225 protein-coding genes, 1 tRNA gene and 1 riboswitch (1 of these 227 cut by a window edge) are annotated in these 230,686 nt (G+C 35.4%); of the genes, 158 read left to right on the top strand and 68 right to left on the bottom strand.

The annotated features are described in order from the left end of the window. The 3 genes in view from BMX24_RS12800 to BMX24_RS12790 are tightly spaced (at most 19 nt apart) and all read right to left on the bottom strand, a layout consistent with a single transcriptional unit that may run on beyond the window. On the bottom strand, positions 1-513 hold the 5' portion of the coding sequence (locus tag BMX24_RS12800; protein ID WP_089793309.1) for an MIP/aquaporin family protein. The gene continues 219 nt to the left of window position 1, outside the view; the window shows 513 of its 732 coding nt (coding positions 1-513); it begins with the start codon at positions 511-513; its stop codon lies off the left edge, out of view. Between the two features lie 18 nt (positions 514-531). Next, positions 532-2,028 carry a glycerol kinase GlpK gene (gene glpK, locus BMX24_RS12795; protein ID WP_089793307.1) on the bottom strand — a complete coding sequence of 499 codons (1,497 nt, stop codon included), beginning with the start codon at positions 2,026-2,028 and terminating at the stop codon, positions 532-534. A gap of 19 nt (positions 2,029-2,047) precedes the next feature. Further along, positions 2,048-3,637, bottom strand: coding sequence for a glycerol-3-phosphate dehydrogenase/oxidase (locus tag BMX24_RS12790; RefSeq protein ID WP_089793305.1), 1,590 nt, complete (start codon positions 3,635-3,637; stop codon positions 2,048-2,050). A 114-nt stretch (positions 3,638-3,751) separates the two neighbouring features. Here BMX24_RS12790 and BMX24_RS12785 point away from each other — a divergent pair, with 114 nt between their 5' ends. The 30 genes from BMX24_RS12785 to BMX24_RS12640 all read left to right on the top strand — a co-directional run bounded on the left by BMX24_RS12785 (position 3,752) and on the right by BMX24_RS12640 (position 20,610). Beyond that, the gene (locus BMX24_RS12785) at positions 3,752-4,516 is read left to right on the top strand and encodes a DeoR/GlpR family DNA-binding transcription regulator (RefSeq protein ID WP_089793303.1); all 765 of its coding nucleotides are present in this window, start codon (positions 3,752-3,754) and stop codon (positions 4,514-4,516) included. Positions 4,517-4,766: 250 nt separating this feature from the next. Further along, positions 4,767-5,393, top strand: a complete 627-nt coding sequence (gene rplC, locus BMX24_RS12780; RefSeq protein ID WP_089793301.1) for a 50S ribosomal protein L3 — start codon at positions 4,767-4,769, stop codon at positions 5,391-5,393. Continuing rightward, positions 5,384-6,013, top strand: a complete 630-nt coding sequence (gene rplD, locus BMX24_RS12775) for a 50S ribosomal protein L4 (protein WP_089793299.1) — start codon at positions 5,384-5,386, stop codon at positions 6,011-6,013. The genes rplC and rplD overlap by 10 nt, the downstream gene beginning before the upstream one ends. Positions 6,014-6,016: 3 nt before the next feature. After that, on the top strand, positions 6,017-6,307 hold the full coding sequence (rplW, locus tag BMX24_RS12770) for a 50S ribosomal protein L23 (protein WP_089754637.1): 291 nt from the start codon (positions 6,017-6,019) through the stop codon (positions 6,305-6,307). Positions 6,308-6,329: 22 nt separating this feature from the next. Continuing rightward, the gene (rplB, locus tag BMX24_RS12765) at positions 6,330-7,151 is read left to right on the top strand and encodes a 50S ribosomal protein L2 (RefSeq protein WP_089793297.1); all 822 of its coding nucleotides are present in this window, start codon (positions 6,330-6,332) and stop codon (positions 7,149-7,151) included. A 2-nt stretch (positions 7,152-7,153) separates the two neighbouring features. After that, positions 7,154-7,432, top strand: a complete 279-nt coding sequence (gene rpsS, locus BMX24_RS12760; protein WP_002983209.1) for a 30S ribosomal protein S19 — start codon at positions 7,154-7,156, stop codon at positions 7,430-7,432. A gap of 2 nt (positions 7,433-7,434) precedes the next feature. Then, positions 7,435-7,833, top strand: coding sequence for a 50S ribosomal protein L22 (gene rplV / locus BMX24_RS12755; RefSeq protein WP_089793295.1), 399 nt, complete (start codon positions 7,435-7,437; stop codon positions 7,831-7,833). A 7-nt stretch (positions 7,834-7,840) separates the two neighbouring features. After that, the gene (gene rpsC / locus BMX24_RS12750) at positions 7,841-8,593 is read left to right on the top strand and encodes a 30S ribosomal protein S3 (protein WP_089793293.1); all 753 of its coding nucleotides are present in this window, start codon (positions 7,841-7,843) and stop codon (positions 8,591-8,593) included. A 97-nt stretch (positions 8,594-8,690) separates the two neighbouring features. Beyond that, positions 8,691-9,116: a 50S ribosomal protein L16 gene (gene rplP / locus BMX24_RS12745; protein WP_002983219.1), complete on the top strand. Its 426-nt coding sequence runs from the start codon at positions 8,691-8,693 to the stop codon at positions 9,114-9,116. A 12-nt stretch (positions 9,117-9,128) separates the two neighbouring features. Continuing rightward, complete coding sequence (gene rpmC / locus BMX24_RS12740) at positions 9,129-9,314, top strand: 50S ribosomal protein L29 (RefSeq protein WP_089793291.1); 186 nt, start codon at positions 9,129-9,131, stop codon at positions 9,312-9,314. A 12-nt stretch (positions 9,315-9,326) separates the two neighbouring features. After that, entirely contained in the window at positions 9,327-9,581 is a 255-nt protein-coding gene (rpsQ, locus tag BMX24_RS12735) for a 30S ribosomal protein S17 (RefSeq protein WP_042720938.1), read from the top strand. A 2-nt stretch (positions 9,582-9,583) separates the two neighbouring features. Then, the gene (rplN, locus tag BMX24_RS12730) at positions 9,584-9,952 is read left to right on the top strand and encodes a 50S ribosomal protein L14 (protein WP_007839504.1); all 369 of its coding nucleotides are present in this window, start codon (positions 9,584-9,586) and stop codon (positions 9,950-9,952) included. Positions 9,953-9,972: 20 nt separating this feature from the next. After that, entirely contained in the window at positions 9,973-10,299 is a 327-nt protein-coding gene (gene rplX / locus BMX24_RS12725) for a 50S ribosomal protein L24 (RefSeq protein ID WP_089793289.1), read from the top strand. A gap of 13 nt (positions 10,300-10,312) precedes the next feature. Beyond that, positions 10,313-10,864, top strand: coding sequence for a 50S ribosomal protein L5 (gene rplE / locus BMX24_RS12720; protein WP_062162721.1), 552 nt, complete (start codon positions 10,313-10,315; stop codon positions 10,862-10,864). A 3-nt stretch (positions 10,865-10,867) separates the two neighbouring features. Next, positions 10,868-11,137: a 30S ribosomal protein S14 gene (gene rpsN / locus BMX24_RS12715; protein WP_027387207.1), complete on the top strand. Its 270-nt coding sequence runs from the start codon at positions 10,868-10,870 to the stop codon at positions 11,135-11,137. Between the two features lie 144 nt (positions 11,138-11,281). Further along, positions 11,282-11,680 (top strand): 30S ribosomal protein S8, encoded by a 399-nt coding sequence (rpsH, locus tag BMX24_RS12710; protein WP_089793287.1) that lies wholly within the window; start codon positions 11,282-11,284, stop codon positions 11,678-11,680. A gap of 17 nt (positions 11,681-11,697) precedes the next feature. Continuing rightward, the gene (gene rplF / locus BMX24_RS12705; RefSeq protein ID WP_089793285.1) at positions 11,698-12,243 is read left to right on the top strand and encodes a 50S ribosomal protein L6; all 546 of its coding nucleotides are present in this window, start codon (positions 11,698-11,700) and stop codon (positions 12,241-12,243) included. Between the two features lie 14 nt (positions 12,244-12,257). Next, positions 12,258-12,611 carry a 50S ribosomal protein L18 gene (rplR, locus tag BMX24_RS12700; protein ID WP_089793283.1) on the top strand — a complete coding sequence of 118 codons (354 nt, stop codon included), beginning with the start codon at positions 12,258-12,260 and terminating at the stop codon, positions 12,609-12,611. A gap of 20 nt (positions 12,612-12,631) precedes the next feature. Continuing rightward, the gene (gene rpsE, locus BMX24_RS12695; RefSeq protein ID WP_062162717.1) at positions 12,632-13,153 is read left to right on the top strand and encodes a 30S ribosomal protein S5; all 522 of its coding nucleotides are present in this window, start codon (positions 12,632-12,634) and stop codon (positions 13,151-13,153) included. An 11-nt stretch (positions 13,154-13,164) separates the two neighbouring features. Beyond that, positions 13,165-13,341: a 50S ribosomal protein L30 gene (gene rpmD / locus BMX24_RS12690; protein WP_007839493.1), complete on the top strand. Its 177-nt coding sequence runs from the start codon at positions 13,165-13,167 to the stop codon at positions 13,339-13,341. 21 nt (positions 13,342-13,362) lie between these two features. After that, entirely contained in the window at positions 13,363-13,812 is a 450-nt protein-coding gene (rplO, locus tag BMX24_RS12685; RefSeq protein ID WP_089793281.1) for a 50S ribosomal protein L15, read from the top strand. A 9-nt stretch (positions 13,813-13,821) separates the two neighbouring features. Next, positions 13,822-15,201, top strand: a complete 1,380-nt coding sequence (gene secY / locus BMX24_RS12680) for a preprotein translocase subunit SecY (RefSeq protein ID WP_089793279.1) — start codon at positions 13,822-13,824, stop codon at positions 15,199-15,201. Between the two features lie 3 nt (positions 15,202-15,204). Then, positions 15,205-15,420, top strand: coding sequence for a translation initiation factor IF-1 (infA, locus tag BMX24_RS12675; protein WP_089793277.1), 216 nt, complete (start codon positions 15,205-15,207; stop codon positions 15,418-15,420). A gap of 64 nt (positions 15,421-15,484) precedes the next feature. After that, entirely contained in the window at positions 15,485-15,601 is a 117-nt protein-coding gene (rpmJ, locus tag BMX24_RS12670; RefSeq protein ID WP_089793275.1) for a 50S ribosomal protein L36, read from the top strand. 9 nt (positions 15,602-15,610) lie between these two features. After that, positions 15,611-15,988, top strand: a complete 378-nt coding sequence (gene rpsM, locus BMX24_RS12665; RefSeq protein WP_089793273.1) for a 30S ribosomal protein S13 — start codon at positions 15,611-15,613, stop codon at positions 15,986-15,988. A 12-nt stretch (positions 15,989-16,000) separates the two neighbouring features. Next, on the top strand, positions 16,001-16,390 hold the full coding sequence (gene rpsK / locus BMX24_RS12660; protein ID WP_002983263.1) for a 30S ribosomal protein S11: 390 nt from the start codon (positions 16,001-16,003) through the stop codon (positions 16,388-16,390). A 19-nt stretch (positions 16,391-16,409) separates the two neighbouring features. Beyond that, complete coding sequence (rpsD, locus tag BMX24_RS12655; protein ID WP_089793271.1) at positions 16,410-17,018, top strand: 30S ribosomal protein S4; 609 nt, start codon at positions 16,410-16,412, stop codon at positions 17,016-17,018. Between the two features lie 33 nt (positions 17,019-17,051). Next, complete coding sequence (locus tag BMX24_RS12650) at positions 17,052-18,047, top strand: DNA-directed RNA polymerase subunit alpha (RefSeq protein ID WP_076444020.1); 996 nt, start codon at positions 17,052-17,054, stop codon at positions 18,045-18,047. 6 nt (positions 18,048-18,053) lie between these two features. Continuing rightward, on the top strand, positions 18,054-18,581 hold the full coding sequence (rplQ, locus tag BMX24_RS12645; protein WP_089793269.1) for a 50S ribosomal protein L17: 528 nt from the start codon (positions 18,054-18,056) through the stop codon (positions 18,579-18,581). A gap of 145 nt (positions 18,582-18,726) precedes the next feature. Further along, entirely contained in the window at positions 18,727-20,610 is a 1,884-nt protein-coding gene (locus BMX24_RS12640; protein ID WP_089793267.1) for a glycoside hydrolase family 35 protein, read from the top strand. Positions 20,611-20,662: 52 nt separating this feature from the next. Here BMX24_RS12640 and BMX24_RS12635 read toward each other — a convergent pair whose 3' ends face one another. Then, positions 20,663-21,082 carry a hypothetical protein gene (locus BMX24_RS12635; protein WP_089793265.1) on the bottom strand — a complete coding sequence of 140 codons (420 nt, stop codon included), beginning with the start codon at positions 21,080-21,082 and terminating at the stop codon, positions 20,663-20,665. A 180-nt stretch (positions 21,083-21,262) separates the two neighbouring features. Between BMX24_RS12635 and BMX24_RS12630 the strand changes: the two genes are divergently transcribed. From BMX24_RS12630 to BMX24_RS12590, 9 genes are all read left to right on the top strand, one after another. Further along, complete coding sequence (locus BMX24_RS12630) at positions 21,263-21,895, top strand: response regulator (RefSeq protein ID WP_089793263.1); 633 nt, start codon at positions 21,263-21,265, stop codon at positions 21,893-21,895. A 5-nt stretch (positions 21,896-21,900) separates the two neighbouring features. Next, positions 21,901-22,680 carry a hypothetical protein gene (locus BMX24_RS12625; protein ID WP_089793261.1) on the top strand — a complete coding sequence of 260 codons (780 nt, stop codon included), beginning with the start codon at positions 21,901-21,903 and terminating at the stop codon, positions 22,678-22,680. Then, on the top strand, positions 22,680-23,327 hold the full coding sequence (locus BMX24_RS12620) for a hypothetical protein (protein ID WP_089793259.1): 648 nt from the start codon (positions 22,680-22,682) through the stop codon (positions 23,325-23,327). Before BMX24_RS12625 ends, BMX24_RS12620 begins: the two co-directional genes overlap by 1 nt. Then, positions 23,317-24,108: a sensor histidine kinase gene (locus BMX24_RS12615; protein ID WP_228404840.1), complete on the top strand. Its 792-nt coding sequence runs from the start codon at positions 23,317-23,319 to the stop codon at positions 24,106-24,108. The genes BMX24_RS12620 and BMX24_RS12615 overlap by 11 nt, the downstream gene beginning before the upstream one ends. 137 nt (positions 24,109-24,245) lie before the next feature. Beyond that, positions 24,246-24,575, top strand: coding sequence for a hypothetical protein (locus BMX24_RS12610; protein ID WP_089793257.1), 330 nt, complete (start codon positions 24,246-24,248; stop codon positions 24,573-24,575). 29 nt (positions 24,576-24,604) lie between these two features. Then, positions 24,605-25,096, top strand: coding sequence for a hypothetical protein (locus BMX24_RS12605; RefSeq protein WP_089793254.1), 492 nt, complete (start codon positions 24,605-24,607; stop codon positions 25,094-25,096). An 11-nt stretch (positions 25,097-25,107) separates the two neighbouring features. Continuing rightward, positions 25,108-26,307: a hypothetical protein gene (locus BMX24_RS12600; protein ID WP_089793252.1), complete on the top strand. Its 1,200-nt coding sequence runs from the start codon at positions 25,108-25,110 to the stop codon at positions 26,305-26,307. Between the two features lie 219 nt (positions 26,308-26,526). Further along, complete coding sequence (gene eno / locus BMX24_RS12595; protein WP_089793250.1) at positions 26,527-27,819, top strand: phosphopyruvate hydratase; 1,293 nt, start codon at positions 26,527-26,529, stop codon at positions 27,817-27,819. A gap of 86 nt (positions 27,820-27,905) precedes the next feature. Beyond that, on the top strand, positions 27,906-29,192 hold the full coding sequence (locus BMX24_RS12590; protein ID WP_089793248.1) for a citrate synthase: 1,287 nt from the start codon (positions 27,906-27,908) through the stop codon (positions 29,190-29,192). An 85-nt stretch (positions 29,193-29,277) separates the two neighbouring features. Here BMX24_RS12590 and BMX24_RS12585 read toward each other — a convergent pair whose 3' ends face one another. Continuing rightward, positions 29,278-29,601, bottom strand: coding sequence for a nuclear transport factor 2 family protein (locus BMX24_RS12585; RefSeq protein ID WP_089793246.1), 324 nt, complete (start codon positions 29,599-29,601; stop codon positions 29,278-29,280). A 22-nt stretch (positions 29,602-29,623) separates the two neighbouring features. After that, complete coding sequence (locus BMX24_RS12580; RefSeq protein WP_089793244.1) at positions 29,624-30,418, bottom strand: SDR family oxidoreductase; 795 nt, start codon at positions 30,416-30,418, stop codon at positions 29,624-29,626. Between the two features lie 121 nt (positions 30,419-30,539). Between BMX24_RS12580 and BMX24_RS12575 the strand changes: the two genes are divergently transcribed. The 3 genes from BMX24_RS12575 (at position 30,540) to BMX24_RS12565 (ending at position 34,300) form a co-directional block, all read left to right on the top strand. Continuing rightward, complete coding sequence (locus BMX24_RS12575) at positions 30,540-30,899, top strand: winged helix-turn-helix transcriptional regulator (RefSeq protein WP_089793242.1); 360 nt, start codon at positions 30,540-30,542, stop codon at positions 30,897-30,899. Between the two features lie 73 nt (positions 30,900-30,972). Next, on the top strand, positions 30,973-32,034 hold the full coding sequence (locus BMX24_RS12570) for a helix-turn-helix domain-containing protein (protein ID WP_089793240.1): 1,062 nt from the start codon (positions 30,973-30,975) through the stop codon (positions 32,032-32,034). 79 nt (positions 32,035-32,113) lie between these two features. Beyond that, entirely contained in the window at positions 32,114-34,300 is a 2,187-nt protein-coding gene (locus tag BMX24_RS12565) for a TonB-dependent receptor domain-containing protein (protein ID WP_089793238.1), read from the top strand. A gap of 42 nt (positions 34,301-34,342) precedes the next feature. On the opposite strand, the gene BMX24_RS21210 is transcribed toward BMX24_RS12565, so the two are convergent. After that, on the bottom strand, positions 34,343-34,507 hold the full coding sequence (locus tag BMX24_RS21210; RefSeq protein WP_170835708.1) for a hypothetical protein: 165 nt from the start codon (positions 34,505-34,507) through the stop codon (positions 34,343-34,345). A gap of 308 nt (positions 34,508-34,815) precedes the next feature. Here BMX24_RS21210 and BMX24_RS12560 point away from each other — a divergent pair, with 308 nt between their 5' ends. The 11 genes from BMX24_RS12560 to BMX24_RS12510 all read left to right on the top strand — a co-directional run bounded on the left by BMX24_RS12560 (position 34,816) and on the right by BMX24_RS12510 (position 46,489). After that, positions 34,816-35,730, top strand: a complete 915-nt coding sequence (locus tag BMX24_RS12560) for a dimethylarginine dimethylaminohydrolase family protein (RefSeq protein ID WP_089793236.1) — start codon at positions 34,816-34,818, stop codon at positions 35,728-35,730. 57 nt (positions 35,731-35,787) lie between these two features. Beyond that, positions 35,788-36,711, top strand: coding sequence for a citrulline utilization hydrolase CtlX (gene ctlX, locus BMX24_RS12555; protein ID WP_089793234.1), 924 nt, complete (start codon positions 35,788-35,790; stop codon positions 36,709-36,711). A 22-nt stretch (positions 36,712-36,733) separates the two neighbouring features. After that, positions 36,734-37,093: an S-adenosylmethionine decarboxylase family protein gene (locus BMX24_RS12550; RefSeq protein ID WP_089793232.1), complete on the top strand. Its 360-nt coding sequence runs from the start codon at positions 36,734-36,736 to the stop codon at positions 37,091-37,093. Between the two features lie 2 nt (positions 37,094-37,095). After that, positions 37,096-38,571: a DUF4178 domain-containing protein gene (locus tag BMX24_RS12545; protein ID WP_089793230.1), complete on the top strand. Its 1,476-nt coding sequence runs from the start codon at positions 37,096-37,098 to the stop codon at positions 38,569-38,571. 3 nt (positions 38,572-38,574) lie between these two features. Next, the gene (locus tag BMX24_RS12540; RefSeq protein ID WP_228404838.1) at positions 38,575-38,772 is read left to right on the top strand and encodes a hypothetical protein; all 198 of its coding nucleotides are present in this window, start codon (positions 38,575-38,577) and stop codon (positions 38,770-38,772) included. Positions 38,773-38,783: 11 nt separating this feature from the next. Then, a complete protein-coding gene (locus tag BMX24_RS12535; protein WP_089793228.1) occupies positions 38,784-38,999 on the top strand; it encodes a DUF350 domain-containing protein in 216 nt (71 codons plus the stop codon). Then, complete coding sequence (locus BMX24_RS12530; RefSeq protein WP_089793227.1) at positions 38,992-40,506, top strand: polyamine aminopropyltransferase; 1,515 nt, start codon at positions 38,992-38,994, stop codon at positions 40,504-40,506. The genes BMX24_RS12535 and BMX24_RS12530 overlap by 8 nt, the downstream gene beginning before the upstream one ends. Beyond that, complete coding sequence (locus BMX24_RS12525; protein ID WP_089793224.1) at positions 40,481-42,070, top strand: NAD(P)/FAD-dependent oxidoreductase; 1,590 nt, start codon at positions 40,481-40,483, stop codon at positions 42,068-42,070. The genes BMX24_RS12530 and BMX24_RS12525 overlap by 26 nt, the downstream gene beginning before the upstream one ends. Then, a complete protein-coding gene (locus tag BMX24_RS12520) occupies positions 42,067-43,092 on the top strand; it encodes a hypothetical protein (RefSeq protein ID WP_089793222.1) in 1,026 nt (341 codons plus the stop codon). The genes BMX24_RS12525 and BMX24_RS12520 overlap by 4 nt, the downstream gene beginning before the upstream one ends. Before the next feature lie 28 nt (positions 43,093-43,120). After that, entirely contained in the window at positions 43,121-44,875 is a 1,755-nt protein-coding gene (locus tag BMX24_RS12515) for a discoidin domain-containing protein (RefSeq protein ID WP_089793219.1), read from the top strand. 396 nt (positions 44,876-45,271) lie between these two features. Then, positions 45,272-46,489, top strand: coding sequence for a serine hydrolase domain-containing protein (locus BMX24_RS12510; RefSeq protein ID WP_089793217.1), 1,218 nt, complete (start codon positions 45,272-45,274; stop codon positions 46,487-46,489). 87 nt (positions 46,490-46,576) lie between these two features. On the opposite strand, the gene BMX24_RS12505 is transcribed toward BMX24_RS12510, so the two are convergent. The 6 genes from BMX24_RS12505 to recJ all read right to left on the bottom strand — a co-directional run bounded on the left by BMX24_RS12505 (position 46,577) and on the right by recJ (position 53,677). Continuing rightward, complete coding sequence (locus BMX24_RS12505; RefSeq protein WP_089793215.1) at positions 46,577-47,422, bottom strand: alpha/beta hydrolase; 846 nt, start codon at positions 47,420-47,422, stop codon at positions 46,577-46,579. A gap of 181 nt (positions 47,423-47,603) precedes the next feature. Then, a complete protein-coding gene (locus BMX24_RS12500) occupies positions 47,604-49,865 on the bottom strand; it encodes an outer membrane beta-barrel family protein (protein WP_089793213.1) in 2,262 nt (753 codons plus the stop codon). 365 nt (positions 49,866-50,230) lie between these two features. Beyond that, positions 50,231-50,572 carry a DUF3817 domain-containing protein gene (locus tag BMX24_RS12495; RefSeq protein WP_089793211.1) on the bottom strand — a complete coding sequence of 114 codons (342 nt, stop codon included), beginning with the start codon at positions 50,570-50,572 and terminating at the stop codon, positions 50,231-50,233. Positions 50,573-50,577: 5 nt separating this feature from the next. After that, positions 50,578-51,363: a hypothetical protein gene (locus BMX24_RS12490; protein WP_089793209.1), complete on the bottom strand. Its 786-nt coding sequence runs from the start codon at positions 51,361-51,363 to the stop codon at positions 50,578-50,580. A gap of 5 nt (positions 51,364-51,368) precedes the next feature. Further along, complete coding sequence (nadD, locus tag BMX24_RS12485) at positions 51,369-51,953, bottom strand: nicotinate (nicotinamide) nucleotide adenylyltransferase (RefSeq protein WP_089793207.1); 585 nt, start codon at positions 51,951-51,953, stop codon at positions 51,369-51,371. An 11-nt stretch (positions 51,954-51,964) separates the two neighbouring features. Then, positions 51,965-53,677 carry a single-stranded-DNA-specific exonuclease RecJ gene (gene recJ, locus BMX24_RS12480; RefSeq protein WP_089793205.1) on the bottom strand — a complete coding sequence of 571 codons (1,713 nt, stop codon included), beginning with the start codon at positions 53,675-53,677 and terminating at the stop codon, positions 51,965-51,967. Between the two features lie 151 nt (positions 53,678-53,828). Here recJ and BMX24_RS12475 point away from each other — a divergent pair, with 151 nt between their 5' ends. From BMX24_RS12475 to BMX24_RS12465, 3 genes are all read left to right on the top strand, one after another. After that, positions 53,829-54,140: a hypothetical protein gene (locus tag BMX24_RS12475; RefSeq protein WP_089793203.1), complete on the top strand. Its 312-nt coding sequence runs from the start codon at positions 53,829-53,831 to the stop codon at positions 54,138-54,140. Positions 54,141-54,230: 90 nt separating this feature from the next. Continuing rightward, positions 54,231-55,034, top strand: a complete 804-nt coding sequence (locus tag BMX24_RS12470; protein ID WP_170835707.1) for a GLPGLI family protein — start codon at positions 54,231-54,233, stop codon at positions 55,032-55,034. A gap of 306 nt (positions 55,035-55,340) precedes the next feature. Then, positions 55,341-57,083, top strand: a complete 1,743-nt coding sequence (locus BMX24_RS12465; protein ID WP_089793198.1) for a T9SS type A sorting domain-containing protein — start codon at positions 55,341-55,343, stop codon at positions 57,081-57,083. A 78-nt stretch (positions 57,084-57,161) separates the two neighbouring features. Here BMX24_RS12465 and BMX24_RS12460 read toward each other — a convergent pair whose 3' ends face one another. Next, positions 57,162-58,784: an ABC-F family ATP-binding cassette domain-containing protein gene (locus tag BMX24_RS12460; protein WP_089793196.1), complete on the bottom strand. Its 1,623-nt coding sequence runs from the start codon at positions 58,782-58,784 to the stop codon at positions 57,162-57,164. Between the two features lie 204 nt (positions 58,785-58,988). On the opposite strand from BMX24_RS12460, the gene smpB reads away from it, so the two are divergent. The 5 genes from smpB to BMX24_RS12435 all read left to right on the top strand — a co-directional run bounded on the left by smpB (position 58,989) and on the right by BMX24_RS12435 (position 63,699). Beyond that, the gene (gene smpB / locus BMX24_RS12455) at positions 58,989-59,447 is read left to right on the top strand and encodes an SsrA-binding protein SmpB (RefSeq protein ID WP_089793194.1); all 459 of its coding nucleotides are present in this window, start codon (positions 58,989-58,991) and stop codon (positions 59,445-59,447) included. Between the two features lie 77 nt (positions 59,448-59,524). Then, on the top strand, positions 59,525-61,012 hold the full coding sequence (locus BMX24_RS12450) for an OmpA family protein (RefSeq protein WP_089793192.1): 1,488 nt from the start codon (positions 59,525-59,527) through the stop codon (positions 61,010-61,012). Positions 61,013-61,106: 94 nt separating this feature from the next. Next, on the top strand, positions 61,107-61,847 hold the full coding sequence (locus tag BMX24_RS12445) for a YebC/PmpR family DNA-binding transcriptional regulator (protein WP_089793190.1): 741 nt from the start codon (positions 61,107-61,109) through the stop codon (positions 61,845-61,847). 56 nt (positions 61,848-61,903) lie between these two features. Next, complete coding sequence (locus tag BMX24_RS12440; protein ID WP_089793188.1) at positions 61,904-62,731, top strand: UDP-2,3-diacylglucosamine diphosphatase; 828 nt, start codon at positions 61,904-61,906, stop codon at positions 62,729-62,731. Further along, on the top strand, positions 62,728-63,699 hold the full coding sequence (locus tag BMX24_RS12435; RefSeq protein ID WP_089793186.1) for a glycosyltransferase family protein: 972 nt from the start codon (positions 62,728-62,730) through the stop codon (positions 63,697-63,699). Before BMX24_RS12440 ends, BMX24_RS12435 begins: the two co-directional genes overlap by 4 nt. Here the strand turns inward: BMX24_RS12435 and BMX24_RS12430 are convergent. Then, on the bottom strand, positions 63,688-63,978 hold the full coding sequence (locus BMX24_RS12430; protein ID WP_089793184.1) for a GNAT family N-acetyltransferase: 291 nt from the start codon (positions 63,976-63,978) through the stop codon (positions 63,688-63,690). The genes BMX24_RS12435 and BMX24_RS12430 overlap by 12 nt on opposite strands. 151 nt (positions 63,979-64,129) lie before the next feature. Further along, positions 64,130-64,879 (bottom strand): RDD family protein, encoded by a 750-nt coding sequence (locus BMX24_RS12425; RefSeq protein WP_089793182.1) that lies wholly within the window; start codon positions 64,877-64,879, stop codon positions 64,130-64,132. A gap of 26 nt (positions 64,880-64,905) precedes the next feature. Here BMX24_RS12425 and BMX24_RS12420 point away from each other — a divergent pair, with 26 nt between their 5' ends. The 7 genes from BMX24_RS12420 (at position 64,906) to BMX24_RS12390 (ending at position 71,776) form a co-directional block, all read left to right on the top strand. Beyond that, the gene (locus BMX24_RS12420; protein ID WP_089793180.1) at positions 64,906-65,889 is read left to right on the top strand and encodes a stage II sporulation protein M; all 984 of its coding nucleotides are present in this window, start codon (positions 64,906-64,908) and stop codon (positions 65,887-65,889) included. Then, positions 65,873-66,835, top strand: a complete 963-nt coding sequence (locus BMX24_RS12415) for a DUF4013 domain-containing protein (protein ID WP_089794668.1) — start codon at positions 65,873-65,875, stop codon at positions 66,833-66,835. Before BMX24_RS12420 ends, BMX24_RS12415 begins: the two co-directional genes overlap by 17 nt. Then, positions 66,828-67,628, top strand: coding sequence for a DUF4129 domain-containing protein (locus tag BMX24_RS12410; protein ID WP_089793178.1), 801 nt, complete (start codon positions 66,828-66,830; stop codon positions 67,626-67,628). The genes BMX24_RS12415 and BMX24_RS12410 overlap by 8 nt, the downstream gene beginning before the upstream one ends. 13 nt (positions 67,629-67,641) lie before the next feature. Then, positions 67,642-68,802, top strand: a complete 1,161-nt coding sequence (locus tag BMX24_RS12405; protein ID WP_089793177.1) for a hypothetical protein — start codon at positions 67,642-67,644, stop codon at positions 68,800-68,802. A gap of 80 nt (positions 68,803-68,882) precedes the next feature. After that, the gene (locus BMX24_RS12400) at positions 68,883-69,914 is read left to right on the top strand and encodes an AAA family ATPase (RefSeq protein ID WP_089793175.1); all 1,032 of its coding nucleotides are present in this window, start codon (positions 68,883-68,885) and stop codon (positions 69,912-69,914) included. Between the two features lie 73 nt (positions 69,915-69,987). After that, positions 69,988-71,310 (top strand): DUF58 domain-containing protein, encoded by a 1,323-nt coding sequence (locus tag BMX24_RS12395; protein WP_089793173.1) that lies wholly within the window; start codon positions 69,988-69,990, stop codon positions 71,308-71,310. A 40-nt stretch (positions 71,311-71,350) separates the two neighbouring features. Beyond that, positions 71,351-71,776 carry an OsmC family protein gene (locus tag BMX24_RS12390; RefSeq protein ID WP_089793171.1) on the top strand — a complete coding sequence of 142 codons (426 nt, stop codon included), beginning with the start codon at positions 71,351-71,353 and terminating at the stop codon, positions 71,774-71,776. Between the two features lie 77 nt (positions 71,777-71,853). Here the strand turns inward: BMX24_RS12390 and BMX24_RS12385 are convergent, their stop codons facing one another. Together BMX24_RS12385 and BMX24_RS12380 are read right to left on the bottom strand one after the other, a co-directional pair. Further along, on the bottom strand, positions 71,854-73,536 hold the full coding sequence (locus BMX24_RS12385) for a T9SS type A sorting domain-containing protein (RefSeq protein WP_089793169.1): 1,683 nt from the start codon (positions 73,534-73,536) through the stop codon (positions 71,854-71,856). Positions 73,537-73,777: 241 nt separating this feature from the next. Next, positions 73,778-76,393 carry an MGH1-like glycoside hydrolase domain-containing protein gene (locus BMX24_RS12380; protein WP_089793167.1) on the bottom strand — a complete coding sequence of 872 codons (2,616 nt, stop codon included), beginning with the start codon at positions 76,391-76,393 and terminating at the stop codon, positions 73,778-73,780. Positions 76,394-76,581: 188 nt separating this feature from the next. Then, positions 76,582-76,687: riboswitch (SAM riboswitch) on the top strand. A gap of 58 nt (positions 76,688-76,745) precedes the next feature. Here BMX24_RS12380 and BMX24_RS12375 point away from each other — a divergent pair. The 7 genes from BMX24_RS12375 to metF all read left to right on the top strand — a co-directional run bounded on the left by BMX24_RS12375 (position 76,746) and on the right by metF (position 86,472). Then, positions 76,746-77,684, top strand: coding sequence for an alpha/beta fold hydrolase (locus BMX24_RS12375; RefSeq protein WP_089793165.1), 939 nt, complete (start codon positions 76,746-76,748; stop codon positions 77,682-77,684). A 1-nt stretch (position 77,685) separates the two neighbouring features. After that, positions 77,686-79,224, top strand: coding sequence for an ACT domain-containing protein (locus tag BMX24_RS12370; protein ID WP_089793163.1), 1,539 nt, complete (start codon positions 77,686-77,688; stop codon positions 79,222-79,224). A 127-nt stretch (positions 79,225-79,351) separates the two neighbouring features. After that, the gene (locus BMX24_RS12365; protein ID WP_089793161.1) at positions 79,352-80,512 is read left to right on the top strand and encodes an O-succinylhomoserine sulfhydrylase; all 1,161 of its coding nucleotides are present in this window, start codon (positions 79,352-79,354) and stop codon (positions 80,510-80,512) included. A gap of 55 nt (positions 80,513-80,567) precedes the next feature. Continuing rightward, the gene (locus BMX24_RS12360) at positions 80,568-81,578 is read left to right on the top strand and encodes a homocysteine S-methyltransferase family protein (RefSeq protein ID WP_089793159.1); all 1,011 of its coding nucleotides are present in this window, start codon (positions 80,568-80,570) and stop codon (positions 81,576-81,578) included. Between the two features lie 84 nt (positions 81,579-81,662). After that, a complete protein-coding gene (locus BMX24_RS12355) occupies positions 81,663-82,754 on the top strand; it encodes a fatty acid desaturase family protein (RefSeq protein ID WP_089793156.1) in 1,092 nt (363 codons plus the stop codon). A gap of 7 nt (positions 82,755-82,761) precedes the next feature. Continuing rightward, a complete protein-coding gene (metH, locus tag BMX24_RS12350; protein ID WP_089793155.1) occupies positions 82,762-85,422 on the top strand; it encodes a methionine synthase in 2,661 nt (886 codons plus the stop codon). Between the two features lie 90 nt (positions 85,423-85,512). Further along, positions 85,513-86,472, top strand: coding sequence for a methylenetetrahydrofolate reductase [NAD(P)H] (metF, locus tag BMX24_RS12345; RefSeq protein WP_089793153.1), 960 nt, complete (start codon positions 85,513-85,515; stop codon positions 86,470-86,472). Positions 86,473-86,577: 105 nt separating this feature from the next. Here metF and BMX24_RS12340 read toward each other — a convergent pair whose 3' ends face one another. Then, positions 86,578-87,732, bottom strand: coding sequence for a hypothetical protein (locus tag BMX24_RS12340; protein ID WP_089793151.1), 1,155 nt, complete (start codon positions 87,730-87,732; stop codon positions 86,578-86,580). 100 nt (positions 87,733-87,832) lie between these two features. On the opposite strand from BMX24_RS12340, the gene folE reads away from it, so the two are divergent. The 8 genes from folE (at position 87,833) to BMX24_RS12300 (ending at position 97,292) form a co-directional block, all read left to right on the top strand. Continuing rightward, complete coding sequence (gene folE / locus BMX24_RS12335) at positions 87,833-88,501, top strand: GTP cyclohydrolase I FolE (RefSeq protein ID WP_089793148.1); 669 nt, start codon at positions 87,833-87,835, stop codon at positions 88,499-88,501. A gap of 10 nt (positions 88,502-88,511) precedes the next feature. Beyond that, complete coding sequence (locus tag BMX24_RS12330) at positions 88,512-88,943, top strand: DinB family protein (protein ID WP_089793146.1); 432 nt, start codon at positions 88,512-88,514, stop codon at positions 88,941-88,943. Positions 88,944-89,087: 144 nt separating this feature from the next. Further along, positions 89,088-90,554 (top strand): cysteine--tRNA ligase, encoded by a 1,467-nt coding sequence (gene cysS, locus BMX24_RS12325; protein ID WP_089793144.1) that lies wholly within the window; start codon positions 89,088-89,090, stop codon positions 90,552-90,554. Between the two features lie 327 nt (positions 90,555-90,881). Further along, the gene (locus tag BMX24_RS12320) at positions 90,882-92,048 is read left to right on the top strand and encodes a T9SS type A sorting domain-containing protein (RefSeq protein ID WP_089793142.1); all 1,167 of its coding nucleotides are present in this window, start codon (positions 90,882-90,884) and stop codon (positions 92,046-92,048) included. A 123-nt stretch (positions 92,049-92,171) separates the two neighbouring features. Next, a complete protein-coding gene (locus BMX24_RS12315; protein ID WP_089793141.1) occupies positions 92,172-94,823 on the top strand; it encodes a 4-alpha-glucanotransferase in 2,652 nt (883 codons plus the stop codon). A gap of 138 nt (positions 94,824-94,961) precedes the next feature. Continuing rightward, the gene (locus BMX24_RS12310; RefSeq protein ID WP_089793139.1) at positions 94,962-96,014 is read left to right on the top strand and encodes a hypothetical protein; all 1,053 of its coding nucleotides are present in this window, start codon (positions 94,962-94,964) and stop codon (positions 96,012-96,014) included. A 179-nt stretch (positions 96,015-96,193) separates the two neighbouring features. Beyond that, on the top strand, positions 96,194-96,655 hold the full coding sequence (locus tag BMX24_RS12305) for a hypothetical protein (RefSeq protein WP_089793137.1): 462 nt from the start codon (positions 96,194-96,196) through the stop codon (positions 96,653-96,655). Between the two features lie 127 nt (positions 96,656-96,782). Then, positions 96,783-97,292 (top strand): ferritin, encoded by a 510-nt coding sequence (locus BMX24_RS12300; protein WP_089793135.1) that lies wholly within the window; start codon positions 96,783-96,785, stop codon positions 97,290-97,292. Between the two features lie 64 nt (positions 97,293-97,356). Here the strand turns inward: BMX24_RS12300 and BMX24_RS12295 are convergent, their stop codons facing one another. After that, the gene (locus tag BMX24_RS12295) at positions 97,357-100,497 is read right to left on the bottom strand and encodes a UvrD-helicase domain-containing protein (RefSeq protein WP_089793133.1); all 3,141 of its coding nucleotides are present in this window, start codon (positions 100,495-100,497) and stop codon (positions 97,357-97,359) included. A gap of 181 nt (positions 100,498-100,678) precedes the next feature. Here BMX24_RS12295 and BMX24_RS12290 point away from each other — a divergent pair, with 181 nt between their 5' ends. The 3 genes from BMX24_RS12290 to BMX24_RS12280 all read left to right on the top strand — a co-directional run bounded on the left by BMX24_RS12290 (position 100,679) and on the right by BMX24_RS12280 (position 103,057). After that, on the top strand, positions 100,679-101,416 hold the full coding sequence (locus BMX24_RS12290; protein ID WP_089794666.1) for a carboxypeptidase-like regulatory domain-containing protein: 738 nt from the start codon (positions 100,679-100,681) through the stop codon (positions 101,414-101,416). Between the two features lie 17 nt (positions 101,417-101,433). Further along, positions 101,434-102,225, top strand: a complete 792-nt coding sequence (locus BMX24_RS12285) for a carboxypeptidase regulatory-like domain-containing protein (RefSeq protein ID WP_228404836.1) — start codon at positions 101,434-101,436, stop codon at positions 102,223-102,225. Positions 102,226-102,322: 97 nt separating this feature from the next. Continuing rightward, positions 102,323-103,057 (top strand): SIMPL domain-containing protein, encoded by a 735-nt coding sequence (locus BMX24_RS12280; protein ID WP_089793131.1) that lies wholly within the window; start codon positions 102,323-102,325, stop codon positions 103,055-103,057. 137 nt (positions 103,058-103,194) lie between these two features. Here BMX24_RS12280 and BMX24_RS12275 read toward each other — a convergent pair whose 3' ends face one another. The 5 genes from BMX24_RS12275 to BMX24_RS12255 are packed head-to-tail and all read right to left on the bottom strand — an operon-like array spanning position 103,195 to position 108,115. Next, complete coding sequence (locus tag BMX24_RS12275; RefSeq protein WP_089793129.1) at positions 103,195-103,707, bottom strand: GNAT family N-acetyltransferase; 513 nt, start codon at positions 103,705-103,707, stop codon at positions 103,195-103,197. 2 nt (positions 103,708-103,709) lie between these two features. Further along, the gene (locus BMX24_RS12270) at positions 103,710-103,931 is read right to left on the bottom strand and encodes a PspC family transcriptional regulator (protein WP_089793127.1); all 222 of its coding nucleotides are present in this window, start codon (positions 103,929-103,931) and stop codon (positions 103,710-103,712) included. After that, positions 103,924-105,198, bottom strand: a complete 1,275-nt coding sequence (locus BMX24_RS12265; RefSeq protein ID WP_089793125.1) for a DUF2851 family protein — start codon at positions 105,196-105,198, stop codon at positions 103,924-103,926. Before BMX24_RS12265 ends, BMX24_RS12270 begins: the two co-directional genes overlap by 8 nt. A gap of 27 nt (positions 105,199-105,225) precedes the next feature. Beyond that, positions 105,226-106,374 (bottom strand): N-acetyl-alpha-D-glucosaminyl L-malate synthase BshA, encoded by a 1,149-nt coding sequence (gene bshA, locus BMX24_RS12260; protein WP_089793124.1) that lies wholly within the window; start codon positions 106,372-106,374, stop codon positions 105,226-105,228. Between the two features lie 4 nt (positions 106,375-106,378). Then, positions 106,379-108,115, bottom strand: coding sequence for a glycoside hydrolase family 3 protein (locus BMX24_RS12255; protein WP_089793121.1), 1,737 nt, complete (start codon positions 108,113-108,115; stop codon positions 106,379-106,381). A 113-nt stretch (positions 108,116-108,228) separates the two neighbouring features. Here BMX24_RS12255 and BMX24_RS12250 point away from each other — a divergent pair, with 113 nt between their 5' ends. Further along, positions 108,229-108,735, top strand: a complete 507-nt coding sequence (locus BMX24_RS12250; RefSeq protein ID WP_089793119.1) for a hypothetical protein — start codon at positions 108,229-108,231, stop codon at positions 108,733-108,735. A 67-nt stretch (positions 108,736-108,802) separates the two neighbouring features. On the opposite strand, the gene BMX24_RS12245 is transcribed toward BMX24_RS12250, so the two are convergent. The 9 genes from BMX24_RS12245 to BMX24_RS12205 all read right to left on the bottom strand — a co-directional run bounded on the left by BMX24_RS12245 (position 108,803) and on the right by BMX24_RS12205 (position 116,978). Then, complete coding sequence (locus BMX24_RS12245; RefSeq protein ID WP_089793116.1) at positions 108,803-109,780, bottom strand: hypothetical protein; 978 nt, start codon at positions 109,778-109,780, stop codon at positions 108,803-108,805. A 149-nt stretch (positions 109,781-109,929) separates the two neighbouring features. Next, a complete protein-coding gene (gene ribA, locus BMX24_RS12240; protein ID WP_089793115.1) occupies positions 109,930-110,526 on the bottom strand; it encodes a GTP cyclohydrolase II in 597 nt (198 codons plus the stop codon). 18 nt (positions 110,527-110,544) lie between these two features. Beyond that, complete coding sequence (locus tag BMX24_RS12235; protein ID WP_089793113.1) at positions 110,545-111,003, bottom strand: hypothetical protein; 459 nt, start codon at positions 111,001-111,003, stop codon at positions 110,545-110,547. Then, positions 111,000-111,614 (bottom strand): DUF4254 domain-containing protein, encoded by a 615-nt coding sequence (locus tag BMX24_RS12230; RefSeq protein ID WP_089793110.1) that lies wholly within the window; start codon positions 111,612-111,614, stop codon positions 111,000-111,002. Before BMX24_RS12230 ends, BMX24_RS12235 begins: the two co-directional genes overlap by 4 nt. A 17-nt stretch (positions 111,615-111,631) precedes the next feature. Then, complete coding sequence (locus tag BMX24_RS12225; protein ID WP_089793108.1) at positions 111,632-111,841, bottom strand: twin-arginine translocase TatA/TatE family subunit; 210 nt, start codon at positions 111,839-111,841, stop codon at positions 111,632-111,634. Positions 111,842-111,870: 29 nt separating this feature from the next. Continuing rightward, on the bottom strand, positions 111,871-113,433 hold the full coding sequence (locus BMX24_RS12220) for a peptidoglycan DD-metalloendopeptidase family protein (RefSeq protein ID WP_089793106.1): 1,563 nt from the start codon (positions 113,431-113,433) through the stop codon (positions 111,871-111,873). Continuing rightward, positions 113,430-114,278: a lipoprotein insertase outer membrane protein LolB1 gene (locus BMX24_RS12215; protein WP_089793104.1), complete on the bottom strand. Its 849-nt coding sequence runs from the start codon at positions 114,276-114,278 to the stop codon at positions 113,430-113,432. The genes BMX24_RS12220 and BMX24_RS12215 overlap by 4 nt, the downstream gene beginning before the upstream one ends. A gap of 115 nt (positions 114,279-114,393) precedes the next feature. After that, complete coding sequence (locus tag BMX24_RS12210) at positions 114,394-115,410, bottom strand: sugar phosphate nucleotidyltransferase (protein WP_089793102.1); 1,017 nt, start codon at positions 115,408-115,410, stop codon at positions 114,394-114,396. 146 nt (positions 115,411-115,556) lie between these two features. Further along, positions 115,557-116,978 (bottom strand): lipopolysaccharide biosynthesis protein, encoded by a 1,422-nt coding sequence (locus BMX24_RS12205; RefSeq protein WP_089793100.1) that lies wholly within the window; start codon positions 116,976-116,978, stop codon positions 115,557-115,559. A 148-nt stretch (positions 116,979-117,126) separates the two neighbouring features. Here BMX24_RS12205 and BMX24_RS12200 point away from each other — a divergent pair, with 148 nt between their 5' ends. Next, positions 117,127-118,464, top strand: coding sequence for a dihydroorotase (locus BMX24_RS12200; protein WP_089793098.1), 1,338 nt, complete (start codon positions 117,127-117,129; stop codon positions 118,462-118,464). A 160-nt stretch (positions 118,465-118,624) separates the two neighbouring features. On the opposite strand, the gene BMX24_RS12195 is transcribed toward BMX24_RS12200, so the two are convergent. Both BMX24_RS12195 and BMX24_RS12190 read right to left on the bottom strand, forming a co-directional pair. Then, complete coding sequence (locus BMX24_RS12195) at positions 118,625-119,521, bottom strand: helix-turn-helix domain-containing protein (protein ID WP_089793096.1); 897 nt, start codon at positions 119,519-119,521, stop codon at positions 118,625-118,627. Between the two features lie 196 nt (positions 119,522-119,717). Beyond that, positions 119,718-120,725, bottom strand: coding sequence for an aldo/keto reductase (locus tag BMX24_RS12190; RefSeq protein ID WP_089793094.1), 1,008 nt, complete (start codon positions 120,723-120,725; stop codon positions 119,718-119,720). A 14-nt stretch (positions 120,726-120,739) separates the two neighbouring features. On the opposite strand from BMX24_RS12190, the gene BMX24_RS21205 reads away from it, so the two are divergent. Continuing rightward, positions 120,740-120,958, top strand: coding sequence for a hypothetical protein (locus BMX24_RS21205; protein ID WP_170835706.1), 219 nt, complete (start codon positions 120,740-120,742; stop codon positions 120,956-120,958). Between the two features lie 34 nt (positions 120,959-120,992). Here BMX24_RS21205 and BMX24_RS12180 read toward each other — a convergent pair whose 3' ends face one another. From BMX24_RS12180 to BMX24_RS12170, 3 genes are all read right to left on the bottom strand, one after another. Beyond that, complete coding sequence (locus BMX24_RS12180; protein WP_089793089.1) at positions 120,993-123,290, bottom strand: GH92 family glycosyl hydrolase; 2,298 nt, start codon at positions 123,288-123,290, stop codon at positions 120,993-120,995. A gap of 295 nt (positions 123,291-123,585) precedes the next feature. Then, a complete protein-coding gene (locus BMX24_RS12175; RefSeq protein ID WP_089793087.1) occupies positions 123,586-124,266 on the bottom strand; it encodes a response regulator transcription factor in 681 nt (226 codons plus the stop codon). Between the two features lie 14 nt (positions 124,267-124,280). Continuing rightward, positions 124,281-125,525: a sensor histidine kinase gene (locus BMX24_RS12170; RefSeq protein ID WP_089793085.1), complete on the bottom strand. Its 1,245-nt coding sequence runs from the start codon at positions 125,523-125,525 to the stop codon at positions 124,281-124,283. A gap of 166 nt (positions 125,526-125,691) precedes the next feature. Between BMX24_RS12170 and BMX24_RS12165 the strand changes: the two genes are divergently transcribed. From BMX24_RS12165 to BMX24_RS12115, 11 genes are all read left to right on the top strand, one after another. Beyond that, complete coding sequence (locus BMX24_RS12165; protein ID WP_089793083.1) at positions 125,692-126,102, top strand: DUF1573 domain-containing protein; 411 nt, start codon at positions 125,692-125,694, stop codon at positions 126,100-126,102. Between the two features lie 448 nt (positions 126,103-126,550). Beyond that, positions 126,551-127,432 (top strand): SDR family oxidoreductase, encoded by an 882-nt coding sequence (locus tag BMX24_RS12160; RefSeq protein WP_089793080.1) that lies wholly within the window; start codon positions 126,551-126,553, stop codon positions 127,430-127,432. 334 nt (positions 127,433-127,766) lie between these two features. Next, positions 127,767-128,636 (top strand): DUF2589 domain-containing protein, encoded by an 870-nt coding sequence (locus tag BMX24_RS12155; RefSeq protein WP_228404834.1) that lies wholly within the window; start codon positions 127,767-127,769, stop codon positions 128,634-128,636. A gap of 15 nt (positions 128,637-128,651) precedes the next feature. Next, on the top strand, positions 128,652-129,371 hold the full coding sequence (locus BMX24_RS12150) for a hypothetical protein (protein ID WP_089793078.1): 720 nt from the start codon (positions 128,652-128,654) through the stop codon (positions 129,369-129,371). After that, positions 129,371-129,946 (top strand): hypothetical protein, encoded by a 576-nt coding sequence (locus BMX24_RS12145; protein ID WP_089793076.1) that lies wholly within the window; start codon positions 129,371-129,373, stop codon positions 129,944-129,946. The genes BMX24_RS12150 and BMX24_RS12145 overlap by 1 nt, the downstream gene beginning before the upstream one ends. A gap of 146 nt (positions 129,947-130,092) precedes the next feature. After that, a complete protein-coding gene (locus BMX24_RS12140; RefSeq protein WP_089793074.1) occupies positions 130,093-131,349 on the top strand; it encodes a S8 family peptidase in 1,257 nt (418 codons plus the stop codon). 3 nt (positions 131,350-131,352) lie between these two features. Further along, positions 131,353-131,556 carry a hypothetical protein gene (locus tag BMX24_RS12135; RefSeq protein WP_089793072.1) on the top strand — a complete coding sequence of 68 codons (204 nt, stop codon included), beginning with the start codon at positions 131,353-131,355 and terminating at the stop codon, positions 131,554-131,556. A 71-nt stretch (positions 131,557-131,627) separates the two neighbouring features. Further along, complete coding sequence (locus tag BMX24_RS12130; RefSeq protein ID WP_089793070.1) at positions 131,628-133,826, top strand: M1 family metallopeptidase; 2,199 nt, start codon at positions 131,628-131,630, stop codon at positions 133,824-133,826. A 272-nt stretch (positions 133,827-134,098) separates the two neighbouring features. Then, positions 134,099-134,926 carry an endonuclease/exonuclease/phosphatase family protein gene (locus BMX24_RS12125; RefSeq protein WP_089794659.1) on the top strand — a complete coding sequence of 276 codons (828 nt, stop codon included), beginning with the start codon at positions 134,099-134,101 and terminating at the stop codon, positions 134,924-134,926. A gap of 209 nt (positions 134,927-135,135) precedes the next feature. Next, a complete protein-coding gene (locus BMX24_RS12120) occupies positions 135,136-136,998 on the top strand; it encodes a M1 family metallopeptidase (protein WP_089794657.1) in 1,863 nt (620 codons plus the stop codon). A 959-nt stretch (positions 136,999-137,957) separates the two neighbouring features. After that, positions 137,958-139,037: a hypothetical protein gene (locus BMX24_RS12115; RefSeq protein WP_089793067.1), complete on the top strand. Its 1,080-nt coding sequence runs from the start codon at positions 137,958-137,960 to the stop codon at positions 139,035-139,037. 198 nt (positions 139,038-139,235) lie between these two features. On the opposite strand, the gene BMX24_RS12110 is transcribed toward BMX24_RS12115, so the two are convergent. Further along, entirely contained in the window at positions 139,236-140,234 is a 999-nt protein-coding gene (locus BMX24_RS12110; RefSeq protein WP_089794655.1) for a zinc metalloprotease, read from the bottom strand. Positions 140,235-140,673: 439 nt separating this feature from the next. Between BMX24_RS12110 and BMX24_RS12105 the strand changes: the two genes are divergently transcribed. The 5 genes from BMX24_RS12105 to gwsS all read left to right on the top strand — a co-directional run bounded on the left by BMX24_RS12105 (position 140,674) and on the right by gwsS (position 144,291). Continuing rightward, positions 140,674-140,889 carry a grasp-with-spasm system A modified peptide gene (locus BMX24_RS12105; RefSeq protein ID WP_089793065.1) on the top strand — a complete coding sequence of 72 codons (216 nt, stop codon included), beginning with the start codon at positions 140,674-140,676 and terminating at the stop codon, positions 140,887-140,889. A 46-nt stretch (positions 140,890-140,935) separates the two neighbouring features. After that, positions 140,936-141,175: a grasp-with-spasm system A modified peptide gene (locus BMX24_RS12100; protein ID WP_089793063.1), complete on the top strand. Its 240-nt coding sequence runs from the start codon at positions 140,936-140,938 to the stop codon at positions 141,173-141,175. Positions 141,176-141,321: 146 nt separating this feature from the next. Then, positions 141,322-142,119 (top strand): GLPGLI family protein, encoded by a 798-nt coding sequence (locus tag BMX24_RS12095; protein WP_089793061.1) that lies wholly within the window; start codon positions 141,322-141,324, stop codon positions 142,117-142,119. 20 nt (positions 142,120-142,139) lie between these two features. Next, positions 142,140-143,045, top strand: a complete 906-nt coding sequence (gene gwsG / locus BMX24_RS12090; protein ID WP_089793059.1) for a grasp-with-spasm system ATP-grasp peptide maturase — start codon at positions 142,140-142,142, stop codon at positions 143,043-143,045. A 175-nt stretch (positions 143,046-143,220) separates the two neighbouring features. Next, positions 143,221-144,291: a grasp-with-spasm system SPASM domain peptide maturase gene (gene gwsS / locus BMX24_RS12080; RefSeq protein WP_089793055.1), complete on the top strand. Its 1,071-nt coding sequence runs from the start codon at positions 143,221-143,223 to the stop codon at positions 144,289-144,291. A 74-nt stretch (positions 144,292-144,365) separates the two neighbouring features. Here the strand turns inward: gwsS and BMX24_RS12075 are convergent, their stop codons facing one another. From BMX24_RS12075 to clpB, 5 genes are all read right to left on the bottom strand, one after another. Continuing rightward, positions 144,366-145,007: a response regulator transcription factor gene (locus BMX24_RS12075; protein ID WP_089793052.1), complete on the bottom strand. Its 642-nt coding sequence runs from the start codon at positions 145,005-145,007 to the stop codon at positions 144,366-144,368. Then, positions 145,004-145,789 carry a sensor histidine kinase gene (locus tag BMX24_RS12070; RefSeq protein WP_089793050.1) on the bottom strand — a complete coding sequence of 262 codons (786 nt, stop codon included), beginning with the start codon at positions 145,787-145,789 and terminating at the stop codon, positions 145,004-145,006. The genes BMX24_RS12075 and BMX24_RS12070 overlap by 4 nt, the downstream gene beginning before the upstream one ends. Further along, positions 145,768-146,415, bottom strand: coding sequence for a hypothetical protein (locus BMX24_RS12065; RefSeq protein WP_089793048.1), 648 nt, complete (start codon positions 146,413-146,415; stop codon positions 145,768-145,770). Before BMX24_RS12065 ends, BMX24_RS12070 begins: the two co-directional genes overlap by 22 nt. Before the next feature lie 39 nt (positions 146,416-146,454). Continuing rightward, positions 146,455-146,997: a hypothetical protein gene (locus tag BMX24_RS12060; RefSeq protein ID WP_089793046.1), complete on the bottom strand. Its 543-nt coding sequence runs from the start codon at positions 146,995-146,997 to the stop codon at positions 146,455-146,457. 445 nt (positions 146,998-147,442) lie between these two features. Beyond that, on the bottom strand, positions 147,443-150,037 hold the full coding sequence (clpB, locus tag BMX24_RS12055; protein ID WP_089793044.1) for an ATP-dependent chaperone ClpB: 2,595 nt from the start codon (positions 150,035-150,037) through the stop codon (positions 147,443-147,445). Positions 150,038-150,614: 577 nt separating this feature from the next. On the opposite strand from clpB, the gene BMX24_RS12045 reads away from it, so the two are divergent. From BMX24_RS12045 to BMX24_RS11945, 21 genes are all read left to right on the top strand, one after another. Next, positions 150,615-151,193: a TetR/AcrR family transcriptional regulator gene (locus BMX24_RS12045; RefSeq protein ID WP_089793040.1), complete on the top strand. Its 579-nt coding sequence runs from the start codon at positions 150,615-150,617 to the stop codon at positions 151,191-151,193. Positions 151,194-151,347: 154 nt separating this feature from the next. After that, the gene (locus BMX24_RS12040) at positions 151,348-152,667 is read left to right on the top strand and encodes a phenylacetate--CoA ligase family protein (protein WP_089794653.1); all 1,320 of its coding nucleotides are present in this window, start codon (positions 151,348-151,350) and stop codon (positions 152,665-152,667) included. Then, positions 152,664-153,749 (top strand): 2Fe-2S iron-sulfur cluster-binding protein, encoded by a 1,086-nt coding sequence (locus BMX24_RS12035; RefSeq protein WP_089793038.1) that lies wholly within the window; start codon positions 152,664-152,666, stop codon positions 153,747-153,749. Before BMX24_RS12040 ends, BMX24_RS12035 begins: the two co-directional genes overlap by 4 nt. 114 nt (positions 153,750-153,863) lie before the next feature. Then, a complete protein-coding gene (gene paaA / locus BMX24_RS12030) occupies positions 153,864-154,802 on the top strand; it encodes a 1,2-phenylacetyl-CoA epoxidase subunit PaaA (protein WP_089793036.1) in 939 nt (312 codons plus the stop codon). 109 nt (positions 154,803-154,911) lie between these two features. Then, positions 154,912-155,193 (top strand): 1,2-phenylacetyl-CoA epoxidase subunit PaaB, encoded by a 282-nt coding sequence (gene paaB, locus BMX24_RS12025; protein WP_089793034.1) that lies wholly within the window; start codon positions 154,912-154,914, stop codon positions 155,191-155,193. A gap of 99 nt (positions 155,194-155,292) precedes the next feature. After that, on the top strand, positions 155,293-156,042 hold the full coding sequence (gene paaC / locus BMX24_RS12020; RefSeq protein ID WP_089793032.1) for a 1,2-phenylacetyl-CoA epoxidase subunit PaaC: 750 nt from the start codon (positions 155,293-155,295) through the stop codon (positions 156,040-156,042). A gap of 181 nt (positions 156,043-156,223) precedes the next feature. Further along, positions 156,224-156,688, top strand: a complete 465-nt coding sequence (gene paaD, locus BMX24_RS12015) for a 1,2-phenylacetyl-CoA epoxidase subunit PaaD (RefSeq protein WP_089793031.1) — start codon at positions 156,224-156,226, stop codon at positions 156,686-156,688. Positions 156,689-156,812: 124 nt separating this feature from the next. After that, positions 156,813-157,613, top strand: a complete 801-nt coding sequence (locus BMX24_RS12010; protein WP_089793028.1) for an enoyl-CoA hydratase/isomerase family protein — start codon at positions 156,813-156,815, stop codon at positions 157,611-157,613. 111 nt (positions 157,614-157,724) lie between these two features. Next, complete coding sequence (locus BMX24_RS12005; RefSeq protein ID WP_089793026.1) at positions 157,725-158,855, top strand: 3-hydroxyacyl-CoA dehydrogenase NAD-binding domain-containing protein; 1,131 nt, start codon at positions 157,725-157,727, stop codon at positions 158,853-158,855. 112 nt (positions 158,856-158,967) lie between these two features. Continuing rightward, positions 158,968-159,282, top strand: coding sequence for a hypothetical protein (locus BMX24_RS12000; protein ID WP_089793024.1), 315 nt, complete (start codon positions 158,968-158,970; stop codon positions 159,280-159,282). Between the two features lie 2 nt (positions 159,283-159,284). Next, entirely contained in the window at positions 159,285-159,698 is a 414-nt protein-coding gene (locus tag BMX24_RS11995) for a PaaI family thioesterase (RefSeq protein ID WP_089793022.1), read from the top strand. Positions 159,699-159,731: 33 nt separating this feature from the next. Continuing rightward, a complete protein-coding gene (locus tag BMX24_RS11990) occupies positions 159,732-160,022 on the top strand; it encodes a hypothetical protein (RefSeq protein ID WP_089793020.1) in 291 nt (96 codons plus the stop codon). A gap of 88 nt (positions 160,023-160,110) precedes the next feature. Then, positions 160,111-161,316, top strand: a complete 1,206-nt coding sequence (gene pcaF, locus BMX24_RS11985; protein ID WP_089793018.1) for a 3-oxoadipyl-CoA thiolase — start codon at positions 160,111-160,113, stop codon at positions 161,314-161,316. Positions 161,317-161,449: 133 nt separating this feature from the next. Then, complete coding sequence (locus BMX24_RS11980) at positions 161,450-162,043, top strand: acyltransferase (RefSeq protein WP_089793016.1); 594 nt, start codon at positions 161,450-161,452, stop codon at positions 162,041-162,043. 80 nt (positions 162,044-162,123) lie between these two features. Next, entirely contained in the window at positions 162,124-162,702 is a 579-nt protein-coding gene (locus tag BMX24_RS11975; RefSeq protein ID WP_089793014.1) for a transposase, read from the top strand. A gap of 106 nt (positions 162,703-162,808) precedes the next feature. Next, positions 162,809-163,636 carry an alpha/beta hydrolase gene (locus tag BMX24_RS11970; RefSeq protein WP_089793012.1) on the top strand — a complete coding sequence of 276 codons (828 nt, stop codon included), beginning with the start codon at positions 162,809-162,811 and terminating at the stop codon, positions 163,634-163,636. Positions 163,637-163,671: 35 nt separating this feature from the next. Next, on the top strand, positions 163,672-164,367 hold the full coding sequence (locus tag BMX24_RS11965) for a DUF6624 domain-containing protein (RefSeq protein WP_089793011.1): 696 nt from the start codon (positions 163,672-163,674) through the stop codon (positions 164,365-164,367). A gap of 11 nt (positions 164,368-164,378) precedes the next feature. Continuing rightward, positions 164,379-164,927, top strand: a complete 549-nt coding sequence (locus BMX24_RS11960) for a hypothetical protein (protein WP_089793008.1) — start codon at positions 164,379-164,381, stop codon at positions 164,925-164,927. A 25-nt stretch (positions 164,928-164,952) separates the two neighbouring features. Beyond that, the gene (paaZ, locus tag BMX24_RS11955) at positions 164,953-167,448 is read left to right on the top strand and encodes a phenylacetic acid degradation bifunctional protein PaaZ (RefSeq protein ID WP_089793006.1); all 2,496 of its coding nucleotides are present in this window, start codon (positions 164,953-164,955) and stop codon (positions 167,446-167,448) included. 119 nt (positions 167,449-167,567) lie between these two features. After that, the gene (locus BMX24_RS11950) at positions 167,568-168,182 is read left to right on the top strand and encodes a transposase (RefSeq protein WP_089794652.1); all 615 of its coding nucleotides are present in this window, start codon (positions 167,568-167,570) and stop codon (positions 168,180-168,182) included. A 97-nt stretch (positions 168,183-168,279) separates the two neighbouring features. Beyond that, complete coding sequence (locus BMX24_RS11945) at positions 168,280-168,963, top strand: SMUG2 DNA glycosylase family protein (RefSeq protein WP_089793004.1); 684 nt, start codon at positions 168,280-168,282, stop codon at positions 168,961-168,963. Positions 168,964-169,020: 57 nt separating this feature from the next. On the opposite strand, the gene BMX24_RS11940 is transcribed toward BMX24_RS11945, so the two are convergent. From BMX24_RS11940 to BMX24_RS11925, 4 genes are all read right to left on the bottom strand, one after another. Further along, positions 169,021-169,947, bottom strand: coding sequence for a phosphatidylinositol-specific phospholipase C (locus BMX24_RS11940; RefSeq protein ID WP_089793002.1), 927 nt, complete (start codon positions 169,945-169,947; stop codon positions 169,021-169,023). Between the two features lie 170 nt (positions 169,948-170,117). Then, positions 170,118-170,945 carry a T9SS type A sorting domain-containing protein gene (locus BMX24_RS11935; RefSeq protein WP_089793000.1) on the bottom strand — a complete coding sequence of 276 codons (828 nt, stop codon included), beginning with the start codon at positions 170,943-170,945 and terminating at the stop codon, positions 170,118-170,120. A 37-nt stretch (positions 170,946-170,982) separates the two neighbouring features. After that, complete coding sequence (locus BMX24_RS11930; RefSeq protein WP_089792998.1) at positions 170,983-171,525, bottom strand: phage tail protein; 543 nt, start codon at positions 171,523-171,525, stop codon at positions 170,983-170,985. Positions 171,526-171,569: 44 nt separating this feature from the next. Beyond that, positions 171,570-172,118, bottom strand: a complete 549-nt coding sequence (locus tag BMX24_RS11925) for a phage tail protein (RefSeq protein ID WP_089792996.1) — start codon at positions 172,116-172,118, stop codon at positions 171,570-171,572. Between the two features lie 270 nt (positions 172,119-172,388). Here BMX24_RS11925 and BMX24_RS11920 point away from each other — a divergent pair, with 270 nt between their 5' ends. The 12 genes from BMX24_RS11920 to BMX24_RS11865 all read left to right on the top strand — a co-directional run bounded on the left by BMX24_RS11920 (position 172,389) and on the right by BMX24_RS11865 (position 183,546). Beyond that, positions 172,389-173,153, top strand: a complete 765-nt coding sequence (locus BMX24_RS11920) for an enoyl-CoA hydratase/isomerase family protein (protein ID WP_089792994.1) — start codon at positions 172,389-172,391, stop codon at positions 173,151-173,153. 257 nt (positions 173,154-173,410) lie between these two features. Next, entirely contained in the window at positions 173,411-176,374 is a 2,964-nt protein-coding gene (locus BMX24_RS11915) for a SusC/RagA family TonB-linked outer membrane protein (protein WP_228404831.1), read from the top strand. Between the two features lie 11 nt (positions 176,375-176,385). After that, the gene (locus tag BMX24_RS11910; protein ID WP_089792992.1) at positions 176,386-177,897 is read left to right on the top strand and encodes a RagB/SusD family nutrient uptake outer membrane protein; all 1,512 of its coding nucleotides are present in this window, start codon (positions 176,386-176,388) and stop codon (positions 177,895-177,897) included. A gap of 129 nt (positions 177,898-178,026) precedes the next feature. Continuing rightward, positions 178,027-178,644, top strand: a complete 618-nt coding sequence (locus tag BMX24_RS11905; RefSeq protein WP_089792989.1) for a hypothetical protein — start codon at positions 178,027-178,029, stop codon at positions 178,642-178,644. A 55-nt stretch (positions 178,645-178,699) separates the two neighbouring features. Then, positions 178,700-178,990, top strand: a complete 291-nt coding sequence (locus BMX24_RS11900) for a winged helix-turn-helix domain-containing protein (RefSeq protein WP_089792987.1) — start codon at positions 178,700-178,702, stop codon at positions 178,988-178,990. 66 nt (positions 178,991-179,056) lie between these two features. Then, on the top strand, positions 179,057-179,347 hold the full coding sequence (locus tag BMX24_RS11895) for a hypothetical protein (protein ID WP_089792985.1): 291 nt from the start codon (positions 179,057-179,059) through the stop codon (positions 179,345-179,347). 54 nt (positions 179,348-179,401) lie between these two features. Continuing rightward, complete coding sequence (locus BMX24_RS11890; RefSeq protein ID WP_089792983.1) at positions 179,402-179,887, top strand: Coq4 family protein; 486 nt, start codon at positions 179,402-179,404, stop codon at positions 179,885-179,887. Between the two features lie 8 nt (positions 179,888-179,895). Next, a complete protein-coding gene (locus BMX24_RS11885) occupies positions 179,896-180,201 on the top strand; it encodes a hypothetical protein (protein ID WP_089792981.1) in 306 nt (101 codons plus the stop codon). Between the two features lie 15 nt (positions 180,202-180,216). Then, entirely contained in the window at positions 180,217-181,587 is a 1,371-nt protein-coding gene (locus BMX24_RS11880) for a DUF4153 domain-containing protein (protein WP_089792979.1), read from the top strand. 49 nt (positions 181,588-181,636) lie between these two features. Next, the gene (locus BMX24_RS11875; RefSeq protein WP_228404829.1) at positions 181,637-182,317 is read left to right on the top strand and encodes a DUF1361 domain-containing protein; all 681 of its coding nucleotides are present in this window, start codon (positions 181,637-181,639) and stop codon (positions 182,315-182,317) included. 124 nt (positions 182,318-182,441) lie between these two features. Next, on the top strand, positions 182,442-182,981 hold the full coding sequence (locus BMX24_RS11870) for a hypothetical protein (RefSeq protein ID WP_089792977.1): 540 nt from the start codon (positions 182,442-182,444) through the stop codon (positions 182,979-182,981). 52 nt (positions 182,982-183,033) lie between these two features. Further along, the gene (locus BMX24_RS11865) at positions 183,034-183,546 is read left to right on the top strand and encodes a hypothetical protein (protein ID WP_089792975.1); all 513 of its coding nucleotides are present in this window, start codon (positions 183,034-183,036) and stop codon (positions 183,544-183,546) included. Between the two features lie 109 nt (positions 183,547-183,655). On the opposite strand, the gene BMX24_RS11860 is transcribed toward BMX24_RS11865, so the two are convergent. From BMX24_RS11860 to BMX24_RS11850, 3 genes are read right to left on the bottom strand one after another with little or no spacing between them, the layout of a single operon-like run. Beyond that, on the bottom strand, positions 183,656-184,339 hold the full coding sequence (locus tag BMX24_RS11860) for an FKBP-type peptidyl-prolyl cis-trans isomerase (protein WP_089792973.1): 684 nt from the start codon (positions 184,337-184,339) through the stop codon (positions 183,656-183,658). Positions 184,340-184,370: 31 nt separating this feature from the next. Then, positions 184,371-184,820 carry a D-aminoacyl-tRNA deacylase gene (gene dtd, locus BMX24_RS11855; RefSeq protein ID WP_089792971.1) on the bottom strand — a complete coding sequence of 150 codons (450 nt, stop codon included), beginning with the start codon at positions 184,818-184,820 and terminating at the stop codon, positions 184,371-184,373. 4 nt (positions 184,821-184,824) lie between these two features. Continuing rightward, complete coding sequence (locus BMX24_RS11850) at positions 184,825-185,277, bottom strand: hypothetical protein (RefSeq protein WP_089792969.1); 453 nt, start codon at positions 185,275-185,277, stop codon at positions 184,825-184,827. A gap of 109 nt (positions 185,278-185,386) precedes the next feature. Between BMX24_RS11850 and greA the strand changes: the two genes are divergently transcribed. The 7 genes from greA to BMX24_RS11815 all read left to right on the top strand — a co-directional run bounded on the left by greA (position 185,387) and on the right by BMX24_RS11815 (position 191,293). Next, positions 185,387-185,857 carry a transcription elongation factor GreA gene (greA, locus tag BMX24_RS11845; RefSeq protein ID WP_089792967.1) on the top strand — a complete coding sequence of 157 codons (471 nt, stop codon included), beginning with the start codon at positions 185,387-185,389 and terminating at the stop codon, positions 185,855-185,857. A 66-nt stretch (positions 185,858-185,923) separates the two neighbouring features. Continuing rightward, positions 185,924-186,313, top strand: coding sequence for an HIT family protein (locus BMX24_RS11840; RefSeq protein ID WP_089792965.1), 390 nt, complete (start codon positions 185,924-185,926; stop codon positions 186,311-186,313). 74 nt (positions 186,314-186,387) lie between these two features. Next, positions 186,388-187,575: an ATP-dependent Clp protease ATP-binding subunit ClpX gene (clpX, locus tag BMX24_RS11835; RefSeq protein WP_089792963.1), complete on the top strand. Its 1,188-nt coding sequence runs from the start codon at positions 186,388-186,390 to the stop codon at positions 187,573-187,575. A 78-nt stretch (positions 187,576-187,653) separates the two neighbouring features. Then, a complete protein-coding gene (locus tag BMX24_RS11830) occupies positions 187,654-189,612 on the top strand; it encodes a T9SS type A sorting domain-containing protein (protein ID WP_228404827.1) in 1,959 nt (652 codons plus the stop codon). A 5-nt stretch (positions 189,613-189,617) separates the two neighbouring features. Then, a complete protein-coding gene (locus BMX24_RS11825) occupies positions 189,618-189,827 on the top strand; it encodes a signal peptidase (protein ID WP_089792961.1) in 210 nt (69 codons plus the stop codon). 61 nt (positions 189,828-189,888) lie between these two features. Continuing rightward, entirely contained in the window at positions 189,889-191,175 is a 1,287-nt protein-coding gene (locus BMX24_RS11820) for a TlpA family protein disulfide reductase (protein ID WP_089792958.1), read from the top strand. A 44-nt stretch (positions 191,176-191,219) separates the two neighbouring features. Beyond that, positions 191,220-191,293: transfer RNA gene (locus BMX24_RS11815), tRNA-Met, on the top strand. 59 nt (positions 191,294-191,352) lie between these two features. Here the strand turns inward: BMX24_RS11815 and BMX24_RS11810 are convergent. The 12 genes from BMX24_RS11810 to BMX24_RS11770 all read right to left on the bottom strand — a co-directional run bounded on the left by BMX24_RS11810 (position 191,353) and on the right by BMX24_RS11770 (position 203,562). Next, complete coding sequence (locus BMX24_RS11810) at positions 191,353-192,654, bottom strand: HlyD family secretion protein (protein ID WP_089792956.1); 1,302 nt, start codon at positions 192,652-192,654, stop codon at positions 191,353-191,355. A 90-nt stretch (positions 192,655-192,744) separates the two neighbouring features. Further along, positions 192,745-192,948 (bottom strand): bacteriocin-like protein, encoded by a 204-nt coding sequence (locus BMX24_RS11805; protein WP_089792955.1) that lies wholly within the window; start codon positions 192,946-192,948, stop codon positions 192,745-192,747. A gap of 47 nt (positions 192,949-192,995) precedes the next feature. Continuing rightward, positions 192,996-195,188 carry a peptidase domain-containing ABC transporter gene (locus tag BMX24_RS11800; protein ID WP_089792953.1) on the bottom strand — a complete coding sequence of 731 codons (2,193 nt, stop codon included), beginning with the start codon at positions 195,186-195,188 and terminating at the stop codon, positions 192,996-192,998. Between the two features lie 105 nt (positions 195,189-195,293). Continuing rightward, positions 195,294-196,799, bottom strand: coding sequence for a thioredoxin domain-containing protein (locus tag BMX24_RS11795; protein ID WP_089792951.1), 1,506 nt, complete (start codon positions 196,797-196,799; stop codon positions 195,294-195,296). Between the two features lie 127 nt (positions 196,800-196,926). Next, entirely contained in the window at positions 196,927-199,086 is a 2,160-nt protein-coding gene (locus BMX24_RS11790; protein ID WP_089792949.1) for a peptidase domain-containing ABC transporter, read from the bottom strand. Between the two features lie 58 nt (positions 199,087-199,144). Continuing rightward, positions 199,145-200,227 (bottom strand): HlyD family secretion protein, encoded by a 1,083-nt coding sequence (locus BMX24_RS11785; RefSeq protein ID WP_089792947.1) that lies wholly within the window; start codon positions 200,225-200,227, stop codon positions 199,145-199,147. A 15-nt stretch (positions 200,228-200,242) separates the two neighbouring features. Then, positions 200,243-200,686 (bottom strand): CPBP family intramembrane glutamic endopeptidase, encoded by a 444-nt coding sequence (locus BMX24_RS11780; RefSeq protein WP_089792945.1) that lies wholly within the window; start codon positions 200,684-200,686, stop codon positions 200,243-200,245. Between the two features lie 55 nt (positions 200,687-200,741). Then, positions 200,742-200,924 carry a hypothetical protein gene (locus BMX24_RS11775; RefSeq protein ID WP_089792944.1) on the bottom strand — a complete coding sequence of 61 codons (183 nt, stop codon included), beginning with the start codon at positions 200,922-200,924 and terminating at the stop codon, positions 200,742-200,744. 35 nt (positions 200,925-200,959) lie between these two features. Continuing rightward, a complete protein-coding gene (locus BMX24_RS21200; RefSeq protein WP_170835705.1) occupies positions 200,960-201,115 on the bottom strand; it encodes a hypothetical protein in 156 nt (51 codons plus the stop codon). A gap of 19 nt (positions 201,116-201,134) precedes the next feature. Then, positions 201,135-201,311: a hypothetical protein gene (locus tag BMX24_RS21195; RefSeq protein ID WP_170835704.1), complete on the bottom strand. Its 177-nt coding sequence runs from the start codon at positions 201,309-201,311 to the stop codon at positions 201,135-201,137. 16 nt (positions 201,312-201,327) lie between these two features. Further along, positions 201,328-201,456, bottom strand: coding sequence for a hypothetical protein (locus BMX24_RS21445; protein WP_262485641.1), 129 nt, complete (start codon positions 201,454-201,456; stop codon positions 201,328-201,330). A gap of 315 nt (positions 201,457-201,771) precedes the next feature. Next, on the bottom strand, positions 201,772-203,562 hold the full coding sequence (locus BMX24_RS11770; protein WP_089792941.1) for a response regulator transcription factor: 1,791 nt from the start codon (positions 203,560-203,562) through the stop codon (positions 201,772-201,774). Between the two features lie 202 nt (positions 203,563-203,764). Between BMX24_RS11770 and BMX24_RS21190 the strand changes: the two genes are divergently transcribed. The 6 genes from BMX24_RS21190 to BMX24_RS11745 are packed head-to-tail and all read left to right on the top strand — an operon-like array spanning position 203,765 to position 213,145. After that, on the top strand, positions 203,765-203,935 hold the full coding sequence (locus BMX24_RS21190) for a hypothetical protein (protein ID WP_170835703.1): 171 nt from the start codon (positions 203,765-203,767) through the stop codon (positions 203,933-203,935). A 12-nt stretch (positions 203,936-203,947) separates the two neighbouring features. Beyond that, complete coding sequence (locus BMX24_RS11765; protein ID WP_089792938.1) at positions 203,948-206,125, top strand: prolyl oligopeptidase family serine peptidase; 2,178 nt, start codon at positions 203,948-203,950, stop codon at positions 206,123-206,125. A gap of 1 nt (position 206,126) precedes the next feature. Then, positions 206,127-208,340 carry a lantibiotic dehydratase family protein gene (locus BMX24_RS11760; protein WP_089792936.1) on the top strand — a complete coding sequence of 738 codons (2,214 nt, stop codon included), beginning with the start codon at positions 206,127-206,129 and terminating at the stop codon, positions 208,338-208,340. Between the two features lie 10 nt (positions 208,341-208,350). Next, a complete protein-coding gene (locus BMX24_RS11755) occupies positions 208,351-209,196 on the top strand; it encodes a thiopeptide-type bacteriocin biosynthesis protein (protein ID WP_089794643.1) in 846 nt (281 codons plus the stop codon). An 18-nt stretch (positions 209,197-209,214) separates the two neighbouring features. Further along, positions 209,215-210,930, top strand: a complete 1,716-nt coding sequence (locus tag BMX24_RS11750; protein ID WP_089792934.1) for a CocE/NonD family hydrolase — start codon at positions 209,215-209,217, stop codon at positions 210,928-210,930. 16 nt (positions 210,931-210,946) lie between these two features. Continuing rightward, a complete protein-coding gene (locus tag BMX24_RS11745) occupies positions 210,947-213,145 on the top strand; it encodes a prolyl oligopeptidase family serine peptidase (RefSeq protein ID WP_089792932.1) in 2,199 nt (732 codons plus the stop codon). 380 nt (positions 213,146-213,525) lie between these two features. Here BMX24_RS11745 and BMX24_RS11740 read toward each other — a convergent pair whose 3' ends face one another. The 4 genes from BMX24_RS11740 to BMX24_RS11720 form a co-directional block, all read right to left on the bottom strand. Further along, positions 213,526-214,485 (bottom strand): DUF3810 domain-containing protein, encoded by a 960-nt coding sequence (locus tag BMX24_RS11740; protein ID WP_317040886.1) that lies wholly within the window; start codon positions 214,483-214,485, stop codon positions 213,526-213,528. Between the two features lie 91 nt (positions 214,486-214,576). Beyond that, a complete protein-coding gene (locus BMX24_RS21355) occupies positions 214,577-216,337 on the bottom strand; it encodes an MFS transporter (RefSeq protein WP_228404825.1) in 1,761 nt (586 codons plus the stop codon). Between the two features lie 45 nt (positions 216,338-216,382). Beyond that, positions 216,383-217,108 carry a lysophospholipid acyltransferase family protein gene (locus BMX24_RS11725; RefSeq protein WP_089792928.1) on the bottom strand — a complete coding sequence of 242 codons (726 nt, stop codon included), beginning with the start codon at positions 217,106-217,108 and terminating at the stop codon, positions 216,383-216,385. A 5-nt stretch (positions 217,109-217,113) separates the two neighbouring features. Then, positions 217,114-217,572, bottom strand: coding sequence for a GtrA family protein (locus BMX24_RS11720; RefSeq protein WP_089792926.1), 459 nt, complete (start codon positions 217,570-217,572; stop codon positions 217,114-217,116). 231 nt (positions 217,573-217,803) lie between these two features. Between BMX24_RS11720 and BMX24_RS11715 the strand changes: the two genes are divergently transcribed. From BMX24_RS11715 to BMX24_RS11685, 7 genes are all read left to right on the top strand, one after another. Continuing rightward, entirely contained in the window at positions 217,804-218,067 is a 264-nt protein-coding gene (locus tag BMX24_RS11715) for a hypothetical protein (RefSeq protein WP_089792924.1), read from the top strand. 85 nt (positions 218,068-218,152) lie between these two features. Continuing rightward, positions 218,153-219,001: an ATPase gene (locus BMX24_RS11710; RefSeq protein WP_089792922.1), complete on the top strand. Its 849-nt coding sequence runs from the start codon at positions 218,153-218,155 to the stop codon at positions 218,999-219,001. Between the two features lie 19 nt (positions 219,002-219,020). Beyond that, the gene (locus BMX24_RS11705) at positions 219,021-221,315 is read left to right on the top strand and encodes an NADP-dependent malic enzyme (RefSeq protein ID WP_089792920.1); all 2,295 of its coding nucleotides are present in this window, start codon (positions 219,021-219,023) and stop codon (positions 221,313-221,315) included. A 209-nt stretch (positions 221,316-221,524) separates the two neighbouring features. After that, positions 221,525-222,109 (top strand): Holliday junction branch migration protein RuvA, encoded by a 585-nt coding sequence (ruvA, locus tag BMX24_RS11700; RefSeq protein ID WP_089792918.1) that lies wholly within the window; start codon positions 221,525-221,527, stop codon positions 222,107-222,109. Between the two features lie 57 nt (positions 222,110-222,166). Beyond that, positions 222,167-229,249 carry a T9SS outer membrane translocon Sov/SprA gene (gene sov / locus BMX24_RS11695; RefSeq protein WP_089792916.1) on the top strand — a complete coding sequence of 2,361 codons (7,083 nt, stop codon included), beginning with the start codon at positions 222,167-222,169 and terminating at the stop codon, positions 229,247-229,249. A gap of 111 nt (positions 229,250-229,360) precedes the next feature. Beyond that, positions 229,361-229,738, top strand: coding sequence for a glycine cleavage system protein GcvH (gene gcvH / locus BMX24_RS11690; protein ID WP_089792914.1), 378 nt, complete (start codon positions 229,361-229,363; stop codon positions 229,736-229,738). Positions 229,739-229,793: 55 nt separating this feature from the next. Beyond that, a complete protein-coding gene (locus BMX24_RS11685; protein ID WP_317040885.1) occupies positions 229,794-230,090 on the top strand; it encodes a VanZ family protein in 297 nt (98 codons plus the stop codon). Positions 230,091-230,686 lie beyond the last annotated feature (596 nt).

Genomic DNA, 230,686 nt, shown 5'->3' with positions numbered 1-230,686 from the left:
AACTGTTCCTAATCCTATTTTTGCCGTCGGTTCATGCTGTAAAGTAAGGCTTGGATCTGCAAAATAGAAAATCACAAAGACCAGCACGAAAGTTCCGATAGTTTCACTGATCAGATTAGAAATTGGTTTTCTGATCGCCGGACCGGTGCTGAAACACGCCAGTTTTGCGCTTTCATCTTCGGTGATGGCAAAATGATCTTTATTAAAAAGCCAAACCAGAAAAGCACCCAACATTGCCCCAATCATCTGAGCTGCGATGTAAGTGGGAACCAGATCCCAAGAAAATTTTCCTGCAATCGCCAGTCCTAATGTTACCGCCGGATTCAAATGAGCACCACTGACAGGTCCTGCAACCGTCACACCCACGAAAACCGCTAATGCCCAGGCTGTTGTAATCACAATCCATCCAGAATTATTGCCTTTCGTGTCTTTTAAAACAACATTGGCCACAACACCGTTTCCTAATAAAATCAGAAGCATTGTTCCGATTATTTCTGCTATAAATGGAGTCATATCTGTATTTTATGAGGATTAATCTTCTATCCAGTTTTGTGAACGCTGAACGGCTTTATTCCAGGTTTTAACCATTTTTTCAACCTTTTCTTTTTCCAGTTTCGGGTGGAAATCTTTATCTACGATCCATTGAGATTGAATTTCATCAATGTTTTTCCAATACCCAACGGCAAGTCCGGCAAGATAAGCTGCTCCCAAAGCGGTTGTTTCCAATGTTTTGGGTCTTGTAATTTTAAATCCGAACAAATCCGACTGAATCTGCATTAAAATATCACTTGCAGAAGCTCCGCCATCGACTCTCAATTCCGGACTTTTCTTTCCAGAATCTGCCTCCATAGATTTTACAATGTCATACACCTGAAAAGCGATGCCTTCCAAAGTGGCTCTTGCGATATGACCGTTGGTGGTTCCGCGGGTTACGCCTACAATAGTTCCACGGGCATACTGATCCCAATAAGGCGCTCCAAGACCTGTAAGTGCAGGAACGAAATAAACTCCGCCGTTATCTTCAACGGATTGTGCTAATGTATTGATTTCTTCTGCAGAATGAATTAATTTTAATCCATCTCTCAACCACTGAATAGCTGCACCACCCACGAATACACTTCCTTCCAAAGCGTAATTAACCTCTCCATTGATTTTCCATGCGACAGTTGTCAGTAAATTATTTTTAGATAAAACAGCTTCTTTTCCTGTGTTCATTAATAGAAAACAACCTGTGCCGTAAGTGTTTTTTACCATCCCCGGAGTGGTACACATCTGTCCGAATAAGGCAGCCTGCTGATCTCCTGCAATTCCTGCAATCGGAATTTTTGTTGAGAATAAAGTAGTGGCCGTTTCCCCGTAGATTTCACTGCTTTGCTTTACTTCCGGTAAAATCCCTCTTGGAATATTGAATAATTCTAATAAATCATTATCCCACTCTAAAGTATGAATGTTCAACAGCATCGTTCTGCTCGCATTCGAAACATCTGTAATAAACATTTTTCCGCGGGTCAGTTTCCAGACAAGGTAAGTATCAACTGTTCCGAAACACAGTTTTCCTGCTTCTGCTTTTTCTCTTGCGCCATCTACGTTATCCAGGATCCACTTTAGTTTTGTTGCCGAAAAATAAGCATCCAATACGAGTCCTGTTTTTTCTTTAATCATATCCGTATGACCCTGCTCTTTTAATTCGTCGCAGTATTTGGATGTTCTTCTGTCTTGCCAGACGATGGCGTTGTAAACCGGTTCGCCAGTTTCTTTGTCCCAGACAACAGTAGTTTCACGTTGATTGGTAATACCGATGGCGGCAACTTCCCTTCCGGAAATTCCTGCTTTGGCAATGACTTCCGCTGCTACGGAAACCTGGGATGACCATATTTCATTGGGGTCATGTTCTACCCAGCCCGGAGTAGGATATATCTGTTCGAAACTTTTCTGAGAAACAAATTCTATTTCTCCGCTGTGATTGAATAAAATAGCTCTTGACGAGGTTGTACCTTGATCCAGAGCGAGAATTAGCTTTTCACTCATCTTATGACATTAATTAAGGTTAAATAGATCTTGGAGAATAAGGAGTCAATAAATATCCTTTCGCCAATTCGATAAATTCTCTTTCCTGTTCGTTTGCCCATTCTTCAGAATGCCCGTTTTCTTTTGCGATGATTGCAGCGATCTTATGTGCACTGTCGATTGCGGCTCTTGCATCTAAAAATAAAAGTCGGACTCTTCGGGCCAGAATATCTTCAATGGTTTGAGCCATTTCGTTTCGGACCGCCCAGATGGCTTCTGCGATGGTGAATGGATGATCAGGATGTATCTTCTCTGAAAATTCAGGATTGTTTTGCTGTAATTTTTTGATTTCCGGAATGTCTGAGCCATAAACGTACAGATGATTGCTTCTGTCTACGGTTTCAGGTTTCACATTTCCATGGATCGAAAGATGCTCGGTTTTGGAAGTTGTCATTCCTAATTGGTGAACTTTCATGGCTTCATTGATGGTATCTTCTGCCATTTTCCGGTAAGTTGTCCATTTTCCTCCGATGATGGAAACCAGCCCTGTATCGGATGTGATCACCTTATGACTTCTTGAAACTTCTTTCGTGCTTTTGCTTCCGTCTTTCGGGGCGGCGAGCGGCCGAAGCCCTGCGAAAACTGATTTTACATCTTCACGCGTCGGTTTTTTGGATAAATATTGTCTTGCGGTATTTAAAACAAAATTAATTTCTTCTTCCAATGCTCTCGGTTCGAAACTTTCACTTTCCAGCAAAGTATCGGTAGTTCCTACCAAAGCTCTGTCGTGCCACGGAACGACAAACAAAACCCTGCCGTCTGAAGTTTTAGGAATCATGATGGCGTCGTCGCTTTTTAAGAATGATTTGTCCAGCACCAAATGAATTCCCTGGCTTGGAACTACGAATTTTCCGTGTTTCGGATTATTCATATTTAATATATCATTCGTGAAAACTCCGGTTGCGTTGATGACCACTTTTCCATGAATTTCATATCGTTGATTAGTAAATTGGTCTTCTGCAACTACCCCTGTGATTTTATTGGAATCATTTTTAATTAAATTAATGACTTTAACATAATTAACGGCTGTTCCGCCTTTTTCAATAATTGTTTGGGTCAAATTGATCGCCAATCTCGCATCGTCAAACTGACCGTCCTGATAAACAACCCCGCTTGCCAATCCTTTTTGTTCGATCGTCGGAAGCTTTTCTACGGTTTTTGATTTGCTGATGTATTTCGTTTTACCTAAACTTAATTTTCCTGCCAGAAAATCATAAATCGAAAGTCCTATTTTATAATAAATTCCGCCCCACCATGTATAATTTGGAATGATAAAAGATTGATTCTTCACTACATGAGCGGCATTTTTTGCCAATAATCCTCTTTCTTTTAAGGCTTCTTTTACCAAGCCGATATCTCCCTGTGCCAAATACCGCACTCCGCCGTGTACCAGTTTGGTACTTCTGCTGGAAGTCGCTTTTGCGAAATCGTGAGACTCCAACAGTAACGTTTTAAATCCTCTGCTCACTGCATCCAATGCTGAACCTAAGCCGCTTGCCCCTCCACCGATGATGATAAAATCCCATTCTTTTACGGTGGTTAATTTGCTGAGTTCTTCATTTCGTTTCATGATATTTCGTTATGTTTCGTTTTCAAATATATAAATTAAAAACGAAACCAAAAAGAAAATAAATGAAATTTTTCGAATCGAAATAAAAGTGTTATTTTTGATAAAATTACTGGAATGGAAAAATTACTGTCACGACATAATGATATTTTGAAGGAGTTGGAAGAGAAAGATTATGTGCTCGTGCAGGATTTATGTGAAAAATTTAACGTATCATCGGTTACGATCCGAAAGGATCTGAACTATCTCGAAAGTTTGGGACTGCTTTTTCGAAATCATGGTGGTGCGAGCAAACACGTGCGCTACGCTTATGAAAAGAATGTGGATGAAAAGGAAAACATTAATGTAGAAGCGAAACAGAATATTGCAAAAGCGGCCTTATCTTTAATTCAGGAAAATGACTGTATCATACTGGCTTCCGGAACCACGATGCATTACCTGGCCAGAATGCTGGTTAATTTTGGACCGCTGACTGTTTTAACTTCTTCTCTGCGTGTGGCAATAGAACTGTGTAATAATCCTAACATTAATATTATACAACTGGGAGGTGAGGTAAGAAAAAGCTCTACTTCAATTGTCGGTTCTATTTCTGAAACAATTCTGAAACAGTTTTCATGCAATAAATTATTTCTGGGTGTCGACGGCATCGATATGGATTTTGGGATCAGTACTTCGAACGCTGCGGAAGCCCATCTCAATCAATTAATGATGGAATGTTCTGATAAGGTTGTCATCCTTGCAGATTCTTCCAAATTAAATAAAAAAGGCTTCGGTAAAATTGCAGATCTGGACAAAATCGATTATCTCATCACAGATAAAGACATTTTGCAGGAGGATAAAAATAGACTCGAAGAAATTGGGGTGAGTGTCATTGTTAAGTAAAAATGAATTCATTTTAAATTTTTTACAATTCAAAAAAAAATTCAGGGAAATTTCACCTGAATTTTCCCAAAATTATCTAAATGATTAAAAATCAAAATATTTTGCTGTAAATATTTGTCAGTTATAAAATTATTCATAAATTTGCACACTCATTTTAGGGGTGTAGTATGCCTATATCAGAAGTAGAAATTGCTTTCAACCTCTTTAAAATGGTGATAAATAAAGGATAAATTTTATTATAATATAAACAATGTCAGGTATTATTGGTAAAAAAATCGGTATGACATCTTTGTTTAACGAAGAAGGAAAAAACATTCCTTGTACAGTTATCCAAGCTGGTCCATGCCCGGTTTTACAGGTCAGAACCCAAGAGGTTGACGGTTATGTAGCCGTACAGCTGGGTTTCGATGACAAGAGTGAGAAGAACGTTGGTAAAGCGTTAGCTGGTCATTTTAAAAAGGCTGGTTCAACTCCGAAAGCGAAAGTGATGGAATTCAGAAATGAATTTGAGCACACAGTAAAAGTAGGAGATTTAGTAGAAGTAAACATGTTTGCTGAAGGTGAATATGTAGACGTAACAGGTACTTCTAAAGGTAAAGGCTTCCAGGGTGTTGTTAAAAGACACGGATTTGGAGGTGTAATGCAGGCAACTCATGGTCAGCACAACAGACTTAGAGCTCCAGGTTCTATCGGTGCTGGTTCAGACCCTTCAAGAGTATTCAAAGGGATGAGAATGGCTGGAAGAATGGGAGGTAAGCAGGTAACTGTTCAAAACCTTCAAGTGTTAAAAGTTGATCAAGAACAAAATCTTTTAGTAGTAAAAGGTGCTGTTCCGGGAGCTAAAAATTCTTATGTAATTATCAAGAAATGGAACTAGTAGTATTAAATACATCAGGAAAAGAGACCGGAAGAAAAGTAACTCTAGACGAAACAGTATTCGGAATTGAGCCAAATCAGCACGCGGTTTACTTAGAAGTTAAACAGTATCTTGCTGCTCAGAGACAAGGTACTCATAAAGCAAAAGAAAGAAGCGAAATCACTGCTTCTACTAAAAAACTTAAGAAGCAAAAAGGATCTGGATCTGCTAGATACGGGGATATCAAATCTCCAACTTTCAGAGGTGGAGGTAGAGTATTTGGACCAAAACCAAGAGACTACAGATTCAAATTGAACAAAGCTCTTAAGAGATTAGCAAAAAAATCTGTTTTATCTCAGAAAATGAGAGACAACAGCATCAGAGTTTTAGAAGATTTGAGCTTAAACGCTCCTAAGACTAAAGATTTCATCAATGTATTAAATGCATTGGAACTTAACGGTAAAAAATCTTTATTCGTTCTTCCTGAAGCTAACAAGAATGTGTATTTATCTTCAAGAAACCTGGCTAAGGCTCAGGTTAAAAAATTCGACGAAATCAGTTCTTACGACTTAGTAAACGCTGGTGAGATCGTATTCTTTGAAGGTGCAGTTGAAAAATTCCAGGAAAATTTAAAGAAATAAGTCATGTCAGTTATTATTAAACCAGTTATCTCAGAAAAGGCTAACTACCTTACAGATTTAAGAGGTTCTTATTCTTTCTTAGTAGATACTAAGGCGAATAAAATCCAAATTAAAAAAGCTGTAGAAGCGGCTTATGGTGTAAAAGTAGCAGACGTTAATACAATGATTTATGCTCCGAAGGTTTCTTCGAAATACACTAAAAAAGGTCTTCAAGTAGGAAAGACAAACAAATTGAAAAAAGCGGTAATCAAACTTGCTGAAGGTGAGGTTATCGATATTTTTGCTGTAAATTAATTATTAATTATAAATAATAGTAATGTCTGTTAGAAAATTAAAACCTATCACCCCGGGACAGAGATTCAGAATTGTAAACAATTTTGAGGAAATTACTACTAACAAACCAGAGAAATCTCTAACAGTTGGTATTAAAAAGTCAGGTGGACGTAACCAAACAGGTAAAATGACCATGCGTTACACCGGAGGTGGACACAAAAAGAAATACAGAATTATTGACTTCAAAAGAAACAAAGCAAACGTTGAAGCAACTGTAAAATCTGTAGAATACGATCCAAACAGAACTGCATTTATCGCTTTATTAGAATATGCTGATGGAGAGAAAAGATATATCATCGCTCCAAACGGTATTAAAGTAGATCAGAAAGTAGTTTCAGGTGAAAGCGTAGAACCAAATATCGGTAACGCAATGAAATTGAAAAATATTCCATTGGGTACTGTGATTTCATGTGTTGAAATGAAGCCTGGTCAAGGTGCAATTTTAGCAAGAAGTGCTGGTTCTTCAGCTCAACTTACATCAAGAGACGGAAAATATGCAATCATCAAATTGCCTTCAGGAGAATCTAGAATGATCCTTACTGAATGTATGGCAATGATCGGTTCAGTTTCCAACTCTGATCACCAATTAACTGTATCAGGTAAAGCTGGTAGAAGCAGATGGTTAGGTAGAAGACCAAGAACAAGAGCGGTAGTAATGAACCCTGTAGATCACCCGATGGGTGGTGGTGAAGGACGTTCTTCTGGAGGTCACCCAAGATCTAGAAACGGTAAACCGGCTAAAGGTTACAAAACTAGAAAGAAAAACAAAGTGTCTAACCGTTACATCGTATCTAAAAGAAAATAATTATGGCAAGATCACTTAAAAAAGGACCGTTCATTCATCATACTTTAGATAAGAAGGTTCAGGCAAATATAGAGTCTGGTAAGAAGACAGTTATCAAAACTTGGTCTAGAGCATCTATGATCTCTCCGGACTTCGTAGGACAAACTATTGCTGTACACAACGGGAAATCTTTTATCCCTGTATATGTTACAGAAAACATGGTTGGTCACAAGTTAGGCGAATTTTCTCCAACAAGATCTTTCAGAGGTCATGGTGGTAACAAAAACAAAGGAAGCAGATAATCATGGGATCAAGAAAACAAGATAGCGCAATCGCAAGAAAAGAAGCTAACAAAGACGTTGTGAAAGCTTCATTAAACAACTGCCCTTCTTCTCCAAGAAAAATGAGATTAGTTGCTGATATCATTAGAGGAGAGCAGGTAGATAAAGCACTTTATATCCTAAAATATTCTAAGAAAGAGGCTTCTAACAAATTAGAAAAATTACTTCTTTCTGCTATTGCCAACTGGCAAACTAAAAACGAAGGAGCTGACATCGAGGAAGCAAACCTTATCGTTAAAGAAATTTTTGTGGATAGTGCAAGACAATTGAAGAGACTAAGACCAGCACCGCAAGGGAGAGGGTATAGAATCAGAAAAAGATCTAACCACGTTACATTAATCTTAGGTAATAAAGAAAATTAATCAAGGTATGGGACAGAAGACAAATCCAATTGGTAACAGATTAGGTATCATCAGAGGATGGGATTCTAACTGGTTTGGTGGTAACGATTATGGAGACAGAATCGCTGAAGACTACAAAATCAGAAGATACCTTGAAGCTAGATTATCTAAAGGTGGTATTTCAAGAATTTTTATTGAAAGAACTTTAAAATTAGTAACAGTTACAATCACTACTGCTAGACCGGGACTTATCATCGGTAAAGGAGGTCAGGAAGTTGACAAGTTAAAAGAAGAATTGAAGAAGCTTACTAAAAAAGATATTCAAATCAATATTTTCGAAATCAAAAGACCTGAGCTTGATGCAGTATTAGTTGCAGATAGTATCGCTAAACAAATCGAAAACAGAATTTCTTACAGAAGAGCTGTAAAGATGGCAATGGCTGGTACAATGAGAATGGGTGCAGAAGGTATCAAAGTTCAAATCTCTGGTAGACTGAACGGAGCTGAGATGGCAAGATCAGAATCTTTCAAAGAAGGAAGAATTCCATTGTCTACTTTCAGAGCAGATATCGATTACCACATCGGTGAAGCACTTACTCAATATGGTAAGCTAGGTGTAAAAGTTTGGATCATGAAAGGTGAAGTTTACGGTAAAAGAGAACTTTCTCCACTAGTGGGACAACAGAAAAAAGGAGGTCAGTCAGACAGAGGAAACAGAGGAGGAGACAGAGACAACAGAAGACCTAGAAAGAACAATAACAATAATAACAATAATAATTAAAAATTTTAGATTAGAAATTTTGAATTTTAAATTACCGTTACTTTTTTAAAATAAAAAAATCTAAAATCTAAAATCTAAAATCTAAAATTTAGAAATTATGTTACAACCAAAAAGAACCAAGTTCCGTCGTGTACATAAGATGAAGATGAAGGGGAATGCCCAGAGAGGTAGTCAACTTGCTTATGGAACTTTCGGAATCAAGGCGACAGAAGGTGCTTGGATCACTGCAAGACAGATTGAAGCTGCGCGTATCGCTGCGACAAGATATATGAAGAGAGAAGGTCAACTATGGATCAAAATCTTCCCGGATAAGCCAATTACTAAAAAACCAGCCGAAGTAAGGATGGGTAAAGGTAAAGGTGCCGTAGAGTATTGGGTAGCTGTAGTAAAACCAGGTAAAATTATGTTCGAAGTAGGTGGAGTTCCTTACGAAGTAGCGAAAGAAGCTCTTAGACTTGCCGCACAAAAATTACCAGTAGTTACTAAATTCATAGTTGCTAACGATTTTGTTAAACCTCTATAATCTTTGAATACAATGAAAAAAGCTGATATTAAAAATTTAAGCGCGGGTGATATTCAAGCTCAACTAACTGAAGCAAAAGCTCAATATTCTAAATTGAAATTGGCTCATGCAATCAGCCCAGTTGAAAACCCGATTCAAATCAGAGATTTGAGAAAAACAATCGCAAGACTAAATACAGAGTTAACTAACAAACAATAATTTCATTTTACAATGGATAGAAATTTAAGAAAAGAAAGAATCGGAGTGGTTTCCAGCAATAAAATGGAAAAAACTATTGTTGTTAGTGAAACTACAAGAGTAAAGCACCCGATGTACGGTAAATTCGTTTTGAAAACGAAAAAATATACTGCACACGACGAAAACAACGAATGCACAGAAGGAGATACAGTTCTTATTCAAGAAACTAGACCTTTGAGCAAAAACAAAAGATGGAGATTAGTAAGAATCATTGAAAAAGCTAAGTAATAATGTTACAAACAGAATCAAGATTAAAAGTTGCTGATAATACAGGTGCTAAAGAAGTATTGGTTATCAGAGTTCTGGGAGGAACCAGAAGAAGATATGCTTCAGTTGGTGATAAAATCGTTGTTACTATCAAAGATTCTACACCATCAGGAAACGCTAAAAAAGGTCAGGTATCTAAAGCTGTAGTAGTAAGAACTAAAAAAGCAGTTAGAAGAAAAGATGGTTCGTACATCAAATTCGAAGACAATGCTTGTGTATTACTAAACGCAGCGGGAGAAATGAGAGGAACTCGTGTTTTCGGACCAGTTGCTCGTGAGTTGAGAGACAAAGAATATATGAAAATCATTTCATTAGCTCCTGAAGTACTTTAATATTTAAAATTTTAAAAAAAATGTCAAAGTTAAAAATAAAAAGAGGAGATAACGTAATCATTACTACTGGTAAGAAAGATATCAAAGGTAAGACTGGTGAAGTTATTGAAGTGATCAAAAAAGAAGGAAAAGACCCTAGAGTAGTTGTTGCAGGACTTAATATCATCAAAAAACACGTTAAGCCTTCAGCTTCAAATCCTCAAGGAGGAATCGTTGAAAGAGAAGCTTCTATTCATATCTCAAACGTAGCTTTAGTTGGTAAAGACGGAAAAGCTATCAAAATCGGTTACAAAATCGAAGGAGATAAGAAAGTAAGAATCAACAAAAAAACGGGTGAAACTTTATAATTTTAAATAACACATGGAATATATAGCAAGACCCAAAAAAGCATATAAAGAAACGATTGTTCCTGCAATGATGGAAGAATTCGGATACAAGTCGGTAATGCAAGTACCTAGATTAGAGAAAATCATCTTATCTCAAGGTTTAGGAGATGCTACTGCAGACAAAAAAATCATCGATTATGCTGTTGAAGAATTAACGAACATCACTGGTCAGAAAGCTGTAGGTACGATCTCTAAGAAAGACGAAGCTGCTTTCAAACTAAGAAAAGGAATGCCGGTAGGTGCTAAAGTTACACTAAGAGCAAACAAAATGTATGAATTCTTAGACAGACTTACTGCTTCTGCATTGCCACGTATCAGAGATTTCTCTGGTATCAAGGCTGATGGTTTCGATGGTAGAGGTAATTATAACTTAGGTATTACTGAGCAAATTATCTTCCCTGAGATCGTAATCGACAAGGTGAAAAAAATCCAAGGGATGGACATCACTTTCGTTACAACTGCGAAAACAGATAAAGAAGCTAAAGCATTATTAACTCACTTCGGTTTACCATTTAAAAAGAACTAAGAAATGGCTAAAGAATCAATGAAAGCGCGTGAGCGCAAAAGAGAAGCACTAGTTGCTAAATACGCTGACAAAAGAAAAGCTCTTAAAGAAGCAGGTGATTACGAAGGACTACAAAAACTTCCAAAAAACGCTTCTCCTGTAAGATTACACAACAGATGTAAACTGACAGGTAGACCAAGAGGATACATGAGAACGTTCGGTATTTCCAGAGTAACTTTCAGAGAAATGGCAAACAACGGTCTTATCCCGGGAGTGAAAAAAGCTAGTTGGTAACAATTAATAATTAATCCGGACAATTAAGTTGTTCAGATACTAAAGATAAAAATATCAGACCCAAGAAATTCTGAAGTCTGATATTTTACTCTTCAAGTCTTTGCAATACTGATTGTCTTTAACCAATAATTTTAAAAAAGAAAAATGGTAACAGATCCAATTTCAGATTTCCTAACAAGAGTAAGGAACGCACAAAGCGCAGGCCACAAAGTGGTGGAAATTCCTGCATCGAAAATCAAAAAGGAGATTACTAAGATTTTATTTGATCAAGGGTATATCTTAAACTACAAGTTTGAAGATAGCGCTGTTCAAGGTACAATCAAAATCGCTTTAAAGTACGATAAGCAAACCAACAAACCTGCTATTAAGTCTATTCAAAGAGCTTCAAGACCAGGTCTAAGACAGTACAAAGGTTCAGGAGAACTTCCAAGAGTACTAAACGGTTTGGGTATTTCTATCATCTCTACTTCTAGAGGAGTAATGACTGACAAGAAAGCTAGAGAAGAGAAAGTAGGCGGTGAAGTAATCTGCTATGTTTATTAATTTTTAATCAAAGGAAAATGTCAAGAATTGGTAAAGCAATTATAACAATTCCAGCAGGAGTTACAATCACTGAAAACAACGGTGTAGTAACTGCAAAAGGACCTAAAGGAGAACTTTCTCAGGAACTTACAGCAGGAATTACTTTAGAACAAAAAGATGGTGAACTGAATGTAAACAGACCATCTGATTCTAAACAACACAAAGCGCTTCACGGTTTATACAGAGCGTTGATCGCCAACATGATCGTAGGTGTATCAGAAGGTTTCGAAAAGAAACTAGAATTAGTAGGGGTAGGATACAGAGCTTCTCACTCAGGTCAAAAACTTGAGTTAGCTTTAGGATTCTCTCACGGTATCGTATTAGAACTTCCAAGCGAAGTAAAAGTTGATACATTGACTGAAAAAGGTAAAAACCCAATTATTACTTTAACGTCTCATGACAAGCAACTTCTAGGAATGGTTACTGCAAAGATCCGTTCTTTCAGAAAGCCTGAGCCATATAAAGGAAAAGGTGTAAGATTCGTAGGAGAAAATGTTAGACGTAAAGCTGGTAAATCTGCTTAATAAATTATAAGAAAATGGCATTAAGTAAATTAGAAAAAAGAATAAGAATCAAAAGAAGAGTAAGAGGAAAAATCTCTGGATCTTCTGAATTGCCAAGATTATCTGTATATAAAAGTAATAAGGAAATTTACGCTCAGTTAATCGACGATAAAAGTGGAAAAACTTTAGCTTCAGCTTCTTCAAGAGAGAAGGGTGTTGATGCTAACGGCACTAAGACAGAAGTTTCTGCTGCTGTAGGTAAAGCTATTGCTGCTAAAGCGAAAGCTGCAGGAATCGAAAATATTGTATTTGATAGAAACGGATTCGTATATCACGGAAGAGTGAAAGCTTTGGCTGATGGTGCGAGAGAAGGAGGACTTAAATTCTAATCATTAAAATTTCGGAAAATATGTTAGGACTAGATAATATAGAAAGAGTAAAACCGGGAGGATTAGAACTTAAAGATCGTCTCGTAGCTGTTAACAGAGTAACAAAAGTAACTAAAGGAGGTAGAGCTTTCGGATTCTCTGCTATCGTAGTTGTAGGTAACGAGGATGGAGTTATCGGTTACGGATTAGGAAAATCTAAAGAGGTTGCTTCTGCAATTGCTAAGGCAGTTGAAGACGCTAAGAAAAACCTTGTGAAAGTTCCTGTAATGAACCACACAATTCCTCACCAGACTACTGCTAGATACGGTGGTGCAGATATCTTCTTAAGACCTGCTTCTCACGGTACAGGACTTATCGCCGGAGGTGCGGTAAGAGCGGTACTTGAGTCTGCTGGTATTCACGATATCCTATCAAAATCTAAAGGATCTTCAAACCCGCACAACGTGGTGAAAGCTACTTTCAAAGCGTTATTGGATATCAGAAGACCTGAAGAAATTGCTAGAATGAGAGGAGTTTCTTTAACTAAAGTGTTTAACGGTTAATATTTAAAACAATGGCAACAATCAAAGTAAAGCAAGTAAGAAGCGCTATTGGTAGAACAAAAACCCAAAAGAGAACGCTTGAAGCATTAGGATTTAAGAAACTTCACCAAGTTGTAGAACACGAAGCTACTCCTTCTATCTTAGGAATGATAGCTGCAGTTAGTCATTTACTTGAAGTTCAAAAATAATTTTTAACAAAAGAAATTAAAATGAATTTAAATAACATAAAACCTGCTGCAGGATCTACTTTCAATTCAAAAAGAATTGGTAGAGGACAAGGTAGTGGAAAAGGAGGTACTGCTACAAAAGGACATAAAGGACAGAAAGCAAGAGCCGGTTATTCTCAGAAGATCGGTTTTGAAGGAGGTCAGATGCCTTTACAAAGAAGATTACCTAAATTCGGATTCAAAAACGTAAACAGAAAAGAGTTTAGAGCGATCAACCTAGATTCTATCCAGACTTTAATCGAGAACAAATCTATTACAGGTGAGATCACGAAAGAAGTTTTGATAGCAAACGGTTTAGCTTCTAAAAACGAATTAGTGAAAATTATGGGTAGAGGAGAATTGAAATCTGCGGTTTCTATCTCAGCTGACAAATTCACTAAATCTGCCGAAGAACTTATCACTAAGGCAGGTGGAAAAGCAATTACCTTATAATAGTAACTAATGAAAGAATTTATACAAACCTTAAAAAATATTTGGAGCTTAAAGGAACTTAGAGATAAAATTATCTTCACTTTAGGTATTATCCTTGTGTATAGATTCGCATCTTATATCTCTCTGCCTGCAATCAACCTTGCGGAAGTAGGAGATCTCTTAGAGCATTATAAAAATCAAGGCGGAAACAAGCAAGGAGCAGGTCTTCTTGGCTTGCTTTCGTCATTTACGGGAGGAGCTTTCAGCCACGCTTCCGTGATGGCGTTAGGAATCATGCCTTATATTTCTGCTTCTATTATTGTTCAGTTGATGGGGATGGCTATTCCTTATCTTCAGAAACTTCAGAAAGATGGAGAGTCAGGTAGAAATACATTGAACCAAATTACAAGATGGTTAACTATCGGAGTTTGTCTAGTGCAGGCACCTTCTTATTTAACTTCTATTACTCAATTATTCTTACCATATGCTCAGTTCCAGTCTGCATATTATGTAGAACCAAATTCTATCATGTTCTGGTTACCAAGTATCGTTATTTTGGTTGCCGGTTCAGTATTCGCAATGTGGTTGGGTGAGAAAATCACCGACAAAGGTATCGGAAACGGTATCTCCATCCTTATTATGGTGGGGATTCTTTCAAGACTACCGGAAGCATTCGTACAGGAAATGGCTGTGCAGAACGGAAAAGGAGGAATGGGATCTATCATGATCCTTATTGAAGTATTGTTCTGGATGTTGGTTGTTCTTTTAGCAGTGATTTTATCAGTTGCTGTTAGAAAAATTCCAATTCAATATGTAAGCAGAGCTCAAGCAAGAGGAGGTGTAAATAGAAATCTTATGCAAGGAGCAAGACAATGGATTCCATTGAAAGTTAATGCTGCCGGTGTAATGCCGATCATTTTTGCTCAGGCATTGATGTTCGTACCAGGTTTATTAACGAAAGTAGATGAGTCTAATACTTTTCTTGCAGGTTTCAAGAATGTTTTTAGCTGGCAATACAATGTATTGTTTGCGCTATTAATTATTATTTTCTCATTCTTCTATACTGCGATCACAATTCCGGTAAACCAAATGGCTGATGATTTGAAGAGAAATGGAGGTTTAGTACCGAAGGTAAGACCCGGAAAAGAGACCGCTGATTATTTAGATGATATTTTATCAAAAATTACCTTGCCTGGTGCAATTTTTTTATCTATCTTTGCAGTCCTTCCGGCAATAGTACACGGAAGCTTTGTTCAGACAGATGCGTTCGCCCTATTTTTCGGGGGAACATCACTATTGATTATGGTTGGAGTAATTTTAGATACTGTTCAACAGATTAATACATATCTGCTGAACCATCACTATGATGGCTTAATGCAGTCTAAATTATCAAGAACGACTGGATATTAATTTATGGCGAAACAAAAACATATTGAACAAGATGGCGTGATCGTGGAAGCACTTTCGAACGCCATGTTCCGTGTAGAACTGGAAAATGGGCATGTCCTTATTGCACATATTTCAGGGAAAATGAGAATGCATTATATTAAACTTTTACCTGGAGACAAGGTAAAATTAGAAATGTCTCCCTATGATTTGACAAAAGGGAGAATTACATTTAGATATTAAAACAATCTGCCAAATGGAGCGATGCGTTCCATTTGGCTATTGTTGAAAAATAAATACTATCAAAATGAAAGTTAGAGCATCAATTAAAAAAAGAAGTGCTGAGTGCAAAATCGTACGCAGAAAAGGTGTACTGTTTGTAATCAACAAGAAGAACCCAAAATTTAAACAAAGACAAGGCTAACATTAAATTATGGCGAGAATTGCAGGTATTGATTTACCAAAAAACAAAAGAGGCGTTATCGGTTTAACTTACATCTACGGAATCGGAAGAAGTACTTCTTCAGAAATCCTTAAGGCTGCCGGTATCAGCGAAGATAAGAAAGTCAACGAATGGAATGACGATGAATTGGCTGCAATCAGAACATATATCTCTGAAAACGTAAAAGTAGAAGGAGAATTAAGATCTGAAGTGCAATTGAACATCAAGAGATTGATGGACATAGGATGCCAACGAGGAATACGTCACAGACTAGGATTACCTTTAAGAGGCCAGAGAACGAAAAACAACTCGAGAACCCGTAAAGGAAAGAGAAAAACTGTTGCTAACAAGAAAAAAGCTAGTAAATAATCGTTAGGAATTATGGCAAAACAAACTAAAGTAGTTAAGAAAAGAAAAGTAAAAGTTGAAGCTATTGGTGAAGCGCATATTCAAGCTTCTTTCAATAACATCATCATTTCTTTAACAAATAAAAACGGAGAGGTTATCTCTTGGGCTTCTGCTGGTAAAATGGGCTTCAGAGGTTCTAAAAAGAATACTCCATTTGCTGCTCAAATGGCAGCTGAAAATTGCTCTGCTGTAGCTCACGAAGCTGGACTAAGAAGAGTAAAGGTGTTTGTAAAAGGACCTGGTGCAGGTAGAGAATCTGCTATCAGATCTATTCACAATTCAGGAATTGAAGTTAGCGAAATCATTGATGTGACTCCTATGCCACACAATGGATGTAGACCACCAAAAAGAAGAAGAGTTTAATTTTTAGAATTTACCCATTATGGCAAGATATATTGGACCTAAGACTAAGATTGCTAGAAAGTTTGGTGCTGCAATCTACGGAGATGACAAAAACTTCGAGAAAAGAAAAAACCAACCGCCAGGACAACACGGTCCTAACAAGAGAAGAGGTGCTAAAAAATCTGAATACGCAGTTCAGTTGGCTGAGAAGCAAAAAGCTAAATATACTTATGGTATTTTAGAAAGACAGTTTGCTAACTTATTCGATAAAGCACACAGAAGTAAAGGTGTAACAGGGGAAGTTCTATTACAACTTTGCGAATCTAGATTGGATAACGTAGTGTACAGATTCGGTTTTGCTAAAACAAGATCTGCTGCTAGACAATTGGTTTCTCACAGACACATCACTGTGAACGGAGAACTAGTAAATATTCCATCTTATTTGCTAAAAGCTGGTGATGTAATCGCTGTAAGAGAAAAATCTAAGTCTCTTGAAGTTGTTACAAACGCATTAGCTTCTAAAGCAAATTATGAGTGGTTACAATTCAACGATGAGAAGAAAGAAGGTACTTTCGTTTCTGCTCCTGAAAGAATCCAAATTCCGGAAGACATCAAGGAACAGCTTATCGTCGAACTTTACTCTAAATAATTTTTTAATCAAATTTTTGCTCAACCCAATAATATGGCAATTTTACAATTCATAAAACCCGATAAAGTAATTTTACTTAACTCTGATGAATTTAGAGGTCAATTTGAATTCAGACCACTAGAACCAGGTTTCGGGCTTACAATCGGTAATGCTTTGAGAAGAGTGTTGCTTTCTTCTCTGGAAGGTTATGCTATTTCATCTATCAAAATAGAAGGTGTAGAGCACGAATTTTCAACTATTCCAGGAGTAATCGAAGATGTTACCGAAATTATTCTTAACCTTAAGCAGGTTAGATTAAAGGCTACGGCAGAAAACCAGGCTAATGAGCAGGTTGTTGCCAAGGTTTCGGGTCAAACGGTTATTACTGCTGGAGATTTAGGGAAGTCTATCAACGGATTCGAGGTGCTGAACCCGGATCTTGTGATCTGCAACCTAAACAGTGATGTAACTTTCGAAATTACTTTCAACATAGAAAAAGGAAGAGGGTATGTACCTTCTGAACAAAATAAGTCAAACAATGCACCTGTAGGTACTATTGCGATCGACTCTATTTTCACGCCAATTAAGAAAGTACAATACAGCATTGAAAATTATCGTGTAGAGCAAAAAACAGACTACGAAAAACTTGTATTAGATATAGAAACTGACGGATCTATCAGTCCTCAGAATGCTTTAACAGAAGCTTCTAAGATATTAATTTATCACTTCATGTTGTTCTCTGATGAGAGAATCACTCTTGAAACGGAAGCCGTGAAAGCATCTATCCAATACGATGAAGAAACTCTTCATACAAGACAATTACTTAAATCTAAATTAGCAGATATGGATCTTTCCGTAAGAGCCCTAAACTGTCTGAAAGCGGCTGAAGTAGAAACTCTTGGAGAATTGGTTTCTTACAGTAAGTCTGATTTGATGAAATTCAGAAATTTTGGTAAAAAATCTTTGACAGAACTAGAAGAATTAGTGCATTCAAAAGGTCTTAACTTCGGTTTCGACGTTGCAAAATATAAGTTAGACGCTGATAAATAATTAATAATGAGACACGGTAAAAAATTCAATCACTTAGGAAGAACGGCTTCTCATAGAAGTGCTTTACTTTCTAATATGGCTTGTTCTCTAATTGAGCATAAAAGAATCAACACTACTGTTGCTAAAGCTAAGGCTTTAAGAGTATATGTTGAACCTCTATTAACAAAAGCAAAAGAAGATACTACACACAATAGAAGAATTGTTTTTTCATATCTTCAAAGTAAAGAGGCAGTTACTGAGCTTTTCAGAACAGTAGCTCCTAAAATCGCTGAAAGAAACGGTGGTTATACAAGAATCATCAAAACAGGTTTCAGACCAGGTGATGCTGCTGATATGGCTCTTATCGAGCTAGTTGATTTCAACGAACTTTACAATCCTAATGCTGAAGAGAAAAAAGCTACAAGAAGAAGCAGAAGATCTACAACTGCTAAAAAAGCAGAAACTGTAGTTGCTGAAGCTCCTGTAGTAGAAGAAAAAGCAGAAGCTCCAAAGGCTGAAGCTGCAGACTCTACTGAGGAAAAAACTGAAGAATAATATTCATCAGATATAAATAAAAACCGTTCAGATTTTCTGAACGGTTTTTTGTTTTATGGATAATATTCGTATTTATGATCTTTGGTTCCTTTGTTACATTATTGTATAGTTTTATTTTATAAATTAGTGAAAACAAAAAATCACGATGGAAAAATTAAAAACAAAAACTATTCTGTTTTTTATTTTATTATGGGGAGTATTCTTTTTTTCCCAAAGCACCCAAAAATCTTTTGAAATTAAAAACGGTCAGTTTCTATTAAATGGGAAATCGATCGAGATCCATTCCGGAGAAATGCACTATCCCAGAGTTCCTAAAGAATATTGGAAACATCGTTTATTAATGATGAAAGCGATGGGACTGAATGCTGTTGCAACCTATGTCTTTTGGAACTATCATGAAGAAGCGCCGGGAAAATGGGATTGGTCCGGACAAAAGGATCTAAGACAATTCATTAAAACGGCTGAAGAGGTTGGTTTGTATGTCATCCTTCGTCCTGGTCCTTATGTTTGTGCAGAATGGGAGTTTGGGGGATATCCATGGTGGCTTCAAAATATTAAAGGATTAAAAATAAGAGAAGACAACGAACAGTTTTTAGAAAGAAACCGACAATATCTTTCTCAATTGTATGATCAGGTAAAAGATCTGCAAATCACAAAAGGGGGCCCAATTATCATGGTACAGGCAGAAAACGAATTTGGACTTTTTGCATTTCAACGAAAAGATATTTCTGAACAACTGCATAGATCTTATGTTAATAAAATTGTCAAGCAAATTAAAGATGTAGGTTTTAATGTTCCGATGTACACTTCTGATGTTTCAGATTTCTTTGAGAGCGGTCATATTGATGGAGCTTTGCCAGCAGCTAATGGTGAAAAAAATATTGATAAATTAAAAACAGTTGTCAACAAATTCCATGAAAATAAAGGTCCTTATATGATTGCAGAATTTTATCCGGGCTGGCTAATGCATTGGGGAGAAGGTTTTCCAAGAACAAGAATAAGAGAAACAGTGCAACTGACCGAGAATTTTCTGAAAAATGGAATTTCATTTAATTATTACATGATTCACGGCGGAACAAATTTTGGCTACACTTCTGGTGCAAATTATAATAAAGAACACGATATTCAGCCGGATCTTACATCTTATGATTACGATGCACCCATTTCAGAAGCAGGTTGGCGAACACCAAAATATGATTCGATTCGTAATGTAATGGCAAAGTATTCTAAGGAAAAACTTCCTGAAGTACCAGCGCCGATTAAAACAATTTCAATACAAAATATCAAGTTTGATAAACTATATAATTTATTTGATTATTCTAAAACACAGGAAACGGTAAAAGCAGAAAAGCCTTTAACTTTTGAAGAATTAAACCAGGGATATGGCTATGTTTTGTACCGTCATCATTTTGATGAAGCCATCAATGGTAAGCTTAATGTAAGCGGATTGAGAGATTATGCAACGGTTTATCTCAATGGTAAAAAAATGGGTGAACTGAATCGGTTTTTCAACAGCTACGAAATGTCAATTGAAATTCCTAAAAATTCCAACTTAGAAATTTTGGTGGAAAATTGGGGACGGATAAATTATGATGCTCAAATTAATCAAAATACAAAAGGAATTATTTCACCAGTGAAAATTGACGGTAAGGAAATCAATGGGACGTGGGAAATGACCAAACTTCCTTTTCCTGATCATTTTGCTTCTTCTATCAAAACAAAACCAATAAATCCTGATGCCTATCAACAATTGAAAAACTTACCGACAATTTATCGTGGAGAATTTGATGTAAATGAAACTGGAGACACTTTCATTGATATGCAGAATTGGGGGAAAGGATTGATTTTCATTAATGGTAAAAATCTTGGAAGATTTTGGAGAGTTGGTCCTCAACAGACTTTATACATTCCCGGAGTTTGGTTAAGAAAGGGCAAAAACGAGATTGTTATTTTTGATCAGATTAATGAAAGTATTCAGAAGTCTGTTTCTACAATAGAAGAGCCGATTTTAAATGTATTAACAAGATAAAATCTAGACACAAAAAATCCGACTTTATTTCTAAGTCGGATTTATATTTAAATTAGATTTTCGTTTTTACCAGTTGAATAATGTTATTTCCTTGATCCAAAATCAGGCTGTCACCTTTTACAGTCGCTTTCATATCCATTTTTTCGTATGTAGTTTCGTCTCCTTTAGATTCTATTTTATTTAGGATAAAAGTTTTATTGTTACTTCTGACACTCATTGTTTTTTCTTCATAGTTGAAAACTACTTTTACAAGGCTCCCATCGGTAGCTTTATAAACGTAATCTGTTTTCAAATATTTTTTTCCATTCACATCAGTTTCATAATGAATGGTGGAATCTACCTTTCCGTTATCTGCTAATATAGCTCCTGAGCTGTCTGATTTTAGCACATTTTTATTTCCACTTTCAGTTTTTTTACAGCTTATCACTGATAAAGCAATTGCTGAAAACCCGATTAAAAACCCTTTTTTCATGATATTTATTTTTTTGTTATATTGATTATTTAATATGATAAATAGTAAAAAATTTTGATTAAATTTAGTAAAAACAAAAACTAAACCAATAAACGGAAACTCGAACTTTAAAATTACACAAACGTGTAATTGATTCTCCTCTATTTTCTGTTGAAATTTGTCTTAAACAAAAATAAAAGCATGAGCATTTCCATAGCCATAGTAGAAGACGAAAAAAACTACAACAATGCGTTGAAGAAAATCATCAATTATCAGGATGATATGAAAGTTGTTGCCCAGTTTTTTGATGGGAATGAGGCGCTGAAAAACCTCTCTGACATTTCCCCGGACGTTGTTATGATGGACATTCAGCTGCAAGATATGCTCGGAATCGAAATCATCGAAAAACTCAAAAAGGAAATGCCGAAGACCCAGTTTATCATGTGTACAAGCTTTGAAGAGGACGAGAAAATTTTCAATTCTTTGAAAGCGGGAGCTACCGGCTATCTCATCAAAGGGGAAAGCATGGATAAGATTCTTTCTTCGATCCGCGATGTTTACAATGGCGGTGCACCGATGAGTTTTTCCATTGCCCGGAAAGTTCTACAGCATTTTGAAAGAAAACTTCCAGAAGTACAAGGCTTCGATGAACTCACCGACCGCGAAAAGGAAATTCTGGAGCTTCTGTCTCAGGGCCTTCTTTACAAGGAAATCGCCGATAAAAAATTCATCAGCATCGATACCGTAAAAAAACACGTCGGAAATATCTACAGAAAACTTCACGTTAACAATAAAGTGGAGGCTATTAATAAATTTAACCATTTTAAAAACTAAAAACCATGAAGAATCCAGAAGAATTTGATTGTCATCAAGTTAAACTTGATTTAATACAAAGTATTATTGAAATGCCTTGTATTGAAATAGAAAAATATTCATTGGTCGACTTCTTTTTTAATTATAGACTTTCTGAGCAGCAAGTTGTTTGTATGAGAAATAAAGCCTCAAAAGTAATTTTTGGAAAAGATAGTGACGTAGAATTGAAAGATTTTGTGATAGATACGACTTCTTTTAAAAATATTAATTTGGAATTTGACTTCGTTCATTTTTGTTTTATAGATACAGTGTCTTTACAGACTGAATTAGAGATACCAATAAATAATCTTCAACATACACTATATTACATAATTATCAACTGTAATAAAAACGACCTTATTGATTTTGACTTTAATAGTGTAGCATATAACGCCTATATAGTTAATGATTCTAATGTATTACAAAAAATCACTTTAACTAATGATGATTATGCTAACATCAGAAATAGGTTTTTAACTAGAGTAGGGAGTACAATTAGACAGAATACAACATTTAATGCTATAACTGAGTACATAACTTTCTCGGCAAAGAAAGTCAAGGACTTCAGAAATGAATTACCTTCTAATTCAACTTTTAATGTAAGACTAATTTGTATTGATAAAAATTGTAATATAAACTCCCCATCTCAAGAGGTCACAGACTATTTAAGCCAATCTAGAAATCAAAATAGGCTATCACTTGCTTTCCAAAAGATCAATACTGTGGGGCCTGGTGATTATTATGATATAGGTAATATGCAGCCATAATGTATTCAATTTTTCAATTAATATATTTACTTGTTTTATTTCTTGTTGCTTCCTTCTCATTATATCTTTGTATAAAAAAAGGAGGGAAGCAGCAGGAATTTTTGTGGCTGTATCTGGGGATAAGCTTTGTACTGGAGTTTGTAATGTTTATCTTCCAGATCGTTTTTGGAAGCAGTTCCGGATTTGGTTTTTTGTACAATATTTATTTCCTGTTTTGTCCGTTGTTTTTTATGATGTACTTTAATCGTGAACAGAATAAATTTATAGTAAAACTTAATACCATTGTTTTTGCGGTTTTTATGCTTATTTTTTTATTTTTCATATTTAAAGAATATCAGGAAGTTAATCAGATCATCGGAATTTCGTTTTCACTGGTGTTTATTCTTTACAGTCTGATTTGGTTTTACGGAAAACTCAGCCACCCGAATGAAAAAAGCATTATGGATGATCCGAAATTCTGGGTTTCCTGCGGATTTTTATTTTGGGGTGTTTTTTTTATTTTAAGAATTATTCCGAGATATTTATTTAATGAAGTAGATCATGGAACTTTAATTATTTCGCAATCTTTCTTTTTTGTGATTAATATATTTTTTTACATTTCGTTTTTTGTTTCATTATTAAAATACAGCAAAAACCATGATGAATAATGAAAATCTTAATGAAATAAAACTGACTTACATTATCATCACGATTGTAATGTTATTTTTCGTTGTCTTCATCATTTTTGTTGTTTTGATGTACAACAGAAGGCAGCTACTCTACATAAAAGAAAAACAGCTCAAAGAATCCGAACACCAAAACCAGCTTCTCCAAAAAGAACTCGAAAAACAAAAATTGATAGAACAGGAACGCGAAAGAATTTCCCACGATATGCACGACGATCTTGGAGCGGGAATTTCCGCCTTAAAACTTCAGGCAGAATTTTTAAAACAAAAAGCCAACGATGGAGAATTAAAAAACGACATTGAAGAACTCCTCAAAACTTCAGAAGAAATGAATCTTTCGATGCGGGAAATGCTTTGGAACCTGAATTCCGGGAATGATACCTTGGGAAGTTTTATTGACTACTCAAAAATTTATGCTCACAATTTTCTTAAAAAAACAAAAATCTGGCTCATTATTGAAAATGAAAATGCCATTCCTGAAACTACAATTTCAGCAGAGCAAAGACGAAATTTATTTCTATGTCTAAAAGAGGCTCTGAATAATGCCTACAAACATAGTAAAGCCGATCAACTAAAACTTTCGTTTATACAAAACGATAAAGAATTCAAAATGGAAATCTCCGACAACGGAATCGGAATCGATCACGAAAACCCCGAAGGAAACGGACTCAGAAATATGAAACGCAGAATGCTGGAACAAAACGGGCAGTGCGAAGTGACCACAGAAAACGGAACACATTTGTTTTTCAGGATAGATTTATAATTAATTTTTTAAACTTAAATATAAAACAGCACCATTTTTATGGTGCTGTTTTTTGTTGTCAGAATCACCCGTTTGTGTAATTGACAAGAAGCTTTTTTAAATGGAACTTTGAGGTATAAAACTAAAAACTAATAACCATGAAAACTACAATTGATAACACATTTGAAGATTTTAAGACAGCTTTAAACAATAATCCCAATTTGCAGCAGGAATTTCGTGAAAATCCTGTGAAAGCTGCAGAAAATATCACCACAAATCCAAAAGATACAGATTCCTGGATCTATAGAATAATTGTCTTATCATTTGGCTTGATCATCCTTACAATTGTCATAACACTTACAGTGATGTCTATGAATGAAGGTGGAAATCAAATAAATGCACAGGTACTTACGATCTTTACGGCAATATCCTCAGGGTCAATCGGAGCATTGGCGGGACTTTTGGCGCCTTCACCAAGCAAACAATAATCAATTGAATAACCTTAAAGAATAAAGTCATGAGCACAAAAAAGAATCAATCAGCAAGGATTTTAAATGCACAAACACAATTACTGAATTTTAAAATTCAACAATTGAGCATGATGAATTATCTTACTGATGCAGTGAATAATAATAACCATTATGTTGCAATAAAAGATATTTTTTTATCTGATTTTAATGAGAATGATAATATCCTGGTTTCGATTTTCTTTGGCGGAGAAGACCAGAAAGGATCATCAACACTTAAAATTTTAAAAACTGCTGAGCAGCCGAAGTTTATTTCTCAGTCAACAGAAAATATCAGCATTGGTCAATGCAAGAATTTGGCGGGTCAGATATTAGATATTGAGTCAAATATTACTGATACAAACGGAAATCCGGATCAAAATGATACAATCCTGACTGTGAAAATTAAAATTGGATCGAAGCAGGTGTACAAAGATCAACATACGATCAATGTCGGTGAAGCTGGAACTTCCAGTTTTACGCATTACATCACATTTTATTAAAAACTATAATCATGAAAACGATTCGATATATTGTTTGGGTATTTTTTATTTCATTTCCGCAATTTTATTTTTGTCAGGATGATGAGATCAATTTAGATTTATTGAGAGCGCAGTCTTCTCCGGCGGCCAACTTACTGGGAATAGCCAATTCAGAAATTGAGAAACCCACCGACGTGAATGCTTTAATGGTATCATTAAGGGAAAGTTCAGATAATTTCTCCACGCTTCCCTCTTCTTTTGCGATAGATGTTGCGCCCTTTAAACTAGGGGGAAACTATCAGGATTTAAGAAAGAAAACACCAAGTTTTTCAGAAGGATTTAAACAAAGTTTTGTTACGTCATTTGCTTTCAAGAAGATTGAGGAAGATTTGGAGGAAAGTATTGAAGCAAGATCAAGATTAGGATTAGGAGTCAAATTTTCTTTAAAAAGGGGAAATTTAAATAATAAAACAATAGCTGCTTTAGATAAGATTGAATTTTATCAAAAGAAAATGCAAGAAATTGCAATCACAGATCATGAAGGGAAAATCTCTGCTTTGTTTGAAGAAAGGAAAAAGTTTGTATTGGAAAGAAATGAAATAAAGGATGAAAACTCTAAAAAGTATAAGGAATTAAGCGAAAAAATAAAAACGATTGATAAACAAATATCCGATGAAACAATTGCAGCCTCTAAAAATGAAAGACAAATTTATCAGGAAAAGATAAAAGAAGAAGCCGGAAAGATAAAACTGGATCGTTATGGTTTTTACTTAGATCTTTCTATGGGAACGGTTGTAGATTTCAGAAATAATAAGTTTGATAATTCTCAGATCTCAAAAACCGGAGCTTGGCTTACAGGCGGCTGGAACTGGGAAAAATCATCTTCTTCGCTTATTTTTATCACGCGCTATCTCTACAATCCGGATTCTCCTTTGGCAAATCCGGAACTGAAAAAAGAAAATCTTCATACATTGGATATGGGTTCAAGATATGCTCTTAATTTTTTTAATAAAAAATTTCTGATGAGCGGTGAATGTATTTACAGAAGTATCCTCAACAAGTCCGATTACGAATCCTCATGGAAGTTCCTGCTGAATTTTGAATATGAAGTAGCCAAAAATCAAAGGCTTACATTTTCTTTCGGAAGAGATTTTGAAGGAGAGTATAAAAAAGACGGAAATGTAATTGTCGCTTTAAATCTTCTGATCGGGTTAGGCAAAGTGAAATTATAATTCTCATTACAAGTAAAAAAACACAAGGCATTATAAATAAGTTTTTAAAACCTTTTTCGATTCAATTTCGAAGAAGGTTTTTTATGGTTTGAAACCTTGAATTATCATAATATTAAAATTAACTAAAATTTAACTCAGAATAAACGTATAAATTGGTTCCGCGGTGCTTTCAAAAGTTAAAAATTGATTAAATTTGTGGGAACTATAAAAAAATAAAAAATGAGTTACATTTCTTACATTGAGGCGAGACAAATTTTAGATTCTAGAGGAAATCCTACAGTTGAAGTAGATGTATTCACGGAGAGTGGTGCGATGGGACGTGCTGCGGTACCTTCTGGAGCTTCTACTGGAGAACATGAGGCGGTGGAACTGCGTGATGGCGGTTCAGAATATATGGGGAAAGGTGTTCTTAAGGCTGTTGAGAATGTAAGAGAGGTGATTGCGCCTGAATTGGTGGGTCTTCCTGTTTATGATCAGAATTTGATCGATCAGATCATGATTGACCTAGACGGAACTAAAAATAAAGGAAATATCGGAGCAAATGCAATTCTTGGGGTTTCTTTGGCTGCTGCCAAGGCTGCTGCTGCAGAATTGAAAATGCCTTTATACAAATATGTTGGCGGGGTTAATGCAAACACACTTCCTGTTCCGATGATGAACGTGATCAACGGAGGTTCTCACTCTGACGCACCTATCGCGTTTCAGGAATTCATGATCATGCCGGTAAAAGCAGATTCTTTCTCTCACGCTTTGAGAAAAGGAACTGAAATTTTCCATAACTTAAAATCTATTCTTCATTCAAGAGGTCTTTCTACAGCTGTAGGTGACGAAGGTGGTTTTGCACCGACTTTCAAAGGAACTGAAGATGCTTTGGATACTTTGCTTCAGGCGATTGAAAAAGCAGGTTACAAGCCGGGTGACGACATTATGTTGGCGCTAGACTGTGCCGCTTCAGAATTCTACAAAGACGGAGTTTATGATTACAGAAAATTCCAGACTCCGGATGCAGCGCAGTTTTCAAGTAGCGAGCAGGTTTCTTACCTTGCGGAATTGGCGGCGAAATATCCGATCATCTCTATCGAAGACGGTATGCAGGAAAACGACTGGGAAGGATGGAAAATGTTAACGGATAAAATCGGTGACAGAGTACAGTTGGTAGGTGATGATTTATTCGTAACGAATGTTGAAAGATTATCAAGAGGGGTGAAAGAAGGCATTGCCAACTCAATCCTTGTAAAAGTAAACCAGATCGGTTCTCTTTCTGAAACAATGGCTGCCGTACAAATGGCTCAGCACAACAAATTCACTTCTGTAATGTCTCACAGATCAGGAGAAACTGAAGATTCTACAATTGCTGATTTGGCAGTGGCAATGAACTGCGGACAGATCAAAACAGGATCTGCTTCAAGATCAGACAGAATGGCAAAATACAACCAGCTTTTAAGAATCGAAGAAGCGCTTGGCGAAACTGCAATTTTCCCAGGATTAGAAGCATTTAAGGTAAAAAGATAATTGAATTTATAAATAACGGCAAGCGAAATTTTTAGTTTGCCGTATTTTGTAATAAGTAGTATATTTAAAAAAAAATAAATTAAATAATGTCAGACAACAAAGTAATATTGAATTACGACGGTAATTCATATGAATATCCAATCGTGGATAGTACTATCGGAGACAGAGGGATCGATATTTCAAAATTAAGAGACCAGACAGGTTTAATCACTTTAGATTTAGGTTACAAAAATACCGGAGCTACACTTAGCGACATCACTTACTTAGACGGGGATAAAGGAGAACTATTCTACAGAGGATATCCTATCGAGCAGATTGCTGAAAAGTCTAACTTTACTGAAGTAATGTACCTTTTATTACAAGGTGAATTACCGACTAAGGATCAGTACACTTCTTTTGAGAATAACATTAAAAAATATAATTTCGTAGCAGAGGAAATGAAAAAGCTAATCGACGCTTTCCCTCGTTCTGCTCACCCTATGGGAGTTTTATCTTCTTTAACTTCTGCTTTAACGGCCTTTAATCCTAAAGCTGTTAATGTAAATTCTAAAGAAGAAATGGATCTTGCGGCTGAATTGATGATCGCAAAATTCTCTCACCTTTGCGCGTGGACTTACAGAAAAACGCAAGGCTTGCCACTGAACCACGGAGACAACAATCTGAACTACGTAGAAAACTTCTACAAAATGACTTTCAGAATGCCTAATCAGGATTTTGAAGTGAATCCTGTGGTTGTTGAAGCTTTAGATAAATTATTAATCCTTCACGCTGACCACGAGCAAAACTGTTCTACTTCTACAGTAAGAATGGTAGGGTCTGCTCACACTGGTCTTTTCGCTTCTATCTCTGCAGGGGTTTCTGCACTTTGGGGGCCACTTCACGGTGGTGCAAACCAGGCAGTAATCGAAATGCTTGAGCTGATCGAAAAAGATGGTGGAGATGTTAACAAGTGGGTAGCAAAAGCTAAAGACAAAAATGACAGCTTCCGTCTAATGGGATTCGGACACAGAGTATACAAAAACTTCGACCCAAGAGCTAAAATCATTAAAAAAGCTGCTGACGATATTCTTAACGCACTAGGAATTCAGGATAAAGCTCTTGACATCGCAATGCAGTTGGAAAAAGTAGCGCTTGAAGACGAGTACTTCGTAGAAAGAAAACTATATCCAAACGTAGATTTCTATTCAGGTATTATCTACAGAGCATTAGGAATTCCTACAGAAATGTTCACGGTAATGTTTGCATTAGGAAGACTTCCGGGATGGATTTCTCAGTGGAAAGAAATGAGATTGAAAGGAGACCCTATCGGAAGACCAAGACAGGTATATCAAGGTGCTAAGCAAAGAGATTATATCGATATGGTAAACAGATAAGATCTGCTTATATATAAGTAAAATCCCAAAGTCAACTTTGGGATTTTTTTATTGCTGTTAGATAATTATTAAAACAAATCTTAATTTATCCGGAGATTTTCAAAGAAGAAATCTTATCATTTTCAATCTGAAATGTATAAGTAAGTACAATCGGGCTTCCGGCGAAATTGCCTGAAACATTAGCTTTTAAAATGCTGTTTTTATCTTCCTGAGAAAATTCCAAAGGTTCCATCTGGAATTGATATTCCTCGGTTGATTTTTCATTCCATTGTCTTATTTTATCCTTTCCTTTATGGGTTTTTCCTTCATCGAAAACGACGGCGTCATCCGTGAAACATTCAGAATACAAAAGGCTGTCAGATTTTTTCTGGGCTTCTAGTAAATTTTTTAATACGATTGGTAAATTCATTTTATGATGTATTTAAGGTTAGTTATATGGTAGGAATGGTTCCCCCGTCTACGACATATTCAGTTCCGGTAAGATAGCTGGCTCTCGGAGATACAAGGAATCCTACAAATTCTGCAATATCTTCAGGTTTGGCAGGTCTTCCGATCGGGATTCCACCCAAAGCATCCATCACGCTTTGAGTCGCTTCTTCTATGGTTGAATTTGAACTCTCAGCAATTCTTTCCATCATTCTTGTCGAAGAATCGGTCATGATCCAGCCTGGTGAAACCGTAAGGATGCGAACGCCTTTTGACGAAACTTCCTGAGATAGACCTTTGCTGTAATTTATTAAACCTGCTTTTGCAGCGGCATAAGGTAAAGTGGAATCATAAAGCGGCAACCTTCCCTGGATGGAAGCAATATGGATAATCACTCCCGACTGTTGATCGATCATTTGTGGTAAAAACCCTCTGTCTAAGCGAACCGGAGCCAGCAAATTGGTTTGAATGGTTGTTTCCCAATCTTCATCGCTTAACACAGAAAATCCGCCGCCTTTTGTTTCAGAACCTCCAAGGGTGTTAATTAAAATATCAAGCTTCCCGAATTTTGATAACACTTCATCCACAACTTTTTGCGTACCTTCAGGCTTACTGAGATCAGAAGAGATAAAATGGAATTTTTCATCGCTCGTTTCCGGTGTATTTCTGGCGGTGATAATCACTGTTGCTCCTGCATTTGACAGTCTTTCAGCGATGGCTTTTCCCGTACCTTTTGTTCCTCCGGTTACCAGAGCCGTTTTTCCTGCTAATTCATTGTTAAAATTAAATGGTACATTCATCTTATTTTTTTGTACAAATTTCAGCCGTATTATTATTTTGTGCAATTACGGAAATACGATTCATATAGGGATAAATTTTTCCCCTATTGCTGTTTTTGGAACATTGGCTTAATTTTGTCTTATGTATGAAAGAAAAATTCCTCCGAATCTGAACTGCGGGCTCGATCTCATCGGTGAAGTTCTCTATGGCAAATGGAAAATCCGTTTGTTATGGTTTATCAATGAAGGTTTTTTGCGCCCAAGCGAGCTGCAGAGAAAAATTCCTGATGCCTCGCGAAGAGTTTTGAATATACAGCTGAAAGAGCTGGAAGACCATGAGCTGGTCACAAAGAAAATTTACCCTGTCGTTCCTCCGAAAGTGGAATACAGCCTCACGGAATTCGGTAAAACTTTAATTCCTGTCATTTCGGCTTTGGGACAGTGGGGAGATGAGCATGAGGAAAGACTTAAAAATGTAATTCTCAGCCGTCTGGAAAAATAAATTTGTATAATTATCTGAAATTGAATGTAAGAATTTTAGTAAATTTACTCCGATCACAAAAAATTAATATCCAATGACTTTTGGACAGCAAATGTTATTCTTTTTCAGCGCAATTGGAGCTTTCAATGGGTTTCTGCTGGGGATTTATTTGCTTTTTGTGAAAAAACTGAAATACATTCCGCATTTCTTTTTAGGATTAATTTTATTGACATTAAGCATCAGGGTCGGGATCTCGGTTTGTATTTATTTCTACCCGGAATGGCCGAGAATTGTTCCATATTTTGGACTGGCGGCTTTGTTTTTCACAGGTCCGGCTTTGTTTTATTATGTAAAATCATCGTTTCTTCAAGATCAGTTTATTTTTAAAAATTGCAGGAAATCTTTTGGAATTTTGACGGTTATTTTAGGTGTTGTCGGGCTTTTGTATTTATTCTTCCCGATTACTTGGGATAAATATTTTGCTACGTTTGTCTATACGGTCTGGTCTGTTTTCGTTTTTCTTTCAGTATATCAGTATTATGTTTATTTTAAACAAAAATCAAAGAATCCGAATAAATTTATTCTTCCAGTTTTATTGAGCAATGTGGTAATTTTTCTTGTTTACCAGTTGATTTCTACCGGCTGGATTCAGGTGTATTGTGCGGGAGGAAGTCTGGTGTTTTCATTTGTTTTGTATGCTAATTTTTTGATTTTGTTTAATAAAAAATATCAGCCGGCGATATCAAAAGAAGCGAATAAATACTCCAACAAAAAGATCTCCGGCGAACTGGCTGATAATTTTGTTTCCAAGCTGGAAAGACTTATGCATCACGAAGAATTGTACAAAAACCCGAATTTGAAGCTGAATGATCTTGCCGCAAAAATGAATATGTCGTCGCATCAGCTTTCGCAGTTATTGAATGATAATTTAGGGAAAAGTTTTGCTACCTATATTAATGAATACCGAATAAATGAAGCCTGTGAAATGATCGAAAATGATTCTTATCTGAAAATTGAGGAAATAGGATATGAGGTGGGTTTCAATTCCAAGTCTACCTTTTTTTCGACTTTTAAGAAGATTAAAAATACAACGCCACTTTTATATAAACAATCACAAATGCCTTCTGAGCAAAGGTTTCAGAGTTCAAATTTATAATTCTGTACTTCGGAATTTATACTTCAAAACCTGATCTTTACTTCCGTACGATACTTTTGGTTCATAAAATTTAAAATGTATGAACACCAGAGTATGGATTTTTCTTTTGTTATTATTTTTATCAATTTTTGCCAAATCACAAGAAATTGTAAATCGTAAAAAATCCGATTCTTTAGACAAAAAAGAACGTGTCAAAAATGATTCAACCCGACATATTTCGGAAGTCATCATCCAATCGTCCCGAAGAAACCTGAAGCTGAATGACGGAAATATTGTGATGAGTGTTTCCGGAAATAGGGATTTCAAAACATCAACAAACATACTGGACGTTCTCAGAAAAACCCCGAATGTGACAGTTGATTCCGAAGACGGAATTTTTATCGGTGGAAGAATTTCTCCCGCCATTTTCATCGATGGAAAACCTGTTGTCATGAGCAGTCAGGAACTGCAGTTTTATCTTCGTTCACTCTCGCCTGAAATGGTTGAATCCATTGAAGTGAATACCAATCCTTCTTCGAAATATGATGCAGAATTTAAAGGAATTATTGGTATCAGGTTAAAAAAGAACACCAATCTCGGCTGGAAAGGGAATTATAATGGAAATGTTTCTGTAAACAGATTCAACTATCGGGAAAACTCATTGAACTTGTCGTACAACACGCAAAAAATTGCTTACAACTTGCAGTTGGGCTACAACAGCGGGATTTCAACGTATCGATATAATGCTTTGCAAAGGCTGGCAAATACAAATGTTATGCGAACTTCCACTTTTCAGAATGATGATAACAAAGTGAAAAATTTTCAGTTCGGAGTTGATGTTAGACTTAATGATAAAAACAGATTAGGTTTAAATTTGAGAGGAAATTTTAGGGAAATCGATAGAAATCGGGGCGGATCTTTGTACACCACAAATAAGGACGAAACAGAATTGGTTTTTAACACAGAGAGTGAAAATCCTACGTTATACAATCAAAATAATTACGGAATTACAACCGATTATTCTTTTCAGAATAAAAATTTTAAGCTTAATTTTTTAGGAAATTATCTTTCCGTAGAGAATAAGCAAAACGATGATTTTATCAATAGAGATAAGCCAACTTCACAGCTTTTATCCTATTGGAAATCCGATTTGTTGAATAAAATTACGATCTACACCTCTCAGATTGATGTTTCACAAAAAATCAAAAATGCAACCTTTGAAGCCGGAATAAAATACAGCAATTCTCATACGAACAACAATATCCGATATGATACTTTGGCTGTAAATAATCAGTTTGTTTTTGATCCGACCCGAAGCAATCAATTTTCATATAAAGAAAAAATATTGGCGGGATATTTAGCTTATAATCAGAAATTTAATAAGCTTCAAATCAATGCAGGATTACGATTTGAAAACACAAAAAGTACTTCCAACGCCATCACGATTGATTCTGTGGTTTCGAGAAATTACCTGGAATGGCTGCCTTCTTTCAGCGCAAATTATGGTTTTAATAAAGATAATGAACTCTCCGTTTCTTACAGCCGAAAAATCACACGACCTGTCTTTTCACAGCTCAATCCGTTCAGGTTTTATTTCAGCCCGTTGAATTACTGGATCGGGAATCCTTATCTGCAGCCGTCTTTCACAAGCCAGATCAAAGCGACTTACCGATACAAAAATTGGGTGACAAGTTTTACGGTCGGAAAAGAAAAGGATGTCATGACACGTTATCCGCTTTACAACCCGCAAACGAATGTTTTGGAATATCTGGGAACAAATTTACCCTACCGGAATTTTGCCGTTCTGGAAACCAATTTCCCTGTGAAAATAGCAAAGTGGTGGAACATAAACACCCAACTTTCAGGATTTTACAATCATGAGTTCAGGCCTTATTTGGATGAGGTTTTTGCGTTAAGAATTTATAATTATGAAATAAGGCTCAATCAGGTTTTTACACTCCCCAAAGGCTACACGGTCAATCTTTTTACCAATTATGAGTCGAAAACAGGGAACAGTTTGTACATCATAAAACCTCGGTATACAGTTGATTTTTCGCTTCAAAAAGCTTGGTTTAAGAATAAATTGAATACAAAGTTAAGTTTCAATAATATTTTCGACTCCTACGACCAGCAGCTGGAATTCAGGCATAAACAGATTATGGATAATCGGCTTAGACATTGGTGGGACAGTCGGCGTCTGATTTTTAGTGTAAGTTATCAGTTCGGAAGTTCAGAATATCAGAAAAATGATTTGCAGAGAACGGAAGAGGAAAACAGAACGAGATAAAGAAAACCTGCTTCGAAAAGCAGGTTTTGGGTCTGATTTTGGTTATGGGCATTGGCATCTGTCACAAGTCCAAAGGGTGCAGGCTCCGGTTTCGAAGTCCCATTCGCAGCAGCGTTTTGCTGCAGAAATACCTCCTCCCATAATTGATTTTTGCTGTTCTCTACCTAATTTTTGTGCGTTTTTCAGCACGGCTTTTTTTGTGTTCATGTTTTTGGTGTTTGATTGTTAATAGTTTAGGTTCTAATTCTATGAATTATTTCACTAATATATGAATTTTATATTAATGTTAATTAAATTTTAATGATAAATAATTAACAAACAATATGTTGTGAATAAAATTATCTGTGAATAAGCTTTATCTAAGAGAATAACCTTTTCAGTCTAACCATGAACTTGAGTAAAAACCTGCAATAAGATGATTTTACAGAATAAAATTTAATTCTAATCCTAAAAATGGTTCAAAAGTTTCCCAAATAGAGACCTTTACTTATATTTGTATCATTGCATAAATCTTTATGAAACTAAACATTAAAAACGAAACGGGAAGGCTGAGATCAGTAGTTTTAGGTCAACCCAATTCAATGGGGCCGGTTCCTACCTTAGAGGAAAGTTATGACGCGAAGTCGTATTACTCAATCGAACACAATATGTATCCTAAAGAAGCGGATATCATTAATGAGATGAACGCTTTTGAAGCAGTTTTAAAAAAATATGACGTAGAAGTTCTTCGTCCGAGCATTATTAAAGATTACAATCAGGTTTTCGCAAGAGATGTAGCCTTTGTTATTGATGATAAAATGATCATTTCCAACGTGATTGCAGACAGAGCCGATGAACAGGAGGCTTACAAAAAAGTTTTTGAAAAGGTAGCGTGGAGAAAGATCATCAATCTTCCGGAAACGGCTCATATTGAAGGAGGAGACGTAATTGTCTGGGACGATTTTTTGTTTATCGGTACTTGTTTCAGTGAAGATTACAGAAGTTATAAAACTGCCAGGACAAATGAATATGCCATCGAAATTCTTAAGGAATATTTTCCTAAAAAGAGAATCATCGATCTGGAATTAAAGAAAAATGACAAGGTTCCATACGAAGGAATTTTGCATTTGGATTGTACTTTTAACCCGATTGGTAAAGATAAATGCATTATTTACAAGGATGGTTTTGTTGATGAAAGCGATTACCGTCTGATCATTGATATTTTCGGGGAAGAAAACTGCTTCCATGTGACAGCCGAAGAAATGTTTGAAATGTTCCCGAATATTTTCTCAATATCCCCGGAAGTTGTGGTTTCCGACAAGACATTTACAAGAATGAATAATCATCTAAGAAACGAATGGGGAATGACGGTTGAAGAAATTCCGTACAGGGAGATCTCTAAAATGGGTGGTTTGTTGAGGTGTTCTACGATGCCGCTTGTGAGGGAGTGATTTGAGTCGGAGTGTTCTAGTGTGGGAGAGTTTTTTAATCTTTAAATCAAACAAAAAATGCAAACAGCAGATACAGTTTTAATGATAGAGCCGATCGCATTCGGTTACAACGCTGAAACGGCGAAAAATAATTATTTCCAGGTTGAACAGACGGGCTCAGACATTCAGTCGAAGGCACTTGCGGAATTCAATACCTTTGTTGGGAAACTAAAAAGCAAAGGAATTAATGTGATCACGATTAAAGATACATTAGATCCTCACACGCCGGATTCGATTTTTCCGAACAACTGGGTAAGTTTTCATAATGACGGGAAAGTGGTGTTATACCCGATGTTCGCATCAAACAGAAGAGTCGAAAGAAGAGAAGATATTATTGAAACGATCAAAGATCAGGGATTTGAAGTCGATGAAATTGACGACTGGTCTTTTCCTGAAACACAGGGACATTTCCTGGAAGGTACGGGAAGCATGATTTTCGATCACGATAATAAAATTGCTTACGGTTCGGTTTCTTTAAGGCTGGATGAAAAATTATTCAGGGAATTTTGTAAGAAATATGGTTTTACACCGGTGGTTTTTCATTCATTTCAAACGGTGGGTACAGAAAGACTTCCGATTTATCATACCAACGTAATGATGTGTGTTGCCGATAAATTTGTTGTAATTTGTCTGGATTGCATCGATGATGAACTGGAAAGAGAAAAAGTAATTGAAACGATTAAAAATTCAGGAAAAGAAATTATCGAGATCTCCGAAGAGCAAATGCAGCAGTTTGCAGGAAATATGCTGCAGGTTCAGAATAAGGAGGGCAAAAAATTCCTTGTTATGAGTGAAACGGCTTACAGATCTTTAACGCCCGAACAAGTTTCAAATATTGAAAAATATTGCGAAATTATCTATTCAGATTTAAATACCATTGAAGTAAACGGTGGAGGAAGTGCGCGTTGTATGCTAGCTGAGGTTTTCTTGCCGAAAAAATAATATATTTGTGAAAAATATTTAATTGAAACCATTATCAAGCAAAGGTTTACATATTCTTCTGACTTTGGAAACGGAGTCAGAAGATTTGTTATTAAACAGTAAAGGTTTTTTAAGTTTTACTGAGAAAATTTTAGCTACAAAAGACGTGGAAATTGTGGGAGTGACCGATCATATTTTTGAAAATCATAGTTTTACTTCTGCGGTTTGCCTGAAAGAATCTCATTTGTGCATTCATACCTGGCCGGAATTTAAACAACTGACCTTTGATGTTTTCCTTTGTAATTATATGCAGGATAATACGGAAAAAGTGGAGCAGATTGCAGATGAGGTAATCGGGTATTTCAATGCCAAAATTATTCAAAAACACAAAATTTACAGATAAAAATGCATTACACTTGTCCCTTATGTAAGACTGAGAATAAGATTGATGCCAGTTTTCACCCTGTAGAATATGTCTGCAAATCATGTTCTAATCTTATTGATGTCAGCAAAAATACATCTACGAAAGTTGTAAAAAAACCGATCGAAAATGTTGTTCTGGAAATTGGTCAACAGGGAGTTATCGACGGAACAGCATACCGGGTTACGGGAATTATCATCAGGAAATATGGGTCCAGCATTTTTTGGAGAGAATATTATTTAAAAGATGATAAAGGAAACAGTGCTTTTTTGAGCGAAAGTGATGGCCATTGGGTTTTTCTGCATCTCATCAACGAAATGGATGTAAAAAGAAAACAGAATGGAAAAGTAGCCGAATTGCATGGAGTAAATTACCGTTGGTATGAAACTACACAATGCACGATTCATGCAGCTGCAGGTTTTTTTGAAGATAGACTGAATTTCGGTATTGCCACATATAAAGAGTGGGTAAATGCAACTCAGATGATCTCTCAGGAGCAATCCGGAGATTCATTGGAATATTTTTTCGGACGGCATATTTCAAAATATACAATTAAAAAAGCTTTCAACATTCCCAATCTTCCAAATTATACGGGAATAGGCATTGTTCAGCCTTATTATTTTAATATTAAACAATTAATAAATATTTTTTGTGTTGTTGCCCTCTTGATTTGTCTCCTGCAGGTCTATGTTTATACGACGCGAAGCAATTATCCTGTTTTTGAGCAATCCATCAGATTTGAGGAGGTAAAAAACAAAGAAATGGTAAGCAAAAGTTTTACCCTTTCGGGAGGTTCTGCGCCTATGAAGGTGAAAGTTTTTTCTGGAGTTGATAATTCGTGGGCCAATGTTCAGCTAAGTCTTGTAAACGAAAAGACAAATGAAATTGTTTACACATCCAAAGACATCGAAGAATATCACGGCGTTGAAGGCGGCGAAAGCTGGTCGGAAGGAAGCACAACGGAAGAATTTAATCTTTGCGGAGTTTCTTCCGGAACGTACCATTTCCTGATTTCTGCAGAAAGGCAGGAAACTATCGATACTACTGTTCCCGCATCTACTTACACTTCACCCGACGGTACAGTGACCATAAAAAGAGAAAATACAGGACTCATCAATGTAATCAACAACAATACTTTTGAATCGGTGTTGTTTGGTGATCTTAAAACTCTGGAAGGTGATCAGACGGGAACGGGAAATATGGTAAAGAAGGCATTTGAAGGGAAAAATTTAGACTCACTTTTAAATATAAATGCAGAGCCTCTTCCGGCTGTTGCAGAGCCTGTCACTTCTTCCAACTATGTCGATATTAAGGCAACATGGCTTCCGGTATCTTTCTGGAATTTCGGAATTATTTTGGTTCTGATGATTGTTTTTTTCATAGGCTGCTATTGGGGAAGACATCTTTTCAATGTTGCGAAGTGGAAAAACAGTTCAAACTCACCTTATCCTCAATCGTAAATTATGGCAAATATTATTAATTACATTAAAGAAAATTGGTTTTTGTGCCTTATTGGTGGGATGTTTCTGAGTTGGTTTGTGTATCTTACCTATTCGGGAAATCAGGTGTGCGACTGTGCAAAGACCGAAACCTACAGAGATGGGACAACAAGGCGTCATTCTTCAGGTGGAGTGGGCTATTACAGATACTATCACAAATAAAAATATAAATTATGGATCAGATTAATTTTTTACCGGTTATCAACTCGTTACTATATTCATTCTTAGGCATCGCTATTCTGCTGATTTGCTATTTTATTCTTGAAAAATTAACGCCGGAAAGAACGTGGCATGAGATTTCAAAAAACCAGAATGTAGCATTGGCGATTATTTTCGGAGCATTTATCATCGGGATTTCAATTATCATAAGCGCAGCGATTCATGGATAAGAAGAGGATTCCTCTTGAACTTTTACTGCTGTTTTCGGTATTTGTCATTGCGACTTGCGGACTTATTTACGAATTGGTTGCAGGAGCTCTGGCGAGTTATCTTTTGGGTGACTCTGTGAAACAGTTTTCTTTTATTATCGGGGTTTACCTTTTTTCGATGGGGGTAGGTTCTTATTTTGCGAAATTCATCAAAGGAAATCTGATCGACAAATTCGTGGAAATAGAAATCCTTGTCGGAATTGTCGGAGGAATAAGTTCGGTAGTTTTATTTATTTTATTCAATACTTTAGCGCATTTTGAGGCTGTTTTATATCTTTTTGTCTTTTTCACGGGATGTTTGGTTGGCGTGGAAATTCCGTTGCTGATGAATATTTTGAAGGACAGGATTCAGTTTAAAGATCTGGTCTCAAATGTTTTTGCTTTCGATTATATCGGGGCTTTACTGGCTTCAATTTTATTTCCTTTGGTTTTAATTCCGAATTTAGGTATTGTAAAAACACCTTTATTTTTTGGTTTAATTAATATTTCGATCGCCATTTTTTTATGTTTTTATCTTAAAAAAGAGCTTTCAAAGCCGGTTTTGTTGAAGATAAAAGCAATCGGAGCTTTTGTTTTTCTGTTGATACTTTTTATTTTTTCAGACAAAATTTTATCATTTTCGGAGGAAAAATTATACGGTGAAAATGTCGTTTACACCAAAAGTTCGCCTTACCAGAGAATTGTTTTGACAAGGAATAACCGGGAGTTTCGATTATATTTAAACAATAATTTGCAGTTTTCTTCCACCGACGAATACCGCTATCATGAAGCATTGGTTCATCCTGCGATGTCAATGGCGAAAAATATCGATCATGTTCTAATTTTAGGCGGTGGCGACGGTTTTGCAGTTCGTGAAGTTTTGAAATATAAAGAAGTAAAAGATATCACGTTGGTAGACCTGGACGGAGAAATGACCAATTTCTTCAAGACCAATGAAACCATGCGGGAACTTAATCAGAGTTCTCTATCAAATCCGAAGGTGAAGATCATTAATAAAGACGCTTATATTTGGGTTAAAGAAAACAAGCAGAAATTCGGGGTCATCATCATCGATTTCCCGGATCCGTCCAATTACAGTTTGGGAAAATTATATTCTCTGCAGTTTTATAAAGAATTGGAACGATTGACCACTCCAGACACAAAAATTGTGGTTCAGACCACTTCTCCCTATTTTGCACCAAAATCTTTTTGGTGTATCGAGAAAACGATCAATCAGATTTTTCCTTTTACTTCGGCGTATCACACCTATGTTCCGTCTTTCGGAGAGTGGGGGTTTTCGATGGCGTCTTTTGAGCCTGTTAACAATAAGATTTACAGGAGAATTCCCAATTTAAAATTTTACGATTACAACTTCCCTCAAATGTCATATTTTTCCAAAGACATGATAACGGAAGATGTGGAAGTCAATCGATTGGATAATCAAATTTTAGTACGATATTTTGATGAGGAGTGGGGGAAAGTACAGTAGAAAAGATTTCCTTAAAACACTATTTTTAGGCAGTCTGATGCTTCCTTTTCTGCAATATTGCAGTAAAAAAGGGAAGTCACTTTTATTAAAAATCACCGGCACTGATTATGTTCTAGGCCACAAGCTTTGGGCTAAAGATTTTCCAAAACCTACAGAAGAAATCCATACAAAATATCTCATCGTCGGAGGTGGAATCTCCGGGCTTTCTGCATGTAGATTTTTCAGCCAGAATAGTGAAAATGATTATCTGTTACTCGAAATGGAAGATCATTTAGGAGGAAATTCATCAAGCGGACAAAATAAGTTTTCAAAATTTCCTTTGGGAGCACATTATCTGCCATTGCCGAATAAAGAAAATACGGAAATCATCGATTTTTTAAAAGAATGCAATATTTATCAGGGTGATGATGAAAATGGAGAACCGATTTTAGATGAATATCAAATGACTTTTCCGCAACAGGAAAGATTATTTTTTAAAAATTCATGGCAAAATGATATTGTTCCACAAAAAGGAGTTTCCGCAGAAACTCAGAAAGAGTTTGACCGCTTTTTCAAATTAATGGATGATTTCCGTGACGGGAAAGGAGCGGACGGAAAATATTTCTTTGCAATTCCGGTTGAAGATTCAAGTGAAGACCCTGAATTGATTCAATTAGAAAAAATGTTGTTTAAAAGTTTTCTTGCGACAGAAAATTTTAAATCTGAAGAATTGCTTTGGCTGTTAGATTATTCATGCCGGGACGATTACGGATTGGGAATTGACCATGTCTCAGCCTGGGCCGGAATTCATTATTTTGCAGGAAGAAAAAACAACTGGAGCAAAAAATATAAAGATCAGGTTTTCACCTGGCCGGAAGGAAATGCAAGACTGGTAAAGCATTTTTCAAAATATACGGCAGGAAAGAGCTTAACGAAAAATTTAGTTTTTGATGTTAAAATCAATGACGGCGTTGAGGTTTTAAGTTTTGATAATGCCCGGAAAAAAACAAGAAAAATCTTTGCGGAAAAAGTTCTTTTTGCAATACCTCAATTTGTCAACGAAAGAATTTTTAATGATAAACAGGCAAAATATTTTAATTATGTTCCCTGGCTTTTAACGACGATTACCCTGAAAAACCAGTTCGGTGGAGATGAAGAATTGGCTTGGGATAATGTAATTTATGGTTCGGATGGTTTGGGATATATTTACGACCAGCATCAAAATGTAGATCAGATCATGGGCGAAAAAGTGATGACTTATTACAAAAGTTTTTCCACGGACGATTGCAGAAAGGCAAGGCGAAAGCTGTATTCCATGAATGAAAGCGAACTTCAAAATCTCGTTTTGGAGGATCTGAAAAAAGCACATCCTCTGATCGAGGATTTCATTGTTGAAATGCAGTTTCACAAGATTGGTCACGCGATGATTGCACCGGTTCCGAATCAGATTTTTGGCGTAAAAACTCAGGAAGCAAAACAGCCGATCGACGGAAAAATTTTCTTTGCTCACACCGATTTATCGGGTATTTCAATTTTTGAAGAAGCCTTTTATCAAGGCTGGAGAACCGCAGAAAAAATGATATGAAACAACCTTGGATCCATAATGCGAAAACAGATGGTTGGTTTATTTTATCACCACCTTTTTTGATTTTGTTTATTATTTTTCTTTTTCAGAAACAGATTCAGGGACTGGAAAATCATTATTCTTTTTATACCTGGCTTTTCTTGATTGTTTTTGTGGATGTGGCGCATGTATATTCGACTTTATTTAAAACCTATTTTGTAAAAGAAGAAATTCAGAAAAGGAAACTTCTGTATTACGGAATTCCTGCATTAAGCTGGATTTTAGGTTTAATTTTATACCAATTCGGAAGTCTTACATTCTGGTCGGTTCTGGCTTTGGTTGCTGTTTTTCATTTTATCCGGCAGCAATACGGTTTTATGCAGATTTATGCGCGATTCGAACCGAATAACTGGAGCAAAAAAATTGATGAGATTGCCGTTTATTCTGCCACCATTTTCTCGATGTTGTATTGGTTTAAAACGCCGCGGGCTTTTACCTGGTTTGTTGAAAATGAATTTAATTGGCTTAAAAACTTACCTGATTATACAAATTTCATCACCGTTTTATATGTTTTGATTCTGTCTGTTTGGATCATTAAAACTGTAGTTGAATTCTTTAAAACTAAACAAATTAATATTCCTAAAATCACATTAATTACAGGAACTTATCTTTCATGGTATTTCGGTATTGTCTATTTTAATAATGATCTGGTTTTTACCTTTTTGAATGTCATTTCCCACGGAATTCCTTACGTTGCATTGGTTTATATTCGGGAAATAAAACAGAAAGAAACGACTAAACTTAATAAATTTTCTGTTTTTCGTTCAACTTTAGGAATTTTTTTATTTATCGCGATTATTTTAGGATTTGCTTTTTTTGAGGAATTTTTATGGGAAATTTTAATTTGGAATGAACATTTTTCGTTAAATGTAAATCTTTCGACGAATTGGTTTCAGTTTCTCGTTCCGTTATTAGTCGTTCCTCAGCTTACACACTACTTATTAGACGGTTTTATTTGGAGGAAACCCAAAAAAGTTAACTAAATTTGCGTTTAAAGTAAAAAATATGAAGATGCAGAAGTACTTTTTCTGGGTAGCTATTTTTCTGGGCTTTAGTTTGAATGCACAGCAAAAAACATTTTGTAACCCGATCAACATCGACTATGGCTATACGCCATTCGAAAACTTTTCAAAACAAGGCAGACACCGTGCTACGGCGGATCCTGTGATTGTTAATTTTAAAAACAAATTATTCCTTTTCTCTACCAATCAGGAAGGATACTGGTACAGCGACGATATGCTCGACTGGAAATTTGTGAAAAGAAAATTCCTTCGTGACAATAAATATCAGCACGACCTGAATGCCCCTGCCGTTTGGGCGATGAAAGATACATTATACGTTTTCGGATCAACGTGGGAACAGGATTTCCCGATCTGGAAAAGCACAAATCCTACCAAAGACGACTGGAAAATTGCTGTTGACACCCTGAAAGTCGGAGCCTGGGATCCTGCTTTTCATTATGATGAAGACAAAAATAAGCTGTACTTATATTGGGGATCAAGCAATGAATGGCCATTGTTAGGAACTGAAGTGAAAGTCAATACATTGCAGTCAGAAGGTTTCGTAAAGCCGATTATCAGATTAAAACCGGAAGATCACGGTTGGGAAAGATTCGGAGAATACAATGACAATGTTTTCTTACAGCCTTTCGTAGAAGGAGCCTGGATGACGAAGCACAACGGAAAATATTATATGCAGTACGGCGCTCCGGCAACGGAATTCAGTGGATATTCGGATGGAGTGTATGTCAGTAAAAATCCTTTGGAAGGGTTTGAATATCAGCAGCATAATCCGTTTTCCTACAAGCCGGGAGGTTTTGCCAGAGGAGCAGGACACGGCGCAACTTTTGAAGATAATTACAAAAACTGGTGGCATATTTCAACCATTTTTATTTCGACTAAAAATAATTTTGAAAGAAGACTGGGAATCTGGCCTGCCGGATTTGATAAAGATGATGTGATGTACACCAATACAGCTTATGGCGATTATCCGACATTCCTTCCGCAGTACGCTCAGGGAAAAGATTTTTCAAAAGGTCTTTTTGCAGGATGGATGTTGCTGAATTACAATAAGCCAGTTCAGGTTTCCTCGACTTTAGGCGGATATCATTCTAACTTTGCAGTGGATGAAGATATTAAGACCTATTGGAGTGCAAAAACCGGAAATTCCGGGGAATGGTTTCAGACGGATTTAGGAGAAGTTTCTACAATCAATGCGATTCAGATCAATTATGCGGATCAGGATGCTGAGTTTTTGGGTAAAACTTTAGGCAAAATGCATCAGTATAAAATATATGGTTCAAACGATGGTAAAAAATGGAATGTGATTGTTGATAAAAGCAAAAATACCAAAGACGTTCCTCATGATTATGTAGAACTTGAAAAACCTGCCAAAGCAAGATTCCTGAAAATGGAAAACTTAAAGATGCCAACAGGAAAATTTGCATTAAGCGGATTCAGAGTATTCGGAAAAGGGGACGGACCTGCACCAAAAAAAGTGGAAGATTTTGTTCCGCTACGAGCTGACCCAAAAAAATATGGTGAAAGAAGAAGTATCTGGATGAAATGGAAACAGAATCAGGATGCCGATGGATACGTAATCTATTGGGGAAAATCTCCGGACAAATTATACGGAAGCATCATGGTATACGGAAAGAACGAATATTTCTTCACCGGAGCCGACAGAACGGATGCCTACTATTTCCAGATCGAAGCTTTCAATGCAAATGGAATTTCAGAAAGAACAGAAATTTTTAAATCAGAATAAAAATTTTAATTAAAATAAAAAGGCCTCAGGAATGTAATATTTCTGAGGCTTTTTTTGAATTTACTTTTAAAATATTTTGTTGGATATCGCAAAGACGCAAAGTTTTTTTAAACTATTATTATGTTTTTAAGACGCAAGAAAATCATAGATTTTCGGCAAAGATTTTAAGTAAATAACTATACAGTCTTAAATTTTATCGCAGATAAAATCCTTGCGCCTTAAAAACCAAGAATTATAATAAAAATTGCGCCTTTGCGATAACCAATAAAAAAATAGGAATTTTTACACGGTAAATCATTGTTTTAAAACAAATTTCAAATACATAATCCCAATTCGTTGAAATATTTCCAAAAAATACCGAAATTAGCAGCATAAAATAAATCGAAAGAATAAACTATGAAAAAACTCAAACTTCTTTCGCTTTCGTTATTTCTACCCTTTATTTTTGCGGGCTGTGGAGATGATGAAACGGAAAAAAATTATCAGCTGGAATTAGATGCTGCCGTAAAAAATATTCACACAAATCTTCAGAAAGATTTAAATACGGATGTTCCTTCGCTGAGTGTATATGTGGTTTCACCCAAAGGAACTTTTTTCAGTACAGTTAAGGGAACCAACGGAACCGCCGTTACACCAAATACTTATTTCCGTTTTGCAAGCAACACAAAAAACTTTACGTCAACAGCGATTTTAAAAATGATGCAGGACGGCTGGCTGAATCTTGATGATAAAATCACTGCTAATATTCCCGGGACAACTGTTCCGTATGTACCGGACGTTGCAGACTGGAATTTTCCGCATAAAAATGAAATCACCATCCGCCAGATTTTACAGCATAACGCAGGAATTTATGATGTAACGAACGATGCTTCACAATACAATATCGGAGGAGAAACTTATGCAGATTATATGCTGGCAACGAATCCTGATTTCCAGTTTTCAGCTTCGGATTATGTGAAAGTGTTGACGGATCATAATCTTACGTATGGTTCGCCCAATCAGGTTTATCATTATTCCAATACAGGGTTTTCGATTTTGGGAGAGATTATCGCGAGAGTATATTCTCAGAAAGTGAATTCTGTGAAAACATACGGAGATTTTATGTATGATAAAATTGTCGGTCCGAATTCTAAAAAACCATTAGGAATTAAATTTCCTGAGCTGGCTTCCGACAAGCAATTGCCTTCGCCTTATGTGAAAGGATTTATCAAGTATTCTGATCATGATGAGGTTACCGACCTGAAAAACGCAAGTGCACACATCGCTGAAGGAAACGGAATAGGAACGATGACCATGCTTACGGAATATATCAGAAGCGTAATGAAAGGTGATAATGTTTTATATGCTTCCAGTGCAGAGTTGATGAGAACAAACAAAGGTGCTGCTACTACCAACGGTTATGGCTTGGGTTGTTCGAACTTCCAGGGAATTGGCTATGGTCACAACGGTGCTACAGAAGGATATTTGTCGATGATGGCTTATGATCCGAAATCTGATGTTTCTGTGATTGTTTTACTGCCTTTCTGGGATCTGAGCAGTACAAGTAAGTTTGAAAGATGTTTGAATACGCTTAATACTACGGCGATTGAGGCTAAGAGAACTTTGGGATATTGATTTTAACACGAATATCGCGAATTTTTTCACGAATAAACACAATTTTATTTCAATAAAAAAAAATAACGCTTTGAAATTTCAGAGCGTTTATTTTTTATTGATATTCTTCATGAACTGAACGATTTTGCTGATTAAAAATGTTGAGTTGGTTTCTTTTTCCCACGATAGATGGTTCCCGTTGAATTCATAAGATTCATAATAGACAGAGTTTTTTGCCAATGCCGAATCTAAGATTTTCTTTTGTGATAAAGGAACAACCGTATCATGCAGTCCGTAAAAAGATAAAGCAGGCGGTGAGTTTTTATTAATCCAATGCACCGGGCTTCCGAAATCCATCAGGGAAATATTTTTGTCGACAATCTTTGGGTCGATTAGATGTTTTTCAACAAAGCTGTATTCATCATAATTTTTAAAACCGGGATCGTTCAAATCTACGGGACCTACGATATTGATAACGGCTTTTACACTTTTATTTTTGTCGGATTTATTGGCATAAAACATCGATAAATGTCCACCGGCGCTGTTTCCCAGGAGAATGAATCTGGGTTTGTATTTTAATTTCTTTTCTAAAGAATCCATTACATTTTCAATGTCTTCGGTTTGAACGGGAAGAGCGAAACGGGTTTTGGAAGCCAGTCTGTAATTCATATTAACAAAAACATTTTCCGGGAATTTTTCCATTAATGAATAGGTGAAAAATGTTAATTGAGATTTATTTCCACTGCGCCATCCACCTCCATGAATGATGATAAAAATGTCATTTTTCTTATTTGGTTTTTCCGGTAGATAAATATCCATTTTCTGATTAGGATTTTTGCCGTACGAAACATTATTTTCAACTTTAAATGAAATGTTATTCCCGACGTTTACTGTTTTTTGCTGACATCCTAAGAGTGTCATTAACGCTATTAAAATTAGTAAGTGTTTTTTCATTTTTTTAAGCAAATGTTACTATAAGTTTTGGCTAAAGCCGATTGAATTTTTATCTTATTTAAACGGGCTAAAGCCCGCTTCTACTGATGCAAATATTGTGCTTATTTCGTGTTAATATAAATAAAACCCGTCGATTTCCCGACGAGTTTTATACAAAATGATTTATATGAAGAAATGATTGTTATCTTGTTCTGTTTTTGATGGCATCAGAAGCACTTTCGATGTCTCTTACTTTTTTCACCTTCTGGTTTCCAAAGTTGTAGGTGATGCTTACCGTTAGGTTTCTTCTGTACTGGTCGTTTCTGATGTAGTTGTAGTTTCCGTTGTCCTGTAAATCTTCGATTTCCACGATGTTGGTTCTTAAAACATCATTTACATTCACTGCAAAAGTCCAGTCGTTCCAGTTTTTCTTTAAGCTTAAATCTAAACTCATTAAGTTTTTAAGCACTCCAAGCTCGATTTGTTGTTTGTCTACGTAGAAGAAGTTTGCCCCTAAGAACCATGTTTTTTTCTTGTCAAGACGAAGCGTGTTGTTGGTCTGAATAACAAGACTTGTTGACTTTCTTTTATTGATATAATCGTCAAAAACCTGGCCTGTCGTAGGATCTGTATTCAAAAATCCATCATTGGTATTATGCTGAACTCCAACATTGAAATTGGTTGTCAGATATTGTTTGAAGAATGTTTTCTGAATTCCCACCATCGCAGACATTTCCTGCTTGTCCCCGAAATTGGTTCTGATATAAGCTAACTGTATTCTTTCCTGATTCGTTTTAGGGTCGATATAGCTTCTCTGTAAAGGAACCTGAGTGATCTGATCTTTTACATACGTGTGATTCAAAATAAGGAAGTATGAGTTTTTATACATATACGTCAATTCCTGGTTATACGTAGAAGATGCTTTTACAAAAGGGTTGTTTTGGGTATAATTATCTTCTGTAATAATATTTTTCACAGGATTCAGCTCCCAGAAGCTTGGTCTTCTCATTCTGCTTGAAAATGAATAAGATAAATTATTTTTATCATTAATGGCATAGTTGAAGCTTACATACGGTAAAATATTATTGTAGTTTCTTTCTATTTTTTGGTTAGATTCTACATTGTTTTTCCAGCTGTCTGCAGTTCCTAAACTGTTGGTGATCTCATATCTTGTTCCCACTTTTCCGGAGAATTTGTCGGAGAATTTCTTTTCAAAAGTTACATATAAACCGTAGATGTTTTCATCATATATAAAATGGTTGAAGTCGTTATCTGAAGGAAGCTGATTTCCTGAAATATCGTAAGGATAGGTGTAATTTTTTGTGTCGTTATCAGTTTTTGTTTTGTTAAAATTTCCTCCGGCAGAAAAAGTAAAGTCATTTTTAAATTTCTGAATATAATCTACCGTTCCAGAGAAGTTATTGATGATCTGAGGAATATCCTGGATTATTTTTTTGCTGTTTTTGGTAAAATCTCCTGCAGCATCTTTAATCATCGTATTATTATCAGAATACTGGAATCTTTTATAATTAAGATAAGCGGCATTCAGATTCAATTTGCTTCCCAGAGAATCAAGCTTTAATTCATAATTTAAATTAACAGAGTTGTTGTAATTCCTTGCATCTTCTTTATTCTTCGTTTTGGTGTAATCAGTAGAAACTAAATTCCCATTATCATCATATCTCGTTATGGTGTTCAATAAATTGATGGTTGAGTTATAACTTTTATTGGCCCAAGAGTTCCAGGATAGAGCCAGATTACTTTTTTCAGTTAGTTGATAATCAATATTTAAGTATCCGCCAATATTTTTGTTTGGATCGTCGATATCACCGATGGATTCATTTTGAACATTACCGGTTTTGTTTCTTAAAATATAAGACTGTGGATTAATATTTTCACCGCCACTTAAATTGGCATTAATTCCCAGTTTGTCTTTTCTGTAATTCACGGAAAAACTTGCCTGGCTTGAGTTGTATTTATTTTGTGTGTTAGACATTCTCATGTTTCCGCTGGTACCGTCACTCATTTTTTTCTTCAAAATAATGTTGATGATTCCATCGGAAGATTCAACCTGGAATTCACTTCCGGGAACGGTGATCACTTCAATTTTCTGGATATTTTCTGCAGGAGTGTTTTTTAAGAATTGAGTTAAAGATTCTGCATCCATATTGGTTTTTCTGCCATTGATGTAGATAACCGCGTTATTTTTTCCTACAATTTTTAAAGTTTTATCGTCAGTCGTTGATAGGAGAGGAGTCTGCTTCAAAAGATCAAAAGTTGTATTTCCTTTGGTAACCGGCGATGCTGCGACATCATATACAAAACGGTCACTTTGTTTTTTGAAAACCTGTTTTGTCATAGTTACCCCTTCTATGGTTTTAGTTTTTACGGTGTCTTGTTTTTTTTCTTGTGCGAAAGTCAATCCGCTGAAAAATATGGCTGCAATGAGAATAGGCGTTTTCATGTTGGTATAATTTAGTGGTTTAATAGCTTGTATTTGTTATTATTTAACATTGCAAAGATATATAATTAATTTAGTATCTTGCAATACAAAGTACTTAAAATGTTTTTAAAATAAATTTAACGATCTGATTTTCAGTAGTTAAATTTTCAATTAAATTTTTCCGTTCTCTGAACTTTGTTATTAATTAGACAATTTTGGGAGGAATTTTGTTACATCGAAGCTTTAAATTTTTTTTAAAAACCTTAAAAACGAGATGAAATAATTAATGAAAATATGTCGGTTTTATAAAAAATTACAGCTGAATAGTTGAGTGAAAAATAAAAAAAAGCATAAAAAAAAGGATCAAAAAAGATCCTTTATTATTTTTATTCTCTGTCGAAGCGGGCCAGTTTTTTTTCGACCCAGATGGTGGCAAAAGGGAAAAATGCTGATAATAATGCAAACACAAAATCTTCATCATCCCACTTAAAAATCTTCCTTGCCGGAAGGCAAAATAAAAGATAAAGGGTAAAAAACAACCCATGAATATTCCCGATTATAATGATGAAAATAGTAGACAAAATACCTTCTTCGTCATATCTTTTCCAGATCATGGCAACTCCGTACAGCAGAAAGCAGGTAATCGCTTCGGCCACGCAGATTTGCTTAAACCATTTAATGATCTTTTCCTGGGAATATTTTGAGAAAAATTTTTCAATGAAGTCCATTTTAGTTATTTATAATAAATTTTGAAGTATGTTTTTACTTCATATATTGTATGATCTATGTTTACAAAGTTACGGGATTTAACAAAATTTCTGATTTTTTTTTCAAAATAAGGAATGAATTGTTTGTTATGATTATTATCAATATGATGCTTGAAATTTATTACTGATAATTTGTGTGTATCTTTATTAAAGTGCAACTTTACCTCGGTAAAATACTGGTTTTTTTCTTTGGAAACCTCGTAGCCTTTAGGATAGGTAAAATCTTTTAAAAAATACTCATTAATTATTTTATCGTCTGAGAGATCATCATTATCATAAAGTAAATCAAAGTGATCATTATATTTAAAAATCACAGACGGATTTTTATCAATATATTTTAAAAGAGATTCTTTTACAAGACCATCCATAAATTCTTTACCAAATTTTTCCTCAGTCAATCTTGTCATATATACATAATAACAAGAATAAGGCGCATAACCTCCGAAATCACTTCCCATCCATTCTCCACCCCAAATAATATGATGTTTATTAAGTATCTGTTTTAGTTCTTCTGCGGGAAGAAAGTTATCACCATTAGGAGCAACAAGATTGATATAATATTTATTTTGAATTTTAGAATCAGTAACGGCTTTTAGTGAATCTCTGGTACAATTTTCATGATGTTTTTTTCTGCGATTTTCATACATTTCACGATGCTCTCTTTCTCTTTTAAGAGAGTCTTCTTGTGGATTATTTTGCCCGAAAACAAATAATTGAATAAAGAAAAGAAATGTAAATAAATAAAATTTCATAATAACTACTTATAAAAACTACTACCATCCAAATAATCAAAAACCTCGGGCGGAAGCATAGGCCTTACATTTTTTCCGGCTTTGATCATATTTCGGATTTCTGTGGCAGAAAGTTCAATGACTGGAGCTTTTATCAATGAAATATTCTCATGATTCAGATATTCGGAATCTTTTTTCTCTCCATCAAAAACCCTTGGATATACGATAATATGATGGTTTTTAATCAAAAGCTCAGAATTTTTCCACTTGTGTAAACTTCCCAAATTATCTTCTCCCATGATTAAACTAAAAGAATAGTCGGGATATTTTTCATGAAGGTAAGTGAGTGTATCGATCGTATAACTCGGCTGTGGAAGTGAAAATTCTACATTGGAAGCTCTCATTTTCGGATAATTTTTTACGGCAAGCTGCACCATATCCAATCTGTTGTGATCTTTCAGTAAAGATTTTTTGTCTTTGAACGGATTTTGCGGGCTCACTACAAACCACAATTCATCCATATCAGAATTTTCCAGGATGTAATTTGCCAAAATCAAATGTCCGATATGAATAGGATTAAAAGAACCGAAAAATAAACCTACTTTTTTCATGATAATATTTCCTAATCCCTGAATTTCACGTCTTTAATATTCAAATAATGGGTAACATTACCTTTCCAGTGATTTTCTTCCAGTGTGAAGACTAAATCGAAATTTTTAGTTCTAAAATCATCTGCAAATTGACCCAACTTAAAACCAACACATTCAATATTTCTTCCCGTAGATTCCTGCTTGATATAAAACTTAAGGTGATTGTTATCTTTCCCCATCGTTTTGATATAGCCGGAAACTTTTTGATTCGTTAAAGCCAGAATCGGTTTCATATTGTGAGGTCCGAAAGGCGCCAGTTTTCTATGGAAATTGATAAATTCTCTGTTGATCTCATCAATCTGGATCTCAGAATCAATCGTAATAGACGGTTCTTTCTGATGTTCCTTGATTTTTTCGGAAACGACCCTTTCAAATTTTTCTTTAAAAGCATCAAATTTATCCTTCTCCATCGAAAGCCCTGCTGCAGCGTGGTGTCCTCCGAATTTTAAGAAATATTCTGAGCACATATCCAATGCCTCATGTACATCGAAGTCCGATACAGATCTTGCCGAAGCTACCATTTCACCATTATTCCCGTCTGTAAAAACGAGTGTCGGTTTGTAATAGGTTTCAATCAGTCTTGAAGCCACAATTCCAATCACTCCTTTGTTCCATTCGGGATGATAAACGATGGTTGTGTATTTTGTTTCCTGTTGAGATTCAATAACTTGGTTTAAAGCGGAAAGGGTAGAGTTCATATCCAGCTCACGCCTTTCGTCGTTAAGGTTCATGATGTCACTTACAATCTGATTGGCATGTTTCAGGTTGTCGGAAACCATTAATTCAACCGCGGCTTTTCCGTGTGAAATTCTTCCTGCAGCATTAATTTTCGGGGCAATTTCAAAAACAATATTTGAAATTTCAAAGTGGGAAAGCTTATCTTCAGGAATTAATAATCTTAATCCTAAATTTCTTGTTTTTCTTAAAACTTTTAAGCCCATTTTAGCCAAAACCCTGTTCTCGCCGGTCATGGAAACGATGTCTGCGGCAATAGAAATCGCCAGCAAATCTGTTAATTCAAAAAGTTCTGCTTCGGGAAGTTTGTAAATTGTATTCAATCCCTGGCAAAGTTTGAAACCCACTCCGCATCCTGAAAGCTCCTTGAAAGGGTAGCGGCAGTCGCTTCTTTTCGGATCCAGAACGGCAACGGCGCTGGGAATTTCATCTCCGGGCAAATGGTGGTCACAAATAATAAAATCAATGCCTAAATTCTCGGCATAGCTTATCATATCAAGCGCCTTGATTCCACAATCGAGAGCGATGATTAATGAAAATCCGTTTTCTTTTGCAAAATCAATACCTTCCGTGGAAATCCCGTATCCTTCGGAATTCCTGTCCGGAATATAATAGTCTAAATATTTTTTCTCAACAATTTTGCTGAGGTATAAGTACATCAGGGCTACAGCGGTAGTTCCGTCTACATCATAATCGCCGTAAACCAGTATTTTTTCTCCGTTTTCGATGGCATTGGCAATTCGCTCTACGGCATTCTGCATGTCTGCCATTAAAAAAGGACTGTGGATGTCGGTAAGGTTGGGTTTAAAAAACTCTCTTGCCTTTTGATAATTGTCAATTCCTCTAAGAACGAGTAACTTAGATTCAAAAGTTCCAAAACCAAGAGACGAACTTAATCCATCCACAATTTCTTCATCGGGTTCGGGCTTGTAAATCCATTTTTGACTCATTTCACAAAAATAGGGATTTTTTTTTGCTTTACTTTAATGAATATTATGTGTTTATTTAGAACCGATATAAATAGTAAAATGTTTTATTCATACGACTGGGAAAAATGATTTAAGTTATATATTTGAGACTTAAACAATTAAAATTCAATAAATGAAAAAAATGTTATTAATTTTGAGCTTAGGATTTACAGGATTAGTAAGCGCAAAAAGTGGTGAAGTGAGTTTTAAAGCTAAAGCTGTACTTCAATATGGCTATTTATATCAGTCAACGTGTGGCTGGACATTTAACATGTATACTGATACACCGATTGGACAAATGTCAGCTAGTCAGTATGATGATTATATGGATGAATTAATTGAAACAAATGATCGTATATGTAAACTTCATGGTGTGAAACCTGTTGAAAACTTTACGTTTAATTTGAAAAATTCTTTTAATGTTATTACAAAAGAAAGAATTTAAAACAGTAAATATTTTTTAATAAAAACTAATTCCATTATTGTATTCTGAGAAATACTAATGGAATTTTTTAATAATGGCATTATAAATAAAATGAAAAATATATTAGTCTTTGTTTGTATTACGTTTTGCACTATGATTCTTGCTCAAAATGAAAGTGATAAATCTGATTTAAAAGTGCGTTATTACATGGTTATGGCACCAGATTCTACTTTGTTAAGAAATGAGAATGAAGCATCTGTTTTTAGCTATTCATTATTATGTAATGCAAAAAAATCTATATATGCGGATGAAGGTGCAAAAAAATATTATGATTATTTACATGATAATGCGGGTAATTATGGTGTCCTGTCTGTAAATAGTGTTCCCAGATCTAAAAGTAGTGTTTATAAGGATGGGGATCAAATAATAGCAACATTACCTATTGGGAGAAAAGATTTATATAGGTTCGAGGAACCTGCTTTAAAATGGGAATTAATTAAAGGAAAGAAGAAGACAATTTTATCTTATTCTTGTAATTTGGCAAAAACAACATCGGATACAGGCAAAGTTTATTATGCTTGGTATTCTCCTTCAATACCTATTTCTGAAGGTCCATTTAGGTTTAAAGGGTTAAATGGTCTGATTCTAGAAGTTTATAATGAAGAAAAATCAATCTTAATAACTGCTGTTGAAATTGCAAAAGTGAGTGAATTAATTGAGCCGCTTAAATATGTTAATATTTTTGATGTAAAGGATAAATCTAAATTTTTGAAAAAAAGAAAAGAAGTTATGGAAGATCCTAATTCAAATAATCTTCAGTCTAAATATAGAGCAACAGGTCCCGATGGTCAGGAGATTAAGATAGACAGACGACAATCAACAGTGAAAGTAAAAGAAAATAATCTTTTGGATTAGACTTTTATTTTTCTTTTTAATAATAAAAACCACTTCTAAAAAAGTGGTTTTTTATTTTCTAAAAGAACAAAATTTAAAACAAGACTCAAACTGAATTTATTTCACTAAAAATTGAATATTAAAGTAAATGTATCTGATAGTAAAATTTTATTCACTAAATATTGATTGCGTGTAAATAATATTTATCTTATTTTGAATTTAATTTAAAATTACATAACTATTTATAATTTTAATTAGTTAAAATATGTTAAACGTTTAATTTAATTCAAAAAAAATATATATTTGTTGCTGTATAAAAAAACAGGTATGAATAGAAAAATTACTCGAAGCTTGCTCGGCTTAATGAGCATTGTATCATTTTGCAAATTAAGTGCGCAAAATTATCAAACACTGAATGTTACATCCGGTTACAATTCGGATCTTATTGCCAATGGATCGGGTGCTGCATCTTCCACTACTACAGCTAGTGTTGATGATCCGGCTAATGGATATGTTTTCATGTCTACAGATTTTATAAATGGCAACGGAATTGCTCCAACGTCCGGGCTTCCGGCTTCCGGTCTTATAAATTCCCAATCTACAACGGGATTGAGCTTTCAAATGGCAAACTATAGCTCGAATAACTCTTTGAGGCTTACAAATGTTGGGGATAATGGAACATTAAGTTTTGCTTCAACTCCAAAAGCATCGAAGTTATATATGCTGGCAACATCCGGAAGCGGAACCTCTGCAGCAGATATCCTTGTTACCTTTACAGACGGAACTACACAGACTTTTACCAACACATCAATAAGTGACTGGTATGGAGGTAATTCTTTTGCTATTAAAGGGATAGGGCGTGTAAGCCGAGTGAGTGATGCTATTGAAAACAGCACTACTAACCCGAGAATTTATGAAATTCCGTTGGTGGTAAGTGGGGCTAATCAAACTAAGAATATTTCAAATATCAAAGTTACTAAAGTCGTGGGTGGCTCGGGTATACTATGTGTGTTTGGCTTTTCTTATATAGTGGCAAACAGCTGTATTGCTCCGGATAATTTGGCTGCTTCAAACATTACTGCAAATTCTGCTACACTTTCATGGAACGCTGTTGCAGGAAGTTCGTCGTATGAAATTTATTTGAGTACGACTAATACGGCTCCAACAATGAGTACTACACCTACTATGTCTGGAATAACAGGGGCAACAACAAATCTTACAAATTTGTCACCATCTACTACATATAATGCATGGGTAAGAAATAATTGTGGTGGAGGAAGTACAAGTGACTGGAGCTCTTTAAGTGTAAGCTTTTCAACTTTGTGTGGAGCTGTAAATGTTCCTTATATGGAAAATTTTAATTCTGTAACAAATTATAGTATTCCACCATGTACATCACAACAGGTAATAACTAGTGATGGAGATTGGGCAGTGTATGATTGGGGCGGAACAGTACCAGGTTTCTCATCGAATACAGTATATACTATACCTCCTAATTCGAGTAATGCAGATACTTGGTTTTATACAAAAGGAATAAATTTGCAGGCAGGGGTAAGCTATACTTTATCTTTTGACTATGGCAATTATTTCAGCCCTCAAAGCTTAAAAGTTGCTTACGGAACCTCTCCTGTGAATACTTCAATGGTGAATTTGGTTAATGATTTTGGTAGTGTGAATATACCGGCTGCCAGTACAGCTACGTATACAATAACTCCTACATCTACAGGTATTTATTATTTTGGGTTTAATGATTATACTCCGGCATCAACAGATCTTGGAGCACTGATTCTCGATAATATTTCAGTTACTACAGCGACATTATCTACTGTAGAAAATGCATTGTCACAAAATACAGTGAGTATTTATCCAAATCCTGTTTCTGATTATCTATACATAAAAAGCAAGCAGAAAATATCTGAAATGAAGATTTTTGATGTATCTGGTAAGACTGTGTTATCTTCAGGTCAGGCAGAGAAAATTGATGTTTCTCCATTAGTAAAAGGAGCGTATATTCTTTCTGTAAAAAATGCAGACGGAACTATTTCTACTCATAAGTTTATTAAAAAATAATAGACTTTTTATCTCAAGTGTTAATAAAAATAGCTACTCCTAGGAGTAGCTATTTGTTTTTATATGTATCAAATGATATTAAGAATACATTTTCTCTTTTAATTCTTTTACCCTTTTATCAGCAAGATATTCGTCGTAAGTCATTTCTCTGTCGATGATTCCCTGTGGAGTCAGTTCGATGATTCTGTTACAGACTGTTGAAAGCATTTCGTGGTCATGAGATGCCAACAAAATATTTCCTTTAAAGTTAGACAATGAGTTGTTTAAAGTCGTAATACTTTCAAGGTCTAAGTGGTTGGTAGGTTCGTCCAATAATAGAATGTTTGCTTTCTGAAGCATCATTCTGCTGAACATACATCTCATTTTTTCACCTCCCGAAAGTACTTTACAAGATTTCAAAGCTTCATCACCCGAGAAAAGCATTCTTCCTAAGAAACCTCTTACGAATTCCTCATGACGCTCTTCATCATTTTTTGTGAATTGTCTCAACCAGTCAACCAAGCTTAAATCTTCCTGGAAGAAGCTGGTATTGTCTAAAGGCATGTGAGACTGGTTTGTTGTAACTCCCCAAGCAACAGTTCCTTTATCCGGCTGTACATTTCCGGCTAAAATTTCGAAAAATTCTGTAATTGCCAATGAATTTTTAGACAAAACGGCAACTTTATCACCTTTTTTAAGATTTAAATCAATGTTTGAGAACAACAATTCTCCGTCTTTCGTTTTTTCAAGACCTTTTACATCCAAAATCTGATCTCCTGCCTCTCTTTCCATTTCGAAAATGATTGCCGGATATCTTCTTGAAGAAGGCTTAATATCATCGATGTTTAATTTGTCGATCATTTTCTTTCTTGCAGTTGCCTGTTTAGCTTTTGCAACGTTTGAGCTAAATCTCGCGATGAAATCCTGAAGCTCTTTCTTCTTTTCTTCCGCTTTTTTATTAGCCTGAGCTCTTTGTCTCGTTGCCAGCTGAGAAGCCTGATACCAGAAAGAGTAGTTACCTGTGTAAAGGTTTAATTTAGCATAATCCAAGTCACCAATGTGCGTACAAACCGTATCTAAGAAGTGACGGTCGTGAGATACAACAATTACTGTGTTTTCATAATCTGCAAGGAAATCTTCTAACCAGGAAATAGTGTCAATATCAAGGTCATTCGTAGGCTCATCCAGAATCAGTACATCAGGATTTCCGAAAAGCGCCTGAGCCAAAAGAACCTTTACTTTGTCCTTGTTCTCAAGCTCACTCATCATTTGCCAGTGCATATCATCTTTAATTCCAACGTTTGAAAGCATGGTCTGAGCATCAGATTCTGCAGTCCATCCTCCCATTTCATCATAGATTACACCTAGTTCACCCGCTTTTATTCCGTCTTCGTCAGAGAAATCTTCTTTTGCATATAATGCATCCATTTCCTCTTTTATCTCGAATAATTTTTTGTTACCTCTCAAAACAGCCTCAAGAACAGTATATTGATCATAAGCAAAGTGATCCTGCTCAAGAACTGACATTCTTTTTCCAGGTTCTAAAGATATATTTCCTGTTGTCGGGTCCTGTTTTCCTGTTAATATTTTAAGGAATGTAGACTTTCCTGCACCATTTGCTCCGATAATCCCGTAGCAGTTTCCTTTTGTAAACATAATGTTTACCTCGTCAAAAAGAACTCTTTTCCCGAATTGTAAAGATAAGTTAGATACTGTTAACATATAGTTTTGTAAATTTGGCGCAAAAATACGAAAAGAATTTGGGTATTTCGTAATAATGTAATATTCAAGTTTTTAAATGTGGCGTATTTTTCCTATATTTCATTAATTAAATTTAATAAAATGCCAAGTCCTGAATGGATAAGCTTCACGAAGCTTTAAGTGCAACTTTATTAAATTATTACATCATATATATACGAATTTAAAATGAAGATTGAAAAAACAGTCAATATATTAAACAGAAAAGCCAGGTTTGAATATGAAATTCTCGAAGAATTGGAGGCGGGAATGGTTTTAACAGGTACGGAAATAAAATCTTTACGCTCTTCAAAAGCATCTATCGCAGAATCGTTCTGTCAGTTTATTGATGGGGAATTGTATATCATTAATATGATGATTGATGAGTATAAATTAGGTACTTTTTACAATCACAAAACAAAAAGGGAACGAAAATTGCTGTTGCACAAAAAAGAAATGCAAAAACTCGAAAAAAAGTTAAAGGATGCAGGAAATACTATAGTGCCATTAAAACTATATATCAATGACCGGGGAAAAGCAAAGGTTCTGATTGCCTTAGCCAGAGGGAAAAAACTTTTTGATAAGAGGGAAAGCATAAAAGATAGAGAAAATAAACGTAACCTAGACAGAATATTAAAGAAAAGTTAAAAATCATTTGAAAAACTTTGTATATAAAGAAAAATTATATTTATTTTGCATTATCAATTATTTAATCATTTAATTCTATGAAAAATCTAAAATTAGGAATTTCAGCATTGGCACTTACTGTTGCTTCTACTGTGTTCGCTCAGACTACCAACAATCCGTGGTTAATCGGGGTTGGTGCTCACGCGGAAAATCACTTAGCAGTAAGAAATGGCTTCAGTAATACGTTCAGTGCTAAAAATTTGACGAAGACAATGTTCAATATGAACAACTTCTCTATTACACCTCCATTATCTAAACTTACAGTGGCTAGAAACATTGGTAAAGGTTTAGTTATTGACTGGCAAACTACTGTAGGAAATGTTGAAAACAAAAGATTCAACATGGGTAAAGAGTTTATGTTAATGACAGGTCTTGGTTTCCAAGCTAAAGCTGCAGGTCTTTTATGGAATGAAGAATCTTGGTTCGATCCATATTTAAGAGTTGGTGCTAACTACCTAAGACATGACTATACTGCTCTTACTTTCCCAAGAACTGATGCAAACGGTGAGTGGGTACAGAATGGAGATAACGGTAATGAAAACGGTAAAGCTAACTTCTTTACTCTTGCTACAGGTGCTGGTGCTAACTTCTGGGTAACTAAAAACTTCGGTTTAGGTGTTCAAGGAGATTACGTATCAACTCCAGGTGATAAATCTACAGTTGCTAACTTCTGGCAAGCTTCTGCATCTCTATTATTCAGATTTGGTAACAGAGACAGAGATAAGGATGGTATCTTAGACAAAGACGATTTGTGTCCAGATACACCAGGTTTACCAGAATTCCAAGGATGTCCTGATACTGATGGTGATGGAGTTCCAGATAAAGACGATCAATGTCCAGATGTAGCTGGTCCAGTTGAAAACAACGGTTGTCCTTGGCCAGATACTGATGGTGACGGTGTAATCGACAAAGATGATGCTTGTCCTACAGTTGCAGGTCCTGCTGAAAACAATGGTTGTCCTTGGCCAGATACAGACGGTGACGGTATCCTTGATAAAGATGATGCTTGTCCTACTGTTCCAGGTCTTCCAGAATACAACGGATGTCCTAAGCCAAAAGACGTAACAGCTGGAGAAGTTGAAACTAAATTGAAGAGTGTTTATTTCGACTTCAATAAAGCTACAATCAGAGCTGAGTCTACTCCTGCATTAGATGCTGCTGCTCAAATTATCAAAACTGACGGTGGTAACTATCTATTAGAAGGTAGAACAGATGCTAAAGGTTCTGAAGCTTACAACTTGAAATTATCTAGAGAAAGAGCTGCTGCTGTAGTTGCTGCTTTAGATGCAAGAGGTGTAGATCCTAACGCTCTTAAATCTGTAGGTGTTGGTAAGGCTAAAGCTACAATCCCTGCTACAGCTTCTGACGCTGACAGACAAGTTGACAGAAAAGTAGTTGTAAAAGCTATCACTGACATGAATGAGTGGAATGCAATCGCTAAAAAAGATTACGAAGACGCTCCAGTGAAAAAAGCTACTAAAAAAGCTCCGGCTAAGAAAAAAGTAGTTAAAAAGAAGAAAAAATAATTAATTTTTCTAAATAATAAATACCTCCAGTTTTCTGGGGGTATTTTTTTTTCGTTGACTTTTAATTATTTTTGTTGAAAATTTAAAAATAAAAATGGGAAGAGCATTTGAATATAGAAAAGCTTCTAAGATGGCCAGATGGGATAAAATGGCTAAAACTTTTTCTAAAATAGGTAAAGATATTGCATTAGCGGTTAAAGCCGGAGGAACAGATCCTGAATCAAATCCTGCTTTGAGAAGATGTATCCAAAATGCGAAAGGAGCCAACATGCCGAAAGATAATGTGGAAAGAGCGATCAAGAAGGCAAGTGGTGCAGATGCAGAAAATTATGAAGAAATCACTTATGAAGGATACGGACAAGGTGGTGTCGCATTTTTTGTGGAATGTACGACCAACAACTCAACAAGAACTGTTGCCAATGTAAGAGCCATTTTCAATAAATTCGATGGAAACCTTGGAAAGAATGGTGAACTGGCATTCATCTTCGACAGAAAAGGAATTTTCACGATAGAATTAGCTCAAATCAAAATGGATTGGGATGATTTCGAAATGGAAATGATCGATGGCGGTGCGGAAGATGTGGAAAAAGATGAAGAAGAAGTAATGATCACTACAGCATTTGAAGATTTCGGATCTTTATCTCACAAATTGGATGAGCTTGGAATCGAAGCGAAAAGTGCGGAATTACAAAGAATTCCGAACCTTACAAAAGAAGTAAACGAAGAACAGTTCAAAGCGAATATGAAAATGCTTGAGCGTTTTGAAGATGATGATGATGTACAAAACGTTTACCACAACATGGAAATCACAGAAGAGTTGATGGAGACTCTATAAAATTAATATAACATTCATATTCAATTAATTTTCAATTAGTTTCTTTGCAAAAGATTATGAAAAGAAACGTTGAGTTAGTTGTCATATCGGATGTTCATTTGGGAACTTATGGATGTAAGGCTAAAGAATTACTGAGATATCTTAATTCTATTCAGCCTAAAACTTTAGTTTTAAACGGTGATATCATCGATATCTGGCAATTCAAAAAGTCTTACTTTCCTAAACCCCATCTGAAAGTGATTAAAAAGATCCTTTCATTTGCTACTAAAAGCACAGATGTTTACTACATTACAGGAAATCACGACGAGATGTTCCGCAAGTTTACCGACTTCGAATTGGGTAAATTAAAAGTATGTAACAAAATCTGTTTAGACATCAACGACAAAAAAACCTGGATCTTTCACGGAGATGTTTTTGATGCATCCGTTCAGCATTCAAAATGGATTGCAAAATTGGGTGGAAAAGGCTACGACATGTTGATCGTAATCAATAATATTGTAAATTGGTTCTTGGAGAAAATGGGTAGAGAAAAATATTCATTTTCAAAAAAGATTAAAAATAATGTAAAAAAAGCCGTAAAGTATATTGGTGATTTTGAATTGACTGCCTCCGAACTGGCCATTGACAATCATTACGACTATGTTGTTTGCGGGCATATTCATCAGCCGCAGATTCGTGAGGTTGTGAATAAAAAAGGTTCTTGCACTTATCTTAATTCCGGCGACTGGATCGAAAATCTTTCTGCTTTGGAATATCATGATAAAGAATGGAAAATTTTTTATTACGATGAGCACAAACATTTGCTTAAAGATGATGGGGCAGAAGAAATTCAGGATATCGACAGTACCGAGCTTTTGAAAATCGTTACCAATTTTACAAAATGAAAATCTTATACGCATTTCAGGGAACCGGAAACGGACACATTGCGCGTGCGCAGGAAATTGTTCCTATTTTAAAGAAGCATGTTTCGGTTGATACTTTGATCAGTGGACACCAATCGCAATTAAAGGCCGATTTCGACGTTAATTTTCATTATAAAGGAATTTCCCTTCTTTATAACAAAACAGGCGGTTTATCCTATCGAAAAACGTTTACGGATAATAATTTTCTAGAAGCAGCGAAAACCATAAAAGAAATTGATCTTTCAGGCTACGATTTGATTATCAATGATTATGAGCCAATAACAGGCTGGGCTTCAAAATTAAAGAAATACCCGATGATCGAATTGAGCCATCAGGCTTCCATGTTATTTAAAGAAACTCCAAAACCTGCAAAAAAAGACTTTCTTGGAGAACTGGTGTTAAAATATTACGTTCCGAGTGAAAGAAGAATTGGTTTTCATTTCGAAAATTATCATCCACAAATTAAAAAACCTGTTATCCGAAGAAAAATCAGAAATTTGAATCCGGATAAAAAAGGGTTTTATCTGGTATATCTTCCAAGCTTTTCAGACGAAAATATTATTAATGTTTTGAAGCAGATTCCTGTTGAATGGAAAATTTTTTCTAAATACAGCAAACTTCAGTTTAAAGATGGCAATGTTGAGGTTTTTCCTATTGATGAAATTCAATATTTAAAATATTTTGAAAACTGTGACGGTATTTTATGCAATGCAGGTTTCGAAACCCCCGCTGAAGCACTTTTTATGGACAAAAAATTATTCGTCATTCCCATTCATAACCAGTACGAACAGGAATGCAATGCCTGTGCTCTAGACAAAATGGGAATTCCGAATTCTAAAGTTTTAAAACTGGAAGAAATACGAAACTGGGTCGCTTCCGATCAGCACCTGAAAGTCAATTATCCCGATGATATTGAAGAAATTCTGCTGAATGAAGTATTAACGCTGTAAGAAAATATCATCTACATCACTCATTCTCATCATCACAGATCTTGCATAAGAACAGTGTGGATAGACTTTCCAGTTGTTTTCTCTTGCAAATTTAATGGCTTCTTCGACCAAGTATTTCCCCATTCCACGTCCTTCAAATTCCGGATGAACCAAAACGAAGGAAATGATAAACTTGCTTTCTTCAGGGAAAATCGTATACGTAAGTCTTCCGATTTCTTTGATTTCGTTATTTAAAGTAATGACTCCGCCGTTTCCGGATCTATTATTTTCGAATCTCATAATTTAAGTTTTAATTAAGAATAAAAATACAAAAACCAAACCGATATAAAGGTGAAAGGGGAATAGTGAATTCACTTTGTTTGTCAATTTTTAAATTCAAGTTGAAAAAATTCACAATTGACTTGCAAAGCAAATTGACCCTTGGCTTAATTTAATTATCCTTGCCAGTATAATAATTATAATCTTTAATAATAATTCCTATAAACTGTCTTTCCGTCATTTTTCTGGGATCAACTTCCAATTTTAAAATACTTTTAATCTTTTCGGAAAGCTTGGAAATAATTTGTCTGTCGTCGATTTTCAAGGCTTTCGTGTAATTGTCTTTGATAATTCTCATATCATTATCTGTCAGCGCAATTACCTGTGGAAACGTTGGAATATAGTCTTGGTGGATGTTTTCCAGGATTGTATGAGAAATATTAATGTCGTTTTTTAAAGAAATAACCGCGGTTCCGGAAGCAATATCACCCAATCGCTGGTTGTTTTTGGAAACGATCATAGAAATCAGTCCCACCACTCCGGCAAAAGACGTATCGATAATCCTGAAAACCCAGCGGATCAGATAATCGCCAAAACCCGCCTGATAACCGTCTATTTTTACCACCCGGATTTTCATTACTTTTTTCCCGGGAGTCTGTCCTTCCATTATACTTTCCAACACTACCGGATAAATAAAAGTAGGAAAAAGCAGGATGATATAAATTGCCATTATCGACCATTGATCAAGACCATTTAAGATATATCCCAAATCAAAAACATTAAAAAAAAGGTACATCACAACGACGCCATAAGCCACTTTAATAAGAAGATCCAGGATAAAAGCAATCATCCTGTCTCCAACACTGGCAATGTTGAAATTAATATTTACATTTTGTGAGGTATTGATCGCAATTTGAGACATAATTTTTATTATTTTAGCCTTACAATATGAGAGAGGTTTATTTCATTAAACAAAATAAAGAAAAATGGTTGGGAATCGAACAGGTTATTCAAGGGAAAATTAAAAAAAATCCTGATGACCTGTCTTCGCTGTATATTAACCTCGTTAATGATCTTTCCTTTGCACAGACCTATTACCCGAAAAGTAATACTACCGTGTATCTGAATCATTTGTCTTCACAGATTTTCCAGAAAATTTATAAAACAAAAAGAGTTGAGGAAAACAGGTTCCTGTATTTCTTCAAAACGGAAGTTCCTTTGCTGGTCTATCAGTACAGAAGATATTTGCTGTATGCTTTTCTGTTTTTCACTTTGTTTACGTTAATTGGGGTGCTTTCTGCGATTTATGATAAAGATTTTGCCAATATTATTCTGGGTGAAGATTATGTGAATCAAACCATAGAAAACATCAAAAAAGGAAACGCTGTAGGAATTTATCAGAGTGGTTCTACTTGGGGAAGTACCATCGGAATCATTTTTAATAACATCGGAGTTGGGGCAAAACTGTATATTTATGGTATTGCAGGAGGAGTTGGAACCTTGTACGCTTTGTTGTCCAATAGTGTGATGCTGGGTTCGTTTCAGTATTTTTTCTATGATTACGGAGCTTTAAAGGACAGCGCACGAGGAATCTGGCTTCACGGTGTTTTTGAAATTTTCTCCATGGTCGTGGAAGCGATGTGCGGATTAATTTTGGGAGCCTCGATTTTATTCCCGAAAACTTTTTCCAGATTTAATTCTTTTAAAAACGGATTTAGAGATTCTTTTAAAATATTTTTAAGCACGGTTCCATTTACGATCTGTGCAGGAATTATTGAAGGATATGTCACAAGACACGCTTTGAAAATGCCTTTGTTTCTGAACCTGATTATCATTTTCGGATCATTGGCCGTTATCGGGTTTTATTATTTTGTGTATCCTTCTATTGTTAATAAAAAAATTAATAACCAAATCAATGATGCAATTTTATAAAAAGAGAGATTTTGGAACTTTTATAAGTGATAGTTTCGCTTTTTTCAAGTTATACGGGAAAAATTACTTCAAGAATTTTATCCTGCTGAACGGATTATTGCTGATCTTAATGGTCGTGGTAATCGTTTTGGGTTTCAGAGAGTTTTTTGGAGCGCTTTTCGGGTCGAATATCAGCGGACAGAGCTATTATTTTGAACAATTATTTACAGATAATCTGGGAATGTTCATTATTTGCGGAATTTTACTGTTTATTCTTTCAACGGCTTTAATGACCATTAATTTCCTTTTTCCTGTTTTTTACATGAGAAGACTTGCGGAAGGAAATAAAGACATCAAAACAGATGATATTTTAAATGATTTTAAAACAAACGGGAGAAAAGTTTTAACAACTTATTTCGGACTGACTTTCCTTGTACTGCCTGCTGCGACAATTCTTTTTGGATTTTCGTATTTTCTGATTATTATTTTAATCGGAATTGTTTTGGTGCTATTTGTAGCGCCGACTTTATTCAATATCATCACTTTTCTTTGCTACGATTATTTCAACGGAAACAGGGGCTTTTTCGAAAGTTTGAGTTACGCAATCAGATCACAGTTTTCCTATCCCAACGGAAGAGAAAACTCACCTTATTGGAAATATTGGGGATCCACCATTATCATGGGAATCCTTTTCTATATCGTCAGCGGAATTTTTTCTTCTGTTCCGATGATTTTATATTTTACGACATTGACGACCACAACGCCGGATGCACAATTTGAACAAAATCCTTTGGGCGGAAGTTTCGGAATATTAATTTTTTTCCTGTACGGAGTTTCCTCATTGGTTTCCACTTTATTGATGAATGTTCTTTACATCAATTCCGGGCTGATGTACTACGATAGCAGGACAGATCTCCACCAGAAAATGGAATTGGCAGAAATAGAAACCATCGGTATTAATGAATAAATTTTTTCTTTTTTTACTGGTTTTTTTCTCTGCTGGATTTGCCTACGCACAGACAGAAGACGATCCGCCGCCGCCGATCGAAGAGGTGTATGTAGATTCTATAGACACGGGACATTACAAAAATATGTACCGTGCAGATTCGGTTTTGGCAAAAAATCCTGTGACGGAAAATACCGTTTATCCGAAAAAATTTAAAGAAAATATTCCTTCCCGATACAAAGGGAAAGATTTCGATTACACCACTGTGAAGCCGAGAATGTCTTTCTGGGAAAAGCTGATGGGAAAGATCATGAGAATTATAGAAAGCATTTTCGGAGAAACTGTTTTTACAAAATCCGGCAATATTGCAGGAGTTTTGGTTCGCTTGTTTGCGATCGTTCTTGTTGGTTTTCTGCTTTATTTTATCATTAAATATCTCATAGGGAAAGATGGAAATTTCTTATTTGGTAAGAAAAATAGAAAATTGGATATTAAAGATGAAGAATTGCATGAAAATATTCACGAGATCAATTTTCCTGAGAGTATTTTAAAATTTGAAAAATCCGGAGATTTCCGTTCGGCGGTTCGTTACCAGTTTTTATTTGTTTTAAAAAAATTAAGCGATAAAAAATTAATCACCTGGAATCCCGAGAAAACCAATAAAGACTACGTATCAGAATTAAAAGCTCCACATCTGAAAAATGATTTTTATGATTTATCATACATTTTCGACTATGTCTGGTATGGGGAATTTTCTATTGATGAAGAAAGTTATCTGAAATTTAAGAACCAATATCAATCTTTTAAACCGTAATTAAACTGTTATCATGAACAAAACTTTCAAAATATATGCTGTGATTTTCATCGTTGTGATGATTATTATCGCGTTGTTTGAAGTCAATAAAACGGAAAGTACGGATTGGCGGAAGAATTTTGATATCCAAGAAAAATCACCTTTCGGATTATTTGTTTTTAATGCCGAAATAAAGGATCTTTTTAAAAATAAAGTTAAAAAAATCGAGCAGACTCCTTACGATTTTTACAATCAGAATAAAGAAAAGACGCACAATATTTTAGTCATTGAACATAACATCGACAAACCTTCCTGGAACAAAATTCTGAATGAAGTTTCCAATGGTTCAGATGCCTTATTGATCGTAAGTGAAATACCGAAAGATATTTCCGACAGTATCGGTTATTATGATTCGAAGATTTCTTTTGAAGATAATAATGTTCTAAAACTGACAGACACAAAATTCCAGAACGATTTTATTAAACTTGATAAATTCCCGTCCGGAAGAGGCTTTACCTTCATTAAACCGAATGTTGAAGTTTTAGGAAAAACAGTTGAAGAAAATAATTCTGATCAGGCGAATTTTATTAAGGTAAAATTAGGAAAAGGAAATATTTATGTTCATTGTGAACCGCTTTTTATTACCAATTATTATTTATTAAAGCCTGGAAGTGTAAAATATGCACAAGACGTTTTTTCGTATCTTGACGACAGGGAAACGATCTGGTTTGTAGAAGGAAATTCTCAGGCATCGAGATATTTTATGAGATTCATCCTTTCAAATCCTGCATTGAAATATGCGTGGTGGGTGCTTCTCGGAGGGCTGCTGCTGTTTATTTTCTTTAATGCTAAAAGAAAACAGAGAATAGTTCCGATCATTGAGCCATTGAAAAATACTTCGGTGGATTTCGTAAAAAGTATCGGAAATTTGTACCTTCAGGAAGGAGATTTTCATGATATGATGGCCAAAAAAGCCCAGTATTTCCTGAATAAGGTAAGAATGGATCTTTTAATTGATACTCAAAATCTGGATGAAGAATTTGCGAAAAAACTTCACCTGAAAACAGGAAAACCAATGGAAATGATCAACGAAGCCATTGTTTTGATTAAAAAAGCACAAGATCCGTACGCAAGTGTAATGAAAGAAGATCTGGCAGGAATGAATAAAGTGCTGGACGAAATAGTAAAAATGTAACAATCTAAAAATATAACAATGTAACAATTCTTTCTAATTGGTAAACCGTTACATTGCTAAATTGTTAAATTAAAAAGAATATGGAAAACCTTGAAAACCAGAATATAGAAAATCAGAGTTCTATATATTTTGATAAAAAAGAAGATCAGTTTCAGTCGAGAATTGATATGATCGAGCTTCGGGCAAGTCTGGAAAAAGTAAAATCTGAAATCGCACAAGTGATTGTGGGACAGGAAAGTATGATTGAGCATCTTTTGGCAGCACTTTTATCAAACGGTCACGTTTTGATCGAAGGGGTTCCGGGAGTTGCGAAAACAATTACGGCAAAATTATTGGCCAAAACAATTGACGTGGGTTTCAGCAGAATCCAGTTTACGCCGGATCTGATGCCTTCGGATATTTTGGGAACTTCAGTTTTCAGTGTAAAAAATTCTGAATTTGAGTTTAAAAAAGGACCGATTTTCTCTAATTTTATTTTAATTGATGAAATCAACAGGTCTCCGGCAAAAACTCAGGCTGCATTATTCGAAGTGATGGAGGAAAGACAGATCACAATGGACGGAACCCGTTATACGATGGAAGAACCATTCCTCGTAGTGGCAACACAGAACCCGATCGAGCATGAAGGAACTTACCGCCTTCCGGAAGCTCAGCTAGACCGATTTTTGTTTAAAATAAATGTCGGTTATCCGAATCTTGAACAGGAAATTGCCATCATCAAAAATCAGCACGAAAGTAAAGCTGAAGATAAAACAGAAGTAGTAAAAAGCGTCATTTCGGCGCAACAGCTGAAAAGCTATCAACATCTGGTAAAAGAAATCATTGTTGAAGCACAGTTGATGGAATATATCGCGAAAATCATCATCAATACAAGGGAAAACCAATTCTTGTATTTGGGGGCTTCTCCGAGAGCAAGTTTGGCTTTATTAACAGCTTCTAAAGCTTTCGCAGCATTGAGAGGAAGGGATTTTGTAACCCCGGAAGACATCAAAGAAGCAAGCTATGCCGTTTTGAGACACAGGGTAATTGTCTCGCCTGAAAGAGAAATGGAAGGTTTGACAGCCGATGAAATCATCAGACAAATTTTAGAAGGAATAGAGATTCCTAGATAGAAATTGGTTGTTGGTTGGGAGCTGTCAGTTGACAGTTTTTAGCTTACTGCCTATTGCTTACAGCATATAGCCAATGAAAAACTTATACATCAATACACGCTTTTTCTTCGCACTCATCGGAGTGGGGGTTCTGTATGTCTTTGCATTTTTCTTTTCGTTTTTGATGTGGGTGGCACATGGTGTTTTGCTGTTGTGCTTTTTGGCGGCGATGGTCGATTATCTTTTTGTATTTAATCAAAAGAACGGAATTTTAGCACAAAGAATTTTACCGGAAAAATTGTCGAATGGTGATGAAAATCCTGTGAAAATTGATGTTAAAAATAATTACGGTTTTAGAATTAATACTAAAATAATCGATGAAATTCCGTTTCAGTTTCAAAAAAGGGATTTTTTGATTGAAAAACAAATCGAACCGGGGAAGAATACGTTTTTCCAATATATTTTAGAACCGAAAGAGCGGGGAGAATACCATTTTGGAAATTTAAATATTTATGTTTCGTCGCCATTGGGATTTGTTTCCAAAAGGTTTACCTTCCAGAAAGATGCAAATTTACCGTCTTATCCGTCATTCATCCACCTTCGGAAGTATGAATTAATGGCGCTTCAAAGCGAATTTTTGCTGGGCGGAATTAAAAAAATAAGAAAACTGGGACACACGATGGAGTTTGAGCAGATCAAGGATTATGTTCCCGGAGATGATATTCGAACCATCAACTGGAAAGCGACTTCCAAGGCCAACCGATTGATGGTGAACCAGTTTCAGGATGAAAAATCGCAACGGATTTTTATGCTTATTGATACCGGAAGAACCATGAAAATGCCCTTCAAAGGACTGAGCTTGCTGGATTATTCGATCAATGCAACGATGGCTTTATCACACATTATTCTTAAAAAAGGAGATCGTGCCGGAATGATGACGTTTTCGAAAAAAACTGAAAATAAAATTGCAGCGGAAAACAAATCGGGGCAGTTGAGGAAAATTTCTGAGGCGCTTTATAATATAAAAACAGATTTCTTTGAAAGTGATTTCAACCGGTTGTATCAGGATGTGAAATATTCATTAAACCAGAGAAGTTTAATATTATTATTTACTAATTTTGAAACACTGGACGGACTAAACCGCCAATTGAAATACCTTCGCGGAATTGCTAAAAACCATTTACTGGTGGTGGTTTTCTTTAAAAATGCAGAATTACAGACTTTAATTCACAAAAAACCTGAAAATATGCAGGAAATTTATGATGAAATTATTGCTGAAAAATTTGAGTTTGAAAAGAAATTAATTATCCAGGAACTCCGTAAATATGGCATTTATACGGTGTATACCTTACCGGAGAATTTAAATATCGATGTTATCAATAAATATCTTGAGATAAAGGCGAGGGGAATTTTATAATTTTGCAACGAGCAACAAGCAACAAGCAACAAGCAACAAAATGAAAATAACACTTAATAGAATCAACGATGATTTTTTGTTTGAATGTACCAATTCTCACGGAAATTCAATCCTTTTAGACAATACGTCTCAACCCGGAGCAACAGGCGTTTCGCCGATGGAAAGCGTTCTGATGGCGGTTGCAGGCTGCAGCGGAATAGATGTGGTTTCTATTTTAAAAAAGCAAAGACAGGAAATTACGGATTTCAAAGCAGAAGTGGAAGGGGAGAGAATTCCTGTGGATGATGCGAAACCTTTTAAATCAATCAAAGTAAAATTTCTTTTGGAAGGAAGTGTTGATCCTAAAAAAGCCCAGAAAGCAGCACAATTATCTTTTGAAAAGTACTGTTCTGTTTCTAAGACTCTGGAACCGACTGTAGAAATTGGTTACGAAGTATATGTAAACGGCGAAATCGTACAGGATTAAATCAATTTAAATAAAAAAATAAAAACCCGGATAAAAACTTATCCGGGTTTTTCAGTATGAATGTGTTGTGTAAATTATTATCTCTTAATAGTTTTCATGCTTTTTACAGAACCGTCTTTCATCGTTAATGTCAAAATATACATTCCGGATTTAAGTTCTCCTAAAAATAATGAAGATGAAGGATTTTCAACTGTTTTTACAGTAATACCCGTCAGGTCTGTTACTACAGCCTTTTTCACATTTTCAGCCTTTTCGATATGTAAAGTATCTATAAATGGATTCGGATAAGCAATTCTTTCTTTTTCTTTAGCAGTCACTTCATTTGTTGCCAAAGCAAGCGGCTGAAGAGTAACTGTTACAGTGAAAGTATCGTTGTCTACTTTATTGTAGTCTACGCTGCAGTCTGATCCTCCGTATGTTCTCCAGGCTCTTAGTTCGAAGTTCACCGCACCTGTAAGATCATTTGCCAAGGTAAGACCTGTTCTGTTGTAAGAATAAGTACCTGTAGTTGAGCCAGATCCCGATGTTACTGAAGCTTCTGTATTACCATTAGAAGAACAAACTAGTAAACTTCTTTGTTCGCTCATCCATCCATTGCTTTGGGTAGACATTTTGTAAGAAACAGAAGTGGATGCAATTTTATATCCGGCTGGAACATTGATTGTTACACTTCCTGCACAGTTTGTGGTAGAAGTTGTGGTAACGCCTGAGTTATCAAATTGGGTGTTGATATCTCCCAGATTGTATGTGGTAGAAATCTGTCCCGGAGTGAATTCTTTCATTTTCCAGAAGCTTTGTGAAGAACCTCCACAGTTGGATCTTACCCAGAAATAATAGGTTTGTCCAGTCGTTAAATTATTTAAAGTAACAGAAGTCCCCGAAGTTACATTTCCTGTAGGCGGCGTAGTTGCAGTAGGCGCGGTAGGCGATGTGCTGTAATAATACTGATATCCTGAAGATGGTGCACTTGCAGGTGCTGTCCAGCTCAAAGTAGCGGTATCCATCGTTGTCGTGGATGTAATATTGGTAGGAGTCGGACATGGATTATAGGCATCCGCTGAAAAAGCAAAAATATTTGGAATTCCTCCTGTTCCTGTTTTGGTGATGGTCACACTTTTTACACTTTTTGACTGATTCGCAGCATCAATAGCCAATGGAATCTGATATAATCTTGGATCTGTTCCGTACCCTGATTCTAAATTGTCATTGGTAAGGTTAATCCTTCCGATTCCCTGAATAGCAAAATTGCTTCCGTAGTACCAGTCGGAAATACTAAGTCCTGTAAAGGTTTGTGATGTATTATCGGTAAAATTCACATCGACATCTACCGTACAAGCTCCACTTCCTCCTGTTGCCATCATGTATAAATTGATCGCCTGAAGAGGAGTTGTAAATATTAAAGTACCGTTGTCATTTGTGTTTTCCAGCCTCAAGGTGTTATTTGAACTGTAAGACGCCATCTGATAAGACAATCCGGCAGTTGATGCCACTGCAGAATTGATAATTCCATTTACCGGAAGACCATATGTAAGCGGCGTGCTTGCTGCTGTTAGTTGGAAATCTCTGGAAATAAATGCATAATCTACACCATCAACATCATTGTTTGTTGAACTGGCGGAAGGCCCCACTCCATTAGCAATAACATCAGCATTGAATCCGCTCTGAACCGGCATTGGCTGATATTCTTGTGCTTTTAGAAGGGAAGTAAATGTGGCAGAGAGTAATACCACAGCTGTGAGAGGTAGTAGTTTTCCTTTCATAAAAAAAATATTATTAGGTTTATGCCGCTAATATAGATAATATATTAATAAAAAATCAACACAATGTTAAATTTAATATTGATTTTTTAGATAAATCAATTGAAAGGTATTATTATCTTAATGGGAAAATAGATAAAGACTATTGAGGTTTATGTAATTATTGAAATAATAAATATTATGTAGTGAATAACAATTAAAAAAGCCCCTAAAAAAAGAGGCTTTACATATTGTGATAAGTTTCTTACAATGTCAATCTCGGTTTCATCAGCTTCGCAACAGTCGCCGTCCATCCTGTCTGATGGGAAGCACCTACACCGCGGCCGTTGTCTCCATGAAAATATTCATAGAAGGTGATGTAATCTTTAAAATTTTCATCATAATTAAATTTCGCATTTCCACCATTGAAAGGGCGTTGTCCGTATTCATCTTTCAGGAAAATAGAACATAGCCTGCTGCTGATATTTTGAGCGACTTCATCAAGATTTCGCTTGTCTCCACTACCGGTCGGAAGCTCCACCTTCAAACTGTTTCCATAGTAAAAATGGAATCGTTGCAAACTTTCAACAATCAGGAAATTGATCGGAAACCAGATCGGTCCTCTCCAGTTGCTGTTTCCGCCAAACATTCGGCTGTCGCTTTCCGCAGGAGTGTAGTAGACCACATTCTCGGTGCCATGAACAGAAAACACAAACGGATTTTCCTCATACACTTTAGACATAGCCCGGATTCCATAATCACTTAAGAATTCTTTTTCATCAAGCATTCTTGTCAATACCTTTGATAAACGGTTTTTACGTAAAATACTCATGAGATGTTTTCTCCTCTGTCCTTCTTCTTCCCAATGGGAAACAAGTTTTGTCAGTTCCGGTTTGTTTTTCAAAACCCAATCCATTCTTTCGCGGAAATTAGGCATTTTGTCAAGCAAATGATGATCGATAATTTCTACCGCAAACATTGGAATTAACCCGACAATACTTCTCAGTTTCAATGAAACACTGTCACCATTCCCAAGTTGAAGCACATCATAAAAAAATCCGTCCTCTTCGTTCCATAAGCCTTTTGTTCCTTCACCCAGATTTTCCATCGCTTCGGCAATGTAAAGATAATGTTCAAAAAACTTGATGGCCATATCTTCATAAACCTGGTAATATTGAGCCAATTCCATGGAAATCCGCATCATATTTAAGGCATACATGGCCATCCAGCTCGTACCGTCGGCCTGCTCAAGATGTTGGCCGTCTTTCAGGATCATATTCCTGTCGAAAGCCCCGATATTATCGAGTCCCAGGAAACCACCGCCAAAAATATTTTTACCGTTTTTATCCTTTCGGTTGACCCACCATGTGAAATTCAGAAGCAGTTTTTGAAAAACTTTTTCTAAAAATAAAAGATCGGGTTTGCCGTTTTGTTTTTCATCAATTTTAAAAACCCGGAAACAAGACCATGCGTGTACGGGCGGATTTACATCACTCAGATTCCATTCATAGGCCGGAAGCTGACCGTTCGGATGCATATACCATTCTTTGGTAAGTAACAGAAGTTGTCCTTTCGCAAACTCGGCATCAATAATAGAAAACGGAACACAATGGAAAGCCAGATCCCACGTTGCATACCAAGGATATTCCCATTTATCGGGCATTGAGATGATATCTTTATTGTGGAGATGGTTCCATTCGATATTTCTTACATAATTATTAAAATCTCTCGGCGCTTCATAATTTGGGTCGCCTTTCAGCCATTTTCCGACATTGTAATGATAGAATTGTTTATTCCAAAGCAAGCCTGCAAACGACTGTCTCTGAACATTTTTTTCATCATCACTTGCTACATCATGCTGAATTTCGTCATAAAATTCGTTGGCTTCTTCGATTCTTGTCGCAAAGATTTCATCAAATTGATAAAAAGGCTCATCCAACTCATCCGGAGATAATCTGAAATCAAAAGTTTTTGATTGTCGTGCGCCAATTATTTCATCCAATAAAAATGAAGCTTTCGTTCCTCTTTTTTCAGGATTTACGGTATTGCTTCCGTAGATGATATAGTCGTTAATTCCGTCTTTAAAATAGGTATTTCCCGGATAAGGTGCCCCGTAAAGTTTAGGAGTATTCGTTTCATTTTCACAAAAAACACTTCCTGCACCGATGTTTCTTGAATAAAACTTTTTAATCGAAACACTGTCATGCTGAATATCGATACAGCCTTCATAAGAGGCCTGTGTCTGTCCTTTGTAAGTATTGTAGCCCCATTTCCAGTTATTTCTAAACCAGACAGTCGGCGCAATAACAATCGGTGCATCGGTTTCGCTTCTGTTGCACACCGTTACGCGTATTAAAATATCGTTGTGATCGGCTTTGGCGTATTCAATAAAAATATCGAAATATTCATCTTTATCGAAAATTCCGGTATCAAAAATTTCGTATTCCGGTTCTTTTTTACTGCGTCTCCCGTTTTCAGTACGGATATCATCGTAAGGAAAAGCATTGATAGGATATTTGTACACCATTTTCATATAGCTGTGCGTCGGTGTATTATCCAGATAATAAAAGATTTCTTTAATGTCTTCTCCATGATTTCCCTGAGGATTGCTCAGTCCGAAGAAGCGTTCCTTGATCATTTTATCTTTCTTGTTCCAGAACGATAGGGCGAAACAGAAAAGCTGCTTCGCATCAGAGATTCCCGCGATTCCTTCTTCACCCCAACGGTAGGCGTAGCTTTCTGCATTGTTATGATTGGCGAAATTCCATGCATCGCCGTTTGAGCTGTAATCTTCACGTACATTTCCCCATTGCCGGTTGCTTACGTAAGGTCCCCAGTTTTTCCAGTTCGTATCTTGTAATCTTTGTTTTTCAGCAATCATATCTCATCATTTTTCTATACGAAGGTAGTTTTTTTGAAAAATAATTCCAACTTTAAGAATTTGAATAATATTTAATATTACTCCTAAAATCCTTTATTGAAGGGTGTTTTAAATATTAAATTAATTTTTTTTAAATATTTAAAAGAAAAGTTCTATCTTTGCAGCATTCGTTCATTCAAATATTGAAAATGTTATCAAGAAAGGTTGAGGGACAGACCCTGTGAAACCTTAGCAACCCTTTGCGAAAGCGAAGAAGGTGCTACGTTCTACCAAAATTATTTGGACAGATAACTTACTGAAGTTCTTTTCAGCCATTTCCTGTGGCATTTTCAATTGTATTAAAATAATAGAATTGAAAACAGAACTAAACTATATTAATCTTTCGTATCGTACAAATTCCAATAAGGAGTACAATATCCCGTTGAGCTATCAGCTTTTCGGGAAAGACCTGTTTTCGGCACCGATAATTTTAGTTAATCATGCTTTAACCGGAAATTCTGATGTTTCAGGAGAAAAGGGATGGTGGAAAAAACTGATTGGTGAAAATCAGGTGATCGATACGAATAAATACACAGTTCTGTGTTTCAACATTCCCGGAAACGGCTATGACGAATTTTTTATTGATGAATACGAAGATTTCACGCCTTCAGATATTGCCAATATCTTTTTAAAAGGTCTTGAAATTTTACAAATTAAAAGTTTACACACCATTATTGGAGGTTCTCTGGGAGGTGGAATCGGCTGGGAAATGCTGGTAAAAAAACCAAATCTTGCCGAAGTTTTCATTCCTATTGCCTGCGATTTCAAAACCCACGATTGGCTTCATGCACAATGTCTGGTTCAGAAATTTTTATTAAATCAAAATAATGAACCGCTGCAAAAAGCAAGAATTCATGCCATGTTGTGCTACCGAACACCGGAATCGTTAAATGATAGATTTCAAAATAAATACAACCAGGAAAAACAGAGATTGGACTCGGAAGATTGGTTAATTTATCACGGAAATGCTTTAAACAAAAGATTTAGTTTAAAGTCTTACAAACTGATGAATCATTTGCTGATGAATATAAATACAGAAGAAAATCAACTGGAAAAAATTCAGGCACGAATGCACATGATCTCCGTTGATACAGATTTATTTTTTCCCGCTTCTGAAATTCGAATGTGCTTTGAAAAGCTTACAAAGAAAAAGGAAAATGTTTTCTATCACGAGATCAAATCAATTCACGGGCACGATGCCTTCTTAATGGAATACGAACAATTAAATAACATCATTAAAAATATTTTGTAGAATGAAAAATGCTAACGAAATAAAATTTTTAAAAAACAGATCAATCATCAAATTTGAAGGGGAAGATTTCCTGGGCGAAATCGGGATTGACGGACGAATTTTTAAAGCGCTTACATTGGCGCGAATCAGTGTTGGGGTAATTTCTCAGCAGGCTATCGAAAACGGATTATCCATTTTGGTTCATGAAAATGATTCTGAAAAAGCGGTAAATTGTCTGATTGACGAATTCGAAGCAGAAAGAAAATCAGGGAAAGTTTCTCAGATTTATAGCATCAATAATGTTTCTGTGATAGGTTTTGTTGCAGAAGATTTTAATAAAATATTGGCAGAATTAGCCAGAAACAACGTTTTCCCGTTACTTTTAAATCAAGTAGCGAGTGAAGGACGTGTAAATATCGTTGTAACTTCTTCGCAAGACGAAAAAGCAAAAAATATCATCGAATCTGAAATTTCTAAAAAGCCAAAAACCGTTCATCTGGCAATCATCGGTCATGGGAACGTTGGAAAGACGCTAATAGAGCAGGTTTTAGAATCTTCAGATGAAATCAAAAGACGTAAAAAAATTGATCTTAAAGTGGTAGCCGTTGCCAATTCCAGGAAAATAGCTTTCAACAAAAAAGGTTTTGATAACAATTGGAATGATGAGGTTTTAACGGCAGAAAGTCCATCGGACGTTCAGGAATTAATTAAATTCTCAAAAGAAAACCAACTGGAAAACCTTATTGTTGTGGATAATACGGCGAGTAAAGATTTTGTCCACAACTATCATACATTGGCAGAAAACGGTTTCGATCTGGTTTCTTCCAATAAAATTTTCAACACGCTTCCGATCGAAGAATATCGTAAACTAAGATATACGTTGAACAAAAATAATAGACGTTACCTATACGAAACCAATGTTGGTGCAGGGTTGCCGTTAATCGACACGATTAAACTTCTACACCTTTCAGGCGAAAATATCACAAGAATTAAAGGGGTATTCTCAGGAACATTGAGCTATGTTTTCAACAATTTTTCTTTAAGGGACGATAAATTTTCGACCATTATTAATGAAGCGTTAGAAAAAGGATACACAGAGCCGGATCCTAGAGAAGATCTATCCGGAAATGATGTAGCGAGAAAATTATTGATTTTGGCGAGAGAATTAGATCTAATCAATGAATTTGAAGATATCAAAATTCAGAATTTAGTTCCCGAAAGTCTGCTTTCTGTTTCAAAACCGGAATTCCTTTCAAGACTGGAAGAACTGGATGAAGAATATCAAAAAATCAAAGAAAATCAGGAACCTGGTCATGTTCTGAGATATGTTGGTGATTTGCACGGAGATTTGCAAAAAGATAAAGGTGAACTGGATGTGAAACTGATCTCCGTTCCTGCAACTTCAGCCTTAGGACAATTGAAAGGATCAGATTCCATATTCGAAATTTATACGGAAAGCTATGGAGAACATCCGATTGTGATTATGGGAGCCGGAGCCGGAGCAAAGGTAACTGCAAGAGGTGTTTTCGGAGATATTTTAAGAGTAAGTGAAACAAAATAATAATATTAATATAACAATTTAATAATGTAGCAGTTTACCAATATTCATTACCATTGTCATTCTGAACAAAGTGAAGAATCTCATTGTTACATTGCTAAACTGATATATTGTTACATTTTAAAACTATATGGAAAACTTTGAAACCCTCGCAATAAGAACGCAGACAGAAAGAACTCAGTTTGATGAGCATTCTACGCCGTTGTATCTTACATCCAGCTTTATTTTCCAGGATGCGGAAGATATGAGAGCGAGTTTTGCGGAAGAGAAACCAAAGAATTTGTACAGTCGGTTTTCAAATCCGAATGTGACTGAATTCACAGACAAAATCGCCAAAATGGAAGGCGCAGAAGCCGGATATGCTTTTGCGACGGGAATGGCAGCGATCTACTCAACATTTGCAACTTTACTGAATGCAGGTGATCATATCGTAAGCTGTCAGTCAGTTTTCGGTTCTACACACACGCTGTTTACAAAATATTTCCCGAAATGGAATATCGAAACAACCTACTTCAAAGCAGAAGATGCAGAAAATGTTGAAAAATATATTCAGCCTAATACAAAAATTTTATATCTGGAAACACCGACAAATCCAGCGATTGAGGTGTTGGATTTAGAATTTTTCGGGCAGATTGCAAAGAAGCATAATTTAATTTTCATTGTTGATAACTGTTTCGCAACGCCTTATTTGCAACAGCCGATTAAATATGGGGCAGACATCGTGGTGCATTCCGCGACAAAATTAATTGACGGACAAGGTCGTGTTTTAGGTGGAGTAGCAGTTGGCAGAGAAGATTTGATTCGTGAAATTTACCTTTTTGCGAGAAATACAGGTCCTGCAATGTCCCCTTTCAACGCTTGGGTATTGTCAAAAAGTTTGGAAACATTAGCGATCCGTGTTGAAAAGCATTGTGAAAACGCTTTAAAAGTTGCCGAATTTTTAGAGAGTCATCCGAATGTAGAACTGACGAAATATCCGTTCCTACCGTCTCATCCAAGCTATGAAATTGCAAAGAAGCAGATGAAATTAGGTGGAAATATTGTTGCTTTTGAAATCAAAGGAGGAATTGAAGGCGGAAGAAACTTTTTAGATAAAATTAAAATGTGTTCACTTTCTGCAAATCTTGGAGACACGAGAACTATTGTTACGCATCCGGCTTCTACAACGCACTCCAAATTATCAGACGAAGAAAGAAATGAAGTGGGAATCACGGCAGGTTTGGTTCGTTGCTCTGTCGGGTTGGAAAATGTGGAAGATATCATTGCAGATTTAAAACAGGCATTAGATTAATAATGAGCCTTGTCAAGGTTTTAAACCTTGACAAGGCTTTCAAATCAAAATAAAAATGAAAAATTCAGAACAATTATACAAAGCATTATCCGAAAGAATTTTAATTCTTGACGGAGCGATGGGAACGATGCTTCAGCGATACAAATTCGAGGAAGAAGACTATCGTGGCGAGCGTTTCAAAGATTGGGAACATCCGGTGAAAGGAAATAATGATTTACTTTCATTAACACAGCCTCAGGCCATTGAAGAAGTTCACAAAAAATATCTGGAAGCAGGTGCAGACATCATTGAGACGAATACGTTTTCGGGAACAACGATTGCCATGGCAGATTACCACATGGAAGATTTGGTTTATGAATTAAACTACGAGTCTGCAAAAATCGCAAGAAAAGTATGTGATGAATTCACTGCTCAAAATCCCGGCAAACCTAGATTTGTAGCCGGTTCTATCGGTCCGACTAACAGAACGGCAAGTTTAAGCCCTGATGTAAACGATCCTGGTTACAGAGCGATCACTTTCGATGAATTGAGAATTGCTTACAAACAACAATCGGAAGCTTTATTAGACGGAGGTTCAGACATTCTTTTGGTTGAAACAATTTTTGATACGTTAAATGCAAAAGCCGCATTATTTGCCATCGACGAAATTCAGGAAGAAAGAGGAATTAAAATCCCGATCATGGTTTCAGGAACGATTACCGATGCTTCAGGAAGAACGTTGAGCGGACAGACTGCGGAAGCATTTTTAATTTCCATTTCGCATTTGAATTTATTAAGTGTAGGTTTCAACTGTGCTTTGGGAGCCAATCAATTAACACCATATTTGGAAACGTTGGCTCACAATTCAGAATTCCATGTTTCGGCGTATCCGAATGCAGGTCTTCCGAACGCTTTCGGAAAATATGACGAAACGCCTGAAGATATGGCAGATCAGATTAAGGAATATGTAGAAAAAGGGTTGATTAACATCATTGGAGGTTGCTGCGGAACCACACCGGATCATATCAAAGCGATTGCAGATTTGGTAGCACAGTATCCGCCAAGAAAATTGAAGGAATTTGTCTGATTTAATAGATTTTTTTTATTGAATCGATAAGAAAAGGAACGGTTTTTAATATTATCTTTAAATATCACACAAAATTTATTTATAATGGAAAAGCCGATTTACTTAAAAGATTCTGAGGATGCAAAACTGTTTAATGAACTAAGAAAAAAAGTGAACCAGCGTATAGAAGCCATTCCCGAAAACAGGGATATTTATATACAGATCAAAGCCATTATTTTGCCTTTGGTCTATTTTGGTTTATATGTGTTTGCGCTTTTTAATGCCGAAAAACCTTGGGTGTATATTTTAAGTTTTGTTTTGATGGGGATTTCTTTGGTATTGATTTATTTAAACTTAATTCACGAAGCTGCCCACAATAATATTTATAAAAGCAAAAAATTAAACGGACTCGTGTTGCAGATTTTCGATTTTGTAGGTGCCAATTCTTATATCTGGAAAAAAAGACACATCGCAAGTCATCACGCCTATCCGAATGTTGACGGTTGGGACACAGACATCGAACAGAGCGGACTTCTTTTAATCGTTCCGTGGATCAAAGCGAAAGGCGTTCAAAAATATCAGCATTTCTTTTTCTTTTTGGTGTATCCTTTATATTTGTTTAATTGGATGTTTATCAGAGATTTCAGAGATTTTTTCGACAAAGAAAGAGTGATTCTGAAAACGCAGGGCGCAATTCCAATGGTTGAAAAAGTGAAAATGATAAATTATAAACTTTTTTATTTTTTCTATCAGATTGCAGTTCCGGTTTTGTTTTTTAAAGTATCCATCGGGCTGGCTCTGGGAGCTTGGTTTTTGCAGGTGATTTCGGCGAGTATTTTTGCGCTGTTTGTGCTGTTGCCTTTGCATCCGCTTCCCGACAATGCTTTTCCGAAACTGGATGAGAAAAACGGACTGCCTTACAGCTGGCTTCACCACCAGTTTGAGGTGACCAATGATTTACAGGAAAATAGCTGGTTTGTGAGAAATGTTTTGGGAAATTTCAACTTTCACGTTGCCCATCATCTCTTCCCGAACTACAGTTATCTCTATTATAATGAAATTACGGAGGAAATCGAAAAGTTTGCTAAAGAACATAATTTGGCGTACAAAAGGTTTCCGATTTTTACCGCTTTGGGCAAACATGTTGATTTGCTGAAGCAAAATGCGAATAATGCATATTTTATTTTAGAAGAATAATAAATTGATGAAATATTTAAGATTATCGGGGCTTGAGCCTCTGATTATTACGCCGGAAAGTAACTTCATCAACGTTGGTGAAAGAACCAATGTTGCCGGTTCCAAGAAATTTTTAAGATTAATTAAAGAAGAAAAATTCGGGGAAGCGCTGGATATTGCCCGTCATCAGGTTGAGGGTGGTGCACAGATTCTTGATGTCAATTTCGACGACGGATTGATCGACGGAAAAGCTTCGATGATTAAATTTTTAAATCTAATCGCTTCCGAACCTGATATTTCCAGAATCCCGATCATGATCGACTCCTCAAAATGGGAGATTTTAGAGGCAGGATTGCAGGTGGCACAGGGAAAATGTGTGGTAAATTCTATCAGCTTAAAAGGCGGTGAAGAAGAATTTATCAAACAGGCAAAAGCGGTTAAAAGGTATGGTGCTGCAGTGATCGTTATGGCTTTTGATGAGGTGGGTCAGGCAGATAGTTTTGATCGGAGAGTTGAGATTTCAAAGCGTTCTTACGATATTTTAGTAAATCAGCTGAACTTCCCTGCAGAAGATATTATTTTCGATTTAAATATTTTCCCTGTAGCAACGGGAATGGATGAACACCGAAGAAATGCAATCGACTTCATTGAAGCGACGAGATGGGTTCGCCAGAATCTTCCGTACGCGTCTGTAAGTGGAGGAGTTTCAAACGTTTCATTCTCGTTCCGTGGAAATGATACGGTGAGGGAAGCAATGCACTCGGTTTTCCTGTACCACGCGATTCAGGCGGGAATGAATATGGGGATTGTAAATCCTGCTATGCTGGAGGTGTATGATGAAATTAATAAAGAACTTCTTGAGCTCGTAGAAGATGTAATTCTTGATAAAAGAGAAGATGCTACGGAAAGACTATTGGATTATTCTGAAAAGAATAAATCTGTCAAAAAAGAGAAAGTTGAGGAACTTGAATGGCGTACAAAACCTTTACAGGAAAGGATTACACATTCTTTGGTGAAAGGAATCGACCGTTTTATCGAAGAAGATGTGGAGGAAGCAAGATTACAGGCTGCAAAACCACTTCATGTTATTGAAATTAATTTGATGACCGGAATGGGTGTTGTCGGCGATTTATTCGGAAGCGGAAAAATGTTCTTGCCTCAGGTTGTAAAATCGGCGAGGGTGATGAAAAAAGCGGTGGCGTATCTGCAACCCTTCATCGAAGCGGAAAAAGACGGGACAAAACCAGCCAACGGGAAAATTTTGATGGCAACGGTAAAAGGTGATGTTCACGACATCGGTAAAAATATTGTGAGCGTTGTTTTGGGCTGTAATAATTATGAAATTGTTGACCTAGGAGTGATGGTTCCGGCCGAAAAAATCATTCAGACAGCAATTGAAGAAAAAGTAGATGTTATTGGATTAAGCGGACTTATTACGCCAAGTTTGGACGAAATGGTGTACATCGCACAGGAATTGGAAAGACAAAATTTAGATTTTCCTTTATTAATCGGCGGTGCAACGACTTCAAAGGCACATACCGCCGTGAAAATCGATTTAAAATATAAAAACGCCGTCGTTCATGTGAATGACGCCTCCAGAGCGGTAAATGTAGTAAGTTCATTGCTGGGTGACAGAAATAAGGAATATGTTGATGATTTGAAAAGCGAATATTCCGAGTTCCGTGAAAAGTTCCTGAACAGACAGATTGATAAAAACTATGTTTCGATTGAGGACGCACGAAAGGATAAATTTAAAATTGATTGGGAAAATGAAGAAATTTTCACACCGAACAATTTAGGTATTCAGGTTTTTGAAAATCAGGATTTGAATGAACTGGTTCCGTTCATCGACTGGTCGCCGTTTTTCAGAAGCTGGGACTTACACGGAAAATATCCTAATATTTTTGATGATGAGGTGGTTGGAGCTCAGGCTAAAGAATTGTTTAAAGACGCCCAGGTTATTTTAAAGAAAATTTTAGACGAAAAATTATTAACGGCAAAAGCTGTTTTCGGAATTTTTAAGGCTAATGCTAATGAGTCTGATGATATTTTAATCTTTGATAAAAATGATAAGGAACAGATTAAATTCTTAACATTAAGACAGCAGGTTCAGAAATCAAAAGGAAAAGAATATTTGGCATTAAGTGATTTTATTGCTCCTCAAAGTTCCGGAAAAACCGATTATATAGGTGCTTTCTGCGTGACAACAGGTTTTGGAACCGATGAATTGGCAGAAGAATATGAAAAAGCAAACGACGATTACAATGCAATCATGGTGAAAGCTTTGGCAGACCGTTTTGCAGAAGCCTACGCCGAATTTTTACATAAAAAAGTAAGAACCGAATATTGGGGATATGCCAATCAGGAAAACTTGAGTAATGAAGATTTGATCGCTGAAAAATACAAAGGAATCCGTCCGGCTCCTGGCTATCCGGCTTGCCCTGACCATTTGGAAAAACATGCGATTTGGGATTTATTAAAAGTGAAAGAAAGCATCGGCGTTTATTTGACGGAAAGCTTAGCGATGTTTCCTACAGCTTCGGTTTCGGGGTATTATTTCGGAAGTCCGCACGCAAAATATTTCGGCTTAGGAAAGATCACGGAAGATCAATTGAAAGATTATTCCAAAAGAAAGGGAATTTCTTTACAGGAAGCGAGAAAATGGTTGTCGCCGAATTTAGCAGATTAATATAAAAGTTAATGGTTGGCAGTTGTTGGTTGCAGGTTTTACCATCATGTCCATCAACTAGCAACTTTCAACAAGCAACAAAATTTAAAAATGAAGATAACAGATCATATAAAAAACGCAAATGGAAAAACTCTATTCTCTTTAGAAGTAGTTCCGCCACAGAAAGGAATCGGTATTGAAGACCTGTATACGAATATAGATCCGTTGATGGAATTCAAACCTCCATTCATTGATGTGACGACTTCCAGGGAAGAATATATTTACATCGATAAAGGAAACGGACTGATGGAGCGCCGCATCACCAGAATGCGTCCCGGAACATTGGGGATTTGTGCCGCAATTCAGCATAAATATAATGTAGATACTGTGCCACACTTACTTTGTGGAGGTTTTACCAAAGAAGAAACGGAATACCTTTTAGTCGATTGTATGTATCTCGGAATAGATAATGTAATGGCACTGAGAGGTGACGCGATGAAAGGGCATCAATATTTTGAACCAACGCCCGGAGGTCACGCCAGCGCAATGGATCTTGTCCATCAGATCAACGATTTGGGAAGAGGAAAATATCTGCATAATCAGGATGAAGAATGTGACGAACTCAATAAATTCTGCATAGGTGTTGCCGGATATCCCGAAAAGCACATGGAAGCACCTTCTATGAATTATGATTTAAAATGGCTGAAAGAAAAAGTGGATGCGGGAGCAGATTACATCGTTACGCAAATGTTTTTTGATAATAAAAAATATATTGAATTTGTAACCAAAGCTCGCGAAATGGGAATTACAGTTCCAATTATTCCGGGAATTAAGCCGATTGCGACGAAAAGACATTTGAAATTACTGCCGCAGGTTTTCAAAATTGATTTACCGGAAGAATTAATCAATGAAGTGGAAGCTGCCAAAAACAATGAAGCCGTAAAACAGATCGGAATTGAATGGTCTATTGCCCAATGCAAAGAACTGCTGGATTTTGGAGTTCCGGTTCTGCATTTCTACTCGATGGGAAAAAGTGACAACATTAAAAAAGTAGCCGGAGAGCTATTCTAATAAAGTAAAATGATATTTGATTTTAAAGTCCTGTTTTCAGCAGGACTTTTTTATTTTTAAGAATTTCGGCGGGCTCGTCAAAGACGAGCCCGCCGAAATTCTTACCTACAACATAGGATGCCTTTCAAACTCTTTATTTCTGTCAAACAAATACCGATAGGTTGCCAGTTTTCGCGTAACTGTTGTGTCCAGATTTTCGGCAATTTTTATCATTTTGGGGTTAAAATCACCAATCCACTGCATCTCCGTCACTTTAAAATCCGTGTGTTTTCTTAGATGCTGAGTTCCCTCCCAGATCATATAACCTTCGATGCCTTTTCTTTGCCATTCCGGAACGACGCCGAACACAAGTCCCACCATTTTTTCGTTTTTCTTAAACTTTTTAACCCATAAAAATTTAAGCTTTTCTAAAAATCCGAACTTTCCATGTAAATATTTAAACCATTGGTTCGTATCAGGAATATTCATCCACATGGCGATAGGTTTTTCGTTTTCATAGACAAACCATGAAATATGTTCATTAATGATGGGCTTCATGGTTTTAAACATTTTCAAAGTTTTCGCTTCCTCCATGCATTTTCCCTCGCCGTGAGCTGCCCACGCTTTATTATAAATTTCCGTAAAATCTTTCGCAAATTTTTCCAGATTATTTTTCGTCATGGGTCTTGCAGAAATATTTGGATTCTGCTTATGTTTCGCATGCATTACCGTAAAAACCCTTGAAACATCGGCAAAAATAGGTCTCGAAAAACAAAGCTGTTCAAAATAAATTTTAAAACCATAATTTTCGAAAAGCTCTTTGTAATAAGAGGAATTATAATTCATCCCGTACAGTGGCTCAGCAAAACCTTCGATCAGGAGTCCCCAGAATTTATCACGTTCACCGAAATTTATAGGTCCGTCCATCGCTTCCATTCCTCTTTCCTGTAGCCAGTTTTTACAATGGTCAAAAATAAAATCAGCTGTTTTTTGATTATTAATACAGTCAAAAAAACCGATTCCTCCCGTAGGCTGATTTTGTTCGTAAAGATGATTCACAAAAACAGCCACTTTCCCGACGGTTTGATCTTGCTTATTTTTAAACAAAAATCTTGTGCATTCTCCTGTTTTGAAGAATTTATTTTTTTCGGGATTAAAAATCTCGTCGATGTCCTTATCCAAAGGTCTGATGTAGTTTTTGTCGTGTTGATAAAGCCTTGCAGGAAATTCTAAAAATTCCTTTTTCTGGTTTTCGTTTTGTACTTCTTCAACGATAATCATAGCATTAAATGAGAGTAGAGGGTGAAAGATAATATTTTTCGCTTAATTTGAAATAAACGAAACAGATATTATCCGTATTTTTGTTGCAAATTAAATAAAAATGGTTGATTTTACTGATAACGACGATGATATTTTCACTGGAAAAGAACATACGCCTATACGGGAAGATGCTTTTGAGAAATCACCAGAAGAAAAAATTGAAAAAATTTCAGAGCTTTTCGGAGAAATCATGGAAACATTAGGTCTTGATATGACCGACGATTCATTGAAAGATTCTCCAAAACGTGTTGCGAAAATGTACGTACAGGAAATTTTTGGAGGGCTTCTGCCGGAAAATAAGCCGGGAATTTCTACATTTTCGAATAAATATAAATACCGACAGATGTTGGTAGAAAAAGATATCACAGTATATTCGTTCTGTGAACACCACTTTTTGCCGATAATCGGAAGGGCGCATGTTGCCTATATTTCGAATGGTGAAGTGATCGGTCTTTCAAAAATTAACAGAATTGTAGATTATTATGCAAAAAGACCGCAGGTTCAGGAAAGACTGACCATGCAGATTGTTGCGGCTTTGAAAGAAGCGTTGGGAACAAAAGATGTTGCCTGTATCATCGATGCAAAACACCTTTGTGTAAATTGCAGAGGAATTAAGGATACGGCAAGTTCTACCATTACAGCAGAATTGAGCGGTATTTTCAGGACAAATCCTATTACAAGACAGGAATTCTTACATTATGTGGGAAGTCATGCAAAACTGGATTATTAATTTAAAATAAATGGATTATCAGATACTTAAAAATATAGTTGAAGCCGAACTTCAGAGATTTGAAAATATTTCTGAAGAGCAATGGTCGCATAAAATTTCTCCTGAAAAATGGTCGAAAAAAGAAATTTTGGGTCATCTTTGTGACAGTGCTTTATCCAATATCAGAAGATTTGTAATCACTCAGTATAAGGAAAACGAGAATATTGTTTATGACCAGAATTTCTGGGTGAAAGCTCAGAATTATCAGAATGTTTCGACTTCGGATATTATTAATTTATGGAAATTTCTGAATTTTCAGATTGTAATTACCGTAGAAAATATTCCTGATGAAGCTTTGCAAAGAACCTGTGACATGACAAAAACCGAGCCTCAGATCTTCACCTTAGAATATATTATTAATGATTATATTGGGCATTTACAACACCATCTAAAAGCTATTTAGTAATGATAAAATTTAAAAAAGTTTCGGATAAGATTTTTGTAACAACGATTATTTGTTGTTGCTGTAGATGCTGTTGAAAGATTTCGATCTTTTATCTCTGAACTTTAAACTAAATTTTAAAATCATTAAATCAAAATCAAAAAAATGCAATTAAAAATATACAACTCGCTTACTGGCGAAAAAGAAATATTTAAACCGATCTTAGAAGGAAACGTGGGAATGTACGTTTGTGGACCTACCGTTTATAGCAATGTTCACTTGGGAAATGTGAGAACTTTTCTTTCCTTCGATTTTATTTACAGAAGCCTGAAACATTTGGGGTATAAAGTAAGATATGTAAGAAATATCACCGATGCAGGCCACCTTACAGACGATGGAAATGTTGACAATGACCGATTCGTAAAACAAACCCGTCTGGAAAAACTGGAACCAATGGAAATCGTACAGAAATACACGGTAGATTTTCATAAGGTGTTGGATATGTTTAATTTACTGCCACCGAACATTGAGCCGACTGCAACTGGCCATATTGTTGAACAGATAGAATTAACCCAAAAATTAATTGAAAGAGGATTTGCCTACGAAAGCAATGGCTCTGTCTATTTCGACGTATTGGAATATAACAGACGAGGCTTGAATTATGGTGAGCTTTCAAAAAGAAATATCGAAGAACTTTTCGCCAATACAAGAGATTTGGACGGGCAGGGAGAAAAGAAAAACCCACAGGACTTTGCACTTTGGAAAAAAGCTTCTCCGGCACACATCATGAGATGGAACTCGCCTTGGGGAGAGGGTTTCCCGGGATGGCATCTTGAATGTACTGCGATGAGCACGAAATATTTAGGTGAAACTTTCGATATTCACGGCGGGGGAATGGATTTGAAGTTCCCGCACCACGAATGTGAAATCGCTCAGGGAAAAGCTTGCAATGACGCGGCACCGGTAAATTACTGGATGCACGCCAATATGCTGACGATGAATTCTCAGCGTATGAGTAAATCAACGGGGAATTATATTTTGCCGATGCAGTTGGTAACGGGTGAAAATGACTTCTTTGAAAAGCCTTTCCATCCTGCGATTGTGCGTTTTTGCTTCCTGCAGGCTCATTACAGAAGTGTTCTGGATATTTCGAATGATGCCATGCTGGCAAGTGAAAAAGGTTTTATCAGATTAATGGAAGCGATTAAAGTTTTACATTCAATCACTCCAAATGATGAAAAACAATCTGATTTTAATCTTGAAGAATGGAAAAATAAAGCCTACGATGCTCTAACGGATGATTTCAATTCACCGGTTCTTATTGCACATCTATTCGAAGCTGTAAAATATATTTTTGCCTTGAATGATGGGAAAGAAACGATTTCAACTAAAGATTTAGATGATTTAAAATCAACTTTAGATGCTCTAATTTTTGATGTGTTGGGATTACAGGCAATCGAGGAAAACAATAATGAAAAACTAGATCAGACATTAAAAGTTTTAATCGAATTGAGAAATCAGGCAAGAAAATCAAAAAATTTCGAACTTTCAGACCAGATTCGCGACAAGCTCCTTGCAGAAGGTATTGAACTGAAAGACGGAAGAGACGGAACGACTTATGTGTTGAATTAATAAGATTCAATTTTTTAAATATCTCTCGCAGATTTTACGGATTACGCAGGTTTTTAACACAATCATCTGTTGAACCAGCAAAATCTGCGAGAGTTTTTTTTATGCATAAAGCTTGTCATTTCGACGAAGAAAAATCTATTATTTCTTTAATTATTTAAAAAATATAATGCTAGTTTGTCATGCTGAAAGCATCTATACTCACTTTTAATATACTGTTGAGCTGCTTTTCAGCATGAGAAACGCTCTGGGTGATTTTTTTTCATTTTTCAATTCAAAAATTATGTAACTTAGTCATACTAAAATGATTAAAACTAAAATTTATATAATATGAAAAGACATTTATTCCCTTTATTTTTGCTTTTACTAGGAGCAAATGCGAGTGCACAACAGGATTTTTTTGCCCTTGTGGGAAAAGATACCCCGAATATTGTTTTCAACGATTTCCGTGCAATTGATGTAACGAACGGGACTTCCGGAGAGAAAATTTTTACGTCAGATTCTCCTGCAAAAGTTTTTTCACAAGCGAGAAATGGAACTGTAACGGAGGATAAAAACACCTACAACAATGCTCAGGCTGTGAATATGGCGACATTAGCTTATGATCCTTTCAATAATAATCTGGTGTATATGCCGATGTTTTCTTCCAATATTTATGTTTTGAATGCGAAGACCAAAGAAATTACGCTGGTGGATAATACCGTTGCAAGGGTAACTTCATGCGATATCAATTCTCATATGGTAAGAATGGCGACAGGGTACAATGGAAATATTTATGCGATCAACAATGCAGGAACCCAGTTTTTGCAGATCAGCAGAAAGGGAAATCAATATGTTGTCAACGACCTTGGAATCATTAAAGATGATGCTTCCAACGGCAAAAATTCTTTCACGATTATTGAAACAGGTTTCGGTGGGGATATGATCGCGGATGCAGATAATAATTTCTACGTTTTTTCTGCTGCAGGAAATGTTTTCAAAGTTTCTACAAAAGAATTAAAAGCAAAATTTATCGGAAAAATTACAGGTATTCCTGAAAATTATTCGGTGAACGGTTCTGCCGTGAATGCAAAAGGAAATGTAGTCATTGCCAGTGCAAAAGGTTTACCTTTGTATGAAGTGAATTTGGAAACTTTACAGGCAAAACAAATGGCGGGCGAACAGAATTTACACATTTATGATTTAGCAAGTAAATATTTCGCAAATGACAAAGCGGTCTCCAATACGACTTTTGCCAATCTGGATATTTATCCGACGAGGGTGGATGAGCATTTTATCAATGTAAATGTGAATGATAGAAATGTAAAAGGAAACATCAAAATGAATGTATTTGATCTGTCCGGAAAGAATGTAATGAAACAAAATTTATCCGTAAAAGAAGGCTCTTTAAACCAACAGGTATATTTGAAAAATCTTGTAAGTGGAGCTTATCTGGTAAGCATTACGGATGAATCTGGAAAAATATTATTAAACAAGAAAATTTTAGTTACGGAATAATCTTTAATTTTGTTCAAAACTTAAGACCTTTTCAATAATTTGAGAAGGTTTTTTTAATGAATATTTGATATTCAATAAGTTTTATTTTTCGAGATTATAATGTATTTTTATAAAAAAATATAAATGAAGCTATACTTTAATGTAAGTTACAGTGCAAAAGCGGGAGAGAAGTTGTTGTTGATTATCAATGAAGAAGGTGCTGTATCGCAGAGTCATATAATGTTTTATACAGAAAACGGTTTGTGGAAATGTGAGGTTGATTATTTCTCAAAATCGATTTCTTACAAATACCAGCTGGTGGATGATAAAGGAAATATTCTGAGAGAGGAATTTGTTCAGCATCATCTTAATTTTCCTCATAATTATAAAGAGTTTATCATTTTCGATGAGTGGAATAATAAAAATTTTCCAGAAAATTATTTAAATAACAAAATTCTTTACAATAAACTGAATCAGTTTTCACCTGAAAAAATTTCAGTTTTAAAAAAGCATACCCATCTGTTCCGAATTGAGGCGCCGATCTATAACCCGGATTGGAAAATTGTTTTGTTCGGAAGTACGCCTTCTCTGGGAAGTTGGGATTATGAAAAAGCAATTCACTTATCTCAGACTGATTTTGGAGTTTGGGAAACTTCCGTGGAAATTCCGGAAAATGAATTTATTCAATACAAATATTGCCTTTATGATACTAACGAAGGTCGGGTAATCGATGTTGAGACCGGTGAAAACAGATTTGCAGTTCCAAATCTCTTGAAAGATGTACTGCATGTAGTTTCAAATCACTATTTCAAATTCAAGCTGTATCAGATGTATCATGATGCCGGAGTTGCTGTTCCGATTTTCTCATTGAGGACGAAAGACGGTTTCGGGGTCGGAGAATTTTCGGATATGAAAAAACTGGCAGATTGGGCCAAAGAAACCAATCTCGGAATTATTCAGATTCTTCCGATCAATGATACGACGGCTAATTATACCTGGACAGATTCCTATCCTTACGCAGCGGTTTCTGTGTACGCTCTGCATCCTCAATATATTTCTTTGGAAAATCTTGATTTTAATTTACCGAAAGAGTTAGTTGAAGAATATGAGCAAGAAAAGGCAGAATTAAATTCATTAGAGTTAATCGATTACGAAAAGATGATTTCCGGAAAATGGAAATATCTTAAAGCTGTTTTTAATGAAGATAAAGAAAAGATTTATAAAGACAGGAACTTTAAAAAATTCATTAAAGACAATGAAAGCTGGCTCATTCCTTATGCTGCATTCTGTGTGTTGAGGGATAAATATAAAACACCGAATTTCAACGAATGGAAGACGCATAAAAAATATATCGCAGGAAAAATCGCTCCATTTTTTACAACAAAAAGTAAAGATTATGATGATTCGATGCTTCACGCCTGGGTTCAGTATCAGCTTCACAGGCAGTTGAAGGATGCGATTGATTATACCCATAATCTGGGAATTTCCGTAAAAGGTGATTTGCCGATCGGGATTTACAGACATTCTGTTGAAGCATGGACTGAACCCGAACTTTTCGGAATGGATTTCCAGGCCGGAGCACCGCCGGATCAATTTACAGAACTTGGTCAAAACTGGGAATTCCCGACCTACAATTGGGAAGCCATGAAAGCCAACGATTACAAGTGGTGGAAAAGCAGATTCAAAGCATTGGAACAGTATTTTGATGCCATGAGAATTGACCATATTTTAGGATTTTTCAGAATATGGAGAATGCCAATTTCTGCTACACAAGGGATTTTAGGATATTTTTATCCTGCGGTGCCGATTACGTTGGAGGAATTCAATGCGTGGCATATTCCGTTTAATTTTGACAGATATTGCAAGCCGTTTATCAACGATCAGATTCTTTGGAATTATTTTGGTGAAGATAGCGGTAAAGCTCTTGAATTTATTAATACTAATCAGGACGGAACATATTCATTTAAAGAAGAATTTAATACGCAGAGAAAATTATCCGATTTCTTTAAGAAAAAACCACGTGGCCCGATTGAAGAGCAGCTGATCTCACTTTGTGCAAATGTGTTGTTTTTAATTGAAGAGAAAAACGGACAGATTGTGTATCATCCGAGATTCAATGTGTACCGTACAGATTCTTACAAATACCTTTCAGATTGGGAGAAAAAATCAATCTATGATCTGTATCACGATTATTTCTTCAGAAGACAGGATCATCTTTGGTATGAAAAAGCCATGGAAAAACTTCCAGTGCTGTTGAATGCTACCAAAATGCTGATCTGTGGTGAAGATTTGGGAATGGTTCCGGATTGTGTCCCTGTAGTGATGGACGAATTGGCTATTATTGCCCTGAAAGTACAGCGTATGCCTTCTGATGATATTCCGTTTTATAACCCGAAAAATGCAAGCTATCTGAATGTAGTAACGGCTTCGTCCCACGACAGCTCAACTTTGAGGCAGTGGTGGCAGGAAGATCCGGCGCTTACTCAGAAATATTTTAATCAGCAGTTAACGCAATACGGAAAAGCACCTGAAGAAATGGATGCTCATCTTGCAGAAATTATCATGAAGCAGCATCTTTATAACGATGCGATGCTGGCTATTTTCCCTATTCAGGAGTTTTTAGCGACAGATAAAGAGTTGGCTAACAAGAATTTAAATAATGAAAGAATTAATAATCCTGCAGTTTTCCCTCATTACTGGAGATACAGAATGCATCTGAATCTGGAAGATTTAAAAGAGCAGAAAAATTTTAATCAAAAAATAGCAGATTGGATAAAAGATAGTGGCAGATTGTAAATTTAACATTTGATTATCAATTAGTTAATAATAATTTAAAAGAAGTTTTATCGAAAGATTTAACTTCTTTTTTGTATTTATATCCAAAAGATAGAATAGAGATATTCTACTATATATTAACCAATAACGACTATAGAAATGAAAAAAATATTAATCGGTTTTGCAATGAGTCTGGCGACACTGTCGTTTGCTCAGCAGTATCCAAATAACGGATGGGGTGATGATGACGGGTATAATCAAAATGATGGATATTATCAGAATGACGGATATTATAGTGATGAAGATGATCAAAATTATTTCCCTGATGATTATTACTACAATTATCCTCAGGATTATTATCCAAGTGATTATTACCAGACCAACTATAACGATTACAGGAACAGTATTGTAAGTATCAACTGGAATGTGTTCTTCAATCAAAACAGATTAAGCCGCTGGCAGATTGACCAGATTTTAAGATTGAATAATCTGTATGTAAGCTTTTCAGCATGGAATAATTTTTACAGATACAATCCGGACAGATGGTATTACGACAGATTCTACGCGCTACAGAGAATCATGGGACCGAGAGTTTTTGTGGTTTTCCAAAATAATTATTATCGCGGTTATAGCCCAGTTGTCTACTTCCAAAACTATAGAAGAACGCATTATGCTTCAATCTGCAGACCGATGCCTCGTTACAGAAACGTAAACATCAATATCTACAGAGTAGACAGAGCGAAATTCCGCAGATATGACAACCCGACTTTCAATATTGTAAGAAGCCAGAGACCGAATAACGGTTTCAGAGGATCGGTGAGAGATGGTAATAATGGTGGTTTCCGTAATCAGTCTGATAACAGAAATAATAATAACTCAGGTTTCAGAAATGATAACAACGGAGTAAGAAACAATGGAGGTTTCAGAGGAAATAATGACAATGGCGTAAGAAATGAAGGAGGCTTCAGAAGAAATAATGATAATGGAGTAAGAAACGATGGAGGTTTCCGTGCTGATAGAAATGAGAATAGAGGTGGGGGTTTCAGAGGCGGTGAAGTAAGAAGAGAAAGCGCTCCGAGAAGAGAAAACAATGGAGGCGGCAGAAATGAAGGTGGCTTCAGAAGAGGTGAAAATTCTGCACCGAGAGAACAAAACAGAGGAAATGAAGGTAGAGGAAACGGTGGTTTCCGAAACGGATTTGCTAAGAATTAATTTTCATATATTATATTTAAGTGGTGTGAAGGGCAGGTTGTAATGATCTGCTCTTTTTATTTTTCGTTAATTAATTATTTTATATTGAAATTTAACTTTTTTTATGAATAATTCCATTTAACTTTTAATTTAACTAATAATCAAAAAGATGTATAACAATTAATTAAATATTTAAAAAGATGAAAAAATTAGTTTTAGCAATAGCATTTATCGGAATAGGAAGTTTTGCAATGGCTCAACAGACGACTCCACAGGATAAACAGGCAAAAAGAGCTGAAATGCATCAGAAAATGCAACAAAGAGAACAGGAGCATTTGGCTCAGATGCAAAAAGATTTAAATCTGGATCAAGGTCAGGTGGAGAAAATCAAAGCACTTCACGAAAGAAGAAAAGCTGAAATGAAAGCTGATTTTGATAAAAATAAAGATCAGAGACAGGCTAAAATGGAGCAGATGAAAGCCAAGAGAGCACAGATGGATGCAGATATGAAGAATATCTTAACGCCGGAGCAGTACGATAAATGGCAGGCAGACAGAAAAGCTAAAATGGAGCAAAGAAAAACAGAGATGAAGCAAAGAGGCATGAAAGGAGATAGAATGATGAAGAAACCAATGAATACGGCAACTCCGGATGCCAATTAATAGTTTATAATTTTGATTTTTTAATGTTATGAGGGCGGGATTTATTCCGCTCTTTTTCTATTAATTTTAATTAAATCTTTTGATTTCGGTCATTTATTCCCTAATTTTGACTATAAATTTATTACTTATGGTTAGCGAGAAAATTGCAAAATTAATTAACGAACAAATAGCTCACGAACAATACGCCGCACAATATTATCTTTCAATGTCTGCATGGTTTTCAGGAAAAGATCTGGACGGGATTGCCAATTATTTCAGAGTGCAAAGCAAAGAAGAACTGATGCACGCAGACAAGATGTTTGATTATCTGAATGACGTAGGGGGTGAGATCATCATAGGAGAAATTCCAAAACCACCGCACGAATTTGAAAATGCTATCGACATTTTTGAAAAAGCACTAGAGCATGAGAAAAAAGTAACGAAAAGCATCTTTAACATTGTGAAAAATGCCAACGACGAGGGTGATTTTGCTACAACTTCTTTTCTGCAGTGGTTTATCAACGAGCAAGTGGAGGAGGAAGCAAGCGCATCGCAATACGTTACTAAAATTAAAATGGTAAGCGACAATCCATCTGCGCTTTATCTTTTTGATCAGGAGTTGTCGCAGAGAGTGTTTACTCCGGATCCAACAGCTTAATTTGATTATTTATCAGCAATATATAGTTTCTGGGGGCTCGTCAAAGACGAGCCCCCAGAAACGTTTATAAATAAATAAGTTGCGTCTTCAAAACCTTCCTTCCCAAACGCTCCAGAATCCTCCTGTAATTCTCGATCTGCCTTTCATTTTTCTCCGTTTCTTCCCCTGTTTTAAAATCAACAATAATATAGCCTTCATCGCTTTTCAAAATCCGGTCGGGACGATACATTCGGCTTTCTCCGTTTTCTGAAATCATGATGTCTTTTTCATTGATCACTTCCCATTTTTCGTCAAAAAATTCAGAATATGTCTGGATGATTTGTTCTAATGTTTCTTTAATATCATTCCTTTCATCGGTGGTGATCTGCCCTTCTAGAACATAACTTTCCAGAACTTTGGCAATATCTTTCTCAGTATTGATTTTGGATAATAATTCATGGACAAAAAGACCAATTCTCACCTTTTCATTTCTTACCTGGTAGTTTTTCGAAGGAGTAGCAATTTTTATAGAAGTGCTTTTTTCGTTAATATTTTTCAGGTTGCGGATATCTTTTGTTTTAAATGATGAGGTTTTATCCTTTGAATGCTTTTTCAGCATGTCGGGATTAATTTCATACAAATCAAATTCATCCAGATTTTCAGGGTTTCTCGATTGAAGAAATTCTAAAAGTTCTAAATTATTCGAAGTTTTATTCGCTTTTTGAATATAGAAAAACAGCTGTTCAACTGGTCGCGTAGTTGCAACGTACTGCAGACAGAGCCTGTCGACAAAATTTTTATACGAATTCAGACGGTTGAATTTTTCTATTTCTTCATCATAAACTTCAAGATTTTTATTAAATTGATTGATGTTTACCGACTTCAAAACCGCATCAGTACTCGTTTCAAACCAATTGGTAAATTCGGCATCACGATTTTTATTCATCATCGGGATAAAAACGATCGGGAATTCCAGACCTTTTGCCTTGTGAATGGTCATGATCTGTATGGCATCAATATTTTCCGAAGCCTGAATCGTGTAAGTTGACGCTTCCTCATCCCAATATTTTAGAAATTCTTTCGTACTTGCGCCTGCATTTTGCGTAAAATTGAAAAGCATTTCCAAGAAATTAAGAAGAAAATCCGTTTCTTTATTTTCAACCGAAAATTCGTTGATATAATATTCTACGAAGTTGTATAAATTGAATTTTGGAAAATGATCCTGCTTCAGTTTTAGTGAATAGGTATGCTGGATAAACTGTAGAATCTCTTCATGTGACTCAATATCCAGAATTTCTTTCATTTCCAAAGTGAAATCGGCCATATGAATCCTTCCCAATTTATTCAGATAGTACATCATCATAATTAAATTAGGTTTATTCTTCGGATTGACTTCCCATTTCAAAAACTCAATGACAGCTTTCAGGGTGTTGGATAGTTCCAATGTCAAACCTTTTTCGGAGATCGTTTTAATATTGGTTTCTTCACCTTTGTAGTTAACTTTTAGGTTTCCTAATTTTTGTGAATAGCTGAAAATATCAAAATTTCCACGGCAAAGAATCGTAATATCAGAAAATTTAAAACCATTATCCAGGCTTTCCTGTATATCTTTCCGCATCCTCTCGGAAGTGTCGTTGTAAAAATCTTCGTTGGTAAGATTTTCGATGAGGTTTACTTTCACCCGGCCTTCAATGCCTGATTTCGGGTTTTGCTCGGCATCGGTTCCGAAAATATTTTTATGCTCTTCCTCTAAAATATCAGAATGAAATTTATAAAGGTCATTGTTGAATTTTACAATATTTTTTGCACTTCGCCAGTTATCTTTTAAAATGAGAAGTTCGGCTTCTTTTGGCGAAATTTCCTTTTTATTGATAATATCAAGCATCAGCTTACTTTCACCACCACGGAAGCGATAAATACTCTGCTTTGGATCTCCTACCAATGTAAAAGAAGTATTTTCCGTAGAAACGGAATGATCCCGTAACGGAACGAAATTCTGCCACTGCAATTCTGAAGTATCCTGAAATTCATCGAAAAAATAATGCTGAAACTGGGAACCTACTTTTTCATAAATAAAGGCAGATGGCTCATTTCGGAGATTTTCATTAATTAAAATATTAAATTTTGAAAGCAGAACCAAGTCATTTTCTTCTTCAATTTTTTTCAATTCATCCTGAATATCTTTATTAACTTTCAAAGGAAGAAGTGCCGATAAAATTTTCTCTTTTTTCTGGGTTTCAATGTATAAAAGAATTAGCTGCATTCTGTTTTCCAATAGCTGATCCAGAATTTCGAAAATTTCGGGTTCTTTACTTTTAGATTTTGAAGAAGCTCCCTTTCGATAGTTATTTACAACCGATTCTTCCGCGGTGGTAGGAAAGGGAAATCCTGGTCTTTTTTGATGATAAAAATCCAGAACTTTAGTAAAAAATCCTCCGATTCCGTTTTTTCCCTGTGCAAAATCATCAATTTCAATATTCTTTGATTGAAATAATTCGATGGACTTGGTGGCAATGTCTACGGCCTGCTTTTTATTAAAAACAATTTCTTTACGGAGGGTGTTTTTAATATTTTCATAATTCGTGTTATCGAAGTCTTTGTTGTTTTTAAGATGTTCATAATGAATATCTTTCACAAATTCCTTCGCCGAATCGTAAAGGCTTTTATTTAAATTAATTCTCTCATTATTTTCCAGGCTATAATCGACATAATCCATGAAAGAATTGGAAATCACATCGTTTTCCCCGATCTGATCGAGCATTTTGTCAACAGCTTCAATCAAAAATGGTTCTGCTTCAATTTCAAGGTTAAAATTTTTCGCCAAACCCAATTCATAAGAAAAACTTCTTACCAATCGTGAGTTGAACCTGTCAATCGTTCCGATATTTAAAGTAGAATAATTGTGCAGAACATAATCCAATAATTTTTTTGCACGGTTATGAAGCTCATCAATGGTAATTTTTAATCCTTCTTCTTCAAAAGCTTTTTGAATATTCTTTAAATCTGCATTTTCAGCGAAATTGTTTGCTGTAAAATTTCCCAGCCACGACAAAATTCTTTCCTTCATTTCGTTGGCCGCTTTGTTGGTGAAAGTCAGTGCCAAAATATTCCTGATCGATTGCTGCTGATTAGGATATCGAAGACAGATCATCAAAAGGCGCTGAACGAGGGCATATGTTTTCCCCGAACCCGCTGAAGCATTGATAACTGTATAAGAATTTTGCATTTTTGAGTAGAATTGAAAGTGCAAGTTAATTAAATTTTAAGTGAAATTTTAACAATTTCAGTCTGCTATTTAACAGTTTTGAAATTTAAAATCTAAAATAAATCCTAAAACACGTTAACTGTGGTTAAACTTATGGTATAATTTAAAAATAACTTTAGTTTTGCTTTATAAAAAACAGCCCGTGAAACTTAAACTATTCTTTTGTTTATTTACCTTATTTTTCATCAATATTAATGCCCAGGATTATATTTTCGGGAAAATTACTTCTGAAGATAAAACTGAAATTCCCGACGTTACAGTCATCAATATCCGGACGGATGAAAGGGTTTTGACCAATCGTGACGGACATTTTATGATTTCCGGAAGAGCGGGTGATGAATTACGTTTTGTGAAACCGGGTTTTGAACGAGCCAATGAAAAGGTGACGAAAGAAAATATCGCTTCGCCGATTAATGTAACGTTAATAAGAACAGCCATTCTCATCGCTGAAGTTGAAATCAAAAAGGGCGTGACGGGAGATATTAAAATAGATTCTAAAAACCTGAATCCTCCCAGGAAAGTACAAAAGCTGAAAAGCGATCTGGGAAAATATATGGCTCAAAAGTCTGATCCGCGAGTTTTGGCCGCAAGACCCGGAGAATTTGTACAACCGGTTACGAAAGGTGTTTTTTCATTTGGAAAAATTAAAGATAAATGGGACGATGTCGACTTGATGAGTTATATTCAAACGGCTTTGGGGGATAAATTTTTCGAAGATTTAAAGATCGATAAGCCGCAGATTCAGCATTTTATACTTTATATTTTCAGAACGGGCTTCGAAAGAAAAACCATCCTGAAATACGGTTACTGCAGTGAAGCCGACCTGAACAGATTCAAAAGTGCTGTCTTAAACAGAATTTCTTCCTATAAAACGCCGTAAGTTTAAAATAATTTCTGATGAAAAATCAAATTATTAAAAATTTGTACATGGTTTTTTGCTTCATCTTTGCTAATTTTTTTTCGCAGCAAACGGTGACGGGAAAGATTTCGGATGACAATGGTTTTGATTTGGGCGCTGTTACGGTGATTAATGTTTCTTCTGATAAAAAAGTTCTCACCAACGCTTCCGGAGAATTTTCTATTGAAGCGTCTGCCAATGATGAAATAAGATTTATAAAAACCAACTATGAAAGGGCTTCATTAAGAGTCCTTAAAAATGGATATAATCCTTTTCTGTTCATTACAATGATCAAAATTCCGCAGGAAATTGAGGAGGTAGAGCTTCAGAAAATTACGGGAGATTTATCGAAAGATTCAAGAGCTGTAGCCAAAGTAGATAAAGGGAAAATAGTTCAGGATGCGGTCGGGCTTCCACAGCCGGTCGGCAAAATGCGTGAAAAACCTGCGGAAGTAAAAGAAGTATTGCTACCCATGTTGCTGGGAAGTCTGAACGTTCAGGGAGTGTATGATCTGATCAGCGGAAAGGCAAGAAGGCAGAAACGGCAGTATCGGTATGATGATTTGCAGGACGATATTTCCTGGATCAGAAATAGGGTAGAAGACGAATATTTTACCAAAGAAGGAATTCCTAAAGAGAGAATTTCCGAGTTTATTGAATTTTCATTTTTAACAAAACCACAGGTGAGAACGTTTGTAAAAGCCAAGAATCTAGCGGGAGCCTTGCTTCGGCTAGAGGAAACAATACCGTTGTATGTTGAAAGATTAAAGAAAAGCAAGCTTGAAAAATAAATGTTAAAAAAATCTTAAAATTTTGGAATGAGAATTGATGTAATAATTTGAAATAATATCAGTTTTAAAATTATAATAATCAAATTCACAAAGTTTTATGAATAAAAATATCATCGCCATTGCCATTGCTGCAATTGGATTTATTATCGGTCTCGGACTTCTCGGAAGTGCGATAAAAAACAGGAACAAATCTGAAAATACGATTTCTGTGACGGGTTTGGGAACCAAGCAATTTACTTCCGATTTAATTACCTGGTCGGGAAGTTTTTCTAAAAATAATATTGATTTAAAGGCGGCTTACGATGAATTGGCGTTAGACCGGAGAATTATTAATGATTATTTGCTATCAAAAGGAATTAAGCAAGGTGAAATTGTTTTTTCTTCCGTAGATATTCAAAAACAATTCAGAAATTATACGGATTCAAACGGCAATAATGTTCAGGGTGAATTTTCAGGATACGATCTCACGCAAAAAGTTTCCATTGAAAGTAAAGAAGTTGCGAAAATTGAAAATCTTTCCAGAAATATCACGGAAATTATCAATCGCGGAATCGAATTTACATCCTCTTCCCCGAATTATTTTTACACCAAATTAGCAACCGTAAAGCAGGAAATGATCGCCGCCGCCACAAAAGATGCCAAAGCACGCGCCGAAAAAATCGCAGAAAATTCTGGAAGCAGTCTGGGAAATCTGAAAAAAGCGACAATGGGTATCATTCAGATTACCGCTCCGAATTCCAATGAAGATTATTCATACGGGGGAACTTTCAATACTTCTTCCAAAGAAAAAGAAGCGAGCATTACGATAAAATTGGAATATGAAGTGAATTAATTTTTCTCCCACGGATTACACAGATTTGCACAGATGATTGAGCATAATTTTTAATTTAATATACATAACGTTTGTGCAAATCTGTGTAATCCGTGGGAAAACAAAAAATCCAAAGTATTACACTTAGGATTTATATTTTAATGATAAACGACATCATAGATTTCATCTTTTACATCCTGCAGATTTTCAGGGATATAATTGGCGAGTAGCCATAAATCCAGTGACTTTTTATCTTTTCCATAGCTGGGCTGCACGTACATTTCATCAATTAAATTGAATCCGTTTCGCTGATAAAAAGCATACCTCCTTTTGGCATCATCTCCCAAATGATCTGGTTCGATTTCTAAAATAATTCTGGGATAATTTTCGAATAAATAGTTGGTAATGTAAGATCCCAATTTTTGATTTCTATATTCGGCAAACACTTCAAAATGTTCTACGAAAGTATAATTGCTGAGTTCCCAAAGGATCAGATAGCCAATGTTTTTTGACTCATGTAAAACGGAAATTATTTTAACTTTTGCATTCGAAAAAAGAGCAATAAATTCCTCCCAATCTCTGCGTTCATCTTCCGGAAAGGTAGACGAGTAGGAGCTGAAGATTTCTTTTATTCTGTAATCTTCCAATGAGTCGATCTGTAAAAATTCCATAGCTATAAATCAAAAACGTTGGGTCTTCTGGTGATAAAAATATCTTTCACCCAAAGTGTAAATGCCAGTCCGAGATAGATTAAAAAGAAAAAACCTGCCGTAGCAAAAGTAGAGTAGATGAAGAAAACCCTGAGCTTGGATACAGGAATTCCCAGCTTAGTGCCCGTTCTTGTAAGAACACCAAACCATTCTCTTTCCATTTTATGTCGGATATTGTCAAACATTTGAAGATTCTTTTAAAATTTTAAATCCAATACTGCAATTTAAGCAATTTTTTTCTTCACAGGAATTTTTAAAATGATAAATCAGACTTTGACTTTCCAATGCGGTTTTTATTTTTAATCCTGTTTTTTTCCAGTCATTGATTACTGAATTTTTTTCACCTGGAATATTTTTATAAAAGTTTAAAATTTCACCGGCAATTTCCTCGTTGTGATATCTATGATAGGTATATTTTAAAGGTAAAATGGTGTTTAAAATAATTAATTCAATAAAATCTTTGCTTAAAGTTTTTGGTTGATCAACTGTTGAAGTTTTCCCGAAATTAAAACGATGATCCCAATATTCCGAAGCTTTTATAGTGTTGAATATTTCAAATAATTCACCGGAATTTTTAGCATTGATAATTTTTGAAAACAAATTCTGATGCTGATGATACAAATTGGCAAGCTGGGACAAACGGATGGTCGGAAAATTCGGAGGTCTTAATCTTAAAAACTTCGGATGAAATTTTAAATCGGAAATTAAAAATTTAGCTTTAATAAAATCAAACTCGCGTTTCCATATTTTCATTTGTTCGTCTTCCGGATTTTCCAGCCAGCCAGAAATACCGAATAATAGGGCTTCGAGCTGAGTTTCATTTTGTCTGATTTTGTTAATGATCGTAAAATCGATACTTTCTGCAATTTGTTTAAAGATAAATGCATTCACCTTCAAACCAAAAGAATAGGCAAGATTGTGAAATAAGACCGCTTCAAAATTATTTTTAAACTGTTCTAAACTTTTTTCGATATCTGAAGATTTTTCTTCCAGCTTTTTCAGCACATTTTCTTCATGAAAATTGAAAGGAATTTGATCAGAACTGATGATGTTTTCGCAGGGAATGAATTGATTTCCGCTGACCAGTTTTTCGTATTTCCAGAGAATATTTTCCTCGATATAATTCTTCAGTTCCAGTGTCGGAATATGGTTGCTTTTGAATTCGTGAATATCAATATCATTCTGAAAAACAACATGAAGAATGATGTTTTGGTAATTGGGATCCTGAGAATGATTGTGAAAAATCCAGTCGGAAGATTTTACATGAAGTTCGATGTTTCCGGCGAAAATAATGTTGTTGATTTTAATTTTTGCCGTCAGAAAATCCGGGCCGGAATCGGTATTCCATTTTCCGAAATCTAATATTTCAACGGGATTTCCTTCAATATCCTTGAAGTCAAAATGTTTGAAAACCTTAAAGTTCCAAAGATATTGAAGTAATTTTTCCGTCATGAGTGCAACGCAAATATAGCAGAAGTGCTACACTTTTGTCAACTCTTTTTTAAAATTTTCGATCGTTGTTCTATACATTTCCTCGTATATAGGAAGAATGTTTTTCAAATCGAATTTTATCGCTTGTTCTTTCGCGTTTTTCTTCATTTTGGTTAAAAGCTCCTCATTGCTCAATAATTTAATGCAATAATTGCTCATCGCTTCCACGTTCCCGATTTCAGCCAAAAATCCGGTTTCACCTTGGATATTCACCTCAGGAATTCCGCCCGCGTTCGAGCTGATCACCGGAGTGTTTGCAGCCATCGCTTCCAATGCCGCCAAACCGAAACTTTCCTGCTCAGAAGGCAATAAAAATACATCGGAAAGCTGAAGAATTCGGTACAGGTCATTTACTTTTCCAAGCAAACGAATTTTGGAAATCAAATCAGGATTTTCTTCTAAAAACTGATTAACTTTCTCCATATCAGGACCTTCGCCAATAATGATTAATTTTGATTTTACCTTTTTCTCCACATTTTTAAAAATCTGCAAAACTTCATCCACACGTTTTACCGGACGTAAATTGGAAACGTGGATTAAAATTTTCTCATCAGGATTGGCAAATTGTGTTCTTTGGCATTCATTACATTCATCAAATTCCGAATTGTCAATGAAATTGGTAATCACCTGAATTTCTTTTTTAATTTTAAAGAACTGTAAGGTGTCTCTTTTTAAGCTTTCAGAAACCGAAGTGATCGCATCGGATTGATTAATAGAGAATTCCACCGCATGTTTGTAACTCGGATGCTGACCCACCAACGTAATATCCGTTCCGTGAAGCGTTGTGACCAAAGGAATATCGTTGTTATCTTCCTTCAACATCTGTTTTGCCGTAAAAGCTGCGTAAGCGTAAGGGATCGCATAATGCGCGTGAAGCAAATCCAGCTTGTAAAGATTGACAACACGATAAATCATCGAGCTTAATGCAATGTCATAAGGTTGGTACTGGAACAGCGGATACGTCTGAACATTCACCCTGTGAAAGAAAATATTCGGATTGGTGATATCTAACCTAGCCGGAAGAGCCGAGCTGATGAAATGAACCTCATAGCCTTTGTTGGCGAGGGACATTCCCAGTTCTGTTGCTACGATTCCGCTTCCTCCGTATGTTGGATAGCAAAGTATGCCTATTTTCATTAGTTTATTGTTGTTTTGATGTTGTAAATATTGTTGAATTCACACCTGTAGAAGCAGTTTGTGGGTTGAAATCCATTCCCATTCCTGCTTTTAATTTATCATTGACCAGGACAGGAAGTCTGCCCCAGATTTTTGTTTTTCCGTTTAAAGCGTTGGCTGTTGCCGTCATCGAATCGTCATTGTTTTCATAGGAAACAAGAACCGTTGAGACTTTTGAAATATCAATGTCCTTCAATGCGTAAGCACTTCCGAAAACATTAAGGATAACATTTTGATTATTCGTTAAATCGGCTAACACTTTTTTAGATTCCGCTGAAATTTTATAGGGTTTGTAAGCTGTTGAATTGTCTTTGTGAAAACCTACAATCACAGTAGAATTGGCTGGAATTGTATTAATTTCATCAGCTTTTTTAATGATGACATTTGATCCTAATTGATTAGCAAAAGTTTGATACGGTGCTTCTTCCAAAGGAACATAATAGACTTGTTTTCCCGTTAATGGAAGTAATTTTTTCTCGTCTTTTAATAAAGTCAATGCGTTTGAATATAAATTTTGAACTAAAACTTTATGAGAATCATTATTTAAATCTGTATTTATATTTTCAGGATTTTTCGGAGTGTATTGATATAACCCAAGGAAATATTTTGTCAGAAGAATCTTTTTCACACTTTCCTCCACTCTTGATTGGGGAATTTCTCCGTTATCAATAGCTTTTTGAATTAATTTTTTACCGTTTGCAACACCCTGAGAAAATAGCATGATATCATTTCCAGCCTTGAAAGCCATCGCGTCGAGCTCTCCCGGTTTGTATTTGTTGGCTACAGCACCCATATTTAGGGCATCTGTGATGATTAAACCTTTATAGCCTAATTTATCTTTCAATAAACCTGTAATAATATTCTTAGAAACCGAAGCGGGAATTCCTTTTCCAGATTCCAAAGCAGGGACATATAAATGCGCAACCATCACTCCACCGATTCCTTTATTCATCAATGCTTTGAATGGTGCTAATTCTATATTATTCAATCTTTCCGAGTTATGGGAAACAACAGGCAGATCAAGGTGAGAATCGGTACTCGTATCGCCGTGTCCCGGGAAATGTTTGATCGCTGCAAGTATATTATTATCCTGAAGACCGTTTGAATAGGCTAGTGCGGAACTGATAACATTATTCACTTCAGAACCAAAGCTTCTGTTTCCAATGATTGGATTGTTTGGGTTGGTATTGACGTCAACAACCGGTGCAAAATCCCAATTGATACCCATTCTGTGACAGTCTTCCGCGATTTTGGCAGACATCTGCTCGATTAATTTTTTATCCTGAATGGCTCCCAAGGTCATTGCCCAAGGAAATTTATGAGCCGTCGCAATTCTTTGGAATAATCCCCATTCTGCATCCATTCCGATCATTAAAGGGATTTTTGATTTTTGCTGAAATTCATTTACCAAAGTAATTTCTCTTGCCGCATCATCCTGCATCAGGATCAAACCTCCGATTTTATCATTAAGAACTATATTCCTTACATTGTTGATTTCGTTTTCACCTTTGTTTGTGTAAAGGGCAACAATAAAGAGCTGTCCCAGTTTTTCATCTTGTGAAAGGGTTTTATATGTTTTATCAACCCATTGATGAGCCTTTTTTAAATCTTCTTTAGACATGTTTTTAGGCTGATATTGAGCTGTAATTTTAGAGCTTAGAAATAAGAAAATAAAGAGCGAAGTATAAACCAGTTTCTTCATAATTTTTGAATAAGAACAAAAATACAATTAAAAAAACGATGAAAACAAAGTTTTTGAAATTTTTGGTATATGATTTGAATACGCTTTATAAATAATAACTAAACTTTTATAAAATGAAAAAATTTCTTCCAATTTTATTATTAGCTTTCGTAAGCTTATTTATATTCAGCTGTGATGATAATGATAATGTAGTAGGAGATGGGGATACTTATTCTCAGATGAGAGATGTTACAGGGAATTTTACTAATGCAAATTCTTATGCATTTACCCAGGGTATTAATATTGAATCTACAGATGTAGTTTTGGTATACAGATATTTAGGAGATTCTTGGCAATTGATTCCTAAAATGATGTATTTATCAGGCAACAGAGAATTTCAATATAACTTTGTTTTTGATAGTCAGAATGTACAAATTAGAATTGATGATGAAAATTTTGATTTGACGACATTGAGCGCTAGTGAAGCAAATCAATATTTAAATAATCAAAAATTTAGAATTGTATTGGTTCCCGCAAGTGCAAATAAAAATGCAAGTGTAAATTATGAAGACTATAATAGCGTTATTAAGTATTATAATCTTGATGATTCTAAGGTAATCAACATTAAGGCTACCAAATAATTAGTATATCTTTTCAGTTTTTTATAATTACAAAAAAGCTCCAGAATTAATCCTGGAGCTTTATTTTTTATGGACAACGCCTAAATCCAGGACAAGGATTATTATTTATTGGTGGAGGTGGGGCTATATAATATGAAGCATCAAAAGGCTTTTGTACTATTTTAATATTCCGAATATCTAACCAAAAATAACTTTCAGGAACATATGAAGGGTTCCTTCCATTGCTAATCTCAGGTAAAAATTTAATTAACATTGCCTGCTTATTTTCTTTTGTAGAAAAATAAAATGTAAAAGTTTTCTCTTCATGTGCCCATTCTGTGGATTTCTCAGCTTTTTGTTTTCTAGTGTAATTTGGTGGTGCTAAAAATTGTGATGGTACTACAGGTGTATTTGAACAAGGATCATTGCCTGGTATTACTGGGGTTTCTACTAACTGTAAGTCAATTGTAGGAAAAGCTTCACTTTTATCTATATCATATTGGTCAGCAATTGGAGTATTGCCTAGCCCACTGGGACTTTTGATGACCTTAATATAATCGGTTAGTCGAGTACTTAAAGTAATTTCATATGTAACGTTTGCTTGAAAAGGGAATTCTATTGATATTGCATTTGAACGTTCACTGTTTGCTAATTCAGTATGTCCTCCATTGATGATTTCTTTCGGTTTGTTCTTAGCCTCAAGTTTAACACCTCTCCAAGGATTCCCTCTCATTGCAGATGCCCTCATGGGTTTTCCATATCCTCTTATTAAATAACCATTTTGATCTACTGGGTTTGGACCATAACATGCGGTAGAAGTATAAGTTGAACCATTAGGACTTATCATATACTCAAATGAGCAACCACTGCCCTCATTAATTATCCCTTTTTCAAAGGATAAATCCATTACAACATTATCAAAGCTTTTATTGCTAACTAATGCTTGATTAGATTTTAATGCTTTTTCCGCAGTTATTGGGTCTTCATTTTGTTCATTAACAATATCATTAGTTACACAACTTGTTAATAATAGCACTGATAACAATGCAAATAATTTTTTATTCATAAATATTATATGTTTTCGTGTGCAAAAGTAGTGATTAAAAAAATAAATATCCCTCTGTTAGTGAATTATTCATCAAAAAGAGTATTTGAGTTTTTTATTTACTAAAAAACAAAACTCTAATAGAATTTTCTATTAGAGTTTTGTTTTATTTAATTGTCATTATCATCGAGTAAATGACCAAAATAATCTTTCTTTGTCTGTAAGTAGCCTTTACTGATCTCGTTGGCAGGAATCTGTAAAGGAATCCTGGAGTTGAGATGGATATTGCTTTCTTTTACATATTTTACCTTTTCAGGATTGTTGGTAAGCAGGTTGATGTCTTTTACATCCAATAGATTTAAAATCTCAATTGCTACTCCAAAGTTTCTGTCATCTGCAGGTAGTCCGAGTTCCAGATTCGCTGCTACAGTATCAAATCCTTTTTCCTGTAAAGAGTATGCTTTTAATTTATTAATGATCCCTATATTTCTTCCTTCCTGTCGAAGGTAAATAATGATCCCTCCATTTTCATGGATATATTTCATTGCAGCGTCGAGTTGCTGCCCACATTCACATTTTTTTGAATGGAAAACTTCTCCGGTGATACACTCTGAGTGGAAACGCACATTTACAGGTTTTGAGAAGTCTGTATGCTCTGCGATAATGGCCATGTGAGGCATCCAATCATTTTCGTTTTCGGAGAAAGCAATCATTCGGAAAGTACCGTGTTCCGTAGGAACGTTGGCTTCCGCCTGAATTTTAATCATTAATGTCCTATTAGTTTTTTAATTTCTTTTTATAGAATCTTCAATGGCAGAAATATTGGTTTTTAATCTTACCAAATATCTGTTAAGAACTTCATTATCATCTTTATTGAGATTTTCTCTCAGCTTCTGAATTTTTTTGTAAGACTTTTCAAAATTCTTAATCGCTCTGTTTTTCCCCGAAGCATTGTTGGCATCGATTGCATACAAATAGTTCTGCAAACTATACTTTAATGAGGTAATCTCGTCATTTAATGCAGTGTTTTTAAACTGAGGAAAAGTAGCGATAAGATTAGAGATTTCCGATGCATTTACATTATCCTTTACATTGATCTCAATATTGTTTTTTGCCCCCCTGTCGGAATCAGAACCTTTCGTTTCACTATAGAAACTAGTAGACAACGGAGAAAAATTCGGTTTTTCCGTTGCACAAGATGATGTTATAATTGTTAATACTCCAAAAAAAAGTAATCGTTTCATTTCTGTTGCCCCTTTTGATAAAGGATTGGGTTAAGACTTTCATCGTTGTACATTTTCATTTGTTTGTACACCTTCATCTTAACGTCACCGTTTTCAATATCAGTAAGCAACTGATTTATAGAAGTTGAAAGATCCTCCTGCTGGGTAAGAAGAACGTCTAATTTTGCCTGGCAATTAGCCCTGTGTTCTTCAGAAGCGGATTCTCTATTGGCCTCTAACGACATGTGATAAACCTTTAATGCAAGAATTGACAACCTATCTACCGCCCATGCGATAGTTTCAGTATTGATTTTTGCGTCGGGTTTAGGAGTTATATTTTCAAACTTATTAAGAAACCAACTGTCGATAAACTCCACCATATCAGTTCTATGCTGATTGGAGGCATCTATTCTTCTTTTAAGGAGAAGAGCTTCAGCTGGATCAATATTTTCATCTCTAATAATATCTTCCAAATGCCATTGAACGGTATCAATCCAGTTCTTTGCATACAAAATCCGTTCCAAAGTGTTTTTTTCGAAAGGGTTATTAATTAGAGTGTTAACGTCATCAGACACGTGATAATCTTCAATACTCTGGTTGAAGACTTTCCATGCGGTCTCAGTAAAATTCATTGATGTTAAAAGAATTTTTAGTTGCTAGAAGAATTATTATTATTCGTTGTTTTGTTTTCAGAACCGGGTTTATCCTCTTCTTTTACAGCATCTTTAAATTCTTTAATACCAGAACCTACACCTCTCATCAATTCAGGAATTTTTTTACCTCCGAAAAGTAATACCAGAATTAATGCTACGATTAAAATATGTTGCCAAGATAAGGCAAGTATTGTTAAAGTATTCATTTCTAAATTTTTTGCAAAGTTAATCTTTTTTAATAAGAAACCCAACCTAAAGGATCAACTGGTGTGGTTCCGTTCCATACCTGAAAATCAAGCGTATAAGATCCGTCAAAATCCTGTCCCACAACGCCAACGGGAGTTCCTGCGGAAACTTGCTGGCCTTTGGAAACATTTACACTTCCCAGGTTGGAATAAATGGTAAAATAATTACCATGCTTCAGCATAACGGTTTTGGTACCGTCGCTGTTGGCCAATACAGATGAAACAGTTCCCGGAAATACAGATTTTGCTCGCGTACCGGAAGGAACGGAAATTTTAATTCCATTGTTTTCTTCCATAATATTTTTGAATACCGGGTGCGGCTGTCTTCCGAAACGATGGGTAATTTGTCCTTTATCTACTGGGAACCCCATTCTGCCTCTGTTTTCGGCGAAATTGCTTCCTGCTACGGTAGATACTCCAAAATTGGTCATTGCTTTGGTTTCTGCCGCTTTTTTGTCGTCGTCTTTTTTCTTCGCCAATGCGGCTTCGGCAGCTTTGGCAGCAACTACTTTATCAGCTGCTTCTTTTGCTCTTGCTGCAGCTTCGTCAGATGCTTTTTTCGCAGCGATTTTTCTTGCTTCGTCTCTAGCTGTAGCTTCCGCTTTTGCGGCATCCAGGCTTCGTTTTCTTTCTTCTTCGGCTCTTTTTGCTGCCAGTTCTGCTGTTTTTCTGGCTTCAGCTTCGGCGGCTAGTCTTTCTTTTTCCAGCGCTTCAGCTCTTGCTTTATTTTCAGCTTCAATTCTGGCTTTTTCTCTTTCTGCAGCAATTTTTGCTAAACGGATTTTTTCAGCTTCTGCTTTTTTTCTGGCTTCTTCTTCCGCTTTTGCTATTCTTATTTCTTCTGCAATGATGGCTCTGATCTGGCCTTCCAATGCTTTAGACTGTGTTTGTTTTTGTCTTAATTCTGCCGTTAATTTGCTTTCATTTTTCTTAAAATCTGCTACCAGCTGTTCTTTTTGAGCTCTTTCAGCATTAATGGTAACTAAATCCTTTTGCTGGCTCACCAAAAGATTGGCTTTTTCTTTTACAGAATTTTGTCGCTGCGTAATGGTTCTTTTAATCTGTGCTGCGGCATCGGTAATTTCAGCGGCTTTTTTGTCCTGATAATCAGAATATTGTTTTAGATACTGAACTCTTCGAATGGCTTCACCCAGATTTTTTGCAGAAAGAATGAAGGTTACTTTATTTTGTACCCCTTTATTTTTATAAGCATTGACCAAAACTTTAGCATAATTATCTCTAAGAACCTTCAGTTCTCTGTTTTGGCGGTTGATTTCCAGCTGACGAAGATAAATTTCGTCTTCGATGAAACGCTTTTCCTTTTGGGTATTATTGTAAACCTTCTCGCGTAACATTAATTTCTTATTAACATTATCTAGATAAGCAACGGAAAGTTTAGATTCGCTTCTGGTTTTCGCTAAATCTGTATTTATTTGTGCAATTTGTTTTTTAAGTTCGGCATTTTGTTTTTGCAGTTGTTCTTTTTTTCCACCTTGCCCGTAGTAGAGTCCGAACAGCAAAATACCAATTAAAAAGCTAAATTTTTTAATCATTTAATCTCAATTTTCTTGTAACTAGATGGCACAGAATAGGGTGTTTCCATCCTCGAAAAGTCAAATTTCGTATTTTCCATTAAAATTTGACTGCTTTTTGAACCTTTTATAATTATTTTAACATTTTTCGGAAGGCGGATTCCATTGATTTCTTCCCAATTGCTGTAAGACACTTCAAGCTCATCGGGAGACAAAACATCCTTTAAATTAACACTTAATAAATCATAATTTGTATCATAATTCAGAACGATTTTATATTCTCTCGTTTTTTCGTCTGTTACGATCTTTTGGTTGACATTAGATGCCATTTTAAAGCCCTGTGCATTTCTTGTGAGGGTAAACTGCGAATCGTTGATCTTTACAAAAGTCCTTCCCATCAGAATTTTTTCTAAAGATTTATAATCGATGAAATTGACATTCAGTAGATTATTAAGATAATCAAAATCTGAATCAATATACGTTTTGCTGGTTTTATCCTGGCCTTTAATTCCTTCCGGAGTAGCGATTCCTCGGGCAACATTGATGATGAACGCCTGAAGATTCATCCACACTTTTTTATCCTTTTCAATATAAATGGTGGCATCCAGCGTTGGGATAAAGCTCCCCGTTTCTACATTCACCTTACTATTGATCTTGATCTGCTCAAATTGTGGCGGTACCAAGACGTGTTCATAAAAGGTAAGTTTGTCGCTCACTGGTTCGTTGGCGTCTTTCGGGCTGTTGTCGTTTTCTAGTACGAATGTGCTGTCAATTTTAACATTATTATTTCTCTTTTTTGCAGCATTTCTTGTTTTACAAGAGGTTACGACAAAAAGCAATAGTAATATTACGATCCAGTTTTTCATGTATTTACCTTTTTCAATTTTAAAAAAATACGTTGCAATATTAACGCCAAACCACACAAAACATTTTGTGTGGCCTGGATATGCTTTATTTAAGTTAAATATTTTCTAATCTAAATTATTTAGACAAAAAATCCAAAACTGAATAATCTCCCAAAGAAATTTCCCTTGCAACGCCGAAATACTGGGCAGAATTTCCGATCATTGAGTTGGAAAGATTTCCATGATTGATTCTTGTATTTTCCTGAATAAGAGAGTTTTCGATGTTTGAATTTACAATAATCGTATTGTTTCCCAAAGAAACTCCAGGGCCTACTTTTGAGTTGGAGATTTTCACATTTTCCCCGATAAAACAAGGCTGAATGATCAAAGAGTTTTCGATAACTGCAGAAGCCGGGAAATTCAGCATTGCTTCTCTTTCATACTCAAGGATTTTGCTGTTGGTTTCTACGGTTGCGTTTTTGTTTCCGCAGTCCATCCAGTCGTTTACTTTTCCGAGTGTGAATTTTGCTCCTTTTGCTCTAAGGTTTTCCAATGCGGTAGTTAATTGATATTCGCCGCCGTTTTTAATATCATTATCCATGATATAATTGATCTCGTCCATCAATTTTTCGGCACTGTTGAAATAATAAATCCCGATAATGGCAAGATCTGAAACGAAAGTCTGAGGTTTTTCAACAAAATCTGTAATAAAACCGTAGTTATCCAATTTTACAACTCCGAAAGCGGAAGGATCTTCCACGCTTTTTACCCAGATTACCCCGTCTGAGTTTTTATCTAACACAAAATCTGCACGGAAAAGTGTGTCTGCAAAAGCGATCACTACATCTCCGCTCATCGATTGCTCTGCACATTTGATCGCGTGAGCCGTTCCCAACGGATCGTTCTGATAATAAATGCTGCCTTTTGCTCCTAGTTTTTCAGCGATCTGAATAAGAGATTTTTCAATCTCCGGACCAAAATCCCCGATGATAAAAGCTACTTCTTCGATTTTTTCCCCTGCAACTTTAGCAATATCTTCTACCAATCTCTGTACGATCGGTTTTCCTGCGATAGGAATAAGAGGTTTTGGAACTGTAAGTGTATGTGGACGTAATCTGGAACCACGCCCAGCCATAGGAACAATAATTTTCATAAATTATATAAGTATGTTTTAGTAAGTTTTAAAAAATAAAGTTAAAGATAATAATTAAAACCATTCATAATAGTAATATTTATCATCTTTAAATATTTGTTTACATTAAAAAATAGAATTGATGATTAGCAAAATTAAGACCAATTTTAATTCTTTTTAATTCTTGACAGAAGCATGTTTTTTTCGGAATAAATTAAAATCCCTGCGTAGACTAAGAAAAGTAAGTTTCCGACCCATAGATTATAATCAAAAAACTCAACAATTGCATAGCTGAAAACTGCTAAAAGTACGATGAAAAACGAAATTTTCTTCATCCTGTAAGGGATCGGATAGTATTTTTGACCCAACCAATAAGAAAGAACCATCATCGAAAAATAGGCCGCCAAAGTCACCCATGCAGAAACCATGAAACCGTATGTTTTTAACAATGCGAAATTTAAAATAATTGTAATGATAGCGCCGGTCCAGGAAATATAAGTTCCTATTCTCGTTCTGTCGGTCACTTTATACCATGTCGACAGATTGTAATAAATACCAAAAAATAAATTGGCAATCACGATAATCGGAATAATATTAATGGCAACCCAGTAAGAACTGTTCGGTACCAAAAGAAGCTTTAGCCATGAAACATTCGCAATAATCCCCAACGCAACGATCGAAGCAAAAAACGAAAAATATTCCGTTACTTTTGCATAGGTGTTTTTTGCGTTTTCATTTTGCATCTGTTTAAAGAAAAACGGCTCGATTCCCATTCGATACGCGGTCACGAAGAGCGTCATTAAAACTGCCATTTTATAACAACCCCCGTAAGCTCCGGCATCACCGTCATTAATAATGAATTTTTGAATGAATTTATCAAAATTTTCATTGACCATAAATGCCAAACCTGCAATCATAATCGGCCAGGAATATTTGATCATCTGAAGAAAAAGATCTTTCGAAAATTGCAGCTTTACTTTTAAAATAATGGGTAAAACCAACAAAACACCTAAAAAACTTGCAGCCAAATTGCTATAAAAAGGATATGATACTTTTTCTTTCAATCCCAGTTTCAGAGAAAACTCCTGTGGAATAAAAAGAAATAATGCAAATACAAAAACACTTTGAAAAACAGCTTGTGTTACTCGTATCGCCGTATATTTTATAGGTCTGTTGTGAAATCTGAACCAAGCTAAAGGAATAACAAGAATATTATCAAAAAATGCAATCCATGCAAACCATCTGATGAATTCAGGGGTTTGTGAATATCCGAAAGTATCAGCTATCGGTTGGTTAAATAATAAAACTAAAATTAAAAAAACAGTTGATAATCCTGTCAAAAACCAAAAAGATGTATTAAAAACTTTTTGTTCATTATCCTTATCTGAAGAAAATCTGAAATAAGCCGTTTCGAAGCCGAAAGAAAGAACAATATTGACAAACGAAATCAGTGCATAAAGATTGGTGAAAATTGCAAAATCACCTACATTGATATTTTTAATAAACAAATAATTAAGCAATACGACGATGATTCTCGGCATAATCGCCCCAATTCCATATATAATAGTCTCGTTGAGAAGTTTCTTCAAAATGTGATATTTTTCTGCAAATGTAAATATTTAGAAATTGATTTTTTATTCGTGACATTAAAATTCATTCATAAACCTTAATTTTGCCCTAAATGAAAATTAACCGGAATCTCGGAACACGAAACTGGTATCAAAATCTAAAGTAAAAATGAAGACCTTAATCAAAAATGTAAAAATCGTCAACGAAGGAAAGATCGTTGAAGGCGATATTTTAATTGAAAATGATTTAATTTCTAAAATAGATTCAAATATTTCTGAAGAAGCCGACCAGATTATCGACGGTGCCGGAAAATATCTTTTGCCGGGCGTGATTGATGATCAGGTACATTTCCGTGAACCGGGCTTAACGCATAAAGGCGATATTGAAACAGAATCAAGAGCTGCCATTGCCGGCGGAACAACAAGTTTTATCGACCAGCCAAACACCGTTCCGAATGCGGTAACGCAGGAATTATTAGCTGATAAATACGAAATTGCTTCTCAAAAAGCCTACGCCAATTACGGTTTTATGATGGGCGGAACCAATGATAATCTGGAAGAAGTTTTAAAGACCAATCCAAGAAATGTTCCCGGAATTAAATTATTTCTAGGTTCTTCCACAGGAAATATGTTGGTCGACAATCCTGAAACGCTGGAAAATATTTTCAGCAATACAAAAATGCTGATAGCCGTTCATTGCGAAGATGAAGCAACAATTAAAGCCAATACTCAAAAATATATCGATGAATATGGTGAAGATATTCCTGTGAAATTCCACCACCTGATCAGAAGTGAGGAGGCCTGTTATAAATCTTCTTCAAAGGCGATTGAATTAGCGGAAAAAACTGGTGCAAGGCTTCATGTTTTCCATTTGTCAACGGCAAAGGAAACGGCACTTTTCAGAAATGATATTCCTTTAAAGGATAAAAAGATCACGGCAGAAGTTTGTGTTCATCACCTGACTTTCACGAATGAGGATTACGAAACAAAAGGAGGATTAATCAAGTGGAATCCCGCTGTAAAAACGCAAAAAGATAAAGACGGACTTTGGGAAGCGTTGTTGGACGACAGAATCGATGTGATTGCAACGGATCACGCACCTCACACCTGGGATGAAAAGCAGAATGTATATACAAAATGTCCTTCCGGAGCGCCTTTGGTTCAGCATTCGCTGGTGGTGATGCTTGAAAATTACAAAAACGGAAAAATCTCTTTAGAAAAAATCGTTGAAAAAATGGCTCACAATCCTGCGATTCTTTTCAGGGTTGAAAAAAGAGGTTTTGTAAGAGAAGGTTACAAGGCAGATTTAGTTTTAGTTGATTTAAATGAAAACTGGACGGTTGCCAAAGAAAACATCCTTTACAAATGCGGTTGGAGCCCGTTGGAAGGCATGAATTTCCATTCTAAAGTGACCCACACATTTGTCAACGGAAATCTGGTTTATGATAACGGTAAAATTAATGAACAGAAATTCGGAGAGCGTTTGCTTTTTGAAGTTCAGAAATAAAAATATCAATAGGAGCGGGCTTTAGCCCGCTTTTTTAATTTGAAATGTCAAATTGGCTTTAGCCAAAACATAATTTTCTCTCGCAGATCAAGCAGAGATTTTTAAACATAATCATCTGTGAAAACCTGAGAAATCTGTGGGAGATAATTAAAGAAGAAAATCAATTAAAAGACTGCCTGAATTCCAAAGGCGACATATTCGTTTTCTTCTTAAACAGCGTACTGAAAGACTGTGAATGCTCAAATCCCAATTCATAAGCAATCTCACTCACCGAAAGTTCCGTCGTCGAAAGCTTCTCTTTTGCCTTACTAATAAGCTTTTCATGAATATGCTGTTGCGTATTTTGCCCGGTATGAATTCTCAAAAGATCACTTAAATAATTCGGAGAAAGATTCATCGCTTCTGCAATTTGATGAACTGTTAAAAGCCCTTTTTCAGATGATTCTGTATTAAAATAATCATTCAAAAAAGATTCAAATTTCGTTAAAAGCTGATGGCTTCCACTTTTTCGGGTAATGAACTGTCTCTCGTAGAAACGTTTAGAATAATTCAACAATAATTCAATCTGCGACAAAATAATTTCCTGCGTATGATGGTCGATATGTTGGCATTCTTTATCTATTTTATGCAAAATTTCAAGCAGGTCATTCTCTTCATCCTCAGATAAATGCAGCGCTTCATTCACGGAATAGGAGAAAAATCCGTAAGAAGAAATCGTCTTTGCTAAAGAATGTTTAAGTAAAAAATCTTCATGAAAAATTAAAAGATAGCCGGTATTCTCACAATCCATCGTCTGCAAATCCAAGTACTGAACCTGATTAGGTGCCGTAAAGCTCAAAACACCTTTGTCGTAATCATAATGCTGCTGTCCGTATTTTATTTTTCCTTTCGCATTCCGTTTCAGAGCGACACAATAATACCTGCTCACAAAACCTTTCCAGACATCATCTTCAATGAAAACACTTTCATAAAGGTTGATTACACTTACCATCGGATGTTTCGGCTCTGGAAGAGAAAGCAGTTTGTGAAATGCAGAAATAGATTGTATCGTGTTCATGATTTTTTTTAATTTTTTATTTTATGGCGCCTTTTTCCGTCTGAATTTATCCTGAGATTGTCGAAGGACTCTGCTTTTTTGCTTCGCAAAAAGAGCTCCGTTCAAGCCGGGGCGTAATCGTATTCCTTCATAAAACCTAACAGGTTTCAAAAACCCGTTAGGTTTGAATTAATTTTTAAACAATTAAAGTTACAAATTAATAATCCAAAAGTCCCATTCCAAATTCATCATACGTTGCACCGGTATCTGTTCCCAGCGGTACAATGCTTTCCAGTTTTTGAAGCTCGGCTTCACTTAAGACAATTTTACTTGCTTCAATATTTTGCTCAACATATTTTCTGCGTTTAGTCCCCGGAATCGGTACGATCCCTTTACTGATGATCCAAGCTAGAGCCAATTGAGAAGAAGTGATATTTTTTTCTTTAGCCATATTTTCAATGGCGTCTACCAACTCAATATTTTTATAAAAATGTTGCTCCTGAAAACGAGGAATCCCTCTTCGGAAATCATTTTCCGGCAAATCATCAATCGTGCGGATCTGTCCCGATAAAAATCCTCTTCCCAATGGAGAGTATGCAACAAAGCCAATTCCTAATTCATTTAGTGTTTTGATAACACCTTTTTCTTCAACTGTTCTCTCAAAAAGAGAATATTCACTTTGTACTGCAGAAATCGGATGAACGGCATGCGCTCTTTTTACCGTTTCAGAAGACACTTCCGACAAACCGATATAACCGATTTTTCCTTCTTTCACCAAGTCACTCATCGCTCCGACGGTCTCTTCAACAGGAACATTTTTATCCAGACGATGCATATAATACAGATCAATATAATCTGTTCTCAGATTTTTTAAGGAACGTTCAATCGATTTTTTTACATAATCTTTAGTTCCGTTAATTTTCCAAGTGATTTGTTCATTATCGTCAATTTCCCAACCAAATTTTGTGGCAATGATATATTGATCACGATTTCCTTCAATAGCTTTTGCAATCAATTGTTCATTTTTGAAAGGCCCGTACAAATCTGCGGTGTCTAGAAAATTTCCACCCAATTCCAAAGAGCGATGAATGGTTGCGATAGCTTCTTTTTCGTCAGCTTTCCCATAAGTATCCATATCGCCAAAACCAGTCATTCCCATACATCCCAAACCGATATTCGGGATGATTAAACCCTGACTTCCTAATTTTACCTGATTCAATTTCATATTGTTAAATTTTATTGATACAAAATTCAGCAGAAATTAGAAACCGGATGTATGCAAAACCATGGTTGTCGTATGCAAATTACGGATTGTGGTTTTCAACATTAATTATCAATAAAAAAGATCTGCACAATCTGCACAATCAGCGAGAAATAAAAAATGTCATTCCCAAAAAATCTCAACAAAGTAAAGCCAACTTTAGATTCTTTCAGAATGACAAATTTATGGATAACTAATTGTGAAAATTAGTGTAGTTTGTGTTTAAACAAATCATTTTTTAGACTTCGCACTCATATAAAAGCTCAATTTCCCGCCATTCGTAATATCAGAATGTTTCAACGTAAAGTTTTTAATTTCTTTTCCATTGAGAATAATTTTTTCAACATACACATTCTTCGGGCTTTGATTGATCGCTTCAATTTCAAATGTTTTTCCGTTTTCTAAATTCAAAACAGCATGATCAATTGCCGGACTTCCAATTGCATAATCTTCCGAACCCGGAGCAACAGGATAAAAACCAAGCGAACTCAAAATATACCACGCACTCATCTGTCCTGCATCATCGTTTCCGCCCAATCCATCGGGGGTCGCTTTGTATTGCATTTCCAAAATTCTTCTGATCTGTGCCTGAGTTTTCCAAGGTTGTCCCGCCCAATTGTAAAGGTAAGCAACATGGTGCGCCGGTTCGTTTCCGTGAACGTAGCCTCCAATAATTCCTTCTCTGGTAATATCTTCCGTATCAGCAAAAAACTCATCAGGTAAATGCATCGTGAACAATTCGTCCAGTTTTGAAGCGAATTTTTTCTTTCCACCCATCAATTTGATTAATTCATCCGGGTTTTGTGGAACGAAGAAACTGTAATTCCATGAATTTCCTTCGATGAAGCCTTGTCCGTGAGTACTCAACGCATTAAAATCTTTCTTAAAACTTCCGTCTGCCAAACGAGGACGCATAAATCCGATATTTTTATCAAAATTATTTTTCCAGTTTTCAGAACGTTTGATGAACTGATTATAAATTTCCGTTTCACCCAAATGTTTCGCCAGTTGAGCAATCGCCCAGTCATCGTAAGCATATTCTAACGTATTCGAAACCGAAGTCCCGTTTTTCTCTGCGGGAATATATCCTAAATCTATATATTGTCCAATGCCTTCGTAATCCCTTTTGTTGGCAGTTTCTACACATGCTTTCAATGCTTCTTTTGCATCGCCCTGATAATTTCCTTTAATGATCGCATCGGCAACTACACTTACACTGTGATAGCCGCTCATACACCAATTGTCGTTGGCATAATGTGACCAGATTGGGAGCATTTTCATAGAAAACTGATTGTAGTGAGCCATCATCGATTTCACCATATCACCGTTTCTTTTTGGCTGAATGATATTAAAGAAAGGATGAAGCGCACGATACGTATCCCAAATTGAAAATGTCGTATAATTCGTAAAATCTTCCGCTTTATGAATATTTTGATCTAAACCTTTATATTCTCCATTAACATCCGTATACGTTGTCGGATTGATAAAAGTATGATACATAGCGGTATAAAAGTTTGTTTTCTCTATTTCAGAACCCTTTACAACGATTTTATTTAATTCTTTATTCCAATTTTCCTGCGTTTGCATTTTAACTTGGTCAAAAGATAAATTTCCAGCCTCTTTTTCTAAATTTTCCAGTGCATTGGCTTGGCTTACAGGCGAAATTGCCAATTTTACTTCAATCGCTTCATTTTCATTGGTGTCAAAATCAAAATACATTTTCAGGTTTTTTCCTGCGATTTCCGGGAAGTTTTTTGTCTGGTCAAATTTTCTCCAAAATCCATTATAAACCTGCTTTCCATCATAGTTTTTCTGACCGTAAGATTTAAATGATTTTGAAAATTTCATGGCAAAATAAACGGTTCTCGTTCTTGCCCATCCGTTGGTCTGTCGATATCCTGTAATGGTATTCCCGTTTTCTACGCGAACGTAAGTCCAGACGTTTTTACCGTCATAGTTGTAAATTCCAGCCATCAAATCCAAAATAATATGCGCCTGATCAGACTTTGGGAAAGTATAGCGATGAACTCCGACTCTCGTGGTTGCCGTCAATTCCGCTAAAATATTTGAATCATCCAGTTTTACCTTATAATATCCGGCTTCTGCTTTTTCGTTTTGATGTGAAAATCTGCTTCTGTAGCCACTTTCAGGATTGGTTGCCGTTCCGGGATTCAATTGTAATTTCCCGACAGTCGGCATCACCAAAAAATCCCCCAAATCTGAATGCCCTGTCCCGCTGAAATGGGTCGAACTGAAACCTACGATCGTTCTATCTTCATAGCGGTACCCTGCGCAATATTTATAAACCTCACCGTTATATTTTCCGTTCATTTCATAAGAAATCGTATCGGTTTCCGGGCTGAGTTGTACCGCTCCAAAAGGCGCTGTAGCTCCGGGATAGGTGTGGCCCATTTTTTCTGTCCCGATTAACGGATTGACATATTGGATTAATTTTTCGAATTTTTGAGCTTTAAGATTTAAACTAAAAAATAAAAGAAAGAGAAAAATAGGAGTTCCTGACCTTTTCATGTATGAATATTTTTTCGGAGAGTAAATTTAGATAAAATCAAAGAATAATTGTTTATCCTTTTTATTTGTTTAAAATGATAGTTGAAAGTTTAATGTCTGTTGGAAAATCGCAAAGACGCAAAGGCTATTGATTTTAATACCGTTTTATGACGCAAGGATTTTCCGCGATAAAATTTAGTGTCGTATAATTTGCCGGAGTCATTGTCACACTGAGCTTGTCGAAGTGCTTTGCGTCTTAAAAGCATCATAAGATTAAAAAAATGCGTCTTTGCAATTTCCCAACAAGAAAATTTTATCATTTTTCAGAAAATCGAAACCCAATTCCGTGCAGATTTTCAATGAATACATCTTTTTCATCAGCCAATACTTTTCGTAATCTTGAAATAAATACATCCAGGCTTCGGCCCATAAAATAATCATCATCGCCCCAAATAGCTTTCAAAATGTCCTGTCTTTTGAGAACTGTGTTTTTATTAAGGATAAAATACAATAACAATTCAGATTCTCTTTGAGTAAGGGTGATTGTGTTTTCCGAATCTTTTAAAGTGTAATTTTTTGGGTCAAAATCGTATTTCCCGACTTTGTATTTTGTAGGATTATTATTGGTTTTTTTCGAACGTTTCAAGAAAACTTCAATCTTTAAAATCAGTTCTTCGATACTGAAAGGTTTTACCAAATAATCATCGGCACCTATTTTCAAACCTTTAATTCTATCTTCTTTCAACGCTTTTGCAGAAATAAAAATAATCGGAATTTCAGAATTTTTTTCACGAATGCATTGCGCCAGTTCAAACCCGTTCATTTCAGGCATCATGATATCTAAAAGACAAATGTCGAAGCTTTCGGTATTGAAGGCTTCGAGGGCAGATTTTCCATCGGGATAGAAGGAAATATCATAATAGCTTTCCAGACTGTCCTGAACCAAAAAAGCTATCGTTTTGTCGTCTTCTGCGTATAGAATTTTAGATTTTTCCATGACTTCACAATATTTTAAGAGGGTAAAAACAGGGTGATGGTAATTCCTTTATCGCTGTTATTTTCAACGGAAATTTTCCAGTTGTGCTGCTGAACGATCTTTTTTACATAAAATAATCCTAATCCGAAACCGTTCACTTCATCACTTTTTTTAGTATTTACCCGATAAAATTTATCAAAAATATGAGGAATATTTTTAGCCGGAATTCCCATTCCGTTATCTTTAAATTTTAAATGTAACCCTTTTGAATCTTTTAATGCAGATATAACGATGCTGGGTTTTGTCTCACAATATTTAATGGAATTATCCAAAATGTTGTAGATGATATTGGCAAAGTGAAATTCATCTGCAAGGATTGAAATAGTATCGTCAATGTCAATTTGTGCTGAAAGATTTTCATTCTTTTGCTTTATCGTGTCAACAATTTCCTGAATAAATGGCAATAAAACAATTCTTTGAGGTTTTAATGATAATCCTGAAGCGTCATTTTTAGCAATATTCAATATTTTTTCAATATGACTGTTAAGCTTATGGCTTTGGTCGGTGATGATGGAGGTGTAGGTCTGCAGTTTAGGATTTTCCTTTACGGTTTCCTGCTTGGTAAGTGCTTCTGAAGCTAGAAGGATGGATGAAAGCGGAGTTTTGAATTCATGTGTCATATTATTAATAAAATCCCTTTGCAGCTCCGAGAATTTTTTTTGCTGAATAATCGTATAAATAGAATAAACATACACCAAAAGAATAATAATAAGGGCAAATGTAAGCACATACCAGAATCTTAATGAACTTATTAAATAAGTCGTTTTATCCGGAAAACGTATGGAAAAATAGTAGACCAGATTTTTATGTTTAGGGAATTTAATGGCTTTATCAGGGCTTTCCTGGTGTTTCGAAATATATTTTCCATAGATCATCTGATCCGTATGGCAATTGTATAATGCATAAACATAATCGGTGTTGATTTGAAAACGTGTAAATTCTGTTTTCAGATAATGCTCCAGTATGGCAGGATGAAATTCATTATTAATATTGACCACGTAATAATCATTGGAAATATTCTGTACCGGGCTTTCTGTAAAAGAAGTTTTTCCGCCCGACATTTTTTCGGCCACTTCGAGTAAGGCGATATTTACGGTCTGATTAAATTTTTTATCCTCAAGATTATATGCCTGTCGTGTCCATAGAAGCTGGGCTATCAAAATACCGATAATAGCCACAAACCCGAGAGTGATGATAATATTGAGTTTTTTTATTTCCATTTTATAAAAGCAATATTATCCAAAAATATCTATTTATCTTTTATCATTAACAACTTGTTAACAAATGTTTGAGAGCGGTTAACACATCGGATTACGATTCACCTTTACATTTGCTATATCAAAAATAACAACAAGTACCTTTTTAACCTTAAATAAAATTTATATCATGAAAAATTTAAAAATTACAGCGCTTTTAGCCGTTTTAGCATTTTCTCCGTTTTATGCAAATGTACTTCCAACTGACAACTCACCAGTTGTAAGAATTCTTGCAGATGTTACATGGAAATCAGAATCTATCGATGTTGGAAATATTCCTCAGGGAAAACCAAAAGTAATCAGATTTGAATTTACCAACACATCGAAAAAACCGATCGTTATCGAAAATGTAGCACCATCATGCGGTTGCACAACAGCTGATTACACAAAAACTCCTATCCTTCCGGGGAAAAAAGGATTTGTAGAAGCAAGTTATAACGCTGCAACAGCAGGTCCATTTATGAAAACAGTGAATGTTACAACAAGCGACAGCAAAACTCCAAAAACACTTTCGTTTAAAGGAACAGTTGTGGCTTCTTAATTAAATTTAATCTTGTTCAATATAAAACAGCCTGATCATTTATTTGTCAGGCTGTTTTTGTTTTTTATTTGGAGCTTTATCTCGCTTTCCGCACTCGCTATTTTTTGGAGGTTTCGGGCTGCGGCCTCGTCTTCGACGAGGCCGCAGCCCGAAACCTCCAAAAAATGAGCTCAGACAAATGCTGCAATCGAGGCTAGGATCGCAGCCATTATTTTCAATATTTGAAAACATCCACAAAGTTTGTTATTCTGTAAGAATCTAACCACGAATCTTTCGCTATAATTTCAGAAAACAAGATCACTTTTTGTAAACTTTTGAATTCTTTTCCACAATAAAATCTTTTGAATCTTTTGCGGTAAAAACAAAACAACTATTTACAGCATCATTTCTTAAACCATTTTCAAGCACCGCATCTCAATATTTGTTATTTTTAAGAAAAATTAAAAATATGAATCTATATACACAACCTATGTTGCGTGAAGATGCACTGAAAGATAAAGTAGCCATCGTTACTGGCGGCGGAAGCGGACTTGGAAAAGCCATGACCAAATATTTCCTTCAATTGGGCGCAAAAGTGGTAATCACTTCCAGAAATCTGGAGAAATTACAGACAACAGCAAAAGAACTGGAAGAACAAACTGGCGGAAAAGTTCTTTGTGTGGCTTGCGACGTGAGAAATTGGGATGAGGTGGAAGCAATGAAAGAAGCAACATTAAAAGAATTCGGAAAAATTGATATTCTGTTAAATAACGCAGCAGGAAATTTCATCTCTCCTACAGAAAGATTGACACATTCTGCATTCGATTCTATTTTAGATATTGTATTGAAAGGAACAAAAAACTGCACCCTTTCCATCGGAAAACACTGGATCGATTCAAAAAGTCCGGGAACGGTTTTAAATATTGTCACAACTTACGCATGGACAGGCTCTGCATACGTCGTTCCATCCGCTTGTGCAAAAGCCGGAGTCTTGGCGATGACAAGATCTCTAGCGGTAGAGTGGGCAAAATATGGAATCCGCTTCAATGCGATTGCTCCGGGACCTTTCCCAACGAAAGGAGCCTGGGACAGATTACTTCCGGGAGATCTGCAGGAAAAATTCGATATGAGAAAAAAAGTTCCGTTGAGAAGAGTAGGTGAGCATCAGGAGTTGGCCAACCTTGCAGCGTATCTGGTTTCCGACTATTCAGCTTATATGAATGGTGAAGTGGTGACGATCGATGGTGGTGAATGGTTACAAGGCGCAGGAGAATTTAATATGTTGGAAGATATTCCGCAGGAGATGTGGGATGCTTTGGAAGCAATGATTAAAGCTAAAAAATCGAATTAATCAAATTATTTTATTGTAACCATTAAGAATTATTTTAAGAAGTTAAGATTCATTAAGTAGAAAATCAAAGATTTTCAAAAAACTTATGTGATCTTTTTTGTATAAAGCTCATCAACTTAAAATAACTAATGTGTTAAAATCTTTTGAGACTTTTGTGGTTTAAAAAGCATAATGACTTTAAATAAAACAAAAAGTAGATTCTTGATGGGGAATCTACTTTTTTTATTTGGGGGATTTTACGGTTTAAGTTTAGGAAATTTACTGAAATACTTCACTGTAACGCGACATAAATTTGCAGTAGAAATTTTTTAATAACCAAAACAAACCAAAAAACATGGAAACATTAAAGTCGGTGTTGGACGCAAACCACGCCAAGAAAACAAAAAATGAATTAATTGACCTTTTAACTGGGCTGGAAAAATCATTAACACCTGCAGTATACGAAAAAGTTTCAGGAATCGAAACTTCTGAACTGGCTGCTCTTTCAAACAAAGAATTATTAAGCATCATCGATGATTTCAAGAAAAATTATGATGAAAAGTGGGAAAAAACTTTCGCCAACGTTTCTACGGAAGTATTGAAAATGATCGCTGGGAGAATGGCTGCTGATGATCAGGTTTTCAAAACATCTGGAGCAGAAAGTGCAGACTTCGCAGCGGAATTGGGAAGTATCGATTTCGCAAAAATCATCGGAGGGCCGCTTAATGCTTGTGTTACGGCTCAGTCAAACGCTTCGATCAGTACGGTAAACTTCATCAAGGAAGTTGGTTTCGAAAAAGACGGAGACGATGACAAACTTCGTATGGCAGAATTCAAGTACAAAAAACACGTACCGAATCCTGAATACAAAAACGAAACAGATACACCAAACGAAGAACCGACAATCGAACAGGAGGTTGAAATTTCAGTTCCTTTCATTGCATTATTGAACGTTCCAAGCTTTAGAATCGAAACTTGTGAAGTTGATTTTAACGTAAAATTAAATTCAACATATACAAAAGACGTAAGCGACGAATTCGGGATCAAAGCCGGAGTTTCAGGAGGTTTCGGACCAGTGAAATTCAATGTTGACGTTTCTTACAAGAGAACTTCAAGCACAGGAATCAAAGTGGAAAAAGAATATTCTCTTGGAGTGAAAGTAAAGGCTACAAACGACGAAATGCCTGCAGGATTGGAAAAAGTTCTTGGATTGCTTGCTCAATAAAAACTTTTACGAGACATGATCAAATTATCAGATTACCTGGATTATCTCAACAATGAGATAATTCAGGCTCGTAAAAAAGCAGACGAAAATGCAGTAATGATTGCAAAAGAGTATGCTCAGCACGAGTATTTAAAGTATTTTAAAGTTCCAAGATATTCGCTTCCAAGCGTGAAAATGGATATCCCCATCAAAATCACCGATATTGATGCTGATGCGGATAGAAATTTCCCGTTAAACGAATTAAAATTAATCCAGGACGTCAACGAAAGGATTCTTGTTGTGAATAAAGAAAGACAGTTGAATATTCAGCCGATTTCGACGAGAAACATTCAGACGGAAGATTTTAAAACGTTGTTAAATTCCGTAAGAGGCGGCGGATTGGAAACAAGCAGATTATCGAAAACAGAAACAACGACTCAAACTCCGGACATCAAAACATCTCCGACGAGAGCTATTGCTGCAACGCCACAGAAACCGATTGAAAAACCCATTGAAGGAACTTCTACGGAAGAAGAATCTACGGTTTTAAGACAAATTTATACAGATGTTTTAAACAGATACAGTTTGATTAATTCTAAACTGAACAATATCTACATAGACCCAAATACCAATTCTGCCGAAGATAAAGACAAATTATTCATCAATCTTCACGTGGAAATGGAAGAGGAAGGCATCAGAATCATGTCTTACACAGATAAAGACGGAAAAGAAATCGAACAAATAATTTTTGAGTAATGCAGGAACTCGTTCATCATACGATACAGAAAATTCAGGAATTGCTAGAGCATTTTAATAAGGTTCAGGAGCTTTATCTGTCGAAGTCTTTCGATTTTGATGGACAGTTTGAAGCGTTTCTTTACGATTTTTTAGAATATTTAAAAACCAAAGGAAACACAACCTATGAATCTGAAGTGTTGAAAGTCATGAACATGATTTCTACGGTAAAAAGAGGTTTTAATCCTGTACAGATGGAGAAAATTGCGTCAGGAAAACGCGAACTTCTTTGGGGATTTTCATTCAACGGGATGGAAAGTATCCACGGATTTTTAATGGAAATGTATGCAAAAGAGCAAAAGAAGCTGGATGAAGCCGAAGAGCTGCTTTCCGGGCTGATCGTTTCTTTATATCAAAACGGAATTCTGGATGACGGTAAAGTGAAAGATCTGAACACAATTCCAAAAATTGAAGTATTCTGGACATCACTCGTGAATCAGAATACACAAATTTCCGGAATTAATAAAAAACTAAGATTAAGCATGATTTCGGAAGATATTTTCTTATTGCTTGAAAAAGTGCTTCTAAAATTATAATAATTAAAGAAATCCTAGTGGACTTTGCTGAGTGAAACGCCTTTGCGAACCTTAAAAGCAGTTAGCTGTTAAAAAAAAATTTGTGCCCTTTGCGTTAAAATTAAAAGTGTACAATAGATTTAAAATTACTTTAAAAAACAAAAACCATGGAAAAAGAAAGGTATATTGTTGTTCTTGAAGATCAACAGAAAAATTCCCTCAAAAAAGTGGAAAATGAGCTGGAAGTGACCATTACCTCATCAGAATTTTTATCGTCAGAAAATCGTTCATATGATGTGATCGATAATGATAACGGGGTTTTATATAAAAATTTGGGAATCCTTGTTGTCGAAAATATGGATGAGGCACAACTGAAAAGTGCTGTGAAAAACGAATCGAATCCGATCGTTTATTTTGAAAAAGAAAGAGAATTTTTTTCGGCTGATGAATTATCAATTATTAATGAACTGAAAAAACAGTCTGCAGAAATTGCCGACAAAATCACCGAGCTGGAAAAATATATTATAAATAAACCGCTGCCACAAAAACCTTTGGTAGAAATGGAGTGGGGGCTGAAAGCCCTTGGTCTTGGAAATTCCCTGTACACGGGAAAAGGTGTCGATATCTGTATTTTGGATACCGGTCTGGAACTGTCTCACCCTGATTTTTCGGGAAGAGAAATCGAAGGGAAATCTTTCATCGCCGGAGAAGACTGGAACCGCGATCCCAACGGACACGGAACACATTGTGCAGGAGTTGCAACGGGAAATATCAGACTCGACAACGGAAAACGCTACGGAATCGCAAAAGATGCCAATTTAAAAATCGCAAAAGTACTTTCAGATGCAGGAAAAGGTACAACCAGCAGCGTGATTGATGCGATAGACTGGGCAATTACAAAGAAATTCAGGATTTTATCACTTTCGCTGGCTTCTGCCGTAAAATTGAACGAAATCCCTTCGCCACTTTTTGAAACCGTCGGCGTAAGAGCTTTGGAAAATAATTGTGTCATCATCGCAGCGGCAGGAAACGACAGCAGCAGACCTTCTGTTCCGAAACCTGTTTCATCGCCGGCAAATGCTGTTTCGATCATGTCAGTCGGAGCCATCGACGGACAGATGAAAATCGCAAAATTTTCCAATGCAGGACTGAATCCTACAACGGGAGGCTGTGTGAATATTTGCGCTCCGGGAGTGGATATTATCAGTTCATACCCTAAAAATTCGAAAAATAAAAGCAGTAATTATTACGCCATGAGCGGAACAAGTATGGCGACACCACACGTTTCTGGGCTTGTAGCATTGTACATGGAGCAGTTTCCGGAAAAATCGGCAAAAGAGATCTGGGAATTCATTGAAACCAAGGCAAAGCCGATCGAAGGACTGAAATACAGAGACATCGGAAGCGGATTAATACAGGCATAAAAGATGAAAACATATTTAGCAGTTCTGAAAAAAGATATTAATATTAAAGATCTTAATGAAGAACTTAAAAAGAAAAACATAAAACCGGCGGCTCACTACAAAACAATTGGGGTAGTAAAATTAGAAAGTGAAAAGCCGGTTTCTCAAAAGGATTTTAAGGATTATTTTCTTTCAGTAGAAGAAGATAGAGATGATTTAACAATATAATTGACGCATAAGGCTTTTCTGTTCGGGAGAAGTCTTATTTTTGTTATCTTGTTAATTAAAATTAATGATTTATGAGAATCAAATTTCCAACCCTTGTTTCCGCTGTTGCAGTGATGCTTTTTTCACAGTCAGCAATAGCTCAGGAAGCTCCAAAATATGATTATGTAGAAGCTTTTAAGCCATTCTTTTATACACAGACAGGTACGCCGACAAGATCTGCAAGCGGACAGCCGGGATATGCTTACTGGCAGAATTCCGCTGATTATAACCTGAATGTAAGTCTGAATGAAGCTAAAAATGAAATCTCAGGAACGGCCGAAATCACCTATACCAACAACAGTACCGATAAATTAGGATTTTTATGGCTGCAGCTGGATCAGAATTTATTTGCAAAAGATTCCAGAGGAAATGCAGTAGTTCCAATGTCGGGAAGCCGAAACGGAGCTCATGGCGAGGAATTCGACGGCGGTTACAAAATAAAATCCGTAAAACTGGACGGTAGAGATGTAAAATATACCATCACCGATACCAGAATGCAGATCGATCTTCCGACTGAATTGAAAGCTCAGGGAGGAGTGGCAAAAATTAAAATTGAATATTCTTTTCTTTCACCAAAATACGGCTCCGACAGAATGGGAATTCAGGATACGAAAAACGGAAAAATCTTCACGATGGCACAATGGTATCCGAGAATGTGCGTTTATGATGATGTAATGGGATGGAATACATTGCCATATGTAGGAGCGTCTGAATTTTACTTGGAATATGGAGACATCACCGCAAATATTACCGTTCCTGCGAATCATTATGTTGTCGCTTCAGGAGAATTGTTGAATGCTAAAGAAGTGTATTCTAAAGAAGAAAACAGCAGATGGGAGCAGGCAAAAAACAGCGATAAAACAGTAATGATCCGCACTGAATCTGAATTGGGAAAAAATCAGCAAACGGGAACGAAGACATGGAAATTTAAGATCAGTCAGGCAAGAGATTTTGCCTGGGCTTCGTCTCCGGCTTTTATTTTGGATGCTGCAAAAATCAATCTTCCAAGCGGTAAAAAATCACTGGCAATTTCAGCGTATCCGGCAGAAAGTGCAGGAGAAAGCGCATGGGGAAGATCTACGGAATATACGAAAGCTGCGATCGAACATTATTCTGCAAAATGGTATGAATACACCTATCCTGCAGCAACCAACGTCGCCGGAAACGAAGGCGGAATGGAATATCCGGGCATCGTTTTCTGTCACATGGATTCTAAAGGAGGCGAACTTTGGGGCGTTACCGATCACGAATTCGGACACAACTGGTTTCCAATGATTGTTGGTTCTAACGAAAGACTTTTTGCATGGATGGATGAAGGTTTTAATACATTTATCAACGAACTTTCAACGGAGGCTTTCAATAAGGGAGAATATTTTGAAAAGAAAAATATTGCTCAGATGGGAGGTTACATTTTAAATGATGGTTTTGAGCCAATAATGGTGGGACCGGACAATATGAAGGAAAATAGCATCGGGGTTTTGGCATATTTCAAACCGGGAATGGGGCTTCAAATCTTAAGAGAATCGATTCTCGGTCCTGAAAAATTTGATAAAGCATTCAGAACATATATTCAACGTTGGGCGTTCAAACATCCGACGCCTTGGGATTTTTTCCACACGATGGAAAATGTTTCGGGTGAAGAGCTGAACTGGTTCTGGAGAGGCTGGTTTATCAATAAATGGAAAATCGATCAGTCTGTGAAAAACGTAAAATATGTAAACGGAGATTTCAAAAACGGAGCTCAGATCACAGTTGAAAATATCGGGCAATTGCCAATGCCTACAACGGTTCAGGTTAAATTTAAAGATGGAACAGAGCAGATTATAAAATTACCGATTGAAATCTGGAAAAGAAATAAAGAATGGACTTTTAAAACCAATTCAACTAAAGAAATTGATCAGGTAAAACTGGATCCAAAATCTGAAATTCCTGATGTGAACAGTCAAAATAATACCTGGACTTCTGGAGATGCAAAAACTGCAGAGAAGATTAATGTTAAAGACTTCACGGGAACGTACGGAAGCAAAGATATTCCATTAAAAATTACTTTCTCTGAAAAAAATAATCAGTTGTATGGTCAGGCAACAGGTCAGGGTGAATTTCCATTAGAGTATACGGGAAATAATACCTTTACTTTTGAGCAGGCACAGATTTCAATGACTTTCAGTCAGGATAAGAAAACGATTACCTTTAATCAGGGTGGAAGGGAATTTAAATTTACTAAAGAATAGTTTTTTTAACCATTAAGATCTATTTAAGAAGTTAAGTTTCATTAATGGAAAAAATCAAAGATTTTTAAAAGCTTAAAGCATTAAAAAACTTAAATATCCTTAACTTCTTAAACAAAATCTTAATGGTTCAAATTTTACACATAAATCAAGCTCCGGAAAATTTCCCGGAGTTTTTGTTTTTAAATCGAATTTAATATTAAAATTCTCAATTGTGAAGGCTGTCTTCATGAGAAGTTTTACTTTTGTTGCTTTGTTAATTAAAATATATGATTATGAATTTTAGATTTTCAATCGTATTCCTGATGGCTTTTGTGTTGGGATTCTCTCAGGATCTTAAAGTGATGAGTTTCAACATCAGACTGAATGTAGACTCAGACAAAGAAAACTCATGGACAAACAGAAAACAGGATGTAGCGGATTTATTAACGTACTATCATCCCGATTATTTCGGTGTTCAGGAAGCACTTCCTGAGCAGATGAAGGACATTAAAAATGGTTTAAAGAATTACGATTATGTAGGAGTAGGAAGAGATGATGGAAAAGAAAAAGGCGAATTTTCTGCAATTTTTTATGATACAGACAGGCTTCAGGTGACGAAATCAGGGACGTTCTGGCTTTCTGAAACTCCTGAAAAACCATCAAAAGGCTGGGATGCCGCGCTGAACAGAATTTGTACATACGCAGTTTTCAAGGATAAAAAATCAAAAAAAGAATTCATGGCGCTGAATCTTCACTTCGACCATGTCGGGAATGTGGCCAGAGTGAAGTCTTCTGAATTAATTTTAAAGAAAATCAAAGAAATCAATCCTAAAAATTTACCGGTGGTTTTAAGTGGTGATTTTAATTTGACGGAAGATTCGGAACCGATTAAAATTATTTCACAAAACCTTCAGGATACTTTCTATCATTCGGAAACAAAACCTTATGGTCCGAAAGGAACTTTTACGGCATTCAACGTCAATGAAGTTCCCAAAAACAGGATTGATTATATTTTCGTGAAAGGGTTTAAGATAAAATCTCACAGACATATCAATGACAGAAGGGAAAATTTACTGTACCCGTCGGATCATTTTCCTGTTTTGGTGGATTTGCAGTTTTAATTATCCACAAAATTTGTCATCCTGAAAGGATCCAGGCACGAATCATTCAATAAATATGTATAAAATTTTGTTTAGATCCTTTCAGGATGACAAATTTTGTGGCTATTTTGAATGATTTTTGGGTGAAAAATATACAAAAGGGCTATAATTTTATTGCCGTTTTTTGTTACTTTTTTGTTAAATTAAATACTTATTATAAAAAGATTTTAATGAAAAGATTGGTTTTGGGTTTATTGCTTTTGGGATCATGGCAGTTTTCCGCGCAGGAACTGTATATGCCGAGAAATATAAAAAAAGCATACGAAAACGGAACCCGCGATTTGTCGGGCGCTCCGGGAAAAAATTATTGGCAGAATAAAGGGATTTATAATGTTGAGGTAAAAGTGGATGCCAGTTCGAAAACAGTTTCAGGAAAAGAAACAATTGTCTACAGCAACAACAGCCCAAATGATCTGAACGAGCTCGCCATAAGGTTCGTAAATAATCTGCATAAACCACAAGCTCCAAGATCAGGAGTTGTTTCCAATGATTTTTTATCATCAGGTTTACATATTAAATCATTTATCGTAAATGGTGAAAAATATACCGTGAATAGTGATGATTGGGGAACGGTTGAAAAGGTAAAATTAAATTCAGCTTTAAAATCAAAATCAAAGGCGGAAATTAAAATAGAATGGGAATATCCGTTATCCGTACAAAGTGGGAGGGAAGGCCAGATCGATCCTGAAACTTTTTATGTAGCGTATTCGTTCCCGAGAGTTTCCGTGTATGACGATTACAACGGCTGGGATATGCTTCCGCACTCCGACAGACAGGAGTTTTATAATGATTTTAATGATTATAATTTTGCGATCACGGCACCGAAAAACTATGTGGTTTGGTCGACGGGAGAATTTCTAAATCCGGAAGCAGTGCTTCAGTCTGAATTTTTAAAAAGATATAAAGCTTCATTAAAAAGCGATAAGGTGATTCACATTGCCAACGAGCATGAAATGAAAGCCGGAAAAGTAACGAAGCCCAATAAATGGAATGTCTGGAAATTTAAAGCCAGCCATATTACAGATTTCTGTTTTGCTTTAAGCAATCATTACGTCTGGGATGCGGCCAGTGTTCAGCTGAAGACAAAAAGAGCCAGTGTTCAGGCGGGTTATAAAGTCGGCGCCAAAGATTTTGAACATTATGTAGACTGGATGCGTTACAACCTCGACTGGTTCTCCAAAAAATGGCCAGGCGTGGAGTATCCTTACAATGCAATGACAGCGATTCAGGGATATGCTGATATGGAATATCCAATGATGATCAATGATTCCAGCATTCCGGATAATTTTCAGGATGCGAGACTGACGGCAGATCATGAGATTGCACATACTTATTTCCCTTTCTACATGGGAATCAACGAAACGCGCTATGCTTTCATGGATGAAGGCTGGGCTACAACACTGGAATATTTAATCGGAATTGACGAAAACGGTGAAGCGGCAGCCAAAGAATTTTACCAGAATTTCAGGGTTAAAAGATGGATCAATGACCCGTCAGCCGAACAGGATCAACCGGTCATTACGATGAGTACGCAGGTAAGCGGAGCCGGATATGGAAATAATTCTTATGTAAAGGCTTCTTTGTCATATTTGGCTTTGAAAGATTTTCTGGGGGATGATTTGTTTAAAAAAGCTTTACATCATTATATGAACAACTGGAACGGGAAACATCCGATTCCGTGGGATTATTTCAATTCTATGAATACTGGTTCTGGAAAAAACCTGAACTGGTTCTTTAATAATTGGTTTTATACAAATAATTATATTGATGTAAAGATCTCCAGCATTTCCCAGATGAACGATCTTCTGACGGTAAATATTGACAATGTAGGAGGTTTTGTGATTCCTTTTGATGCCATTTTAACGTATGAAGACGGGGCCGTCGAAAAACTTCACTTTTCTCCGTCATTATGGGAGAAAGACCAGAAGCAGACCATGCTTACTATTCCTATTAAAAAGAAAGTAAAATCCGTAACACTGGATGGCGGAATTTTCATGGATTACACACCGCAAGACAATACAAAAGCATTATAAAAATTAAAGGCCTTCAATTTTGAAGGCTTTTTTGTTTAACCATAAAAGATATAAAAGCTATTATTGAACTGTTTACAGCTTAGCTATTTTGAAAACAAAAGTCTGCAAAACAATAAAAATCTAAGATTTTTAAAAACTTCTGTGTTCTTGTTTGCAGTTTTATAATTACTTAAAATAACTAATGTATTAATCTTTTGCAGTTAAAAATAAAGCTTAAACAAATCATTACTATCAGGGAATTGTAAATTTTATTTGACGCTGTAGTATTTTTAGTACAAAATGTAGTGCGAATAGTACGGATTTCATTATTGTTCTGAAAACCAAATCCCATACCTTTGGAGTCTAAAAAAATACTATGAAAAAAATTATTAACCATCAAACTAAGATTACGTCCGGACGACTCTGTTCGTGAAATTCCCAAGAGCTTATCAGCAGCCAGTCTTACAACTTACTACAAGAAATAGTATTGGATACTGTTGTAGTTGGTCAATAAGAGTCAGGAATATCGGTATCTACAGGATTACCGATCGGGAACGATACTGCATTTTACCCTCAGGAAAATATCTGCATAAGAATTATTGTATTCAATGTATTGACACAAAAATCAATTGTGTTTATTTAATGAATAATATTTCAGAAGGATATTTCGGGATGAGATACAGATTAAAAAAAACACACAAACGAAAGATTCTATAAACACACTACAATTAAGGATGAACAAAAAATTATACCGATGAAAACAACAAACACTTTCTAATCCTGCTATATCTCAAATTTCGTACATGTGAAGACCTGTACGCTTATTTCAGATAGCGGGAAATTCCCAACAACAGATTAAGAAAATTTTCTCTTACGCACAGTAAGCGATGTTTCTATGTGCACTGATTCCAAACGCCGGAGTCGGAAGCGATCATGCATACTTTAACTACTTATAAATTAATTAAAAAAATTCAAAAACAATGAAAAAAATCTTTATTATTACGACATCCGTTATTTCGACATGGGCATTTAGCCAGATAGGGGTGAATACACCTACACCTGCGGCAACCTTTGATGTTGTTGCAAAAAAGAACGACGGAACTACATCAGAAGGGATTATAGCGCCGAGACTTTCAGGAAATCAGATCAAATCGGCTGATGCAAGATATACAGCTCCCCAGACGGGTGCATTGGTGTATGCCACAAATGCTGTAAGCGCACCAACTGCGAAAACCATTAAAATAACTGCGCCCGGATATTACTATTTCGATGGTTCGATATGGCAGAAAATGGGCGACGAGCGCGCTTTTACCGGAGATATTAAACACTCTGCAAGAACGGCCGATCACGGAGGCTGGTATTTGCTGAACGGAAGAGCCATTTCAACTTTACCTGTTGAGGCACGTACTGCAGCGGCAGCTTTAGGATTTACAGGAAATATTCCGAATGCTACAGACAGGGTTTTAAAAACCAAAACAGCGGCAGAAGCCATGGGTGCAACGGGTGGAATAAGCACTATAACGATTAAAAGAGTGAATTTACCGGATGTTAATTTAATAGGAACTCTGACAGGAGCTATGGATCTTGCAGGAGTTCACGCCCATAGAACCCAGGGAAACTCAGGAAGTGGAGGACAGCATAATCATAGTTTGTCCGGAAGTACCAATAATGTAGCAGGTCACAGACACGGCCCTAATGAATCACTAGTTTCCAATAATGGAAATTCTGAGGTTTTTATTTATGGAAATACACATACAGGTAATAATGGTAACGGAAACTATGCGTCAACAGGACATCTAGGACAGCCCCGTGCCTGGAACGGAATCGGTGCAGCGACAAGTACAGGACTTGCAGGTAGCCATAATCACAGTATAACAGGAACGGCAGCTGCTGCGGGTAATCATAACCACGCCATCAATATCGTATCAACGGAAAGCGGTAACCACAGACACTCTATGGATAATGTAAGAGCATCAGTTCCTACAGGTGGTTCGGGTGAAGAATTAGACAACAGATCTCCTTATCTGTCAGTAAATACCTTTATCTATTTAGGAGAATAAAGATATTCAAACGAAGGAAAATTACTTAAAAACACATTCATATAAAATCATTTTTTCTTTTATTGTCCAGGATCTGTAGAACTTCGGTTTTACAGATCTTTTGGTTTAAAAAAGGATTAAAATATTTCAAATTATTAAAAATAAAATCCTTTCCCATGCTCTGAGAAAGGATTTTATTATTTAGGTCAAAATTAATTATTAATATACTCTCAATCCGGCTCTTGCTCCTGAGGAAGCCACTACAGACTGCATTCTTGTTTTTTGTCCTCCTGAGAACATAAACATGGCTGCATCGTCTACGTAATCCATATAGTTCATAAACATTACAGATCTTTGTACTCCGCTGCAGGTATTGTACAGAGGATAAGCCGGTTTTCCATAGTTGGCGGTTGTTTGGGTAGGTGTATCGGCTACCAGATCGTTTCCGCAGTTGGCATCGCCCCAAATGTGTCTAAGATTCAGGTAATGTCCCACTTCGTGAGTAGCCGTTCTTCCTAGATTGAAAGGAGATGAAGCACCGGTTTTTCCGAAGAACGGAGCCGCAATCACCACACCGTCATTCCATAATCCTGCAGATTCGGGGAAGGTGGCGTATCCAAGAATGGTCTGTCCCTGGCTTGTCATTTTACCGACAACCCACATATTAAGATAATTGGTAGGATTTGTAGCATCAATACCTCCGGAAGAGGCTTTCTTCATGGCGTCGTTGGTTTTCCAGCTTTTCACGTTAGTTTGTTTTCTAACCGTGTTTACCAGTCTGAATTTTATTTTGGTATCACCGGAACTTACCGGTTGAAATTCGGTAGGAATTTTATTAATATCACTATTTGTTGCTGTGAAATCTGAATTCATTACCGCAATCTGCTCTGCAATTCTGGTATCGGAAACGTTTTCAGAAGCACTGTTGTAAAGAACATTTACGACCACAGGGATTTCTACCGTTCCATCAGCAAGTACTTTTCCCAATCTCAGATCATTGGCAAATTTTTCGGTGTTGGCTTCCAACGCGGCAAATCTTTGTCTTAATTCCGGATTGTTTCTTAATGCTTCCTGTCTTATTTCTTCTGCGGCACAGCCTCTTTTAGAAAGATTTGAAGACTCAGTTTTGGATACGTCCTCCGATTGATTGCTCAAATTGTCATTGTTACAAGATGACACTAATCCCAATACAAGGATTCCGAATAATAATTTTTTCATAACCATTCTTTTTGAAATTTAGTATATAAATTTATATTTTTCAAAATTAATACGCAATAATTATTTGATTAGAAATTGTAAAATATTTCAATTATTTATCTGATCTATTGATTTATTTTTATTGATTATGAATTTTTATTGTCATTTTGCTCAAGTTGACTTTCGGTATCCAATGTTATGGTTTAAAGAAAAATAATAATAATTATTTACTGTTATGATTAATTTTTTTAATCTAAAAGAAAAATCCCTTCTCGTAATCTGAGAAAGGATTTCATTAAAGTTAAAATATGATACTGGATTATACACCGGAAGATGATTTTTTTTAATTGAATAAACATAAATATCTTGGTTGTGTGATATTTTTTTTCTTAATTAGCATTGAAATTGGGAATAGATCCTGAATTCAAGCTAAAAATAATTGTTAACACAAAATTCATTTATGAAAAAAGTAAAAGGTTTGAAGAAGAACTTTTCTTCATTGGAGAACAAAAAACTAAAAAATCTTACATCGATTCAAGGTGGTAAATTACCAGGTTCAAGTACCAGAACTGCGGCATCTAATGCACAGGGAGCATCAGATGTAGATCATTATAGTGATGATTCTACTGGTAATTGGACATATGTTGGTAGAGAAATATATACTATCGGAGGATAATTAGTTTTGATGAAATCATAAAATTATTATAAAACAAAATTCATTCATGAAAAAGTTAAAAGGTTTGAAGAAAAATTTTTCTTCATTAGAAAACAAAAAACTAAAGGATCTTACATCGATTCAAGGTGGTAAATTACCGGGTGCTGGAAGTTCAAGATCTGCACAATCCAATGCAGTTGGAACTGGTCACTATGATATTGATTATTATAATGATGATGCAGCGTCTGGTACATGGGTATATAATGGCAGAAGTATATTTGATGATATACAACCAGGAATGTCATAAGATTCCTTAGATTAAATAAAAGAGGCTGTTTCAAAAGATCTTTCTCTAGGCTTCAAAATGGCAATTTTGTCATTAAGAGATTCTTAGAGTATTATTTCATCTTTTGAGGTAGTCTCTTTTGTCATGTTAATAATAGATAAACAATCATGAAGATATTATTTTTTTTATTATTCAGCTCTTTTTATTTAGGTCAGGGTGTTTCTTTTATTTATGAAGTAAAATATCGTACAAATGTCAATAAATCTGATGATTATAATACTACTTATATGTCGTTGGATTTAGCAGAAAAAAAATCCATATTCAGAGAAAATATAGATAAAAAAGCAGACTCTATAAAGATAGCAGGAGGCAATCCTATGCTTTCATCGGGATTCGAGAATCAATTTTATGTAAAAAAAGACTTATCAAGTAATCAAGTAAATAAAATACTTACCAACGGGCAATATAATTTCATCCTCCCAATTGATGATATACTCAACTGGAAGATTCTTTCTGAAAAGAAAAAAATAGGCGTTTATAATGTTCAAAAGGCTACAGTTATATATGGAGAAAGGGAATGGATAGCTTGGTTTACATCAGATATACCTATTAATGATGGCCCATACGTTTTTAGAGGATTACCAGGATTAATAGTTTCTATTAAAGATAATACAGATGATTATAATTTTAATCTAATACAAACTAAAAACTCCACAAATCTATTTGATGCTAGAGTGAAGGGGTCAAATATTGACTGGATTAAATTTAAGGAGTTATCAGAATCCTATTACCAAAATCCTTATCCTGAATTAAGGCAAGGAGGTACAAGAAAGGTTACATTTATTGACAAAGATGGAAATTCAGTAGATGTAGATGTTCAAAGAAAAAAAATGACTACTGAACGGCAAAATTATATTAATAATAATAATAATCCCATTGAACTCAATCATAAAATTAATTATTAATAATTTTTAATAGATGTATAATGATTCTTATTATATCTAAAGATAACGAAATTACAACTACAGAGGTAATAAAGTGGTTATATCATTTGGGCAAAAACTTTATAAGAGTCAATGAAGATGAATTTTTTGAAATAAAGATGTCTAATGGAAAACTAGCTCTTCAAAGTGAAAGGAATAGTTTTCTGCTTGATGATATAACAAGTGTTTGGTATAGAAGGGGCGGAATTAAATTTAAACGTTTTCATTATCAAAATGATATAGTAAATATTCATATGCATGAAACACAACATTGGTTAGAAGACTATGTCATTCATACGCTAGAATCTAAAAATCATATTAGTAAACAAAGAAAGTCTCATGTTAATAAGCTCATAGTTTTAGAAGTTGCACAAAAAGTTGGTCTTAACGTACCAAGATATTTTTTGGCTGATAATACTCAGGACGTTAAAATAGGTGAGACTATTGTTAAATCCATTACTGGTAATGGGGTACTACAAGATATTCATAAAAACTATGATGGAATAATGTATACGTCTGTAGTACATGAAGAGCATCCCACTAATTTTTTTATTTCTTTTTTTCAAGATAAAATAGAGAAAGATTTTGAAGTAAGAACATTCTACTTAAAGGGTAAAATTTGGTCGTTTGCTATAATATCTCAGAATGATGAAAAAACCAAAGTTGATTTTAGAAAATACAATACTGCGAAACCAAATCGTAATGTACGTTACAAACTTCCAGCAGATACTGAGGAAAGAGTCCATCAATTAATGCAAAATCTAGATCTCGATTGCGGTTCAATAGATTTTATAAAAGGAGTTGATGGAATGTTTTATTTTCTAGAGATAAATACTGTAGGACAGTTTACTGCACTGTCATCTATCACTAACTATTCATTAGAAAAAGAAATCGCCGAATATTTATGAAACCAAAACTAAAAGAGAAAAATAGTTTACCTCTGACCTTTAAATATATAGAGTTATTTAAAACTCAAAACCTAAAAAAATTAGATGCGAATACTATATTTTATATTCCGTGTGACAAATATCAAACTAATTTTTATATTCGTGAAAAACCATTTAAACCACTTGTAAGAATGTTATGAAATACTTTAATTTATTTAGTGATGTACTTGTTACCAAAGGTGCTTCACGAATACTTATCTCTGATTTACAAAGAAATATCTCCGAAATCTATCCTTTAGAATTGTATGACATTATAGAGTCTTTAAAACACCATTCTGTAGAGGATTTGCTAAAAAGTTATGATGAAGAATCGCAAGAAATTATCCATGAATATTTAGATTTTTTTTTGGAAAAAGAGTATGGTTTTTTCAGTCAAAATGATTGGGACAAAAATTTTCTTCCTCTATCTTATGAGTATAAAGAAAATGATTTATTGTCAAACATATTCATAGAAATGGTGGATCTTGCTATTTTGCATAAAATAAAATCTTCAATAGAAAATCTTGAAATTAAACATATCATAATTTTCAGCAAAAAAAATCTTTCATTAGATGAATTGGTAGAAATTGATAATTTATTTAAAAATTCACCTGTTTCCAGTATTGAAATCTATTCACCTTATCACTCATCAATTAATATTGATTTTATTCAAAATCTAAACCAGAATACTCTTCGCTTTCATAATATTGTATTTTATAATTGTAATCAAGAACCGTTTAAAATAATCAAAAACACATTTAATTTTACCCTCAGTTTTTTAAATGAAAATTTAAAAATAAGTTCTTGTGGAAAAGTAAGCTTGGACTATTTTAATACAAACATAAATAAAGTGTTGGAAGCTATAAATTATAATTCGTGTCTTTATAAAAAGATTGGAATAGACGCTCAAGGAAACATAAAAAATTGCCCCTCCATGTGCAAAGCCTTTGGAAACATCGAAAATACGACACTTGAAGAAGTATTGAATAAGGAGAATTTTAAAAAATATTGGAATATAACTAAAGATAATATTGAAGTTTGCAAAGATTGTGAATTTAGATATATTTGTACCGATTGCAGGGCATATACAGAACGTATACATTCAAATGAAGATGGAATTGATACCTCGAAACCTTTAAAATGTGGTTATGATCCTTATAGTGGAGAATGGGAAGAATGGAGTACAAACCCACTAAAACAAAAAGCAATAAAGCATTATGGTTTATAAAATAAAATTCTTCCCCAAACTAATGAGAAAGGATTTCATTAAAGTTAAAAAATATGAGTGAATGTTTTTTTAGATTAAGATTCCGCGAAACCGTTTTTAATAGCGAAAACCGCAAGACCGACACGCGTTTTCAGATCCAGTTTGTCGCAAAGCTGATCTCTGTAGCTTTCCACTGTTCTTGGGCTGCAGCACATTTTGTCGGCGATTTCTTTATAGCTGAGTTCGGTGACGGTATATTTCAAAAATTCTTTTTCACGGTCGGAAATTCTCACACTGTTTACAGGATCATCATTATTCATATTCGAAAAAATGATTTTTGAAGCCCATTCCGGATAGAAAAATCCGTCGATGTTGAGTTTTGTTAAGGCATTTTCAAGCTCTTTCGGATGGGTGTTTTTTAATAAATAACCTTTTGCTCCGTTTTTTATCATTTTAATGACACTTTTATCGTCGCCCTGCATGCTCAAAGCCATTACTTTGATGCCCGGATGATGTTCTTTCAGCCAAAGTACGGTCTCAAAACCATCCATAATCGGCATGCTGATATCCATTAAAATAATGTCCGGAATTTTGCTGTTGTTTTCAAATTTCTGAATGAGATCTTTGCCGTTTTCTGCAACGTAGATGACTTCAAATTCTTTAAAATTATCAATAATTCCTTCTAAAGCTTTTGCGATAAGTACGTGATCATCAACGATCACTATCGTTTTTTTCATGGCTGTCGTTTTAAAATAATATTGAGCGTAGTTCCCATATTTTCCTGGCTTTCGAGACTGAAATTGGCTCCGATAATCTCGGCTCTGTTTTTCATATTGGTAAGGCCGATCCCGTTGGATTTGATGTTTGATTTATCAAAACCGACACCATCATCCTTTATATTCAGTTCCCAAAGCGATTCCTCAGAAGTGTTCAGATTAATGAAAATATTCTTGCAATTGGCATGTTTTATACTGTTCTGAATAAATTCCTGAGTGATTCTGAGCAATACATTTTTGTGGACAAATCCCAAATCGAGCTGTTTAAAATTATGTTCAAAGCTTACTTTACACTTTTTAAAAGCGTTGGTATTGTCGACTTCTTCCTGTATTAAAGTTACGATTTCCTTTTGATTTATATTATCGTCAGTCAAAGTTTTTGAGAGGCTCCTCAAATCATGAAGAGACTGATTGATGATCTGTGATACCTGCTCTATTCTTTCGCTTACTTCCGGAACTTTATTTTCGTACAAAAGCTGTTGGGTGTAGAGACTCACCAAGGTCAGTTTCTGCCCGATATTATCATGAAGTTCGCGCCCGATTTGCTGCATGGTGGCCTGCTGTATTTCCAGTTGGGTGGCCAGAAGCTCACGTTTATGAATTTCGTTTTTTACTTCAATTTCATTTAAATATTCCTTTTTGCGCTGCTTATATTTTCGGATATATACCATGATAGCAGCTACGAACAACACAAAAAATATGTTGAAAAGAATGATCGTTACTAAGAGTTCTGTTTTCCCCATATAAATGAAATTGAGAATAATAAATACATGACAATCGCCGAAATTAAGAAATAAGCAAAATAAATATTATAAATTTCTCTATATGGCTTAAGCAATTCGAAGAAGGTCCAAAACGGTAATGTCCCGATGTAGAATAAGGTGACTCCCAGATTAATATAAAACATCCTGTTCTTGTCAAAATCAAGAATATTGGAAGAATTGATCTGTTTGTAATATTCCATCACCACCAAAATCATCAGAATAAGGCATCCCAAAGTATAGTTGAGTGAAAACATCACCTTGTCGTAGGTAAAAATGAATTCGCTGGGAATAAATGAGAGCAGATAAATGAATGATAATATGACAAAAAGTTTTGGCCTGCCGAAAGATTTAGCAGCATACAGCCAGTAAAAAAATATAAACTCAATGGGGATGACAAAATAATTATAGAATGCCTGCTTATTGTATTCCATAAAAGTATCACCCCATTTGCCGATGGCTTCAGACACAAAAACGAAAATCAAATAAAAAACAAAATATTTCCAGTATTGATTTTTTATGCGATTATAGTATAAGAGAGATATTAATGCAGCGATACCTTCGCTCCAAAACATTAATTCTTGTACTATTTTTTGAAAGTCAGCCATTTGTGTCAGTTTTTTTAAAAAATTAAATATAAGTTTTTTTTAGAATGATTCGGTCTTTGTACTGTCGGGTGGAACAAGATTTCCGTGATTTTGGGAAATAATTTCACCTTCCAGATCTGTAGTTTTGGAAGCCATTGCTAAAAATTCACCTTCACTCCCTGAGCTTAAAGGGTTGAAGTCATAAGGAAGCATTTCTCCTTCCTCGTCTTCCATTTTCATGGTCGGAACCATTACCAAAGTATGCTTTTCGGCATATTCTACCCCGATCGGTGTCCCCGACATGATCTCCCAATCTGTCGCTTTTGGATAGGCTGCGTAATAAAATCTGATTCCTAAATCTTCGTCTGCGATGCCCGGATTTGTTTTTTGAGTTTCAGTTTCGATGTCAGAAATAAACTTTTTCAATGTAGCCAAATCGAAATGGATAGAATGGGCATCATCGATTCCTAATTTGTCTTTTACAAATACTAAATGATTGTTTCTGTAGTTGTTTACCAAAGTTTGGATAAACTCACAAGTCATGGTGTTTGGCACTGAGATAGCCTCTAGTGTGTCAACGTCTAAGTTAGGTTTTGTTTTCATAAAGCTAGTTTTTATAGTAAAATGTTAGTTGATACTGCAAATTTCGGTAAAATTTTATGTTAATAGGACACGGTTTTTTACCCTTTCTTCACCGTATTTTTACGGATAGGAAATTTTAATTAAAATTATAAAGAATTTGGATAGGTTTGATGAAAAATATATTTAACTGTAATGGCAAAATGAACGAGGACTTTAGCACATTAGAATTTCAAGATTACAAGGAAGCTTGATAAAAGAGCACATTAGTTTTTACGAAATCTTTGATTTCTTCTGATGTGATCCATTATACTAAATTTTCATTTAAAGCTAATGTGGCTTATGGGTTTATCAAATGCTGTGTTTATGCACTTCAATTGTTTTGTAAAATCTGAGAATAAAAAATAAGTGCCGCAGATTTCTCTACAGCACTTACTTACAAAAATAATATATATGAAAAAAAACTACTTTATTTTTCTGTCGGTCTGAATACCAAACCTGTTTCCTCGAAATAATCTAAAGTGATTCTGTCACCGTCATTCACATTCCCAGCCAAAATCTCTCTGGACAATTTATTGAGAACTTCCTGTTGAATTACTCTTTTCAATGGTCTTGCTCCGAAAGCAGGATCATATCCTTTATTCATAAGATAATCTAAAGCGTCCTGAGTGGCAGTCATGATAATATTACGTTTTGCTAATAAATCATTGAAACCTCGCAATTGATACTGAACGATTTTTCCGATCTCTTTTTTTCTCAAAGGCTGGAACAATACAGTTTCATCAATTCTGTTTAAGAATTCCGGACGTAAAGTTTGTTTCAACAAATCAAAAACCTCAATTTTAGTTTTGTCGACGATTTCATCTTGGTTTTCTTCAGTGATATTCTCAAAATTCTCTTGAATGATATGCGAACCTAAATTCGAAGTCATAATGATAATCGAGTTTTTAAAATTCACAACTCTGCCTTTATTATCTGTCAGACGACCGTCATCCAAAACCTGAAGCAAGGTATTGAAAACATCAGGATGTGCTTTTTCAATTTCATCTAAAAGCACGACAGAATATGGTCTTCTTCTTACAGCTTCCGTCAATTGTCCACCTTCATCATAACCCACATACCCCGGAGGCGCACCAACAAGTCTGGATACGCTGTGTCTTTCCTGATATTCACTCATATCAATTCGGGTCATATTGTTTTCATCATCGAATAAAAACTCGGCTAAAGCCTTTGCCAGCTCGGTTTTTCCAACCCCGGTTGTTCCCAGGAATAAGAAAGATCCGATGGGTTTTTTCTCATCACTCAGTCCGGCTCTGTTTCTTCTGATCGCATCTGCAACCGCCTGAATGGCTTCGTCCTGTCCCACAACTCTGTGGTGAAGCTCTGTTTCAAGGTTCAACAATTTTTCTCTTTCGGATTGAAGGAGTTTTGTTACAGGAATGCCTGTCCATTTTGCAATCACTTCAGAGATGTTTTCGGAAGTTACTTCTTCTTTAATCAATTCATTCTGATGATTTTGCATTTCGATTTCGAGTTTTTTCAGCTCTTCGTCTTTTTCGCGAAGTTTTCCGTATTGGATTTCCGCTACTTTGGCATAATCTCCGGCTCTTGAAGCTCTTTCTGCTTCCAGTTTCAGAGATTCTATATCTTTTTTAATCTGGGTAAGATCCTCAGATTTTTGTTTTTCTTTCAGCCATTTAGCATTAATTTCATTTCTTTCCTCAGAAATTTTCGAAATGTCTTCTTTTAAATGGTCGATTTTGGTTTGACTGCCTTCTCTTGAGATTGCCGCCAATTCAATTTCCATCTGCATCAGTTTTCTGTCGAGAACATCCAGCTCTTCCGGTTTCGAATTGATTTCCATTCTCAACTTAGCCGATGCTTCGTCGATAAGGTCAATCGCTTTATCCGGTAAAAATCGGTCTGAAATATATCGTTGGGACATTTCCACTGCCGCGATAATCGCTTCGTCTTTGATTCTTACTTTATGATGCGCTTCATATTTATCCTTAATTCCACGAAGAATAGAGATCGCAGATTCAGTATCCGGTTCTTCTACCATTACTTTCTGGAAACGTCTTTCTAATGCTTTGTCTTTTTCAAAATATTTTTGATATTCATTTAAAGTTGTGGCACCGATCGCTCTTAATTCTCCTCTCGCCAACGCTGGTTTTAAAATATTTGCTGCGTCCATCGCACCTTCACCACCTCCGGCTCCAACCAGTGTGTGGATTTCGTCGATGAAAAGAATGATCTGTCCGTCTGATTTAATAACCTCGTTTACAACGGATTTTAATCTTTCTTCAAACTCACCTTTATATTTTGCACCGGCGATCAATGCTCCCATATCCAATGAATATAATGTTTTATCCATCAGATTTTCAGGAATATCTCCGCTGATAATTCTGTGTGCAATTCCTTCTGCGATGGCGGTTTTACCAACACCAGGTTCACCAATCAGAATCGGATTGTTTTTCGTTCTTCTCGAAAGAATTTGTAAAACTCTTCTGATTTCTTCATCACGACCGATTACAGGATCCAGTTTCCCTTCCGCAGCCAGTTGGTTGAAGTTTTTTGCATATTTATTTAAGGATTGATACGTCTCTTCCGAGCTGGCAGAAGTAGCTTTGCTTCCCTTTCTTAATTCTTTTATTCCGCCTTCCAGAAGACTTTTGGTAACGCCCATATCTTTCAGCATTTTCGAAACTTCCGAATTGGTTTCTAAAAGAGAAAGCCATAAATGCTCGATCGTTACATATTCGTCACCCATTTTTTTAGCGATGTTGGGCGCATCAAGCAATACTTTGTTTGCCGATTGTGAAAGGTAAATATTTCCTCCCTGTACTTTCGGAAGTCTTTCTAAATTTTCACGGTTGCGCTCTCTTACTAAAGTGGCATCTGCTTCAGATTTTTTAAGTAAGAAAGGCGATATATTCTCATCTACCTGAAAAATTCCTTCAAGGAGATGTTGAGGTTCTATTTGTTGATTGCCAAATTCCATAGCTACTTGCTGTGCGGCCTGGATGGCTTCTTGTGATTTTACAGTATATTGATTTAAGTTCATATTTATATTTTTTTTGATTCTTTAATTTTTTAGTTTTCAATTTTAGATTTTAGACATCAGATTTCAGACCATAAGAGTCAAATAAATGTTAATTTTTTAAAACTGATTTTCTAATTTCTGATGTCCTCAATCTTATTTAATCATTTAATTCGATTACCTTATCACAAAAAGTGTTCAATTATTAATTTTTTAAAAATAACGGACAAAATTTCCGAAATATGTATTTTAAAAGATTTTTACATAGACAAAATTTCCGATTCGCTTGATTTGAATAAAAAAAATATGGCAAAACAGTCAGGTTTGATCGAAATCACAAAATTGTAGAAAAGCAATTGCATATATATTTTCCAAATATTTTATTAGCGAAATCAAAATTCCCCTCCTCTGGAGGGGTGGCGAAAATTCAAAGAATTTTTGACGGGGTGGTTTAAAAAGAAACATAAAAAAATTCGGCTAAAGCCAAATGAACACTATAATATTTTGTAAACGGACTAAAGTCCGTTCCTATTTGATGGTAAAAATCATCTCCTCAAAAATCAAATATTAAAATCAAAATAATTACTTTTGCGATTATCAGATGGAGCTTAAAGAAAAACAAAAGAAAATACTAGACGTTGCGGTAGAACTTTTCAAAGAGAAAGGGTATATGGGCAGCTCTGTGAGGGATTTGGCGACAAAACTTAATATCAAAGCGGCTTCTTTATATGCGCACATCCATTCAAAAGAAGAGATTCTGGAATGGATCTGTTTTGGCATCGCACAGGAATTTTTCGATGAGCTTCAGGAAGTGAAAAGCACCAATATTCCTCCAAAGGAAAAATTGAATCTTTTTATTGAAAAACATTTATCGGTTGTACTTAAAAACCGCGATGTTACTCACATCTACTCCAATGAATGGAAACATTTGGAAGAGCGATTGCCAGAATTTGTAGAATTAAGAAAAAAGTACCAGCAGGAAGTCGAACAATTGATCTCAGAAATCTACCAGGCGGAAAATTGGGAATTGAAATCTCCTACATTTACCACAAGATTCATTCTTCATACCTTAAACAATTCTTATTTTTGGTTCAAAAGAAATATCGAATCAACCACTGAAATTCCTGATGAGATAAGGGATAAGATTCTTTTTGGACTTTTGGGAAATCAGAAACAGTAATTCTATTAGCTTGTTTTTATAATCACAGTCTTGTCTCAAACTAAACCTCAACCTTAACCTCAACACTTCTACAAACGTGACGAAAATCATAAAAATTTTGTCACTTCATAAAATCTTTTTAAATTTACACCTAACAAATGTTAGTTAGTTGATGATGGATTTTTCAGTTGAATATATAAAGCTCGACCAATTGAGACAGCTCCAGTCGGAAAGATTGGTGAATTTGGTTAATTATCTTGGAGAAAAGTCGGAATTTTATAAAGGAAAATTTAATGAATCAGGAATATCTCCACAAGATATAAGGTCGATTGAAGATATTACGAAACTTCCGATTACGTACAAACAGGATTTGAGAGACAACTATCCGTTCGGATTATTTACCGTTCCGAAAAATGAATTGCAGAGAATTCACTGTTCAAGCGGAACAACGGGAAAACCAACGGTGGTCGGATATACGAAAGAAGACGTAGATTTATTCAGTGAAGTTGTAGCAAGATCGTTGAATGCAGCCGGAGCAAAACCAGGAATGCAGTTGCACAACGCTTACGGTTACGGAATTTTCACGGGCGGGCTCGGACTTCATTACGGAGCTGAAAAATTAGGAATGAGCGTTCTTCCGATTTCCGGAGGAATGACGGCAAGACAGGTAGATTTAATCATGGATTTTAAGCCGGAAGTAATCTGCTGTTCGCCATCATATGCTTTGACAATTGCTGATGAATTTGCAAAACGCGGAATTTCTGCAGAAGAAATTAGTTTGAAATATGCCGTTTTAGGTTCAGAACCGTGGACAGAAATTATCAGACATCATATTGAAGAAAGATTAGGCGTTCACGCTACCAATATTTATGGTTTAAGTGAAATTATCGGACCTGGAGTTTCAATGGAGGATTTTGAGGAAAAGGGTGGTGCTTACATTTGGGAAGATCATTTTTATCCTGAAATTTTAGACCCGATTACGAAAGAACCTGTTCCATTTGGTGAAGAAGGTGTATTAGTGATTACGACTTTAACGAAAAAAGCAATGCCGCTTCTACGTTATTGGACGAATGATATTACAAGTCTTTATTACGATGAAAATGGCAAAAGAACAATGGTGAAAATGAAGCCGATTCTTGGGAGATCCGATGATATGCTGATCGTGAGAGGGGTAAATGTCTATCCAAGCCAGATTGAAGAAGCGTTTTCTCATGTGGAAGGCGTGGTTCCGAATTATTATTTAACACCGATTGAGAAAGAACAGATGTGTGTTGCGTTAGATATCGATCTGGAAATTGATGATGAATTTGTAAAAGCGCAGCAAATTGAAATAAATACCGATGATTATACTATTTTTGTCGGAAACTTTGGAAAAAATATAGAAAACGAAATAAAAAAACGGGTAGGAATCACCACAAAAGTGAAAATCCATGCTCAGGACAGTTTGCCTAAGTGCGAAGGTGGAAAAATTAATAGAATACTAAAAACAAAATGAGTTCATTTTATAAACTAAAAACTGTAAGGGTTCAGAAAGATACCAACGATGCAGTGAATGTAGCCGTTGAAATTCCTGAAGAACTGAAAGATAAATTCAGGTTCAAGCAGGGGCAGTATCTTAATTTCCGAATGATGATCGACGGAAATGAAGAGAGACGTTCTTATTCGATCTGCAATGCTCCGAGCGAAAAAAGCAATACGCTGGAGGTATTGGTAAAACTTTTAGAAGGCGGAAAAGTTTCGGGATATTTCAATCAGCATCTTCACATGGATGAAGTGCTTGAAGTAATGCCTCCGATGGGTGGTTTTAATACAACGTATCACCCGTCCAACGTGAAAACTTATGTAGGTTTGGCGGCAGGAAGCGGTATTTCTCCGGTTTTGTCAAATATTAAAGAAAGCCTTTATCAGGAGCCGAATTCTAATGCATATCTGTTCTATAGCAACAGAAGCATGAATCATGTGATGAAAAAAGCTGAAATCGATAAATTGGTTGAGCATTTTGGCGGAAGGCTGAAAGTTGTTTATTTAGTAAGCCGCGAGCAGCACGAAGAACCTATTTTTGAAGGAAGAATTTCGCCTGAAAAATTAGAACTTTTGTTTGAAAGGTATGCTGATATTGATGTTAAAGAATCAACTTATTTCATTTGCGGACCTGCAGAAATGATCAAAGGTATCGCAGATTATTTAAAAAAGGATAAAAAAGTACCTGCTATTCAGGTTTTGTTTGAATATTTCACAGCTCCAGACGAAGAAAATTCAGAGGAAATGAGCGATGAATTCAAGGCGATTGCCAATATCGAAAGTATGGTAACGGTCATTATCGATGATGATGAATATTCGTTCCACCTTAATTCCAAAAAAGAGAGTATCTTAGATAAAGCATTGAAAGACAACCTTCCTGTGCCTTTTGCATGCAAAGGAGGAGTTTGTTGTACGTGTAAAGCCGAAGTTCTGGAAGGAGAAGTTTTTATGGAGAAAAATTTCGCGCTTACCGAAGAAGAAGTAGCCAGAGGTTACGTTCTTACCTGCCAATGTCACCCGACAACGAATGTGGTGATGCTTAATTATGATGTTTAAAATTAATGTAACAATCTAACAATTTACCAGTGTAACAATCACTGTCATGCTGAGCTTGTCGAAGCATCCCTTATTGGTACATTGCTAAACTGATACATTGCTAAATTGAAAGTTATGGATTTAGAAAAATTTGTACAATATGTACACGACGAAAATAAAGTAGAACCAAAAGATGTAATGCCTGATGATTACAGGAAATTATTGGTTCGTCAGATTTCACAGCACGCCCATTCTGAGATCGTAGGGATGTTGCCGGAAGCCAACTGGATTTCCAGAGCACCTTCATTGAGAAGAAAAATGGCTCTTTTAGCTAAAGTTCAGGATGAAGCAGGGCATGGTTTATACCTTTATTCTGCCACTGAAACATTAGGAAACGGAACCATCAGAGCAGATAGAGATGCTACTTATGATGATATGCTTTCAGGAAAAGCAAAATATTCAAGTATTTTTAATTATCCTACGTTGAGCTGGGCAGATATCGGTGCAATCGGCTGGTTGGTTGACGGTGCTGCTATTATGAATCAGGTTATGTTGATGGGAAATTCTTACGGCCCTTATTCAAGAGCGATGGTAAGAATCTGTAAGGAAGAATCTTTCCACCAAAGACAAGGCTACGAAATTTTGATGGCGCTTTGCCGTGGTACAAAACAGCAGAAAGAAATGGCTCAGGCTTCATTAAACCGTTTCTGGTGGCCGGCTTTAATGATGTTTGGACCAAATGACGACAGCTCGCCAAACTCTAAAATCTCAATGAATTACAGAGTGAAAAGAGAAAGTAACGACAGTCTGCGTCAGAGATTTATCGACGTTACAGTTTCTCAGGCTGAATTTTTAGGACTAACCATTCCGGATAAAGATCTTAAATGGAATGAAGAAAGAGGGCATTACGATTTCGGAGAACTTCCTTGGGATGAATTCATGGAAATCTTAAAAGGTAACGGGCCTTGCAACAAGAAAAGATTACAGACAAAAGTAAAAGCGCAGCAGGAAAACCTTTGGGTGAAAGAAGCAGCAATAGCTTTTGCAGAGAAACAGGAAAAATTTTCAATGTAACAATATACCAATGTAAAAATGTAGCAATCCAATTGTCATTCTGAACGATGCGAAGAATCTCATTATTGTTAAACTGTTACATTGATACATTGTTAAATTAATTTTAATTATGGCAAATTTAGATATGTGGGAAGTGTTTATTCAGACTAAACCGGGATTATCCCACAAACATGCCGGAACAGTTCAGGCACCAACAGCAGAAATAGCTTTGCAAAATGCAAGAGACGTGTATACAAGAAGAAAAGAAGGAACTTGCGTTTGGGTAGTTCCAAGTAAATATATCATCAGCTCGGAAGGGATGGATCAGGACGCGTTTTTCGATCCTGCAGACGACAAATTGTACCGTCACCCAACGTTCTACGATATTCCTAATGATGTAAAAAATATGTAATTAAGACTTTGGAAATAATAGACCAATAGATAATAGATAAAGTATTGAAGTCTGTTTTCTATCCGTCTATCATCTATTTGTCTTCAAATTGATTAAACAATGAACCCATTATACAATTATTTATTAAAGTTTGCTGATGACAGCTTCATCATGGGGCAAAGATTGTCAGAATGGTGCGGTGAAGGTCCTTATTTAGAGGAAGATATTGCACTGACGAACATTGCGCTGGACGAACTTGGACAAGCCAATAATTTTTATGTTTACGCTTCAAGAGTTATTGATAACGGTAAAAATGAAGATGATTTGGCATTTTTGAGATACGAACATGAATATGTAAACGCGCACTGGACAGAGCTTCCGAACGAAGATTATGCTCAGACGATTCTTAAAGTGTATGTTTTCTCGGTGTATCAGAAATTGATGTATGAAGCTTTATCAAATTCAGCAGATGAAGAGCTTTCTGCGATTGCTCAGAAGTCTTTAAAAGAAGTAAAATATCACTATACACATACTTCATCATGGATGAAAATCTTCGCTCAGGGTACAGAAGAAAGCCGTGAACGATTGATCAATGCCATCGAAAATATCTGGGAATACACCAAAGGTCTGTTTGCAAAAGTAGAGGGTGAAGATGATTTAATTGCCTTAAGCATCGCTCCGAATGTAGATGAATTGTACAACGAATTTGTGGCCATTACACAAAAAGATTTCGCAGATTTCGGGTTAGAATATCCTTCAAACCCTTTCATGCAGCCAAAATCCAGAACAGGATATCACACAGAATATTTTGGATATATCCTTTGTGAATTGCAGTATATGCAGAGAGCGTATCCGGGGTGTACGTGGTAGAGAGACAACCCTGACAGGTTTTTAAAACCTGTCAGGGTTAAAAATAATGTTCATAACAAGGTAGCAGTTTACTTACTCTTTGCTGACTTTGCTAAGTGAAACGCCTTTGCGAACTTAAAAACAATTAGTAGTCAAAAAAACTTGGCGCACTTTGCGTTAAAAAAATTCAGATTAAAAAAGATTGAAAAATCCTTTAGAAATATTAGAACTAGTCCCCGATCCGGAAATTCCCGTAATCAATATCGTGGAATTAGGCATTGTAAGAGAGGCGAAAATCACCGGCGAAAATTCGTGTGAGGTAATCATTACGCCGACTTATTCTGCCTGTCCCGCTATGTTTACTATTGAAGAGGACATCATGAAGATCATGAAAGAAAACGGTTGGGATGCGAAAGTGGTTACCAAAATGTTTCCAATCTGGACAACAGACTGGCTGACCGATGAAGCGAGAGAAAAACTTCGTGTTTACGGAATCACACCTCCCGAAAAAGGAGCAGACGAAAATCACATCGGGAAACCGAAAAAATGTCCGCGCTGCGGTTCCGAGCATACCAAACAGATCAGCAGATTCGGGTCTACTTTATGTAAGGCTTCCTATCAGTGCCTGGATTGTTTGGAGCCTTTTGACTATTTTAAATGTCACTAAAATTAATGTAACAATCTAGTAATGTAACAATTTACCAATACTGTGAATATTGTTATATGCTAAACTGATAAATCGGTACATTTTTATTGTTAAATTAGTACATTAATAATTTAAAATTAATACTATGTATACACAACTCGATATTGAAACGCATTTTGACGGAAAACTTAAAATTGCTTACCTCAATCAGCCTGAAACTATGAACGCGCTTACAAAGCCATCTTTATCAGATCTGAAAGATTTCGTTAAAGAATGCAGTGAAGATCCTACTGTAAGATGTGTCGCTATTTCAGGGAGAGGAAGAGCTTTTTGCTCCGGTCAGAATCTGGATGACGTTTTTGTGAATGGCAGAGAACATCACGATCATGACATCATCAGAAAAATTGTGGTAGACTACTACAATCCTCTGGTTACGGAAATCACACGCTGCAAAAAACCGGTTATCGCTTTGGTAAATGGTCCTGCAGTAGGTGCAGGTGCAATGTTGGCCCTTATCTGTGACTTTGTGCTGGCAAATAATAAAGCTTATTTTGCTCAGGCATTTTCAAATATCGGACTGATTCCTGATACGGGAGGAACGTACTTCTTGCCGAAATTATTGGGAAGACAATTGGCCAATTATTTAGCATTCACAGGTAAAAAACTATCTGCTGAAGAATCAAAATCATACGGTTTGGTTGCTGAAATTTTCTCTGAAGAAGAATTCACCGAAAAATCAATGGAAATTTTGGAAAAAATGTCAAATATGCCAACTGCAGCCATTAAATTAACCAAAAAAGCATTCGCTAATTCCTATACGAATACATTGAAAGAACAGCTTGAATTGGAAGGAGATTTGCAACAGGAAGCAGGACAGACAGAAGATTTCATCGAAGGAGTAAATGCATTTTTAGAAAAAAGAAAACCTAATTATAAAGGAAAATAGGAATTAATATAACAATGTACCAATGTAGCAGTTTACCAATTGAGATGCTTCGACAGGCTCAGCATGACAGGACGTGATTGTTACATTGTTACATTGATACACTGTTACATTATGAAAGTAGGAATTATCGGTGCCGGAACTATGGGAATAGGCATCGCACAAGTAGCCGCAACGAACGGATGCAAAGTTTGGGTCTACGACGCCAACGCAAAACAAGTAGAAACGGCAACCGTAGGTTTGGAAAAAACATTAACCAAATTGGTAGATAAACAGAAAATTTCGGCAGAGAAAATGACTGAAATTTTAGCCAATATTTCCATCGCTACAGAATTGAAGGACTTCAAAGATTGTGAATTAATCATCGAAGCCATCATCGAAAATAAAGAAATTAAAACCAAAGTTTTCACAGAATTAGAGAAACACGTTTCCGAAAGCTGTGTCATCGGTTCCAATACCTCATCCATTTCCATCACCTCTCTCGGTGCAGAATTACAAAAGCCGGAGCGTTTCATCGGAATTCACTTCTTCAATCCGGCTCCTTTGATGCCTTTAGTTGAGGTTATTCCATCTCTACTTACAGAAAAATCTTTACCGGAAAAAATCTACAATCTGATGAAAGATTGGGGCAAAACTCCTGTGATTGCAAAGGATATTCCCGGATTTATCGTTAACAGAATCGCCCGTCCTTACTACGGGGAAGGGCTGAGAATCGTTGAAGAAAATATTGCCACTCCTGAACAGGTAGACGAAGCCATGAAAACATTAGGAAACTTCAAAATGGGACCTTTTGAATTAATGGATTTAATTGGTGTTGATGTTAATTTCTCTGTAACAACAACCGTTTACAAAGATTATTTTTACGATCCGAAATATAAACCATCACTTCTCCAACAAAGAATGTCGGAAGCCAAACTTCACGGTAGAAAAACAGGAAAAGGGTTTTATGATTATTCGGAAAATGCCCAAAATCCTGTGGCAGAAAAGGACGATGCGCTTTATCAACAGATATTTTTGAGAATTATCTCTATGCTAATTAATGAAGCAGTTGAAGCAAAAAGATTACGCGTTGCTAATGACGAAGATATTGAATTAGCAATGCAGAAAGGAGTAAACTATCCAAAAGGATTGTTAGCTTGGGGAAAAGAAATCGGTTATGCAAAAATCTCTGAAACCCTGCAAAATCTTTATGAAGAATATCAGGAGGAAAGATACAGACAAAGCCCTTTACTGCGTAAATTATAAAATGTATCAATGTATCAGTTTACCAGTGTAACAATTGTACTGTCATGCTGAGCCTGTCGAAGCATCTCAATTGGTAAATTGCTAGATTGTTAAATCGTTACATTAAAAAAAAATGGATATAGACGGATTCCGAGCTGAGTTAGAAACAAGGCTTCTCATTGAAAAAGAATATATAATTCAGGAGCTTTCTTCGGTTAAAGATTATCAGGAAAGACTTGAATTATTAGGGAAATTTAATCAAAAATATCGTGAACTGATCAAAAGATTGGCTCACGAAAATGGTATTGATTTAAATGCTTCTTATCAGACTAAAGATCCGTCAAATTCAGAAAATCTTTCATACGAGCAAATAATTCTTGGAAAAACAATGGGTGTTTATGACAAACTGGTTGAAGAATTATATGAAGAAATAACAAGAGTAAATTAGAAATGAATCCAAGACAAGTTGCAGAATATATGTTTGATCAGGATTATTTTTCCCAATGGATGAATATCAAGCTGATTGAAGTAAAAGAAAATTATTGCTTACTGGAAATGCCCATCAAAAAAGAGATGATCAATGGGTTAAAAACCGTTCACGGAGGCGTAACCTTTGCCTTTGCAGATTCTGCATTGGCATTTTCTTCCAACAATACCGGAGACGCTGCTGTAGCCTTAAATTGTATCATCAATTTTACCAAAGCAGGAAAAGAAGGCGATATTTTCAGGGCAGAGAGCATTTTGGTAAACAATACCAGAAAAACTGCTGTTTATGATATTAAAATTACCAATCAAAACGAAGAACTGATTGCGAAATTTGTCGGAACAGTTTACAAAATCGGGAAAAAAGTCGTTGAGCTTTAAAAGATAAATTTGGATAAAAATAAAATTTTAGAAATGTTTTCAAGTACTTTTTTCATTAATGGAGAAAAGATGAAAGACTATTTTGAAACTAACAATCTTGAAAATTTTGATGAAATTTTAAAGGAGTTTGAAGAAATGAGAATAGACACTTTCAATATGATTCGGAAAGAATCCACTCATTTACAATTTACGAATAAGGAAGTTGAAAGTTTATCCAAAAAATATTTAAAAGAAAATTATCCATGGATTAATGATGTCGGAATTAAAGTCGTAAACAATCATTTACTATGGATGTGTTGGCATGAAGGAATTATTAAAAGTTAATGATAAAATATAAGTACAAGTTTAAATAAAAAGTAAAGCGTTTAGTATTGGTAAACTTTTACATTACTAGATTGTTAAATTGAAATATATGAATAACGTATACATCATAGATTATATCAGAACTCCCATCTCGAAATTACAGGGAGGATTATCAGAAGTTCGTGCCGACGATTTAGCGGCGATTGTTATTAAAGAAATCGTGGCTAGAAACCCAGAAGTTCCTGTTGAGGAAATTGAAGATGTTATTTTCGGATGTGCCAATCAGGCGGGTGAAGATAACAGGAACGTAGCAAGAATGGGGCTTTTGTTGGCTGGACTTCCCTATAAAATCGGAGGTGAGACGGTAAACAGATTGTGCGCTTCCGGAATGTCGGCGGTGGCTAATGCTTTCCGTTCTATTGCTGCGGGAGAAGGCGAAATTTATATTGCGGGTGGAGTAGAACACATGACTCGTTCGCCTTATGTAATGTCAAAACCAAGTGCAGCTTTCGGAAGAGACAGTCAGATGTTTGATACCACTTTCGGATGGAGATTTATCAATCCAAAAATGAAAGAAATGTATGGTGTTGATGGAATGGGGGACACTGCCGAAAATTTAGCAGATATGCATACTATCAGCCGTGAAGATCAGGATAAATTTGCCCTTTGGTCACAACAAAAAGCAACAAAAGCTCAGGAAAGCGGAAGACTGGCAGAAGAAATTGTAAAGGTTGAAATTCCTCAGAGAAAAGGCGAACCGAAAATATTTGATACAGACGAATTCATCAAGCCGACTTCTTCAATGGAAGGATTAGGAAAACTTCGTCCGGCTTTCAGAAAAGAAGGAACGGTAACGGCCGGAAATGCTTCAGGAATGAATGACGGAGCTGCAGCTTTAATTTTAGCAAGTGAAGAAGCGGTAAAAAAATATGGTTTAAAGCCAAAAGCTAAAATTTTAGGATCATCTGTTGCCGGTGTAGAGCCAAGAATTATGGGAATCGGACCGGTGGAAGCGACTCAGAAATTATTAAAAAGACTGAATCTTTCATTAGACGATATGGATATCATCGAATTGAATGAAGCTTTTGCTGCTCAGGCTTTGGCGGTAACAAGAACATTAGGTTTAAAAGACGACGATTCAAGGGTAAATCCAAACGGAGGAGCTATCGCAATCGGTCATCCACTTGGCGTTTCCGGAGCAAGAATCGTTGGTTCTGCAGCCATGGAACTTCAAAAACAAGATAAAAAATATGCATTGTGTACCCTTTGTATCGGTGTCGGACAAGGTTATGCAATGGTAATTGAAAAAGCATAGCTTTTTCAATAATGTAACAATATAGAAATGTATCAATGTAACAATTCCATTGTCATGCTGAGCTTGTCGAAGCATTCAATTGATAAATTGTTAGACTGATACATTGTTAAATTAAATTTTGAACAAAAATTTTATGAACATCTATTCATATCACGGAATTCGCCCTATCATAAAACCCTCCGCTTACGTTCATCCACAAGCGGTGATTATCGGGAATGTGGAAATTGGCGAAGAAGTTTATGTTGGTCCGAATGCGGTTATTCGCGGTGACTGGGGCAAGATCATCATCAAAGACGGTGCAAATGTTCAGGAAAACTGTACGCTTCATGTTTTTCCGGGCATTGAAACTATTTTAGAAGAATCCGCACACATTGGCCATGGGGCGATTATCCATTCCGGACACATTGGAAAAAACTGTTTGGTCGGTATGAATGCTGTGGTGATGGATAAAGCTGTAATCGGTGACGAATGTATCATCGGGGCATTGGCTTTTGTTCCTGCAAATTTCAGATGTGAGCCGAGAAAATTAATTGTTGGAAGTCCTGCAAAAATTATCCGCGATGTTTCCGATGAAATGATTAAATGGAAAACGGAAGGAACAAAACTCTATCAGGAATTGGCGAGAGAAGGAAAAGATGCAATTCTGCCTTGCGAACCGTTCACGGAATACGTTCAGCAGATTCCTACGAAAATTGTTGATTACAGTATTTGGGATGATGTGAAATGATTTTTATTAAACAGATTAAATAAGTATACCCAAACCTAACGGGTTTTCAAAACCCGTTAGGTTTTATTATAAAAGCAAAAATGATTAATACAGAAAGTTTTGAATTTGACTCTGTGTATCACATTTTTTCTCATGTAAATGGGAAAGAACTGATTTTCCGTGAAGAGACAAACTATCAATTTTTTCTGAAACAGTTAGATAAATATATTCTTCCGATTGCGGATATTTATTCATATTGTTTATTACCAAATCATTTTCATGTGTTATTAAGATTTAAAAATATTGAAGGTGTAAATGTTGAAAATGAACATCAGTCTTTAATGAAGAACTTTGGAAATTTCCTGAATTCTTATGCTAAAGCATTTAATAAAAGGTATAACCGGAAAGGGGCTCTTTTTCTGAATGCTGTAAAGCGAAAGAAAATATCAGATGAGAAATATTTACTGAAAGTTGTGCATTATATCCATAATAATCCGGTTAATCATGGATTTGTAAATAATATTGATCAATGGAAGCACTCTTCGTATAACTCATATTTAAATCCTGAGAAAGAAAGTAAATTGAATAGAAAGGAAATCATGCAATACTTTGATTCTTTAGACGTTTTCAAAAATTATCATCATTCTAATGTTGAATATGATTTTTTAAATTTAGATTAATTGCTAGTAAACTTAACCAAACCTAACGGGTTTTCAAAACCCGTTAGGTTTTAATAAAAGCTTCAGAAAGAACAAGCAAATGAAAATAATTTGCAAAAAATTAAATATGATTAAAAAACTTCTCATTTTCTGCAGTATTCTCTTTACATTTCAGTTCATGGTTTTAGCCCAGACTGGAAATATAAAACCATTGACTATTGGAGAAATCAGAACCATAAAATCTAAAATTTTAAACGAAGACAGAACAGTAAATATCTATCTTCCGCAAAATTTCGACAAAACAAAATCGTATCCCATTATTTACCTTCTGGATGGAAGCATGAATGAGGATTTTATTCATGTTACCGGATTGGTGCAGTTCTTCAATTTAATGTATTCGGTGCCGGAAACGATTGTGGTAGGAATCGCGAATATTGATAGAAAGAGAGATTTTACATTTCATACCGATTTAAAAGATTTACAGAAAGATTATCCTACGACAGGGCATTCGGATAAATTTATCAATTTTTTGGAGAAAGAATTAAAGCCTTATATCGAAAGTCAGTTTAAGACGACCGATAAATATCTTTTCGGACAATCGTTGGGAGGGCTTCTAGCAACAGAAATTCTGTTGAAAAAACCTGAAATGTTTAACAATTATTTTATCATCAGCCCGAGTTTGTGGTGGGATGATGAAAGTCTTTTAAAACAGGCAAATCAATTATTAACTAAAATTCCGGATTCTAAGAAATTTATTTATGTTTCTGTCGGAAAGGGTGAACATCCGGTGATGGTAAAAGATGCAGAAGATTTGTATGATATTCTTAAAAAATCAAACAAGAAAAACTGGACGGTAGAATATAAAATGATGGAAACAGACAATCATGCAACGATTCTTCACCGAAGCTTGTATGAAGGTTTGGTAAAATTGTTTCCTTATAAAGAACCGAAGTAAAAAATTGTAAACCGTACATTTTAAACTAATTTACCATGAAATATTTATTTTTTGCAATTTTCTTTTCTGTTGTAATGAGTGCTCAGAAAACTGAGAACAAAAAGATTAATATTGAGCTCAAAAATGAATTGGCTCAGATTGATAAAGATGATCAGATTTTTCGGGAGCTCGTTCAGCCAACGACTTCTACAGAAAGAAAACAGGAAATCATGAAAGAGAAAAATCTTACTCAGGAAGATGTAACGACTGGAATCAGTAAGATCATGAATAAACAGGATGAAGAAAACCTGGCAAAAATTGAAAAAATGATAGCAAAATATGGTTATCCGGGGAAATCTTTAGTAGGCGAACCTGAAAATAAAACAGCATGGCTGGTTATTCAGCATTCTTCAAAAATCAATCAGTATATGCCGGTTATCAAAAAGGCGGCTGATGAAAAAGAATTACCTTTCAGATTATACGCTATGATGCTGGATAGACAACTGATACAGGATAAAAAAGAACAGATCTACGGAACTCAGGCTTGTACTTTTAAAACAATGAAAGACGGAAAACCTGTGGTAGAATGGATGATCTGGCCTATTAAAGATATTAAAAACGTAAATAGATTAAGAGAAGAAGCCGGTTTCGGGCAAACCGTAGAAGATTATGCGAAAGATCTTTTGGGACATGATTTTGTATTTAAAAATTATACTTTAGAAGAGGCTTTAAAACTTCAGAATAAAAAATAAATTTTCATTTTATGGAAAAGGGAAAGATTAAAAGTATTAAGGATTTAGACAACATTAAGAAGCTTCTTCTTGATCTTCCTGAATTTAAATATCAGAAAGAACTAACTGAGAAACTTGATGCAAAAAAAGATGATTTCACCTATGAAACCATGTTGGAAATTGTTCTTTGGAAAACAAACAGATTCCCTGAAATAAATAATGATTTAATTGTAAAAATTAACGAGTTAAGAAAAGGATACGATGAAGGTTTATCAGATTATATTTTAATAAAATTATTAGATTCAAAAGGGTTCGATTTACCCATGGCTTCAACATTTTTAAGATTTATTAATCCTGATTATTTTCAAATTATTGACCAGAGAGTTTATAGAACTATATATGGAGAAAATTTGAAGATGCCATTCAGTAAACCAAAGAAAATTGAATTATATAAAAAATATCTTGTTGATTTGAAAAAAATCTGTGCTAATTATGAAATTCCTTTTTCTAAATCTGATAGGATTCTCTATTTACTGGATAAACACCCTGAAGTAAATAAAGAACAAAAAATAAAATATTAAAATCAAGTAAAAAGTAAAAAACTATATGGAAAAGTTAAAAAATTACATTCACGGCGAATGGGTAGAAGGTACCGGAAACGGAATTCCTTTGTACAATGCTGTGACGGGGGAGCAGGTGGCTGTTTCGGATACGGAAGGACTCAATTTTGAGCAGGCTTTGGATTACGGAAGAACAGTTGGCTACAAAAATCTTTCATCCATGACATTCTATGATCGTGGAGAAATGTTGAAAAAAGTAGCGCTTTACCTTTTAGAAAGAAAGAAAAAATATTACGAATTATCATATAAAACGGGAGCTACTCATGTTGATTCTTGGGTGGATATTGAAGGAGGTTTCGGTACTTTCTTTACCTATTCAGGGTTGGCAAAAAGAATGTTGCCGAATACACCGTTTTGGGTAGATGGAGATACTCAGAAAATCTCCGCCAACGGAACGCATCTTGGAACTCACATTTTAACGCCAAGTGAAGGAGTTTCTGTGCAGATCAACGCCTACAACTTTCCGGTTTGGGGAATGTTGGAGAAATTATCAACTTCATTATTGGCGGGTGTCCCTTCCATCGTGAAGCCTTCTCCGTTTGGGTCTTATCTTACGAACGCTGTTTTCCAGGATATGATCGAAAGCGGAATTCTTCCGGAAGGAGCTGTTCAGTTGGTTTGCGGTGAGCCTGGAAATATTTTGGATTATGTAAAAGATGGAGATTCTGTATTATTCACGGGATCTGCAACAACGGGTAGAAAATTAAAATCTTTACCGTCAATTGCCGGAAATGCCGTTCGTTTCAATATGGAAGCAGATTCTTTGAACTGTTCGATCCTTGGATTGGAAGCAAAGCCGGGAACTCCTGAATTTGATTTATTCATCAAAGAAGTTCGTAACGAAATGACAACGAAAGCAGGACAAAAATGTACGGCGATCAGAAGAATTATTGTTCCTGAAAATTTAATTGGAGATGTTCAGAATGCTTTATCTAAAGCTTTAGACCAGACAAAAATCGGAAATCCGTTAAACAGAGAAACGAGAATGGGTTCTTTGGTGGGAAGACAGCAATACGAAGAAGTTTTAAGAAAAGTAAATATCTTAAAAACGGAAACAGAACTGATCTACGACGGAAAACATGAATTGGTAGATGCCAACTATGAAAATGGAGCATTCATGAGTCCAAAATTATTCTTAAATGACAAACCTTTCGAAAAAAATATCTCTCACGATGTCGAAGCTTTCGGTCCGGTTTCTACATTAATGCCATACAAAGATGCTGAAGAAGCTGCTGCGTTGGCGAAAAAAGGAAAAGGAAGTCTGGTAGGTTCCATCGTTTCTCACGACAATGATTTTGTGGCCGAAACTTCATGGAAAATGGCTTCTCAACACGGTAGAATTTATGTGCTGAACAGAGACAATGCAAAAGAAAGCACAGGTCATGGTTCTCCGCTTCCGACTTTGATGCATGGTGGTCCCGGAAGAGCAGGAGGTGGTGAAGAAATGGGCGGTCTGAATGGTCTTCATTTCTTCCTTCAAAAAACAGCAATTCAGGGTTCGCCGGATATTTTGACGGCGATTACCAAAGTTTATCAGCAGGGAGCAGAGAAAAAATACTCGGATAAGCATCCATTCCAGAAATATTTTGAAGAAGTTGAGGTGGGAGATTCTTTGGAAACGGCAGGAAGAACGGTTACAGACGCAGATATAGTGAATTTTTCTAATGTTTCGTGGGATCATTTCTACGCTCATACCGATGCAACAAGCCTTACGGGAACGATTTTCGATAAAACAGTGGCTCACGGATATTTTATCCTTTCTGCAGCCGCAGGATTGTTCGTTTCCGGTAAAAAAGGACCTGTTATCGCAAATTACGGATTGGAAAACTGTTCGTTCTTTAAGCCTGTTTATGCGGGAGATACAATCACGGTTTATTTAACGGCGAAAGAAAAAATCAATAGAGGAGTAAAAGGGAGAAATATTCCTTCCGGTGTTGTAAAATGGCTGGTTGAGGTTGTGAATCAGAGAGATGAAGTGGTTTGTGTAGCGACAATTTTAACATTAGTAGCGAAGCAATCTCCTTTTATTGATTTAAACTTAAAAAATATTCAAAAAGCTTTAAATGGTTTAACTGAATCGACTCAGCCAAGCTGGGGCAAAATGTCTCCACAGCAAATGATTGAACATTTGGAACATGGCGTCTTGGTAAGCTTGGGCGAACCGGAAGCCGACAAATGTTTCACCCCGGAAGAACAACTGGAAAAATGGCAGGATTCTCTTTATAATCACAGAAAAATGCCGAAAGATTTTCCAGCACCTTTCTTGGAAGAAGATGAAAAATTGTTGGATCTAAGACATAAAAATTTAGATGCTGCAAAACAGTCTTTCATGGATAATTTGAAGAAATTCTCTATTTACTACAAAGAAAATCCACAGGCAGAACACATGAATTTTGTATTCGGAAAATTAAATAAAGAAATGTGGGAACTGATGCATAAGAAGCATTTTACGCATCACTTTGAGCAGTTTGGATTGATTTAATTTAAAATAAAATATAACTTTATGGTCCCTTTTGGTTTTTACTGAAAGGGATTTTTTAATTCTTATCCTTGTCAAGGTTCAAAACCTTGACAGGGATTATAGTAAAATACACAAATGAAATGACAGACATTAGAACTACACCTATTGAAGCAGATTGCTTCTATCATATTTATAATAGAGGAATTAACGGAGAAAATATTTTTAAATCAGATCGGAATTATTTGTTCTTTCTCAATAAAATTTCTGAATTTCTTGTTCCTGTGTGTGATGTATATGCGTACTGTCTTATGCCTAATCATTTTCATTTTTTAGTTAAGATAAAATCTAATGTTGAGTTGGAGAGCCTTGTCAAGGTTTCGAACCTTGACAAGGCTTCTGGCAGAGGGCTTCATTCTCCTCAGAATATTTTTTCAAAACAATTTTCCCGAATTTTCAATTCTTATTCCCAAGCTTTTAACAAGGAAAATAACAGGCATGGATCTTTAATAGAATCTCCATTTAAAAGAAAATTGATTACTTCGGAGGGGTATCTGATAAATACAATTATTTATATTCATCAAAATCCACAAAACCATTCTGTTATGGATGATTTTTCACTGTACAATTATTCCTCTTATCAATCGATTTTAAGTAAATCTAAGACTTTATTGAAGAGAAATGAGGTCATTGAATTATTTGATAACAGAGAAAATTTTATAATGTCACATCAAAAGATAATTGATTTTGATTTTTAATTGTTGTTAATTAAATACAATCCTTGTCAAGGTTTTAAACCTTGACAAGGATATCAAAGACCTTTCTTATTCTATTTTAAATTATTACATTTAATCCATGAAAACCTTCGCTGACCAAGTTGTTGAGTTTAATCAAAATTTAAAATATGATGGAAAACTTCCCGACGATTTTCAAGTATTAAATCCGTACTTGGATAATCCCGAAACCATGGAAGTCATGCAAAAGTTTTATCATAAATATTACAACGACTCCAACAAAAGAAAATTCATTGTCGGAATCAATCCGAGCCGTAATGGAGCCGGAGTTACAGGTATTCCTTTTACCGATACAAAACGGCTGGAAACTGTCTGCGGAATCAAAATGCAGTCTGCCCATACCCACGAGATTTCATCTGTTTTTATCTATGACATGATTCAGGAATATGGAGGCGCGGAAGAATTTTATAAAGATATTTACATTAATTCACCTTTTCCGTTGGCGATTATAAGAAAATCAAAAGGAAATTGGATCAATGCCAATTATTATGATGATAAAGAGCTTTTTAAGGACGTAAAAGATTTTATGATCGATTCATTAAAGAAACACATTAACCTGAATCTCTATACTTCCGAAGTTTTTATTTTAGGGAAAAAGAATGCGGATTTTATTTCAAAACTCAATCAGGAAGCAAAACTTTTTGATATAATGACGATTCTGGAACATCCGAGGTTTATTCAGCAATACAAATTGAAGGAGAAACAGTTGTATATTGATAAATATATTTTAGCTTTAAAACAATAAAAATCCCCTGAAAAAAAAATCAGAGGACTTTCATCTATGTTTTAGAACCGTTAATTTCTATAATGCAGGAACCGTTTTGAACTCATTAGAATTAATTAAGCTTATGATTAAATTTTTGTTGTCAGGATGCTCCGGATAATCCATGGGAATAATTCCGTATCGGCCTTTTGGATGTTGTCTTATGTATTCTAAAAATAAAGGATTAACGACTTTTGCCAGATCCCAGGGTCTTGTTGTATCAGGTAGAACTCCGCCTGAGAAGCCTGTTCCGCTCGAAAAATTAAAATATAATCTGTCCTGCTCTCCATTTGCTGCGGCAATCAAAGCCGGCTTTACGTACTGGGTGAATTTATCTTCTCTTTCTTTACCCCAATTGTAATAATTATCCTGAACGTAATATTTGATGCCATTGTTTTCAAAAGAGATGGTAGAATCATTTGGCCATTGACTGAAAAGATTAAGTCCGTCTTTACTGCTGTCAACCGTTCCGGTGGCGAATCTTTTTACGAAAACTATTTTGCCTCTTACCTCATCAAGCGTAGGAATTCTGTTTTCCCTGTAGAAAAAAGAGGGATAATTGTTGGAGATGGTAATATTAAAATCATTGTAAAACTTTTCCTGCTTGCTTTCACTGCTGGGATCAGATTCATTTTTCACGCACATTAAGATGGTTTCACTCGGATGGCGTTGCAGAAAATCTACCAGCATATTGATGACCTGTCCAAAATGAAGATTTAGACCCAGGCTGCCGTGGTAGAACCATAAAACGTGATCTTTATCTGCATCGAAGCCTCTTTTCAAACGGAAATCCAAAAAGCGGATTCCGGAATTCAGCTGATCTGTAAAACTCATTTTCTGACATTGCGCAGGCATAAAAACCGTGTCATAGGTTGCGCTGTCATGGGTTCCGGGAATGGTAATTTCTGTCAGTTTTTTATTACCGTCTAGACGGTTCATCCAATTTTGGTTAAATGTTGTAGCCATGGTTTTGTTTTTTAATATTTAATGATTGGTTTTTAGATAAAAAAATCCCCTGAATTGCTTCAAGGGATCTCATCACACTTATGCATTAGAATCTTTCGCGGTACAATCGCTTATTATTTATACTAAAGTTTTCGTGGTTATTAGTTCTAACTTTAATAATAAGCATCTTGTTACCTTTTAATAATCTTATAAGATTCCGAAGAAGATTTTAGGATATAAACTCCTTTTGGAAGTTCTGAAATATCTGTTTGATTTTCGCCTTTTCTGGCTTCAACTGTTTTTATCAACTGCCCGGATTGGCTGTAGATTTCCAGTTTTTTCTGATCATCAGTTGTAATGGTAAGGGGACCGCTAGTCGGGTTAGGGTAGATATTTAAGTCTTTTTTAGAAGGTTTCACTTCGTTTGCTGCCAAGACTACGTTAGTATCTTTTACCCAGGTAAAGGCATCTAAAGAAAGGTATACATAACCTCCTCCTCCGGTAATTTGCAATTCGTCGATAATGATATTGCTGTAATTCTGGCCATTAAGATTCGTCATATCGATCAGGGTAAAACCATTGGTAGTAGCAAGAGACGTTGTAAAACCTGTAGTTTTAGTTTGGGTAAACTTGGTCACTCCGCTTAGTTTTCCTGTAACGGTAAGAGTTCCGGCTACTGAAAGATCCAGATTGGCAGCAGAAGCATACACCCAGAATCTATTTACTTTAAATAAATTAGAGGTGGTTTTTATACTAAATGAAGTTCCACTTGCCTGATTTCCCGGCGCTGAATTATCAATATACCTATTGTCAACTCCGGTACCGTTCCATCCCGTTCCCGGGTAATTTGCCTGGATGTCGTAAGTATTTACATGGGAAATGATATTAAAGATCACTCCGTTGTCTGTAAAACTTGCACTTCCGTGAGATTCTGTCTCAAACTGCTCTGTGCTGGTCTGTCCAAATGAAAAAATCGATATGAAAAGACTGCAGATAATAAAAAGTATAGTCCTTTTCATGATAGTAAATTTTAGGTTGTTTTTTAGTTTTTTTTATTTATGGTCTTGAAGGATAGATCCCTTCTACACAAATAATATAGTTCATTCCTAAATAAGGAGACATGTTTTCAACAGGTACATTAGCGCCTACGAAAGTCACTGAACCTGCGTTGATCACTGTATCCGGAGCTGTATCTACAAAGCTGGGAACGGCTGTAAAATCTCTTCCGGACTGTGTCCCTGTCACAGCAATAGATGATGCTGATGATGGAGAAGCTGTTGCTGCGTTGGATTTAGATATTCTTAGCTGACTTGCGAAAGTTGGTAAGTTTGTATTTAATAAAGTTGTTGCAGGAGATCCTCCCACTTCACCAAGATTCACAGATTTTCCTGTATTGGCAATTCCTGCACCGATCGGAGCACGGCCGTTTAGGTTGGGCAACGCGAAAGTTGTAGTCCCATTTCCTCCGTAAGTTGTTCCTAAAAGAGAAAAAAGAGCCTGGTTCTGAGCAATGCTTAATATCGCTCCGTTGCAGTACATATAGCCTCTAGGTGCAAAGTTTCCTGCAAACATTTTAATGGTTCCTAAGTATTCTTCCATGGTATTTTTTAGTTTTTTAATTATTAATTTGTGAATAGTTGTGGTTAGCTTCTGGAAGGATAAATTCCCTGTACACAAATGATGTAGTTCATTCCTATATAAGGCATCATATTGTCAATAGGCTGGTTTTGTCCCTGAAATATGACAGATTGAGGATTAAGAAGCGTCACTGATGAAGGATCCGCATTATTGATATAACTTGGAATGGCAGTGAAATCTCTTCCCGATTGTGTTCCAGTAATTGCAAGTGTCGATGTCGCAGAAGGTGATGCAGAAGTAGCATTTGCATTCGCAACTTTCAGCTGACTTGTAATGGTAGGCAAATTCATAGACATAAGAGTCGTTTGCGGAGTTCCCGACTGTTCGCCCAGTACATAAGACTGACCCCCGTTTGACCCTGGTCCCAAAGGATAACGCCCGTTCAGGTTTGGCAAAGCAAAGGTGTTGATGCCGTCGCCGCCATAAGTAGTTCCTAAAATGGAGAAAAGTGCCGTATTTTGAGCAATACTTAATAATCTTCCATCGCAGAACATAAAGTTTACAGGGGCAAAGTTTCCTGAGAACGATTTGATTACTCCCATAATTTCTTCCATGGTTACTATTTTTTTTCAGTTTTAAATTTTCCTACTCTTTTCCCGGCTTTTCGGAGACCGCCTTTTTTGTCTTTATATGTATTAAATATTGACAATCCAAAGTAACAACATTAAAAAGGCAGGATGTAGAGTAGAAAATACCAAATTGAAGATTACGTATTTCTACGTAATGAGAATTGTAGCAAAAAGCAGACCCTAATTTATATGCTTTAAATTTTCCTTGAAACCATGGTATTTCGTATTTTTGTATCAATCCAATTTAATTTAAAAATGAACGAATTCGTAGTTTCAGAACTTAAAAACAATATCGCCGAGATCACATTCGGAACTCCAAAAAGTAATTCTCTTCCGGGAGCTATTCTAGAAAAACTAGCACAGACCATTTTAGATGAAGGCGTAAAAGATGAGGTAAAAGCCATTCTCATAAAAAGTGAAGGTGAAAAAGCGTTTTGTGCTGGAGCCAGTTTCGACGAACTTTTAGCTATCGAAGAGCTGGAAGCGTCAACGAAATTTTTCGGTGGTTTTGCCAAAGTTTTGAATGCGATGAGAAACTGCGGTAAAATTGTTGTTGTAAGAGTTCAAGGAAAAACTACGGGCGGCGGTGTCGGAATTGCCTGCGGTGCAGATTATTGTTTTGCCACAAAAGATTCTGCTTTGGCTTTAACGGAAATTAATCTGGGAATCGGACCTTTCGTGATCGGGCCTTATGTAGAAAGAAAAATCGGGAAGTCCCAGTTTTCAGCAATGGCAATCGATGCAGATTTCAGATCAGCGGAATGGGCGGAACAGCATAATGTTTATCATTCAGTCTCAGCAACTATCGAAGAAATGGATGCAAAATTGGAAAAATTCCTTCAGACTTTGGCTTCAAGAAGCAGTGATGCATTAGCTTTAATTAAAAAAGTATCTTGGGAGGGAACAGATCATTTCAATGATTTAATGCCTGCAAGAATCCATATGAGCGCAAGCCTGATTTTGGAAGATTCTGCGAAAAAAAGCATAGAATCTATTAAAGAAAGGTTGAGGGTGAAGTAAATTTTTAGTTAAAAACAATATAACTGTTTATTTTATATTACTATTAATGAATTTTATAAAACGAAAAGCTTTAAAGTGTAAATTTTACATTTTAAAGCTTTTTTTAATAAATTTAATTTAAATAATCAATACAATTAACGTTTAATTTTTATCAGTTTATAATAAATAATTAAGGTTAATCGATTATTTAATAATTTTTTTGGCAGTATTAATTTTTATTAACACATTTGCTGTTAAAACAAAAAAACACTAAATAAATGATGAAACTAAAGTTTTGCACGCTCAGCGTTGCAACAGTATTCTTTATTGGTCAAAACCTATCTGCACAAAAAAAGAAAAGTGACACGCTGGCCAAAGAAAAGCAAATTGACGAAGTTGTGATTGTGGCCTATGGTTCTCAGAAAAAGGAAACACTTGTTGGTTCCAATACTGAGATCAAAGCCAAGCAATTTGCAGACCGACCTATTACCAATATCGGGCAGGCTATTGATGGAGCGAGCCCCGGGGTGAAAATAAGTACAGGAACAGGGCAGCCGGGAAGTGCTCCCAGTATTCAGATTAGAGGAATCAGTTCTTATGCGGGCTCGAACGATCCGTTAATTATCTTAGACGGAACTCCTTTTACAGGTTCATTATCAGCTATTAATACAAATGATATCGCCTCTTTTAACATTTTGAAAGATGCCGCATCTACATCCCTTTACGGATCTGCAGCTGCCAACGGGGTAATCCTGATTACGACAAAATCCGGAAGAAAAGGTGGCCGGGATATACTTAATTTTAATATGAGTACCGGATATGTAGGAAGGTCAATACCTGAATATGACAGGGTAAATGCCTATCAGTATTATCCTCTTATCTGGGAAGCGATCAGAAACGGACAATTGGCAATTGGAAGTACTTTGGCAAATGCAAATGCCTATGCTTCTACTAACTTGATTCCGGGTGTTTTAAAGCAAAATGCTTTTGACGTTCCCAATAATTTGTTGGTGGTAGATGGAATTCTGAACCCTAATGCAAGATTAAAATATACTGATCTTGATTGGCAAAAACCATTGATCAGAACAGGTTTCAGACAAAATTACGAATTGAATTACAGTGGCGGGACAAACAAAACCACATATTATTCATCAGTAGGGTACACGAATGAATCCGGATATCTTGTAAAATCAGACTTTGAGAGATTTACGGCAAAATTAAAAGTAGACTCGCAAATAAGAGACTGGCTAAAATTGGGAACAAGTCTCAATGCTGTATCCTCTTACGGAAATAATGCAATAGACGGAGCTAGCAGCAACAGTTCTTATGTCAACCCCTACAACTGGATAAGAAATATTGGTCCTATTTATAGCCCATTTGCCCATGATGCTAATACGTTTGCGACTCTTTATGATGCCAACGGAAATGTAATTTATGACAATTCTGCAAGAGGTGCAGATGCTGCGTCAGGGAGAAACGTTATTCAGGAAAACCTTTTAAATAGCGATGTTTCTAAAAACTTTTATATTGTTTCAAGAGCATATGCCGAATTTAAGATAGATCCTTATCTTACGCTATCTACCAATGTAGGATATGATGTAAGAAATAACAGAAGAAGCAGATATGGAAATAAAATTATTGGTGATGCGGCTCCTGCAGGATCAGCTGAAAGAACTTCTATCATTGAGCAGACACTTACCTTTAATCAATTATTAAATTATAAAAGAAAATTCGGCTCGCATAATTTTGAGTTTTTGCTAGGTCATGAAAACTACAAATATATGTACGAATATTTGTACGGATACAAAACAGGGCAGGTTGTTGATAATAATTCAGAATTAATTAACTTCATTACCCCTACTGCTTTAACTTCCCAGACAGATAACTATCGTAAGGAGAGTTTTTTCTCAAGGTTAAATTATGATTATAAATCAAAATATTTATTATCGGGATCTGTAAGATGGGATGCCTCATCAAGATTTGCTAAGGATGTAAGATGGCATCCGTTCTGGTCAATAGGTGCAGGATGGAGAGTGAAAGGTGAAGATTTCCTTAAAAACTCTAGTACAATAAGTGAGTTGAAATTAAGGGGATCATATGGGCAAGTTGGGAATGATAATACCAACACGAGTGACAACGCTCAGAATTTTTATATGTATCAAAACACCTTTAGTCTAGGGTATAATAATGCCCAGGAAGCGGGGATATTATTTAATGTAAAAGCTGACCCTACAATTACATGGGAATCAAATAACCAATCTGATTTGGCTTTGGACTTCGGGCTTTTCAATAACCGAATTACGGGGACTGTAGAATATTACAATAGAATTACAAAGGATATGATATTCCCTGTTCCACAACCTGTTTCTGCGGGTATTCCGGGGAATGCTATTTACAAGAATGTAGGAACAATGTACAACAGAGGATTTGAAATCGGCTTAAATGCAGATGTAATCAAAACTCCGAATTTCGTGTGGAGCTTAAATGCCAATGCTTCTACTCTTAAAAATGAAATCACACAATTATCAGACGGAATTACAGAAATTATTAATGGTTCTAAAAAAATATCGGTAGGACATTCGGTATATGATTATTGGATGAAACAATGGTATGGCGTAGACCCGGCAGATGGATCACCATTATTTTTAGTTGCCGATGCATATGCCAATACTCCGGCTTCAGATATTAGAACCGTGAATGGTGTTTTGGTTACTACCAACCATAATAAAGCTAAGCTTGATTACTCAGGATCTGCTATTCCTAAAGTGTTTGGTAGCTTTGGAACATCTTTAAATTATAAGCAATGGGCTTTATCAACAATGTTTACTTATCAGATCGGAGGTAAGACATATGATTCTAATTATCAGACTTTAATGTCGAGCTATTCTCAGGGAGGGGCTCTTAGTACAGATATTCTGGATCGATGGACAACTCCTGGACAAATAACGGATGTTCCGGCATTAAATTCTGCAACTTATCTGAATTCTAATGCTACCTCAAGCAGATGGTTGGTAAAATCTGATTTTATATCATTAAGACAAGCAACTTTAAGCTACAGCTTTAATCCTGAGGAAATTTCAAGATATGGGCTTACCTCTTTAAAATTGATTTTATCAGGGGAAAATCTTTGGAGCAAAACAGCAAGAAAAGGGTTAGAACCTGGGCAGTCATTTAATGGTACTACAACAAACAGATATACTCCGGCAAGAATCATTTCAATTGGTGCTAATTTATCATTCTAAAAAATACAAATATGAAAAATATCAGAAAACATTCAAAAAGAATATTAGTGGCTTCTTCAGTATTGGCCGTACTTGCGTTGAGCTCTTGTCACAGCGATTATTTAGATACAGATCCTACTACTGCAGTTTCGGAGCAGGCAGCTTTCTCTACGGCAGGTAACCTGATGGCAATTATTAATGGGATGCATAGGGATATGTATTCTCGTCAGAATTCTAACCAAGGACAAAACGGGCAAGGTGGAATTATGATTATGATGGATGCATTAGGCGAAGACCTTGTATTCCCGTCTACAGGAAACGGATGGTACATCAGTACAGTAAGATGGCAGGATCAGGTAAATGAAAATGCTTCAAATGATTTTTACCCATACCAGTTTTATTATGCACTGATCAGAAATGCCAATATGGTTATAGCTAATGGACCTAGCGTTCCTACACCAACTGCTGCGGATGCTGCTACAGTAAAACAAGCTATTGGTGAAGCCTATGCTTTCAGAGCTTTCTGTTACTATATGCTCGTGCAGATTTATGGAAAAAGATTTGTGCCGGGTATTTTAAATACACAATTGGGAGTGCCATTAAGATTAATTGCCGATGAATCTCCTATGAAAAGAAACTCTGTAGCGGATGTTTATATTCAAATTAATAATGATTTGAATGAGGCACAGAACAGACTTGCCGGAAGTACGAGAACAACAAAATCGCATTTTGACGAAAAAGTTGTTTTAGGCTTAAAAGCAAGAGTAGCTTTGACACAAGGGAATTATGCTTTGGCAGCATCTTCTGCTAAAGCGGCAAGAGCCGGCTTCAACCTGATGGATAATGCTACTTATATGGCTGGATTCAATAATTTGGCAGGAAATGGAGAATGGATGTGGGGAGCTACTATTATTTCTGATCAAACTGATTATTTTGGAAATTTTGGAGCGTATATGTCTCGTAATTATAATTCTACCAATATCCGTCAGGCGCCTAAAGCTGTGAATAGTAAATTGTATAATATATTCCCGACGACAGATGTAAGAACAAAGATTTTTGATCCGACGGGAGCTCATACTTCTTTAGGGCTACCTTCGAATTTTGCGAAATTCCCTTACACAAGCCAGAAGTTTTTATCTGCAAGTGTTTCAGACAGTAGAGTAGATGTACCTTATATGAGAGCTGCAGAAATGTATCTTATTGAAGCTGAAGCATTGGTTAGATTGGGAGATGAGGCAAATTCTAAAATAGTATTTAATGCATTTACAAAAAACAGGAATCCGTCATATCCGGGAGCGTCTACAACAGGAACAGCTTATATAAATGAAATTCTGAATAGCAGAAGATTGGAGTTATGGGGTGAAGGATTCAGATTCTTTGACTTAAAAAGATTAAATCAGGATCTTGACAGAACCGGAGCTAATCATTCTTCAATTGTAGACAACAATGTAATGACGGTTTCAAGCACAGATAAACGATGGGAGTTTTTGATTCCTAAAGCTGAGATCAATGCAAATCCGCTTATAGAGCAAAACCCTTTATAAATATTCATAACAATTTTTAATATTTTTTAGTAACCCTGCTTTTTTAAGCAGGGTTTTTATTTGATAAATGTAATTTAATATTTTGTCGATTCAAAAAAAACAATAACTTTGTATTTCAAAGTTCTTTATATGGATTCAAAAAACTATCACGAAGATCTGTCACATATTCGTTCTATGATGGAACGTTCTTCCCGGTTTATTTCCTTAAGCGGGTTATCCGGAGTTTTCGCCGGGATGGCGGCACTTATTGGCGCTGGCTATGTGTATTTTGTTTTTCAGAGGGAGGGAATAGATTATTTTGATGGTGAAAGAAATATTTTCGGACCGGCTTTGGTTAAAGAACTTGTAATTATCGGTACCGTAATTCTTTTAACAGCGATTCTCAGTGGTTATATTTTTACAGCAAATAAAAGTAAAAAGAAAGGATTAAAGATTTGGGATGCTACAACGAAGAGACTTTTAGTAACCTTTGCCGTTCCTTTGGTGACGGGGGGTATTTTTTGCCTTGGATTGCTTTACCATCATCTTTTTGTATTAATTGCTCCTGCAACATTGATTTTTTACGGTATCGCCCTTGTTGGCGCAGAAAGATATACACTCACTGATATAAAATATTTAGGTTACTGTCAGATTGTTTTGGGGCTTATTTCTTTATTCTTTTTGGGTTGGGGATTATTGTTCTGGGCATTTGGGTTTGGAGTTTTGCATATCGTTTATGGTTTGATAATGCACAAAAAATATAAATAAAACATAAATTTGCAGGCTTTAAAAACAGTTTTAACAATCTGCACAATTTTCTATTATGATAAAAATAAATCAACTCAACAAAGAATTCGAAAGCCGTGTAAGATTGGGCATTATGTCCGTTCTTATGGTCAACGACTGGGTTGATTTTTCGGAGATGAAAAGCTTACTGGAGGTTACGGATGGTAATATGGCCAGTCACAGCAACGCTTTGGAAAAAGCTGGATATATTGAAGTGAAAAAAGAATTTGTAGGTAAAAAACCACGAACATCTTACCGTGTTACCCAAAGCGGAAGGCAGGCTTTCACCGAGCATTTAAATGCTTTGGAAAAATTATTGGGTAAATAAGAGCAAAATTTTTTTATCATTTAACTTTGAAATACAAAGTACTTTAAAATAACAAAACTTAAAAATATGATTACAACAAAACAAAAATCGACGTTTATTTTCGCTGTTCCGGCTTTATTGTTGTCCGCAGCATTTCTCGGAAACCTTTTTGTAGAAGGATGGGACTGGTCTCCTTTCGATTTCATCATTGCAGCCGTATTGCTTTTCGGAACTGCTTTTTTCGTCAATCTGGTTGTTAATTCAAAAAAAGAATTTTTCTCAAAATTAATGATCTGTGTAGGTATTTTGGCTGCACTCATGCTGATCTGGGCAGAACTGGCAGTCGGGATTTTCGGAAGTCCGTTTGCGGGAAGTTAAGATCATTAATGACATCGTCAAATATTTATGAATTTAATAAATTATTAAAAAACTATGAAAAAAATACGTGTTCAATTCCTGCTTTTTGTATACGAAAAAACTCAAAAGCTGTACAGAAAATACTTCAAAAAGAAGAAAAGACAATGGCAGTTTACAGAAAAGCAATTGCTTGAATTTCAGGAAGATTCTCTGGGAAGAAAACTTGGGGAATTTTACAAAAAACATGGCTTTACCATGATTCCGAAAATGGAAAATCATGATGTTCACCATCTCATTACAGGTTGCGGAACCAATTTCGAAGATGAAATTGCCATGCAGTTTCTCCTTCTGGGAAACGGAAAACTGAATGCCCATCTTTTGGCCGCCGTTGTTTTAGGAACTCTGATTTTGCCGGAATATTTAAAAATGTATATAAGAGCATTTAAAAAAGGACAAAATATGCGTCCGTTTTACCATTGGGATTTTGAAGCTTTGCTTTGGCAGAATTTTGATCACTTGAAAGATTTTATCCAACAGAAAGAAACAGCCGTAATTTATTAATAATTTTTATGAAAAATATAAAATTCAGTAAGGAAGGGAAAGTGACATTTCTCGCATCATGGCTGTTGGGAACCATTTTATTGTTGGGTTACATTTTCACTAAATCATGGATTTTTGCCGGGATTGGATTTTATTATGTATTAGCTGCAATCGTCATTAATGTGATTGTCTTTTTCCATGAATTTTTTGCGTTTATAATCGATGTAACCTATAAAAAATCCCACGGAAATTCTGCCCTGCTGATTCTTCTGAATATTCCGATTGCAATAGCTTACTTCTTTATATTCTGCAGTTTAGAATCCCTCAACCTATAATTTAAAATTAAAAAAATGAAAACACATCACTATATATTTCTTACGACAGCCTTATTTATCATCGTATTTTACGATCAGGAACTTGCCTTGAATGTAGGAATCATCGGGATTATTTATTCTCTGCTTACTCTTTTCAGAACGCCGGAAAAGAACAGGACAAAAACATTCTTTTTCCTTTTTGCAGCAAGCATTCTTTCGGATATCGCTTTTGCTTGGTACCGTGATTTTCCTTCATTACTGGCGGTTTTAAGTTCGTTTTTGCTCTTAGGGTACCGTTCGAAAAACAGAAGAATGAAAATCCTTTTCCTGATCCCGGTTTTCGTTACAAATTGTTTTACAGCGCTTTGCCGGTTTTTCAGTTTTGATGAATGGCTTCCAAGAAAAGATGTTCCGGGATTGTGGCAGAAAACAATGGCTTTTGTGTTAATTCCTTTAATTCTGATTTCTATTTTCTTTGGAATTTATTCTGCCGGAAGTGATCATTTTGCAAATCTTTTCACCAATATTGAATTTGATATTAATTTTTGGCAGCTGTTAGCCATCACGGTTCTGGGCTTTTTTATAGCCTTTAATTATTGGAATTATGTGGTCGAAAAAATTATTTACAAGAGTAATCATTTGTTAAACAATGATTTTCAGGAAAAGGACAAAATTCAAAAATCGACCTATTCATTTCTTGACCTGGATGCCGAGAGAATGAGTGGTGTAATTTCTTTCTTTGCATTAAATATTTTGTTGATTTTTTTCATCATTACCTACAATTACGAGCAGTTTTATGAAGTCTCAAAAACTCCGGCCCAGCTTTCGGAAGAAACACACGAAAGGGTAAATGCAGTGATCATGTCTATTGTGATGGCCATTCTAGTGATCATGTTTTATTTTAAATCAAATTTTAACTTTGATACAAAGGCAGGCTCGATGAAAATTTTAGCTAAAATCTGGATTTTCCTGAATGCTATTCTTGTCGTTTCTGCAATGGTAAAAAACTCAGAATACATTATCAATTATGGGTTTACTTACAAAAGATTGGGCGTTTACGGATTTTTGATTTTAGCCTTAATTGGTTTGATAATGACTTTTATAAAAATTCAGCAAAAGAAAAGAAATGCTTTCCTTTTCAATACAATGACCTGGTATCTTTACGGATTTATCCTGGTTTGCAGCTACATCAACTGGGGCGGAATCATCACTTCAGAGAATATGAAACGCAAAGATTTTGTTGTAGATTATCATAAAGATAAGATTCATTTCAATGAAAAAATTCTCTTAAAATATGCAGAAGAAAAAAAGGATTCAAAATTAAAAGCTGAAATTTTAAACAAAATAAAACCGGAACAAAAAGAAAAGTTTTTCTCAAAAATTCTTTATTACGAAACATTTAAATAAAAAATTACAGCTCGCTGATTAAAGTGAAATTTTAATAAAATTTTTAAAAATGATAAAAAAATTAAAGGAAAATCAAAGATTTGAAGTGACTGTACTGCTCATTTTCATGACGTTATTCTGCTTCAGCCTTTCCATGTTCAGGTATTATATCAGTGAAACAAAAGTGTTCTTTTTTCTGAACTGGAATTTGTTTCTGGCCTGGATTCCGTTTATTATCAGTAGTTTTTTATTGATTTTTAATATTAAAAGTAAAATTTCGTTGGTTGTTGCTATCGCTGTCTGGATCTTGTTTTTTCCGAATTCACCTTATATTTTGACCGACCTTTTTCACCTGAAAATCAGAAGCTCAGTACCAATCTGGTATGACCTCGTGGTGATTCTTTCGTATGCATGGACAGGGCTTTTCTGCGGATTTATCAGCTTGCTGGATATCGAAAAATTACTTTCAGCCTATTTCAAAAAATCAACGATCAGCCTTATAACGATTTCCTTTTTATTTCTGACAAGTTTCGGCGTGTATCTCGGAAGATTTTTGAGATGGAACAGCTGGGATATTCTTAATAATCCTTTCGGTTTGTTCAATGATATTATTGTGAGAATCATCTATCCGATGGAATATACGAAAACCTGGGGAGTGACGATTTTAATGGGAATCATGCTCAATTTTATGTATTTTATGATGAAGTCGATGAAGAATATTAATAGGACATCGTATTTTCAAGCACATTAAAAACGATTCAAAGAGTAAATCTAATATTTTTTTAAGTTGAAAATTTTGTCAATGGAACAATTTTGGCATCAAAATCTATTCAAAAGCCGAAAGCTTTTAAAATTATCATTTAAAAATATATATTATGAAAAAATCCTTATTGCTAATCCCATTGATTATGATTTCCTGTAAAAAAGACCCTGAAGTTTTGGAAACTCAGAATAAAGATTCGGTGGCGGTTACGGAACAGCCTGCTCCTGCAGAAAAAGTAGATTCTGCTGCACTGAGGAAGAAAGATTCAATCATTAACAATGCTCCTAAAACCAAGGAAGTTTTAAGAAAAGGAGTGATGAGAAGCACGAAAGACGGGCAGATTATCAGAACTGCAGATGCAGAACAGCTTCCTTTTACTTTGGGTGAAGAATTTACAAAAGATGATCAGGAATTTATTTTGAAAATAACGGATTTTAATAAACCGAATATCAAAGCCAAAATTTCAACAAAAGAGAAGGATTTTAATATCCGCTTCAACCAGATAAAACTGCCCAACGGCGATTACGACGGGCCTTTCGGAAGAGAAATTTCTTACGATGTGAAAGATAAGGGAGAAGTTTGGCTGATTATCGGGAAAAGCAATATGGCTTCCGGAAATACAAAAGGAAGCTTTACGGTAAGTGTGGAATGATTTTAATTAATTTGGTATAATTTCTGCAAATAAAACTTTAAAATTTACTATTATGAAAAATATATTTTTGACAGCGGCAGTAGCTTCGGTTGCTTTAGTGAGTTGTGGAACAGTGCAGTCGTTGGTTCAGAATACATTTCCTTATACAGCCAATGTTTTAGTATCCACAGGAGTTCCTGCTGATAAAGAGGTTTCTTCCACTGCCACAGCTTCCAATGTTCAGACATGGTTCGGAGGCAACAACAATGCAAAAATTAAAGATGTAAGAATTTCAGATGCAAAAGTTTCTGTGGTTTCACCTTCGGGCGGAAATCTGAGCGCTTTTAAATCAATTAAAGTTTATATCTCTTCAAGCGGAACCGGCGAAAGACTGGTGGCTTCAAGATCTGATATTTCTACTGATGCATCAAGCTTAAATCTGGATTTGGAAAATACCGGATTTTTGGATGAAGTGGTGAAAAGTACAGGTGTTACCGTAAGAACGGTTTATGTATTGAAAAACCAGACAAGTTCGGATATGAACCTTAGAGTTGCTCTTAATTTTAGCAGTGTTCCTGCGAAATAGTTTTATAAAAGTTTATTAAAGAAAACGTCTTTCAAAAATATTGAAAGACGTTTTTTATTTTTAAAAGTTGTTTAAATTTTAAGTTAGTTAAACAAGGTGTTCAGTAAAATTATTTAAAATCCACAAGCTCAACATCAAAAATAAGTGGTGCTCCCGGAGGAATTACTCCACCTGCGCCATTATCTCCGTAGGCAAGGTTTGATGGGATGTAAAATCTGTATTTAGCGCCTTTGCTCATCAGTTGGATACCTTCTGTCCAGCCCGGGATCACTCCGGAAAGGTTCATCTCGATCGGTTTTCCGCCGTTTTTATCGGTAGAATCGAAAACGGTACCGTCTGTCAGTTTTCCGGTGTATGTTACGGTAGCAGTGCTTGATGCGGTAGGTTTTGCTTTTCCGTCACCTTCCTTCAATACTTCATATTGCAAACCGCTGGCTGTTGTTTTTACGTTTTTGTTCAGTTTGTTTTTGGCAAGAAACTCTGCCCCTTTCTTTTTATTTTCTTCAGCTTTTACCTTGGCTTCAGCCTGTCTTTTTTCATTTTGCTTCTGCATAAAACCTTGTAGGAAAGTGTCTTTTTCCCCGGCAGGTAATAATTTCGGCTTATCCGAAAATTCATCTTTTATCGCCTGAGCCATAAGATTCGGATCTATAGAAAATCCTTGTCTTTTCATGTTTTGGGCAATATCCAAACCGATGTAGTAAGATGCTTTTTGGTCCTCAGTATAGTTGGTCTGAGCATAAGAAAAAGTAGTTGCTGTAAGAAGAACTAAGGTAATTAATGTTTTTTTCATTTTTTAATTTAAAATATAATAAGTTGTAAATTTAGGCTTTTGTGATGGAATCCATAACAATTGTTACGGGTCCGTCGTTAATTAATGAAACTTTCATATCTGAACCGAAGATTCCGCTTTCGGTTTTCAGTCCGGATTTTGAAATTTCTTCTTTAAAATAATCAAAAAGAGGAATAGCGGTATCGGGTTTTGCCGCTTTAATGAAAGAAGGGCGGTTTCCTTTTTTATAATCTGCAATTAAGGTAAACTGACTGATACACAGTATCTCTCCGGCTATATCAACGACAGATAAATTGAGCTTTCCTTCATCATCCCCGAAAATTCTTAAGTTTAAAATTTTCTGAACTATCCAGTCAGCATCCGCTTTTGAATCATTTTCATCAATTCCTACCAAAAGCATTAATCCTTTTCCGATCTCACCCACTATTTTTCCATCTACTTTTACATGGGACTCGGAAACTCTCTGTATAACGACTTTCATTTTTTTAATAATAAATATTTAAAATTTTTCCCGCAGGATCATAATTATAAAGATAAGTTTTTGGAGGGACGTTTGCTACTGCAGTCGGCTGTCCGGTAAGCAAAATCCATTGTGCATTGTCTTTCGGGCAAACTACTTTAATATTGTCCTTCACTTCAAGAGTTGTGTTGTTGTCGGGACAAATATGTGGTGCATTTCGGTCGTAAACTTTGAAGGTATTATCGGAAGCTCTTACCACGATAAGTCCTCTCGTTCCGGATTGCTGCTCATTGATATAAACCCAGCCTCCAACCTGGTTCAGAGAATAATAAGCGGGAAGATTCAGGTTTAATGTTACATTGATGGGATTATTGGGGAAACAACTCACGGTATCTTCCCTGCTTCCACATGAATTTATAGATAAATTACTGAAAATCAATAATGTGGTTATAGTTAAGATTGAAAAAGTTTTTTTCATTTCAATTTAAATTTTTATATATTTGTAGAAATTAAACGATTACATCACGAAAACATTGTCCGGCAAATGTCGGATTATTTTTTTATACTAAAACTAAATTTTGAAAATTATGGCAAGCTATGTTACAAAGGAGGGATTAGAGAAAATGAAAGCTGAGCTGGAACAGTTGGAAACTGTGGAAAGACCAAAAATTACTCAGCAGATTGCAGAAGCCAGAGACAAAGGAGATTTGTCTGAAAATGCAGAATACGATGCAGCGAAAGAAGCGCAAGGAATGCTTGAAATGAGAATTTCTAAGCTGAAGGATGTTATTTCTACTTCAAAAATCATAGACGAAAGTCAGCTAGATACTTCAAAAGTTTCGATCCTTACAACGGTGAAACTTAAAAATAACGTGACAAAACAGGAGCAGGTATTTACATTGGTCCCGGATAACGAAAGTGACCTTAAAACAGGGAAAATTTCTGTAAACACGCCGATTGCAAAAGGATTGTTGGGAAAAGTTGTGGGTGAAACCGCAGAAATCACTTTGCCGAACGGAAACAAGCTGTCTTTTGAAGTATTAGACATTACTCTATAATTAATTATTAAATTATTAGAACAATTTTTAACTAATTTCTAACTTCTAAAATCTAATTTCTATAAAATGAGTACAATATTCACAAAGATCATCAACGGCGAAATTCCTTCCTATAAAATTGCCGAAGATGAAAACTTCATTGCGTTTCTGGACGCAATGCCTTTGGTAAAAGGACACACGTTGGTTGTTCCCAAAAAAGAAGTTGATTTAATTTTTGATATGGAAAGCGAAGAGTACAAAAACCTTTGGGGATTTGTTCAGGAAGTTGCCAAAAAAATTAAAAACGCGATCCCATGTGTGAGAGTAGGAGTGGCTGTTGTAGGATTGGAAGTTCCTCATGCACATATTCACCTGATTCCTTTGAATAAAATGGAGGATATGAACTTTAGGAATGAGAGATTGAAATTGTCAAACGAAGAGTATACTGAGATTCAGAACTCGATTATTAATTCTTAAAAAAATAACAGAAACTCGTAAAACCAACTTTTACGAGTTTCTTTAATCTATACCTTATATATTATATATAAAAAATGAATTCAAACCAATGTTCTTTCTGCGGAAGAAAAAGAAATGAAGTGCAGATGCTGATTTCCGGTCAGAATGGCTTTATTTGCGAAAACTGTATAGAACAGGCTCATGCAATTGTAAAAGACAGTTCTTCAAAGGCGGGATATTCACCTGCAGAAAATATAGACGAACTTAAAAAGCCTAAAGAGATTAAAGAATTTCTTGATCAGTACGTAATAGGACAGGATCAGGCTAAAAAACAATTATCGATTGCGGTTTATAATCATTATAAAAGACTGCTTCATGCTCAGGACGAAAACAGAGAGGTCGAGCTGGAAAAATCGAACATCATCATGATTGGTGAAACGGGAACCGGTAAAACTTTGTTGGCAAAAACCATCGCAAGAGAACTTAATGTTCCGTTCTGTATCGTCGATGCCACTATTTTAACGGAAGCCGGCTATGTAGGAGAAGATGTTGAAAGCATTCTTTCCAGACTTTTAATGGTTGCAGATTATGATGTAGAAAAAGCGGAAAGAGGAATCGTATTTATCGATGAGATTGATAAAATTGCCAGAAAATCTGATAATCCGAGCATTACAAGAGATGTTTCGGGAGAGGGAGTTCAGCAGGGATTGTTGAAATTGCTGGAAGGAAGTATTGTAAATGTACCGCCTCAGGGAGGAAGAAAACATCCGGATCAGAAATATATTCAGGTAAATACACAGAATATTTTGTTCATCGCCGGAGGTGCTTTTGACGGAATTAAAGAAATCATTGAGCGAAGAATGAACAAGCAGGCCATTGGTTTCAGCTTCGAAAAAATCAATAAAACAGACGAAGAAGAATATATATTAACAAATATTAATGCAATTGACCTTCGTTCTTTCGGATTAATTCCCGAACTTTTGGGAAGATTTCCAATCATTACTTATCTCGATAAACTCACAAAAGAGACGATGGTAAGAATCATGAAGGAGCCGAAAAACTCTATTGTGAATCAATTTATAGAGCTTTTCAAAATGGATGGCACAAATTTGGTATTCACAGATGGCGCAATTGAAAAGATTGTTGAGGAAACTATTGAAAAAGGATTAGGGGCGAGAGGACTTCGCGGAACTACCGAAAAAGTGCTTGAAGACTATATGTTTTCAATAGGTGAAGAAAAGGAAATAATATTAACAGAAGATAATATTTTTGTTAATAAATAAAAAATATTTTGTTTTTTCTGTAAAAAAACATACCTTTGCAGTTGAGATATTGTATTAACACACAAATAATTATATACAATGAGAAAAAGTTTATTTGCTATTGGATTATTGGCAGTGGTAAGTTCTGTTCAGGCGCAGAATGTTCTAGTACACGTAGATGACGCTGCTACAACGTATGTGAGTAAAGGCACCCTACTATACAGTGGTGGTGGCCTACAAATGAAAGCTACGGGGAAAGTTGAAAATCATGGAAACATTATGGTTTCCGGAGCTGCATCAGATTCTTTTAAAACAATTGATGCTTCTAACGTAGATAAAACAGAAGCTACCGGTGGTGGTAATTTCGTTAACATGCTTAACGAACCTACTGCTTACAATCAGGTAAATACGAATAGTTCTTCTGCTACTCCCGTTTATACTTACGGACAATTATTCATTTCAGGGATTCCTCAAGCAAACCTTACAGGTATTGTAGATCAGGAATTTAGAGCTGTAAATCATGGAACTTACCAACAGATTGGTTTGCCTTTCTATGATAAAACTGCCTCTACATTGAGTGCGGAGTTAGGTAAAACTTTTACTAATACAAGGTATTCTAAAAATGAGATTCTTACTTGGAATAACTCAACTGTAGTTTCTGAAAACTTCTCTACTTCATCAAAATTAGGAGTAGCTAAGCCGGGAACTGCTTATTATATGTTGGGTGGTACTGGTCTTGACGTGAGTAATACTACTAGAGTTGTAAAAGGTCGTCCGGTTGCGGATGATGCTGCTACAGCGATTCCTTTACAAGGAGCTGGTGCTTCTGTAAATTTTGGTACAAACGGTAACTCTACAAACCAGTATAACGAGAAGTATAATACTTATCTGCAGGATGGTTTCGAAACTACACCTTGGCAGGGTAGTTATGGTAAGAACTGGTATCAGTTCTCAAATCCCTTCTTAACCAACTTAGATTTGTCAAGAATTGCTGTTAATGAAGGCCCTAATGGAGATGGTGTTAATTTAACAACTATTCAAGGGGTTAGATTAGAAGTTTCCGGAGTAACTACTACTCAAACAGGTGGTACAGGTTCAGCTTCATATAAATTTATTACGTTTACTTCAGGGGTACCTACAGGTGACGTAGATTATATGATGGTAAGACCTATGGGTACTTTTGCAATTAAGTTACTTAATAATACAGCTTCTGATTCGTTTAATTTTGCGAATCTTAGAAGATTTAATTATTATAGTAGAGCAGCAGGAACTGATTATAGCGTTGTTGCTAATAAAAATGCTGCAAAAATTGGAACTGTTAAGCAATTAGGAGTTGTTGCTCTTGATGCTAACGGAAAAGAAGTAGGCAGAACGTACTATGTAGTTTATCCTAACGGAACGACGGGACACTCTTCTACAGATGCAAAAACTCAGGTAAAAGCAACTTCAGCTGACCTTGTGGGTACTTTCGAAGAAGCTCTAACTGGTGGTTATGACAATAACTATACTGGTCAGTACTGGTTATATATTAATGAAGCTAACGAAAATAATTTCAAAGGAAAAAATATTAAGTTAGTAAACTATGACATGAATAAAGTTAAATCTTACAAATTCGAAATTAGAGAAAATGCAGAATTGGTAAGTGACGGGACTCATGCCTTATCTTCTGGAACTGGATTCTATTTTAAAGCACCAAACGGAATTGCTCAGCAAGCTAAGCAAGGAGATGTTGTTCCTGCAAGTGCAGCAGAATTTGATCTATACTATGGAGAACCTAGTAGCGTTGTGTTGGCGGTAAGTAAGCCAGACGTTACTCCTTCAAGAACAATGGTAGTTTATAACCCACAAATTACAAACTACGTTGTTAGATTTGATCCGAACTGGAAAAAAGCAGATATTGAGGTTTATGATATGAGTGGTAAATTAGTAATCTCTAAAAAAGCGGTTAGTACTTCTACAGATTTTGTAATTGAACTTGATGGTAAAATTAAAAATTCTTATGTAGTAAAAATCGTTTCAGACAAGGGAGAAACTGTTAACACAAAAATCTTAAAATAAAATATATGAAAACTATAAATAAACTAGTATCAGCTCTTTTTCTTTTAGCCGTTTTATTGGTTAATGCACAACCGCCAAATCCAGGAAGTGGTGGTGGAGGTGTAGGTCCGGGAGCACCGGCTTCGCCGATTGATATGTATGTATATGTTCTGGGTATGATTGCAGTAATGTTTATTGCATTCTTTACAAAGAAATATTCAAGCAATAAAATATAAAATTTTATTAAAATAATATTAAACTCTCTGTTTACTCAGAGAGTTTTTTTATTTTTACGATATGAAAAAGATTTATACAATTTCAGCATTATTAGCTGCATTTTCTATACAGGCTCAGTTTACTGTTACGATTCAGACGCCGCCGGATTTCAAAGATCAAGATGCGATTCTATATACTTTAAATGGTTCTAAGGATATCATTGTATCGAAAGAGCAAAGTAAAAACAATACCTGGACTTTCAAGTATCCGAAAAATTATATGGGAATGATGAAAGTCTATTTCCCTAGTTCAAACAATACATTCAATTTTATTTCTGAAAATAAAAATGTAAATGTTAAGCTTGAGACTCAAACCAATAAAATTAAAAACGTGGTTTACCTGGATGAAGCGAATGATATTATGAGCAAAATTCAGGAAGGATCTCAGAAAAAGGAATTGATTCTACCAGCGTTGTCTCAAATCAAAGAATATTATAAAGATGATACAGAGTTTGGAAAAGCTTTGAAAACAGAAATCAACAGACTTTCCGGAGGATTAAGCGGAGTTGATCAGACTCAGCATCCATTCATTTATTATTATAATACAAACTACAATAAATATCTTTCTAATGATGCCTCTAAAAAGGTAAACCAGGAGGAGATTATTACTTTTATTGATAAGTCTAATGACATGTTGGAGACATCATCACTATTAAGACCTATTTTGGTGGGATATCTTAATTCCGGAGGAAATACCAATGTTACAGCTTCTGTAGATAAGCTTTTAGACAGATTAAAAGTAGAAACACCAAGAGGACAGGTAGTTTTATCTGAGCTGATTGATATTTTTGATGTCTATGAAATGGCAGACTATAAAAATAAATACCTTAACCTAGCCAAAGACCTTAAATGTACGATCACAGACAGGTTGGCCTCTACTTTAAAATCCAATGCGAATGTGGAAATGGGAGCTGGATTTCCTAACTATAAGTTCCAGGCACCAGTAAATACAACTGCAAAATCGCTTTACGATATCAAAGCTGATAAAAAAGTTGTGGTATTCTGGTCTTCTACCTGCTCACACTGTGAAAGCGAACTTCCTCAATTACTGGCAAAATACAACGATCTGAAGACTAAAAACGTTCAGGTAGTAGGATTGTCATTGGATGTAGACAAAGACTCTTATACTAAAAAAATATCGGCATTTCCTTGGGTCAATGATTCAGAATTGAGAGGATGGAACAGTACTTATGTAGATACGTACAATGTTCATGCAACTCCGACGTATTTTATTTTGGATGCTAACAATAAGATAATCAGTAAACCAGATCATGTTGGCGATGTTTTGGAATATTTTAAGTTAAAATAAATTTGGTGGTAGCGAATATTTTCCTATATTTGCACCACGAAAACGGCGAGGTAGCTCAGGTGGTTAGAGCGTTGGATTCATAACCCAAAGGTCACGGGTTCAAATCCCGTCTTCGCTACAAAATATAAAACCGAAACAGATATGTTTCGGTTTTTATTTTTCTATAGATTTCCTGTCTTAGCTTTGATATCCTAGCAATTTTCTCATTTGATAGAAAAATCTTTCGATTAATCTTAAATCCTGTGTAACGATTTCAGCATTACCTTTAAGCTCTTTATCAAAAGGAAGATTTTTATGATAGCTTGTTTTTAAACCTTTAGGAAGAATAACATCAACATAATAATTTCCGTCTTTGTCAGGTGAGAGGGAAATATTTTGCACTTTACCTTCTACAATGCCATATTCCTGATAGCGGTAATTGTCAAGTTTGATTAAAACTTTTTCTCCGGGAGTCACCTTCCCTGAATTGGTTGCCGGTACAGCCATTCTGCCTACCAAATTTTCCTTGTTTTTAGGTAAGATAGAGATAATGACATCTCCAGCCTTTACAAACTGATTTTCGCCAAAAAACTGCTGAAAACTTGCAAGACCTTCCGTATTGGAAATGATCAGGTAGCTTTGTTCCCATTGTTTTAATGATTTTCTTAATTGCTCAAATAACTGCAGTGTCTGAGAAGAGTAAGTAATCTTATCTTTTTCTGTATTGATGGCGGTTCCACTTTTTGTTTTATTGAGATTTGAAATTCCTTCTTCGATCTGAGAAAGGGAAATCGTAATGTTTTCCAGATTTTGTTGAGCCTGAAGGTATTTTATTTTTTCGTTTTCCAGTTCTACGGCAGCGATAACACCCTGGTTGAATAATTCCTGGGAACGCTGATAATTTTTCTTGGTCAGCTCATATTTTGCCTGTTCCAGGCTTTTTTGTTGTCTGAGCGTTGCCGTTCTTATTTTATATTCGGAAAGACTCTGATTAGCGGCTAAATTTTCCGGGGCATAAGGCTGAAGTCTTGTAAATAAAGCTTCATCCTGAAAAGCTTTTGCAAAATTGTTGTAATCACCCTGCAATTCGCCTAATTTAAAATGCGAAGTTTCCTGAAGCGGAAAAGAAGCCAGCTGGTTGGGAGCAATCGAATCGATCAATCTTTTTAGTTCTAAAACATCTTTATAGTTTGCCGTAGACTGCATCACCATCAAAACTTCATTTTTTTTAACCTGTTGATGGTTTTTAATGAATATTTTTTCGATTTTAGAATTGGTTCTTGCTTCCAGTTTTTCCGGTGGATTCTGGGAGGTTACCACAATCGGGGCAGGAACAAATTCCGGGTATTTTATTATATAGCTCATGATTAAAATGAGCACAAGAATGATAAAAATAATGCTATTTCCCCAGCGGATCATCCAATGAGGAGGTTGTGTGAGAATATCCTGAACGCTTTCGGAGCGTAGTTCAATATTGTCTAAAATGTCTTTTTGTGTCATTTGTTGTTTAAAATTTTATAAACCCCTTTCAGAGTTCGAAAACTCTGAAAGGGGTTTCAATAATCTCAATTTCAAGATTACTGAAAATTCTTATAATGGTAATGTATAATCACATTTAGGATTATTACCCGGTTCTACTCCCGGAATGTCACCATCCGGACAATAACGGTTGCATGCATTCCATTGTTTCACATTGTTGATGTAACAGAAACAATTGCAAGGAAATACAGGAATTGGACCTGCACCATGCACTTCTCTTAAGTTTTTTCTTTCGATTTTTCTTAAATTTTTCATAACTATAAGATTTTGAGTTGGTTATTTAAATTTAATGAAAATATTAATCAATTTCCTAATTCCAATTGATTTTTTACCAATCTGTAGTATTCGCCCTTCAAAGCGACCAATTCGGCATGATTTCCTTCTTCCACAACTTTTCCTTTATCCAAAACAACGATCTTATCGGCGTGTTTCACTGTGGAAAGTCTGTGTGCAATGACAATTGCGGTTTTTCCTTTGAAGAATTGTTCGAGATTTTCCATGATAACTCTCTCATTATTGGCGTCAAGCGCAGAGGTGGCTTCATCAAAGAAAATATATTCGGGAGATTTGTAAACGGCTCTGGCAATGAAAAGTCTTTGCTTTTGACCGCCGCTTATTCCCAATCCTTCGTTACCGATTTTGGTGTTGTAGCTTAAGGGCAATTCTTCGATAAAGTCTTTAATATTGGCGATTTCTACAGCTCTTCTCAACTTTTGCTTATCCACATAATCTTCCCCCACAGCAACATTATTCGCAATCGTATCATTGAAAACATAACCTTCCTGCATGACAACTCCGCAGTGATCTCTCCAGAATCTTGGAGAAATATTTTTCAGTTTTGTGTTTCCCAGTTTTATTTCGCCCTGTGTAGGTTCGTAAAATTTCATTAATAATTTTAAAAGAGTCGTTTTTCCGCTCCCGCTGGCTCCTACGATGGCTGTTGTTTTTTGAAAAGGAATATTTAACGTTAAATTTTCGAAAACATAAGCATCCGAACCAATATATCTGAAAGAAACATTATCTATTTCAATATCTTTTTGGGGAAGATCGTGAATATACTGCTCGTCTTTGCTTTCTTCATCATCCTTATCGTGAATTTCACCCAATCGTTCCAATGAAATTTTGGCATCCTGGGTTTGTTTAATAAAATCAATCAATTGTAACAACGGACTATTCAGCTGCCCAATAATGTACTGAACGGAAAGCATCATCCCCAACGTTAAATTTCCACTTAAAACAAGCTTAGCAGATAGAAAACTTACCAGAATATCTTTCATTTGGTTGATAAAATTTCCTCCAACAGACTGCCATTGTTCAAGGGAGAGCGATTTTATTCTTATTTTAAATAATTTTACCTGCAAAAATTCCCAATCCCAGCGTTTTTGTTTTTCGGCATTATGCATTTTAATTTCCTGCATCCCGTTGATAAGCTCAATCACTTTACTTTGCTCCTGAGAAACCTGAGAGAATCTTTTGTAGTCGAGTTCTTTTCTTTTATTAAGGAAAAAACTGATCCATCCGATGTAGGCAATGGCTCCGACAAGGTAAACGATGAACAGCCTGTAATCATAAAGTAAAAGAACAATACTGAAAATGATCAGGTTGACCAATGAAAACAGGGTGTTGAGCGAAGAGCTTGTAAGAAGCTGTTCAATTCTGTGATGGTCGTTGATTCTCTGCATGATATCTCCGGTCATTCTCGTATCAAAGAAACTGATGGGCAGCTTCATGAGCTTAATAAAGAAATCGGAAATAATTGAAATATTGATTCTTGCAGAAAGGTGAAGTAAAATCCAGCTTCGGATCACCTCAATTCCCATTCTGCCCAGAAAAAGCATTATTTGTGCTAAAAGAACAAGGTAAATAAAATTAAGATCCTGATTCTGAATCCCGACATCGACAATACTCTGCGTAAGGAAAGGAAAAATAAGCGACAGTAAACTTCCCGCCAAAAGTCCGACGGCAAGCTGAATGACAAGTGATTTGTATTTTAATAAATATTTTGACAAAAAGCTAAAGCTGGCCTTACTTTCATGATCATCAAACTCTGTCTGAAAAAAAGCAGGCGTGGTTTCCAGGATTAAGGCAATTCCTTCTTCTGTTTTTTCGTTTGCATTTTCGCCGATCCAGAGTTTTATGAATTCTTCTCTATTGTAGGTAATCAGGCCATAACTCGGATCTGAAATATAGACTTTATTATTTTTATCAATTTTATAGACAATTACGAAATGGTTTTTGTTCCAGTGAACAATGCATGGAAAAGGAACTTCTTCGGCAAGTGTTTCGAAATTAATCTGAACACCCAAAGAACGAAATCCCAAATCTTCGGCAGCATCACTTAACCCAAGCAGGCTGCTCCCTTCCCTGGTCGTTTCCGAGAGGTTACGGATTTGTTGTAAGGAAATGGTTTTTCCGTAATGTTTGCTTACAATACGAAGACAGGTCGGTCCGCAGTCTTTGGAGTCAGGTTGGCGGTAAAAGGGAAAAGATTTCAATTTTTATCGATTTGTATTAAAATAAATTGCCGTCATGGTGACGACAGTTTTTTTCTGCTTGGATTTTTTTTAAACTTTTCTAAATTAAGGATTTTTTATCAATGTTTACATTTCTTCATCTTCTATCAATTCATCAATAAAATAATAGATATCTTCACGGTCATACTTATCCGGGAACTGATATCCGTTGAGCAATATAATAGGAGTGAAGTTCAATCCGGCATCTCTGTTTTCGGCAGACATATTCACTAAAGGTGTAAGATCTTCATGACTTGAAGTCGCGCCGGTTTTTTGTCTTATTTTTTCTTCATCTCTTGTTTCGAACCAATATTCAACAGTCTGTAGAAAATCTTTTTCAGGCTTGTTTTTGTAGACATACGTGAAATCTGAAATAAGATGGGTGAACTTTTCGTTCTGTTTGTCGGGAGAATAATTAAATCTCATCTGTACGGAAATCTCATCGGGATATTTTTCCAGCAGATTTTCCATAATCTTGTGGGCGTCTTTACAAAATCCACAATAGGGATTTGATATAATTGAAATTTTCAATCTGGCATCTTTATTTCCTACAGAGAACGTTTCATTGTCACTGAATGTAATTTTTTCTTTTTCTGTCAGTTCTCTTTTAAAAAGGTCATAATTTCTTTTAAATCTTAGGTTTTTGGTATTGGATTTTTGTAGACTGTCCTTTTCGTTTAATGTATTGTTTAAATATAAAACCAATGAGAAAGAGGTGATCCATAAGATAAGGCTTAATAAAGATGTTTTTAAATCAAAATAAATGTTATCAAAAAAGAAAACCGCAATTACCAGTTGAGCAACCAAAATTGAAATGATCACCAGGCAAACCCTGCAGAAAGTTTTCTCTACAAATCCCTGAATATATAATGAATATCCAATGGCAATCACCGATGCAAAAGTGAATCCTTTTATAATAAATGAAGTGGCCGGTAAAAATAAACCGAGAATAGTAATTCCGATAAAATAAATTAATGAAAAATCTGAAAACTTTAATCCAAGTATGCTTGTTTTATCCTGATTGATGATTTTATTACAGGAATTTACAGTCTGCCTGTCTGCCGTATCACCACAAATACTTCCTATAACTGCTGATGTATTTCCAAATTTTTGGTTGAAAATCTCCAGAGAAATATATACTCCGATCATTGATAAAATATTGAATACCAATTGATACCAGGCGTGATTCAGAAGTGAATAAATCGCAATGATTGCAAGTGTGACATAGATAAAAGGCTTATAGCTTGTGACCGTTTTGGTGTCTGCATTTTCCTTTTCAAATAACAAAACGAAATCGGTAGATTTTTTATGAAGCTCATCTTTATTTAAAGTTTTCGCTTTATCTGAATATATTGAATAATTATTTCCTGTTTTCTTAACCAAAGAGAAGGTATTATCAACAATAGCGATAAATTCTTCAGGTAGTTCATCCCAATATTCTTTGTCCAGTTCGTACGCATCATTTCTTACTCCCATAAAGTTCAAAGTATCGCTAAAAGCCAATGCTGAAGGGTAATTAGGATGTGAACTGAACTGAAAAAGAAACTCCTGTTTATCGAGTTTGAGATAGTTGATGAGTTTATCCAATAGCATATTAATATTTTTAACTAAAATACGCAGATGTTTGAAAAAAACAAATGGTTTTTCAATTTTATGTGATTTATATTGTTCCTAATATAAATAAAAGTATGGTTAAGATTAGATCAATCATCAATTATATTTAAGTTAGTTTTTTGCCTTGTTTTTCCCACATAGATTTATAAACGGAATCTTTATCAAGAAGTTCTATATGACTGCCTTGTTCTATAATTTGTCCATCTTTCATTACCAAAATCGTATTAGCATTGGCAATCGTACTCAAACGATGTGCAATGACAATCATAGTTTTCCCTTGATTTTTAAATTCTTGCAATGTATTTTGAATAACTAATTCCGATTCTGTATCCAATGAAGAAGTAGCTTCGTCCAAAATTAAAATCTCAGGATTTTTATATAAAGCTCTTGCAATGGCAATTCTTTGTTTCTGTCCACCGGATAGCAAAGCTCCGTTTTCACCTAAATAAGTTTGAAAACCGTTTGGAAGTTTTTCTACAAAATTTAATATTCCAAGCTTTTTAGTAATGTCTAAAATTTTATGTATATCTGGAAAATCCTCTCCTAAAGCAATATTTTCAATAACGTTTCCTGAAAACAAATCTATTTGTTGAGGAACCACGGAAACTAAATTTCTTAAAGAATAATTAGATATATAATTAATATCATAATCTCCAATCATGATTTTACCTGTTTTAAGTGGATATAAATTTTGAATTAGAGAAGCTAAAGTTGTTTTACCACTACCACTTTCTCCAACAATAGCTGTTGTTTCTCCTTTTTTTATAAGAGAATTAAAATTTGTAAAAACTTCTGTTCTACTACCATAGCTAAAACTAACATCTTTAAATTGAATATCTCCAATATTTTCACTTGTAATATCTATTTTTTCAGTATTCTCTTCACGTTCCAAATCCATGATTTCAAAAAGGCGGTCAGCGGCAATCAAAGCATTTTGAATAGTTTTATTCATTCCTATTAGTTGTGACACAGGACTTGTAAAATATCCGATTAAAGCATAAAAAGACAGCAATTCTCCAGGCGTGATAACTCTATCAATAACATAACCTGAACCTGCCCAAAGTAATACAATGGTAAATATTCGGGATAAAAACTCTGATGAATTTCCTGAAAACAAAGCATTCATTACCGAAGCATAAATTGTTTTTAATAATTTTGAAAAAGTATTATCCGTTTTATTATTAGCAAAAGTTTCTACTCCAAATTGCTTAATGGTTTTTACAGATGTTATTGATTCAACCAAATGAGATTCCAATTCGGCACTTTCTTCCATTAATTGCCTTTCTGCTTTTTTATTTAATTTATTGGTAATCCAATACACTAAAAAATAAAAAGGTATCACCAATGCTGTAATTAATGCCAGCTTCCAATAATAAGTGAACATTAAAGCAAATGAAAAAATAATAATAAAAATATTTACAAAAATCTGTATGGAAACATCATTAATAAAAGTCCTTATTTTCACAGCATCATTTACCCTTGAGATAATTTCTCCAACTTTCATAGTATCAAAAAAACGCTGCGGAAGTTTTAGTAAATGTTTGTAATAACCGAGAATAAGGTGTTTGTCCATCTTTTGTCCTGTCTGTAATACTAAAATACTTTTCATAGCTCCAATAAAAATTTGAAACAATAGTATTACAATCATTCCTACAGAAAGTAGATTTAAAAGTCGTTTATTTCCGTCTATCAGAACATAATCTGTTATTTTTTCAATATAAATAGAGGTTGATAATCCTAAAATAGTATATACTAATGCGCCTAATAAAGCTTGGATTAAAATACTTTTGTGAGGTTGGACTAAGTTCCAGAATCTTTTGTAGAGGCTTGTTTTTTCATTTCTTTGTTCAAAATATTCATTAGGTTCTAATAGGATAAGAACTCCTGTCCATATTTTTGAAAACTCTTCTATTTTATAATCCTCCAATTTTCCTCTTGCGGGATCCATCACTGTAATTTTGTCTTTTGCAACTTTGTAAACGACCACATAATGATGCATTTGCCCGTTAACAACAACATGAGCAATAGCTGGCAATGGAAGTTCCGGCAAAGCATCAATACCTCCTTTTACCCCTTTTGCATTGAAACCCATTTGCTCCAACCCCTGTATTAAACCTAAAACATTCGTTCCCCTTGTATCAGTATGGCAGATCTGCCTGATCTTGGCGATAGGCATTTTTAATCCGTAATGGATGGCAACGGAAGCAAGACAAGCAGCACCACAGTCTTTGATGTCATGTTGGCGAATCAATATATTTTTTTTCATTTGTGCGTTAAAACTTTAAAATTATAGTAAAAGTTTTCATGGTATTTTACATAAAGGCTTATTTTAGTTTAGGGTTGAACCAATCGTCAACACGGTCAAATAATAACTGCCATAATGTGCGGTCAATTAGATGAAAGCGTGCTGTAAAGGTCATTCCTTTATCAATTTGTCCTTTGTAGCCGTTTTTCAATTGTAAATAGTTTTTATCCATTTGGCAGAGAACCCTAAAGAAAGCTTCTCCGGTTTGTTCGTTAATTTTAATATTCTGATCAATTTCAGAAACCCTGCCTTCCAATAAGCCCCATTGATTGTAATTATAAGTATCGATCTGGTATTTTACGGTCTGACCTGTATGAATAAAACCTATATCTTTTGGGGAAACCAAACATTCTGCAACCAGTGAAACTTCCGGTGAAATTTCTCCTATGTCTTGTCCTTGCGTTAGAAAATTATTTTTCTGTATTCCGGAGAAATTAACAAGCCTACCAGAAATAGGTGCTGTGATGATATAGTTTTTTTGCTCCTGATTAATACGTTGCACTTCTGAACCTAAAGAACGGATTTGCCTTTCTACTTCTCTTTTCTGCGTTTGCCATTGGGCAATTTGTTGTTCTCTTATTCCTGCAATCTGGTTTTTAAGTCCTTGAAGATTGTAGAAAAACTTATCATATTCTGCTTTTGGAATTACCCCTTGATTGTAAAGAGTTGCTGCTCTGTCAAAATCTTTTTGAGCTAGAGACAATTGTGTTTGTACCTGAGCAATTTTCTCCTGCATAGCGGATAATTCTCTTTGATATTGCCCGGTTTGTAAACCGGAAATTTGTCCTCTTGTAAGTTTATTTAAGTCTTGCAACTGTGCTGAATAATCTGAACTTTGGCTGTTTTGCAAATTCTTTTGAGTATCCAGCTGCTCTGCTGTTACGATGAGCAAAGTATCCCCTTGTTTTATCTCCTGATTATTCTTTTCTAGTTTACTATAAATAATTCTCCCAGAAACAATAGCAGAAATTTTTGTGTTCTCCTGAACAGATCGTATCACTCCTCTTGAAGATGAGGAAATGGGAACTTTTATTATTGGTAAAATGCATAGGAGTGTAATTACAAGAATTAAAATTCCTATATAAATTGATTTTTTAAACATTGAAAAAAGTGATTTTTACATTACAAATAAAAAACCGTAAAGATTAAATAGCACATGAAAAATGGCTGTTAAAATAAAACTATACTTACGAGCATGTTTATAATAATAAACATAAAGATTATTTAAAATTAATCCCCCAAAAAATGTCATAACAATATATAACCAATTATAGTAATGCATTGACGAAAAGATCATACTCATAATAATTATACAAATCAACTCATTCTTTACTTTCATCCATTTGGTTAAAATCAAGTATGGAAGATATTGGAATATAAAAGTTTCTATAAAAGGAGCAACGAGAATGGCAATAAAGTTTAGTTCATTTTTTGAAATGTTTGGATTTTTATTTTGATTTACATCAAAATGTAGATACATATCATTGATATAATTAAAAAAATATCCATTTAGTACAGCAAAGACAAATGAAATTATAAAGAAAATAACTAGCTTTTTCATAAATAATAAAATGCTACCTTATTATAAAGGTAGCAATTTTTAATAATTAATATTATTAATTATAACCACCTCTCGGTCCTCCAACAGGATGCGAAGCGATTGTATCTGCGGCAGCTACTATTGCATTAGCTGCAGCATGAGCACCAGCTCCGATTGCATAAGCAACATCATACCAGAATCCATCACCGCCATTAATTGATAATAGTTCATCGTTTGTAAGTGTTTCTAAATTTTTCATATTGTAGATTTTTTAATTAAATAATTTAATGAGAATTAATGACCAGCACTAGCATAATAGCCTGCCAATGCAACCTGATGTACATATTCATGTGCTAGAGCACCGACTGCATAAGCTACATCATACCAAAAACCATCACCTCCGTTAACTGCTAATAATTCAGAGCTTGTAAGTGTTTCTAAGTTTTTCATATTATTTATTTTTTAATTATTATTTTTTTGGTGGATTGTAATGACCATTCCATCCGTCTGAAAGGCCATCTTTAATTTCGCTCCAATTATCAATAACCTGTTCAGCTAGCCACCACCAGCCGCCATTACCGCCACCGTTTACTATTATAGTTTCATGAGCTTCAAGCTCTACTAAGTTTAATTTTTCTAAATTCATTTTAATTTAATTGTTATTAAGGATTTAAAGGTGGAGTACCTGTATATATAACATTACCAAGAATATTAATTGTTTGTGGGTCTCCACCAGTTGAGCCACCTTCAATTGTTAATAGCTCATTTGTTGTTAAAAACGTTAATTTCATTTTTTTAAATTTTAAAGTTTCTTTTTGTCATACAATCCCTGACATGGGCTTTTTTGCTGATCAGCTTTATATTTACTTTTCATACTGCGCACATATAAAAAGAAAATAGAATTTGTGTTTTTGCCTGAGACAAAGATGCACAAGAACTAAACACTAAAAAAGCAAATGAATCCTAGATTTATAAATACACAACTATAATTTTATAAATCTATAATGTTTAAATAGTTGAATTTAAATGGTTTGTGTGTGTTTTGGAAATATGTTTGGAATCTATTTAATAGGCTCAAAAAAATATGTCAATTTATTTTTCTAAGTTTAGTATTGATGAGAATTTTCAATTTCTTTGATATAAATAGACAATGTTGTTCCTGTTTTTTTCTTAAAAGCTAAAGAAAAAGCCTGCTCATTATTGTATCCTAATTCTTCGGCAATAACAGACAATTTATAAGAACGAAATCTACGGTCTACCACCAGCTGATTGAGAGCATAATTTATCCGGAGGTCGTTAAGATAAGCGGCAAAATTTTTACCTTTATGGGTGTTGATTATTTCTGACAGATAAGCAGTATTGGTTTTCAAACTTTTTGCTAAATTGGCTAGGGTAATCCCTTTTTTTAAAAAGAGTTCTTTGGCTTCGAAATTTCTTAGTTCTTTAAGAATATTTTGTATTACATCCTCAGGAATTGTTTTATTTGCTTTAATCTCTATCTTTTCAACAACTTCTTCCGTTAGACTTTCATTATTCTGAATAACATTATTTTCAAATGAATCTAATGGAAGATTTTCTGTCGCTGATTCAAGTTCTTGTAATAAGACTACATTTGATTTATCAGAAACTTCAAGATTTTTATGTTCAATAGAATGAATTAAATCTTGTGCAATTTGTTTGTGTTTTTTTTCTGTTTTTTTAGAATTATAATATAAATAGGCGAGTATTAATAAAATTATTAAAAGAAGACCTATAGAAGTGTATAAAAATGTTTTCCTGTTTTTTAGATCGTTGATGATGTCTTCTTTTTCTTGCAAAAGCTTTGGTGTATCATATTTTTTAGGTAATTCTGTAGATAAATATTCAAACTGCTCATCTAATTTTTTATCTACTTTTAAAAATCTATCAATATAATATAATTGTTTTTCTTTATCATTCTTTTTTTTGTAATAGTCTATAATATAAGTATATACTTCTCGAAGCTCTGGGAAAGTAATATTAGTTTTTTGTATATTAGAGTCTAATCTGATAAAATATTCAACAGCCTTTTCTTTATTATTTAATCCATCATAACATTTGCCCAAACTATATAATGCATAATTGGCATTATTATCATTGATACTGGAAAAAAAATTATAAGTCTTTGCTAATTCGTTTATGGCAATTGTATATTTTTTTTGTTTAAGATTAGAATATCCAGAAAAGTATAAATATTGATTAACACTATATTTGCTTTTACCTGTAAACGCAGATGTTTGGCCTTCTTTGATTAAAATATTGGCAGAATCTAATTTATTAAGCTCAATATAGCAATTGATAAGACTTACCCTTATTTGATTATGCTGGGATTCATTGGTTATATTATTAGGATTATATAGATAATACCTGAATATTTTGGCTGCTTCTGCATACTTACCCAAATAATTATTTAAATAAGCAATATTTATATTGGCATAAGCAATTTGCTTTTGATCTTTTTGGTCTTTTGCATATTGTAAAGCTATAATATAGTTGTCTAATGCTTTCTTTAAATAATCATACTTGAAATATAGATTTCCCTTCATCAAGTATGTTCTGGTAGGGTATAAACTTCCTTTTATGTTTTTTGTAATAATCTCAAGACTATCAATATATTTTAAGGCTGTAGGAAAGTCTTCATTAAAATGTATTAGGATATAGCCTTCCGCAATTTGGAGGTTGTTTTTCTCTTTCTTTGCTTTTTGTAAATAGTATTGCGCAATTATTTTAGATTCGGAAACTTTATCATTATCATAGTAATCATCAAACTTACTTTTCAATTGAGAATAATTGAATTCACTTAAAGCATCAACTATACTTTTTTGAGCATAAATAAAGCCACTCAAAAATAGTAAAATAGAAAATATTACTTTCATCATTTTTGTAAAATGCTACAAATTTACACTTTTCTTAATCAATAAAACTATTAATATAAATTCTCGTGTAAGTGTATATAAATATTTGGAAATTAATTTATTATGCTTTATTTTAATAGGAAGGATTTATAAATCTATAGTACAATTTTATTGATAATTTGAAAAATATCCTTTTATTTGCATTTCAATTTAAAATAAATTACAAATGAAAAAACAAGTCAAAAAAGAAAAAAAATTATCTTTAAACAAAGTACGTTTGATGAAGATTACTGACATGAAAACAATTAATGGAGGTAGTGGAGCCCAAGCAGGTTTAAATTTTAATGGAGATGATGATCATAATCCAACCATTCGTCAAACTATGGGTCAACAATAATTTCAGTTTCTAATGAAAATAAAAATATTTATCATTATTTGTTTTTTTTCGATTTTTTCTTATTCCCAGAAAACTAACTTATCACCTTCTAAACCAGTCACAGAAAGTTATTTTGGAACTAAGGTCATTGATGAATACCGAAATTTGGAAAGTTTAGAAGATCCTAATACTATTAATTGGATAAAATCTCAAACAGCTTACACCAACTCAATTCTTGATCAAATTCCCAAAAGGAATTATTATGTAGAGAAAAGATTAGAACTTGATAAAAGGCAAGGATATTCTGTATCTGATTTGAAAATAACAGGTAATGATAAGTACTTTTATTTAAAGAAAAACGAAAATGAAAAAGTAGCTAAGCTTTATTATAAGGATGGACTTTCAGGAAAAGAAGAATTGCTCTATGATCCTGTTAATTATAAAAATAACGAACGCAATCATGATTTCGTTATTAATTACATAAGTCCTAGTTGGGATGGTAGTAAAATTGCTATTTCTATGTCTGAAAAAGGGAATGAGTTAGCAGATGTAATTATTATGGATGTTAAAACAAAATATATTCAGCCAGAAATTCTTACTAATACAGCACCTGCTTCTTTTGATGGAATTAAATGGCTAAATGATAACACTGGCTTTTTTTGTGTAGCTTTTTCTACAATTGATTCTAAATCTAAAGATTTTTATAAAAATACAAGAACTGTTTTATACAAAATTGGAACAGATTCAACGAATTTAATTGAAATTTTTTCTGCTAAAAATAATCCTGAATTAAAAATAACTGAAGATCAGTTCCCAATGCTTTTAGATTTTGATCAAGAAGATCAGTATTATATAGGTATGGTTGTTGACTATAGTTATTACAGAAAAACCTTTATCATTAGCAAAAAAGATTTATTAGAGGGTAAAAAAAATTGGAAGCCTTTATCTGATCCAAATGATAAAGCAAAAAATTTAGAGATATGGAATAATGACATTGTTTTTGTTTCGGGCTATAATTCATCTTTTAATAAACTATGTAAAACGAGTATTAATAATTTCAACTTTAAAAACCCAGAAGTTTTAGTTCCTGAAAAAAAAGATGAAATCATTAAAAGTTATAGAATCACCAAAGATGGTATTTATTATACCACCACCAAAAACGGAGTAGAAGCAAAATTATATGTATACAAAGATGGAAAAGATAGTCCTATTCAGCTTCCTTATCCATCTGGAAATATTAATTTAGAAAATAAAGGGGTAAATTACTCTGATTTTTGGATAACATGCTCAGGCTGGGCAAATGAGGGACAACGTTTTAAATATGATGTAAAGATTAATGCTTTGAAGCCTGAGAATCTTACACCTATTACAGAATATCCTGAATTCAAAAATATAACAGTCAATGAAATTTCCATAAAAGCTAGAGACGGAGAAGAAATTCCGGTATCATTAATATATAATAAGAATCTCAGAAAAGATGGTAAAAATATGGTGCTTATTGATAGCTATGGTTCATATGGAATATCCTATACTCCTTTTTTCGCTAAAATGTATTTATTATGGATTAATCAGGGAGGAATGGTTGCAGTAGCTCATGTGAGAGGTGGAGGAGAAAAAGGAGAAAAATGGCGTTTAGGAGGATACAAAGAAACAAAACCTAATACTTGGAGGGATTTAATAGACTGTACAGAATATTTGATAAAGGAAAAATATACCTCAAAAGATAAAGTTGCTATTTGGGGAGCCAGCGCCGGAGGAATTACAGTTGGAAGAGCAATGACTGAAAGACCAGATTTATTTAAGGCGGTTATTGCAGAGGTTGGCGTAATGAATCCTCTTAGAGATGAGACAACACCGAATGGGCAGCCAAAAGAATTTGGTACAATAAAGGATCCAAAAGAATTTAAAGCTCTGCTAGAAATGGATTCTTATCACCATATTAAAAAAGGAGTAAAATATCCTGCAACTTTTATATCTGGAGGAATAAATGATCAGAGAGTTACCGTTTGGGAACCTGTAAAATTTGCAGCAAAGTTAATGGCTAATAACGCTTCTAATAATCCTACTTTATTGAAAATAGATTTTGAAGGAGGCCATGGAGGTAATATTCCTCCAGCACAACGATATGCTAATTTAGGAGATATGTTTGCCTTTGCATTATGGCAACTAGGACACCCAGACTACCAGCCCAAAGAACCCACGAAAAAGTAAAATGTCCCGTTTCCCCTATCACTTCTTTGAAGAGTACATTATCCGTACTCCTATGTTTTCATACAAAAACTTTAAGCAAGAATTTGGTGAGAGAAAGATAACAGATGATGAATTAAAAAATATCTGTGTTGATCCTGTTTTTCAGGAAGCAATTTATTTGGCGTCTCCATATTTGTATGAAGAAATTCAGCAATGGATGGGTGGGAAAAAATTGCCTTTAAAAGAATTTCAAAAACTAAAAAACACCATATTAAAATACTATAGCCGAATAAGTACCCGTTGTACGCCGTTCGGCTTATTTTCACAAGTCGGTTTGGGTCACTTCGAGAATAATCCAACGCCCCAAAACCGTCAACTTGCAACTAACAACCAAAAACTAACAACCAAAAACCAAATCCGGGATACAAAATTGGATATGTATTTTCTGGTTTGTCTGGCTCAGAGTTTTGAAAAAAAGGCAGAAATAAAAAATCAATTATTATTTTTTCCAAATAACACGATTTATAGAGTAGGAGATTATATTCGCTACGTTGAATTTGAATATATTCATGGAAAGCGAGATTATATCATTTCATCTGCTCCATTTTCAGAGGAATTACATAAAATATTAGAATTTTCGAGAATTGGTAAGACGACTACGCAACTTACAGATATACTAGTTAATGAACACATAACAGAAACTGAAGCCCGGGAATTCATAGAAGAATTAATTGAAAATCAAGTTTTAGTAAGTGAAATTGAACCTAATGTTTCAGGAGATGATTTTTTAGATAAATTAATTTGTGTTTTAACTAAAATAAATGCAAAAAAAGAAACCGAAATATTACTCTCAATAAAGAAGAAACTCGATAAGATTGATCAGCAATTAGGAAATTCAATTTCAGTCTATTCTGAGATTGAAGACTTAATCAAAGATTTCGAAACTGATTATGAGAAGAAATTTCTTTTTCAAACAGATCTTTATAGCAAAAATGAATTTATAGTACCATCAAATTGGAAAAAGGATTTAAAGAATGCTGTTATTTTTCTAAACAAAATTACTCGGGCTCAAAAGGAAACTCATTTTGAAAAGTTTAAAAAAGCATTTCATGAAAGATTTGAAACCCAGGAAATGCCATTAGCTTATGTTTTGGATGCCGAAGTTGGGATCGGATATAAAAAAAATGGTTCTGCAAAGGGAGTTCATCCTTACTTGGATGGATTAGATTTTTTGGGAACCTTAAAAGATACTATTGATATCAAACTTACTTCTGTACATAAGATTCTCAATGAAAAATTACAGGAAGCTTTATGGAAAAATGAAACAGTAATTCAGTTATCAGATGAAGACTTTAAAGATTTTGAAGAAAATTGGGATGATTTACCCGATGCAATTTCTTTTATGGCTGAAATTATTTCAGAAAGCAATCAGGAAAAGTTATCTCTAGAAGGAAGCAGCGGAAGTGGTGCAGCCAATCTTTTGGGACGATTTTGTTCAGAAAGATCGGAAATACAGAATCTAACAAAGTCGATTGTGAAAAAAGAAGAGGAGCTGGATCCTGATTGTATTTTGGCAGAAATTATCCATTTGCCCGAAGCGAGAATCGGCAACGTTATCCGGAGACCTACTCTAAGGAAATATGAGATTCCTTATTTGGCGCAGTCTATCCTTCCAAAGGAAAATCAAATACTCATTGATGATTTATATGTTTCGTTGAAAAATGATACAATGGTTTTGCGCTCTAAAAGATTGAACAAAGAAGTAAAACCTTTTTTGACGAATGCTCATAATTATTTTTCTAATACATTGCCGGTCTACCATTTTTTATCAGATTTTAATTCTCAGAATCGTAGAAAAGGTTTGTATTTTGATTGGGATGGGCTAGAAAATATTTACCATTTTTTACCAAGAGTGGAATATAAAAATATGATCCTTTCTAAAGCTCAGTGGAAGCTTAATGAAAAAGATCAGGATTTTTTAATCGGGGTAATTTCTGATGAAAAACATTTCATCTCAGAAATAAGAAAATGGCGAAATGAAAGGAAAATTCCGGAATGGATCCAATGGGTAAAGTCTGACAACAAACTCACGATAAACCTTGAAAATTATGACTTGGTAAAAATGTTTATAGATGCTGTAAAACATGAAAAATCAATAATCATTGAAGAGTTTTTATTTAATGAAAATGATGATTTTAAACGTGAATTTATTTTTCCAATGTATAAAGTACAATAAAAGCTGCACAATGATGAAAAGAAAATTTATACCCGGAAGTGAATGGTTGTACTTTAAAATTTACACAGGAATTAAAACGGCAGATATTGTTTTAAATGAAGGTATATTACCTTTAACCGATTGGTTGTTAGAAAAAAAATATATCAAAAAATGGTTTTTTATTCGCTATAATGATCCTAAACCTCATGTAAGAATAAGATTTGAGTTAATAACTATTGATCAATATAATATCGTTCTCTCTCAGATCAATCACTTTTTAGAAAAATATATCACTTCCGGAGAAATTTCCAATTTAGTATTTGATACCTATAACAGAGAGATTGAGAGGTATGGAAAGCAGACTATCGAGGAAGCAGAATTTCTTTTCTATAAAAATAGTAGGCTTGTATTGCAGGAATATTTAGATTTTGATGACGAAGAAAAAATTATTATTTCCGTTTTTTATATAGATCAGATACTTAATCGACTGGGGCTTTCAATTCATGAAAAACTAAGTTGGGTTGAATATTCTAATATTGGATTTAAAAAAGAATTTAATGCCGATAAAAAATTAAACAGCCAGCTGGATAAAAAATACAGAGAATTTAAAATCAAATATCTGGATTTTCTGCAAGCTGAGGATTATCAATATTTTAAGGAAACGATAATTAATGAAATAACTGATTGTCATGAAATTCTGGAAAGTATTATCGAGAAAACCGACAAACAGTCTTTGCAAAGATTTTTCGAGAGTATATTTCACATGAATATCAACAGGATTTTCATCTCAAATCAAAGAGTTTTCGAAATGATCATCTATGATTACTTGTTCAGATATTACAAATCGGTTCGTTTTCAAAATCATCAGATCAGGTAAATTGATTAATTTAGGGAAATGGAAAAAAGTTTCCTCATATATTTTCTTTTTGCCTTCAGTTTTTTCTTTCCTCAAAAAATTGAAACGAAGGATATGGTCGTTCGCGACAGCATTATCATTCGGACAAAAGACAATGCAACACTGTCTCTGACTTTGGTTTTTAATAAAAATCAGCAACCTCAAAACACCATTCTGGTCAATACCATTTATCCGGATAAAAAAAATATTGATCTCGTTAAAAATTTCGTACTTAATGGATATGTCGGTGCAATCCTTCATACAAGGGGAAAATATTTGAGTGATAATGAGATTGAGCCTTTCGAACATGAAGCCGATGATATTAATGAAGCAATTAGCTGGATCATCAAACAACCCTGGAGCAACGGGAAAGTGGGAATGATCGGGGGAAGTTATTCGGGATTTAGTCAGTGGGCGGCAATGAAAAGACTCAATCCGGCTTTGAAAACGATTATCCCAGAAGCTGCAACAGGTGTCGGAACCATGAGCTTACCGATGAATAATAATATTTTCATATGCTACTCATTGCAGTGGCTGGATTTTGTAACCAGCAATAAAATGATTGATGCTAAAAGTTTTTATGATCAAAAAAAATGGAATTCAATTTTTAAAAAATGGTATGAAAGTGGAAAATCTTTCCGGAAACTGGATTCAATCAGTGGAAAATCGAATGCGATTTTTCAAAAGTGGTTAAACCATCCTGCTTATGATGACTACTGGAAAAAAATGATTCCTTATAAAGAAGAATTTTCAAAAATCAATATTCCGGTTCTTTCTGTGACGGGATATTATGATGTAGACAAATCCGGAGTGTTGTACTATTTTAAACAACATTATCAGTATAATCAAAATGCTGAGCACTATCTGATCATTGGACCTTACGATCATTGGGGCGCACAAGGTTTTATTAAAAAAGAATTGAGAGGTTATAAAACTGATTCCGTCGCTTCTTCCATTGATTTAAATAAAATTTGGCTGGAGTGGTTTGATTATGTTTTAAAAAATAAACCAAAACCTGAATTTTTAAAGGATAAAATTAATTTTCAGGTTATGAGTGCCAATCGATGGGAGAGTGCCCATTCGCTTGACATTTTTAATAAAAATAAAATAAAGTTTTACTTAGACAATGATGGAAATAATTTGACCTTATCACAATCAAAAAACAAAAAAGAAAATTTTTCATCTTTAAGGGTTGACCTTAAAGATAGAACCGATGCTACAGAACTATTGAATCTAAAGTATAATATTCTTGATCATTTTATTTATACTAAAAATAATTTACTTTTTAAAACAAAACCCTTTGCTCAACCTTTTGAATTGACAGGAAATTTTTCAGGAAGTTTGAGCTTTTCAATTAATAAAAAGGATGTAGATTTTTATGTAAGTTTATACGAAGAAACATCAGAAGGGCAATATTTTTTGTTGTCTTCTTATGTATCCAGAGCCAGTTTTGCAAAGGATAATGAGAAAAGAAACCTGTTGACTCCGGGCAAAATTGAAACTATTCCCATTAATAATTACGATTTTATAAGTAAGAAAATAAAAAATGGAAGCAGACTGGTTTTAATAGTTGGTATTGTGAAGAGCCCTTTCTGGCAGCTCAATTACGGAACCGGAAAAGATGTAAGCGATGAAACGATCGCAGATGCAAATGAGCCTTTGGAAATTAAATTTTATAACAACAGTTTTGTAGAAATACCAATTTTAAAATATTAAGTTACGATTAATAGATATGAAAAAAAAATATTTTATAATTTTTACTCAATTAACATTGGGAGTAATTAGTGCTCAGAAAAATAATCTTGCTTCATCAAATCCCATTACTGATGAATATTTCGGGACTAAAGTAGTTGATGAATATAGAAATCTTGAAAACCTAAAAGATACTGAAACAATCAATTGGATGAAAAGACAAGCAGATTATACAGATTCTGTTCTTAAAGATCTTCCGTATAAAGATTATTATTTAAATGAAAGGATGAAATTTGATAAAAAAGCTGGTTTTTTTGTTAATGAATTAAAAATTACGGGAAATGACCTTTATTTTTATTTAAAAAAAGAAGCGCATGAAAATATACCGAAATTATATTATCGAAAAAGCTTTAAAGGAAAAGAAGAATTTCTGTATGATCCTTCCATATTTATTTCATCGTTTGATCCCGAATCTAAGCAACAGCATAATTTTGTTATTAATTTCATTAGCCCTAGCTGGGATGGGAGTAAAATTGCTATTTCCATGTCTGAAAATGGGAAGGAAATTTCTGAAGTTATTATAATGGATGTCAAAACCAAATATATCTATCCGCAAGTAATTACTAACCTAGAGCCTACCTCAGTCGGCCAAGTAAAATGGCTTGAAGATAATTCTAGCTTTTTCTATACTTATTTTCCGGTCATAGATACTGATTCTCCTGAATATACGAAGAATACGGAAGTTACATTTTATAGATTAGGGGACGACCCTAAGAACCGTAAGAATGTTTTTTCAAGAGTAAATAATCCTGAATTGAATATTGACGAAGGTAGGTTTCCTGGGATTGTTCAGTTTAATCAAGGGGATCCTTATTTTATAGGTAATTTAGGAGATGTCGATGATTATACTGACACTTTTATTATAGACAGAAAAGATTTTGAAAAAGGAATTAAAAGTTGGAAACCATTATATCATAAAGCAGACAAAGTATTTGATAAAATGCCTATGGGAAAAGAAGTGTATTTTATGTCGGGATATAATTCTCCAAATTTTAAACTATGTAAAACAAATCTTGAGAAGCCGGATTTTAAAAATCCTAAAATTTTAGTTCCTGAAAAAAAAGACGAAGTAATTCGAAGTTTTACACTTACAAAGGATGGTGTTTATTATACAACAACCAAAAATGGTGTTGAGGCTAAATTTTATCTTTATAAAAATGGAAAAGATATTCCTATAAAATTGCCATTTGTGGCGGGAGATATTACAATTGAAACAAAAGGAAAAGAATATTCTGATGTTTGGATCTATTGCTCTGGGTGGGCAAATGAACAACGAAGATATAAGTATAATTTGACAACAAACAGTTTTGTTTTAGAAAATCTTTATCCTCTGATTGAGTATTCGGAATTCAAAGATATCATTGTTGAAGAAACTTCTATCAAAGCGCGAGATGGAGAAAGTATTCCTCTAACTTTGATTCATGACAAAAATATTAATAAGAATAAGCAGATTCCAGTTATAATACAAGCTTATGGTGCATATGGGACGTCTTACACTCCCTTTTTTGCAAGAAGTTATTTGATGTGGGCTAAGCAGGGCGGAATTATTGCTATTGCGCACGTGAGAGGTGGAGGAGAAAAGGGAGATAGATGGCATAAAGCAGGATATAAAGAAACAAAACCAAATACATGGCGAGACTTAATTGATTGCACAGAATTTTTAATTAATAATGGATATACTTCAAAGGATAAAGTTGCAATTTGGGGTAAAAGTGCGGGTGGAATTACAGTAGGTAGGGCAATTACTGAAAGACCGGATTTATTTAAGGTAGCTGTCATAGAAGTTGGTGCCACCAATATGCTAAGAGATGAGATTACTCCTAATGGTCCCGGAAATGTTCCTGAATTTGGGACTGTATCTAAACAGGATGAATTTAAAGCATTACTAGAAATGGATGCTTTCCATCACATAAAATATGGTGAAAAATATCCTGCAACGCTTATTACTGCTGGAATGAATGATGGGCGTGTCGTTTCTTGGATGCCTTCAAAATTTGCTGCAAAATTAATGGCGAATGATGCTTCTCAGAATCCAATCCTTTTAAAAATTGATTATGAGGGCGGACATGGAGGAAGTGTTTCTTATGAAAAAGCGTATGAAGAAGTAGGGAAGATTTTTGCTTTCATAGGTTGGCAGCTTAACCTTGCTAATTTTCAACCTACAAATTCGAAAAACTAATTTAGTCGTAATTTACTCAACATATTACAGTAAAAGTTTCAAAATATTCGTCGTAAGAAAATTGTAAAGTAAAAATTATGAATTATTAAACAAATGTTTACAAAAATGCTTTTTTTAAGTTAAAATTAAATTAAGAATAATATTTTTATATTTATTTAATGATTTATTAATATGTCATTCAAAAGTGACAAAATTCAAAAATACTTAAAAATTCTTAAAGTTTTCATAAAGTTTTAAAAAAAAGTCAAAATGTTTTTATATTTCTAAAATATGTTGTACTTTTACATCGCCTTGAATGAGGGAACAAGTCAAGGTAATAAATTTTTTTTCATCATTTGTGTTTTTAGAATCGTATCGCCTGATACGATTCTTTTTGTTTTTTAGACCTTTTCATAATTTAATAAAAGGTCAATAAAATAGGAATATGTTACAGATCCTTCCTGCTGATTGCTCTTCAGAAAAAGGTTGTTTGTGAAACCGAAAAACTCATTCAGAAATCCCTGATGTTTTAGCACAAAACTTTTTTCGTAAGCTCTGTCTTTTTTCATTTCGGGAGAATAGTTGGCCAAAACAGATTTTACAAATTCAGGATCTTCATCTACAATAAAGTTCAATAAACTTTTTAACGTAAAATATTCTGTGCTGTAGCGCAATTCGATGTTTTTCGAATGAATACCGATAAGATAGCCTACAAAATTTGCTTCCTGTTCTCGTGCGAAGCCAAGCTGATGCGAGCTTTCGTGTGCAGATGTAAAAGGAATATATGTATTGGGCAATTCAGAATTATATTGCGCTTCTGCCGTGAAAGGGTTGTAATAGCCCAGAATCCCAGTAAAACTCATCACATTTTTAAACAAACTTGGTTTAAAGGAATTAACCTGTGGCGCTTTTTTATCGGAGATATATTCCGGTAGTTTCGATTGCTGAAAAAGGATTTCTTTTTGAATAGATTTCAGATCAGTCACTACAAAAATTCCATTGTGGTCTTGCTTTACTTTTTTCCTTGTTTCTTTACATTGGGTTAAATATTTTAATGCTAATACTTTTGCTTTAGCCACGGTCGGCTCTTCCTGACTCGATAATTTTTTAATAATCGGAATCTGGAAGTAAAGCATCCCCCAAAATATCTGATAGACGAAATAAAAGACATTAATAATGAGTAAAATTCTTAATAATGAAATGTTTCTGCTTGTCTTTTTAAAACATTTAATAATACAATACATCAGAAAAATACCAAGCAAAATATAAAGCACATCCCCCAACGAAAAAGGAATCCAGGAGAAAATGATCTGGTGAACGGCTTTCTGAAGTTCAAAAAAACGTTCAAAAAAAGAAATCATTACACCGGATTTTGAGAAAACATAAAACAAAAGAAATTGGGCAAGTAATAAACCCGCCCAAAATCTTTTTTTCTTATATAAAGTAATCATATTAGTGACCACCGGATGTTGTTTCACCCATTTCAATACCCTGTTTTTTAAGGATTTTCGGTGTGACAAAACCGTAAAAAGCAAGATAAACAAAGCACAGAATAGGAATCACGTATGAAAAATGTGTCCATGTAATTCCCATAATTCCATCGGGGCTTGATTTGTCGAAATCACAAATCCATCCTTGAACCAAAGGAATAATTCCTCCTCCTAAAATCATCATTACCAGGAATGATGATGCTTTACCGGTATTTTTTCCAAGTCCTGCAATGGCAAGGTCAAAAATAGACGGCCACATGATCGAACAGAAAAGACCTCCTGAAATAAAGAAATATTTAGCAAGATCTTTATCCGGATATACAAGTCCCAAAAACATCATCACTACTCCTGCAATTCCGAATATCATTAATGTTTTCCCTGCGTTTTTACCACCGATGAAGCTCATGATAATAAAGGCAACAATCCATAATGCATAGATGTAGAAAGCAGAAACGTCTTTACCGCTTAATTCATTAGAGAATATGATAATTCCGAATGCGATGAAAGGAACTACGAATTTTAGAATAAGGTTCGTCGTTTTAGACGTATTGAATACGTTGATACTTCCGTTCCATCTACCGATCATTAAACTTCCCCAATACAAAGAAACGAAAGGAGCGATATTGTGTTCCAGAACGCCTCCGAATTCCTTAGTATGCAATAAAGCCGGAAGGTTACTGATGATGGATACTTCAACTCCTACATAGATGAAAATTGCCAGCATTCCTAAATACAGCTGTGGATAATGGAAGATGTTGAATTTTGCAGGTTCATCGATCAGGGCTTCCTCTTCTTTGGCAGGATCTTCAATTTTTGAGAAAAGCATAAAGATGGCCACCAAAATAAAGGCAACACCAAGAACAATAAATGGAACTTTTACCATTTTTAAATTCTCCTTCACAAACTCCAGAGGATAGGTAATGTTGGTAGATTTTTGTTTAATCTCTCCAAGCTTGGCAGAATACTGATCTACCTGAGCATCAGAAGCACCGCTGTTTTGATCGATTGATGTTATTTGACTGTCAATATCAGCAATGTTTTTTTCAATAGTAGAAATTACTTCATTTACTTTTACAGGATCATCCTGCGTATCTTTTTTTAATTCAATAATGTTTTTAGAAAGTTCATCCTTATGAGTTTGATATTCGTTTTTTACGATTTCAATTTTGGATAAATTCTGATTTTTGGGAGCAGAATCTTCTTTATTTCCCATTCCGAAAAGGGCAATACCTACTAAGATAGGCCCGATCGTAGTTCCCAAAGAGTTGATTCCTCCCGCTAACGTCAAACGGTGAGCTCCGGTCTGTGGGCTTCCCATTTTAATAGCTAAAGGATTGGCGACGATTTGTTGAACGGAAAATCCTAGTCCAACAATGAAAAGTGCCGTTAAGAAAAACCAGAAATTGGCAGCAGCAGCGGCAGGTACAAACAAGAAAGCTCCTAATGCGGATAATCCCAGTCCTACAGCCAGTGTTTTTTTATAGCCGAATTTTTGAAGGATGTCGCTTTTCAGAGAGATCAGGAAAAAGATGACTGATCCTACAAAATAAGCTACATAGAATGCCCAGGCAACAAGCTGACTCTGCACTTGGGAAAGTACAAACCATTTCTTGAAAACCGGAATTAGAATATCATTACTTGCTGCGACAAATCCCCAGAAAAAGAAGACTACAATTAAGGATAGGAACTGTGACCATTTGGTCTGTTGCTGTTTTGATTCCATAGATTTATATAAAATTAAGAAAACAAATATAAATCATTTCTTTGATTAACCGCGTTCCACCAAGGTTTTTTTTATAATATCAAATGCCTCTGATTTCAGGTCTTTCGGAGAATCAGATGGGGGTAAAATTCCATTCAAGTAAGCTTTTGCCTTTCCCGGATAACCTTTTGTATTATCAAAAGGGAAAATTTCCTTCAATCCCACGAAAGTAAAAACAACGATCGGCGAGTTGTGTTTGGAAGAAAGCGTAAAGGCTCCATCCTTGAATTCATCGAGAATAATAGAGGTGTCATCGGGTACTCCGCCTTCAGGAAAAATAACGATGCTGTTTCCTTCTTCCATTTTTTCGGCGCATCTTCTGTACACATCGGCACGGCTTCTTGCACTGCTTCGGTCTACCATCACACAGATCCTTTTATATATGGTACCGAAAATCGGGATTTTTACCAGTTCCTTTTTTCCCACAAAACAAATCGGATGATCTGCACATAAAATGCACATCAGCATAATATCCATAATGGAAGTGTGGTTGGAAATAAAAACGTATTGCTGGTTTTTTTCAAGTTTCTGGTTAGAAAGTTTCGTCAGTTCATATCTCAGACCCATCCCGAAAAACATACAGTAGCTCCAGCATCTGATGAATTGGTAAGCATATTTGTAGTGTTTCTTACTGAATGATAAAATAAAAACCGGAATCCCGAAAAGTACGGTGAAAACAAACGCCAATAAAAGCAGCCAGAATCTCCAGAGGTAATTTAAAATTTTTCTCACAATTCTTAGCCGTTAAAAATTACTTTCTTTTTTACAGAATAATTAAGAATGGAAACCAATAAAATAGCTGCAATCTTACTGATCATCTCAGGACTCAATGTATAAATGATCACATCGATATTATCTTTAAATATGGAGCTGTAAAAAACCTGGAAAAAACCAAGACTCAATAAAGTTGAAATGAAAGAAACCACCATAAAATAAGCAAATTCTCTTCTTTTTGAATGTTTTCCTCTCTCAAAAACAAACCAAATGCTCAGGAAATAATTGGTAATAATCCCGCAGCTCGTAGAGAAAATATTACTCAAAGGGTAATGTATTCCGTGAAAATCTGTCTCACTGGGAAAGAAGTGAGGAAAGTAGGTGCTGAAAACCTTAAAGCTCCCGATTTCCACAATGGCACTCAGTCCGCCTGCGATGACGAAAAACAAAACCTGTTTCTGACGTAGTAGTATATCTCTCATCCGATTTATATGATATGCAAATTTATAACTATATGTTAAACAGTAAAAAAAGTTGTTAAATATTTTTTTAGATTCAAAATAATTTCTAAATTTAAGTTTCAGAATGATGTAAATATAACCTGATAATAAATTCATTTTCAACTCTTTCTGTTGATGGTTTTTTCTATCTTGTAGTCCGTGATTGGAGCATACGATCAAAAATTTTTACGACCACACTTTAATAATATTTGTATGAAACGTCAAAACAAATACAGAAAATTCCAGCTTCAGCAAAAAAATATTGAGGCTCTTGAGAGAGAGAATTCACGCTTCAAACGTGTGTACTCAGAATACGAAAACATGTCCAATGAACTTTGGAATCTCGAAAACTCCAGCGGTGAACCCGTGCCGGATGATTTTATTAATGCAATGATCCTTCAGACTTCATATTTGGAAGACGAAATCGAAGATTGGTTAATACAATTCAACGAAAAAAAGACTGAGATAAAACATTAATGATTTTAGACAGCTTCCCGGCTGTTTGTAAGGGCGGTTTAAAGATAAATTCATAATTTAGCATCCTTAAACTAAAATGTAAAATATGGTTGCTATTGTCGATGGTGGCTCTACAAAATGTGATTGGGTGATTTTGGATGACTTTCACAAGGTCTTTTTAAAAACGGAAACCATTGGTTTCAATCCTAATAATATCGAAGCAGAACTTATTGTACCCGAAATTGAAAAAAACATCAGTCTTGGGGCGGTAAAGAACTCTATAACCAAAGTCTTTTTCTACGGATCAGGCTGTGGAGTGGCTTCAAACCGGGCAATCATTCAGGATGAACTTCAAAAGTTTTTTACCAAAGCTGAAATAATAGTAAAAGAAGATCTTACGGCTGCCGCTTATGCAGCATACAACGGTAAACCCGCAGTAGTCTGTATCTTGGGAACAGGCTCGAATTCTTGTTATTTCGACGGAACAGATCTGAAAGTGAAGCTGCCTTCACTGGGCTTTCTTATGGACGACGGAAACGGATGTTCCATCGGAAAACAGCTGGTTCGCAGATTTTTTATGCAAAAACTTCCGCAGGATCTTCATCAGGAATTTGAAAAAACTTACCAGCTAACCATCGAAGAGGTGTTGAAAAATATGTACCATACTTCAATGCCGAATGCTTACCTTGCCAACTTCAACAAGTTTGTGGTAGAAAGGAAAGGTCATCCTTATTTCCAAAAAATGGTTTTTGATGAAATGATAAGCTTCTTCGATTTCCAGGTTCTTCCTTACGAAGAATCAAAAACAGCCGAGATCAATTTCATCGGCTCTATTGCTTATTACTACGAAGATATTTTACGTTCTGCCGCTGCAGAGCTTAATCTTAATGTGGGACATATTGTACAGAAACCTATCGAAAGTTTAGTCAATTACCACATTAAATACATACTATAAATAAAAAACAAAATACTATATGTCAAGTAAAACCCACCGCGACGAAAAGAACTTTAATCAGGCCGCGTTAGATTACCACAAAGCCGAACCTAAAGGAAAAATCGAAGTGATCCCTTCAAAACCACACTCATCTCAGAGAGATTTGTCATTGGCGTATTCGCCGGGGGTTGCAGTTCCTTGTATGGAAATCCACGAAAAACCGGAAACCGTGTACGACTACACAGGAAAAGGAAATCTGGTGGCTGTTATTTCCAATGGTACTGCGGTTCTTGGATTGGGAGATATTGGTGCAGAGGCTTCAAAGCCCGTAATGGAAGGAAAAGGTCTTTTGTTCAAAATTTTTGCAGATATCAATGTTTTTGATATTGAAATCAATGAAAAGGATCCGGATAAATTTATTGATATCGTAAAAGGTATTGCTCCTACTTTCGGAGGAATCAACCTTGAAGATATTAAAGCTCCTGAAGCATTTTATATCGAAAAGAGACTGAAAGAAGAATTAGATATTCCTTTAATGCACGATGATCAGCACGGAACGGCAATTATTTCCGCCGCTGCCCTGATCAACTCTTTACAGATCGCCAACAAAAAGATCGAAGAAGTGAAAATGGTCGTAAATGGAGCCGGTGCTGCAGCCATTGCTTGTACCAACCTGTATATTTCTCTTGGTTTAAAAAGAGAAAACGTGTTGATGTGCGACAGCAAAGGGGTGATCAATCATAAAAGAGAAAATCTTACATCAGAAAAAATAGATTTCATTGCCAATACAGATATCGATACGTTGGAAGATGCCGTAAAAGGTTCAGACGTTTTCGTAGGATTGTCGAAAGGAAATGTAATGACTCCCGAAATGTTATTAAGTATGAGCGAAAATCCTATCGTTTTTGCGTTGTCAAACCCAGATCCGGAAATTGCTTACGACTTGGCGATCGAAACGCGTAAAGATGTGATCATGGCGACAGGAAGAAGTGATTATCCTAATCAGGTAAACAACGTTCTTGGTTTCCCGTATATTTTTAGAGGGGCTTTGGATGTTCAGGCAAAAGGAATTAATGAAGAAATGAAACTGGCTGCCGTTCATGCGATTGCCGATTTGGCGAAAGAGCCGGTTCCTGAAGCGGTAATTTTGGCTTATAATGTTCAGAATCTGCAGTTTGGAAGAGAATATTTTATTCCAAAACCTTTTGATAACAGATTGATTACTAAAGTTTCAAGCGCAGTGGCAAAAGCAGCGATTGACAGCGGAATTGCAAGAAAAACCATCACAGATTTTAGTGAATATGAAAACAGCCTTCTTGATCGTATGGGAAGAGACGAGAAGCTGGTAAGAATGATGCAGAGCCGTGCAAAATCAAATCCGAAGAGAATTACTTTAGGAAATGCAGAAGAATACAACGTCTTGAAAGCGGCTCAGATTCTTTATGAAGAAGGAATTGCATATCCTAGCTTGTTAGGAAACAAAAAATATATCCAAGAACAGATGGAGCGTTTCGGAATCAATCTTGATGTTCCGATTATCGATCCAAGTGATGACGACCAGAAAGAAAACAGAAAGAAATACAGAGAAACTCTTTGGAAACTTCGCCAGAGAAAGGGGATGAACGAATACAAAGCGAAAAGATTTGTTCGCCAGAGAGATTATTTCGGACCTTTGATGTTGAGACATGGTGATACGGATGGTTTGATCGTAGGATTCTCTAAAAATTATACGTCTGTTTTAAGACCTGTTTTAGAAATAATCGAAAAAGATAAAGGAGTTGATAAAGTAGCGGCAATGATGATGATTTTGTCTGAAAAGAAGCCTATTTTCTTCGCAGATACGTCCATTAATCAGAATCCTACAGCCGAAGATCTGGTGAATATTGCTAAAATGGCAGAATTTACAGTGAAATCTTTCGCTATCGAACCGAGAATTGCAATGCTTGGATTTGAAAATTTTGCAGCAATTTCTGAAACTTCAAAGAAGGTGGCAAAAGCGGTAAACATTCTTCACGAAAAATATCCGAAAATGATCGTGGACGGAGAGATTCAGCCGGATTTTGCGATGAATGCAGATCATTTGAGCGATTATCCTTTCTCAAAACTGGAAACTACCCCTGCAAATACCTTCATTTTCCCGAATCTTGAAAGTGCAAACCTGTCTTACAAGATCATCAGAGGAATGAAAGTAGCACAAGTGATCGGGCCAATCTTAATGGGATTAAAACAACCTGTTCACGTTCTGCAAATGCGTTCAAGTGTTGACGAAATTGTGAATTTGGCAACCATTGCTGTTTTGGATGCTCAGAGAAGAGAGAAGAAGGATAAAAAATAGTTTTTAAATTTAGATTAATTAAAGTATTTTTTTAATTAAATAATTCAGAAACAATAATAATTTTACAAAGACTCCAGATTTTGGAGTCTTTTGTTTTTGTATTAAATCTTTAAATCCGGCAACAAAAATTAAGTTAAAAATCATTCGTGCGTGAAATGAAAACATTAATTAGTTTAATTTGCTATATTTGGGAGTTTTAAAAATTAATAATGATATTTTCACTACAAGGTATTGTTCAGGAACTTACGCCTACCTACGCAGTGATCAACGTACAAGGAGTTGGTTACTATGTCGGCATAAGCCTAATGACCTCACAATCACTGAATCCCAATCAGGAAACCTTTCTTTTTATTCAACAGATCATTAGAGAAGACGCCCATTTGCTTTTTGGTTTTAACACTCGTTCAGAAAAAGAGATGTTCAATTTGTTAATAAGCGTTAATGGAGTAGGAGCAGTTTCTGCCCTTATTTTACTGTCGACTTTAAGTCTTGAAGAGATTGCTTCGGCGATCCTTTCCCGCAACAGTGCCCTGATTCAAAAAGCAAAAGGAATCGGAGCCAAAACTGCCGAAAGAATTATTGTAGACCTTAAAGATAAAGTCCAGAAATTCAGTGATCCGGAAGAAAATATTTCTACATTTGTAAATAATAAAATTAAGGAAGAATCGTTATCTGCATTAGAAGTTTTAGGGATTCCTAAGCGAATGAGCGAGAAGCTTGCAGATAAAATAATAAAACAAGATCCTAACATTTCAATAGAAGAGTTGGTAAAACAAATTTTAAAAAACATTTAACATTTGGTGGCAAATAATAAGTATCTCAATATATTTTTGTTCCTGTCGTTCTTGTGCATGTCAGTCACTGCCTTTGCGCAGCAGAGGCCTGTACGTGATACGGCAATTATTAAAAAAGATTATCAGTTGGCGGATCCTACCCAGTATGAAGCCTACTATGATATAAAAACCGGCATGTATTACGTATATCCGAAGATTGGGAATACGATTACAGGACCTCCGACCGCGATGTCCCCTGAAGACTACAAAGAGTTCATGATGGCGGCACAGACAAAGGCTTATTATAAAGAGAAATCAGACCGTTACAGTTTGATGTTTAGAAAAGATAAAAGCGATGCGGCGAGAAAAGGTTTAATTCCTTCTTTAACGATTAACAACAAGCTTTTCGAAACAATTTTCGGAAGCAATAAAATTGAAATTATCCCTTCCGGATACGCATCTTTCGACTTTGGAGGGTTGTATCAAAAAATTGATAATCCGTTGATCTTACCTCAAAACAGAACAAGTTTTACGTTTGATATCAACCAGAGAATTCAGCTTGGTTTATTAGGAAAAGTGGGAGATAACCTGCAGTTGAAAGCCAACTATGATACCCAGAGCGGTTTTGCATTTGAGAATAGGATGAATTTGGTTTGGCAGGCAAAAGGAAGCTGGAAAGATCTTCAGCAGAAGGGCTTGAATGATGTAGACAAGCCTAATTCCGGGGGAGAAGATAAAATCATCAAAAGAGTAGAATTTGGTAACGTAAATATGCCGCTGTCAACCAGTTTGATACGCGGTTCGCAATCTTTATTCGGGGTGAAAACCGAGTTCCAGCTGGGCAAAACATACGGAACAGTAGTGCTTTCCCAACAACAGGGGGAAGCGAGAAATATTACCGTTCAGGGTGGCGGTGTCATGAATACATTTAAATTGAATGCAATTGATTATGAAGACAACCAGCACTACTTTTTAGGGCATTATTTCCTTAATAATTATGATAATTCATTGCTTAATTATCCTCAGATCAATTCGAAAATCAGCATTACAAGAATGGAAGTCTGGGTGCTTGACCAGGGAAATACCAATTTGCAATATCAGAAAAGTATTGTCGGAATCAGGGATTTAGGTGACGGAGGAGGTCTTCCAAACAATGATCAGACAGGCTTCAATTTATACTCTACAGTGAGTGCATTGCCGGGAATCAGGGATGCAAGTACAGCCTATGATGCGATAAAAGGAACCAGTCTTCCGGTAGCTACAGGAGGAGGTCCGGAACCTTATGTAGACGGGGAGCATTTCATTTTTAGCAAAAAAGCAAGAAGATTAAATCAAAACGAATATACCTTACAGCCGCAGCTGGGATACATTTCATTGAATCAGAAACTAAATTTTAATCAGCTTTTAGCGGTTTCATTCTCTTATACTGTGAATGGAAGTAATCAGGTGTACAAAGTAGGGGAGTTCTCGGAAGAAAGTACGGTTTTGGTTACTAAAGTTTTAAAACCGAATACAACGGTAAACACTTCGTCCCCGATGTGGAATTTGATGATGAAAAACATCTATTCTCTGGATGCAGGACAAGTGAATCAGGACGGATTTATTTTAAATGTATTGTACAGAGATCCGCAGTCTGGAGGTAAAGTGAACTATCTTCCTGTTAATAATATGCCTCAGGTAAGCAGTATTCCATTAATTAAACTATTAAATTGGGATAGGCTAAACGTAAACGGCGATTTACAGAACAACGGGAGTACAACAGGAGATGGTATTTTCGACTTTGTCAACGGAATCACCATCCGCCCAGAAACGGGGAGGGTGATCTTTACGAAAGTTCAGCCATTTGGTAGCTATATTCAGAGTGTGATAGGAAGTAATGATCCGCAGTATGTATTCTCGGATCTCTATTCGAAGCAAAAACAGTCGGCAATATCCAGTAACCTGGCACAGCGATACACCCTTGAAGGCCGTTATAAAGGAATTCAGGGACAAGGAATTTCTTTGGGTGCTGTAAACGTTCCGCAAGGTTCGGTAAAAGTTTCCGCAAATGGAGTTCAGCTGACGGAAGGTATCGACTATACGGTAGATTATATGCTGGGAACGGTGACTATCATTAATGAACAGGTAAAACAATCCGGACAGGCTATTAATATTTCATTAGAAAATCAATTAACATTTAATACCCAGAGAAAACGGTTCTTAGGATTGAATTTAGAAAGAAGATTTAATGAAAACTTTATCTTGGGAGCTACGGTTGTCAATTATTCCGAATCACCGCTTACCCAAAAAGTAAGCTATGGTCAGGAAGCCGTGAACAATACTATGGCGGGAATCAATTTGATGTACAACAATCAGCTTCCGTTCCTGACAAGATTAACAGATAAAATTCCATTAGTAAATACAGAAGCTCCATCTAATTTGAACTTCAAAATGGAGGCGGCTTATTTGCTTCCGGGACTCAATAAAGGAATCAACGATCAGTCGTACATCGACGATTTTGAACAGACGACTTCGAAAATTACCCTTAAAGAACCGACAGCATGGAGCTTAGCTTCAAAACCTGAAAAGAATCAAGATGATCCTCTTTTCCAAGGAGCCGGTAAGAATAATGATATTACGGAAGGATACGGAAGAGGTCTATTGTCCTGGTATAACATTGACCCAAGATTCTGGGGAGTGGGAGGTAAAGCTCCAACGGGAATTACTCCGCAGTCAGTTTCAAACCACGCATCAAGAAGGGTTCAATTCTCTGAAATTTACAACAACAGAGACTTTGTGGCTGGTGAGCAAACCTTTACAAATACTTTTGATATCTCGTATTATCCTACTGAAAAAGGACCTTACAACGCAAACTCGGTACCGGAAAGTACAACGCAAAGATGGGCCGGGATCATGAGACCTGTTTCAGTTTCCAATTTTGTAGATTCAAATATAGAATATGTTGAATTCTGGTTGATGGATCCTTATGCAGACGGAAATACACTGGGAACAACTCCGAAACTTTTACTGCAATTAGGAAACGTTTCTGAAGACATCCTGAAAGACGGACAAATGCAGTATGAAAATGGTCTTCCTACACCTTCAGCTCCGTCTACAACCACCAATTCAAATTGGGGGACTCAACCTAAGCAGCCACCGATTCTTTATGCTTTCTCAAGTGAAGGTGGAGACAGAATCGCTCAGGATGCCGGATACGATGGTTTAAGCTCCGATCAGGAAGCAGCTTTATTCGGGAATACTTTTGTGAACCCGGTAACGAATGTTTCCGACCCTGCAGTAGATGACTTTGTATTCTATATGTCTGATAAATTTACGGGAAACCAGGCTTCTTCAGTAATTCAGCGATACAAATATTTCAGAGGTCCGGAAGGAAACTCTCAGAGTAATTCTTTGGAAGTAGCTTCTCAGACTCCGGATGCGGAAGATATTAATAAAGATTATAATCTGGATCAAAGTGAAAGTTATAATGAATATGTTGTTAATTTAGATCAAGCTAGTTTAGCAGCAGGTGTTGATAATTATATTGTTGATCAGAAAACTGTTCAGGCAACATTCCAAAATGGCCAAACTGATGATGTAAAGTGGTATTTATTTAGAATCCCTGTTTCAGACTTTAATAATCCTAATAAACCAAATCTTGGTGGAGATAAAAATCCTTCAATTCTGAATAATGTAAGATTCGCAAGATTATTATTAAAAGGATTCGATCAGACATCAACGTTAAGATTTGGAACCATGGATTTGGTAAGATCAGACTGGAGAAAGTATCCGAAAAATATTGCAAAATATTGGATAAATAATGGGACTGGGATTGTAATACCTGATCCAGCAAAAGATGAAGGAAGTACGGATGTTAATACAAGTAATCTTGAAGTTGGAAGTGTAAATATTGAAGAAAATGCATTAAACCAGCCACCATATGTACTGCCTCCGGGAATCGACAGACAGATTTTAAGCGGAAACGCTGGAGCTCAAAGACAAAATGAAGCTTCCTTATATTTGAAGGCTAATAATCTTGTAATTCCGGAAGCAAGAGGAGTATTTAAAAATACTTCTTTGGATATGAGAAGGTATAAAAAATTAAAACTTTTTGTACATGCTCATGATCCGGGAAACAGAGATCCTAATATTGGTCAGATTGATGAAAAAACGAAATTCTTTATTCGTTTAGGAAGTGATGCTACTGATAACTACTATGAATACGAAGCATCTTTGAAGCTTACTCCAAGTACAGCAACTGCACCACTAGAAATCTGGCCGTTCGAAAATGATGTGGATTTGAATATTCAGGATTTTGTAGATGCAAAAATAAGAAGAGATAAAAATAAGTCTAATAAGATTGTTGAAAGGACAAAAGATGAGGTTTTTGATCCAGGTAATACATTTAAAAGTATTTATATAAAAGGTCGCCCTAGTTTAGGAAACGTTACTACCATTATGGTAGGTATTAGAAATGGCGATCAACGAAGTACGGGAACTTCAATTGACAGAGTCCTTTGGGTAAACGAAATCCGTCTTTCTGAAATCGAAAACGATGGAGGTTACGCAGGAAATGCAAGTTTGAATTTCAACCTTGGAGATTTTGCTACAGTAAATACAAGCGCATCTTATACTTCAGTTGGTTTCGGAAATATAGATTCAAAACCGGCGGAAAGAAATCAGTCGACACAATCTGCTTTCAGTATCAATACAGCAATTAATGTTGACAAGTTCCTACCGGAAAAGAGTGGTGTGAAAATCCCTGTGAATTATTCATACTCTCAGACAATCGAAGATCCGAAATATAATCCTTTGGATACCGATGTGGAGTTCAAGAATGCAGCGAATAAAGAACAGCTGAAAAAAGTAGCAAGAACCTATACTCAACAAAGAAGTATCGGTGTTGTAAATATGCATAAAGAAAGAATGAATCAGAATAGAAAACCAAAATTCTATGACGTGGAAAACCTTTCTGTAACTGCCGTTTATAACGACGATTTCTATAGAGATATTTATACCAAGAGAAATTACAGACAATATTTGAGAGGATATATTGATTATAATTATACTTTCAAACCGTGGGTAATTAAGCCATTTAATAAAATGATCAGCGACACGGCGAAGTCTACAAAATATCTGAAATGGGTGAAAGAATTCAATTTCAATCCGGTTCCGACAAGATTCTCTTTCAGAACTGAGGTTGACAGAAATTACAATGAACTAGAATTCAGAAATATCGATGCAATCTTGAGTGGAAATTATAATGATGATTTCGGAGCCATCAAAAACAGAAACTTCTATTTCGGTTGGCAATATGGTTTAGGATTTAATTTTACCAAATCTTTAAAACTTGAAATCAACTCTGCGACAAGAACGCTGAATGATAATGTGGATGTCAATTCAATGGATAATAATTCGATTTTCGGAAATGTGTTCAGAGCCGGAAGACCTGTATTGTATAACCACAGAGTACAGTTGAATTATAAATTACCGTTCCAGTATCTTCCATATTTAGATTTCATCGATGCAGAAATTGGGTACGGATTTACATACAACTGGAATTCAAGATCTACAGTTTTACTTTCCAGTCCGGACGGAAGCTTAGGATCAATTGGTCAGAACACGAATGTGATTCAGGCTACGGCGTCTGCAGATTTTACGAAGTTCTTTGGTCAGTTTAAATATTTTAAAAATCTTTCGACAAAACTTCAGAAACGTAAGCAGGAAATTGATTCATTAAATAACGTGTACACTCAGGCTTGGGAGAAAAACAGATATGCTTATAAAAAGTATAAGTTTAAAAACAGACTGACTCCGCTACAGAGTATGGCGTATTTGCTGACATCGATCAAGCAATTGGATATTAATTATTCGGAAAATAACGGTACAGTACTTCCGGGATTATTATCTGCTCCAAACTGGTACGGATATGGGCAAACATTAGGGGGGCCAACCATCGGATTCCTATTGGGTTCACAGGCAGATATCAGAAGAGCCGTAATGGAAAACGGTTGGGTAAGTGATTCTGAATTTATGACAGATCCTTACATCCGAATGTCTACGAGGGAAATACGGGCGAATTTGCAGGTAATGCCGATGAATGATCTTAGAATTGACATCAGTGCATTGCATAACTATAACAGAAACTTCTCGCATACCGGATTCAATTATCGTGATCCGATTACGGGAATTGCAAATCCGGATTACACATTTGCGAATGATCTGGTAACATATTCAAACTCTGTGGTACTTCTGAAAACGGCATTTAAAGATGGTGCTGCAGTGTATCAGTCCATCAGGGAAAATGCGAGAATATTGTCTCAGCAAATGCCAGGGCAATTAGAATCAAACGGATTCAAAGACGGGTACGGAATTTCAAATGCTTATATTTTGATTCCGGCGTTCAGAGCAGCGGTGGAAGGAAAATCTCCGAAACAGATGACCAATCCTAAAAAAGCGGGACTTCCGATTCCAAACTGGAAGATTACTTATTCAGGATTAAGAAATATTCCGATCATCAACGGACAGTTCTCGAAGTTTGATATCTTACATGCTTATCAGGCAACATATACGGCAACAGGGATTCAGTCAAGTATTGATTATTTCAACAGACTTAATTCATTGACAAGCTCCGGAAGAGATATTAATGATGATTACATCAATCCGTTTACCTTCGCTCAGGTAGGTTACGTGGAAAACTTCTCACCTTTGATTGGGGTAGATGTTACGATGAGAAACAATATGCAGTTCGGTATTCAGTATAACAGATTAAGAACGTTATTGCTAGGATTGGTAAATCAGACTTTAACAGAAGATTCAAACAGTGAATATGTTGTAAGAGTTGGATATATCATCAGAAACTTCAGATTGGGAATGACCAATGTGAGAGGAAGAGGAAAAGCGAAAGGAAGTGATCTTAACATCAGAGGAGACTTCTCATTAAGAGATAGTAAAACAAGTATTACGAATATCTTATTGGATGACTCACAGATAACAGGAGGCCAGAAATTGATGAACATTAAGATCTCTGCAGACTACAATGTATCTGAAAACCTGAACTTAAGAGTATTCTACGAACAGATGACTTCTAAATACAAGATCTCAACGGCATTCCCATTGTCAACGATCAGAGCAGGTATTTCTGCGACGTTTACATTCGGGGACTCAGGCGGAGGTTTCTAATTAGAATTAAAATAAATTTAAATGTCCTTCAATTTTGGAGGACATTTTTTATATCCGATATTTGAACCTTGTAGAATTTTGAATACATTTGTACAAAATAAAAATTAAAAAATGAACACACCATCAGAATTAAAGTACACCAAAGATCACGAATGGATTAAGATCGAAGGTAACGTTGCTACAATCGGTATTACAGACTTTGCACAGGGAGAGTTGGGAGATATCGTTTATGTAGATGTGGATACTGTAGATGAGGATCTTAATGGAGGAGATGTTTTCGGAAGTGTAGAAGCTGTAAAAACAGTTTCAGACTTATTCTTACCAATTTCAGGAAAAGTGATAGAATTCAATTCAGAATTAGAAGACCAGCCGGAATTGTTAAATACAGACCCTTACGGAAACGGATGGATCATCAAATTAGAAGTTGCTGAAGGTGCTGATCATTCAGAATTGCTATCTGCTGAAGAATATCAGGCAATCATTGGATAAAATTTCAAAAATATTTAGTAAGATATTGCCCATTTATTGGGCATTTCTTACTTATATGCTTCTCAAGCCCGGTGAAGAAAACCACGAATATTGGTTTATGTTCAGCGGCATCGACAAAGCTTTACACTTAAGCATATTTGCAGCACTGGGATTCTGTTTCATGGCTGCATTCCCCAGAATCAAGTTTTCTTACTTTATTCAGATCATCCTTATATATGCCTTCCTTACCGAGATTCTCCAGGAAGAAATGGGACTAGGCAGATCCATGGAAAACTTAGATATCATAGCAGATACCATCGGCTGTCTCATCGGCTACTATATATATAAGGTACTTGCCAAACGTTTTCTCTAAACGATCAAGAAACTCACCCCACACTCACTTCCAAACATTCCTCCCTCAAACACTCATACCCTCATACCCTCCAACCCATAAACCCTCCCACTCAATAAGGAGCTTAATCCCGCTATCCACTATATCTTTTTGGTTACGGCCTCCGCTTCGCTCCGGCCGCAACCAAAAAGGATGTCGTTCCTATCGGGGCTAGGGTAGCAGCTGGTAATTCAATATTTTTCAATATTAGAAAAATATCCTCCAAGTTTGTCATCCTGAAAGGATCTCCATACAAAACCTCAAATAGATTTAGAACTTTTTTATCCATAGATAATACTGAAATCACTGTTGTAATCCATTTAAATCACACTCCAAACACCATGTACAAAAAATCCACTCATTGTGGATAACTGTTAACAATTACATAAATCTAAATATATCAACAAGTTAAATAAAATACTTTCCCACAATTAAATATTTTATGTTAAATAGATTTGTTTTGTATTAGGCAAACACCCTATCTTTGCCCCACTGAAAACGAGATGTTAGTAGGTAGCGCAGAAGAGCCTTTAGATGGGCATAGAGATTAGCTCCGGGAGAAATAAACTAGAGAAAAA

It is taken from the genome of Chryseobacterium wanjuense (assembly GCF_900111495.1).
GTDB lineage: Bacteria > Bacteroidota > Bacteroidia > Flavobacteriales > Weeksellaceae > Chryseobacterium > Chryseobacterium wanjuense.
The sequence above is the reverse complement of the archived record's forward strand: the minus strand, read 5'-3'. Positions and strand labels throughout refer to the sequence as shown.

Bases quoted from the DNA above. Each gene is read 5' to 3' on its own strand.
- BMX24_RS11780 (WP_089792945.1), bottom strand. From the start codon at position 200,686: ATGAAAAAGCTAGTTATTTTCTTTATAATTTCATTTGTCTTTGCTGTA.
- BMX24_RS11890 (WP_089792983.1), top strand. From the start codon at position 179,402: ATGAAAAAAATACGTGTTCAATTCCTGCTTTTTGTATACGAAAAAACT.
- BMX24_RS11870 (WP_089792977.1), top strand. From the start codon at position 182,442: ATGAAAAAATCCTTATTGCTAATCCCATTGATTATGATTTCCTGTAAA.
- BMX24_RS12155 (WP_228404834.1), top strand. From the start codon at position 127,767: ATGGAAACATTAAAGTCGGTGTTGGACGCAAACCACGCCAAGAAAACA.
- BMX24_RS12390 (WP_089793171.1), top strand. From the start codon at position 71,351: ATGAAAATAACACTTAATAGAATCAACGATGATTTTTTGTTTGAATGT.
- metF (WP_089793153.1), top strand. From the start codon at position 85,513: ATGAAGATAACAGATCATATAAAAAACGCAAATGGAAAAACTCTATTC.
- BMX24_RS11900 (WP_089792987.1), top strand. From the start codon at position 178,700: ATGATAAAAATAAATCAACTCAACAAAGAATTCGAAAGCCGTGTAAGA.
- BMX24_RS11945 (WP_089793004.1), top strand. From the start codon at position 168,280: ATGAAAACCTTCGCTGACCAAGTTGTTGAGTTTAATCAAAATTTAAAA.
- rpsS (WP_002983209.1), top strand. From the start codon at position 7,154: ATGGCAAGATCACTTAAAAAAGGACCGTTCATTCATCATACTTTAGAT.
- BMX24_RS12380 (WP_089793167.1), bottom strand. From the start codon at position 76,393: ATGATTGCTGAAAAACAAAGATTACAAGATACGAACTGGAAAAACTGG.
- BMX24_RS11785 (WP_089792947.1), bottom strand. From the start codon at position 200,227: ATGTTTAAAAAATCAATTTATATAGGAATTTTAATTCTTGTAATTACA.
- BMX24_RS12095 (WP_089793061.1), top strand. From the start codon at position 141,322: ATGAAGATATTATTTTTTTTATTATTCAGCTCTTTTTATTTAGGTCAG.
- BMX24_RS12400 (WP_089793175.1), top strand. From the start codon at position 68,883: ATGGAAAACCTTGAAAACCAGAATATAGAAAATCAGAGTTCTATATAT.
- BMX24_RS12610 (WP_089793257.1), top strand. From the start codon at position 24,246: ATGAAAACTACAATTGATAACACATTTGAAGATTTTAAGACAGCTTTA.
- BMX24_RS12490 (WP_089793209.1), bottom strand. From the start codon at position 51,363: ATGAAATTTTATTTATTTACATTTCTTTTCTTTATTCAATTATTTGTT.
- BMX24_RS11885 (WP_089792981.1), top strand. From the start codon at position 179,896: ATGAAAAATATAAAATTCAGTAAGGAAGGGAAAGTGACATTTCTCGCA.
- ribA (WP_089793115.1), bottom strand. From the start codon at position 110,526: ATGATTAAAATTCAGGCGGAAGCCAACGTTCCTACGGAACACGGTACT.
- BMX24_RS12630 (WP_089793263.1), top strand. From the start codon at position 21,263: ATGAGCATTTCCATAGCCATAGTAGAAGACGAAAAAAACTACAACAAT.
- BMX24_RS12535 (WP_089793228.1), top strand. From the start codon at position 38,784: ATGGATCAGATTAATTTTTTACCGGTTATCAACTCGTTACTATATTCA.
- BMX24_RS12465 (WP_089793198.1), top strand. From the start codon at position 55,341: ATGAATAGAAAAATTACTCGAAGCTTGCTCGGCTTAATGAGCATTGTA.
- BMX24_RS11915 (WP_228404831.1), top strand. From the start codon at position 173,411: ATGATGAAACTAAAGTTTTGCACGCTCAGCGTTGCAACAGTATTCTTT.
- BMX24_RS21200 (WP_170835705.1), bottom strand. From the start codon at position 201,115: ATGAAAAACTTAGAAACACTTACAAGCTCTGAATTATTAGCAGTTAAC.
- BMX24_RS12515 (WP_089793219.1), top strand. From the start codon at position 43,121: ATGCAGAAGTACTTTTTCTGGGTAGCTATTTTTCTGGGCTTTAGTTTG.
- BMX24_RS11905 (WP_089792989.1), top strand. From the start codon at position 178,027: ATGGATTCAAAAAACTATCACGAAGATCTGTCACATATTCGTTCTATG.
- BMX24_RS12145 (WP_089793076.1), top strand. From the start codon at position 129,371: ATGCAGGAACTCGTTCATCATACGATACAGAAAATTCAGGAATTGCTA.
- BMX24_RS12640 (WP_089793267.1), top strand. From the start codon at position 18,727: ATGGAAAAATTAAAAACAAAAACTATTCTGTTTTTTATTTTATTATGG.
- rplP (WP_002983219.1), top strand. From the start codon at position 8,691: ATGTTACAACCAAAAAGAACCAAGTTCCGTCGTGTACATAAGATGAAG.
- pcaF (WP_089793018.1), top strand. From the start codon at position 160,111: ATGAATAACGTATACATCATAGATTATATCAGAACTCCCATCTCGAAA.
- BMX24_RS12585 (WP_089793246.1), bottom strand. From the start codon at position 29,601: ATGAATTTACCAATCGTATTAAAAAATTTACTAGAAGCCCAGAAAAAA.
- rplB (WP_089793297.1), top strand. From the start codon at position 6,330: ATGTCTGTTAGAAAATTAAAACCTATCACCCCGGGACAGAGATTCAGA.
- BMX24_RS11975 (WP_089793014.1), top strand. From the start codon at position 162,124: ATGATTAATACAGAAAGTTTTGAATTTGACTCTGTGTATCACATTTTT.
- BMX24_RS12435 (WP_089793186.1), top strand. From the start codon at position 62,728: ATGAAAATCTTATACGCATTTCAGGGAACCGGAAACGGACACATTGCG.
- BMX24_RS21190 (WP_170835703.1), top strand. From the start codon at position 203,765: ATGAAAAAACAAGTCAAAAAAGAAAAAAAATTATCTTTAAACAAAGTA.
- BMX24_RS11720 (WP_089792926.1), bottom strand. From the start codon at position 217,572: ATGAGAGATATACTACTACGTCAGAAACAGGTTTTGTTTTTCGTCATC.
- BMX24_RS21445 (WP_262485641.1), bottom strand. From the start codon at position 201,456: ATGAAATTAACGTTTTTAACAACAAATGAGCTATTAACAATTGAAGGT.
- BMX24_RS12505 (WP_089793215.1), bottom strand. From the start codon at position 47,422: ATGAAAAAACACTTACTAATTTTAATAGCGTTAATGACACTCTTAGGA.
- BMX24_RS12280 (WP_089793131.1), top strand. From the start codon at position 102,323: ATGAATAAAAATATCATCGCCATTGCCATTGCTGCAATTGGATTTATT.
- BMX24_RS12210 (WP_089793102.1), bottom strand. From the start codon at position 115,410: ATGAAAATTATTGTTCCTATGGCTGGGCGTGGTTCCAGATTACGTCCA.
- BMX24_RS11880 (WP_089792979.1), top strand. From the start codon at position 180,217: ATGAAAACACATCACTATATATTTCTTACGACAGCCTTATTTATCATC.
- BMX24_RS12570 (WP_089793240.1), top strand. From the start codon at position 30,973: ATGACTTTTGGACAGCAAATGTTATTCTTTTTCAGCGCAATTGGAGCT.
- BMX24_RS11935 (WP_089793000.1), bottom strand. From the start codon at position 170,945: ATGAAAAGGACTATACTTTTTATTATCTGCAGTCTTTTCATATCGATT.
- rplV (WP_089793295.1), top strand. From the start codon at position 7,435: ATGGGATCAAGAAAACAAGATAGCGCAATCGCAAGAAAAGAAGCTAAC.
- BMX24_RS12520 (WP_089793222.1), top strand. From the start codon at position 42,067: ATGAAACAACCTTGGATCCATAATGCGAAAACAGATGGTTGGTTTATT.
- rpsH (WP_089793287.1), top strand. From the start codon at position 11,282: ATGGTAACAGATCCAATTTCAGATTTCCTAACAAGAGTAAGGAACGCA.
- gwsG (WP_089793059.1), top strand. From the start codon at position 142,140: ATGATTCTTATTATATCTAAAGATAACGAAATTACAACTACAGAGGTA.
- BMX24_RS12510 (WP_089793217.1), top strand. From the start codon at position 45,272: ATGAAAAAACTCAAACTTCTTTCGCTTTCGTTATTTCTACCCTTTATT.
- BMX24_RS12625 (WP_089793261.1), top strand. From the start codon at position 21,901: ATGAAGAATCCAGAAGAATTTGATTGTCATCAAGTTAAACTTGATTTA.
- BMX24_RS12295 (WP_089793133.1), bottom strand. From the start codon at position 100,497: ATGCAAAATTCTTATACAGTTATCAATGCTTCAGCGGGTTCGGGGAAA.
- BMX24_RS12140 (WP_089793074.1), top strand. From the start codon at position 130,093: ATGGAAAAAGAAAGGTATATTGTTGTTCTTGAAGATCAACAGAAAAAT.
- rplF (WP_089793285.1), top strand. From the start codon at position 11,698: ATGTCAAGAATTGGTAAAGCAATTATAACAATTCCAGCAGGAGTTACA.
- rplR (WP_089793283.1), top strand. From the start codon at position 12,258: ATGGCATTAAGTAAATTAGAAAAAAGAATAAGAATCAAAAGAAGAGTA.
- BMX24_RS12010 (WP_089793028.1), top strand. From the start codon at position 156,813: ATGTATACACAACTCGATATTGAAACGCATTTTGACGGAAAACTTAAA.
- BMX24_RS12270 (WP_089793127.1), bottom strand. From the start codon at position 103,931: ATGTTTGACAATATCCGACATAAAATGGAAAGAGAATGGTTTGGTGTT.
- BMX24_RS21210 (WP_170835708.1), bottom strand. From the start codon at position 34,507: ATGAACACAAAAAAAGCCGTGCTGAAAAACGCACAAAAATTAGGTAGA.
- BMX24_RS11770 (WP_089792941.1), bottom strand. From the start codon at position 203,562: ATGATGAAAGTAATATTTTCTATTTTACTATTTTTGAGTGGCTTTATT.
- secY (WP_089793279.1), top strand. From the start codon at position 13,822: ATGAAAGAATTTATACAAACCTTAAAAAATATTTGGAGCTTAAAGGAA.
- BMX24_RS12450 (WP_089793192.1), top strand. From the start codon at position 59,525: ATGAAAAATCTAAAATTAGGAATTTCAGCATTGGCACTTACTGTTGCT.
- BMX24_RS12255 (WP_089793121.1), bottom strand. From the start codon at position 108,115: ATGAAGAAACTGGTTTATACTTCGCTCTTTATTTTCTTATTTCTAAGC.
- BMX24_RS11755 (WP_089794643.1), top strand. From the start codon at position 208,351: ATGATGAAAAGAAAATTTATACCCGGAAGTGAATGGTTGTACTTTAAA.
- dtd (WP_089792971.1), bottom strand. From the start codon at position 184,820: ATGAAAGTCGTTATACAGAGAGTTTCCGAGTCCCATGTAAAAGTAGAT.
- rpsM (WP_089793273.1), top strand. From the start codon at position 15,611: ATGGCGAGAATTGCAGGTATTGATTTACCAAAAAACAAAAGAGGCGTT.
- paaA (WP_089793036.1), top strand. From the start codon at position 153,864: ATGGATTTAGAAAAATTTGTACAATATGTACACGACGAAAATAAAGTA.
- rpsN (WP_027387207.1), top strand. From the start codon at position 10,868: ATGGCTAAAGAATCAATGAAAGCGCGTGAGCGCAAAAGAGAAGCACTA.
- BMX24_RS12395 (WP_089793173.1), top strand. From the start codon at position 69,988: ATGAAAAACTTATACATCAATACACGCTTTTTCTTCGCACTCATCGGA.
- gwsS (WP_089793055.1), top strand. From the start codon at position 143,221: ATGAAATACTTTAATTTATTTAGTGATGTACTTGTTACCAAAGGTGCT.
- BMX24_RS11685 (WP_317040885.1), top strand. From the start codon at position 229,794: ATGCTTCTCAAGCCCGGTGAAGAAAACCACGAATATTGGTTTATGTTC.
- BMX24_RS12035 (WP_089793038.1), top strand. From the start codon at position 152,664: ATGAGTTCATTTTATAAACTAAAAACTGTAAGGGTTCAGAAAGATACC.
- BMX24_RS12545 (WP_089793230.1), top strand. From the start codon at position 37,096: ATGCATTACACTTGTCCCTTATGTAAGACTGAGAATAAGATTGATGCC.
- BMX24_RS12170 (WP_089793085.1), bottom strand. From the start codon at position 125,525: ATGGAAATAAAAAAACTCAATATTATCATCACTCTCGGGTTTGTGGCT.
- bshA (WP_089793124.1), bottom strand. From the start codon at position 106,374: ATGAAAATAGGCATACTTTGCTATCCAACATACGGAGGAAGCGGAATC.
- ruvA (WP_089792918.1), top strand. From the start codon at position 221,525: ATGATATTTTCACTACAAGGTATTGTTCAGGAACTTACGCCTACCTAC.
- ctlX (WP_089793234.1), top strand. From the start codon at position 35,788: ATGCAAACAGCAGATACAGTTTTAATGATAGAGCCGATCGCATTCGGT.
- eno (WP_089793250.1), top strand. From the start codon at position 26,527: ATGAGTTACATTTCTTACATTGAGGCGAGACAAATTTTAGATTCTAGA.
- BMX24_RS12590 (WP_089793248.1), top strand. From the start codon at position 27,906: ATGTCAGACAACAAAGTAATATTGAATTACGACGGTAATTCATATGAA.
- BMX24_RS12165 (WP_089793083.1), top strand. From the start codon at position 125,692: ATGAAAAATTTAAAAATTACAGCGCTTTTAGCCGTTTTAGCATTTTCT.
- BMX24_RS11965 (WP_089793011.1), top strand. From the start codon at position 163,672: ATGAAATATTTATTTTTTGCAATTTTCTTTTCTGTTGTAATGAGTGCT.
- rplD (WP_089793299.1), top strand. From the start codon at position 5,384: ATGGAACTAGTAGTATTAAATACATCAGGAAAAGAGACCGGAAGAAAA.
- BMX24_RS12330 (WP_089793146.1), top strand. From the start codon at position 88,512: ATGGATTATCAGATACTTAAAAATATAGTTGAAGCCGAACTTCAGAGA.
- paaZ (WP_089793006.1), top strand. From the start codon at position 164,953: ATGGAAAAGTTAAAAAATTACATTCACGGCGAATGGGTAGAAGGTACC.
- BMX24_RS12230 (WP_089793110.1), bottom strand. From the start codon at position 111,614: ATGAATTTTACTGAGACCGCATGGAAAGTCTTCAACCAGAGTATTGAA.
- BMX24_RS12495 (WP_089793211.1), bottom strand. From the start codon at position 50,572: ATGGACTTCATTGAAAAATTTTTCTCAAAATATTCCCAGGAAAAGATC.
- rpmD (WP_007839493.1), top strand. From the start codon at position 13,165: ATGGCAACAATCAAAGTAAAGCAAGTAAGAAGCGCTATTGGTAGAACA.
- BMX24_RS12130 (WP_089793070.1), top strand. From the start codon at position 131,628: ATGAGAATCAAATTTCCAACCCTTGTTTCCGCTGTTGCAGTGATGCTT.
- BMX24_RS11920 (WP_089792994.1), top strand. From the start codon at position 172,389: ATGAACGAATTCGTAGTTTCAGAACTTAAAAACAATATCGCCGAGATC.
- rplN (WP_007839504.1), top strand. From the start codon at position 9,584: ATGTTACAAACAGAATCAAGATTAAAAGTTGCTGATAATACAGGTGCT.
- BMX24_RS11760 (WP_089792936.1), top strand. From the start codon at position 206,127: ATGTCCCGTTTCCCCTATCACTTCTTTGAAGAGTACATTATCCGTACT.
- BMX24_RS11790 (WP_089792949.1), bottom strand. From the start codon at position 199,086: ATGAAAAAAAATATATTGATTCGCCAACATGACATCAAAGACTGTGGT.
- clpX (WP_089792963.1), top strand. From the start codon at position 186,388: ATGAATTCAAACCAATGTTCTTTCTGCGGAAGAAAAAGAAATGAAGTG.
- BMX24_RS12135 (WP_089793072.1), top strand. From the start codon at position 131,353: ATGAAAACATATTTAGCAGTTCTGAAAAAAGATATTAATATTAAAGAT.
- BMX24_RS12150 (WP_089793078.1), top strand. From the start codon at position 128,652: ATGATCAAATTATCAGATTACCTGGATTATCTCAACAATGAGATAATT.
- BMX24_RS12070 (WP_089793050.1), bottom strand. From the start codon at position 145,789: ATGGGGAAAACAGAACTCTTAGTAACGATCATTCTTTTCAACATATTT.
- paaB (WP_089793034.1), top strand. From the start codon at position 154,912: ATGGCAAATTTAGATATGTGGGAAGTGTTTATTCAGACTAAACCGGGA.
- BMX24_RS12355 (WP_089793156.1), top strand. From the start codon at position 81,663: ATGGAAAAGCCGATTTACTTAAAAGATTCTGAGGATGCAAAACTGTTT.
- BMX24_RS12440 (WP_089793188.1), top strand. From the start codon at position 61,904: ATGAAAAGAAACGTTGAGTTAGTTGTCATATCGGATGTTCATTTGGGA.
- rpmC (WP_089793291.1), top strand. From the start codon at position 9,129: ATGAAAAAAGCTGATATTAAAAATTTAAGCGCGGGTGATATTCAAGCT.
- BMX24_RS11865 (WP_089792975.1), top strand. From the start codon at position 183,034: ATGAAAAATATATTTTTGACAGCGGCAGTAGCTTCGGTTGCTTTAGTG.
- BMX24_RS12315 (WP_089793141.1), top strand. From the start codon at position 92,172: ATGAAGCTATACTTTAATGTAAGTTACAGTGCAAAAGCGGGAGAGAAG.
- BMX24_RS11860 (WP_089792973.1), bottom strand. From the start codon at position 184,339: ATGAAAAAAACATTAATTACCTTAGTTCTTCTTACAGCAACTACTTTT.
- BMX24_RS12105 (WP_089793065.1), top strand. From the start codon at position 140,674: ATGAAAAAAGTAAAAGGTTTGAAGAAGAACTTTTCTTCATTGGAGAAC.
- rplX (WP_089793289.1), top strand. From the start codon at position 9,973: ATGTCAAAGTTAAAAATAAAAAGAGGAGATAACGTAATCATTACTACT.
- BMX24_RS12580 (WP_089793244.1), bottom strand. From the start codon at position 30,418: ATGAATGTACCATTTAATTTTAACAATGAATTAGCAGGAAAAACGGCT.
- BMX24_RS11925 (WP_089792996.1), bottom strand. From the start codon at position 172,118: ATGGAAGAAATTATGGGAGTAATCAAATCGTTCTCAGGAAACTTTGCC.
- BMX24_RS12470 (WP_170835707.1), top strand. From the start codon at position 54,231: ATGAAAAATATATTAGTCTTTGTTTGTATTACGTTTTGCACTATGATT.
- clpB (WP_089793044.1), bottom strand. From the start codon at position 150,037: ATGAACTTAAATCAATATACTGTAAAATCACAAGAAGCCATCCAGGCC.
- BMX24_RS12605 (WP_089793254.1), top strand. From the start codon at position 24,605: ATGAGCACAAAAAAGAATCAATCAGCAAGGATTTTAAATGCACAAACA.
- BMX24_RS11995 (WP_089793022.1), top strand. From the start codon at position 159,285: ATGAATCCAAGACAAGTTGCAGAATATATGTTTGATCAGGATTATTTT.
- glpK (WP_089793307.1), bottom strand. From the start codon at position 2,028: ATGAGTGAAAAGCTAATTCTCGCTCTGGATCAAGGTACAACCTCGTCA.
- BMX24_RS11980 (WP_089793016.1), top strand. From the start codon at position 161,450: ATGAACATCTATTCATATCACGGAATTCGCCCTATCATAAAACCCTCC.
- BMX24_RS11750 (WP_089792934.1), top strand. From the start codon at position 209,215: ATGGAAAAAAGTTTCCTCATATATTTTCTTTTTGCCTTCAGTTTTTTC.
- BMX24_RS12525 (WP_089793224.1), top strand. From the start codon at position 40,481: ATGAGGAGTGGGGGAAAGTACAGTAGAAAAGATTTCCTTAAAACACTA.
- BMX24_RS12115 (WP_089793067.1), top strand. From the start codon at position 137,958: ATGAAAAAAATCTTTATTATTACGACATCCGTTATTTCGACATGGGCA.
- BMX24_RS12405 (WP_089793177.1), top strand. From the start codon at position 67,642: ATGAACAAAACTTTCAAAATATATGCTGTGATTTTCATCGTTGTGATG.
- BMX24_RS11710 (WP_089792922.1), top strand. From the start codon at position 218,153: ATGGTTGCTATTGTCGATGGTGGCTCTACAAAATGTGATTGGGTGATT.
- smpB (WP_089793194.1), top strand. From the start codon at position 58,989: ATGAAGATTGAAAAAACAGTCAATATATTAAACAGAAAAGCCAGGTTT.
- BMX24_RS12420 (WP_089793180.1), top strand. From the start codon at position 64,906: ATGAGAGAGGTTTATTTCATTAAACAAAATAAAGAAAAATGGTTGGGA.
- BMX24_RS12370 (WP_089793163.1), top strand. From the start codon at position 77,686: ATGAAAAATGCTAACGAAATAAAATTTTTAAAAAACAGATCAATCATC.
- BMX24_RS11940 (WP_089793002.1), bottom strand. From the start codon at position 169,947: ATGGCTACAACATTTAACCAAAATTGGATGAACCGTCTAGACGGTAAT.
- BMX24_RS12415 (WP_089794668.1), top strand. From the start codon at position 65,873: ATGATGCAATTTTATAAAAAGAGAGATTTTGGAACTTTTATAAGTGAT.
- BMX24_RS12100 (WP_089793063.1), top strand. From the start codon at position 140,936: ATGAAAAAGTTAAAAGGTTTGAAGAAAAATTTTTCTTCATTAGAAAAC.
- BMX24_RS12250 (WP_089793119.1), top strand. From the start codon at position 108,229: ATGAAAAAATTTCTTCCAATTTTATTATTAGCTTTCGTAAGCTTATTT.
- BMX24_RS11930 (WP_089792998.1), bottom strand. From the start codon at position 171,525: ATGGAAGAATACTTAGGAACCATTAAAATGTTTGCAGGAAACTTTGCA.
- BMX24_RS12305 (WP_089793137.1), top strand. From the start codon at position 96,194: ATGAAAAAATTAGTTTTAGCAATAGCATTTATCGGAATAGGAAGTTTT.
- rplW (WP_089754637.1), top strand. From the start codon at position 6,017: ATGTCAGTTATTATTAAACCAGTTATCTCAGAAAAGGCTAACTACCTT.
- rpsC (WP_089793293.1), top strand. From the start codon at position 7,841: ATGGGACAGAAGACAAATCCAATTGGTAACAGATTAGGTATCATCAGA.
- BMX24_RS12245 (WP_089793116.1), bottom strand. From the start codon at position 109,780: ATGAATAAAAAATTATTTGCATTGTTATCAGTGCTATTATTAACAAGT.
- BMX24_RS12460 (WP_089793196.1), bottom strand. From the start codon at position 58,784: ATGTTAACAGTATCTAACTTATCTTTACAATTCGGGAAAAGAGTTCTT.
- BMX24_RS12310 (WP_089793139.1), top strand. From the start codon at position 94,962: ATGAAAAAAATATTAATCGGTTTTGCAATGAGTCTGGCGACACTGTCG.
- BMX24_RS12560 (WP_089793236.1), top strand. From the start codon at position 34,816: ATGAAACTAAACATTAAAAACGAAACGGGAAGGCTGAGATCAGTAGTT.
- BMX24_RS12600 (WP_089793252.1), top strand. From the start codon at position 25,108: ATGAAAACGATTCGATATATTGTTTGGGTATTTTTTATTTCATTTCCG.
- rpsQ (WP_042720938.1), top strand. From the start codon at position 9,327: ATGGATAGAAATTTAAGAAAAGAAAGAATCGGAGTGGTTTCCAGCAAT.
- BMX24_RS12005 (WP_089793026.1), top strand. From the start codon at position 157,725: ATGAAAGTAGGAATTATCGGTGCCGGAACTATGGGAATAGGCATCGCA.
- BMX24_RS12045 (WP_089793040.1), top strand. From the start codon at position 150,615: ATGGAGCTTAAAGAAAAACAAAAGAAAATACTAGACGTTGCGGTAGAA.
- BMX24_RS12195 (WP_089793096.1), bottom strand. From the start codon at position 119,521: ATGAACACGATACAATCTATTTCTGCATTTCACAAACTGCTTTCTCTT.
- BMX24_RS12000 (WP_089793024.1), top strand. From the start codon at position 158,968: ATGGATATAGACGGATTCCGAGCTGAGTTAGAAACAAGGCTTCTCATT.
- recJ (WP_089793205.1), bottom strand. From the start codon at position 53,677: ATGAGTCAAAAATGGATTTACAAGCCCGAACCCGATGAAGAAATTGTG.
- infA (WP_089793277.1), top strand. From the start codon at position 15,205: ATGGCGAAACAAAAACATATTGAACAAGATGGCGTGATCGTGGAAGCA.
- BMX24_RS11740 (WP_317040886.1), bottom strand. From the start codon at position 214,485: ATGATTTCTTTTTTTGAACGTTTTTTTGAACTTCAGAAAGCCGTTCAC.
- BMX24_RS12120 (WP_089794657.1), top strand. From the start codon at position 135,136: ATGAAAAGATTGGTTTTGGGTTTATTGCTTTTGGGATCATGGCAGTTT.
- BMX24_RS12275 (WP_089793129.1), bottom strand. From the start codon at position 103,707: ATGGAATTTTTACAGATCGACTCATTGGAAGATTACAGAATAAAAGAA.
- BMX24_RS12320 (WP_089793142.1), top strand. From the start codon at position 90,882: ATGAAAAGACATTTATTCCCTTTATTTTTGCTTTTACTAGGAGCAAAT.
- rpsD (WP_089793271.1), top strand. From the start codon at position 16,410: ATGGCAAGATATATTGGACCTAAGACTAAGATTGCTAGAAAGTTTGGT.
- BMX24_RS12125 (WP_089794659.1), top strand. From the start codon at position 134,099: ATGAATTTTAGATTTTCAATCGTATTCCTGATGGCTTTTGTGTTGGGA.
- BMX24_RS12040 (WP_089794653.1), top strand. From the start codon at position 151,348: ATGGATTTTTCAGTTGAATATATAAAGCTCGACCAATTGAGACAGCTC.
- BMX24_RS12635 (WP_089793265.1), bottom strand. From the start codon at position 21,082: ATGAAAAAAGGGTTTTTAATCGGGTTTTCAGCAATTGCTTTATCAGTG.
- BMX24_RS12110 (WP_089794655.1), bottom strand. From the start codon at position 140,234: ATGAAAAAATTATTATTCGGAATCCTTGTATTGGGATTAGTGTCATCT.
- BMX24_RS12785 (WP_089793303.1), top strand. From the start codon at position 3,752: ATGGAAAAATTACTGTCACGACATAATGATATTTTGAAGGAGTTGGAA.
- BMX24_RS12065 (WP_089793048.1), bottom strand. From the start codon at position 146,415: ATGGCTGACTTTCAAAAAATAGTACAAGAATTAATGTTTTGGAGCGAA.
- BMX24_RS11705 (WP_089792920.1), top strand. From the start codon at position 219,021: ATGTCAAGTAAAACCCACCGCGACGAAAAGAACTTTAATCAGGCCGCG.
- BMX24_RS12565 (WP_089793238.1), top strand. From the start codon at position 32,114: ATGAACACCAGAGTATGGATTTTTCTTTTGTTATTATTTTTATCAATT.
- BMX24_RS12365 (WP_089793161.1), top strand. From the start codon at position 79,352: ATGGAAAACTTTGAAACCCTCGCAATAAGAACGCAGACAGAAAGAACT.
- BMX24_RS11950 (WP_089794652.1), top strand. From the start codon at position 167,568: ATGACAGACATTAGAACTACACCTATTGAAGCAGATTGCTTCTATCAT.
- BMX24_RS12340 (WP_089793151.1), bottom strand. From the start codon at position 87,732: ATGATTATCGTTGAAGAAGTACAAAACGAAAACCAGAAAAAGGAATTT.
- BMX24_RS11875 (WP_228404829.1), top strand. From the start codon at position 181,637: ATGATAAAAAAATTAAAGGAAAATCAAAGATTTGAAGTGACTGTACTG.
- BMX24_RS12615 (WP_228404840.1), top strand. From the start codon at position 23,317: ATGATGAATAATGAAAATCTTAATGAAATAAAACTGACTTACATTATC.
- BMX24_RS12075 (WP_089793052.1), bottom strand. From the start codon at position 145,007: ATGAAAAAAACGATAGTGATCGTTGATGATCACGTACTTATCGCAAAA.
- BMX24_RS12190 (WP_089793094.1), bottom strand. From the start codon at position 120,725: ATGAAATTGAATCAGGTAAAATTAGGAAGTCAGGGTTTAATCATCCCG.
- paaC (WP_089793032.1), top strand. From the start codon at position 155,293: ATGAACCCATTATACAATTATTTATTAAAGTTTGCTGATGACAGCTTC.
- BMX24_RS21195 (WP_170835704.1), bottom strand. From the start codon at position 201,311: ATGAATTTAGAAAAATTAAACTTAGTAGAGCTTGAAGCTCATGAAACT.
- rpsE (WP_062162717.1), top strand. From the start codon at position 12,632: ATGTTAGGACTAGATAATATAGAAAGAGTAAAACCGGGAGGATTAGAA.
- BMX24_RS11970 (WP_089793012.1), top strand. From the start codon at position 162,809: ATGATTAAAAAACTTCTCATTTTCTGCAGTATTCTCTTTACATTTCAG.
- BMX24_RS12220 (WP_089793106.1), bottom strand. From the start codon at position 113,433: ATGATTAAAAAATTTAGCTTTTTAATTGGTATTTTGCTGTTCGGACTC.
- BMX24_RS12425 (WP_089793182.1), bottom strand. From the start codon at position 64,879: ATGTCTCAAATTGCGATCAATACCTCACAAAATGTAAATATTAATTTC.
- BMX24_RS12175 (WP_089793087.1), bottom strand. From the start codon at position 124,266: ATGGAAAAATCTAAAATTCTATACGCAGAAGACGACAAAACGATAGCT.
- sov (WP_089792916.1), top strand. From the start codon at position 222,167: ATGTCAGTCACTGCCTTTGCGCAGCAGAGGCCTGTACGTGATACGGCA.
- BMX24_RS12225 (WP_089793108.1), bottom strand. From the start codon at position 111,841: ATGAATACTTTAACAATACTTGCCTTATCTTGGCAACATATTTTAATC.
- BMX24_RS11745 (WP_089792932.1), top strand. From the start codon at position 210,947: ATGAAAAAAAAATATTTTATAATTTTTACTCAATTAACATTGGGAGTA.
- BMX24_RS12475 (WP_089793203.1), top strand. From the start codon at position 53,829: ATGAAAAAAATGTTATTAATTTTGAGCTTAGGATTTACAGGATTAGTA.
- rplE (WP_062162721.1), top strand. From the start codon at position 10,313: ATGGAATATATAGCAAGACCCAAAAAAGCATATAAAGAAACGATTGTT.
- greA (WP_089792967.1), top strand. From the start codon at position 185,387: ATGGCAAGCTATGTTACAAAGGAGGGATTAGAGAAAATGAAAGCTGAG.
- BMX24_RS11830 (WP_228404827.1), top strand. From the start codon at position 187,654: ATGAGAAAAAGTTTATTTGCTATTGGATTATTGGCAGTGGTAAGTTCT.
- BMX24_RS12430 (WP_089793184.1), bottom strand. From the start codon at position 63,978: ATGAGATTCGAAAATAATAGATCCGGAAACGGCGGAGTCATTACTTTA.
- BMX24_RS12300 (WP_089793135.1), top strand. From the start codon at position 96,783: ATGGTTAGCGAGAAAATTGCAAAATTAATTAACGAACAAATAGCTCAC.
- BMX24_RS12620 (WP_089793259.1), top strand. From the start codon at position 22,680: ATGTATTCAATTTTTCAATTAATATATTTACTTGTTTTATTTCTTGTT.
- rplC (WP_089793301.1), top strand. From the start codon at position 4,767: ATGTCAGGTATTATTGGTAAAAAAATCGGTATGACATCTTTGTTTAAC.
- BMX24_RS12445 (WP_089793190.1), top strand. From the start codon at position 61,107: ATGGGAAGAGCATTTGAATATAGAAAAGCTTCTAAGATGGCCAGATGG.
- BMX24_RS12530 (WP_089793227.1), top strand. From the start codon at position 38,992: ATGGATAAGAAGAGGATTCCTCTTGAACTTTTACTGCTGTTTTCGGTA.
- folE (WP_089793148.1), top strand. From the start codon at position 87,833: ATGGTTGATTTTACTGATAACGACGATGATATTTTCACTGGAAAAGAA.
- BMX24_RS12215 (WP_089793104.1), bottom strand. From the start codon at position 114,278: ATGAAAAACTGGATCGTAATATTACTATTGCTTTTTGTCGTAACCTCT.
- BMX24_RS12500 (WP_089793213.1), bottom strand. From the start codon at position 49,865: ATGAAAACGCCTATTCTCATTGCAGCCATATTTTTCAGCGGATTGACT.
- BMX24_RS12060 (WP_089793046.1), bottom strand. From the start codon at position 146,997: ATGAAAACAAAACCTAACTTAGACGTTGACACACTAGAGGCTATCTCA.
- BMX24_RS12575 (WP_089793242.1), top strand. From the start codon at position 30,540: ATGTATGAAAGAAAAATTCCTCCGAATCTGAACTGCGGGCTCGATCTC.
- rplO (WP_089793281.1), top strand. From the start codon at position 13,363: ATGAATTTAAATAACATAAAACCTGCTGCAGGATCTACTTTCAATTCA.
- BMX24_RS11765 (WP_089792938.1), top strand. From the start codon at position 203,948: ATGAAAATAAAAATATTTATCATTATTTGTTTTTTTTCGATTTTTTCT.
- nadD (WP_089793207.1), bottom strand. From the start codon at position 51,953: ATGAAAAAAGTAGGTTTATTTTTCGGTTCTTTTAATCCTATTCATATC.
- BMX24_RS11820 (WP_089792958.1), top strand. From the start codon at position 189,889: ATGAAAAAGATTTATACAATTTCAGCATTATTAGCTGCATTTTCTATA.
- BMX24_RS11715 (WP_089792924.1), top strand. From the start codon at position 217,804: ATGAAACGTCAAAACAAATACAGAAAATTCCAGCTTCAGCAAAAAAAT.
- BMX24_RS11810 (WP_089792956.1), bottom strand. From the start codon at position 192,654: ATGACACAAAAAGACATTTTAGACAATATTGAACTACGCTCCGAAAGC.
- rpmJ (WP_089793275.1), top strand. From the start codon at position 15,485: ATGAAAGTTAGAGCATCAATTAAAAAAAGAAGTGCTGAGTGCAAAATC.
- BMX24_RS12265 (WP_089793125.1), bottom strand. From the start codon at position 105,198: ATGACGGAAAAATTACTTCAATATCTTTGGAACTTTAAGGTTTTCAAA.
- BMX24_RS11825 (WP_089792961.1), top strand. From the start codon at position 189,618: ATGAAAACTATAAATAAACTAGTATCAGCTCTTTTTCTTTTAGCCGTT.
- BMX24_RS12540 (WP_228404838.1), top strand. From the start codon at position 38,575: ATGGCAAATATTATTAATTACATTAAAGAAAATTGGTTTTTGTGCCTT.
- rpsK (WP_002983263.1), top strand. From the start codon at position 16,001: ATGGCAAAACAAACTAAAGTAGTTAAGAAAAGAAAAGTAAAAGTTGAA.
- BMX24_RS11990 (WP_089793020.1), top strand. From the start codon at position 159,732: ATGTTTTCAAGTACTTTTTTCATTAATGGAGAAAAGATGAAAGACTAT.
- BMX24_RS12285 (WP_228404836.1), top strand. From the start codon at position 101,434: ATGAAAAATCAAATTATTAAAAATTTGTACATGGTTTTTTGCTTCATC.
- BMX24_RS21355 (WP_228404825.1), bottom strand. From the start codon at position 216,337: ATGGAATCAAAACAGCAACAGACCAAATGGTCACAGTTCCTATCCTTA.
- BMX24_RS12235 (WP_089793113.1), bottom strand. From the start codon at position 111,003: ATGAAACGATTACTTTTTTTTGGAGTATTAACAATTATAACATCATCT.
- BMX24_RS11840 (WP_089792965.1), top strand. From the start codon at position 185,924: ATGAGTACAATATTCACAAAGATCATCAACGGCGAAATTCCTTCCTAT.
- BMX24_RS11850 (WP_089792969.1), bottom strand. From the start codon at position 185,277: ATGAAAAAAACTTTTTCAATCTTAACTATAACCACATTATTGATTTTC.
- BMX24_RS12200 (WP_089793098.1), top strand. From the start codon at position 117,127: ATGAAGACCTTAATCAAAAATGTAAAAATCGTCAACGAAGGAAAGATC.
- BMX24_RS11910 (WP_089792992.1), top strand. From the start codon at position 176,386: ATGAAAAATATCAGAAAACATTCAAAAAGAATATTAGTGGCTTCTTCA.
- BMX24_RS12790 (WP_089793305.1), bottom strand. From the start codon at position 3,637: ATGAAACGAAATGAAGAACTCAGCAAATTAACCACCGTAAAAGAATGG.
- BMX24_RS12650 (WP_076444020.1), top strand. From the start codon at position 17,052: ATGGCAATTTTACAATTCATAAAACCCGATAAAGTAATTTTACTTAAC.
- BMX24_RS11795 (WP_089792951.1), bottom strand. From the start codon at position 196,799: ATGCTATTGGATAAACTCATCAACTATCTCAAACTCGATAAACAGGAG.
- BMX24_RS11775 (WP_089792944.1), bottom strand. From the start codon at position 200,924: ATGAAAAATTTAGAAACACTTACAAACGATGAACTATTATCAATTAAT.
- BMX24_RS12180 (WP_089793089.1), bottom strand. From the start codon at position 123,290: ATGAAAAGGTCAGGAACTCCTATTTTTCTCTTTCTTTTATTTTTTAGT.
- BMX24_RS12410 (WP_089793178.1), top strand. From the start codon at position 66,828: ATGAATAAATTTTTTCTTTTTTTACTGGTTTTTTTCTCTGCTGGATTT.
- rplQ (WP_089793269.1), top strand. From the start codon at position 18,054: ATGAGACACGGTAAAAAATTCAATCACTTAGGAAGAACGGCTTCTCAT.
- BMX24_RS11960 (WP_089793008.1), top strand. From the start codon at position 164,379: ATGGAAAAGGGAAAGATTAAAAGTATTAAGGATTTAGACAACATTAAG.
- gcvH (WP_089792914.1), top strand. From the start codon at position 229,361: ATGAACACACCATCAGAATTAAAGTACACCAAAGATCACGAATGGATT.
- BMX24_RS12360 (WP_089793159.1), top strand. From the start codon at position 80,568: ATGAAAAATTCAGAACAATTATACAAAGCATTATCCGAAAGAATTTTA.
- metH (WP_089793155.1), top strand. From the start codon at position 82,762: ATGAAATATTTAAGATTATCGGGGCTTGAGCCTCTGATTATTACGCCG.
- BMX24_RS11805 (WP_089792955.1), bottom strand. From the start codon at position 192,948: ATGAAAAATTTAAGAAAAATCGAAAGAAAAAACTTAAGAGAAGTGCAT.
- BMX24_RS11895 (WP_089792985.1), top strand. From the start codon at position 179,057: ATGATTACAACAAAACAAAAATCGACGTTTATTTTCGCTGTTCCGGCT.
- cysS (WP_089793144.1), top strand. From the start codon at position 89,088: ATGCAATTAAAAATATACAACTCGCTTACTGGCGAAAAAGAAATATTT.
- BMX24_RS12160 (WP_089793080.1), top strand. From the start codon at position 126,551: ATGAATCTATATACACAACCTATGTTGCGTGAAGATGCACTGAAAGAT.
- BMX24_RS12385 (WP_089793169.1), bottom strand. From the start codon at position 73,536: ATGAAAGGAAAACTACTACCTCTCACAGCTGTGGTATTACTCTCTGCC.